Origin of the sequence: Henriciella litoralis, assembly GCF_002088935.1 — a bacterium.
Classification (GTDB): domain Bacteria; phylum Pseudomonadota; class Alphaproteobacteria; order Caulobacterales; family Hyphomonadaceae; genus Henriciella; species Henriciella litoralis.
The window spans coordinates 1905648-2127907 of the sequence record NZ_NCSS01000006.1; the positions used below are offsets into that span (position 1 = coordinate 1905648).

241 protein-coding genes, 1 tRNA gene and 1 pseudogene (2 of these 243 cut by a window edge) are annotated in these 222260 nt (G+C 59.5%); 117 read left to right on the forward strand and 126 right to left on the reverse strand.

Going from position 1 to position 222260, the window contains the following annotated elements:
• From B8783_RS12725 to B8783_RS12740, 4 genes are all read right to left on the reverse strand, one after another.
• Positions 1-1039 carry the 5' portion of an alpha/beta hydrolase gene (locus B8783_RS12725; protein ID WP_084420485.1) on the reverse strand. It extends 11 nt beyond the left edge of the window, so 1039 of the gene's 1050 nt are visible here — the first part of the coding sequence; the start codon lies at positions 1037-1039; its stop codon lies off the left edge, out of view.
• Between the two features lie 14 nt (positions 1040-1053).
• Positions 1054-1689, reverse strand: a complete 636-nt coding sequence (locus B8783_RS12730; RefSeq protein WP_084420486.1) for a TetR/AcrR family transcriptional regulator — start codon at positions 1687-1689, stop codon at positions 1054-1056.
• A 146-nt stretch (positions 1690-1835) separates the two neighbouring features.
• On the reverse strand, positions 1836-2543 hold the full coding sequence (locus B8783_RS12735) for a M23 family metallopeptidase (protein WP_084420487.1): 708 nt from the start codon (positions 2541-2543) through the stop codon (positions 1836-1838).
• Between the two features lie 23 nt (positions 2544-2566).
• Positions 2567-3898, reverse strand: coding sequence for a flavin-containing monooxygenase (locus B8783_RS12740; protein ID WP_084420488.1), 1332 nt, complete (start codon positions 3896-3898; stop codon positions 2567-2569).
• 98 nt (positions 3899-3996) lie between these two features.
• On the opposite strand from B8783_RS12740, the gene B8783_RS12745 reads away from it, so the two are divergent.
• Both B8783_RS12745 and B8783_RS12750 read left to right on the forward strand, forming a co-directional pair.
• A complete protein-coding gene (locus tag B8783_RS12745; RefSeq protein WP_233355777.1) occupies positions 3997-4512 on the forward strand; it encodes a PaaI family thioesterase in 516 nt (171 codons plus the stop codon).
• Positions 4509-4925, forward strand: coding sequence for a PaaI family thioesterase (locus B8783_RS12750; RefSeq protein WP_084420489.1), 417 nt, complete (start codon positions 4509-4511; stop codon positions 4923-4925). Before B8783_RS12745 ends, B8783_RS12750 begins: the two co-directional genes overlap by 4 nt.
• On the opposite strand, the gene B8783_RS12755 is transcribed toward B8783_RS12750, so the two are convergent.
• The 3 genes from B8783_RS12755 to recQ all read right to left on the reverse strand — a co-directional run bounded on the left by B8783_RS12755 (position 4890) and on the right by recQ (position 9932).
• Entirely contained in the window at positions 4890-6143 is a 1254-nt protein-coding gene (locus B8783_RS12755) for an MFS transporter (RefSeq protein WP_169711792.1), read from the reverse strand. The genes B8783_RS12750 and B8783_RS12755 overlap by 36 nt on opposite strands.
• Before the next feature lie 323 nt (positions 6144-6466).
• A complete protein-coding gene (locus tag B8783_RS12760) occupies positions 6467-8020 on the reverse strand; it encodes a carbon-nitrogen hydrolase family protein (protein WP_084420491.1) in 1554 nt (517 codons plus the stop codon).
• Positions 8021-8090: 70 nt separating this feature from the next.
• The gene (gene recQ, locus B8783_RS12765) at positions 8091-9932 is read right to left on the reverse strand and encodes a DNA helicase RecQ (RefSeq protein ID WP_084420492.1); all 1842 of its coding nucleotides are present in this window, start codon (positions 9930-9932) and stop codon (positions 8091-8093) included.
• A 116-nt stretch (positions 9933-10048) separates the two neighbouring features.
• On the opposite strand from recQ, the gene B8783_RS12770 reads away from it, so the two are divergent.
• Positions 10049-10987, forward strand: a complete 939-nt coding sequence (locus tag B8783_RS12770; protein WP_084420493.1) for a hypothetical protein — start codon at positions 10049-10051, stop codon at positions 10985-10987.
• A 1-nt stretch (position 10988) separates the two neighbouring features.
• Here the strand turns inward: B8783_RS12770 and B8783_RS12775 are convergent, their stop codons facing one another.
• From B8783_RS12775 to B8783_RS12785, 3 genes are all read right to left on the reverse strand, one after another.
• Positions 10989-11639, reverse strand: a complete 651-nt coding sequence (locus tag B8783_RS12775) for a hypothetical protein (protein WP_084420494.1) — start codon at positions 11637-11639, stop codon at positions 10989-10991.
• Positions 11636-13024 carry a hypothetical protein gene (locus B8783_RS12780; protein ID WP_084420495.1) on the reverse strand — a complete coding sequence of 463 codons (1389 nt, stop codon included), beginning with the start codon at positions 13022-13024 and terminating at the stop codon, positions 11636-11638. The genes B8783_RS12775 and B8783_RS12780 overlap by 4 nt, the downstream gene beginning before the upstream one ends.
• A 70-nt stretch (positions 13025-13094) precedes the next feature.
• Positions 13095-14000, reverse strand: coding sequence for a histone deacetylase family protein (locus B8783_RS12785; RefSeq protein ID WP_084422092.1), 906 nt, complete (start codon positions 13998-14000; stop codon positions 13095-13097).
• A 64-nt stretch (positions 14001-14064) separates the two neighbouring features.
• Between B8783_RS12785 and B8783_RS12790 the strand changes: the two genes are divergently transcribed.
• Complete coding sequence (locus B8783_RS12790; RefSeq protein WP_084420496.1) at positions 14065-15393, forward strand: MATE family efflux transporter; 1329 nt, start codon at positions 14065-14067, stop codon at positions 15391-15393.
• On the opposite strand, the gene B8783_RS12795 is transcribed toward B8783_RS12790, so the two are convergent.
• Together B8783_RS12795 and B8783_RS12800 are read right to left on the reverse strand one after the other, a co-directional pair.
• Entirely contained in the window at positions 15353-16468 is a 1116-nt protein-coding gene (locus B8783_RS12795) for a quinone-dependent dihydroorotate dehydrogenase (protein ID WP_084420497.1), read from the reverse strand. The two genes, B8783_RS12790 and B8783_RS12795, sit on opposite strands and share 41 nt — an antisense overlap.
• Positions 16469-16819 carry a DUF952 domain-containing protein gene (locus tag B8783_RS12800; RefSeq protein WP_139792364.1) on the reverse strand — a complete coding sequence of 117 codons (351 nt, stop codon included), beginning with the start codon at positions 16817-16819 and terminating at the stop codon, positions 16469-16471. It lies immediately after the preceding gene.
• Between the two features lie 101 nt (positions 16820-16920).
• On the opposite strand from B8783_RS12800, the gene B8783_RS12805 reads away from it, so the two are divergent.
• Together B8783_RS12805 and B8783_RS12810 are read left to right on the forward strand one after the other, a co-directional pair.
• Positions 16921-17538, forward strand: a complete 618-nt coding sequence (locus B8783_RS12805; protein ID WP_084420498.1) for a S24 family peptidase — start codon at positions 16921-16923, stop codon at positions 17536-17538.
• Between the two features lie 74 nt (positions 17539-17612).
• The gene (locus B8783_RS12810) at positions 17613-18527 is read left to right on the forward strand and encodes a LysR family transcriptional regulator (protein WP_084420499.1); all 915 of its coding nucleotides are present in this window, start codon (positions 17613-17615) and stop codon (positions 18525-18527) included.
• Positions 18528-18748: 221 nt separating this feature from the next.
• Here B8783_RS12810 and B8783_RS12815 read toward each other — a convergent pair whose 3' ends face one another.
• Positions 18749-19213, reverse strand: a complete 465-nt coding sequence (locus B8783_RS12815; protein ID WP_084420500.1) for a Dps family protein — start codon at positions 19211-19213, stop codon at positions 18749-18751.
• Positions 19214-19303: 90 nt separating this feature from the next.
• Positions 19304-20515 carry a pyridoxal phosphate-dependent aminotransferase gene (locus tag B8783_RS12820; RefSeq protein WP_084422094.1) on the reverse strand — a complete coding sequence of 404 codons (1212 nt, stop codon included), beginning with the start codon at positions 20513-20515 and terminating at the stop codon, positions 19304-19306.
• Positions 20516-20709: 194 nt separating this feature from the next.
• On the opposite strand from B8783_RS12820, the gene B8783_RS12825 reads away from it, so the two are divergent.
• The 3 genes from B8783_RS12825 to B8783_RS12835 are packed head-to-tail and all read left to right on the forward strand — an operon-like array spanning position 20710 to position 23581.
• Complete coding sequence (locus B8783_RS12825) at positions 20710-21006, forward strand: hypothetical protein (protein WP_084420501.1); 297 nt, start codon at positions 20710-20712, stop codon at positions 21004-21006.
• 46 nt (positions 21007-21052) lie between these two features.
• Positions 21053-22942 carry an excinuclease ABC subunit UvrC gene (gene uvrC, locus B8783_RS12830; protein WP_084420502.1) on the forward strand — a complete coding sequence of 630 codons (1890 nt, stop codon included), beginning with the start codon at positions 21053-21055 and terminating at the stop codon, positions 22940-22942.
• Positions 22943-22948: 6 nt separating this feature from the next.
• Positions 22949-23581 carry a CDP-alcohol phosphatidyltransferase family protein gene (locus tag B8783_RS12835; protein ID WP_084420503.1) on the forward strand — a complete coding sequence of 211 codons (633 nt, stop codon included), beginning with the start codon at positions 22949-22951 and terminating at the stop codon, positions 23579-23581.
• Here the strand turns inward: B8783_RS12835 and B8783_RS12840 are convergent.
• On the reverse strand, positions 23572-24030 hold the full coding sequence (locus tag B8783_RS12840; protein WP_084420504.1) for an NUDIX domain-containing protein: 459 nt from the start codon (positions 24028-24030) through the stop codon (positions 23572-23574). The two genes, B8783_RS12835 and B8783_RS12840, sit on opposite strands and share 10 nt — an antisense overlap.
• 189 nt (positions 24031-24219) lie before the next feature.
• Here B8783_RS12840 and B8783_RS12845 point away from each other — a divergent pair, with 189 nt between their 5' ends.
• The 3 genes from B8783_RS12845 to B8783_RS12855 are packed head-to-tail and all read left to right on the forward strand — an operon-like array spanning position 24220 to position 26985.
• Positions 24220-25209, forward strand: a complete 990-nt coding sequence (locus B8783_RS12845; RefSeq protein WP_084420505.1) for a calcium/sodium antiporter — start codon at positions 24220-24222, stop codon at positions 25207-25209.
• On the forward strand, positions 25196-25963 hold the full coding sequence (locus B8783_RS12850) for an SDR family oxidoreductase (RefSeq protein WP_084420506.1): 768 nt from the start codon (positions 25196-25198) through the stop codon (positions 25961-25963). The genes B8783_RS12845 and B8783_RS12850 overlap by 14 nt, the downstream gene beginning before the upstream one ends.
• Positions 25936-26985: a threonine aldolase family protein gene (locus B8783_RS12855; protein ID WP_233355779.1), complete on the forward strand. Its 1050-nt coding sequence runs from the start codon at positions 25936-25938 to the stop codon at positions 26983-26985. Before B8783_RS12850 ends, B8783_RS12855 begins: the two co-directional genes overlap by 28 nt.
• On the opposite strand, the gene B8783_RS12860 is transcribed toward B8783_RS12855, so the two are convergent.
• From B8783_RS12860 to cpdR, 5 genes are all read right to left on the reverse strand, one after another.
• Positions 26982-27611: a TetR/AcrR family transcriptional regulator gene (locus B8783_RS12860; protein ID WP_139792365.1), complete on the reverse strand. Its 630-nt coding sequence runs from the start codon at positions 27609-27611 to the stop codon at positions 26982-26984. The two genes, B8783_RS12855 and B8783_RS12860, sit on opposite strands and share 4 nt — an antisense overlap.
• 103 nt (positions 27612-27714) lie before the next feature.
• The gene (locus B8783_RS12865; protein ID WP_324612783.1) at positions 27715-29439 is read right to left on the reverse strand and encodes a pilus assembly protein TadG-related protein; all 1725 of its coding nucleotides are present in this window, start codon (positions 29437-29439) and stop codon (positions 27715-27717) included.
• The gene (locus B8783_RS12870) at positions 29423-29851 is read right to left on the reverse strand and encodes a TadE/TadG family type IV pilus assembly protein (protein WP_233355780.1); all 429 of its coding nucleotides are present in this window, start codon (positions 29849-29851) and stop codon (positions 29423-29425) included. The genes B8783_RS12865 and B8783_RS12870 overlap by 17 nt, the downstream gene beginning before the upstream one ends.
• Positions 29852-30332: 481 nt before the next feature.
• Positions 30333-30407, reverse strand: a tRNA-Val gene (locus B8783_RS12875).
• Positions 30408-30474: 67 nt separating this feature from the next.
• Entirely contained in the window at positions 30475-30834 is a 360-nt protein-coding gene (cpdR, locus tag B8783_RS12880; protein ID WP_084420510.1) for a cell cycle two-component system response regulator CpdR, read from the reverse strand.
• Between the two features lie 120 nt (positions 30835-30954).
• On the opposite strand from cpdR, the gene B8783_RS12885 reads away from it, so the two are divergent.
• The 7 genes from B8783_RS12885 to B8783_RS12915 all read left to right on the forward strand — a co-directional run bounded on the left by B8783_RS12885 (position 30955) and on the right by B8783_RS12915 (position 39357).
• Positions 30955-31842, forward strand: coding sequence for an N-formylglutamate amidohydrolase (locus tag B8783_RS12885; protein WP_084420511.1), 888 nt, complete (start codon positions 30955-30957; stop codon positions 31840-31842).
• Between the two features lie 247 nt (positions 31843-32089).
• Positions 32090-32482: a helix-turn-helix domain-containing protein gene (locus tag B8783_RS12890; RefSeq protein WP_084420512.1), complete on the forward strand. Its 393-nt coding sequence runs from the start codon at positions 32090-32092 to the stop codon at positions 32480-32482.
• A 33-nt stretch (positions 32483-32515) separates the two neighbouring features.
• Positions 32516-33328 carry an inositol monophosphatase family protein gene (locus B8783_RS12895; RefSeq protein WP_084420513.1) on the forward strand — a complete coding sequence of 271 codons (813 nt, stop codon included), beginning with the start codon at positions 32516-32518 and terminating at the stop codon, positions 33326-33328.
• A gap of 54 nt (positions 33329-33382) precedes the next feature.
• Positions 33383-36208 carry a [protein-PII] uridylyltransferase gene (locus tag B8783_RS12900; protein WP_139792366.1) on the forward strand — a complete coding sequence of 942 codons (2826 nt, stop codon included), beginning with the start codon at positions 33383-33385 and terminating at the stop codon, positions 36206-36208.
• Positions 36209-36236: 28 nt separating this feature from the next.
• Positions 36237-37790 (forward strand): murein biosynthesis integral membrane protein MurJ, encoded by a 1554-nt coding sequence (gene murJ / locus B8783_RS12905; protein WP_084420514.1) that lies wholly within the window; start codon positions 36237-36239, stop codon positions 37788-37790.
• A 23-nt stretch (positions 37791-37813) separates the two neighbouring features.
• Complete coding sequence (trpS, locus tag B8783_RS12910) at positions 37814-38854, forward strand: tryptophan--tRNA ligase (protein WP_084420515.1); 1041 nt, start codon at positions 37814-37816, stop codon at positions 38852-38854.
• A gap of 47 nt (positions 38855-38901) precedes the next feature.
• Positions 38902-39357, forward strand: coding sequence for a copper chaperone PCu(A)C (locus B8783_RS12915; RefSeq protein ID WP_169711793.1), 456 nt, complete (start codon positions 38902-38904; stop codon positions 39355-39357).
• Between the two features lie 9 nt (positions 39358-39366).
• On the opposite strand, the gene B8783_RS12920 is transcribed toward B8783_RS12915, so the two are convergent.
• Both B8783_RS12920 and B8783_RS12925 read right to left on the reverse strand, forming a co-directional pair.
• Positions 39367-40596 carry a polyhydroxyalkanoate depolymerase gene (locus B8783_RS12920; protein WP_084420517.1) on the reverse strand — a complete coding sequence of 410 codons (1230 nt, stop codon included), beginning with the start codon at positions 40594-40596 and terminating at the stop codon, positions 39367-39369.
• A 77-nt stretch (positions 40597-40673) separates the two neighbouring features.
• Positions 40674-41294 carry an SCO family protein gene (locus B8783_RS12925; protein WP_233355782.1) on the reverse strand — a complete coding sequence of 207 codons (621 nt, stop codon included), beginning with the start codon at positions 41292-41294 and terminating at the stop codon, positions 40674-40676.
• Positions 41295-41380: 86 nt separating this feature from the next.
• Between B8783_RS12925 and B8783_RS12930 the strand changes: the two genes are divergently transcribed.
• Together B8783_RS12930 and B8783_RS12935 are read left to right on the forward strand one after the other, a co-directional pair.
• Positions 41381-42778 (forward strand): ActS/PrrB/RegB family redox-sensitive histidine kinase, encoded by a 1398-nt coding sequence (locus B8783_RS12930; RefSeq protein ID WP_084420519.1) that lies wholly within the window; start codon positions 41381-41383, stop codon positions 42776-42778.
• A gap of 2 nt (positions 42779-42780) precedes the next feature.
• Positions 42781-43353 carry an ActR/PrrA/RegA family redox response regulator transcription factor gene (locus B8783_RS12935; protein WP_084420520.1) on the forward strand — a complete coding sequence of 191 codons (573 nt, stop codon included), beginning with the start codon at positions 42781-42783 and terminating at the stop codon, positions 43351-43353.
• Between the two features lie 194 nt (positions 43354-43547).
• Here the strand turns inward: B8783_RS12935 and nth are convergent, their stop codons facing one another.
• Positions 43548-44267, reverse strand: a complete 720-nt coding sequence (nth, locus tag B8783_RS12940) for an endonuclease III (protein WP_084420521.1) — start codon at positions 44265-44267, stop codon at positions 43548-43550.
• A gap of 80 nt (positions 44268-44347) precedes the next feature.
• Between nth and B8783_RS12945 the strand changes: the two genes are divergently transcribed.
• Both B8783_RS12945 and B8783_RS12950 read left to right on the forward strand, forming a co-directional pair.
• Entirely contained in the window at positions 44348-44833 is a 486-nt protein-coding gene (locus B8783_RS12945) for a DUF2244 domain-containing protein (RefSeq protein WP_084420522.1), read from the forward strand.
• 99 nt (positions 44834-44932) lie between these two features.
• Complete coding sequence (locus tag B8783_RS12950) at positions 44933-46264, forward strand: cytochrome P450 (protein WP_084420523.1); 1332 nt, start codon at positions 44933-44935, stop codon at positions 46262-46264.
• An 89-nt stretch (positions 46265-46353) separates the two neighbouring features.
• Here B8783_RS12950 and B8783_RS12955 read toward each other — a convergent pair whose 3' ends face one another.
• The 3 genes from B8783_RS12955 to B8783_RS12965 all read right to left on the reverse strand — a co-directional run bounded on the left by B8783_RS12955 (position 46354) and on the right by B8783_RS12965 (position 48170).
• Positions 46354-47124, reverse strand: a complete 771-nt coding sequence (locus tag B8783_RS12955; RefSeq protein WP_084420524.1) for an SDR family NAD(P)-dependent oxidoreductase — start codon at positions 47122-47124, stop codon at positions 46354-46356.
• 60 nt (positions 47125-47184) lie between these two features.
• Positions 47185-47352 (reverse strand): YdcH family protein, encoded by a 168-nt coding sequence (locus B8783_RS12960; RefSeq protein WP_084420525.1) that lies wholly within the window; start codon positions 47350-47352, stop codon positions 47185-47187.
• Positions 47353-47468: 116 nt separating this feature from the next.
• Entirely contained in the window at positions 47469-48170 is a 702-nt protein-coding gene (locus B8783_RS12965; RefSeq protein WP_084420526.1) for a GGDEF domain-containing protein, read from the reverse strand.
• 105 nt (positions 48171-48275) lie between these two features.
• On the opposite strand from B8783_RS12965, the gene purE reads away from it, so the two are divergent.
• Together purE and B8783_RS12975 are read left to right on the forward strand one after the other, a co-directional pair.
• Positions 48276-48767 carry a 5-(carboxyamino)imidazole ribonucleotide mutase gene (gene purE, locus B8783_RS12970; protein ID WP_084420527.1) on the forward strand — a complete coding sequence of 164 codons (492 nt, stop codon included), beginning with the start codon at positions 48276-48278 and terminating at the stop codon, positions 48765-48767.
• Positions 48764-49846, forward strand: coding sequence for a 5-(carboxyamino)imidazole ribonucleotide synthase (locus B8783_RS12975; protein ID WP_084420528.1), 1083 nt, complete (start codon positions 48764-48766; stop codon positions 49844-49846). The genes purE and B8783_RS12975 overlap by 4 nt, the downstream gene beginning before the upstream one ends.
• A 115-nt stretch (positions 49847-49961) precedes the next feature.
• On the opposite strand, the gene B8783_RS12980 is transcribed toward B8783_RS12975, so the two are convergent.
• Positions 49962-50597, reverse strand: a complete 636-nt coding sequence (locus B8783_RS12980; protein WP_084420529.1) for a COQ9 family protein — start codon at positions 50595-50597, stop codon at positions 49962-49964.
• A gap of 76 nt (positions 50598-50673) precedes the next feature.
• Here B8783_RS12980 and rpsU point away from each other — a divergent pair, with 76 nt between their 5' ends.
• Positions 50674-50925: a 30S ribosomal protein S21 gene (gene rpsU, locus B8783_RS12985; protein WP_084420530.1), complete on the forward strand. Its 252-nt coding sequence runs from the start codon at positions 50674-50676 to the stop codon at positions 50923-50925.
• Between the two features lie 100 nt (positions 50926-51025).
• Here the strand turns inward: rpsU and B8783_RS12990 are convergent, their stop codons facing one another.
• A complete protein-coding gene (locus tag B8783_RS12990) occupies positions 51026-52480 on the reverse strand; it encodes an ABC transporter permease (protein ID WP_084420531.1) in 1455 nt (484 codons plus the stop codon).
• On the reverse strand, positions 52480-53442 hold the full coding sequence (locus B8783_RS12995; protein WP_084420532.1) for an ABC transporter ATP-binding protein: 963 nt from the start codon (positions 53440-53442) through the stop codon (positions 52480-52482). Before B8783_RS12995 ends, B8783_RS12990 begins: the two co-directional genes overlap by 1 nt.
• A gap of 103 nt (positions 53443-53545) precedes the next feature.
• On the opposite strand from B8783_RS12995, the gene B8783_RS13000 reads away from it, so the two are divergent.
• Complete coding sequence (locus B8783_RS13000; protein WP_084420533.1) at positions 53546-53797, forward strand: TraR/DksA family transcriptional regulator; 252 nt, start codon at positions 53546-53548, stop codon at positions 53795-53797.
• A gap of 23 nt (positions 53798-53820) precedes the next feature.
• Positions 53821-54237: a GFA family protein gene (locus B8783_RS13005; protein WP_084420534.1), complete on the forward strand. Its 417-nt coding sequence runs from the start codon at positions 53821-53823 to the stop codon at positions 54235-54237.
• 8 nt (positions 54238-54245) lie between these two features.
• Here the strand turns inward: B8783_RS13005 and B8783_RS13010 are convergent, their stop codons facing one another.
• The 5 genes from B8783_RS13010 to B8783_RS13030 form a co-directional block, all read right to left on the reverse strand.
• Positions 54246-54566, reverse strand: a complete 321-nt coding sequence (locus tag B8783_RS13010) for a DMT family transporter (protein ID WP_084420535.1) — start codon at positions 54564-54566, stop codon at positions 54246-54248.
• Between the two features lie 135 nt (positions 54567-54701).
• The gene (locus B8783_RS13015; protein ID WP_084420536.1) at positions 54702-55952 is read right to left on the reverse strand and encodes a hypothetical protein; all 1251 of its coding nucleotides are present in this window, start codon (positions 55950-55952) and stop codon (positions 54702-54704) included.
• A 33-nt stretch (positions 55953-55985) separates the two neighbouring features.
• Positions 55986-56948 (reverse strand): acetyl-CoA carboxylase carboxyltransferase subunit alpha, encoded by a 963-nt coding sequence (locus tag B8783_RS13020; RefSeq protein WP_084420537.1) that lies wholly within the window; start codon positions 56946-56948, stop codon positions 55986-55988.
• A gap of 42 nt (positions 56949-56990) precedes the next feature.
• A complete protein-coding gene (locus B8783_RS13025) occupies positions 56991-57506 on the reverse strand; it encodes a GNAT family N-acetyltransferase (protein WP_233355783.1) in 516 nt (171 codons plus the stop codon).
• Positions 57507-57526: 20 nt separating this feature from the next.
• Positions 57527-57946: a nuclear transport factor 2 family protein gene (locus tag B8783_RS13030; RefSeq protein WP_233355784.1), complete on the reverse strand. Its 420-nt coding sequence runs from the start codon at positions 57944-57946 to the stop codon at positions 57527-57529.
• A 147-nt stretch (positions 57947-58093) separates the two neighbouring features.
• On the opposite strand from B8783_RS13030, the gene B8783_RS13035 reads away from it, so the two are divergent.
• Positions 58094-58294 carry a dodecin family protein gene (locus B8783_RS13035; RefSeq protein WP_084420539.1) on the forward strand — a complete coding sequence of 67 codons (201 nt, stop codon included), beginning with the start codon at positions 58094-58096 and terminating at the stop codon, positions 58292-58294.
• A 73-nt stretch (positions 58295-58367) separates the two neighbouring features.
• Here B8783_RS13035 and B8783_RS13040 read toward each other — a convergent pair whose 3' ends face one another.
• The 12 genes from B8783_RS13040 to B8783_RS13095 all read right to left on the reverse strand — a co-directional run bounded on the left by B8783_RS13040 (position 58368) and on the right by B8783_RS13095 (position 68388).
• Entirely contained in the window at positions 58368-58796 is a 429-nt protein-coding gene (locus tag B8783_RS13040) for a hypothetical protein (RefSeq protein ID WP_084420540.1), read from the reverse strand.
• A gap of 43 nt (positions 58797-58839) precedes the next feature.
• On the reverse strand, positions 58840-59403 hold the full coding sequence (locus B8783_RS13045) for an energy transducer TonB (protein ID WP_084420541.1): 564 nt from the start codon (positions 59401-59403) through the stop codon (positions 58840-58842).
• Positions 59404-59492: 89 nt separating this feature from the next.
• Positions 59493-60041: an energy transducer TonB gene (locus tag B8783_RS13050; protein WP_084420542.1), complete on the reverse strand. Its 549-nt coding sequence runs from the start codon at positions 60039-60041 to the stop codon at positions 59493-59495.
• Positions 60042-60082: 41 nt separating this feature from the next.
• Positions 60083-61138 (reverse strand): HpcH/HpaI aldolase/citrate lyase family protein, encoded by a 1056-nt coding sequence (locus B8783_RS13055; protein ID WP_084420543.1) that lies wholly within the window; start codon positions 61136-61138, stop codon positions 60083-60085.
• A 175-nt stretch (positions 61139-61313) separates the two neighbouring features.
• Positions 61314-62336: a P63C domain-containing protein gene (locus B8783_RS13060; RefSeq protein ID WP_084422098.1), complete on the reverse strand. Its 1023-nt coding sequence runs from the start codon at positions 62334-62336 to the stop codon at positions 61314-61316.
• Positions 62337-62469: 133 nt separating this feature from the next.
• Positions 62470-63039 (reverse strand): hypothetical protein, encoded by a 570-nt coding sequence (locus B8783_RS13065; protein WP_084420544.1) that lies wholly within the window; start codon positions 63037-63039, stop codon positions 62470-62472.
• 59 nt (positions 63040-63098) lie between these two features.
• The gene (locus B8783_RS13070) at positions 63099-63338 is read right to left on the reverse strand and encodes a hypothetical protein (RefSeq protein ID WP_084420545.1); all 240 of its coding nucleotides are present in this window, start codon (positions 63336-63338) and stop codon (positions 63099-63101) included.
• Between the two features lie 105 nt (positions 63339-63443).
• Entirely contained in the window at positions 63444-64052 is a 609-nt protein-coding gene (locus B8783_RS13075) for a YceI family protein (RefSeq protein ID WP_084420546.1), read from the reverse strand.
• 87 nt (positions 64053-64139) lie between these two features.
• Complete coding sequence (locus B8783_RS13080; RefSeq protein ID WP_084420547.1) at positions 64140-65051, reverse strand: tyrosine recombinase; 912 nt, start codon at positions 65049-65051, stop codon at positions 64140-64142.
• Between the two features lie 141 nt (positions 65052-65192).
• Complete coding sequence (locus tag B8783_RS13085) at positions 65193-66938, reverse strand: alanine/glycine:cation symporter family protein (protein ID WP_084420548.1); 1746 nt, start codon at positions 66936-66938, stop codon at positions 65193-65195.
• A gap of 147 nt (positions 66939-67085) precedes the next feature.
• Positions 67086-67547 (reverse strand): hypothetical protein, encoded by a 462-nt coding sequence (locus B8783_RS13090; protein WP_084420549.1) that lies wholly within the window; start codon positions 67545-67547, stop codon positions 67086-67088.
• 109 nt (positions 67548-67656) lie between these two features.
• Positions 67657-68388, reverse strand: a complete 732-nt coding sequence (locus tag B8783_RS13095) for a glycosyltransferase family 2 protein (RefSeq protein ID WP_084420550.1) — start codon at positions 68386-68388, stop codon at positions 67657-67659.
• A gap of 131 nt (positions 68389-68519) precedes the next feature.
• On the opposite strand from B8783_RS13095, the gene hrpB reads away from it, so the two are divergent.
• Entirely contained in the window at positions 68520-70964 is a 2445-nt protein-coding gene (hrpB, locus tag B8783_RS13100) for an ATP-dependent helicase HrpB (protein ID WP_084420551.1), read from the forward strand.
• A 3-nt stretch (positions 70965-70967) separates the two neighbouring features.
• On the opposite strand, the gene B8783_RS13105 is transcribed toward hrpB, so the two are convergent.
• Both B8783_RS13105 and B8783_RS13110 read right to left on the reverse strand, forming a co-directional pair.
• Positions 70968-71420, reverse strand: a complete 453-nt coding sequence (locus B8783_RS13105; protein WP_139792367.1) for a hypothetical protein — start codon at positions 71418-71420, stop codon at positions 70968-70970.
• A 10-nt stretch (positions 71421-71430) separates the two neighbouring features.
• On the reverse strand, positions 71431-71856 hold the full coding sequence (locus tag B8783_RS13110) for a hypothetical protein (RefSeq protein ID WP_084420553.1): 426 nt from the start codon (positions 71854-71856) through the stop codon (positions 71431-71433).
• 100 nt (positions 71857-71956) lie between these two features.
• On the opposite strand from B8783_RS13110, the gene B8783_RS13115 reads away from it, so the two are divergent.
• Positions 71957-72529: an RDD family protein gene (locus B8783_RS13115; protein ID WP_084420554.1), complete on the forward strand. Its 573-nt coding sequence runs from the start codon at positions 71957-71959 to the stop codon at positions 72527-72529.
• A gap of 10 nt (positions 72530-72539) precedes the next feature.
• On the opposite strand, the gene folE is transcribed toward B8783_RS13115, so the two are convergent.
• Positions 72540-73151, reverse strand: coding sequence for a GTP cyclohydrolase I FolE (gene folE, locus B8783_RS13120; RefSeq protein ID WP_084422099.1), 612 nt, complete (start codon positions 73149-73151; stop codon positions 72540-72542).
• Between the two features lie 273 nt (positions 73152-73424).
• Between folE and cysS the strand changes: the two genes are divergently transcribed.
• The 8 genes from cysS (at position 73425) to B8783_RS13160 (ending at position 81002) form a co-directional block, all read left to right on the forward strand.
• Positions 73425-74810, forward strand: coding sequence for a cysteine--tRNA ligase (gene cysS / locus B8783_RS13125; protein ID WP_084420555.1), 1386 nt, complete (start codon positions 73425-73427; stop codon positions 74808-74810).
• Positions 74811-74823: 13 nt separating this feature from the next.
• Positions 74824-75366 (forward strand): SixA phosphatase family protein, encoded by a 543-nt coding sequence (locus tag B8783_RS13130; protein WP_169711794.1) that lies wholly within the window; start codon positions 74824-74826, stop codon positions 75364-75366.
• On the forward strand, positions 75344-75958 hold the full coding sequence (locus tag B8783_RS13135; protein ID WP_084420557.1) for an exopolysaccharide biosynthesis protein: 615 nt from the start codon (positions 75344-75346) through the stop codon (positions 75956-75958). Before B8783_RS13130 ends, B8783_RS13135 begins: the two co-directional genes overlap by 23 nt.
• 61 nt (positions 75959-76019) lie before the next feature.
• Positions 76020-76469: an iron-sulfur cluster assembly scaffold protein gene (locus B8783_RS13140; protein ID WP_084420558.1), complete on the forward strand. Its 450-nt coding sequence runs from the start codon at positions 76020-76022 to the stop codon at positions 76467-76469.
• Positions 76470-76577: 108 nt separating this feature from the next.
• The gene (gene yidD / locus B8783_RS13145) at positions 76578-76898 is read left to right on the forward strand and encodes a membrane protein insertion efficiency factor YidD (RefSeq protein WP_084420559.1); all 321 of its coding nucleotides are present in this window, start codon (positions 76578-76580) and stop codon (positions 76896-76898) included.
• An 18-nt stretch (positions 76899-76916) separates the two neighbouring features.
• Positions 76917-78896, forward strand: coding sequence for a threonine--tRNA ligase (gene thrS / locus B8783_RS13150; RefSeq protein WP_084420560.1), 1980 nt, complete (start codon positions 76917-76919; stop codon positions 78894-78896).
• Between the two features lies 1 nt (position 78897).
• Entirely contained in the window at positions 78898-80172 is a 1275-nt protein-coding gene (locus B8783_RS13155; protein ID WP_084420561.1) for an O-antigen ligase family protein, read from the forward strand.
• Entirely contained in the window at positions 80169-81002 is an 834-nt protein-coding gene (locus B8783_RS13160; protein WP_084420562.1) for a glycosyltransferase family 2 protein, read from the forward strand. Before B8783_RS13155 ends, B8783_RS13160 begins: the two co-directional genes overlap by 4 nt.
• Here B8783_RS13160 and B8783_RS13165 read toward each other — a convergent pair.
• The 4 genes from B8783_RS13165 to B8783_RS13180 are packed head-to-tail and all read right to left on the reverse strand — an operon-like array spanning position 80993 to position 85426.
• Positions 80993-82054, reverse strand: coding sequence for a DUF4340 domain-containing protein (locus B8783_RS13165; protein ID WP_084420563.1), 1062 nt, complete (start codon positions 82052-82054; stop codon positions 80993-80995). The genes B8783_RS13160 and B8783_RS13165 overlap by 10 nt on opposite strands.
• Positions 82051-83940 (reverse strand): Gldg family protein, encoded by a 1890-nt coding sequence (locus B8783_RS13170; protein ID WP_084420564.1) that lies wholly within the window; start codon positions 83938-83940, stop codon positions 82051-82053. The genes B8783_RS13165 and B8783_RS13170 overlap by 4 nt, the downstream gene beginning before the upstream one ends.
• On the reverse strand, positions 83937-84689 hold the full coding sequence (locus tag B8783_RS13175) for an ABC transporter permease subunit (RefSeq protein WP_233355786.1): 753 nt from the start codon (positions 84687-84689) through the stop codon (positions 83937-83939). The genes B8783_RS13170 and B8783_RS13175 overlap by 4 nt, the downstream gene beginning before the upstream one ends.
• Positions 84690-84697: 8 nt before the next feature.
• The gene (locus B8783_RS13180; RefSeq protein ID WP_084420566.1) at positions 84698-85426 is read right to left on the reverse strand and encodes an ABC transporter ATP-binding protein; all 729 of its coding nucleotides are present in this window, start codon (positions 85424-85426) and stop codon (positions 84698-84700) included.
• 338 nt (positions 85427-85764) lie between these two features.
• On the opposite strand from B8783_RS13180, the gene B8783_RS13185 reads away from it, so the two are divergent.
• Positions 85765-86118 carry a DUF2794 domain-containing protein gene (locus B8783_RS13185; protein ID WP_084420567.1) on the forward strand — a complete coding sequence of 118 codons (354 nt, stop codon included), beginning with the start codon at positions 85765-85767 and terminating at the stop codon, positions 86116-86118.
• Here the strand turns inward: B8783_RS13185 and B8783_RS13190 are convergent, their stop codons facing one another.
• Positions 86119-86805 carry a ChrR family anti-sigma-E factor gene (locus B8783_RS13190; RefSeq protein WP_169711795.1) on the reverse strand — a complete coding sequence of 229 codons (687 nt, stop codon included), beginning with the start codon at positions 86803-86805 and terminating at the stop codon, positions 86119-86121.
• 108 nt (positions 86806-86913) lie between these two features.
• Positions 86914-87474, reverse strand: coding sequence for a sigma-70 family RNA polymerase sigma factor (locus tag B8783_RS13195; RefSeq protein WP_233355787.1), 561 nt, complete (start codon positions 87472-87474; stop codon positions 86914-86916).
• Between the two features lie 204 nt (positions 87475-87678).
• Between B8783_RS13195 and B8783_RS13200 the strand changes: the two genes are divergently transcribed.
• From B8783_RS13200 to B8783_RS13215, 4 genes are all read left to right on the forward strand, one after another.
• Complete coding sequence (locus B8783_RS13200; protein ID WP_084420569.1) at positions 87679-88176, forward strand: invasion associated locus B family protein; 498 nt, start codon at positions 87679-87681, stop codon at positions 88174-88176.
• A gap of 97 nt (positions 88177-88273) precedes the next feature.
• Positions 88274-88681, forward strand: a complete 408-nt coding sequence (locus B8783_RS13205; protein ID WP_084420570.1) for a DUF805 domain-containing protein — start codon at positions 88274-88276, stop codon at positions 88679-88681.
• A 90-nt stretch (positions 88682-88771) separates the two neighbouring features.
• Positions 88772-89929, forward strand: a complete 1158-nt coding sequence (gene rlmN / locus B8783_RS13210) for a 23S rRNA (adenine(2503)-C(2))-methyltransferase RlmN (RefSeq protein ID WP_084420571.1) — start codon at positions 88772-88774, stop codon at positions 89927-89929.
• 120 nt (positions 89930-90049) lie between these two features.
• Positions 90050-90466 (forward strand): hypothetical protein, encoded by a 417-nt coding sequence (locus tag B8783_RS13215; protein WP_233355788.1) that lies wholly within the window; start codon positions 90050-90052, stop codon positions 90464-90466.
• Between the two features lie 29 nt (positions 90467-90495).
• On the opposite strand, the gene B8783_RS13220 is transcribed toward B8783_RS13215, so the two are convergent.
• Positions 90496-91809, reverse strand: coding sequence for a TAXI family TRAP transporter solute-binding subunit (locus B8783_RS13220; RefSeq protein WP_084420573.1), 1314 nt, complete (start codon positions 91807-91809; stop codon positions 90496-90498).
• A gap of 186 nt (positions 91810-91995) precedes the next feature.
• Here B8783_RS13220 and ftsH point away from each other — a divergent pair, with 186 nt between their 5' ends.
• The 5 genes from ftsH to B8783_RS13245 all read left to right on the forward strand — a co-directional run bounded on the left by ftsH (position 91996) and on the right by B8783_RS13245 (position 97011).
• Positions 91996-93894, forward strand: a complete 1899-nt coding sequence (gene ftsH, locus B8783_RS13225; RefSeq protein ID WP_084420574.1) for an ATP-dependent zinc metalloprotease FtsH — start codon at positions 91996-91998, stop codon at positions 93892-93894.
• A gap of 55 nt (positions 93895-93949) precedes the next feature.
• Positions 93950-94528 (forward strand): hypothetical protein, encoded by a 579-nt coding sequence (locus B8783_RS13230; RefSeq protein WP_084420575.1) that lies wholly within the window; start codon positions 93950-93952, stop codon positions 94526-94528.
• A 60-nt stretch (positions 94529-94588) separates the two neighbouring features.
• A complete protein-coding gene (thiD, locus tag B8783_RS13235; protein ID WP_084420576.1) occupies positions 94589-95419 on the forward strand; it encodes a bifunctional hydroxymethylpyrimidine kinase/phosphomethylpyrimidine kinase in 831 nt (276 codons plus the stop codon).
• The gene (locus B8783_RS13240; protein ID WP_084420577.1) at positions 95416-96117 is read left to right on the forward strand and encodes a peptidoglycan DD-metalloendopeptidase family protein; all 702 of its coding nucleotides are present in this window, start codon (positions 95416-95418) and stop codon (positions 96115-96117) included. The genes thiD and B8783_RS13240 overlap by 4 nt, the downstream gene beginning before the upstream one ends.
• A gap of 81 nt (positions 96118-96198) precedes the next feature.
• Positions 96199-97011 carry a PhzF family phenazine biosynthesis protein gene (locus B8783_RS13245; protein WP_084420578.1) on the forward strand — a complete coding sequence of 271 codons (813 nt, stop codon included), beginning with the start codon at positions 96199-96201 and terminating at the stop codon, positions 97009-97011.
• 165 nt (positions 97012-97176) lie between these two features.
• Here B8783_RS13245 and B8783_RS13250 read toward each other — a convergent pair whose 3' ends face one another.
• Together B8783_RS13250 and B8783_RS13255 are read right to left on the reverse strand one after the other, a co-directional pair.
• Positions 97177-98019 (reverse strand): TauD/TfdA dioxygenase family protein, encoded by an 843-nt coding sequence (locus B8783_RS13250; RefSeq protein WP_084420579.1) that lies wholly within the window; start codon positions 98017-98019, stop codon positions 97177-97179.
• Positions 98020-98093: 74 nt separating this feature from the next.
• On the reverse strand, positions 98094-98999 hold the full coding sequence (locus tag B8783_RS13255; RefSeq protein ID WP_084420580.1) for a DMT family transporter: 906 nt from the start codon (positions 98997-98999) through the stop codon (positions 98094-98096).
• 189 nt (positions 99000-99188) lie between these two features.
• On the opposite strand from B8783_RS13255, the gene B8783_RS13260 reads away from it, so the two are divergent.
• From B8783_RS13260 to B8783_RS13285, 6 genes are all read left to right on the forward strand, one after another.
• Positions 99189-100352, forward strand: coding sequence for a phosphoserine transaminase (locus B8783_RS13260; RefSeq protein ID WP_084420581.1), 1164 nt, complete (start codon positions 99189-99191; stop codon positions 100350-100352).
• 129 nt (positions 100353-100481) lie between these two features.
• The gene (gene serA, locus B8783_RS13265; protein WP_084420582.1) at positions 100482-102077 is read left to right on the forward strand and encodes a phosphoglycerate dehydrogenase; all 1596 of its coding nucleotides are present in this window, start codon (positions 100482-100484) and stop codon (positions 102075-102077) included.
• Positions 102078-102182: 105 nt separating this feature from the next.
• A complete protein-coding gene (locus B8783_RS13270) occupies positions 102183-102773 on the forward strand; it encodes a flavodoxin family protein (RefSeq protein ID WP_084420583.1) in 591 nt (196 codons plus the stop codon).
• A gap of 98 nt (positions 102774-102871) precedes the next feature.
• On the forward strand, positions 102872-103459 hold the full coding sequence (locus tag B8783_RS13275) for an acyloxyacyl hydrolase (RefSeq protein WP_084420584.1): 588 nt from the start codon (positions 102872-102874) through the stop codon (positions 103457-103459).
• A gap of 76 nt (positions 103460-103535) precedes the next feature.
• Positions 103536-105002, forward strand: a complete 1467-nt coding sequence (locus tag B8783_RS13280) for a flavin-containing monooxygenase (protein ID WP_084420585.1) — start codon at positions 103536-103538, stop codon at positions 105000-105002.
• An 81-nt stretch (positions 105003-105083) separates the two neighbouring features.
• Positions 105084-106379, forward strand: coding sequence for an adenylosuccinate synthase (locus B8783_RS13285; protein ID WP_084422101.1), 1296 nt, complete (start codon positions 105084-105086; stop codon positions 106377-106379).
• On the opposite strand, the gene B8783_RS13290 is transcribed toward B8783_RS13285, so the two are convergent.
• Together B8783_RS13290 and B8783_RS13295 are read right to left on the reverse strand one after the other, a co-directional pair.
• A complete protein-coding gene (locus B8783_RS13290; RefSeq protein ID WP_084420586.1) occupies positions 106376-106702 on the reverse strand; it encodes an RcnB family protein in 327 nt (108 codons plus the stop codon). The two genes, B8783_RS13285 and B8783_RS13290, sit on opposite strands and share 4 nt — an antisense overlap.
• Before the next feature lie 113 nt (positions 106703-106815).
• Entirely contained in the window at positions 106816-107613 is a 798-nt protein-coding gene (locus tag B8783_RS13295; RefSeq protein ID WP_233355790.1) for a TrmH family RNA methyltransferase, read from the reverse strand.
• Between the two features lie 39 nt (positions 107614-107652).
• Between B8783_RS13295 and B8783_RS13300 the strand changes: the two genes are divergently transcribed.
• A complete protein-coding gene (locus tag B8783_RS13300; RefSeq protein ID WP_084420587.1) occupies positions 107653-108243 on the forward strand; it encodes a hypothetical protein in 591 nt (196 codons plus the stop codon).
• 15 nt (positions 108244-108258) lie between these two features.
• Here the strand turns inward: B8783_RS13300 and rpoH are convergent, their stop codons facing one another.
• A complete protein-coding gene (rpoH, locus tag B8783_RS13305) occupies positions 108259-109146 on the reverse strand; it encodes an RNA polymerase sigma factor RpoH (protein WP_084420588.1) in 888 nt (295 codons plus the stop codon).
• Between the two features lie 156 nt (positions 109147-109302).
• On the opposite strand from rpoH, the gene B8783_RS18640 reads away from it, so the two are divergent.
• Genes B8783_RS18640 through B8783_RS13320 form a run of 4 tightly spaced genes read left to right on the forward strand, consistent with a single transcriptional unit; the run spans position 109303 to position 110964 of the window.
• Positions 109303-109686 (forward strand): hypothetical protein, encoded by a 384-nt coding sequence (locus tag B8783_RS18640; protein ID WP_233355791.1) that lies wholly within the window; start codon positions 109303-109305, stop codon positions 109684-109686.
• 53 nt (positions 109687-109739) lie between these two features.
• A complete protein-coding gene (locus B8783_RS13310; RefSeq protein WP_084420589.1) occupies positions 109740-109943 on the forward strand; it encodes a twin transmembrane helix small protein in 204 nt (67 codons plus the stop codon).
• Positions 109944-109969: 26 nt separating this feature from the next.
• A complete protein-coding gene (locus tag B8783_RS13315) occupies positions 109970-110542 on the forward strand; it encodes a cob(I)yrinic acid a,c-diamide adenosyltransferase (protein WP_084420590.1) in 573 nt (190 codons plus the stop codon).
• Positions 110543-110550: 8 nt separating this feature from the next.
• Positions 110551-110964 carry a hypothetical protein gene (locus B8783_RS13320; RefSeq protein WP_084420591.1) on the forward strand — a complete coding sequence of 138 codons (414 nt, stop codon included), beginning with the start codon at positions 110551-110553 and terminating at the stop codon, positions 110962-110964.
• A 29-nt stretch (positions 110965-110993) separates the two neighbouring features.
• On the opposite strand, the gene B8783_RS13325 is transcribed toward B8783_RS13320, so the two are convergent.
• The gene (locus tag B8783_RS13325; RefSeq protein WP_084420592.1) at positions 110994-111512 is read right to left on the reverse strand and encodes a MarR family winged helix-turn-helix transcriptional regulator; all 519 of its coding nucleotides are present in this window, start codon (positions 111510-111512) and stop codon (positions 110994-110996) included.
• A gap of 242 nt (positions 111513-111754) precedes the next feature.
• Between B8783_RS13325 and B8783_RS13330 the strand changes: the two genes are divergently transcribed.
• From B8783_RS13330 to B8783_RS13340, 3 genes are all read left to right on the forward strand, one after another.
• Entirely contained in the window at positions 111755-112000 is a 246-nt protein-coding gene (locus tag B8783_RS13330) for a DUF3297 family protein (protein WP_084420593.1), read from the forward strand.
• Positions 112001-112131: 131 nt separating this feature from the next.
• Complete coding sequence (locus B8783_RS13335) at positions 112132-112878, forward strand: electron transfer flavoprotein subunit beta/FixA family protein (RefSeq protein WP_084420594.1); 747 nt, start codon at positions 112132-112134, stop codon at positions 112876-112878.
• Positions 112878-113807: an electron transfer flavoprotein subunit alpha/FixB family protein gene (locus B8783_RS13340; protein ID WP_084420595.1), complete on the forward strand. Its 930-nt coding sequence runs from the start codon at positions 112878-112880 to the stop codon at positions 113805-113807. Before B8783_RS13335 ends, B8783_RS13340 begins: the two co-directional genes overlap by 1 nt.
• Positions 113808-113863: 56 nt before the next feature.
• Here B8783_RS13340 and B8783_RS13345 read toward each other — a convergent pair whose 3' ends face one another.
• Positions 113864-114619 (reverse strand): SIR2 family NAD-dependent protein deacylase, encoded by a 756-nt coding sequence (locus tag B8783_RS13345; RefSeq protein WP_084420596.1) that lies wholly within the window; start codon positions 114617-114619, stop codon positions 113864-113866.
• A gap of 20 nt (positions 114620-114639) precedes the next feature.
• The gene (locus B8783_RS13350) at positions 114640-115398 is read right to left on the reverse strand and encodes a MauE/DoxX family redox-associated membrane protein (protein ID WP_084422103.1); all 759 of its coding nucleotides are present in this window, start codon (positions 115396-115398) and stop codon (positions 114640-114642) included.
• A 305-nt stretch (positions 115399-115703) separates the two neighbouring features.
• Between B8783_RS13350 and B8783_RS13355 the strand changes: the two genes are divergently transcribed.
• Complete coding sequence (locus B8783_RS13355; RefSeq protein ID WP_084420597.1) at positions 115704-116582, forward strand: 3-hydroxybutyryl-CoA dehydrogenase; 879 nt, start codon at positions 115704-115706, stop codon at positions 116580-116582.
• Between the two features lies 1 nt (position 116583).
• On the opposite strand, the gene B8783_RS13360 is transcribed toward B8783_RS13355, so the two are convergent.
• Positions 116584-117213 (reverse strand): MarC family protein, encoded by a 630-nt coding sequence (locus B8783_RS13360; protein WP_084420598.1) that lies wholly within the window; start codon positions 117211-117213, stop codon positions 116584-116586.
• Positions 117214-117321: 108 nt separating this feature from the next.
• A complete protein-coding gene (locus tag B8783_RS13365; RefSeq protein WP_084422104.1) occupies positions 117322-117762 on the reverse strand; it encodes a MarR family winged helix-turn-helix transcriptional regulator in 441 nt (146 codons plus the stop codon).
• A gap of 61 nt (positions 117763-117823) precedes the next feature.
• Here B8783_RS13365 and B8783_RS13370 point away from each other — a divergent pair, with 61 nt between their 5' ends.
• Positions 117824-118501, forward strand: a complete 678-nt coding sequence (locus B8783_RS13370; RefSeq protein WP_084420599.1) for a glutathione S-transferase family protein — start codon at positions 117824-117826, stop codon at positions 118499-118501.
• 35 nt (positions 118502-118536) lie between these two features.
• Positions 118537-119271, forward strand: a complete 735-nt coding sequence (locus B8783_RS13375; RefSeq protein ID WP_084420600.1) for a DUF1428 domain-containing protein — start codon at positions 118537-118539, stop codon at positions 119269-119271.
• On the opposite strand, the gene B8783_RS13380 is transcribed toward B8783_RS13375, so the two are convergent.
• The 3 genes from B8783_RS13380 to B8783_RS13390 form a co-directional block, all read right to left on the reverse strand.
• Complete coding sequence (locus tag B8783_RS13380; RefSeq protein ID WP_084420601.1) at positions 119268-120380, reverse strand: aromatic ring-hydroxylating oxygenase subunit alpha; 1113 nt, start codon at positions 120378-120380, stop codon at positions 119268-119270. The genes B8783_RS13375 and B8783_RS13380 overlap by 4 nt on opposite strands.
• 71 nt (positions 120381-120451) lie before the next feature.
• On the reverse strand, positions 120452-120820 hold the full coding sequence (locus B8783_RS13385) for a hypothetical protein (protein WP_084420602.1): 369 nt from the start codon (positions 120818-120820) through the stop codon (positions 120452-120454).
• Positions 120821-120836: 16 nt separating this feature from the next.
• Entirely contained in the window at positions 120837-121322 is a 486-nt protein-coding gene (locus B8783_RS13390) for a hypothetical protein (RefSeq protein WP_084420603.1), read from the reverse strand.
• Positions 121323-121419: 97 nt separating this feature from the next.
• Here B8783_RS13390 and lepA point away from each other — a divergent pair, with 97 nt between their 5' ends.
• The 7 genes and pseudogenes from lepA (at position 121420) to B8783_RS13425 (ending at position 128786) form a co-directional block, all read left to right on the forward strand.
• Positions 121420-123225 (forward strand): translation elongation factor 4, encoded by a 1806-nt coding sequence (gene lepA, locus B8783_RS13395; RefSeq protein ID WP_084422105.1) that lies wholly within the window; start codon positions 121420-121422, stop codon positions 123223-123225.
• A gap of 9 nt (positions 123226-123234) precedes the next feature.
• On the forward strand, positions 123235-123747 hold the full coding sequence (locus tag B8783_RS18380; RefSeq protein WP_139792368.1) for a hypothetical protein: 513 nt from the start codon (positions 123235-123237) through the stop codon (positions 123745-123747).
• A pseudogene (locus tag B8783_RS13400) lies at positions 123725-123845 on the forward strand (hypothetical protein); the annotation flags it as partial. The gene B8783_RS18380 and the pseudogene B8783_RS13400, both read left to right, overlap by 23 nt.
• A gap of 188 nt (positions 123846-124033) precedes the next feature.
• Positions 124034-125890 carry a polysaccharide deacetylase family protein gene (locus B8783_RS13405; RefSeq protein WP_084420605.1) on the forward strand — a complete coding sequence of 619 codons (1857 nt, stop codon included), beginning with the start codon at positions 124034-124036 and terminating at the stop codon, positions 125888-125890.
• A 205-nt stretch (positions 125891-126095) separates the two neighbouring features.
• Complete coding sequence (locus B8783_RS13410; RefSeq protein ID WP_084420606.1) at positions 126096-127124, forward strand: hypothetical protein; 1029 nt, start codon at positions 126096-126098, stop codon at positions 127122-127124.
• A 114-nt stretch (positions 127125-127238) separates the two neighbouring features.
• The gene (locus B8783_RS13415; protein ID WP_139792369.1) at positions 127239-127652 is read left to right on the forward strand and encodes a hypothetical protein; all 414 of its coding nucleotides are present in this window, start codon (positions 127239-127241) and stop codon (positions 127650-127652) included.
• Positions 127653-127991: 339 nt separating this feature from the next.
• Positions 127992-128786: an enoyl-CoA hydratase/isomerase family protein gene (locus tag B8783_RS13425; protein WP_084420609.1), complete on the forward strand. Its 795-nt coding sequence runs from the start codon at positions 127992-127994 to the stop codon at positions 128784-128786.
• 12 nt (positions 128787-128798) lie between these two features.
• Here the strand turns inward: B8783_RS13425 and B8783_RS13430 are convergent, their stop codons facing one another.
• Positions 128799-130490: a hypothetical protein gene (locus B8783_RS13430; protein WP_084420610.1), complete on the reverse strand. Its 1692-nt coding sequence runs from the start codon at positions 130488-130490 to the stop codon at positions 128799-128801.
• A complete protein-coding gene (locus tag B8783_RS18745; protein WP_267889666.1) occupies positions 130480-130614 on the reverse strand; it encodes a hypothetical protein in 135 nt (44 codons plus the stop codon). The genes B8783_RS13430 and B8783_RS18745 overlap by 11 nt, the downstream gene beginning before the upstream one ends.
• A gap of 93 nt (positions 130615-130707) precedes the next feature.
• Between B8783_RS18745 and B8783_RS13435 the strand changes: the two genes are divergently transcribed.
• Genes B8783_RS13435 through B8783_RS13445 form a run of 3 tightly spaced genes read left to right on the forward strand, consistent with a single transcriptional unit; the run spans position 130708 to position 133687 of the window.
• Positions 130708-131289 carry a shikimate kinase gene (locus tag B8783_RS13435; RefSeq protein WP_084420611.1) on the forward strand — a complete coding sequence of 194 codons (582 nt, stop codon included), beginning with the start codon at positions 130708-130710 and terminating at the stop codon, positions 131287-131289.
• Positions 131282-132412 (forward strand): 3-dehydroquinate synthase, encoded by a 1131-nt coding sequence (gene aroB / locus B8783_RS13440; RefSeq protein ID WP_084420612.1) that lies wholly within the window; start codon positions 131282-131284, stop codon positions 132410-132412. The genes B8783_RS13435 and aroB overlap by 8 nt, the downstream gene beginning before the upstream one ends.
• A 3-nt stretch (positions 132413-132415) precedes the next feature.
• The gene (locus B8783_RS13445; protein WP_084420613.1) at positions 132416-133687 is read left to right on the forward strand and encodes an HlyC/CorC family transporter; all 1272 of its coding nucleotides are present in this window, start codon (positions 132416-132418) and stop codon (positions 133685-133687) included.
• Positions 133688-133805: 118 nt separating this feature from the next.
• Here B8783_RS13445 and B8783_RS13450 read toward each other — a convergent pair whose 3' ends face one another.
• Positions 133806-134591, reverse strand: a complete 786-nt coding sequence (locus B8783_RS13450) for a 3-hydroxybutyrate dehydrogenase (protein WP_084420614.1) — start codon at positions 134589-134591, stop codon at positions 133806-133808.
• A gap of 77 nt (positions 134592-134668) precedes the next feature.
• Between B8783_RS13450 and B8783_RS13455 the strand changes: the two genes are divergently transcribed.
• From B8783_RS13455 to B8783_RS13480, 6 genes are all read left to right on the forward strand, one after another.
• A complete protein-coding gene (locus tag B8783_RS13455) occupies positions 134669-135100 on the forward strand; it encodes a DUF350 domain-containing protein (RefSeq protein ID WP_084420615.1) in 432 nt (143 codons plus the stop codon).
• 18 nt (positions 135101-135118) lie between these two features.
• A complete protein-coding gene (locus B8783_RS13460; RefSeq protein WP_084420616.1) occupies positions 135119-135949 on the forward strand; it encodes a S1 family peptidase in 831 nt (276 codons plus the stop codon).
• A 2-nt stretch (positions 135950-135951) separates the two neighbouring features.
• Positions 135952-136848: an orotidine-5'-phosphate decarboxylase gene (pyrF, locus tag B8783_RS13465; RefSeq protein ID WP_084420617.1), complete on the forward strand. Its 897-nt coding sequence runs from the start codon at positions 135952-135954 to the stop codon at positions 136846-136848.
• A gap of 93 nt (positions 136849-136941) precedes the next feature.
• Entirely contained in the window at positions 136942-139236 is a 2295-nt protein-coding gene (locus tag B8783_RS13470; RefSeq protein WP_084420618.1) for a PQQ-dependent dehydrogenase, methanol/ethanol family, read from the forward strand.
• Positions 139237-139308: 72 nt separating this feature from the next.
• Positions 139309-139842 (forward strand): TerB family tellurite resistance protein, encoded by a 534-nt coding sequence (locus tag B8783_RS13475; protein WP_084420619.1) that lies wholly within the window; start codon positions 139309-139311, stop codon positions 139840-139842.
• Between the two features lie 42 nt (positions 139843-139884).
• Positions 139885-140700: a sulfotransferase family protein gene (locus B8783_RS13480; protein ID WP_084420620.1), complete on the forward strand. Its 816-nt coding sequence runs from the start codon at positions 139885-139887 to the stop codon at positions 140698-140700.
• Here the strand turns inward: B8783_RS13480 and B8783_RS13485 are convergent.
• From B8783_RS13485 to B8783_RS13495, 3 genes are read right to left on the reverse strand one after another with little or no spacing between them, the layout of a single operon-like run.
• Entirely contained in the window at positions 140678-141343 is a 666-nt protein-coding gene (locus B8783_RS13485) for a glutathione S-transferase family protein (protein WP_233355794.1), read from the reverse strand. The two genes, B8783_RS13480 and B8783_RS13485, sit on opposite strands and share 23 nt — an antisense overlap.
• A gap of 11 nt (positions 141344-141354) precedes the next feature.
• Positions 141355-141651: a YciI family protein gene (locus tag B8783_RS13490; protein WP_084420622.1), complete on the reverse strand. Its 297-nt coding sequence runs from the start codon at positions 141649-141651 to the stop codon at positions 141355-141357.
• 4 nt (positions 141652-141655) lie between these two features.
• On the reverse strand, positions 141656-142645 hold the full coding sequence (locus B8783_RS13495; protein ID WP_084420623.1) for an NAD(P)H-dependent glycerol-3-phosphate dehydrogenase: 990 nt from the start codon (positions 142643-142645) through the stop codon (positions 141656-141658).
• Positions 142646-142687: 42 nt separating this feature from the next.
• Here B8783_RS13495 and B8783_RS13500 point away from each other — a divergent pair, with 42 nt between their 5' ends.
• Positions 142688-143338, forward strand: coding sequence for a TetR/AcrR family transcriptional regulator (locus tag B8783_RS13500; RefSeq protein ID WP_233355795.1), 651 nt, complete (start codon positions 142688-142690; stop codon positions 143336-143338).
• 310 nt (positions 143339-143648) lie between these two features.
• On the opposite strand, the gene glmS is transcribed toward B8783_RS13500, so the two are convergent.
• Positions 143649-145487, reverse strand: coding sequence for a glutamine--fructose-6-phosphate transaminase (isomerizing) (glmS, locus tag B8783_RS13505; RefSeq protein WP_084420625.1), 1839 nt, complete (start codon positions 145485-145487; stop codon positions 143649-143651).
• 268 nt (positions 145488-145755) lie between these two features.
• Between glmS and glmM the strand changes: the two genes are divergently transcribed.
• Entirely contained in the window at positions 145756-147102 is a 1347-nt protein-coding gene (gene glmM / locus B8783_RS13510; protein WP_084420626.1) for a phosphoglucosamine mutase, read from the forward strand.
• A 67-nt stretch (positions 147103-147169) separates the two neighbouring features.
• On the forward strand, positions 147170-147940 hold the full coding sequence (locus B8783_RS13515) for a formyl transferase (protein ID WP_084420627.1): 771 nt from the start codon (positions 147170-147172) through the stop codon (positions 147938-147940).
• 3 nt (positions 147941-147943) lie between these two features.
• On the opposite strand, the gene tilS is transcribed toward B8783_RS13515, so the two are convergent.
• The 15 genes from tilS to htpX all read right to left on the reverse strand — a co-directional run bounded on the left by tilS (position 147944) and on the right by htpX (position 163797).
• Positions 147944-149116, reverse strand: coding sequence for a tRNA lysidine(34) synthetase TilS (gene tilS / locus B8783_RS13520; RefSeq protein WP_084420628.1), 1173 nt, complete (start codon positions 149114-149116; stop codon positions 147944-147946).
• Positions 149104-150066: a tol-pal system protein YbgF gene (ybgF, locus tag B8783_RS13525; protein WP_084420629.1), complete on the reverse strand. Its 963-nt coding sequence runs from the start codon at positions 150064-150066 to the stop codon at positions 149104-149106. The genes tilS and ybgF overlap by 13 nt, the downstream gene beginning before the upstream one ends.
• A 104-nt stretch (positions 150067-150170) precedes the next feature.
• Entirely contained in the window at positions 150171-150725 is a 555-nt protein-coding gene (gene pal / locus B8783_RS13530; RefSeq protein ID WP_084420630.1) for a peptidoglycan-associated lipoprotein Pal, read from the reverse strand.
• Between the two features lie 134 nt (positions 150726-150859).
• Positions 150860-152218, reverse strand: coding sequence for a Tol-Pal system beta propeller repeat protein TolB (gene tolB / locus B8783_RS13535; RefSeq protein ID WP_084420631.1), 1359 nt, complete (start codon positions 152216-152218; stop codon positions 150860-150862).
• Positions 152219-152243: 25 nt separating this feature from the next.
• On the reverse strand, positions 152244-153140 hold the full coding sequence (locus B8783_RS13540) for a hypothetical protein (RefSeq protein WP_084420632.1): 897 nt from the start codon (positions 153138-153140) through the stop codon (positions 152244-152246).
• Between the two features lie 4 nt (positions 153141-153144).
• Positions 153145-153591 (reverse strand): ExbD/TolR family protein, encoded by a 447-nt coding sequence (locus B8783_RS13545; protein WP_084420633.1) that lies wholly within the window; start codon positions 153589-153591, stop codon positions 153145-153147.
• A 3-nt stretch (positions 153592-153594) separates the two neighbouring features.
• Positions 153595-154302: a protein TolQ gene (gene tolQ, locus B8783_RS13550; protein WP_084420634.1), complete on the reverse strand. Its 708-nt coding sequence runs from the start codon at positions 154300-154302 to the stop codon at positions 153595-153597.
• A 186-nt stretch (positions 154303-154488) separates the two neighbouring features.
• Complete coding sequence (locus B8783_RS13555; RefSeq protein WP_084420635.1) at positions 154489-154944, reverse strand: YbgC/FadM family acyl-CoA thioesterase; 456 nt, start codon at positions 154942-154944, stop codon at positions 154489-154491.
• 6 nt (positions 154945-154950) lie between these two features.
• Positions 154951-156537 carry a bifunctional phosphoribosylaminoimidazolecarboxamide formyltransferase/IMP cyclohydrolase gene (purH, locus tag B8783_RS13560; RefSeq protein WP_084420636.1) on the reverse strand — a complete coding sequence of 529 codons (1587 nt, stop codon included), beginning with the start codon at positions 156535-156537 and terminating at the stop codon, positions 154951-154953.
• 82 nt (positions 156538-156619) lie between these two features.
• Positions 156620-158497 carry a polysaccharide biosynthesis protein gene (locus B8783_RS13565; RefSeq protein WP_084420637.1) on the reverse strand — a complete coding sequence of 626 codons (1878 nt, stop codon included), beginning with the start codon at positions 158495-158497 and terminating at the stop codon, positions 156620-156622.
• On the reverse strand, positions 158494-160221 hold the full coding sequence (locus B8783_RS13570; RefSeq protein WP_233355796.1) for a heparinase II/III family protein: 1728 nt from the start codon (positions 160219-160221) through the stop codon (positions 158494-158496). The genes B8783_RS13565 and B8783_RS13570 overlap by 4 nt, the downstream gene beginning before the upstream one ends.
• A gap of 21 nt (positions 160222-160242) precedes the next feature.
• Entirely contained in the window at positions 160243-160911 is a 669-nt protein-coding gene (gene rpe, locus B8783_RS13575; RefSeq protein ID WP_084420639.1) for a ribulose-phosphate 3-epimerase, read from the reverse strand.
• 96 nt (positions 160912-161007) lie between these two features.
• Positions 161008-161499: an outer membrane lipoprotein gene (locus tag B8783_RS13580; protein WP_084420640.1), complete on the reverse strand. Its 492-nt coding sequence runs from the start codon at positions 161497-161499 to the stop codon at positions 161008-161010.
• A 112-nt stretch (positions 161500-161611) separates the two neighbouring features.
• A complete protein-coding gene (locus tag B8783_RS13585) occupies positions 161612-162895 on the reverse strand; it encodes an RsmB/NOP family class I SAM-dependent RNA methyltransferase (RefSeq protein ID WP_084420641.1) in 1284 nt (427 codons plus the stop codon).
• Positions 162892-163797: a zinc metalloprotease HtpX gene (htpX, locus tag B8783_RS13590; RefSeq protein ID WP_139792370.1), complete on the reverse strand. Its 906-nt coding sequence runs from the start codon at positions 163795-163797 to the stop codon at positions 162892-162894. The genes B8783_RS13585 and htpX overlap by 4 nt, the downstream gene beginning before the upstream one ends.
• 110 nt (positions 163798-163907) lie before the next feature.
• On the opposite strand from htpX, the gene B8783_RS13595 reads away from it, so the two are divergent.
• Complete coding sequence (locus tag B8783_RS13595) at positions 163908-164093, forward strand: DUF1674 domain-containing protein (protein ID WP_084420643.1); 186 nt, start codon at positions 163908-163910, stop codon at positions 164091-164093.
• Positions 164094-164245: 152 nt separating this feature from the next.
• Positions 164246-164914, forward strand: a complete 669-nt coding sequence (locus B8783_RS18385) for a hypothetical protein (RefSeq protein ID WP_139792371.1) — start codon at positions 164246-164248, stop codon at positions 164912-164914.
• 124 nt (positions 164915-165038) lie between these two features.
• On the opposite strand, the gene B8783_RS13600 is transcribed toward B8783_RS18385, so the two are convergent.
• The 3 genes from B8783_RS13600 to B8783_RS13610 all read right to left on the reverse strand — a co-directional run bounded on the left by B8783_RS13600 (position 165039) and on the right by B8783_RS13610 (position 168123).
• Complete coding sequence (locus B8783_RS13600; protein ID WP_084420644.1) at positions 165039-166097, reverse strand: acyltransferase family protein; 1059 nt, start codon at positions 166095-166097, stop codon at positions 165039-165041.
• A 203-nt stretch (positions 166098-166300) separates the two neighbouring features.
• Complete coding sequence (locus B8783_RS13605; RefSeq protein ID WP_084420645.1) at positions 166301-167080, reverse strand: hypothetical protein; 780 nt, start codon at positions 167078-167080, stop codon at positions 166301-166303.
• Between the two features lie 59 nt (positions 167081-167139).
• The gene (locus B8783_RS13610) at positions 167140-168123 is read right to left on the reverse strand and encodes a DMT family transporter (RefSeq protein WP_084420646.1); all 984 of its coding nucleotides are present in this window, start codon (positions 168121-168123) and stop codon (positions 167140-167142) included.
• On the opposite strand from B8783_RS13610, the gene B8783_RS13615 reads away from it, so the two are divergent.
• Positions 168122-168421, forward strand: a complete 300-nt coding sequence (locus tag B8783_RS13615) for a hypothetical protein (RefSeq protein ID WP_084420647.1) — start codon at positions 168122-168124, stop codon at positions 168419-168421. The genes B8783_RS13610 and B8783_RS13615 overlap by 2 nt on opposite strands.
• Here B8783_RS13615 and B8783_RS13620 read toward each other — a convergent pair.
• Positions 168418-169302 (reverse strand): SDR family NAD(P)-dependent oxidoreductase, encoded by an 885-nt coding sequence (locus tag B8783_RS13620; RefSeq protein WP_139792372.1) that lies wholly within the window; start codon positions 169300-169302, stop codon positions 168418-168420. The two genes, B8783_RS13615 and B8783_RS13620, sit on opposite strands and share 4 nt — an antisense overlap.
• A gap of 145 nt (positions 169303-169447) precedes the next feature.
• Entirely contained in the window at positions 169448-171652 is a 2205-nt protein-coding gene (locus tag B8783_RS13625) for a prolyl oligopeptidase family serine peptidase (protein WP_084420649.1), read from the reverse strand.
• An 83-nt stretch (positions 171653-171735) separates the two neighbouring features.
• Between B8783_RS13625 and B8783_RS18535 the strand changes: the two genes are divergently transcribed.
• Positions 171736-171885 (forward strand): hypothetical protein, encoded by a 150-nt coding sequence (locus tag B8783_RS18535; protein WP_169711796.1) that lies wholly within the window; start codon positions 171736-171738, stop codon positions 171883-171885.
• A complete protein-coding gene (locus B8783_RS13630; protein WP_084420650.1) occupies positions 171882-172364 on the forward strand; it encodes an arsenate reductase ArsC in 483 nt (160 codons plus the stop codon). The genes B8783_RS18535 and B8783_RS13630 overlap by 4 nt, the downstream gene beginning before the upstream one ends.
• Here the strand turns inward: B8783_RS13630 and B8783_RS13635 are convergent.
• The 3 genes from B8783_RS13635 to B8783_RS13645 are packed head-to-tail and all read right to left on the reverse strand — an operon-like array spanning position 172361 to position 174139.
• Positions 172361-172873: a hypothetical protein gene (locus B8783_RS13635; RefSeq protein ID WP_084420651.1), complete on the reverse strand. Its 513-nt coding sequence runs from the start codon at positions 172871-172873 to the stop codon at positions 172361-172363. The two genes, B8783_RS13630 and B8783_RS13635, sit on opposite strands and share 4 nt — an antisense overlap.
• A gap of 9 nt (positions 172874-172882) precedes the next feature.
• Positions 172883-173428, reverse strand: a complete 546-nt coding sequence (locus B8783_RS13640) for a GNAT family N-acetyltransferase (RefSeq protein WP_084420652.1) — start codon at positions 173426-173428, stop codon at positions 172883-172885.
• A gap of 12 nt (positions 173429-173440) precedes the next feature.
• Complete coding sequence (locus B8783_RS13645; RefSeq protein WP_139792373.1) at positions 173441-174139, reverse strand: hypothetical protein; 699 nt, start codon at positions 174137-174139, stop codon at positions 173441-173443.
• Positions 174140-174263: 124 nt separating this feature from the next.
• On the opposite strand from B8783_RS13645, the gene B8783_RS13650 reads away from it, so the two are divergent.
• Positions 174264-174722, forward strand: coding sequence for a winged helix-turn-helix transcriptional regulator (locus B8783_RS13650; protein WP_084420654.1), 459 nt, complete (start codon positions 174264-174266; stop codon positions 174720-174722).
• Here B8783_RS13650 and B8783_RS13655 read toward each other — a convergent pair.
• From B8783_RS13655 to B8783_RS13665, 3 genes are all read right to left on the reverse strand, one after another.
• Positions 174719-176245 carry a TadE/TadG family type IV pilus assembly protein gene (locus B8783_RS13655; RefSeq protein ID WP_169711797.1) on the reverse strand — a complete coding sequence of 509 codons (1527 nt, stop codon included), beginning with the start codon at positions 176243-176245 and terminating at the stop codon, positions 174719-174721. The two genes, B8783_RS13650 and B8783_RS13655, sit on opposite strands and share 4 nt — an antisense overlap.
• A 96-nt stretch (positions 176246-176341) precedes the next feature.
• Positions 176342-176890: a DUF1465 family protein gene (locus B8783_RS13660; RefSeq protein ID WP_084420656.1), complete on the reverse strand. Its 549-nt coding sequence runs from the start codon at positions 176888-176890 to the stop codon at positions 176342-176344.
• A 92-nt stretch (positions 176891-176982) separates the two neighbouring features.
• Entirely contained in the window at positions 176983-177153 is a 171-nt protein-coding gene (locus tag B8783_RS13665) for a DUF1192 domain-containing protein (RefSeq protein ID WP_084420657.1), read from the reverse strand.
• A 110-nt stretch (positions 177154-177263) separates the two neighbouring features.
• Here B8783_RS13665 and B8783_RS13670 point away from each other — a divergent pair, with 110 nt between their 5' ends.
• From B8783_RS13670 to B8783_RS13685, 4 genes are all read left to right on the forward strand, one after another.
• The gene (locus tag B8783_RS13670) at positions 177264-178238 is read left to right on the forward strand and encodes an NAD(P)H-quinone oxidoreductase (protein WP_084420658.1); all 975 of its coding nucleotides are present in this window, start codon (positions 177264-177266) and stop codon (positions 178236-178238) included.
• A gap of 151 nt (positions 178239-178389) precedes the next feature.
• Complete coding sequence (locus B8783_RS13675) at positions 178390-179781, forward strand: HWE histidine kinase domain-containing protein (protein ID WP_084420659.1); 1392 nt, start codon at positions 178390-178392, stop codon at positions 179779-179781.
• A 64-nt stretch (positions 179782-179845) separates the two neighbouring features.
• Entirely contained in the window at positions 179846-180574 is a 729-nt protein-coding gene (locus B8783_RS13680) for a type I pantothenate kinase (protein WP_084420660.1), read from the forward strand.
• A 59-nt stretch (positions 180575-180633) separates the two neighbouring features.
• Entirely contained in the window at positions 180634-181518 is an 885-nt protein-coding gene (locus tag B8783_RS13685) for a DUF3800 domain-containing protein (protein WP_084420661.1), read from the forward strand.
• Here the strand turns inward: B8783_RS13685 and B8783_RS18540 are convergent.
• Positions 181499-181657, reverse strand: a complete 159-nt coding sequence (locus B8783_RS18540; RefSeq protein WP_169711799.1) for a hypothetical protein — start codon at positions 181655-181657, stop codon at positions 181499-181501. The two genes, B8783_RS13685 and B8783_RS18540, sit on opposite strands and share 20 nt — an antisense overlap.
• 11 nt (positions 181658-181668) lie before the next feature.
• A complete protein-coding gene (locus B8783_RS13690) occupies positions 181669-182616 on the reverse strand; it encodes an IS1595 family transposase (protein WP_084420662.1) in 948 nt (315 codons plus the stop codon).
• Between the two features lie 195 nt (positions 182617-182811).
• On the opposite strand from B8783_RS13690, the gene B8783_RS13695 reads away from it, so the two are divergent.
• Positions 182812-185502: an immunoglobulin-like domain-containing protein gene (locus tag B8783_RS13695; RefSeq protein ID WP_084420663.1), complete on the forward strand. Its 2691-nt coding sequence runs from the start codon at positions 182812-182814 to the stop codon at positions 185500-185502.
• A gap of 195 nt (positions 185503-185697) precedes the next feature.
• The gene (locus B8783_RS13700) at positions 185698-186369 is read left to right on the forward strand and encodes a DUF1013 domain-containing protein (protein WP_084422106.1); all 672 of its coding nucleotides are present in this window, start codon (positions 185698-185700) and stop codon (positions 186367-186369) included.
• A gap of 66 nt (positions 186370-186435) precedes the next feature.
• Here B8783_RS13700 and B8783_RS13705 read toward each other — a convergent pair whose 3' ends face one another.
• A complete protein-coding gene (locus tag B8783_RS13705) occupies positions 186436-187341 on the reverse strand; it encodes a methyltransferase domain-containing protein (RefSeq protein ID WP_084420664.1) in 906 nt (301 codons plus the stop codon).
• Here B8783_RS13705 and B8783_RS13710 point away from each other — a divergent pair.
• The 4 genes from B8783_RS13710 (at position 187340) to B8783_RS13725 (ending at position 189272) form a co-directional block, all read left to right on the forward strand.
• The gene (locus B8783_RS13710; RefSeq protein WP_084420665.1) at positions 187340-188110 is read left to right on the forward strand and encodes a ComF family protein; all 771 of its coding nucleotides are present in this window, start codon (positions 187340-187342) and stop codon (positions 188108-188110) included. The two genes, B8783_RS13705 and B8783_RS13710, sit on opposite strands and share 2 nt — an antisense overlap.
• A 29-nt stretch (positions 188111-188139) precedes the next feature.
• Positions 188140-188400, forward strand: a complete 261-nt coding sequence (gene grxC, locus B8783_RS13715; protein WP_084420666.1) for a glutaredoxin 3 — start codon at positions 188140-188142, stop codon at positions 188398-188400.
• A gap of 32 nt (positions 188401-188432) precedes the next feature.
• Positions 188433-188870, forward strand: a complete 438-nt coding sequence (locus tag B8783_RS13720; protein WP_084420667.1) for a DUF1178 family protein — start codon at positions 188433-188435, stop codon at positions 188868-188870.
• 99 nt (positions 188871-188969) lie between these two features.
• Positions 188970-189272 carry an aa3-type cytochrome c oxidase subunit IV gene (locus B8783_RS13725; protein WP_084420668.1) on the forward strand — a complete coding sequence of 101 codons (303 nt, stop codon included), beginning with the start codon at positions 188970-188972 and terminating at the stop codon, positions 189270-189272.
• A gap of 7 nt (positions 189273-189279) precedes the next feature.
• Here B8783_RS13725 and B8783_RS13730 read toward each other — a convergent pair whose 3' ends face one another.
• The 5 genes from B8783_RS13730 to B8783_RS13750 all read right to left on the reverse strand — a co-directional run bounded on the left by B8783_RS13730 (position 189280) and on the right by B8783_RS13750 (position 193285).
• On the reverse strand, positions 189280-190443 hold the full coding sequence (locus tag B8783_RS13730; protein WP_084420669.1) for an epoxide hydrolase family protein: 1164 nt from the start codon (positions 190441-190443) through the stop codon (positions 189280-189282).
• Between the two features lie 81 nt (positions 190444-190524).
• Positions 190525-190692: a Flp family type IVb pilin gene (locus B8783_RS13735; protein ID WP_084420670.1), complete on the reverse strand. Its 168-nt coding sequence runs from the start codon at positions 190690-190692 to the stop codon at positions 190525-190527.
• Positions 190693-190701: 9 nt separating this feature from the next.
• Positions 190702-191106, reverse strand: a complete 405-nt coding sequence (locus B8783_RS13740; RefSeq protein ID WP_084420671.1) for a (deoxy)nucleoside triphosphate pyrophosphohydrolase — start codon at positions 191104-191106, stop codon at positions 190702-190704.
• Positions 191103-192353 carry a bifunctional glutamate N-acetyltransferase/amino-acid acetyltransferase ArgJ gene (gene argJ / locus B8783_RS13745; protein ID WP_084420672.1) on the reverse strand — a complete coding sequence of 417 codons (1251 nt, stop codon included), beginning with the start codon at positions 192351-192353 and terminating at the stop codon, positions 191103-191105. The genes B8783_RS13740 and argJ overlap by 4 nt, the downstream gene beginning before the upstream one ends.
• Positions 192350-193285: a peptidylprolyl isomerase gene (locus B8783_RS13750; protein ID WP_084420673.1), complete on the reverse strand. Its 936-nt coding sequence runs from the start codon at positions 193283-193285 to the stop codon at positions 192350-192352. The genes argJ and B8783_RS13750 overlap by 4 nt, the downstream gene beginning before the upstream one ends.
• 189 nt (positions 193286-193474) lie before the next feature.
• On the opposite strand from B8783_RS13750, the gene secA reads away from it, so the two are divergent.
• The gene (gene secA / locus B8783_RS13755; RefSeq protein ID WP_084422107.1) at positions 193475-196249 is read left to right on the forward strand and encodes a preprotein translocase subunit SecA; all 2775 of its coding nucleotides are present in this window, start codon (positions 193475-193477) and stop codon (positions 196247-196249) included.
• 158 nt (positions 196250-196407) lie between these two features.
• On the opposite strand, the gene B8783_RS13760 is transcribed toward secA, so the two are convergent.
• Positions 196408-197616, reverse strand: a complete 1209-nt coding sequence (locus tag B8783_RS13760) for a mechanosensitive ion channel (RefSeq protein WP_084420674.1) — start codon at positions 197614-197616, stop codon at positions 196408-196410.
• 70 nt (positions 197617-197686) lie between these two features.
• Complete coding sequence (locus tag B8783_RS13765) at positions 197687-198586, reverse strand: GNAT family N-acetyltransferase (RefSeq protein ID WP_084422108.1); 900 nt, start codon at positions 198584-198586, stop codon at positions 197687-197689.
• Positions 198587-198803: 217 nt separating this feature from the next.
• Here B8783_RS13765 and B8783_RS13770 point away from each other — a divergent pair, with 217 nt between their 5' ends.
• The 3 genes from B8783_RS13770 to zapE all read left to right on the forward strand — a co-directional run bounded on the left by B8783_RS13770 (position 198804) and on the right by zapE (position 201106).
• Entirely contained in the window at positions 198804-199241 is a 438-nt protein-coding gene (locus tag B8783_RS13770; protein ID WP_084420675.1) for a DNA-binding transcriptional response regulator, read from the forward strand.
• A gap of 70 nt (positions 199242-199311) precedes the next feature.
• On the forward strand, positions 199312-199929 hold the full coding sequence (locus tag B8783_RS13775; protein ID WP_084420676.1) for a rhomboid family intramembrane serine protease: 618 nt from the start codon (positions 199312-199314) through the stop codon (positions 199927-199929).
• A 7-nt stretch (positions 199930-199936) separates the two neighbouring features.
• Positions 199937-201106: a cell division protein ZapE gene (zapE, locus tag B8783_RS13780; protein ID WP_084420677.1), complete on the forward strand. Its 1170-nt coding sequence runs from the start codon at positions 199937-199939 to the stop codon at positions 201104-201106.
• A gap of 80 nt (positions 201107-201186) precedes the next feature.
• Here the strand turns inward: zapE and rpmE are convergent, their stop codons facing one another.
• Complete coding sequence (gene rpmE / locus B8783_RS13785) at positions 201187-201405, reverse strand: 50S ribosomal protein L31 (protein ID WP_084420678.1); 219 nt, start codon at positions 201403-201405, stop codon at positions 201187-201189.
• A 123-nt stretch (positions 201406-201528) separates the two neighbouring features.
• On the opposite strand from rpmE, the gene B8783_RS13790 reads away from it, so the two are divergent.
• A complete protein-coding gene (locus tag B8783_RS13790) occupies positions 201529-203367 on the forward strand; it encodes an ABC transporter transmembrane domain-containing protein (protein WP_084420679.1) in 1839 nt (612 codons plus the stop codon).
• A gap of 16 nt (positions 203368-203383) precedes the next feature.
• Here the strand turns inward: B8783_RS13790 and B8783_RS13795 are convergent, their stop codons facing one another.
• On the reverse strand, positions 203384-204196 hold the full coding sequence (locus B8783_RS13795; protein WP_084420680.1) for an inositol monophosphatase family protein: 813 nt from the start codon (positions 204194-204196) through the stop codon (positions 203384-203386).
• A 9-nt stretch (positions 204197-204205) separates the two neighbouring features.
• A complete protein-coding gene (efp, locus tag B8783_RS13800) occupies positions 204206-204772 on the reverse strand; it encodes an elongation factor P (RefSeq protein ID WP_084420681.1) in 567 nt (188 codons plus the stop codon).
• Between the two features lie 158 nt (positions 204773-204930).
• Between efp and B8783_RS13805 the strand changes: the two genes are divergently transcribed.
• A complete protein-coding gene (locus B8783_RS13805) occupies positions 204931-205233 on the forward strand; it encodes a DUF4282 domain-containing protein (RefSeq protein ID WP_084420682.1) in 303 nt (100 codons plus the stop codon).
• Positions 205234-205277: 44 nt separating this feature from the next.
• Positions 205278-205538, forward strand: coding sequence for a DUF4282 domain-containing protein (locus tag B8783_RS13810; protein ID WP_169711801.1), 261 nt, complete (start codon positions 205278-205280; stop codon positions 205536-205538).
• A gap of 141 nt (positions 205539-205679) precedes the next feature.
• Here the strand turns inward: B8783_RS13810 and thiE are convergent, their stop codons facing one another.
• Complete coding sequence (thiE, locus tag B8783_RS13815; RefSeq protein ID WP_084420684.1) at positions 205680-206345, reverse strand: thiamine phosphate synthase; 666 nt, start codon at positions 206343-206345, stop codon at positions 205680-205682.
• Between the two features lie 90 nt (positions 206346-206435).
• Here thiE and B8783_RS13820 point away from each other — a divergent pair, with 90 nt between their 5' ends.
• Both B8783_RS13820 and B8783_RS13825 read left to right on the forward strand, forming a co-directional pair.
• Positions 206436-207020, forward strand: coding sequence for a YajG family lipoprotein (locus B8783_RS13820; RefSeq protein ID WP_084420685.1), 585 nt, complete (start codon positions 206436-206438; stop codon positions 207018-207020).
• 92 nt (positions 207021-207112) lie between these two features.
• The gene (locus B8783_RS13825; protein ID WP_084420686.1) at positions 207113-207595 is read left to right on the forward strand and encodes a VOC family protein; all 483 of its coding nucleotides are present in this window, start codon (positions 207113-207115) and stop codon (positions 207593-207595) included.
• On the opposite strand, the gene B8783_RS13830 is transcribed toward B8783_RS13825, so the two are convergent.
• From B8783_RS13830 to B8783_RS13860, 7 genes are all read right to left on the reverse strand, one after another.
• Positions 207592-207831 (reverse strand): DUF1272 domain-containing protein, encoded by a 240-nt coding sequence (locus B8783_RS13830; RefSeq protein WP_084420687.1) that lies wholly within the window; start codon positions 207829-207831, stop codon positions 207592-207594. The two genes, B8783_RS13825 and B8783_RS13830, sit on opposite strands and share 4 nt — an antisense overlap.
• A gap of 127 nt (positions 207832-207958) precedes the next feature.
• A complete protein-coding gene (locus B8783_RS13835) occupies positions 207959-208852 on the reverse strand; it encodes a fructose bisphosphate aldolase (RefSeq protein ID WP_084422109.1) in 894 nt (297 codons plus the stop codon).
• A 107-nt stretch (positions 208853-208959) separates the two neighbouring features.
• Positions 208960-210159, reverse strand: coding sequence for a phosphoglycerate kinase (locus tag B8783_RS13840; protein ID WP_084420688.1), 1200 nt, complete (start codon positions 210157-210159; stop codon positions 208960-208962).
• 26 nt (positions 210160-210185) lie between these two features.
• Entirely contained in the window at positions 210186-211193 is a 1008-nt protein-coding gene (gap, locus tag B8783_RS13845) for a type I glyceraldehyde-3-phosphate dehydrogenase (protein WP_084420689.1), read from the reverse strand.
• 151 nt (positions 211194-211344) lie between these two features.
• Positions 211345-212529 carry a formate-dependent phosphoribosylglycinamide formyltransferase gene (gene purT, locus B8783_RS13850; RefSeq protein WP_084420690.1) on the reverse strand — a complete coding sequence of 395 codons (1185 nt, stop codon included), beginning with the start codon at positions 212527-212529 and terminating at the stop codon, positions 211345-211347.
• Positions 212530-212540: 11 nt separating this feature from the next.
• A complete protein-coding gene (locus B8783_RS13855; RefSeq protein ID WP_084420691.1) occupies positions 212541-212990 on the reverse strand; it encodes an ABA4-like family protein in 450 nt (149 codons plus the stop codon).
• A gap of 50 nt (positions 212991-213040) precedes the next feature.
• A complete protein-coding gene (locus tag B8783_RS13860; protein ID WP_084422110.1) occupies positions 213041-214108 on the reverse strand; it encodes a citrate synthase/methylcitrate synthase in 1068 nt (355 codons plus the stop codon).
• 12 nt (positions 214109-214120) lie between these two features.
• Between B8783_RS13860 and B8783_RS13865 the strand changes: the two genes are divergently transcribed.
• Positions 214121-215344, forward strand: coding sequence for a citrate synthase (locus tag B8783_RS13865; RefSeq protein WP_233355797.1), 1224 nt, complete (start codon positions 214121-214123; stop codon positions 215342-215344).
• Here B8783_RS13865 and B8783_RS13870 read toward each other — a convergent pair.
• On the reverse strand, positions 215341-215952 hold the full coding sequence (locus tag B8783_RS13870) for a TetR/AcrR family transcriptional regulator (protein WP_084420693.1): 612 nt from the start codon (positions 215950-215952) through the stop codon (positions 215341-215343). The genes B8783_RS13865 and B8783_RS13870 overlap by 4 nt on opposite strands.
• A gap of 114 nt (positions 215953-216066) precedes the next feature.
• Here B8783_RS13870 and B8783_RS13875 point away from each other — a divergent pair, with 114 nt between their 5' ends.
• Both B8783_RS13875 and B8783_RS13880 read left to right on the forward strand, forming a co-directional pair.
• On the forward strand, positions 216067-216384 hold the full coding sequence (locus B8783_RS13875) for a YciI family protein (RefSeq protein ID WP_084420694.1): 318 nt from the start codon (positions 216067-216069) through the stop codon (positions 216382-216384).
• A 47-nt stretch (positions 216385-216431) separates the two neighbouring features.
• Complete coding sequence (locus tag B8783_RS13880) at positions 216432-216824, forward strand: MAPEG family protein (RefSeq protein WP_084420695.1); 393 nt, start codon at positions 216432-216434, stop codon at positions 216822-216824.
• A gap of 125 nt (positions 216825-216949) precedes the next feature.
• Here B8783_RS13880 and B8783_RS13885 read toward each other — a convergent pair whose 3' ends face one another.
• Positions 216950-218275: an oxygenase MpaB family protein gene (locus B8783_RS13885; protein ID WP_084420696.1), complete on the reverse strand. Its 1326-nt coding sequence runs from the start codon at positions 218273-218275 to the stop codon at positions 216950-216952.
• Between the two features lie 112 nt (positions 218276-218387).
• Here B8783_RS13885 and B8783_RS13890 point away from each other — a divergent pair, with 112 nt between their 5' ends.
• The gene (locus tag B8783_RS13890; RefSeq protein WP_084420697.1) at positions 218388-218981 is read left to right on the forward strand and encodes a TetR/AcrR family transcriptional regulator; all 594 of its coding nucleotides are present in this window, start codon (positions 218388-218390) and stop codon (positions 218979-218981) included.
• On the opposite strand, the gene tkt is transcribed toward B8783_RS13890, so the two are convergent.
• Entirely contained in the window at positions 218978-220945 is a 1968-nt protein-coding gene (gene tkt / locus B8783_RS13895) for a transketolase (RefSeq protein ID WP_084420698.1), read from the reverse strand. The two genes, B8783_RS13890 and tkt, sit on opposite strands and share 4 nt — an antisense overlap.
• Before the next feature lie 95 nt (positions 220946-221040).
• Between tkt and B8783_RS13900 the strand changes: the two genes are divergently transcribed.
• The 3 genes in view from B8783_RS13900 to B8783_RS13910 are tightly spaced (each overlapping or abutting the next) and all read left to right on the forward strand, a layout consistent with a single transcriptional unit that may run on beyond the window.
• Positions 221041-221316: a DUF4164 family protein gene (locus B8783_RS13900; RefSeq protein WP_084420699.1), complete on the forward strand. Its 276-nt coding sequence runs from the start codon at positions 221041-221043 to the stop codon at positions 221314-221316.
• On the forward strand, positions 221316-221621 hold the full coding sequence (locus tag B8783_RS13905) for a cell division protein ZapA (protein ID WP_084420700.1): 306 nt from the start codon (positions 221316-221318) through the stop codon (positions 221619-221621). Before B8783_RS13900 ends, B8783_RS13905 begins: the two co-directional genes overlap by 1 nt.
• Positions 221618-222260: the 5' portion of a glycosyltransferase family 2 protein gene (locus B8783_RS13910; RefSeq protein WP_084420701.1), read on the forward strand. It continues 137 nt past the right edge of the window; only the first 643 of its 780 coding nucleotides appear in the window; its start codon is at positions 221618-221620; its stop codon lies off the right edge, out of view. The genes B8783_RS13905 and B8783_RS13910 overlap by 4 nt, the downstream gene beginning before the upstream one ends.

Genomic DNA, 222260 nt, shown 5'->3' on the forward strand with positions numbered 1-222260 from the left:
CGATCTTGAAGGCTGAATAAGCCTTTGCGACCAACTGAGCGATCTCTTCGCAAGCCTCTCTCGCCGCGGGCACCACGCCTGTGAACGCCGTAAATCCGTGCGCCAGGCTTTCATAACACTTGTAAGTCACCTTGACGTCCGAGCGGCGCAGCAATTGGGCATAGGCGGCGCCATCATCGACGAGCGGATCAAAACCGGCCGTCGCGATGATCGCCTGCGGCAGATCTTCCAGCCGGGTTTCCCGCGCCGGTGATATCCGGACATCGGTCTTGTCCTGACCCTCTGGCAGATACTGGTCCATGAACCACCGCATCGTGTCGCTATCGAGCGGATAGGTTTCACCGAACGCGTGGTAGGATGGGAATTCCTCTTCGATTTCTGTTGCCGGGTAGATCAATAGCTGAAGCATGGGCTTGGGCTTGCGCTCTCGCAGCATCTCCTGGCTGACGATCGCGGCGTAATTTCCGCCCATACTGTCACCGCCGACAGTCGCGGTCCCGGCGGGCGCCCCATGCTTGGCCGCATTGCGCAGCGCCCACTCATACGCATCGATACAGTCTTCCAGACCGGCAGGGAATTTGTGTTCCGGCGCCAGACGATAGTCGACCGAAAGCACCGGACACCGCGCAGCCTTGGCGATCATCGTGCAAAAGACATGACAGGTCTCAAGGTCGCCGATCACGCCACCGCCAAAATGGTAATACACCATCATCGGGGCTTTCGGATTCTGATTGTCCGGCCGGTAGATCCGAACCGGGATCGTGTGCGTCTCGCTCGAAGGGATGTCAGTGTTGCTCCAGGTGACCCCCGGCTCGGCCTCATCGGCAAACATCGCGAGGCCCTGAGCAGAGGCCGCCCGCGCTTGTTCCGGGGTCAATGTTGACATGGCAGGCTGCTTGCGCGCGCTTTGCGCAATGAACTGTAAACGCGGATCGAGCGTTCGCCCTTCAATCTCAACCGGCTTGCCGCCGGACATTTTGACCAGCCAGCTGTCTGGCAGTTTCAGGAGCAATTTCGCGATTTTGACCTGGAGGCTCATTCGCGGATCCTTCTCTATGGTTTTCGTCTGCCCGATGTCAGCGATTGCACGCCGTTCAGCAAAAGACTGGTCGCAAAACGGGTCGCACCATCGACATCCACCGGCCGTCTTTGCAGCATATGGTCACCAAGATCGCGTGCAATCCCTATCGCAGCGGCGGTCAGATATTCTGAATCAGCAAGCGGCATCTCGGACAGCCGTGTTACCCGCTCCATGTCCATCCGGATTTCGTCGAAGATGGCGTGCATCTCCGGCGTATCAACGCGAACCCCGATCAATGCGATATGCGGCGCGCCCTCACTGATGGCTTCTTCATTGGCGGCATTCAGAAACTCGAAATAGGCGCGATAGGCCTTCTCGATATACTGCTCGAAATTGTCCGCGCTCTGTCTCACGTCCTGAAGACGGGGGCGAAATTGCCGCCCGCTCTCATTGGCGAGCGCCTCAAAGACTTCTTCTTTAGATTTGAAGTAATTGTAGAAAGTACCCGCCGCGAGATTCGTCTCGCGAATGATGTCGCGTACTGTGGTTGATTCGAAACCGAGACGTGCAAACACCTGCCTGGCGGCCGCCAGAATAGCTTGCCGGTTCACTGCTTTGGTGTGGGCGCGTTTTCCCACTGCTTCTGCAGACTTTATTGAAGCGGACATAGGTTCGGACTTTCTTCGCCCGTTCAGCAACCAGAAGAATGACGTACCGTCAACTTTGTTTGCAGCCGCACCTCACACAACAGCAGCCAAGGCCACTCAAAGGTCAGAAGACCCACGATCTGATCACCCCTGCTCGCACTCAGATTTTATGATCCGCCCTGCCCCATATAGGGCGGGAATGATAGCGGGTTTCGCGAGGTCAGATTGGAGGAACTTCCAACCGCCGAATAGGTCCCCGTCAGCACCTCGAAGTGCAGGTGAATGCCGGTGCTGTTGCCCGTCGTGCCCATGATTCCCAGAGGCTGTCCAAACCCGATTGGCAGGCCGGCCACGACACCAGGCTCAATATTATTGAGATGAGCGTAGCGGGTATAGATGCCCTGCCCGTGATCGATCAGCACCGTATTTCCATAGCTGCTGCTATAGCGCGCTTCGCGGATCGACCCTGGCGCGGCTGAGTACACCATACCCGGCGGCTGCGATCTGAAATCGAGCCCCTTATGGGTGCGTCCCATGCGATGACCGAACCCGGAGGTCATACAGGCATTGTTGGTCGGCACCGGCGTCAGGACCACTTTGCCATCGACCAGGACGACCGGGTGAAAATTCAAAACCCGATAGCGCTCATCGGTTTCGAAAGCATTTGTAATCGTGCTGTTCGGACAGAGATAAAGGTCCACATCCGGCTGAAACGGCCCCTGTTCGGCCATGACCGACGCGGTCGAACTGATCGCCAGAGGGGGTTTCAGTGTAGGAGGGGGCGGCCCACCATGACGGATCGGCGCGGGCGTTGTGCTGCACGCCGCGATAAACAGGTACAGAGCCGACAGGCCCGCAAAAAAGCACTTTCTCATGGCCGTCACCAAGGAGTCTGAACTCAGGCGGTCGCTTTGGCTCGCTTCCGCCCGTTTTCCAACTCTTTCATGAGGTCCTTTACGTAAGCGTTAAAATCGACCTGCATCGTATGACGTGGCGCATCATAGAAATGTCCGAGATGGAATTTCTCGTCCTCCACGATCACCTTTTCCATCTCTTCTCGCGGTGGGAAATCATATTCACCGGCTATCTTCGCAGCGCATAGTTTCGATTGTTGCTCGGCGAAATTGACGAGCGTCGGCAGCGGCTGCGCAAGCCCAAGGAAAAACAAATTCTCATAGCCCGGCTTCACCATCCGCTTGAATAGCGGGAAGCGATTGTCCTTGGCGCGGAGGTCATCGGTGTCAAAGAACGGGAAAGAGACATTATAGCCTGTCGCCCAGACGATCGCGTCAATCTTCTCGCGAGTGCCATCCTTGAAGATAACGCCATCGCCGTCGAGCTTGTCGATTGCCCCTTTTGGATGAATGTCGCCGCATCCGACGCGCGTCAGAAACTCGCCAGACACTGATGGGTGCCCGTCCAGCGGCTCATGATCCGGCTTCGGCAGGCCATAGTCTTCCATATTGCCGATACGCTTCTTGATCGCTGACCGTGCCAGCTTGCGCCCGAGCTTTGTCGGCAACCAACTTGGCAGCACCGCCTTGTCCGCCGGCTGGCCATTCATGTATTTTGGCAGCACCCAGACGCCGCGCCGCATGGAAATAAATAGTTTCTCGGCAATCGGGCGCTGCGACAGCTCTGATGAGATATCCATCGCGGAGTTGCCCCCGCCCACGATCATCACGCGCTTTCCGCGAAAGTCGAACGGCTCAAACGGGTCACGGTAGTGGTGCGAATGAACCTGATAGCCATCAAATTCGCCCGGATAATCCGGCACGCGTGCGTCCCAGTGATGACCGTTCGCCACGATCAGCCACTGATAGGTGCGCGTCTCGCCTGTCGATAGCGTGACATCCCAGTCGCCATCATCCCGGCGCCGGGCCGTCTCTACGGCTGTGTTGAATGTAATCGTTTCACGCAGCCCGAAATGGTCCACATAGTCATGAAAATACTGAAGCAATTGAGCGTGGTGTGGAAAGTCTGGCCAGTCCTCCGGCACCGGGAAATCCTCAAACGCCAGACGCCATTTAGAGGTGTCGATATGCAGGCTCTGATAGCAGGATGACAGCCCGTTCGGGTTCTTGAAATACCAGTTCCCGCCAATGTCGTCGGACATTTCGAAACAGTCATACGGGATGCCGTAATCCTTCAGGCGTTTGGCCATCGTGAATCCGGAGCATCCCGCCCCGATGATGCAAGCCCTGCCCTTTGACTGTCCGTCGAATGCCACATTTACCTCCCTTGGCGTCACTTATTGCGCTCTTTGGCAAAGATGGTATCGACGCCTCAACAAAGGTCAATTTCACGTAGCGGAAGCAGGAAATCAGAATGGCTGAGGAAAACAGCGGCGACGATACACTGTTCAGGCTGATGCAGCAGAATGCCTCCCGGATCATGACCAACGTGCCCTGGGCGCAAGCCTTGGGGTTTGAGCTTACGGAGATCCAGAAAGGGCGAGCGTTTGCGAAGGTAAAATGGCGCGAGGATCTGATTGGTGACCCTGATACCGGCGTTATCCATGGCGGCGTGCTGACGGCGTTACTGGACAATCTTTGCGGCGCGGCCATCAGCGCCGCCCTCACCAAGCCGATGTCGATGGCGACGCTCGATCTCAGGATCGACTATATGCGCCCAGCGCAGAAGGGCCGCGACATCCTTGCCGAGGCCGAGTGCTATCATGTCACTCGAAATGTCGCCTTCACACGGGCCTGGGCCTATCACGAGACGCGGGAAAAAGTGATTGCCACGGCGGCAGGCGCCTTCGCCCTGAATGACATTTCCCGCTGGGCCAGCGGCAATGAAGCTGTAGAGCTCGCCCGGAACGTGCTTGGAGACCAGACATGACCAGCCGCGCGGATGAATTGCAGGCCTTTTTGGACCGCACTCCGTTTGCCCGATTTCTCGGCATGCGCTGCGATATCAGGGGCGACGAAATGACGGCAATCCTGCCGTTTCAGGACAAGTTTATCGGCAATAAAGCCATCAATGCCATGCATGGCGGCTGCACGGGTGCCTTTCTGGAACTCACCACTATGGCGCAGGTCTTTCTGTCGAGCGAACTCAAACGCCCGCCGAAACCGATCAACGTCACGATCGACTATCTGCGTTCTGCCAAAGGCGAGGATTTGTACGCCCGCGCAATCGTTCACAAGCTCGGACGCCGGATGGCCAGTGTGCGCGCAGAAGCCTGGCAGGCGGAACGTGACAAGCCCGTCGCGGCACTACAGGCGCATTTCCTGGTCGCTGAGGACAGTTGATCGCGAGAGCTGCCGGTTCAGCAGTGTCGCCGCCAGATAAAAAATGATCGCAATCACGCTGAGGGCTGAACAAGCCCCAAAGGCGGCGGCGTATCCGCCCAAATCCTTGGCCGCGCCGAGCTGGGCCGCCCCGAGGCTCGTGCCGAAATTCAGCAAGGCCATGAAAATGGAAAATTGCGTCGCCGCCACGCCGCCCTGAGATTGGCCCATCGCGATCGCGTAGGTGCAGACCGACATCAGAACGAAGAGAACGCTATAGGCCAGCAAATAGACATAATAGAAATCGTCTGACGTCCACCAGACGATGGCCGCGCCATTCAGCAAGGCCATGCCAAGCAGCGCGCCGCCCAGCGCTTTCATCGGGCCGATCTTGTCTGCGAGCCAGCCAGACACGAAGATCCCAAAGAGGCCCCCGAGAAGATCCGCCGACGCATCCCGATTGGTAAACCGCTCACGCGCCCAGCCAAGCTCCTCCACTGCCAGCGTCGGCGAAAAGGCCGTCTTCAGGCCATAGGCGGCAAAGGCGACCAATATGCCAATCGCGAGCATCAGACTGGCAGGCGTTCGCATCGCACGCCAGAGCTTCTTCATAAATGGCCACCACTGCGACACCTGCACATCGCGGTTCGCCGATGAGGCTTTACCGCTAGACCACGGCATCAGCTTTTCGCCCGGGCGCTCTCGCAACAGGACAGGCAACAGCATCACCAGCGCCACAAACACCGCTGTCACAATCGCTGCGAGGGCATGGCCTTGGTCGCTGATGAGATAACCAGAGAGAAACGCAAAGCCCGCCGTGCCGAGCGTCTTGCCGCCCCACATCAGGCCATTGGCACTCGCGCGCTCTTCTTCAGACAGAATGTCGATCGCCATCCCGTCGATCGAGACATCCTGAAAAGCGCCCGCAAAGTTCACCGCAAAACCTGCGATCGCGAACCAAGTGAGGCCAGCCTCAGGCGAAGACAGCCCGGCAAACCATATGAGGCTCCCGATCAGCAAAAGCTGCGCAAGAATAAGCCATGGCCGCTTGCGCCCCATTGGTAGCCAGGTGAACCTGTCCATCAGCACGCCGTTGAAAAGCTTGAAGCTCCACGGCAGCAGGATGATCGCGATATATCCCGCAATCGCTTCCGCCCCGATGCCCTGGGAGGCAAACCAGGCCGGAATGGCGATGTAGAGCAAACCCTCAGGCGCCCCCTGCGCGGCGTAGAGAAGCATCAGACTTCCCAGCCGCAGGGGCTTGTTCTCACTGAGGGCCGGAAGTCTAGGTTCTTCATTCATAAATTTTACCGCGGCGGGCGGCGGAGTTTTGGTTGCTGGCAAGACGCCGTCGCGCAGGAAGGCCGGGGCCTTTCAAGCGGCGGCAGGTCAGCAGGCAAAAGACCGTTGCCCGGCGTGGTAATGGCCGGAACGCCTCAATCAGTTGACCGGCAGCCTGCTGCGTCAAGCTGCTTGAACGGACATGTGTCCGTCCTGCGCAACTTTCCTTGCATCCCTTGTTCAACTGATTGCCTCCACGACAAAATTTATGAATGCAGAACCTAACCCCCGTCATTCCAGACAACGCGGTAAAGGTCGAACCGACGGTCACGCAAGTTCCGAACAACGCCTTCAGAGCGGGCAAACGACAGGTCTGTCATGTCGAGATCAGCCATCACAACCGCTTCGACATTCTCGGCGATTTCCGCCGCAATGCCCTCGCGCGCGAACGGATAATCGCACGGCGTCAGAATGGCCGACTGGGCATAGTTGATGTCCATATTCTCGACATTCGGCAGATTGCCCGTACAGCCCGATGTCACGACATAAAGCTGGTTCTCGATGCACCGCGCATGGCAGCAATATCGCACCCGCAAATGGCCTTGACGAGAGTCCGTGCAGAACGGCGTGAACAGAATGCGCGCACCCTCATCGGTCAAACGACGCGCCAGTTCCGGGAACTCGGAATCATAGCAGATCAGAACGCCAATCGGCCCGCAATCGGTCGGGATCACTTCGACAGCATCGCCGCCCTTGATATTCCACCAGTGGCGCTCATCCGGGGTCGGATGAATTTTCTCCTGCTCATGCACAGAGCCGTCACGCAGGAAGACATAAGCGACATTCTGGATATCGCCGTCATCGGTCCGCGTTGGGTGAGAACCGCCAATGATGTTGATGTTGTACGAAATGGCGAGGTCGCGCATCTCTTCCACAAAGCGCGGCGTATAGCGCGTCAGCGCCTCGATGGACTCCGCCGGAGACAGTTTGCGCTTCTCGAACGCGAGCAGCTGCAACGTAAAGAGCTCAGGGAACACGACAAAATCGGCGCGCCTGTCGGAGCAGACATCGACGAAATATTCGACATTGCTCATGAACTCTTCAAAGTTTTTCACTGCCCGCATCTGCACCTGGACGGTGGCAACCCGCACACGCTCCTTGGTGGCGTATGAGATCTTGCTGCTCTGCTTGATTTCTTCAGCATACGGATTTCGCCAGACCATATGCGTCGCATGGCCGCCGGAATCGGTATCCTCGACAAGATAGTTGCGCAGCACGCCAATCGGTTCAAAGCCTGCGCGCAAATGATAGCGGATCACTGGATCGGTAATCTTCTGCGCCTTGACCGCTTCGACATAATCTTCCGGCTCTGGATAGATCTTGCGCTTGCGCTTCCAGCCCGGCATCCGCCCGCCAAACACAATGCCTTTCAGCTCCCAGCTTTCGCAAAGCTGCTGGCGCGAATTGTAGAGGCGCTGGCCAATCCGGGTGCGGCGAATTTCCGGGTCGACGCAGACTTCCATGCCATAAAGCCAATCGCCTTCCGGATCATGCCGGGCAGCGTAGCCATTGCCGGTAATCTCGATCCAGTTATGCGGGCGCAGCGCCAGCTCTTCAGCGATCAGAAAGCTGGCTGCATAGCCGACGACTTCCCCGTCATATTCGACGAGGAACTGGCCTTCCGGAAAAGACGAGATCTGCCCACGCAGCATGCCTGGCGTATATCCGTCTGCTGGTCGGCCATAGACCTTCAGCACAAGTGCCGCGATTCTTGGCACGTCCTCCAGCGTCGCATTTCGTACGACGACAGACGCCTTGGTTGTCTCGCTGGGCATCAATCCCCCTCTTCAGTTTTCAGTTATTCACCTAAGAAAGGCCAACGGGGCCGAAAGACAAGGGTTCCGCTCAGGCTGCGTCCGCGACGAGCCGCGCAATATCGGCCGCATACCGGTCAGCTTTCTTCTCTCCGACACCGCTGATCGCGCGCAGCGCGTCTTCCGTGCCCGGCCTTTCGACCGCAATCGCCGCCAGCGTGCGGTCGTGGAAAATGACATAAGGCGGCACGCCCTTGTCCTTTGCGACCTCAAGACGCCAGCCACGAAGGGCTTCAAACAATGCCTGATCGCGAACCGAAAGATCGCTCGCATGATTGGCCGCTGCAGAGCGGCGCGTCTTGCGAGCCTTGCGGACGGTCGGGTCCTCGCGCAGCCAGATTTGCCGGTCACCGCGAAACAGGGCCTTGGCCTCATCCTGGTCCGGCACAGCAATCACCGGGCGCATCACCTCACCGGCTTCAGCCAGCAACCCATTGAACAGCAGCTCGTCGAACACCGCATTCCAGCCAGATTTCGGCAACGCTTCGCCAATGCCATAGGTCGAGAGCTTTGACAGGTCTTCATCAAAGCCGTCGCGCGCCGCGCCCGTCAGGTGGATGATCAAGCGGCCCCGGCCAATCCGCTGGCCACACCGGATCACTGCCGACACCGCCATTTGCGCGAAGCGCGTCGCATCGAAACCTTCACCCGGCTCGCGCTGGCAATTGTCGCATTCCCCACATGGCTCGACTTCAGCCTCGCCAAAATAGCGCCGCACCGCCCCGCGGCGGCAGTCCGTTCCATTAAAGAACGCAAAGAGCTGCCGTGTCTTGGTCAGCTGGACCCGCTTGACCTCTTCGGCTGCATCACTCTCCACCGTCCAGCTGATCGACCGGCGCATATCAGCGGGGCCGTAAAGCGCAACGCCTTCAGCCGGTTTGCCATCGCGGCCCGCGCGGCCGACTTCCTGCCAATAGGCCTCAAGCGTTTTTGGTGGATCGGCATGGATCACGAAGCGGACATCCGGTTTGTCCACGCCCATGCCAAACGCCACTGTGGCGCACATGGTCAGGCCGTCTTCGAGCAAAAACCGGCGCTGACGCTCAGCGCGCACATCCGCATCAAGCCCTGCGTGATAGGCGAGCGCCGGAATGCCCGCGCGCTCCAGCGCTTCGGCGAGTTTCTCAGTTGCGTCACGGGTCGCCGCATAGACGATGCCACTTTCGCCCTTATGGGCTTTCACCAGCGAAACCACCCGGTCCGAGCGGCCACCGGCCTTTGGCTCTGCCGCCAGCGTCAGATTGGGCCGGTCGAAACTTGCGACATGCGTATGCGGCTCTGTGAGGTCCAGCTGGCGCAGGATGTCATCGCGCGTGCGCGCATCGGCGGTCGCCGTCACTGCAATGCGCGGCACGCCGGGAAACATCGCCTTCAACCGGCCAAGCGCACGATAATCCGGCCGGAAATCATGTCCCCACTGGCTGACACAGTGAGCCTCATCAATCGCGATGACAGACACGTTGAACTGCGCGAGCCGCCCGGCGAGCCCTGTCGAAAGCGCTTCTGGCGAGAGGTACAACAAGTCCATCTCGCCGCGACCCGCCGCATTCAGCGCCTCGGTTTTCTCCTCAAAACTCATCGAGGAATCGAGCCGCTCGGCACGCACACCAAGCGCCTTTAGCGCGTCGACCTGATCGGCCATCAGCGCAATCAGCGGCGAGACAACAAGCCCGACGCCATCTCGCAGGATCGCCGGGATCTGATAGCAGAGCGATTTGCCGCCGCCCGTCGGCAGAACCGCCAGAACATCCCGCCCCGCGAGTACATCTGCGATCACATCGCCCTGCAGGCCGCGAAAGGCTTCATAGCCATAGACGCGCTTCAGCAGATCATTGGCAGCAGCCATATCGGTCGGGTTGGTCAGAGTTTGCATCCCCCGTCTATCACCGGAGTCGCAGCCCAGCGGCAAGGCATCGCACACGTCTTGCGCTGCTCTTGCGTAGATCTGCCTCTCAGGATCATATGGCTTTGATACGTTTAGGGGACGCCATGAAAACTTCTGCATCAGCCTTGGCCGGGTTGGCCGCCATCGGTTTCGCACTCGCCGCACCGGCATCGGCGCAGCTCAGCGACGATGGCCGCGCTCTCATCGGGGCCGGCATCTCCGGCGACCAGTTCGATGCGGCCGTCGCGGACTTTCGCCAGGACGGCTCGCAAGGCGATATCATTCTCGAAACCGCCCGTCTTGGACACCCAACGGCCGCGAGGGTTCTCGCCTCAGAATGTCTCTACAACGACGTCTGCCCAACGACGCGGAAAGAGGCGCATGACATCCTCGCCGAAACGGCGCGCACCCATGGCGACAATGCGGTCGAGCTCGGCATGATCTATCATTGGGGCAAATGGGGCGAGCCCGACGACGTTATGGCCGCGCGCTGGATCGCCTATGGCCACGAAATTGGCGCGGCGAATGGATTGCTATCGCTGAGCAATCTTCCTGCCGAAGCCGTCGAGGCCGCTGGCGCCTCACACTTGCTGGCGGCGGACACCAGTACCCAACAAACCTCCCCCACCGGCCCCGTCCGCCTCTCATGGGCGGGCCATGCGGGCTTTCCGGTCTTCGCAGACACGCGCCTCAGTAACCTGTTCGATGCCGCTATGAGCTGTCATCTCGTCTATGGCGCGGAAGTCGACGCAGCCATGGCCCGATGGGCGGTCCAAAAACCAACGGATCCCACCGAGACCCGGCGTATTACGATGGTCAATAATGAGGCTGAGTTCGCGCTGAACCTCGCCAAAAGCGCCATCGAACGGGAATTGCCATCGACTGCCGCAGCAAATCCGATGGTTAACGCACACAAGACGCAGATGAACAGAGACCCAGCCTCCGGCCCGACCGTCGACTATTGCATCGCCAACCTCGTGGACTTCCACACCGATACGCTCACGGCCGCAGCCGAATGGCTGACCCGCTCAGGCAATCAATAGGCTAGAATATCTTCTCCAGCAGCCGGTCACGCGTATTGGCATGCACCCAGGTGCCGCCCGCATCCTCAACCGTGGCCTGCCACATGGCGAGCCGGTCAGAATACGCATCCGGGTTTGACGCCTCACTGCTCAGCTTGGTCACATTGGTGGCCACAACCGTTACGCCTTCGAGGTCCAGCGAAATGCGGCTGGTGTCACAGGCGGGCGAAACGTCCTCGACGAGATCAGACACGATCACGATGATTTTTTCGGACTGATCGGACTGGGCGAGCTCTTCAGCCGCATAGCGCAGCCCCCCGCGTATATCCGTCCACGAGGTCGCCTCGAACGTCTCGCCATATGCATCGAGGCGTCCGAACACGTCTTGCTTGGTATAGGCCGCCTGGCTCGGTGTGCCGGGCAAGGTCGTGCGCACGATAAGGCTGTCATCTGTAAAGCTGCACGAGCCGATCTGCCCAAAGGCGATCAAGTCATTTGAATTGAGCTTAGACGTGACCAGTTTCGCCGTCACGACGGCGTCAGGCACTTCCTTGGCATAGGTGCCGGACGCATCGACCAGCATGAAAACCGCGCGCGAATTGGACGTAACCGCCCCGCACCCGGCCAGCATGGAAGTGGCCAACACCGCAGATGTCAGACGCCGCCAGCTCATGCCGCTTCTGCCGATGGTTTGGACTCGTCTTTTCTGGAGACCTTTTTCACCATCTGCTCAATCGCAAGCGGCAGAAAAATGATGAGGTCATACACGCGCAGAAAAAACAGGCCGAGCGCTTTCAGAGCATTGGCGAGCAACGCGAAAATGAAAGATGCAAAGATCAACAGCTGATGCGCGACAAGCCGCAGGATAAAGACCAGATTCTGGATCACAGTCTCCAGCGGGATCGCCGCAATGGCCAGCAGCCAAGGGATCAGGACAGCGAGGATCATCTGCGCCAACATGGTCAGCGACAGCCCACCCGACGCATCATCGCCTGCGCCCGCATCCTCGCCGAGCGCCATGCGGGCTGTCTGCTGGTCGATCTCGATCAGCGCCTCACGCTGGATCGCCAGCAACGCCTCGAACACAGAAAACGCGGCGAGGAATGCAATCGCCGCATAGAGCAGGATGCGCTTTGGCAGGCGCGGCAGCGTCGCAATCTGGGTGAGCTTTGTGACGCCAGCTGCATCCATCAGCACGATCCCCGCGACAGCCTCCAGAAAGATGACGACAAGCGCTGCGGCCGTTGGCAGCGGCAGACCGAGGACCTGAAGATCATCGCCGACAATCTCGGCCATCGGGCGCTGGATCAGGAAGAAGTTCAGAAACACACCGGTCAACGCGACCGTCATCACGATGAGCGCCAGCACCCATGGGATAAGGATGGACTGGCGCTGCGCCGCATCCCGGCGATGGGCATAGTCCGGGTGGATACAGGCTTCGAACTGGGCAAGGTTCTCATTGAACTTCTTGCTTGTCCGCTCAAGCTCCGCCGAGAGATCCCGCAACCGGCCGGTATTCTCCCCCAGCGGTTTCAACTCTGATCGCAAGGCGTTCAGTTGCGGGCGCAGCGGCGCGATTTCTTCCTTCACGGCTCTGCGGACATCGGCGGCTGCGGCCGTGTACCTCGTTTTCGCCTTGCTATCGCCCGCACTCTCAAGACTGGTTCGGACCGTATCCATGGTGCGCTCATCAAGCTCGATCGCCCGGAAGGTTTCGACCGTCTCGTCCAGTTCGGCGCGGCTGGTTTCGAGACTATCAACGATGGCGCTCATCCGCCGATCGATCCGCGGCGCGCGCGCTTCCAGGCGGCGCGCCTGTCCAACGAGTTTCTGTTCAAGCGCTTCAGCGGTATGCGCGGCGACGATCTCGATATAGCGGCGATAGACATTGTCGCCCGCCTGCTGCAGGCGGCGCGCCACATAACGGAAGACATGAGAGAGGCCGAAGAAAATGCTCCGGATCAGGCGGTGCAATTGCGGGCGCGCAATGTACAGCAGGACGATGAGTGCGGCGATAATCAGCCACAAGCGCCAATCGTTCCAGGCCAGACCAAACATTCAGATTCTCTCCCTGCCCGCGCGAGCTTTTACCAATCGTTAAGGATCGCCGGTCGAAGCGCAAGTCATCTCAAACGCCTGAAGACGCGATTGTTTTCAGGGCATCGACCAGGAAAGTGTGTCGCATGGCAACATCGCTTGCATCACTGGAATAGCCCCCGCCCAACACGCCGACAATCGGAATCCCGTGAGACGCGAACGCATCGACCACAAGCTGATCGCGCTGGCGCAGCCCGTCATCGCTGAGCTCCAGCAAGCCAAGTCGGTCATCTGCATGCGGATCGACGCCAGCATTGTAGAAGACAAGCTGCGGCGTCACCCGCGCCAGCACATCGTCGATCATGGTCTTTAGCGCGGCGAGATATGCTTCGTCCCCGCTCCCCCGCTCAATCCCCACATCAAGGTCGGATGGCGGCTTATCCCTTGGCCAGTTCTGCTCACAATGGAGCGACGAGGTAAAAACGCGTGGCTCAGCAGCGAAGATACGGGCCGTTCCATCGCCATGATGAACGTCGCAATCGATCACGGCGATCTGGCTCACCAACCCATCATCAAGCGCGATCTGCGCGGCCACCGCCACATCATTGAACACGCAGAAGCCCGCCCCGCCCTCATAGTCTGCATGATGGCTACCGCCTGCTAGATTAACCGCCGCGCCATGCTCCAGGGCCAGTCGCGTCGCAAGACACGTGCCCCCCACCGAGGCCCGCGTCCGCGCCGCGATAGCCGGTGTCATCTCAAACCCGATCCGGCGGGCCGCCTTCCGGTCGACCGAGCTTGTCAGCACCGCCGACACATATCCTGGGTCATGCGCCCGGTGCAGCCAGCTTTCACGCGCATGGGCCGGCACGGTGAAACTCTCACCGCGTGCACGCAGAATTTCAGCCACCAGCGAGTATTTGCGCATCGGAAACCGGTGCCCGTCAGGCACGGAGTCGGCGTCATAGTCAGGGTGGTGAACGAGCGGGAGCGGCATGGCTCTGTGAAGTGTCGCCGTACCGCTGATTGTCAAGCGCCGCGCGCCCGCATAAGGCAGGCGCATGACGGCCATCCCCCTTACCCGAACAAAGGTCCTGTCGCTCGCCCTGCCCGTGATGCTGGCGCAGGCGGCGACTGCATCGACCGGCGTTGTCGACACCGCCGTCATGGGGCTTTACGGCACCAAGTTCGATCTCGGCGCGGTTGGCGTTGCTGCCGTCGTGATGAACTTCCTCTACTGGGGGTTCGGCTTCCTGCGCATGTCGACAACCGGCCTCACCGCGCAGGCGGCGGGTGCTGAGGATCGCGTCGAGGTTCAGTCAGTTCTGCAGCGCGCCATGTTGCTCGGCGGCGGACTTGGCATCGCCATCCTCATCCTCTCACCGCTATTGCGCCTTCTGGTGTTTGAGCCCTTTGCCGCCGGGGATGAAGTCAAATCGCTGGCACGCGCCTATTTCGATGCGCGCGTCTGGGGCGCGCCAGCTGTCCTGATGGGCTATGCCATTACCGGCTGGCTGCTCGGAACCGGACGCACCGGTCAGCTGCTCGCCTTCCAGATCGTGATGAACGGCACCAATGCCGTCCTCGATATCTGGTTCGTCGCTGGTCTTGACTGGGGACCAGCCGGGATCGGCGCTGGCACAGCCATTGCCGAATGGACCGCACTCGCCTTTGGCCTGTTTCTGGTGCGCGGTGGCCTGAAGCGGTCAAAAGACCTCTTCGACCGAGCCCGCCTGATGGCGCTCCTCAATGCCAATCGGGATATCTTGATCCGTACATTGGCGCTCTTGTTCTGCTTTGCCTGGTTCGTGAATTCCGGCGCAGGCCTCGGCACAGGCATTCTCGCAGGCAATGAAGTCCTCTTGCAGTTCGTCAGCGTATCGGCCTTCGTGCTCGATGGCTTTGCCTTCGTTGCCGAAAAAGAGATTGGCGAAGCCTATGGCGCGCGCAACCGGGCACGGCTGATCCGAGCCATGCGTCTCACAACAGAAATTGCACTCGCCTTTGCGGCGATCATTTCTGCGGCCTATTTCCTGGGAGGCGGGTGGGTCATCGACAGTTTCGTCGCCGACCCTGATGCGCGGCGCGTGGCGCTGACTTATCTGCCTTATTGCGCGATCATCCCGCTAATCGGCCTGCCCTGCTGGCAGCTCGACGGCTTCTTCCTCGGCGCGACGCAAGGCCGGGCGCTTCGTAATGCGGGCGTCTTGTCCTGCATCCTCTATGTCGCGACAGACCTCTTATTGAAGCCAGGGCTCGGCAATGGCGGCGTCTGGCTCGCCTTCCTGTCCATGTATATCTGGCGGGCTGGCGCGCTTGGCGTCTACCTGCCCTCAATGCTCGCCAGCGCTAGCGGAAATCCGCCCCGACCGCCTGCTCAATCGCCGTAAAGCCATCGGCGGCAAGACGCATTGCCAAGTCACGATTGATCTCAGCCACCAGTCCCGGCCCATGATAGACCAGCGCTGAGTAGAGCTGCACGGCATGCGCCCCGGCGCGGATCTTCGCATAGGCATCCGCCCCGCTTGAGATGCCGCCAGCCCCGATGAGATCAAACTCACCGATGATCTCGGACGCAAACTCCCGCAACACTCGCGTTGACCGCTCAAGCAGCGGCGCGCCAGACAGCCCGCCCGTTTCGCCCTTGTACTCGCTCTTCAGCGTCTCCGGCCGCTCCAGCGTGGTATTGGAAATGATCAGGCCCGACAGCCAATGTCCCGGCCCGCGCACAGCCTCGATAATGTCGCCGATCGCCGTCGCATCAAGATCGGGCGCGACTTTCAGAAAGACCGGTTTCCAGTCGTCGAGCTGTTCGAAGAGCCCGTCCGCCTTCAGCTCCTCGCCATAGGCGGTCTGCGCCTTTGTTCGCGCTTCACCGCACCGCTCGAGCAGGTCTTCAAGCGCGCCCTTATCCTGCAGGCCGCGCAGGCCCGGCGTGTTTGGCGATGAAATGTTGATCGTGATGTAGTGGGCATAGGGATAGACCGCGTCGATGCCGACCTCATAATCGGCGATACGGTCTTCGCTGTCCTTATTCGCCCCGACATTCGCGCCGATTGGCGCAAGACGGTTTCCGGCCTTGCGGAACCGGGCCGTAAACGCCCGAAGCCCGTCATTATTGAAGCCCATGCGATTGATAACCGCGTCGTCCTCTTCCAGCCGGAAGAGACGTGGTTTCGGATTACCCTCTTGCGGGCGCGGCGTAACTGTCCCGCATTCGACAAAGCCAAAGCCGAAGCGCAGCATCTGCTCGAAAACCTCGGCATTCTTGTCAAAGCCAGCGGCAAGTCCGACCGGATTGAAAAGGCTAAGCCCGGCATTCGGCAGTTTGATCGGTGTATTCCATTGGAGCGGACTGACACTTGGCAGCCCGATCCCGGCCTTGAGCGCGCGAATGGTGGCCGTATGCGCCGCTTCAGGCGGCAGCTTGCGCAGAAATTTCGTCCCGATATCCGTCAGTGCCATCTATTTCAGCTCCGCAGGCAAGGCCGGATTGCCATTGGCATCCGCCTCAAGCGCCCAGTGTCGTTTGGCGTCAGCCAGGCGCAAATTACCATAAAGATGTGGGAAAAGCTGACCGCCGCGCGATTCTTCCCACTTCACATTCCCACCAAGGCGCTCCAGCACAAACTCATAGAGATGCACCCCCGATTGTCCGGCATAGTGAAGCGCCAGCGTCTCACCCACCTGCTCACGCGTCGACAGATGGACATAGCCGTCGCGCGCATCGAGGTCAGTGTCGGTATGGCCAAGCTCACGGGCCCGGGCATCATCGCCCGCCCCCAGTATCTTGTAGACATAAGATTCGATCATCATGACCGGCATCAAACAGGGATTTGTGAGCTGGGCAAGGCGACATGGTTGCTAGGTTTATTTTCCCATGATAGGAAAGCCTTGCAACTGTCGGAGGCACAGCAATGCGGCATGGCGAAGTCTGGCGTGGAATTGACCAGCTGGCAGAGAAAAACGGGCTGAGCGCCTCTGGGCTTGCCCGGCTCGCGGGGCTTGATCCGACCAGCTTCAACCCGTCCAAACGTCAGAGCAAGGATGGCCGCCCGCGCTGGCCCTCAACCGAGAGCATTGCCCGCGCGCTGGAGGCTGTCGGGGCGGGCATGGATGACTTTGCCGCCCTGATCGAAGGCCGCCGCGGGGCCACAGCGCCCCTGATTGGCCTCGCGCAAGCAGGCGCTGATGGCTTTTTTGACGATAGCGGGTTTCCGGTGGGCGGCAGCTGGGACGAGGTTCGTTTTCCCGGCCTTGGTGATGAAGCGGTCTATGCACTTGAAATCAGCGGCAACAGTATGGAGCCGGCCTACCGGGAAGGGGATCGCATCATCGTCGCGCCAGGCGCTCAGCTGCGCAAGGGAGACCGCGTTGTCGCCAAGACGGTGGAGGGAGAAGTCATGGCAAAGGTGCTCGGTCGGCAGACAGAGCGGCAGGTTGAGTTGATCTCCCTCAATCCAGAACACCCACCCCGCACATTCAAACCATCCGAAATTCTCTGGCTCGCCCGAATTCTGTGGGTCAGTCAGTAAGCTCGGTCCTGTTCGCATATGCAGCACATTATACGCTTGCCCTTGCGGTAGATGCTGTGCAATCCGGTTAGCTTATGGACTGGGATAAGCTGAAATCTTTTCATGCCGCCGCAGAAGCTGGTAGCCTTACAGCTGCCGGAGAGCGACTGGGGATTTCGCAGTCTGCTGTTTCCCGTCAGATATCGGCGCTTGAAGAACAACTCGGCGTCTCCTTGTTCCAGAGACATGCGCGCGGCCTGGTGCTCACAGATTCCGGGCACACGCTTCACAGATCCACAATGGACATGGCCTCAGCCGCACAGACCGCCAATGCGGCGCTGAGAGACCAGCAAGATGTTGCCCAGGGCGATCTTGTGGTGACGGCCCCGGTCGCGTTCGGCTCAACCTGGCTGGTGCCGCGCCTTGGCAATTTCATCAATTCCAATCCGGGCATGCGGGTCGATCTTCGCCTCGACGATGGTGAGACCTACGACCTTCTGAAACTGGAAGCCGAGTGCGCCATCCGGCTTTGGGCCGCTGACAAGTCAGACCTGATCCAGCGCAAGCTCGGCACCGTCGCGACCAATCTCTACGCCTCACCGGAATATCTGAAGGAACACGGCACCCCGCGCACACCGCAGGACCTCGATAATCACCGCATCATTGGCTACGGCACTGAAAACACGCCGCTCGACGCCATGAGCTGGGCACAGCGCGTTGGCCGGGATGACACCCTGCCCCGCAAGGCCACGCTCCAGGTCCGAAACGTCCCGGCCATGCTGCGGGCCGTTGAAGCCGGCGTCGGCATCGCTGATCTGCCCGACTATATGGTCAGCTCCGTTCCACGCCTTGTCAGAGTGTTACCGGACCATACCGGCCCTACCTTCGACCTCTACTTCATCTACCCAAGTGACCTGAAACGGTCGAAGCGGATTGCTGTCTTCCGGGACTTCCTGACCAATGAAGTCGATGCGATTCGCCGCGAAAATCTGCAACTTCGTGCCAGCTGATCCATAGCGACATGCATTAATGCATGTCTTGGCTACTGAATCGCGCCTTCCATTTCGCATTCGCAGCATTTACCTCCAGACCAAGCCTTGGTCCCGGCGATTGCCAATCTCCTCCGATTGTGCGTTTCCTCCCTCCAAATAGGGACCCACTTATAAGCCCGGCGCGATAACTTCGCTGCCGGGCTTTTTTTCTTTAATTGTCGAGATTTACGCGATGGCGCCTACAGGCTGGCTCGCAACATCCAGGCGGTTTTCTCCGCTATGGCCGCACGCTGTGTCAGCAGGTCTGCCGTAACGGCATCGTCTGCCGCTTCGGCCGCTTTGACGCCAGCCTTGGCAACCTTGGCGATGGTCTCGTGACCGCGGACAAGATTGTTCACCATGTCCTCAGCGTCTGGCACCCCATTATCGGGCTTGATCGTCGCATAGGACGAAATTTCATCCCCCGATGCCGGCGCGAAAGCGCCCAGCGCCCGGATACGCTCTGCGAGCTCATCAAGCGCCTGCCAAAGCTCGGTATACTGCTCCATGAAAAGGTCATGCAGCGCCTTGAAGCGTGGGCCGGTCACATTCCAGTGATAGCCATGCGTCTTGAAGTAGAGCGCATAGGTCTCGCCCAGCACATTCCGCAAGGCCGCAATGGCCCCTTCGCGCTCGGCTTCATTCAGTCCAATATCTACAGTCATTTCGATCTCCTCTTCTATCCTGTCCTATATAGATGGGAGGACATCTCATCGAAACGAATTGATAATTGGCCCTCCACCTATCGAGAAAACCTATTTGAGCGCCGCACAGAACCTCGAGATGCGCGTCATGGCCTCTTCGAGCGCTTCTGTTGAGGTGGCATAGGAAATCCGGAAAGCTGGCGACAGGCCGAACGCTTCACCGAACACCACGGCCACTTGCTCTTCTTCCAGCAGGGCAGCCGCGAAATCCTTGTCCGAAGTGATCTTGGTGCCTTTCGGCGAGGTCTTGCCGATCACGCCCGCGCAGCTTGGGTAGACATAGAAGGCGCCTTCCGGTGTCGCACAGCTGAGGCCTTCGCAATCATTAAGTGCGGCCACGACCATATCCCGGCGGGATTTGAACACGGCATTGCGCTCAGCCAGGAAGCTATGATCGCCATTCAACGCTTCGACGCTGGCCCACTGGCTGATCGAACATGGGTTGGAGGTCGATTGCGACATGATCTTGCGCATCGTGTTGATGAGCTTCTCCGGCCCGCCGGCATAGCCAATCCGCCAGCCGGTCATCGCATAGGCCTTGGACACACCATTCATCGTCAGCGTGCGGTCATAGAGGCCCGGCTCGACCTGCGCGATCGTCCAGTATTCGAAATCATCATAGACGAGGTGCTCATACATATCGTCGGTCAGCACCCAGACATGCGGATGCTTGAGCAGCACATCGGCAAGCCCGCGAAGCTCAGCCTTGGTGTAGGCCGCGCCCGTCGGATTGGATGGTGAATTGAGGACAAGCCACTTGGTCTTCGGCGTAATCGCCTTCTCAAGCGCTTCTGGCGAAAGCTTGTAATTCGAGTTCGGCCCACACTGAACGAAGACCGGGTCACCGCCCGCCAGACGCGCCATATCCGGATAGCTCACCCAGTAAGGCGCCGGCACGATAACTTCGTCGCCGGGGTTCAGCGTCGCCATGAAGGCATTGAAGATCACAGTCTTGCCGCCCGGCGAGACATTGATCTGCGATGGCTTGTACTCAAGGCCGTTATCGCGCTTGAACTTCGCGCAGATCGCTTTCTTCAGCTCCGGGATCCCATCCGCAGGCGTGTATTTGGTCTTGCCCTCATGGATCGCCTTGATCGCCGCATCCTTGATGTGATCGGGCGTATCGAAGTCCGGCTCGCCAGCGCCCAGGCCAATGACATCAATCCCCGCAGCTTTCATCTCATTCGCTTTGGTGGTGACAGCAATCGTTGCAGAAGGCTGTACGCGTTCCACGGCGCGGCTGAGGACGATGTCGGATGCCATATCTTTTAACTCCAGTTGGATTTCAGTCGCATGCATAGGAGGACGCGAACGCGCAGACAAGATGCTGCACCGCAAAGCTGCGACATCCTCACCTGTTTCTACCCCTTCGTTTAAGTTTCACGGGCTTCCTTAATCATCGATTTGCACCTTGCTGACAGGTTCCGCCGCTTGCTCACAGGCCCGAGGGATAACAGGTGGCAGACCGGAATATTCTTGAAATCGGCTGGGAGCGCGTCACCAGTGTGCTTGGCCCCATGGCTGACGATGCCTTTGTCTGGCTCGGCGACCGGGAACCCGGCGAGCGGCTCATCCTGGCGACCTTCTTCATCCTGTTGCTGCTGTTCCTCATCGTCAGAATGTCGACCCGGCGCGAGGACAGTGCGGGCCGCAATTTTGGCGCATCACTTTTGCTGATCGTTGTGTTTGCCTTCGGCCTTGGCTGGATTCTCGACGGCAACAGCGCCTTCCTGTCGTCTGTGTTCAACATCTGACCGCGCCAGCTAGGCGTATCGGCCTGCAGCTACTAGATTGGCCTCAATGGCCGACACTCCTTCCAGCAAACCTGCCCGCCGCGGCGTAGATGTCATCAAGGACAATCTGCAGCGCCTGCCTGCAAAACCGGGCGTCTACCGGATGTTCGGCACGCATGATGAAGTGTTGTATGTCGGCAAGGCGCGTAATCTGAAGGCCCGCGTGTCGAACTATTCGCGCATCGGCGGACACACGCAGCGCATCGCCGCGATGATCGCGCTCACGGCCCGCATGGAATTCGTCGTCACCGAGAGCGAGACAGAGGCGCTGCTCCTCGAAGCCAGCCTCATCAAATCGCTGAAGCCGCGCTTCAACATCCTTCTGCGCGACGACAAATCCTTCCCCTACATCCTGATCCGCCGCGATCATGACTATCCGCAAATCCTGAAATATCGCGGTTCAAAACAGGATCGCGGCGACTATTTCGGACCGTTCGCCAGCGCGAGCTCCGTCACTCGCACCCTCGACACACTGCAAAAGGCATTCTTGCTGCGCACCTGCGAGGACAGCGTATTTTCCGCTCGTCAGCGCCCCTGCATGCTGCACCAGATCAAGCGGTGCTCTGCGCCTTGCGTCGGGCTGGTCAGCGAAGCGGAATACACCGAACTTGCCAATCAGGCCGCTGACTTCCTGCGCGGCAAGGGCGTCGATCTGCAGGCGGGCCTCGCCGCCGAGATGGAAACCGCCGCCGAGGAAATGAACTTTGAAAGAGCCGCCAGCTTGCGGGACCGCATCCGCGCCTTGGCGCATGTGCGCGCGCAGCAGGACGTCAATCCGGACGGTATCGAGGAAGCCGATATCTTCGCCATCGCCATGGAAGGCGGCCAGTCCGCGGTGCAGGTCTTCTTCATTCGGGCAGGACAGAACTGGGGCGCAACGATCCACTTCCCGCGCCACGAAAAGGATGAAGGGCCGGAAGAAATCATCTCCGCCTTCCTCGTCCAGTTCTATGACAAGCGCCCGCCCCCGCGCCTCATCCTGACCAATACGGAGCCATCACAAGCCGAACTCATCGGCGAAGCGTTGGAGCTGAAAGCAGACCGGCGCGTCGAGATCCGCACGCCTCAGCGCGGTGAGAAACGCGAACTTGTGGCCCAGGCCACGCGAAACGCGGCCGAAGCGCTCTCGCGCAAACTCTCTGAAAGCGCGAGCCAGCAGCGCCTCCTGAAGGATCTCGCCAAAGCCCTGGAGCTGCCCGCCCCGCCCAAGCGCGTCGAAGTTTACGATAACAGCCACATCCAGGGCTCAAACGCGGTGGGCGGCATGGTCGTCGCCGGACCTGAAGGCTTCATCAAGGGCCAGTACCGGAAGTTCAACATCAAGGACAAGGACATCAAGCCGGGCGATGATTACGGCATGATGCGGGAAGTGATGCGCCGCCGCTTTGCCCGTCTCATCAAGGAGACAAATGAGGCCGGCCGCCCAATGAATGAGCTTGAGACCTATCCAGACCTTGTCCTGATCGATGGCGGCCTCGGCCAGCTCAGCGCGACGGTGGAAACCCTTGAGGAGCTCGGCCTCACTCCGAATGACGTAACCCTCGTCTCGATCGCCAAGGGGCCAGACCGCAATGCCGGCCGCGAGAAATTCTTCAGGCCAGGACGCGCCCCATTCCAGCTGCCGCCCGACACGCCGGTGCTCTATTACCTGCAACGCCTGCGCGACGAAGCCCACCGCTGGGCCATCGGCGCCCATCGCTCGAAACGTTCAGCGGACATCAAAACCTCACCGCTCGACCAGATTGACGGGATCGGCCCGGCGCGAAAGAAGGCTCTTTTACACCACTTCGGCTCGGCAAAAGGCGTTTCACGTGCAAAACTCGTCGATCTTGAGAATGTCGAAGGCATCAACCGGGCCCTCGCAGAACGAATTTATGGCCATTTCAATGGCGGATAGGCGACTATGAGCCTCAAATGGCTGCCCAATGCCGTGACGATTGCCCGCTGCGTGCTGGCAATTTTCGTTGGCTATACCATCCTCGATCTGGACATCCAGCTACGTTCCGGTGACCCGGCGACGCTTGGCCTGTTCTTTCCATTTGTGCTGTTCGTGATCGCCGCCGCCAGCGACTGGGTGGACGGGGCGCTGGCGCGCGGCCTGAACGCGGAATCTGCATTCGGCGCACGGCTTGATCCAATTGCCGACAAATTGCTCGCCGCCTCCAGCCTGCTCGCGCTTTGCCATCTGGAACGCTGGAGCTGGATCATAACCGTCCCCGCCATCGCCATCATTGCCCGCGATGTTCTGATCACCGCCATGCGCGAAGCGATGGGCAATCCGGGCTCGATGAAGGTCTCGAACGCCGCCAAATGGAAAACCGCCATCATCCTCTCGGGCATTGGCGCCATTCTGTTCGGCCTCGCCATTAGCGAGCTCACCCACAATGCGGACCCTTATTCACCCGTCTGGGTGCTGACGCGCGGCGTTCTGCTGATCGGTATTCTCATGGTCTGGGTCTCAGCCGCGCTCGCCGTCATGACCGCCTGGGACTATGTCGCCGGCGCATCTGAGAAGTCAGACGAGCCTTACCAGTAGCCGTCATTCGGCCCGCCCGCATAAATTTCCAACAGACGCCGAGCCGTGCCCTTCGTGGTGTCTGCGGGTGGATTGAGCGGGTCTGCCCAGACGATCTCACTGATTTCCCCTCGGCTGGTTGCCTCGCAAGACGTCCAGTCAGAGGACGTCACCCGGTAAAGCAGCACGTGATCATTCGGAAAAACGCGGTGGTTTGAATAGATGCCCACTAGCGAGGCCTGCGCCGTAAGCCTGACGCCAGCTTCTTCTTCCAGCTCATGGGTCAGCGCTGTGTAGCAGGTTTCAGCCTTCTCAACCCCGCCTCCAGGGAAATATAGGCCGCGTGTATAGGTGTGACGCACCAGCAGAATCTTGCCGTCATCGCGCTCGACCAGACCACGCACGCCCAGCGTCATTGGCCGGCTAAAACGAAACCAGCTATGGAATATACGGTTTCGAATTTTGCCCATGGTCCAGACACTCTGTGAAAACGGCACTCGCCAAAGCCGCCAACACAGTCTATCAAGCCGGACAACGCAAGGAGTTGGGAGAGCTATCGACATGTTTGCAGTATTTGCTATCGGCGCAACGGTCGCCATTTTCGCCATTCTGAACCTGATAGACTATCGCCGCATCGACTAGGATTCGACGGTTGAACCTTGCCTGATATAGGACTTCTTGCAGCCCTAATTGGTGGTCTCGTCATCCTCGCCTTTGCCGGCGACTTCCTCGTCAATGGCGCCGTCGCATTCGCACGGCGCATCGGTGTTTCCCCGCTTGTCGCCGGTATCCTGATTGTCGGCTTCGGCACGTCAGCGCCTGAGATGGTCGTTGCGATCAGCGCAGCGAGCCAAGGCGACCAGGGACTCGCGCTCGGCAATATTATCGGCTCGAACATAGCGAACATCTGGCTCGTTCTTGCCGTTCCTGCCTTTCTCGTCCCGCTCGCCACGCGACAGTTCGGTCTGAGGCGTTCCTTCTACTTCATGCTCGCCGCCACGGCGGTCTGGATTGGCTGGACAGCCTTCTTTCCGCTCACGCCCCTGTTCGGGCTCATCCTGCTCGCAACCCTGATTGTCTATTCAGTCCTTATGGTCTGGTGGACCTCCGATGCCATCCGCAAGGGTGTGGATGTCGGTCTGGATGAAGCTGAATCGCTCGGCACGCTCATGATGTGCGTCTCCCTGATCGTCGGGATTGTTGGCCTCCCGCTTGGCGCGCATCTGATCGTTGAGGGCGGCGTCGGGATCGCGCGCAGCTATAATGTTTCCGAAGAGATTATCGGCCTCACACTGCTGGCGGTCGGGACCTCCCTGCCAGAGCTCGGCGCCGGCATAGCGGCGGCGCTGCGCCGACGCGGTGAAGTCGTGATCGGGAATGTTATCGGGTCCAATATCTTCAACCTGCTTGGCGCGGGTGCGATCATCTCTTTCTTCGGCGCGGTCGATCTCGCGCCGACATTCAAGCAATATGATTATTGGGCAATGGGCGCAGCAGCGCTGTGTCTCGGCATATTTGTGGTCTCAAGAAGCCGGATAACCCGGTTGGCCGCGCTTGCCATGGTGATCATTTACGGCCTGTACATTTACGGCCTGATCGCCGGCTGGAACCTTCAAGCCGGAGCGGAGGCCCTGTTTGGCCGAACATAACCTCTCCCCTCGACGCGCATTGATCACAGGCGCTGGCAAGCGGATCGGGCGGGCTCTCGCCGAAGCCCTTGGTGAGGATGGCTGGAGTGTCGCGGTGCATTACCGCTCATCAGCCGCCGGAGCCGAAGAAACAGTCGCGGCCATCGAAGCGGCCGGTGGGCGCGGTGTGACCGTTCAAGGTGACCTCACCGAAGAAAAAGACCTCAAAGCGCTCATCCCGGCGGCGGCGGACAAGCTTGGCGGGCCATTGACCCTGCTGGTCAATTCCGCCTCAACCTTTGAAGACGACACCGCGCGCGATCATGACCGCCAGCAATGGGATCATCATTTCGACGCCAATCTGCGTGCGCCAATCGCCCTGTCTCAGGCCTTCGCGAATGCCTTGCCGAAAGAGAGCAAGGGCTTGATCGTCAACCTGATCGATCAGCGCGTCTGGAAACTGAACCCGCAATTTTTCACCTACACCCTGTCCAAGGCCTCCCTGCTGACGGCGACGAAAACGCTGGCGCAGGCCCTTGCGCCCAATATCCGCGTCAACGGCATCGGCCCCGGCCCAACGCTGCAAAGCGTCCATCAGAGCGATGAAGAGTTTGAAGCCGAAAAACGGGCAACTCTGACCGGGGAAGGCTCCCGCCCGGAAGAAATCGTGCGCGCGCTGCGCTATCTCATCGAGGCTGACAGCGTCACCGGTCAGATGATCGCGGCAGATGGCGGACAGCACTTGATGTGGCAGACACCGGACACGCAGATTTGATGGACTTTTCTTCCGACACATCGGCCCCGGCCCATCCGGCCGTCCTGGAAGCGATGGCCCACGTGAATTCGGGCAATCAGTCGAGCTATGGCAATGATGAGATCACCGCCATTTTAAGACCAGAACTGGCGCGCGTGCTGGAAACCGATGATTTCGATTTCTGGCTTTGCGCGTCAGGCACGGCGGCCAATGCGCTTGTCCTCTCCTGCTTCTGCCCGCCCATGGGAGCGATCCTCTGCCACGCTGAAGCGCATATCGCGCGCGACGAGCGGTCTGCCCCCGAATTCTTCACCGGCGGCGGCAAGCTTCAGCTGCTGGAAGGCAACGGCGCGCAAATCGACGAGGCGGCCCTTCGTGCGGCGCTCGCGCGGATCGATCATGACTTCGTGCACGAAACGCCAGCCCATGTGCTCTCACTGACGAACCTCACCGAATCCGGCACAGCCTATCCGGCCGAGCGCATTCGCCACTATGCCTCGCTCGCCAGGGATGCCGGTCTCAGCGTTCACCTGGATGGCGCACGTCTTGCCAACGCCGTCGCCTCGACCGGAGCGACGGTCGCAGAGATGACCTGGAAAGCAGGCATGGATGCGGTATGCCTCGGGCTAACAAAGACGGGGGCGATTGGCTGCGAAATCATTGTCCTGTTCGGGGATGCCCGCAGCAAATTTCCAGAGCTTAAGGCCCGCGCCAAACGGTCAGGACACATGCCGCCCAAGATGCGCTATATGGCGGCCCAGGCGCTCGCTCTGTTCAAGGATGACCTATGGCTCACACTTGCCGGCACGGCAAACCAGCGCGCGCGTCAGGTTTCGAACATGTTGTGCAGGGATCCGGAGACAACGCTGGTCAATCCTGTGGAAGGCAATGAGATATTCGTTCGCCTCGGCGATGAGACGCTCAAAGCGCTTCGCAGGGCGAAAGCGACTTTCTATCCCTGGCTGGATGACAGCTACCGGCTCGTCACAAGCTGGGCCACGCCAGCCGATACAGTATCGCAACTGGCGCAAGCGCTCGACTAGGAGTCCGACGAGCCTGCGAGTCCGTTGCCAACCCAGTTTTTCACGTGAGCGAGATAGGAATCTATTTCGATAGGCATGAATTTCTTACCGCCGATCACTTCCTGATGGAGCACGGCAAAAGTCGACGCAGAAATCAGCATTGCCGCCGCATATCTGGCGGATTGATAATCTGCCGGTCCGCCTGGACTACGCACCAGTTTGGACGCGACGGCGTCAACGCCTGGCTTCACGACATACTCAACATAAGCCTGCTGCACGTCTTCGTCAGACAGGCTTTCACGAATGCCCATCGCATGCAGCTGGGCATATCTGTGGTCTTTGCGCATCACCGCGACGAAGTCGATATAGCTGTCCACGGCGTCGGCGCAGGTCTGACACGGCTGGCTGACCACCTCGCGCAACGGCGCTCCGCGCGCTGCCAACATCTCAAGCACGGCAACGACCACGCCCGATCGATTGCCGAAATAGTGTCTCAAGGTCGGCTCGGAAGCCTCAGCGGCGATCGCCAGCTGCCTCAGGGAGGGCCTGTCTACATCTGGATCGAGAAGAAAATCTGCTATTTTTTCGAGTAGGGCATGCCGCTTTTCCTCGAAATCCTGGTTCCGGACGCCTGCGGGTCGCGACATGAAGATACCTGCTGCTTTCGCTGACGACATCGCGGCCAGCAAACTCTACCAAGATATCGATGTATCACAAATTTCTAACAAATTCTTCATTACGTGCAGCAAATTACTGAACAAGGACCGACTGATTGCAGTCCGCATCGTGCAACCAGACATCGGCTTCCCCCAATCCCAGGCCGAGCGCCGAGGTCAGGCTGAACACAATCTGGTCGACCGGCTCAGCGGCAACGGCGAGGACATCAGCCACCTGTGCCTGGATCAGCCTGGGAGACAGCAGCGAGATCCCAAGTATGTCCACATCAAGTTCCAGATCCCGCACGGTAGATGAAAGGGCACCCCCAAGCGCATCATGTGTCTCGACCGTCTTCGGGTCTCCGCCAATGTCTCGCTGACTGAACCAGATCGTGTCAGCATCAGGGGCTGCGAGACGCGTCTGCGCCATGCCGGTGACCCGGATCAAGGTGGCATTCAACAGCTCAGCCGGCTCGAAATAGGGCGTGCTCCCAAACTCGCGGAGATCGCCGTGAATGTCGGCAATACGCATCGTCATCAGACCAGGCTGTACCGATACAGCAACGCGGTCTGCATCTCTTTGGCCAGGCTTGCAGACAATGTCCGTCACCCGCGCCTCCGCCGAAGCGAGTTCAAGATAGAGAGGCAGTCGAACGAGGTCCCCGCCAATCAGTGAGCCGCCAATGCTGGCCTCAAGGAACAGGCGCACCTGTGCAGTGGACACCGGCTCTCCCCGTTCGTCCGAGAGAGAAAACCAGCTCGTGCTTTGAGGGCGTTCGCCGATGAGAACCGACAGGTTTACATCTGCGAGGCCCGGCACGGTCGCCCCAAGATCAAGATCAACCTGATGGTCGCCATTCGCGGCCGCAGCACTTACAGTGAGCAATTGAAGCGCGTCGACCTTCAGATCGAGGCCCGCAGCTCGCTCGCCAAGTTTGAGATCGGACGCAGGGCCAAGATCGATGAGCTCACCAAGCGACACGAGAAGCAGATCCAGATCGTTGTCAGTTGCGAGTGCGTCGAGCGCGCTACGCGCCGCCGGGCGACCGTCCACTGTCGTCTTCATGGCTTTCGCCAGCTCGGCCAGGCTGACATCATAGGTCAGCAAGTCGTGATAGGTCACAGCCTCAAGCTCGAGTTCAGTGGCGAGCGCGTCCAGGCCAGACAGCAAATCAACACGAGCATCCAGAAGCGCATCGTAGGACAGGGCGGACAGCTCGATTTCCGAGCCCGTCAACCCACTGAGCAACGCATTAATCAGGCCATCATCGAGACTGAGCAGTCTTGACCCGACCGAAATAGCAGCTTGCGATGAATGCCGCGCGGTGCCGGACACCTTGATGTCACTCGCACTCGTGCCAAGAAAATCAAAATAGCGCCTCGGCGCCTCTGTGAGGCTCACACGTACCGCATCAGGACTGGCAGCACCTTCCACAAAACGGTTCTCGTGCGCGATTGCCTTGTCATGCGTGTAGCGCCCCACCTCGACTTTCAGTCTACCGGTACTGACATCCCTTTCGGCATCGTCAGGGTTTTGATTGATTGAGAAAACCCCATTGTCGATAAGCACTTGCCTGGCGACAGCTTCAGCATTGTCGATGTTTGCGGCGGCCGCAACCGCCGCCATGTCGACATAGCCCTGAAGCGCTCGCTTTTGCGATGAAATCGCGCCCGTATCGATCGCAAGGGCTGCGGCGAACGCGGCTGTCGGCGCGAAGATCGCGGTCATTACCGCGATCTGTCCTGATGTATTCCGGGCCAGCTTTGAGCGAAGTGATTGTGCGAATTTTCTGAAAGCCACCCTAGTAACCTCCCGCACGGATTATGGACTGGCGCACAATTGTGCGCTCGGGGAGCGGCAGCCCATTATAGAGATTCCAGATCGGCAGATCATTGGCGTCATAAGTAACAGTCACCAGAATGTAGCCCGGATTGTCTTCGGCCTCACTGACAGCAACGTCGAGTTTGTCGGCCAGCAACAGCCCATCCTGCGGAACGGCGTTGGCGACATAATCTGCAACAAGCGACTGACGCTCTTCAGTATCAACGCCGCCCATGGCGACGCGTGCACTATTGGCGGCCAGTTGCTGGACTGAATGGGCCGCTCCGAAGAACACCCCATAGGCTGTGATTCCAAACAACATGAAAAGCATGAGTGGCGCGATGATCGCGAACTCGACTGCCGCTACGCCTCGCTGACAGGTCTTCAGTTTGTACTTCAATGCCTTCATAAGCTGCTGTCCTCCAATTCGTGCGAACGGGTCAGGATGACGAAACCTTAAATGGCTTTCTTCTTGCATCATCCCGTTGTGGGAGAATTCAGCGTCCGCGATGTTAACGAATACCTTCAGAATTCGCATGAATTCAGCAGACCGGTGCGCTTAGAACGCTTGTATAAATTATTGCGCTGTTTTTAAACGATTTTTCCGCTTTTTGCCGCACTAAAAGGTAAGAAAAAATGTTGTGATATTTTACATTGTCTATGCAATGATAAAAATCTGAAACGGCCTGATCCGAGATCAGAATTTCTATAAAAACCTATATTTTCCAAGAGATATCGCTGCCTGCGTGCGCACGCAGAGTTCGCGTTAGTCGATTCGCATCAAGTTTTCGCGCGATTGAGGCGAGGATACGCCTTAAGCGCTCGGCGTCCCACAGCGAGCGTCGACCGGGATCAGTGCAAAGCCATTCATGAAAGTGGAAAACCAAAACTGGTGGGCGGTACAAGGATCGAACTTGTGACCCCTACAATGTCAATGTAGTGCTCTACCGCTGAGCTAACCGCCCACTCGTTTTGAAGCGGCCCTAATCGGGCCTTGGGCGATCGAAGTCAAGCCCGCAATACCGTGAAATGTCAGGCCGCTATAACGCGGTCGACCTCTTCCACCAGCTCACGCAGATGGAACGGTTTGGAGAGAATTTTGGCGCCGGCGGGCGTCGGCGTGCCAGACGCGAGCGCAACAGCTGCAAATCCAGTGATAAATACGATCTTCATCGCCGGGTCGAGCTCGGCCCCGCGACGGGCGAGCTCAATTCCATCAATGCCTGGCATGACAATGTCAGTCAGCAACAGGTCGAACACTTCACGCTCGAGCGCGCAGAGCGCCGTCTCGCCATCTTCGAAATCCTGCACATCATGACCCGCCCGCTTCAACGAAGCCGTCAGGAATGTCCGCATCATTTCGTCATCTTCTGCGAGAAGGATCTTGCTCATGGTGGCTACGCCCCGCCGTTCTTGATAAGTCTGAATGACACAAAGCACGTTTCGGGTAAATCGAGAGTGAACGCGGCAACAATGCTTGACCTCAATGGAAATTAACCGACCATCTAGGCAATGAGTTTGATCGACACTGACATACAGGCCGCCGCGCCAGCTGACTTGCCGATGCCGGCCTTCAGGCTCCTGAAGCCGCAAGGCGAGCATAAGTCAGTGATCTTTGCGTCCCCGCATAGCGGCGCTTTCTATCCAGATAGCCTGATGGGGAACCTGCGTGTCCCCCTGATTGACCTGCGCCGGACAGAAGACGCCTATATTGACCGCCTGTTCGAGAATGCGCCCCTTTTTGGCGCCAGCCTTCTGGCTGCAAACTATGCGCGCAGCTATGTGGATCTGAACCGGGACGCCCGGGAAATCGACCCTGACATGTTCGAGCACGAGGCACCGGGACCTGTCGGCGCAATCTCGCCTCGCGTTCAAGCCGGCCTCGGATGCTTTCCCAGAATTGGAGCAAGAGGCGAGCCCATTTATGCAAAAAAGCTTAGCTTTGCAGATGGGCACCATCGTCTGACCTACGTCCACACGCCCTATCACGAGGCACTGAGCAACGAGATTGCTGCATTGCACCAGGACTTTGGCAGCGTCATTCTGATCGATTGTCACTCAATGCCATCGTCCCAACCGGGCCGGTCGACCATGCCTGATTTCGTCCTCGGGGACCGTTTCGGGTCGAGTTGCACGGGCCAACTCACCAATCTGGTTGAGCGTCAGCTCAGGTCTCTCGGCTGCACTGTCGCGCGGAATGCGCCTTATGCAGGCGGTTATACCACCCGCCGCTATGGCCGACCCAAACGCCATGTCCACACGCTGCAGATTGAGATAAATCGCAAGCTTTACATGGATGAAACCACGGTCGAGCCCGATGAAGGCCTGCACGAGCTACGAACTGTTCTGGATCAGCTCATGGAGCAGATCTGCGCCTTTGGCGTCAGGCTCCGCCCTTGATAAAAAAAAGGCCGTGCCAAGCCGGCACGGCCAAAAAGGTAAAGGGAGGAAACGCCAGAAGGCGTTAGCACCGCAGTGCTGTTATCCAAGTTATTGTGCGGCGCACAAAAAGCAACCCCTAAATTCTGAATCATTGCATATTTGCATGCGACAGGCTGGCACACCCCTCCGGCATGAACCTTGCTCTCATCATTACCCATGCTCAAACCGGGACATTTCCGGGTCAGAAAATAACAGGAGCCGGGATATGACCGATTCAACGGATCTTCACGTTGGCAAACGCCTTCGCCGCCGTCGCAGGCTGCTGGGACTGACGCAACAGGAGTTGGCCAGTCAGGTCGGTGTTCGCTTTCAGCAGATCCAGAAATATGAATGCGGCGCGAACCGTATGACATCTTCCCGTCTGTTTGACCTGTCACGCGCCCTCAATGTCTCGGTCCAGTACTTCTTTGACGGCATCGACACAGAAGGCCTGCTGCCAGCCAATGATTCCGAGACGATGGATGGCGACATTCTGAGCCAGAAAGAGACACTTGAGCTGGTCCGCGCCTATTACAGGCTGGGTGAGCGTCCGCGCCGCCGTCTACTCGAACTCGCCAAATCGCTGGAAGTTGACCAGACCGGCTCAGGCGCCGCTTGACGCATTGAATGCTCTGGCCCACATCGCTGGACCATGAGCTTACCTGACACCGAAGACAAACTTGTCGATCTTGCCCAGCGTCTGGCAGATGCTGCCTGGGCGGCTATTTCCCCGCATTTTCGCGCCGGCATCGACGCCGAAAACAAGTCAACCGGCTCTGGCGCCCCTTATGACCCTGTCACCGCAGCTGACAAAGCCGGCGAAAGGGCGATCCGCGAAATTCTCGCCAATGAGCGCCCGGATGACGGGATCGACGGCGAAGAATATGGCACCTCCGCCGGCAGTTCAGGCTGGACGTGGCTTCTCGACCCGATTGACGGCACGCGCGCTTTTCTCGCCGGCCTCCCCGTCTGGACGACGCTGATCGCGCTGGTGGATCCTGACGGAAATCCGGTGATTGGCCTGATCGATCAACCGGTCCTCGCTGAACGCTATATCGGCACACCGTCGGGCAGTTTCCTGCAGACGCCCGCAGGCCGCACGCCGCTTAAAGTCTCCTCCTGCGATGATCTTCGTCAGGCGATCATTGCCACAACCGACCCTTTCATCATGACCCCACCTGAGCAGGGCGCCTGGACGCATCTGCGTCACACCGCACGCATCACCCGCTACGGCCTCGACGCTTATGCCTATGCGCGGCTGGCCGGCGGCACCATAGATCTCGTCTGTGAGACAGGCCTTCAGGCACATGATGTGGCGGCACTGGTTCCCGTGGTTCGCGGGGCTGGCGGCATCGCCCGTGACTGGCACGGCAATGAAGCAAAACTCGGCTCGCAGATCGTCTGTGCGGCATCGGAGGGGGTTTTCCAGCAGGCGCTCATCTCCCTGCGCCGCTCTGCGCTCTGATAGCGCACACCCGATTCTGGTCACAGCCCCCTATTCCGCGCTACAGTCAGGCCCATGACAGATCCAAGCGATTCCCTCGTACATCGCAAATTGCCAACGCGCGCATGGCCGAGCAGATGGCGCATCTCCAACATCGTTGATGGCCGGGCCTTGCGGGTGAAACTGACATCCGCCTTCCTCGATAATCTCGAAGACGAAACCAAAGCGCGCAAACAGGTGCTGGACCATCTACACGGCGCCCTCTTCCGCGGCCGGATGATCGCGCAGGAGCGGCTCCAGCAAGGCGCTGGCGGGCTCGACACCGCGCGGCTGCTGTCGGCCGTGATGGATGAAGTGCTGCACGCGCTCTACGACTATGTCACTGTGCACGTTCACCGCGCGCGCAACCCCACCGAGGGCGAGCGTCTCGCCGTGTTTGCCACGGGCGGCTATGGCCGCGGCGTCCTGGCGCCGTCGAGCGACATCGATCTCTTGTTCATCCGCCCCTACAAAGCGTCCGCGCATGCAGAGAGCGTCATCGAGTACATGCTCTACGCCCTGTGGGATATGGGGCTCAAAGTCGGCCATGCCTTCAGAACCCCTGAAGAGTGCATTCGGCTTTCGCGCGAGGACGTCACCATCAAGACGTCTCTGCTGGATTCACGCTTCCTGTTTGGCGATGAAGCCTTGTCGGCCGAAACGGCCGAGAAATTCCATAAGGATGTGATCAAGGGCAATGATGCCCAGTTCATCGCCGACAAACTGGCTGAACGGGACGCCCGCCACGCCAAACAGGGCAATACGCGCTACGTCGTCGAGCCGAACATCAAGGAGGGCAAAGGGGGGTTGCGAGACCTGCAGACGCTCTACTGGATCACAAAACACATGAATGACGGAAACACGCTCGAAGACGTGATGAAGTCAGGACCGTTCACGCCACACGAATATAACGTGTTCATCCGCGCCGCGCGCTTCTTCTGGACCGTGCGCTGTCATCTTCATTATGTCACCGGCCGCGCCGAAGAACGCCTCAGCTTTGACCTGCAGCCGGAAATTGCCTCGCGCATGGGCTATCGCGACCGCACCGGCCAACTCGGTGTCGAGCGCTTCATGAAGCACTATTTCCTCGTCGCGAAAGATGTCGGCAATCTGACCCGTATTCTCGCTGCCAAGCTTGAAGCCGATCAGATGAAGAAGCCGGAAGGCTGGCGCCGCTTCATTCCCACAGGCACGCCCAAACCCCTGCCCCAGGACGGGTTTGTGCTGGATGGCGGGCGCGTAAGCGTCGAAAACGAGGCCGTCTTCAAGAAACATCCAGCGAATTTGATCCAGCTCTTCGTGATCGCGGATGAAGCTGAATACGACATCCATCCCGACGCGCTCACCATGGCGTCGCGAAATTCCCGGCTGATCAATCAGAAAACCCGCCAGAACTCAAAAATGAATGAGCTGTTCCTGGACCTGCTCGTGAATGGCAAAAATATCGGTCTGGCGCTTCATCGCATGAACGAAGCCGATGTTCTTGGCCGCTTCCTGCCGGAATTTGGCGGCATCGTCGCGCAGACCCAGTTCAACATGTATCACCACTACACGGTGGACGAACATACGATCCGCGCCGTCGACTACATTGCCCAGATGGAACGTGAGCCCGGTGAGGGGTTTGAACTCGCCCATCGTCTGTTCAACAAGATCGACAACAAGCAGGTGCTCTATCTCGCCATGCTGCTGCACGACACGGGCAAGGGCCATGGCGACCAGCAGATCGAAGGCACCAGAACCTCGACGCAGGCCGGCAAGCGCCTCGGTCTGCCAGAAGCTGAGATTGACCTGATCGCCTGGCTGGTCGGCCATCACCTCGAAATGAGTGAGACCGCCCAGAAACGCGATATTGCTGACCCCCGGACCATTGTGCGCTTTGCCGCGATGGTCGGTTCGATGGAGCGTTTGCGTCTGCTCTACATCCTGACAATCGCCGATATTCGCGCCGTTGGCCCCGGCATCTGGAATGCCTGGAAGGGCCAGCTGCTGGAAGACCTCTATCTCAATACCGAGGCCACGCTTCGCGGCGGGCGCACGGACGAGACCAGCGTCGCCCGCGAACTGGCCGGGCGCGCCGCATTCAACCAGAATGAACTCGCCACCCGTGTCGGCAACATCCCCTCCATGATGACCGAGATGGACCCGGCCTACTGGACAGGCTTCGATATCGACACGCTGGAAAGCCACGCCCGGACGATCGAACAGGAAGAACCACCCATCGTCTCAGCCATGGAGCGCGAAGATGGCGGCGGCATATCGCTTCTGGTCGCCGGCCGCGACAGGCTTGGTCTGTTTTCCCGGCTCGCCGGGACGATTGCAGCGCAGGGCGCCAATGTCGTCTCCGCACAGGTCTTCACCGCCCCATCCGGCTTTATCGTTGACGTCTTCATCCTGCAGGATGGCAAGGGCGGGGTCTTCGCCGCAGGTGATGCCGGGCGGCTTCGACGTCTTGAAGAAACCGTCCGCCAGGCGTTCCGCACAGATGAGCCGGTTACCAATATTCCAGCCAAGGCCTTTCGGCGCGAAGCCGCTTTCAAGGTCATCCCGCAGGTCAAGATCGACGATACGCTGTCATCCGACTACACCGTCATCGATATCGCCGGCCGCGACCGGCCCGGCCTGCTGCATGATGTGGCCAACCTTCTGGCCGACGAAAATATCTCGATCCATTCGGCCCATGTCGGCAGCTATGGCGAGCGTGTGTTCGATGCCTTTTATGTCCAGCTTCCCGATAGCTTCACCGATGAGCGCCTGGCGAAGCTGAAAGACCAGCTGCTCGACGTGCTGAAGCGCGAAGAACCCGATGCGCCACGCACACCTGCACGAAGCCTGAAGCAGGCCAACGCCGCCGACAGTTTCTGACGCCAGATTTCAGGAAAAACAGAGCTATATGAGTGTCCTCCGCAATACGCTGACCCAATCAGGCTGGACGCTCGGCTCGCGCGCGCTGGGATTCCTGCGAGATGCGGTTATCCTCGCCAAGCTCGGGGCCGGACCAGTCGCGGACGCTTTTATCACCGCGCTGATGTTCCCCAACCTCTTCCGCCGGGTCTTTGCCGAAGGCGCCTTTGCGCAAGCCTTCGTGCCCTCCTATGCCCGCACGCTGGAAGCCGAAGGCGAAGAAGCGGCCCGCAAGCTCGCCGAAGAAACCTTGCGAGGTCTGTTGGCAATCACCGTCGCCCTCGTTGTTCTGGCCCAGATTGCCATGCCATGGATCATGCTGCTCCTGCATGGCGGCTATAGCGATGATCCGGTCCACTTCCCGCTCGCCATCCTGCTGACGCAGATCACCATGCCGTACCTGTCCTTCATGGCTCTGGCGGCGCTTTTCTCCGGCGTGCTGAATTCAGCCGGGAAATTTGCGATGTCGGCCGCCGCGCCGACCCTGCTCAACCTCTGCCTGCTCATTGCAGCCTTTGTCGGGTCAGACAATTATGAGGTCGCAAAATCACTTGCCGTCGGCGTCACCGTTGCGGGCGCCCTGCAGGTTGCCCTGCTCTGGTATGGCGTCTCGCGGCAGAAAGTCCGCCTCCGCCTCGGTATGCCCAAGATCACCCCCGGCGTGAAGCGCGTCGCCGCGCTCGCCATTCCCGGCACGATTGCCGCCTCCGGCATGCAGATCAATATCGTCGTCAGCCAGGCCCTCGCCAGTTTCGAAGAAGGCGCAAAATCCTGGCTCTATTCAGCAGACCGGCTTTACCAGCTACCACTCGGCCTTGTCGGGGTCGCTGTCGGCCTTGCCATCTTGCCCCGCCTCGCCCGCGCCGCCCGCGCCAATGACGGCGTCGACAGCCAGGGTGTCATGGACAATGGCCTCGGCCTCGCCATGGCGCTGACCATGCCAGCCGCCGCCGCGCTGATGGCCACACCCTTCCTGTTTGTCGAAGGCTTTTTCACACGCGGTGACTTTACAACCGAAGACGCGATGCAGACGGCGCGCGCACTCTTTCACTTCGGCTGGGGCGTCCCGGCTTTCGTTCTGATCAAGGTGCTGGCGCCCGGTTTCTTCGCGCGCGAGGACACCAGAACCCCGATGAATTTCTCGCTGATCTCAGTCGCGATGAACACAATTCTCGGCGCCAGCCTTTTCTTCTTCCTGAAATCGCAAGGCGTCGCAGGCTTCCCGGGTCTGGCCATCGCGACCAGCACAGCCGCCTGGGTGAATGCCGGACTTCTCTTCTTCACCCTGCAAAAACGCGACTGGTACACGCCCGGCAAACGGCTCATCCAGCGCGTTGTCAGCGTGCTTCTTGCGTCTGCCGGCCTCGCCGCCCTGCTCATCTATCTCGCAGGGCTCAGCCCTCAGATCGCCGATATCACCTTCGATTCAAAGTTCCTCGCCGCCCTCGCCATCGCTGCGGTTGGCGCACTCGCTTACGGCGTTATGGCGGTCGCTTTTGGCGCGATCAGGCTCAGCGACATAAAGGGGGCTAGGCGCGGCTAGGTCCTTGGGGTATTTGCGGCGCCATGAGCGATACAGATACCCCGACATATGCTGGACCCAAGCGGGTCTTTTCAGGCATTCAGCCCACCGGCAATCTCCATCTTGGAAATTATCTCGGTGCATTGAAGAAATTCGCGCGCCTGCAAAATGAAGGCTGGGACTGCGTCTATGCCGTCGTGGATCTGCACGCCATCACCATGCCGTACGACCCGGCCGCACTTGCGAACCAGACACGCCAGATCGCAGCCGCCATGATGGCGAGCGGCGTTGATCCTGAAAAATCAGTCCTGTTCGCCCAGTCCTCTGTGCGCGCGCACACAGAACTGACCTGGGTTTTCGATAGCGTCGCCCGCATGGGCTGGCTCGAAAAGATGATCCAGTTCAAGGAAAAGTCCGGCAAGGATGCTGAACGCGCCTCGGTCGGCCTGTTCAATTATCCGGTCCTGCAGGCCGCGGATATTCTCGTTTACAAGGCGACGCATGTGCCCGTGGGCGAGGACCAGAAGCAGCACCTTGAGCTCTCGCGCAACATCGCAGACCGCTTCAACCGCGAATTCAAGGCACCTGATTTCTTCCCGCTGCCCGAAGCGCTCATCGAAGGGCCAGGCGCCCGCATCATGAGCCTCAAGGACGGCACCAAGAAAATGTCGAAGTCCGATCCGGCTGAAAATTCACGCATCAATCTGATCGACGATGCCGATACGATTTCTCGCAAGATCAAGAAGTCGAAAACCGACACGCTCGGCGATGTGCCATCAGAAGTCGCAGGTCTCGAAGGGCGCCCGGAAGTCGCGAACCTCGTCGGCATCTATGGCGCACTTGCGGGCATGAGTGACGAGCAGGTTCTGGCCGAATATGGCGGCAAGGGCTTCGGCGTTTTCAAGCCTGCGCTTGCCGATCTTGCCGTCGATCACCTTGCGCCGATTACCTCGCGCATGCGTGAGCTGATGGATAATCCGGGCGAAATCGACAAGGCGCTCCGCGCTGGCGCCGAGCGGGCAGATGCCATCGCCGAACCCATCATGGAAGAGGTGCGTCAGTTGGTCGGCTTCTGGCGTCCCTGATTGCGTGAGACATGGGAAGCTGGTCACAACCTGAACAAAGGTCCACCATGCTCCGTCTTGTCACAGCCTCCACAATTTCCGCCCTTCTACTGTCGGCCTGCCAGCCGGCTGAGACCGACAGCACGCCGGTGCTTTCCTACACGGACGCCTTTATCATGCAGCCGGTTGCCGGGCGCGATATGACGGTGGGCGGCATCAATATCACATCTGAAGGCGGCGATGTCCGCCTGACGGGCGTCACCTCAGACGTCGCCGGTACGGTTGAGACACATACGATGTCCATGGAAGGCGGCAGCATGAAGATGCGCCCGGTGGAGGGCTTTGACATCGCCGATGGCGAAACGCTTGAGCTCAAGCGCGGCGGCAATCACCTGATGCTGTTTGACGTCTCGCCAGACATGACGCCCGGCGACACGGCCAATCTGACACTCAATTTCGAGACGTCCGACGGCGAAACGCTGACCCTGGAAGCAGAGGCAGACATTCGCGCCCTCGGCGAATAGGCAGACCGCCTATTTCTTGGTGACGTGCTGCTGGAACTTGATGACCCGCGGCACAATCTGGTCGCGGAACTTCGAGCCGTTGAAGACGCCGTAATGGCCGACACCCGGCTGGACATAGTCTTCCTTGATACCGTCCGGAATGTTCGAGCAGAGGTCATGCGCGGCCTGCGTCTGGCCAATGCCGGAAATATCATCGAGCTCACCCTCGACCGTCATCAGGCCGACCGATGTGATCGCTGATGGATCGACGAGCCGCTCATCGCGGTAGCGGTATTCTCCCTTGGCCAGCAAGGCTTTCTGGAAGATCCGCTCAATCGTCTGGATGTAGAACTCTTCTGTCAGGTCGAGCACGGAGAGATATTCGTCGTAGAACTGCTTGTGCTTTTCGCTGCTGTCCTCATCACCTTCGATGAGATGCTCGAAGAACCGTGCCTGCGCATCGACATGACGGTCCCAGTTCATATGCATGAACGAGGTTAGCTGGATAAAGCCGGGATAGACGCGGCGATAGGCGCCCGGCCATGGCATCGGCACCGTATGGATCATCTTGGAGCGGAACCAGTCGAGGCTGCGCTCTTCAGACAATTTGTTCGGCACAGTCGGCGAACGGCGCACATCAATCGGTGAGCCCATGAATGTCATCGTGGCTGGCAGGCTGTCAGAGCCGTCCTCAGCCATCATCGAGATCGCCGCCAGGACCGGAGGGCCAGGCTGACACACAGCAAGAACGTGCACACCCGCGCCAAGCGCCGAGATCATATCCTGAACATGGTCGATATAATCGTCGAGATCAAAGCGGCCAAACCAGATCGGCGCCATGCGGGCATCGGTCCAGTCGGTAATGTAGACGTCGTGCGTCGGCAGGAAGGCTTCGACCGTTCCGCGCAGCAGCGTCGCATAGTGGCCAGACAGTGGCGCCGTAATCAACAGCTTCGGCCGGTCAGGGGCAACATTCTCGGTGGCGAAGTGAACCAGCTGGCACCAGGGCGACGCCCAGGCCACCTCAGGCTGCACGGCATGCTCCTCGCCGTCGATGACAGTCGACTCAAGCTGCCATTCCGGTTTGCCATAAAAGCGTGTAGCGCGTTCGAAAACCTTGGCCGCGGCCACGATGGACCTGCCAACTTGCGTCTCTCGTGCTGGATTGACCGGGGAGTTCCAGATCGTGGATGCGGCTTTCGCCTGCAATCTCAGCGGCGCCATGGCGGCCCGGTTCATTTCAACAAGTGAGTAAAGCACGACAGAATTCCTTTATGCTGCGCCGCAACATATGCATGAAATCTCGTCAATGCAATGGCTGGCACCCAACCGGCGGCCTAGCCAATCAGTTGCGCAAGGCACCGTGACATGTCTTCGGGGTTCGCATTGGTCTCAGCAAAAAACGTTTTAAGTTTCCAGTCCTTGTCCATCAGATAGATGAGCGAGGTGTGATCCATCGTATAGCCCGCAACGCTATCAGGCGTCTCGACCCTGTTGAACGCGACGATGAACTCGTCTGCAACGGCCTTGATCTCTTCCGGTGTGCCGGTCAATCCGACGAGATTGTCAGGAAACGCATTGCTGTTGACGTATTTCGCAAGCGCCTCTGGCGTATCGCGCTCCGGGTCAACAGTGATCAGAACCGTTTGCGGCGGCTCAACACCATCCGGCAGAAGCCGATAGGCATTATTGATCCCGACCAACGTACCGGGACAGATATCCGGACAATAGGTAAAGCCGAAATAGACCAGCGTCGGACGGCCCTTGAAGTCTTCCTGCGTCATCCGCTCTCCGGAATCAGCCGTCAGCTCGAACGGGCCTCCAATTTCGTCATAGGCGCGCGTGGTGCAACTGCCGACAGATCCGCCCGCGACAGCTTTTGAACCGCCCTCGGAGGATTGCTCGCCGCCGCAGGCTGCCAGAAGCAAAGCCGAGGCGATCAGAATATTGTGGTACATTTTCATTCACAGAGGTATGCGCGCAGCGGCAAATCGCTTCAATAGACCAGATCATCGCACCCGGGTGCGAAAGTAGCGGGAAAGACATGGAAGACACCTACGCATCACGTGAAGGCATTGAGCAGGCCCTGTACAGCCTGTTGCCGACCGGCCTTGCCGGCGTCGATGCGGCGCGCGGCCATGCCAGGCTGCGAACGCTGGTCGCGCTTCGCTGGCTTGCTGTTATCGGGCAGACGGTCGCCGTGCTCGTTGTTGAATTCGGTTTCGGGTTTGACCTTCCACTTGCCCTTTGTCTGACCGCCATCGCCGCATCGGCCTGGCTGAATGTCTTCATGTCCTTTGTCACCCGCGATCAGGTTTTGCTGCGCGGCGGCGAAGCTGCGTTCCAGCTTGCTTTTGATATTATTCAGCTCGCCTTCCTGATTGGCCTGACCGGCGGGCTGTCCAACCCGTTCCTGCTATTCCTGCTCGCGCCAGTCACAGTTGCCGCTACCAGCCTTCGTCCGCGTTACTCGGCACTGATTGCGCTCCTGGCGACCTCATTGGCGGCGCTGATGCCGGTCCTGGCCCTCGATCTGCCCTGGCGGGCGGGCGAGTCTTTCAGTCTGCCACCGCTTTTCGAGTGGGGACATTTCGCAGCGCTGACCATTGGCATCCTGTTCTTCTCTCTCTCCTCGATCCGCCTCAGCGAAGATGAAGCCCGTCTGGTGCGCGCGCTTGATGCAGCCTCGATCGTTATGGCCCGCGAGCAAAAGCTCTCAGCCCTCGGCGCCATGGCCGCGATGACTGCCCATGAGCTCGGCACGCCGCTCGCGACCATCCATCTGGTCGCCAAGGAGCTGGCAAACGAGTTCGATGAGGAGGACATGCGCTACGAGGATGTTCGCCTCATCGCCGAACAGGCCGACCGGTGCCGCGAAATCCTCGGCAAGCTCAGCCGTTCTCGCGAAGCCGAAGACATCGTGCACGCCAATATGCCGCTCTCCAGCCTGGTCGAAGAAGCCGCCGCGCCTTTCAAGGGGCTCGGCGTGGAGGTTAGCGTAATCTACTCGGCCGGCGAAAACGGCGAACCGCGCGTCCCAATGATCCGGCGCAGCCCGGAAGTCCTGCACGCCCTCGGCGCCTTCATCGAGAATGCCGTCAGCTTCGCCGAGACGCAGGTACGTGCAGCGGCCAGCTGGACAGACCACCAGTTCATGGTGACAATCAGCGATGATGGACCGGGCTTTGCGGCGGACGTCATGCCAAAACTGGGTGAGCCCTATGTTTCGCATCGCAGCGAGGCACATCTCGGCGGCGGCGACATGGGACTGGGATTCTTCATTGCGAAAACCCTCATTGAGCGTACAGGCGGCAGAATCGCGACCCGAAACAGGACACTTCCAAGAAAAGGCGCTATCGTGCAGGCTGTCTGGCCAAGAACAGCACTCGAATCCTTGGAATCAGACCGAAGACAAATAAATAGTCTTTCAGTGGAGACTTGATCATGGACTACAACGTCACCGTCAAATTGCATGAATCGCTGAAAGACGTCGAAGACAGGACTTGCCTCGTCCTCGACGATGACGGCCCGTTTCTGCAAAGACTTGCCCGCGCGCTGACCCAGCGCGGCTTTCTGGTGTCGGCCGTATCGTCTGCAGCTGAGGCGAAAGACATTGCCCGCCTCAACCCGCCAGCCTTCGCCGTTCTGGACCTTCGCCTCGAAGACGGCTCGGGCCTCGACGTGGTTGAGCTGCTCCACACATTCCGGCCCGAAGCACGCGCTGTGATCCTCACCGGCTACGGCGCCATCGCGACCGCCGTTGCTGCCGTAAAAGCCGGCGCCGTCGACTATCTTGCCAAGCCTGCCGAGGTCGAGGACATCATCCGCGCCCTCGTCAATAAGGGCGACGCCCTGCCTGAACCGCCGGAAAACCCGATGTCGGCAGATCGCGTCCGCTGGGAACATATCCAGCGCGTCTACGAGCTCTGCAATCACAACGTCTCGGAAACCGCCCGCCGCCTCAACATGCACCGCCGCACCCTGCAGCGCATCCTGGCAAAACGCGCACCGCGTTAGGGCTCTCTCCAGAAGCTCGTCCTTCGACTTCGCTCAGGATGAGCTTCTGTTCCTCAACTGTTGGAAACAAAAACAAGGCAATCGCCTTGGCGGTGTACTTGTGACAGCACCTCATGCCCCAAGCCCCGATGAAGCGCTCATCCTGAGCGAAGTCGAAGGACGAGCGCGGGCGCATTGACCGCAACTTTCTCCACTCACCCCCTCGGCCCAAGATCCGATTCCTTGCGCCCCGGGTCCGGGGTCTTGTCCTTGAACTTGCAGATGTCGCTGATCGAGCACGTCCAGCATTTCGGCTTGCGCGCCACACACGTGTAGCGCCCGTGCAGGATCAGCCAGTGATGCGCGCCTTTCTTGAACTCGGGCGGCGTCACCCGCTCCAGCTGGTCTTCAACCTCATCGGGCGTCTTGCCCGGCGCAAGGCCTGTGCGGTTCGACACGCGGAAGATATGCGTATCGACGGCAATCGTCTCATGGCCGAACGCTTCGTTCAGCACGACATTCGCCGTCTTGCGCCCAACCCCCGGTAGCTGCGTCAGCTCATCGCGCGTTTGCGGCACCTCGCCATCAAACTCATCAATCAAGAGCTGCGACAGCGCGATCACATTCTTCGCCTTGTTGCGCCAGAGGCCGATCGTCTTGATATGATCGGCAACGCCTTCTTCGCCGAGCTCCAGCATCTTGGCTGGCGTATCGGCGATCTCGAACAGTTTCTTCGTCGCCTTGTTCACCCCGACATCCGTGGCCTGCGCCGACAGCGCCACCGCGACGACCAGCGTGTAGGGGTTATGATAATTGAGCTCCGTCTCCGGGGCGGGCCTGTCTTCAGCGAGAGCGGCGTAAAGTTCAGCCGTCTTTTCAGGCCCGAGCGTCGGGGACCGGCGTTTGCGCTTCGCTCTTGTGGGAGATTTTGCCATAGGCAGAGGGTTTAAATGCCGCAGCTACCTGATCAAGCTGTAACTTGCCGCAGCGTCTCACAAGCCTAATCTTGTCTCCCATGCAGACAGGTGCCTCGACCGTATATTTCGACGCGACCCTGACGCCTAATACGGCGCTCAGCCCGAAAGCGTTTCTCGTCGTGATGAGTCTCGTCGGGGCGATGAGCTTTGTCGGCGGCATGATGTTCCTGTCGATCGGCGCCTTTCCGGTCTTCGGCTGGTTTGGCCTCGATGCCCTGGCCATCTGGTTCGCCTTCCGCATGAACTTCCGGAACCTGAAAGAACAGACCCAGGTCCATGTGACAGCAGAGAATATCCGCCTGACGCATGGCCGGCCCGGCAGTGAACCGCGCGAAGCAACGCTGCCGACAGCGTTCACCCGTATCAGTCTCGATTACCCGGACCGCAAGCCAAGTGAGCTAAGGCTCGCACATGGCCAGACCGCCTATGTGATCGGCCGTTTCCTCACCCCGCGAGAGCGAAAATCGCTTTTTCGCGCGCTGGAAACAGCCGTCGCCAACGCCCGCGCGGAACGTTACGCATAAAAAATGACGCAGGCGTCATAGTTTTTCAACGAAGACTGTGTTAGCATCCAGAAAGACAGTCAAAACTCACCGGAAAACCGGGAGACCAAGGAGGTATAAATGGCAGACACAGCAACCAAGATTTTCCACAATCTCGAACGCCCGGTCACGACCGTGCGTGACAAGCTCATGGAATTCCACCTCGACCGCGACGCCCCGATCCCGTCGCCATCAGAAGTCGATATGGACACCTTCGACGTACTCGACCCTGAGCTGTGGCGCCGCAATGCCTTCTGGGACTTCTTCGAGTGGATGCGCGACAATGATCCGCTCCACTACACACCCGACAGCTTCTCAGGTCCGTACTGGTCGATCACGCGACACGAAGATGTGATGAAGGTCGATATCGACCATAAGCGCTTCTCCTCCAGCTGGGAATATGGCGGCATTACCCTCGGCGAACCCTTCGATGATTTCGAACTGCCAATGTTCATCGCCATGGACGAACCGCGCCACTCAGAACAGCGCAAGACCGTCCAGCCAGCCGTTGCCCCGAACATGTTGAAAGAGTTCGAACCCCTTATCCGTTCGCGGACCCAGGGCCTGCTCGACAGCCTGCCGGTCGGCGAGCCGTTTGACTGGGTCGACACCGTTTCGATCGAGCTGACCACGATGATGCTGGCCACCCTGTTCGACTTCCCGTTCGAGGATCGCCGCAAGCTGACCCGCTGGTCAGACATCGCTGTGAACCCGTACAATCCGGACATCTGCCCTGGCGGCGTCGACCAGTGGAAGCAGGAGCTGATGGAGTGCCTGACGACCTTCATGGGTCTCTATCAGGAGCGTCAGGCCCAACCGCTCAAAAATGATCTGATCAGCCTGCTCGCGCATGGCGAGAAGACCAAGAACATGACGCCGATGGAACTGCTCGGCAACGTCATCCTTCTCATTGTTGGTGGCAATGACACGACCCGCAACTCGATGACGGCGTCGGTCTACGGCCTCAACAAATTTCCCGAAGAATATGACAAGCTGAAAGCTGATCCGTCGATCATTCCGAATATGGTCTCCGAGGTCATCCGCTGGCAGACACCTCTCGCCTATATGCGCCGTACCGCGCTTGAAGACGTCGAGATGCACGGCAAGACCATCAAAAAAGGCGACCAGGTCGCCATGTGGTATGTCTCTGGCAACCGAGACGAGCGCTTCTGGAAGCAAGATCCTGAGCGTCTCATCATCGACCGCGATCAGGCTCGCAATCACATTTCATTCGGCTTCGGCATTCACCGCTGCGTCGGCAACCGCCTGGCAGAACTTCAGCTGCGCATCCTCTGGGAAGAGATCATGGAGCGGTTTGAGCACATTGAAGTGCTCGAAGAGCCCCTGCGTACGCCGCACTCCTTCGTGAAGGGCTACACCTGGATGCCAGTGATCTGTCATCCTAAGAAGTAAGCGGACTGTCAGACGTCAAAAAATTTGCCGCCGGTGCTCTGAAGCCCGGCGGCTTTTTTATGGTTTGAGATACAATTTGCGCCGAGTGGCTAGTCGTCAAACTCGTCGATAATACCGCTGAGGCGAGAGCGCCCGCCATCCATGGTCAGGGTCTCGCCCGTAATGATCGCTGAGGATGGCAAAGAGAGATAAAGCGCGGCTTCGGCAATTTCGTCGGCGAGGCTCGCACGACCGAGCGGGGTACGCTTTTTCAGCCACGGCTCTTCATTCTCAGCGCGCGGGCGCAGCGCACAAATGGCATTCGAGCGGATGCTCTTTGGCGCCAGATCAACCGCGGCCGCGCGCATCACACCCAGAATGGCATGCTGAACGACCGCATCGGCAAAATCGCCTTCATTGATCTGGTGTGCCGATAGCGAAAGAACGAAAGTCACCGTTCCCAATTGCCGTCGGCGCCCCATTGTATCGCCGGCCTCTTCAACGCGCCGGGCGACATATTTTTCAAAGAGTTGAAGCGTGAGAATGGCGCCGCGCACGGATTTCACATGCAGCTTTTCAAACTCTCCAAGGTCGAGCTCCGCCAGCGCCGTCTTGGGCGGCAGGGGCGGCACGGACACAATATGATCGACATGGCCATAGGCCTCGATCGCGGCTGCGAGGCAATTCTTCAGGCCGATACGGGTGTGCAGGTCTTCCTGCTGCACCAGTGCCTTGTCTCGTAAATTGTCGGAGAACTTCTCAACGCGCTTGGCCTGCGAGTCACAGGCAATGACGGCGTGGCCAGCGTCTGCAAAACGCCGGGCGACGGCTTCGCCAGTAAGCTGGCCGAGGCCAAGGATGAGTGTAACGGGTTTGTCCATGATGGCTCCTGATCCGCCGGACGGACGGCCCGACAGATCAGGTAACGCCGGAGGAGTGGTCTAGTTCGGTTTCAGGTTGACCAGTTCCTCTTTAATTTTCAGTTTCTTGCGCTTGAGATCATACAAACGGACCTCATCAGCTGCCGGGCGTTTCTGTTCCTCGGAAATCTCCTGATCCAGACGTTGGTGGCGGTTTGAGAGTTCCTCGATACGTCCTTGAAGTGACATTGTATCATGCTCCTTTCTTGCTGATGAAAAACTGTGTCTTTCAGGGCACAGTTAAGCACAGCGATTTGGAGGGGTCACGCAGTTTCCAATGAAAATCCTGTCAGATTCTCAGAATCTCAGACCTTGCCCGTTTTACGGGCGGCCTTGGACCGATACATGGCCTCATCCGCCTGCGCGATGAGCAGTTCGCTGGACCGTTGGCCGCCCCACTGAACAATGCCACATGACGCGCCCATACCAGGGCGCCCGCTTTCATCCGCATGGCCCGACACCACATTCATTGCCTCAATCTCTTCGCGGATCCGGTCTGCCTTGATCTGGCAATCGGCAAGCTCTGCATGACTCAGGATCACCGCAAACTCGTCCCCACCCAGACGCCCGACAACATCACTCTGACGCACCTGCGCGCGGATGACATCGCAGACCCGCTTCAACATCTCATCCCCGCACGCATGACCGAACCGGTCATTGACCAGCTTGAAGTCATCAAGGTCGAGATAGATGAGGCACAGCGGCGTCTCATGGCGCCGGGCGAGCGCGATTTCACGCGACAGCTCCCGCTCAAAGGCCCGCCGGTTCAAGACCGGGCAAAGCACATCCCGGTCGGCCAGCGCCTCGGCAGCAACGAGATCGGCCTCAAGCCGGGTCACTTTGCCCCTCAGAAACAGCACTTCTTCCGCCAGCGCCCGGAACGCGGCGGACACATTCAGCTCAAGCTCGCGCGGCTCAATATCGATGGCCCGCAACAGCTGGTCACTGTCGGACAGAGGCGGCTCGGGCGCGTAATGTGCATTTGAGTCTTTGTGTGCTTCGCTCATTCTCTCTCTATAGGCCAATCTCCTTGATCCATCTACATGACTCACGGCTTGACGGCGAACCCGCCCTGCCTATGTTGTGCCGCTTCCTGATAAGGGGGCTTGCCGATGAGCGACCCAAAACCCGTTGTTGGTGTGATCATGGGCAGCCAGTCCGACTGGCCGGTCATGAAGCTTGCCTGCGAGATGCTCGAACAGCTCGGCGTCGCGCATGAAGCACGCATCGTCTCAGCCCACCGCACCCCTGACCGCCTGACCGATTATGCCAAGACCGCCAAGTCTCGCGGCCTGAAGGTTATTATTGCTGGCGCGGGCGGCGCGGCGCACCTGCCTGGCATGACCGCTGCGATGACCCCGCTTCCCGTCCTCGGTGTGCCGGTTCAGTCGCGCGCGCTGAACGGTCAGGACAGCCTGCTCTCCATCGTCCAGATGCCGAAAGGCGTACCTGTCGGCACGCTCGCCATCGGCGAAGCTGGCGCGGTCAATGCCGGCATCATGGCCGCCTCGATCATCGCGCTGAATGACCCATCGGTCGCAGACAAGCTCGATGCGTTCCGCTTCAGCCAGACAAGCAGCGTGGCCGAGGTCCCAGAAGGATGAAACCCCTGCCACCCGGCGCGGTTATCGGCATTCTCGGCGGCGGTCAGCTTGGCCGTATGCTGGCAGGTGCAGCGGCGCGTCTTGGTTTTGACGTCAATATTTTCTGCCCCGGGGAAAGCCCCCCGGCCGCCCGCGTGTGCGCCCGTCACTTCGACGCTGACTATGACGACAAGGCCGCTCTGAAAGCCTTTGCAGAAGCCTGCGACGTCATCACCTATGAGTTCGAGAACATCCCCGTCGCATCGGTCGCCCACCTTGTCAGCCTTGGCGCAGAGGTCCGCCCCGGCGCAAAATCGCTAGACGTCTCGCAGGACAGGCTTGCGGAGAAACAGTTCTTAAACGCCATCGGCATTGAGACAGGCCGGTTCGAACCGGTCGCCAGCATCGCTGAGCTTGAAAACGCCCTCAAAGCACTCGGCGGAGAAGGCCTCTTGAAGACGCGCCGCGAAGGCTATGACGGCAAGGGTCAGGCGCGCGTCAAAACCGGCGATGATCTTGCCGCCGCGTTCGCCGCGATTGGCGAGGTGCCTGCGATCCTCGAAGCCCTCGTCCCGTTTGAACGAGAGATTTCCGTCGTGATCGCCCGCGGCGCCGACGGTAAGACCACCGCCTTCGACCCCAGCATGAACGACCATAGTGGCGGCATCCTGAAACGCTCGACCGCACCCTGCGGCCTCAGCGAAGACGTCATCGCTAACGCCCGAAAGCTTGCTGAAAAGCTCGCAGCGGAAACCGGCCATATCGGCGTTCTCGCGCTTGAACTCTTCGTCCTGAAAGACGGCACGCTGCTCGCCAATGAAATGGCGCCGCGCGTCCACAATTCAGGCCACTGGACGCCCGAAGCCTGCGCCACCGGCCAGTTCGAACAGCATATCCGCGCCGTCGCCGGCTGGCCGCTCGGTCCCGTAACCCGCCATTTCAATGTCGAGATGGAAAACCTGCTCGGCGAAGAAGCCCTCGCCCCGCCAGAGAGCTATCCCGTAGGCACAATCCTTACCCTCTATGGCAAGCGCGAGGCGAAGGCCGGTCGCAAGATGGGCCATGTGGTCCGGAGGACCGGGCCTGCTGGACAGACCTGATCGCGCGCGTCTCCCCGAGGTCTTGAACTTGCGCTCATAATTCACGGCAAGATGCACGATCACGACGGGGAGCAAGTGACCGCCAAGACCGCAAACCAATCGGCCTTCACGTCCGCTAATCGGTCTCCCCGCGCCCTCTGAGCCGGTCCAGCAGGTCCAGCCCGGGCTTGGCAAACTTTGAGCCCCACTGGCCAAACTTCATCGCGCCCTGCAGCCGCTTCTCGATAAACGCGTCGAGGTCCTCTTCGGAGGGCTCATCCTGCCAATAGAGCACGATCTGCGGCAGCACCGCCGAAAGCAGCGCCCGCTTGGTTTCGCGGTTATAGTCTTCTGCGGTGTCGCCTGCTGCGAGCCAGATCGCGTCCGCCGTCTTCCACGTCCGCTTGGCGGCAGCAGGCGCGTTCCACGGTGCAAAGCCGCGCACTGCTGCACGTTTCACAGCCTCACGATGAGGCGCCAGCACGCTTAGCCAGGCCTTAATGCCCGCAGCGACCTTTTCATGCGTGCGTAACGCCGACAAATCCTGCGCCTCAAGCGCGGCCAGCATGTCTTCTTCGGCCCTGTCGAAAAACCGTTCGATTAAATCCGGCACGCCATTTGGGGCGGCGAGTGCTTTTTCATCGGAACCAAGTCCCGCTTCACGCGCTGATAGGGTAACGGCTTCATCCGTCCATCCCATATCTTCGATGTGTGGCATGAGCGCATCAAGCCACTCATCCTGCAGTCGTATTGACGCTCTTCTTGCTGTCATTGCTGGCTCCGGGTGTAGGCAAGCCTGAAATTTGGTGTTATAGGCGCGCCTTCACAAGTAACAGACACGCCAGACTATCGCTCGGGCAGGCCCCGAGCAAACCAATGGAGATTTGAACATCGTACAGATCGTCGTCCGCGACAACAATGTCGAACAAGCCCTACGCGCCCTAAAAAAGAAGATGCAGCGTGAGGGTCTCTTCCGGGAAATGAAATCCCGTACCCATTTTGAGAAGCCTTCCGAAAAGAAGGCTCGCCAGAAGGCAGAAGCTGTGCGCCGCGCTCGCAAACTTGCTCGTAAGCGCGCCCAGCGTGAGGGTCTGGCCTAGGCCAAACCCGCCAAGTCTGGCGTAGATAAGAAAACCCCTCCAGCTTTCCGGCTGGAGGGGTTTTTTTGTTGCCCGGAGTTTAAACCAGTCGGCGCCCGCCTCAGCTAGGCTCCTTCTTCTTCCCCGGAATGATCTTGCCAAACCATTTGCCGACATCGCCAACCCCTGCCCCATGCACAGCGCCAGCGCGGTAAACGCGTGAAGCGAGCCACAAGACGGTCAGCGACGCGACGATCATCAAGATCAGCAGCCCGGCAATCTCCAAGAATGGCAGGCCTGTCGGGATCCGCAGGATCAACAGGAAGGGCGTGAAGAACGGGATCCAGCTCATAATCGAGAGGATCGGCGACTCCGCATCTGAAATCGCCACCGTGATCATGAAGAGCGGCACCATCAGCAACACAATCAGCGGGGTCATCAATGTCTGCGCTTCCTGGATCGTATCACAAAGCGACCCGAGCGCCAGGAACACCGCGCCATACATGAGATAGCCCAGCACAAAGCTGAGGATGGCTGGCGCGAGCAGCTCTGGCCGCAAGACCGCGCCCGCCACTGAGAAGACGCCTTCACGCAGAGACGGGTCCATCATTGAGCCGAATGAATTGGCCATGATCACCGCGCCCATGGCCCAGACACCCATCAGCGTCAACGCGACGGCGAGAACAGCGAGCAATTTGCCCGCCAGCATGTGCGGCAACTTCACCGAGGTCAGCAGCGAGTCGAAGATCTTGTTTGACCGCTCCTCAATCGTGCCCATCAGCAGATAGTTGACGACAGAGAAGATCAGGAACCACAGCATGAAGGCCATGATGATCGAGGCGTAGTAAGGCGCGCGGTCCGCCAGCGTGACCGCTGACCCGCTATCGGACGAGGCGGGCCTTGCGCGCCGCTCTGCAACCGTGCGCGATTGCTCCGCCGCCTGGCGCAAAATACCCGGGCTGACACCAGCAGCCTCAAAAACACGCTTTTCAGTGAGCGACCGTTCGGCAGAGCGGACCTGCCGCAACAGGGTGTCAGACGTGACGTTCTCACTCCAATATTCGATCTCGCCGCTACCCTCGGGCACGAACACGGCCGCGAAGAGCGGCTGCGGGCCAGTTGGCGTCTCGACGGTCTTGTCCCCCAGGAGATAGGGCCGGATCGCCTCCTCGGTGTCGGCGGGTGGAGGCACGCTTATAAAATCAGCCTGGGGCAGCTGAACCTGCGCCCCGCCAGCAGCATCCAGCGCCTCCTGGACGCTCGCACCTGAATCGATGGCCGCGTCAAAGGCTTCCACTTTCTCGCTCGGTGTGTCGTTCAGAGCCCCCGTTGGATCAAGCAACAAACGCGCTCTGTCGATACGGTCCTCATCAAGCTCGGCTCTCAGCGCGTCCGCGAAGGCCGTGCCGCTTTCGATGACCGTATAATAACGCGTGGGCTGTGACGCCGCCGCCCAGCTTGGCGCCATGATGCCGACCGCCATCAGGATCGGCGTCAGCATCAGGCCAAGCCAGAACCCCCAGGCCTGCACATAACCAAGATAGTCACGGCGGGCGACGAGATAGATAGACCGCATTACGCCGCCTCCACTTTGGTTTGCCCGGCCAGCGACTGGCGCAGATCCTCTGCCTCTGCCTCAGACACCAGCGACACAAACACGTCCCGCAGTTTGGCATCCTCTGGCCGGAAGCTTGTGATGGGGGCGCCGGCATCGATGGCGGCGCGAAGCGCATCCTGCTCACCAAGTCCGGTCGGCAGCGACACGCGCCAGACATCGCCCTGGCGTTCAACATCGACAAAGCCTTTCGGGGCCAGCGCAGCTTGAAGATCAAAGCCTTCCGTCACACCGATCAGCGCCGCACGGCCAAGCGCGCCGAACGCCTCGTCCAGCGTGCCATCGAAAACCTTGCGGCCCCGCGCCATCATCACGATGGAATCGCAAAGCCGCTCGGCATGCTCCATCACATGGGTCGAAAACAGGATCGTCGCGCCGCGCTTGTGCTCCTCAATAATCATGTCCTCCAGCCCTTGCTGGTTGACCGGGTCGAGGCCGGAAAATGGCTCGTCGAGGATCAGAAAGTCAGGCCGATGCGCGAGCGCGGACAGGATTTGCACCTTCTGCGCCATGCCCTTGGATAGTTTGGAGATACGTGAGCGGCCAAACTCGGCCAGCCCCATACGCTCCAGCAACTCGTCGGCCCGGTCGCGGGACTCGCCCGCGCTCATGCCTTTCAGACGCCCGAAATAGGAGATGATCGCCCGTGGGCTCATTTTCTTGTAGAGGCCGCGCTCTTCCGGCAGGAAGCCAACTCGCCGCAGCGAGGCGATATCAGGGGGCCCGCCGAACAGGCTCACCCGGCCCTCATCGGGGCTCAGCACGCCCAGCGCCATACGCAGGCTGGTCGATTTACCGGCCCCGTTCGGCCCGAGAAATCCGGTGATGCTGCCTTGCGGGACGGACAGGCTGAGATCCTTCACGGCGGTAAAAAAACCAAACCGTTTGGTGACGGCCTCCATTTCCAATGGCGCTGCAGTCATTAGCGTATCCCTCCAATTACCGTGCCCCAGATGACCGATAATCAACGCACGGTTTGAAGGCTACCCCTTGCCAAGACATTAAACAGCGCGCACGCTCCAGTTGATGAAACGTAGTGACGATCCGGGACGCCCTCCCAGACACCTGCCTCCGCCGCAGACCGACCCGTCTGAAGCCGGTTTTCGCCGTGCGCCAAGACATGATCCGGGCTGCGACCTTCATCGCATCGACGCAGCGTTGCGGCGCCTCGACAATGGCCGCTTTGGCCACTGTCTCTATTGCGGCGACCAGATCAGCTTTCGCCGTCTGAACCGCGATCCGGCCATCGAAAGCTGCTCGACCTGCAATGAAGGCTGAATACCACAGAGAAGGAAAACACGATGACAGCGACCTGCGCGTGCGGCTCGGTTAGCGTTTCCATTGAAGACCGCCCGGCTTTCATCTTCGACTGCAATTGCAATATGTGCCGCAAGACGGGCGCAGCCTGGGGCTATTTCCAACCCGGCGCGGTGACCACCGAAGGTGCAACATCCGCCTTCTCGCGGACAGACAAGCCGTCACCCGCCGTCGCTGTTCATTCCTGCCCGAACTGTGGATCAACGACGCATTGGGTCCGCACGGAAGATTTCATCGCAGGGCACGGCAATGACATGGCGGGCGTGAATATGCGCCTGTTCGATCCGGACGCGCTCGCCGGAATCGAAGTGCAATATCCAGATGGCAAATCCTGGACAGGGGACGGTCCGTTCGGCTTTCGCCGCCCTGCCCTCACCATCAGCGAAGAAACGCCCTGGTAGGCGGTCTTTCAGCTCGTCGCTGACAGGCGCATCAGGACAAGGCCGGACAGGATCAGCACCGCCGCTGCAATCCGCATCGGCGTCATGCTCTCCCCCAGAAACATAATCCCAAGAATAAAGGCCCCGACAGCGCCTATGCCGGTCCAGACCGTATAGGCCGTCCCGAGTGGCAAGACCCGCATCGACCATGAGAGCAGCGCGAAGCTGCCAATCATCGCCGTCAGCGTGATGACGCTCGGCCAGAGCTTCGTGAACCCGGCAGATTGTTTCATGAAATAGGCCCAGACCACTTCCAGCAGTCCGGCAATACCAAGGACAATCCACGCCATATCGGCCCTCAACAGCAATCAAGCGCCGGGCCGTCCCGGACCTGTCTCCCATAAGGGCGAGGACGTGGCCTGCCTTTGCACGCTAAGTAAGGAGCGGCTCGTTGATTGCCACTCCATGTTTCAGGCTAATCGGCACTAACTTCCGACGAAGCGCAAGTCCTGAAGCCAATCGTGCAAGTGTCCATGCTTTTCTGGCTGTTCCGTCGACAGCGTCAGCATGAGGAGTTGCACTTCGCGCTCATTTTCATGAGCGACCAGTGCAAACTGGCTTGTCCACCCATCGTCTTCCATCTGAATATCTTCAACTCGCCAGCTTAGTCCATTTGCCTCAATCAAGGGGCCGTCTTTCAACGATGATGGCCAGCTAAACGGCGAAGCCGTCTTTTTCTCGACGCGCATCGACGACACGCGAAGAGCGATCGATCCATGATGATAAATGACCGTCTGATTGTCTGGCGCCGTTGACTCAACCAGGTATCCGGGCAGATGAAGCTGCCAGCCCTGAAATGGGGCGAGCGACACGGTTCGACGTTGATATCCGATGCCGTCCGGAACTGGCGGCATATCGTCAGAAACCGCTCGGAAGTACTCGGAAACTGCAGTTTCCAGATCAGCGGGGATCGGCTCGTTTAGCGCTTCCAACTTAGTAACAATAAACCTGATTTGATCATTCGTGCGCGACTCAAGCTCATTTGCTGGGGCACGCCATTCAGCGACCTGCCAAAGCATGCCGCGAAGCTGATTTAGCCAGAACTGCCCATCCAGCCCTTCTGACCACCATGGAAAGAAGCGTGCTGCTTCTCCGAGGAGCTCAGCCTCATCTGCCTCGACGACAAATTCTGCCCAAGCGGCAGAATTGTACCCCAATGGACAAGCAATCAATTCAGAGTCCAGTCCGAGGCCGTATGGAATGCAGAACGAGCCGCCTTCAAATGCCTGCGACCGGTGCGATCGGGTCAGGGATCTTAGAAATTCTGCCATCTGCCCCTGCAGACTCGAGAAGTCTCGATCAACCACATAACCCGTCTCGTCAGTGCACTGATCCCCAACGCCACCCCAATTCCAGTTAAAACTCAGCTGATGGGCCACATCTTCCAGCATGCCCACGACCGCAGCATGGTATCCCGGGCCGGTATTGGATGAGCGGAAATTGACGACGAGACCATCTTTAACCGCCTCAAAAAAAATTGAATCCGCGATTGGCAATAGTTTGACAGCGAGCGCTCCGTCAGCTGTGACGGCGCTCGAATAGAGTGGCGCCAATTGGTTTTGCTTTGACCAGGCCTGAGCTTTCTGATCGACCGCGCCGAGAGCCTTGGCTCCCTTCGCTCGACCAAAAAGAAGCTTCGGCCCCTCAGGCGAATAGGCAGAAGCGTCAATTCCCATTTGTATTTGCCCGCTTTGAGACGAGAACCGCCCCTAGTTAAGCCCTTCGCGGCCAATCGCGTAGAAGCGTTCACGACGCTGACGTTTCAGCTCGGTGGCCGACAGACCGTCGAGATCACCAAGCGCCTTGTCGATGGCTTTTCCGGCCTGGCTGATGGCACGCTGCGGATCGCGGTGCGCGCCGCCCATCGGCTCTTTCACAATCGCGTCGATCACTTTCAGCTTCAGCAGGTCGTCTGAGGTAATCTTCATCGCTTCTGCCGCATCGCGCGCCTTGCCGGAGTCGCGATAGAGAATGGATGCGCAGCCCTCAGGCGAGATCACCGAATAGATGGAGTGCTCCATCATCAGCACCTTATTGGCCGCCGCGATGGCAATCGCGCCGCCGGAGCCGCCCTCGCCAATGATCAGCGAGACCATCGGCACGGTCAGAGTCAGGCACCGCTCGGTCGACCGGGCAATCGCCTCAGCCTGCCCGCGCTCTTCGCCGGCCTTGCCGGGGAATGCGCCAGCGGTATCAACAAAGCTCAGCACCGGCAGCTTGAAGCGCTCAGCCAGGTCCATCAGGCGGACGGCTTTGCGATAGCCTTCCGGGTGCGCCATGCCGAAATTATGCCGCAAGCGGCTTTCGGTGTTGGTGCCCTTTTCATGGCCCATGATGACGACACTGCGCCCGCGGAAAGTCGCAAGGCCGCCCAGCACGGCTTCGTCATTGCCGAAGACACGGTCACCGGCCAGTTCCTGGAAGTCATCGAACAGATGTTCGACATAATTGCTGAAGTGCGGGCGCTCTGGATGGCGGGCGACTTGCGTCTTGCGCCATGGCGTCAGCGAGGAATAGGTATCCTTCAGCTGCTTGGCCGCTTTGTCCTTGAGCTTCTTCAGCTCATCGGAAAGAGAGGGTCCGTCACCTGTTTGCGAGATGGATTCCAGCTCGGCAATCTTGGTCTCAAGCTCGGCGATCGGCTTTTCAAAATCGAGATATGTCGTAGGCATGTGCTTGAACCTAATGTCAGTCGGGTATGAATCCTAGCCACTTTACGCTGGCAGGTGGCGCTCAAAGAGCTGAACGTCACTGCCGCGATACGATGTATCTGTCACCCAGACAAATCCACATTTCTCAGCAACTGCGCGTGACGCGGCATTGTCATGGTCGATTATGCAGGCAATTTTCGGCGCCTTCAGCTCACTGTCAGCCCAGCTCAGCACCGCTTTCAGGGCCTCTGTCGCATAGCCTTGGCCATGGGCGTGGCGCGCAAAGGCCCAGCCGGCTTCGGGTATTCCGGAAAGATCCGGCTGCAGCCCCCGCATGAAATCAGCCAAGCCGATCTCGCCGAGAAACTGGCCGCTTCCCCGTTCGCAAACGATCCAGTTGCCATAGCCTATAAGGTCCCACATGCCGCGCATTCTGCACATGGTGAACCATGCATCCTGATGATCGCGCGTCTGCCCGCCGATAAAGCGCACCACTTCCGGGTCTTGCCACATAGCCGCGCTAGCCTCGAAGTCGGACGCTGCGGCCCCGCGCAGATGCAGCCGCTTCGTCAGCAGCACGGGCACAGGCCGCCCTTCGCTCACCGCTTCTGCGCTTTCATCTGCTCCAGCATCCGGCCCATCGCAGCATGCACCGCCTGCATGCCTTTCAGCGGGCGCACCATCACCTTGAAGTCGGTGATCAGCCCATCCTCATCCCACTCGATCATATCGATGCCGTTGACCAGAATGCCGTCCATCTCGCATTCAAACTCCAGCACGGCGCGGTCCTCGCAATCGAAGACGCGCACATAGCGGAACGTGTCACCGCCCAGCGTCTGTCCCGCCGCGCCGAGATACATCATCGTGATCGCCTTGCCGCGCTGAGGTGTGTGAACGACTGGACTGGTGAAGACGACATCATCATGCAGGATGGCAGACAGCGATGCGGCATCATGGTCACCGTGAAAATAGTCCATCCAGCGCTGCAGATTGGCGCTGTGGCCCGTTGTCTCGATCATGCGTTTTCCCTCTCGGCAATTTTTTGTAGCGCCAGCCATAGCCCGAACGCGGGCGGGCGCGAACCCCTCGCTTGGCGGAACTCATCTTCATGCCAGCTGTTGGGTTAGAGGGGTCGGGGAGATCCAATCAAAAAAGGAGGCCAGCAAATGAGTGTTGCTCGCGTCACAGAAATTACCGCCAAAGGCAAATCCATCGACGATTGCATGGAACAGGGCGTCAAACGCGCTTCTGAAACCCTGAAAAACGTCGAGCATGTCTGGGTTTCGGACATCAAGGCTCGCGTCAAGGACGGCAAGATCGATGACTATTACGTCACCATGAAGGTGACCTTCGTTCTCGAAGACTGACCGAAATGGATCGCAGCGCGCGAGGCGAAAGCCCGGCGCGCTGCTGTCCGTTCTTATAGTCTAATCAGCCGCACTATTGGCCGATGAGCGGCTTGCCGACCAGAAATTCGCTATAATCATCAAAGCAATAACCCCGGCGCAGAACCCAGCTTGAGGGGAAGGCCGGATCGACAAAGATCATCTGCACGCGCCCCCAAGTGCGGTGCGGTGTGCCCGTTTCCGGATCCATGATCGCAAAATCGCACGCTGGCGCCCCTGAGCCATCAGGCTCAATCCAGGCGCCGAAATAGACGCCGCGATTCTGCGTCTCTCCTGCCAGTCCATTGATAAAAGTGATCCCGCGCTGCGCGCTGCCAGCAATTGGAAACGTCAGCACAGCCTGCCCCAGCGCATTGTCATGATCATAGACAACGCGGCCGATTTCAGTGGTCCATGACTCGTCGGCCATTGCCGCAGGCGCGATGGAAAGCGCCAGCGCGCCCGCCAGAATGTATGACTTCATCAGATTTTCTCCTCAGCGCAGGCCCTTCAAAAGGCCGGCCCACCTAGTCTTGCAGACAGTATTCCATCGGATAAACGACATTTATGCGGCGGGCCAATGTGCCATTGGTACGAAGCGGCTCAAAGCGCATCTGCGTTGCGGCCTGATAGGTCGGCGCATTGAAGTCAGCCGATGAGCAGGCCGTCAGGATGTTCTCCGGCCGCCCGTCTGTCGTCACATCCATCATGGCATAGCAAAGGCCTTCGCGCTGCGCGATGACGGCCCGGTCAGGATAGGTCGGCCAGGGCTGTGTGATCGGCTGGGCATCGCGGTCGACAATAGATGCTGGCGTAGACCGCCCGCCCAGCAGCTCATCGCCTGCTGATCCGGCCCGCGATGTCTGCGCCAGACGCGCAGTCCAGCCATCCGGGTAACTCACTGTGGCTGTCGGCGCACCGACATGATTGCATTCGGCGATCAGCTCTTCGCGAACCACAGGCCCGGTCGTGCCAACGGTCTGATTTGCTGCGGGCGACTGCTGCGCGGGCACGACCATCGGATCGACAGCACAGGCCGCCGCGAAAACCAGCGGCAATGCGACAAGCGGAATATATCTAAATGATTTCAAGGAAAAAGCCTCATGATTGCGTTGACGCCGCACTCGGGTTTCCGGTGCGGTGATGGAAGTTCAACACATAGAACGCCTGAGGCAGACGCCTAGTTCTCCGCTGGCTCGTCTGCGAGGCAGTAATTGATCGGCAGCAGGATATCATCAGTCGCCGGACTGTCTTGCCCGTCGGCCGCTTCAAACGTCAGATTGGCCAGCATAGCCTCCGTCGCCTTGCCGAAACTCGGAAGCGAACAACTCGTTATGATGTTGGCTGTCGCGCCTTCGGCGGTGACGTCGAACATCGCTTCGCAGACGCCCTCAACACCGAGGGCGTTCATCAGTGGCGGAAATTCGGGCGCAAGCGCCTGCATCGGGATCGGCATGACAACATCGCCGCCCGGTGCGTTCGCCTTGTCGATACGCTCTTCCCACCCCTCCGGGATGATCTTGTTGGCAACCGCCTCGCCGCCGCAGGCTTCGATATCGGTATAGCCGCTCAGAATGCCCAGGATTTCGCTGGTCAGCGGCTCTTCCATGGCCGCATTCAGCGCGTCGATCGTCTCTGGATCAAACCCGTGATAGTCCATCTCGGCAGCAGCAGAACCGGCCATAGCGGCAGCGCCCGCAAGTGCGGTTACAAAGGGAATAAGTTTCATGGGGGGGCTCCTTGATTGCTCTTGGATACCCCCACACCCTATCAGGCTGAGTAGGCTTCGGCCAGTTCTGGGTCTTTCCCGGCGACCAGATCAGCCAGATCAGAGATCACCTTGGCCTGTTTCCAGGTCGCGTCATCCTGCATCTTGCCGTCCAGCATGGCGACGCCTGACCCATCCGGCATCGCTTCCAGAATGCGGCGGGCAAACTTCACCTCGTCGGCGTCCGGGCTGAACACTTTCTTGGCGATGGCGATCTGGTTCGGATGGAGCGACCATGTGCCGGAACAGCCCAGCAGATAGGCATTGCGGAACTGCTGCTCGCACGCCTCGCTATCGGAAATATCGCCAAACGGACCGTAGAACGCATTGATCCCGGCCATGCGGCAGGCATCGACCATGCGGGCAATCGTATAGTGCCACGGGTCCTGCTGGGCATTGGCGCGAGCTGAGCCGTCTTCATTCGGGTCATCGATGACACGGTAGAAGGGGTGGCCACCGCCAACGCGGGTCGTCTTCATCTTGCGGTCTGCGGCAAGATCTGCCGGGCCAAGCGAGATGCCCTGCATGCGCGGGCTCGCCAGCGCGATGTCTTCAACCAGCGCCATGCCCTGGGCAGTTTCAAGAATAGCGTGGAACAGGATCGGACGTTTCAGCCCGGCCTTGGCTTCGAGTTGCGCCACATACTGATCGGCGAAATGAATGTCCCACGGCCCTTCGACCTTCGGCAGCATAATCACATCAAGCTGATGACCGGCCTTCAGGACCAGCTCTGACACATCATCCTGAAACCAGGGCGAGTTCAGCGGGTTTACGCGGCTCCAGAAGCCTGTGCCCTTGGCCTGCCAGTCGACCATGTTCGCCATCTCGATGGCGCCGGCGCGGGCCGCATCCTTGGCATCAGACGGGATTGCGTCTTCCAGATTGGCCAGCACAACGTCCGCCTGATCGGCCATTTGCGGCACCTTGGCCCGCACCTTGTCCAGATGCGGCGGCACGAAATGGATCATCCGCTCCAGACGCACCGGCAGCTCACGCATCGGATCAGGCGCGCCGATGGCAAGCGGTTTGAAGAAATTGCGCGGTGTTTTCTGGCTCATTTGTATCTCCCTGTTGCGGCGCAACATATCGCGGGGAGAGGCGGGGTCAATCGATGGGCCGACTGGTTCGAAAAATTGTCAAAGCAAACTGACTTACCTAGTCGCATCATTGGCAGCTGGCGTCATAAATGTTGAATAGCAACCCAACTGCTTGAGAAGCAATATCGGCAAACGCTTAGTCATCGATCGCTAAAGACAGCTCCAAGGTATCGCCTGGTTTCTTATACGCTCGGTTCAGCATCGCTTTAAACTGATCCCATGAGTCTGATGCTCGCATGAGCGCGGTCACACCTTCTATGTGCTTTTGCAAGTCCGGATGCCCACTTTCTTTCGTGAACCATTGATGGTGCTTTGAAGCTCTTCTGCCTGGCGCGACAGTAGGATTTCGTTTGCGAAGCTCATCCGTCAAGCCTGGAGCAAGCCGATCATACACCAGATCGTTTGTCCAATGTGCAACTACCTGTGGCTTTTTCGTGGTCCACGGCTTGAACTCCCAGCCGCGCAAACGGAAAATTTCCTTATAAAAATCGAGCGGAAATGTTTGCGTCCATTTTTGACGTTCTTCTGTCAGGTACTGTTGAAAAATTTTTGCTAGAGCGTCCTTAGCACGAACGTCTTGATAACCAGTGGCTTCATCGACAAGTGCAATGATGCCCACTTTAGCCAAACTGCGCATGATTGCGTCAGCAGCTTTTACCATGCTTTCGTAGCGCTCAGGGATGGAGCCTGTCTCCGCCAAATGAAAGTCTCGAAAGCGCAAATAAACCTCTGCGGTCAGAGGAAGCAGCTGAGCATTATACCCAACACCTTTGCCACCGTGCATCGTTCGATAGAAAACCGGAGTTGTTGCGGCCATCAGCTCGCTGTCGATAAACGGAGCAAACGCGGAAGAACTTAAAAAGAATGGCAGTTCATCAGCAGTCGCCAGAACCCCAGTACCTGCTTTTGGAGAGCGTGAACGCCCCAACGATCTCAAAAACGTTGCCTGCGTAATGACCCGAGTACCATCGCCAACGATGGCGCATGAGATTTGTCCATCTCCAAGCGGAATACTTCCTTCGAGGATTGCTTCGGGCAAATGCTTGGCCCAGCGATTCTCAGCGGCCTTCTTGGCAATTTCACTTCTACGCTTCGCGCTTAGCTTCGACGATCTGGCGTTAGCTGCTGCAACTTTCTTGGGGTTTTTCTTATCAGGCATGCGCATATCCTTTCAGCATTATGCTTGCATACCTTATCTGCAAGCATAATGCAAATGCTTGCATGGAGCACGTGCAAGCATAACGCTTTCCGCTATTGCGGAAAGCGCACCGATAGAAGCGGATGAAACTTTGTTAGCGCGTAAAACTGTAATGATGGCGGCGGAAGGCTTGGTCGTCGCCCTCCAGCGTCACCATCATGCGGATGGAGAAGGCGCTGGGTGAAATATCGTAAGTGTATTCGCAGCTCGCCTGCACACCATTGTCCTCGCAAGGCGCCAGCGTCACCACCATCAGGCTGCCATCCTCTTCGATGCGCCGTGTGACGGTTTCCTGGTTGATCATGCGGCCATTGTCGGAAATCGTGATGTCCGCGCCGCCATCGGCCTCAGGGTCTTCCGGGAAGGTAAAATACAGCCCGAAGGTCCGCTCGGTCTGCAGCACCATCAGCTCGACCGGGATCGTGCTCTCGGTCTCGCCGTCACCATAGTCGAGATAGGTCAGCGTGCCCTTCCAGTCCGTCCCGACAATCGGCTTCAGATCGTCGGGGGTTATCGTCGGCCCATCGGCCGGCGCAGGCACATAGGCCGAAGCCTCTTTTTTGGCCTCAATCGTTGACGCGTCTTCTTTCGGGGCGGGCTTGTCGGCCTGACCGCACGCAGAAAGGATAAGGCCTGCGCACAGGCAAAGAGTGGCTAAACGCATTTGATATCTTTCAGTCCGGCAGATCGCCGTTGAGCATCCGGGCGGACCAGCGTCAATGCCTAGTCCTGATCGTCGCCGTAACGGACGAGCCCGACAGACCGCTCATATTTGAGGGCGCTCATGAAGAACAGGCCGCTCAGATAAAGGGCAACAAGGGCGGTCACAGCTTCGACACCCCAGAAGATCACGCCTGTGACATGCAGGGTGAACAGGACGAGAGAGGCAAAGCCGAGCAGGAATGCGCCTGAAACTTCCAGAATGAAAAGTCCGGCGATAGCGGCGCGAATTGTAGCAGGCATAAAGAGCTCCAGACAAACCGAGGCGTCCAAACAAGCTCGGGCGCGCAGTCTATAATAGTTGCGCGCCCGGCATTGTAAAAGCGGTGGTATGGAAATTATTGCAGTCTACTCGTCTGAATCATCTGAAACCTTGACCAGTTCAGTCTCGATCATCAGCTGCAGCTCGTCAGAAACGGCCGGCGCGGCATAGCCCATGCCCCACTCAGAGCGCATCATCGTGCCCGTGGCCGAAAACCCGGCCTTGTAGGAGCCGCGAGCCTCTCCAGCCTTGTTCAGCGTCACATCGAGCGTCACCGGATGGGTCTCGCCTTTCAGTGTAAGGTCACCTGTCATTGTGCCCGTCTTGCCGTCTTCGGTTTCAAACGACGTCGCGACGAATTTGGCTGTCGGATATTCTTCGAGCCCGAAAAGGTCCCCGGAGGAGAGATGGTTCTCGAAATCCTCGCTATCGGGTGTGCCGACCCAGAACCCACCATCGGCAAGATTGAAGGTCACTTCGATCGTGGAGTTTTCCGGGTTTTCCATGTCCAGCATGAGCGTGCCGTCATAATCGGTGAACTCAATCGCCTGACGGGAAAAGCCCATATGGTCCCAGCTCGCGACGATTGCGGTGTGATCCTTGTCGAACTCATAGGCGACAGGTTCTGCCATCGCGATCGGGGCGACGAGGGCAAGACCGATAGCGGTCAGTGAAAGTGTTGCGGTTCTGGTCATATAGAAGGTCCTTTCGTGGGGGAGGAGTCTTTGGCTCTTACCAGAAAGGTGGAGCAGAGCCCGCGCGAGGCAAGCGCCGCATAAGTCTTAGCCAGCCAGCGGATGGGCCATTTCCAGAAGCTCGGCCAGTTCATCGGTCAGCACATGCGTATAGATTTCGGTGGTCGAGATATCCGCATGGCCGAGCAGCGTCTGCACAGAGCGCAAATCCGCCCCGCCCTGCAAAAGATGCGTCGCATAGGCATGACGAAGCGCATGCGGATGCACCCGCGCCGGGTCGAGCCCGGCTTTGAGGCTGAGATCCTTCAGAAGCTGGCCAAGCCTTCGGCGTGTGAGATGCGGCTCCTTGCCCCGCGAGGGAAAGAGATACGCGCTCGCGCCTTTCGCCTTCACCGTTCCTTTCGGCAGACTGTCTTCGCGAATGTCCAGCCAGTCCGCGATCGCGTCCAGCGCCGGTCGCCCAAGCGGGCAGAACCTGTCCTTATTGCCTTTGCCCCGCACGATAATGTCACTCGTCTCCCAGACGCCCTGTTTGCGGCGCGGTAGATTGCCAAGCTTCAGACTGACAAGCTCACTCACCCGCAACCCGGCCCCATAGAGCAGCTCGAGCAGGCACCGCATGCGGACATCCTCCCCGCACGCATCAATAAGGCGCAAGACATCCTCGCGCGACAGGACATCAGGAATATCGCGCCCCGCCTTCGGCCCTTCCAGCCGCGAGGTCGGATCGTCCTTGCGCTCGCCTTCTTCAAACTGGAAACGGAAAAACCGGCGCAGCGATGAGAGCTTGCGCGCCTGACTTCTCGGCGCGAGCCCCTGGGCCGAAAGCCAGGTCATATAGCGGGACACCTCAGCGGCTTTGGCCTTGGTGAGTTTCCCCTTCATCTGGTCCGACGCATCCCGCAAATCGCGCCCATAAGCATCCAGCGTATGGGGCGAGGCGCCACGTTCGGCGCTCATCATTTCAAGAAAGGCTTCGATGCGGGCAGCGTCTGACATGCCCCCGAAAATAGACACTTGGCGTTAACGGGAGACGAAAACGGGCGCCGGTTGGCCCGGCGCCCGAAAAGAGGCTCATCCCCTCTTTAAAAAACACCCCTACGACACCGCAGAGGCCCCTTTCGGGACCGCTACGACACCCTATTCGGCGGGGGTGTCTTCGCTCTTGTCGATCACGGGGTGACCGTGATCGGGGTCATCATTCATCTTGTGCATCGCCACCACGACCCCCGAAAGCGCGAGAATCGCAATCAGGTTCGGGAAGGCCATCGACGCATTCGCAATGTCCCCAAACAACCAGAGGGCATCGGTGTTTGTGATAATCGCGCCCCCGAAAACGACGATGACCCAGAAGTATCTGAATGGATGGGTCGCCCATTCCCCGATGAGGAAGGTAATCGCCTGCTCACCATAATAGGACCAGCCGATAATCGTCGTAAATGCGAAGAAAAACAGGGCAATGGTCACAATCCACTCACCGCCCGGAAGGGCCTCGCCATAGGCCCGCGCGGTGATCCCGGAAGACTCCGCATCGGTCTCATAGACATAGCGAACATCGTTCAGAACCGTCGCATCTGTTGCCGAGGCCAGCGCCTTGTCGAAATAGGCCTGCTCGTCCGCTGCAGTGGCATCGGCTGGCAGGTCTTTGGACAGGTCCAATCCAGCCCTCCGGCACGCGGTCAGGAAGGCTGCCGCATCCGTGCCACGCTCGGCAATCATCGCCTCGCGTCCTTCTGTATAGGCCGACGGGAACAGCGTTTCGACCGAGGTATCTGCCGGCAATTCTACAAGCTCTTCCGAAACACACTGGTTCGCGGCGATGAGGCCCGGGCTGCGTGTAAAGTCGCCCGACACGGTCAGGATGACCAGAGCTGTCATCGTACAGATGACGATCGTGTCGATGAAAACACCGATCATCGCAATCTCACCTTGCTGGACCGGGTTCTTGGTCTGCGCGGCCGCATGCGCGATCGGCGCGGAGCCCTGACCAGCCTCGTTCGAAAAGAGACCGCGCGCGATACCAAATCGAACCGCCTGCATCATGCCGTAACCGGCCGCGCCGCCAACGACTTCCTGAAGACCAAAGGCTGACTTGAAGATAACCGCAAAGGCGTGCGGAATCTCGCTGGCATTGAGGATCAGCACGATCAGCGCGCAGAGCACATAGGCTGCCGCCATCAGCGGAACAACGCGGCCTGCGACCGAGCCGATTGACTTGATGCCGCCAATAATCACCGCAAAAACAAGGCCTGCGAGCACAACACCGATCCCCCAGGCAGGGATGGAGAAGCCGAAGTTTCCGCGCGAGGTTTCCATCGCGGTCTGAGCAATGGAGTTCGCCTGGATCATCGATCCGGTCGCCGCTGCAGAGAACAGCGTGCCGAGACAGAAGATCACGGCGAGCCAGGTCCATTTCTTTCCGAGGCCGTTCTTGATGTAATACATCGGGCCGCCATTGATGCGGCCATATTCGTCGGTTTCGCGGTATTTGACGGCCAGCGAGCTTTCAGCAAAGGCGAGTGCCATACCGAGCAGGGCCGTAATCCACATCCAGAAAATTGCGCCCGGGCCACCCATCGCAATCGCCGTCGCGACACCGGCAAGGTTACCTGTCCCGACCTGACCGGACAGCGCTGTCGAAAGCGCCTGCCAGGGCGTGATCGCCCCGTCTTCGCCTTGAGACTTTCGCCCCTGCCAGACTTCGGCCAATGCCGGGAAGAAGCGGCGAACGGGCCGCCCTGCCAGCCGGAACATGATGAAAAGCCCGGTTCCGAGCAGGACAATCGCCAGCGGACCAATTTCACCCGGTATAACAACAGTGTCGCCCCAGGTCCCGCCCCAGATAAATCCAGCGATATTCTCAATTAGCGTGACGACGCTTTCCATAGGCCCTCTTCCCCGGTTGCCATCGACTTGAAGGATCGCAGCCTAGAGCAGAAATTGCCTCTGTGAAGCAGTTAATCGACGAATTTACAGCTTTTGGCGCGCCATGGGCGAAAACCGTTCGCGCCAACAGAACGCCGGGCGGCAGACCTATCCGCCGAAACCCTCGCCCACGCCGAAGTCACGCCGCGCTGAAACGATGGTCACGACCACGCCAGCCAGCACATCAAGCAGCGTCATCGTGGTGATGATGAAGAAGACCGATGTCGCAAAGTTGGGCAGCAGCAGAAACTCAACCAGGCAGACGATGAACAGGATCATCGAGATCGCATGGTTCATGATGGTCGCCGTGCCGGTGCTGGTCGATTTCAGGATTTCCATGAAGAGCAGCGCAATCGTGAACAGGATCAGGATTTCACCATTGGTGACGGCCCAGTTGACCCCGGAAATCATCGGAAAGGTCACCGCCGAGCTTTGCAGCAGGTCGACCATGGGGGACGCGTTTGCCACCAGCCCATTGGCTGGCTCATCGCCTGAATAGGACAGGCCGATCAGATTATAGATCGCCACTGGAATGATCAGCAGCGGAAAAATACCGAGTAGAACGCGCATGGTTTAGCCCCCTGCAGAAATCTTGCGGGCTGAACAGGCCCTTCCGGCGATAGTGCACGCTTTGCAGTTACCACGCTATTAAGCATGGCGGACGCGGCTGCACCGGCCTTTAGATCTCGTCTGCGCCGTCCGGGTTGCGGCGGCGGCGGATCAGCCAGGTGACCCCACGCAGATCAGACAGCGCGGCCCAGAGCCGGCCGAAATTGGTGTATTTGGACTGGCCGGTCCCGCGCTCACGATGGTTCACATCCATGAACTCGACATCATGGCCATCGGCCTTGATCAGGGCTGGCATATAGCGGTGCATATGGTCGAAATAAGGAAGCGCCATATAGACATCGCGCTTGATCACCTTGATGCCACAACCGGAGTCGTCGCAGTCATCGCGCAGCATCCGGCGGCGGATCGCATTGGCGAACTTGCTACCGAAGCGCTTCCAGGCGGTATCCTTGCGGCTGCCCCGGCGGCCCATCACCATGGCGAGTTTTTCAGGCGCATCGGTTCGCGTCAGGGCACGGTAAAGGTCTGGCAAATCAGCCGGATCGTTCTGGCCATCGCCGTCGAGCGTACCAATGATGCGGCCACGGGCAGCGCGCGCGCCGGTGCGGATCGCCCGGCTCTGGCCTGCATTCTTGCGATGGCTGAGGACGCGAAGCGCAGGAAACTCAGCTTTCAGGGCGGCTAGAACGGCGCGGGTATCATCGGTCGAGGCATCGTCGACCATGATCATCTCATAGGACCGGCCATCGAGCGCGGTCGCGATCTCACGAATGAGGGCGCCAGCATTCCCGGACTCATTGTGCATCGGGACAACAACGGAAAACTCAAGCGATTCAGCCACGGCAGGCAGACCTTTCCCACTTCTCAGGAGTGCCTCTTTAAGCAATTCGCAGAAAATACAAAACACCCGAACGCCGTTCGGGCTGCGACTGCACGTGTCCTCGGTCGAAACTTCAGCTAAAGCGGAATGGAATGGCAGACACGAAAACCCTCCCGATCGACAGCCTGCTGGGTGACATCCACGCCGCGCTATCGGCGAACAAAAAGCTGGTCCTTGCCGCGCCGCCGGGCGCCGGCAAGACGTCCCGCGTGCCGCTGGCGCTTGCGGGCCTGATAGACGGGTTCGAGGCCCTGCCCGGCAAGATCGTCATGCTGGAGCCGCGCCGTCTCGCCGCGCGCATGGCCGCGGATCGGCTGGCTGACACGATAGGTGAGAAGACCGGCGGGCGGATTGGGCTTTCGACCCGTATCGACCGAAAGGTCTCATCGCGCACTGTCATCGAAGTCGTCACCGACGGCCTCTTCACCCGCCGCCTGCTCGCCGATCCAGGGCTTGAGGGCGTCGGCTGCGTAATCTTTGACGAGATTCACGAACGCAGCCTCAACGCCGATCTCGGCCTCGCCCTGGCGCTGGAATGCCAGTCTGTGCTGCGTGAGGACCTGCACATTCTGGCGATGTCCGCGACGCTGGAAACCGAAAAGGTCGCCGGAACGCTAAGCGCCCCCGTCATCGAAAGTGCAGGCCGCCAGTATCCGGTAGAGACCAAATATCTTGGCCGCACGCGCGACCGTATCGAGGACCAGATGGCCCGCGGCATTGAGCGGGCGGTGCGCGCTGAGACCGGCTCGATCCTCGCTTTCCTGCCCGGCGCCGGTGAAATCCGCCGAACGGCTGAACGCCTCTCAGGCCTGCCGGGTGATGTTGAGGTCTTCCCGCTCTACGGGGCCCTCTCGCCCAAGGCGCAGGACGAAGCGGTTCGCCCTTCAAAAGACGGGACACGCAAAATTGTTCTCGCAACCGATATCGCTGAAAGCGCGCTCACGATTGACGGGGTCCACATCGTCGTCGACTCCGGGCTTGCCCGTGTGCCGGAGTTTGATCCTGCAAGCGGGACGCAGGCCCTGCGCACAATCCGGGCCGCCCGTGCCAATGTCGACCAGCGGCGCGGGCGCGCCGGACGGCTAGGCCCCGGCGTCTGCTACCGCTTGTGGGACGAGGAAGAAACGCGCGGGCTTCCGGGCGCGCCGCAGCCTGAAATCCTCAATGCAGACCTGACCGGCCTCCTTCTTTCCCTCGCCGAATGGGGCGAGGCTGACCCGTTTCGCCTGACATGGCTGGACCCACCGCCGCGTGGACGCATTGAAGCGGCGCGCGAGATGCTGCTCGCCTATGGCGCGCTCGATGAGACGGGCGCGCTAACCCCGCATGGCAAACGAATGGCGGCCCTGCCGCTCGACCCGAAATATGCAAGCCTTGTTGCGAGCGCCGAAACCGATGGCGAGCGCGCGCTGGCCTCGCAAATCGCCGCGCTCGCCAGCGAAGCCGGGATCGGCGGCAATTCGGCCAATCTGCTCGACCGGCTGGAAGGCTTCCGGCGGGACAATAGCCCCCGCGCCAAAACACTGCGCCAACAGGCCGAGCGCTGGTCAAAAGGCGCGCGAGTCGAAGGCGACCCAGCCCGGCTGCTCGCCCGCGCCTGGCCGGGACAGGTCGCCCGCAGACGTGACGGCTCTCAGACGAGCTATCTCCTCGCCAATGGCCGCGCCGGCGAGGTGATGGCGGACACAGCGCTCGCAAAATCGCAATGGATCGTGGTCGCTGACATGGTGGGCGCCGCCGGACGCGCCCGAATTACGCTCGCCGCGCCGATCGATGAGACGCAAGTGCTTGCACTCTACCCGCCGCGAACCGAGGAGCGCGCGCATTTCGATGCCGCAACGCAGAGCTTCAAAGGGCGCCGCGTCAAAGCCATCGGCAAGATTGTGCTGTCAGAAACGCCGCTGCCCAAACCGTCCGGTGAGGCCGCGCGGGCCGCCTATAGCGAGTTTATCGAAGAAAACGGTTTTGACGCCGCCGGGATCGGCGCGCCAGTGCGCACCTTTCTGGCCCGCCTCAAAATCCTGCATGAGGCCTTTGGCGAAGACTGGCCAAAGCTCAGTCTCGAAGACCTCGCCGCCACGGTGAAAGACTGGCTACCAGCTGCGCTCGGCGGCGGCAGCTTTTCGATGCCATCGGACGGTGCGGTGACGCAGGCGCTGAAACAATCGCTCGGCTGGCCGAAGGCGCAGGAGATCGACGCGCTCGCACCGATATCCATAGACCTGCCCAGCGGGCGTCAGGCGAGCCTCGATTATCTTGATGAGAAAGCCCCGCTGATCGAGACCAAGGCACAGGAGCTTTATGGGCTGACGCGTCATCCCACAATTGCCGACGGGCGCGTGCCCGTGACGCTGCAGCTAATTTCACCGGCCGGTCGCCCGATTGCGCTGACCCGCGACATCGCCGGGTTCTGGCGCGGCGGCTATATCGACATGGCCAAGGATATGCGCGCGCAATACCCCAAACACGACTGGCCGGACGACCCGGCGAGCGCAAAACCGCATGCGGGCATGACGAAGAAGCGGCTTAATCTCTGAGCGTCAGTTTTGGCGCTCGTCATGTCCCATAAATTCGGCGATACCGGCGCGCATTTCTTCAGAATTCTCGTAGCAAGTCTCAGACGTCGTTTCACATACCGCAAATCGATCGGCGACATATTCGAGCATCAGCACGTCGCCTTTGCGAACCTCCGCATGGAAGCGCAAATTCATCCTGCTGACAGGCCTGAACTCTGTCGACTGCCCGGACGAAATCAGGGCCGACAGCTCCGTCATCTCTTTCGACGAGGTGACGGTTTTCTTTTTGTATGCCGCGCGCTCAAGATCAGGTCGATCATAGCGGGTTCTGGTGAACACGTCCCACGGCATGAACCGGGCCTGCATAACAAGATACGTGTTTGGCGGGGTTTCTGCCGCCGCGACAGGGCCTGCAGCGAGCACACTCGTGCATAAAACCGTGCCCATAGCAGAAAAACGCCCAATCAAACGCAGCATCTCTTTGCGCCTAGTTCGGACGGTGCTCGTCGCCCCACTCCATCCCCATCGTCTTCTTCATCCAGTCGGAGAAAGTGGATGGTTTCTCGAGGTTCTTCGGGTCGAGCGTGCCGAAAGACACAATCGGGCCTTCAGCGGTTTCGAGGCGCACGCCAGAAATCTGCTGCTGCGAACCGGCCCAATTGCGATAATTGGTGCTCGGGTCGAGGATCAGCATGACTTTCTTGCCGCCGGACCCGTCAACATCCTTGCCGAAGACGAGGCCGTAGACCTTTTCACGGCCAAAGCCGCCGCTATGGGCCTGGCGTTTGCCGTCGAGCAGGACCTCGTCCCAGAGAAGGTTTCGGCGCCACTGGAGGACGTGCATCTGCTCGTCGTCGGAGATGATCTTGATATCGACCTGATGGAGGCTGACACGAACCAGTTCTGCACGCATGGGAGTTATCCTTCTCTATATTATTATTGTAAAACGATAAATCAGACTTTGTGACGGGTCAAGCACTTTGCAAGACGACAGACCGATTTAAGGTGATGCGATGGAAGACGACTTCACTTACGCGAGCGCGGGACAGCGCCTGGCCGCCTATGGCATCGATTACTGCATCATGGTGCTCTACGGCATGGCGCTGGTCAGCGTTGGCCTGGTGCTCGGCGGCGTCGTCACCGGGCCACCTGAGACACTGGCCGGCAAAGCGCTCGCCCATGCGCTCGGCTTTTTCCTGCTGACAGTCCCGACCATTCTCTATGGCGCGCTGATGGAAGCCTCATCCTGGCGCGCGACGGTCGGCAAGCGGATGATGGGGGTCTTCGTGACCTCACCAGATGGGGATACGCTGCCGCTTCGGCGCACGCTGATCCGAAACGCCATCAAGTTTGCACCATGGGAAGTCGCGCATGCCGCCATCTGGTTTGTGCCAGGCCGGCCCTTTGTTGACCCGATGCCCGCCTTCAACATTTTCTTGTGTTTCGCGGCGCTCGCCTTCTGGCTTGCCTATGTCGTCATGCTGTTCACGAAAAAGGGCCGCACAGCCTATGACCGTGCAGCCCATTCAATTGTTCAATCTTTTCCCCGCCCGGACCCGGCTACCCTGCCGGATGATGCGGGCTGATCGCGCCCGCCTAGCGGCCCGCAAGCCTCAGGAACCGGTCCCGCATATCCTTGTCGGTCTTGAAGACGCCGGTGAACTGCGTGGTGATGGTCGAGACGTTTGGATGGTGCACGCCGCGCGTTGTCATGCACTGGTGGACCGCATCGATGAGGACGGCGACACCCGCTGGCGCGAGGCTTTCGGTCAGCGCATCGCAAATCTGCGCGGTCATCGTTTCCTGCGTCTGCAGGCGCTTGGCATAGATCTCGACAACGCGGGCAATCTTGGAGATGCCGACAACAGCCTGCGTCGGCATGTAAGCGACATAGGCGGTGCCGAGGAACGGCGCCATGTGGTGCTCACAATGGCTCTCGACGTCGATCTCACGCAGCATGACCATGTCGTCATAGCCCTGCACATCATCAAAGGTGCGCGAGAGATATTTGACCGGGTCTTCGTCATAGCCCTGGAACCATTCCTTATAGGCGTTGACGACGCGCTTTGGCGTGTCGAGCAGGCCCTCACGGCGTGGGTCATCCCCCGCCCATGCCAGCAGCGTGCGCACAGCCTCTTCAGCTTCGGCCTGCGTTGGCCGCTTCACCGGCTCAAGCGCGCGATTTTCGTCTTTTGTGATGGCATCCATCGCCATGGCAAAATTCCTGTACCGAGGGACGGGGGTCGAGCCGGATTTTCTGTGAGCGCGCCCTTGCACCCCAATACCGGACTTAACGCCCGCCCGAGAGTTACCCTCAGGGCGTGTTGGCTACATAAGTGGCATACAAGAGGATTTCCAGCAAACCTCAGAGGCGGTTCACCGCGCGTCACGGTAGCGCAGGGCCCGTTGCGGCATGCGTTTCGTAGGTTTGCAGCGTGGCCGGTCTTTTAGTTTTAACCCTTCCGGCTTAAACACCCGCGCATGCAGATCAAACTCTACAATACGCTCGGCCGCGAGAAGCAGGTTTTTACCCCGCAGGATCCATCCCGCGTCACGCTTTATGTGTGCGGACCGACCGTCTATAACTACGCCCATATCGGCAATGCCCGCCCGCCGGTTGTCTTCGACGTGCTGTTCCGCCTGCTGCGCCAGACCTATGGCGAAAGCGCGGTCGTCTATGCCCGCAACATCACCGATGTCGAGGACAAGATCATTGCCCGCTCGTTGCAGGACGGCACGCCGATCCCTGAGATCACGCGCACCTATGCCGATATCTACAATGCGGACATCGCCTCACTGAATGTCCTGCCGCCAACGATTGAGCCTTGGGCGACCCAGCACATCGACGGCATGATCGCGATTACACGCCAGCTGATCTCCAAGGGCTATGCCTATACCGCCCCGTCCGGCGTCTTCTTCGACGTCGAGCAGATGGATGATTACGGCAAGCTGTCTGGCCGCAAGCTGGAAGACAATGAAGCCGGCGCGCGCGTCGCAGTCTCGGACGAAAAGCGCAATCCGGCTGACTTCGCGCTCTGGAAGTTTGCAAAGCCGGGTGAGCCGGATGACGCCATCTGGGACAGCCCATGGGGCCGTGGCCGCCCGGGCTGGCATATTGAATGCTCAGCGATGATCGCCGCCAATCTTGGCAAGACCATCGACATTCATGGCGGCGGCATCGACCTGCAATTCCCGCATCATGAGAATGAGATCGCGCAATCGGAATGCGCGCATGGCGAGCCAATGGCCCGTTACTGGATGCACAATGGCTTTCTCGACATGGACGGCGAGAAAATGTCGAAGTCGCTCGGCAATGTGAAGCTGATCCACGATCTGATCGAGCACTGGCCCGGCGAAGTGCTGCGGTTTGCGCTCCTCTCAGGCCATTACCGTGCACCGCTCGACTGGACGCGTGACCTGCTGGAGCAGGCAAAGACAACGCTCGGCCGGATCTATGGGGCGCTCCGCCGTGTCTGGGACGCCGAAGGCGGCACTGCACGGGACAAAGCTGTGCTCGCCGCGCTCTGCGATGACCTCAACACACCCATCGCGCTGGCTGAACTTTCACGCCTTGCCTCCGAAGCCAATCAGGCCGCCGATGCCAAGGACGAAGACAAGATGGCGGCCGCCCGCGCTGACCTGCTCGCGGCAGGCGCCCTGCTCGGCCTGCTGACCAGGACCCCGGCTGAATGGGAACAGGGCGGCACGGCGGATGACAAGTCGCGTATCGACGCGCTGGTTCAGGCCCGTGTCGATGCCCGCACCAATAAGGACTGGGCCGAGGCGGACCGCATCCGCAAAGAGCTCGCCGACGAAGGTATCGAGATCATGGATGGGCCGCAGGGCTCGACCTGGCGGCGGGTCTAATCGGAGAGAACAGATGAAACGCCTGACCTGCTGCCTGATAACGCTTGCTGCGCTGGCCCTGTCGGCGTGCATGTCGAAACCGGTCGCAGCGCCGCAGGACGCAGGCGGCTTCACCATCTATCTGGTACGCCACGCTGAAAAGCAGAACGGCTCCGACCCAGCCCTCACGCCCGAGGGCGAAGCGCGCGCCGCTGTGCTCGCAGAGCGCCTTCGCGCCGCTGGCATCGAGACGATCTGGTCAAGCGACTATCGCCGTACAAACCAAACCGCCGTCCCACTCGCCGATGCGCTGGAACTCGACATCCAGATTTATGATGCAGGTGACCTTCAAAGCCTCGCCGATCAGCTCTTGAGCGATGAGAGCACCGCCCTCGTCGTTGGCCATTCCAACACAACCCCGCAACTCGCCGCACTTCTCGGCGGAGATAGCGGAACGCCGATTGATGAGGCGTCCGAATATGATCGGCTTTATGTTTTGACCGGTTTCATGGATGATGAGGTCGAGACCGACATCCAGAGGTACGGAGCCGCCTATGTCCCAGACGCATCGGACTGAGGTCAATGACATGCGCTCGCTTCTGGTGTCGCTTGGCGACCATACAGAAGGCGAGACCGTCTCGATTGAAGACCTGCTCAACGCCGTCGGGCGGCGCTCTTACGGGCCTGTGCTGCTTCTGCTGGGCTTTATCGCGGTCAGTCCGCTCTCGCTGGTGCCGGGGGCAAACTGGCTGGTCGCGCTCGTCACGCTGATCTTTGCGACCCAGATCGTTATCGGCCTAAGATTTCCCTGGCTGCCGAAGCGCGCATTGAACGTCTCGTTTCCGCGCAAATATTTGCTGTCAGGCATCAAGGCGGCCGAGCCACACGCCTATACGGTGGACCAGATTCTGAAGCCGCGTCTGACGTTTCTGACGCGTCCGCCCTTTATCAATATCGTGGCGCTGGCCTGCGTCGCGGCGGCCTTGATCACCATACCGCTCGGGCTGGTTCCGCTTGGCCCACTTTTGCCAAGTCTCACCATTCTGTTCTTCGGCCTCGCCCTGACCGCACGCGACGGATTTGTGCTGCTGCTTGCAGGCGCCAGCCTCGTCGGCGCAACATGTCTGCTGATCAAAATCCTGCCCCGCGTGATGAATTTCTTCACCTGAGAAGCAGGCCGCTCATTCACCGGAACTTGATATTTTAACGATTTGGGGCGATCTAGGCGGCATGAGCGCTGAGCTATATCATAATCGCGTGCTGGAACTGGCCGCCAATATTCCGCATGTCGGACCGCTTGAGGATGCTGATGCATCCGTCGAGAAGGTGTCGCGCGTGTGCGGCTCTGTTGTGCGTGTCGATATCCGGCTCAGCGAAGATGGCAAAACGGTTGAGGCGATTGGGGTCGACCCGAAAGCCTGCGCCCTCGGCCAGGCCGCAACGGCCATTCTCGCCGAGCATGCCGTCGGCGCGAGCGTCGATGAGATTTTTGCGGCGCGTGATGCGCTGAAAGCCATGCTGAAAGAGGGCGGCGAGCCGCCTGTCGGACGTTTTGCCGAATTGCGCCACCTTGAAGGCGTCGCTGACTATCCACCGCGCCACACGTCCACAATGCTGGCTTTCGAGGCAGCATGTGAGGCCATCGAGACCACGCGAACCATGCGGGCTACAGCGGCCTGAACGCCCCGCTGTAGCCAGATGTCGGCATTTATCGCAGCCCTATCGGGTTGTGAGCCGCACCCCGCGCGTCTAGAACCGCTTTCACCAGAACAATAACCGGAAACCGGTATGCCCGCCCTTCGCAGGAAAGCCGCTTATGCGGCCCTAAAGGCCTACAAGATGACATTGTCCCCCGCCTTTCAGGTGTTTGGGGCGCACTGCCGTCATGTGCCGACCTGTAGCGAGTATTGCGCTGAATGCGTGTCCCGGCACGGCATGTGGACAGGAGGCTGGATGACCCTCGCCCGCCTGTCACGCTGTCGGCCCGGAGGCTCATCAGGTTTCGATCCGGCCCCGGAGAAAGCAAATCCTTCACCTTTCTGGGCTCCATGGAGAGCTGGAGACTGGTCTCTGGGCGAGAGAAAATTTCCCGGCAACCAGCCAGAATGAATTTGAAAAGCAAGACTCATGATTAATGTAACGCTTCCCGATGGATCGGTGCGACAATACGAAGACGGCGCGAGCGCGTCCGATGTTGCCATGTCGATCTCTCCCGGCCTGCACAAGGCGGCCCTCGCCGCCAAGGTGGACGGGGAAATGTATGATTTGAACCGGCCGCTACCCGGCGATGTGCAAGTTGCCATCGTAACGGCACGTGACCAGGACGGCCTCGAGCTTCTGCGCCATGACGCGGCACACGTGCTCGCTCAGGCCGTTCAGGAACTCTATCCAGATACGCAGGTCACGATCGGCCCTGTGATCGATGACGGCTTCTATTACGACTTTGCCCGCGAGAAGCCTTTCTCGACGGAAGACTTTGAGCGCATCGAGGACAAGATGCGTGAGATCGTCGACAAGGACTATCCGATCATCCGCGAGGTCTGGTCAAAGGAAGAGGCCATCAAGACGTTCAAGGAGATCGGCGAGGACTATAAGGCGCAGATCATCGACGACATCATCCCGCCGGGCGAGGAAATCTCGGTCTACAAGCAAGGCGACTGGTTCGACCTCTGCCGTGGGCCGCACCTGCCATCGACGGGCAAACTGCCCAAGGCCTTCAAGCTGATGAAGCTTGCCGGGGCCTATTGGCGCGGCGATCATCGCAACGAGATGCTGCAACGCATGTACGGCACGGCCTGGGCGAATGAGAAAGACCTCAAGGCCCATCTCGTCCGTCTCGAAGAGGCCGAAAAGCGCGACCACCGCAAGCTTGGCCGTGAGCTCGACCTCTTCCACCTCGATGGCATGGCCGCCGCCGGGTCTGTCTTCTGGCACGCCAAGGGCTACACGATCTGGCGTCAGATCGAATCCTATATGCGCCGCCAGCTCGACGCTGAAGGCTATGACGAGATCAAGACACCGCAGCTGATGGACTCGGTCCAGTGGGAGAAATCCGGTCACTGGGGCAAGTATCGCGAGAACATGTTCATCGTCCCTGACTTCATCCCCGAGGGTGAAGAGGGCGTTGAAATCTCCGTGCCTGAAGACGCCAAGCTGATGGCATTGAAACCGATGAACTGCCCGGCCCATGTCGAGGTGTTCAAGCAGGGACAGAAATCCTATCGCGACCTGCCCTTGCGGCTGGCCGAGTTTGGCTGCTGTCACCGCAATGAGCCGCACGGCGCCATTCATGGCATCATGCGGGTGCGCCAGTTCACGCAGGATGATGCGCACATCTTCTGCCGCGAAGACCAGATCGTCGAGGAATCGATCAAGTTCTGCCGCCTTCTGGAAAGCGTCTATCGCGATTTCGGCTTTGAAGAGATCGCGGTGAAGCTCTCGACGCGTCCTGATGTTCGCGCCGGCAGCGACGAGACGTGGGACCGGGCCGAAAAAGGCCTGAAGGACGCCGTCGATGCGGCAGGGCTTCCTTGTGAAATCCTGCCGGGCGAAGGCGCGTTCTATGGACCGAAGCTCGAATTCCAGCTGACGGATGCCATCGGCCGTGTCTGGCAATGCGGAACGTTGCAACTCGACTATGTGCTGCCGGAGCGGCTCGGTGCCGAATACGCAGCATCGGATGGCTCAAAACAGCGCCCCGTCATGTTGCACCGGGCGATCCTCGGCTCCATGGAGCGGTTTATCGGCATCCTGATCGAGGAATTTGCCGGTGCGTTCCCGATGTGGCTCGCGCCTGTGCAGGTCATCGTCGCGACGATCACGTCCGAAGCCGACGACTATGCCGACAAGGCGGCCGAGACGCTTCGGGCGGCTGGTCTCCGGGTCGAAGTCGACAAGCGCAATGAGAAGATCAACTACAAGGTCCGCGAGCATTCGCTTCAGAAAGTGCCCGTGATTGCCGTTGTCGGCGAACGGGAGGCCGCCGAAGGCACGCTTGCGCTTCGCCGGTTCGGCTCGAAAGGCCAGCAAATCCTGGGCCTCAGCGAAACGGCCGCCCAACTCGCCGATGAGGCGACGGCGCCAGACCTGAAACGGGCGAAGGCCTGATATGACAGAGCGCCGCGGCATTAGTTATGCGACCATACTGGCCGCGGCGTTCATCTTATGGCTGCCGGTGGCGCTCTTCGGCACGCAAGGCTACTCCAGCCTTGTCGGGTTAACCGCCATCGCAGCAGCCTTCTATGTGCGTTGGACGCGTTTCAATCTGCTGGTGATCGCCCTCGCCGCGCTCGCGGTCTGGGCGGCGACCAGCAGCATCTGGTCGGCGGTGTCCCAGTCGGTTCTTGTCGGAAATCTTTCCGAAGGCACCTTCAACATGGAGGCGGCTGGTCTCAGGATCGTACTGACCCTGTTTGCGTCTGTCCTGACCTTTGCCGCAGCCTTGCGGATAAAGCCCGGACGGTATCGAATCTCCCTCACAATCATCGGGGTCATGCTGGCCGTGCATGGCGCCGGCACCTTCGCCATGGCCCTGCTGCCGGAGGGCGCACTTGATCTCTATGCCCCCTTCAGCGACCGCACGACGGAAGCGCCGCTGAATATTCTGCGAAGTGCAAATGCATTCCTGTTGGGGCTTCCCATTTTGCTCGGGCTTTTGATGATGATCGGCGGGCGCGCGCGCTGGCCCATCGCAGCTGCGCTTCTGGTGGCCTCGCTAGTCGCGTTCTCCCTGCTCGGATCGGATGTCTCAGTGCTGGGCATTGTGCTGATCAGTGCGGCGCTGATCGTCACCACACTATTTGCCCGTTCCGGCTTCAAGCTTCTGCTGATTGCCATCTCGATTTTCATTCTGGCCTCCCCTCTCATTCTGGGCGTCGGCGGCGGCGCGCTGGCGAAAGCCGGATTGCCTCTTCCAACCTCGTTCCAGTCACGGCTCTGGGCCTGGCAACTCACCACAGAGAAAGTCGCCGAACGCCCCATTCTCGGGCACGGCATCGAGGCCTCGAAAGGGTGGCGCGAAACCTTTGGCGACCACCCTGACCTCTTAAAGCAGATCGTCGCTGACACCGGCATCAACGATGGACGCTGGGAGTATTACCGTATCCTGCCCGGCCACCCGCATAATATGGGTCTGCAATTGTGGGCGGAGACAGGGCTCATCGGCGTCTCACTTGCCGTGCTGTGCCTTCTGCTCATAGCCTGGAAATTACCGCCACCCGAGCGTTTGCCACTCGCCAGCCGGGTCGCCGCTGCCGCGCTGATCGGCGCGAGCTTTGCTCTGTTCAGCCTGTCCTATAGCGTCTGGAACGAGGCGTTCTGGGCCACGATAGGCATCGCCGCAGCCGGAATCGTCCTCATCCATCGCGCCAGTCAGCCCCGATGACAGAGCCCGTCACAACCGCACTCGTGGTGACTTACCATACCGGGCCACGCCTGCATGAGTGCCTGCACGCGCTGGATGGTGACCCCGCCGTCAGTTTCATCCGCATCGTCAACAATGGAAATCCCCCTGAGGAGTCCGCCTGGCTGCAAGCCTTTGCAGATGCGCGTGAGACCGTCACGCTGCTGGACGAAGTTGGAAATATCGGCTTTGGCCGCGCGGTGAATTTTGCGTCGGAGCGCGCCCCGGACGGCAATCTGCTCATCATCAATCCTGATGCTGTGCTGAAGCGCGGCTCCGTCGAGAAGATGATCAAGGCCGCGAGCGCGCTGCCCGCGCCATGGATTGTGGGCGGCAAGATTTTCGATAAATGGGGCGTGGAGAACCGGGGGCCACGGCGCCGGAAACTCACCCTGTTTCGCGCCCTGACGACATATGCGGGCTGGAACACCTGGACGCTCGAGGCCACGCCAGCGCCGCGCGAACCGGTGCCGATGGATGTCGTGTCAGGCGCGCTGATGCTCACCGACACAAAGAGCTTCGCACTGCTTAAAGGCTTCGACGAGCGCTATTTCATGCATGTTGAGGATGTTGATATCTGCCGCCGCGCGGGCGAGGCCGGTGGCTGTGTCATGTACGTTCCGGATGCAGGGGCGCTCCACTATGGCGCCACCTCTGACGCGCCGTCGAAAACGGTTGCTGCGTATAAGGGGGACAGCCTTGCCCACTATTTCAGGAAGTTCGCTTCCAATCCGGCTGAGAGGCTGCTGGCCGAACTGATCACGCCGATCATCACGGCCATTCTTGTGTCTCGGGCGAAAGATCAGGGCTGAAAATCTGTGGGCGGTGGGGGAACACCTTCGGAGGGTTCCGCGCGACTTACGAGTGACGAGACATCCGGCGCAAATTCGCGCCAGTCATATTCAGTCAATTTGAACGCCCACCCCTGAGCCTTGTCATTGATCGTCCGCGCGCGGCGGGCCCCCTCACCAGCCTCCACGGCTCTCAAGGTTGCCCAATAACCATCTTCCTCGCGCCAGGCCCGCAAGTCGATTTCGAGGCCATCGAAGGTTCCCGAGATGTGGCGAGCGACGGGGCGGCCTGAGAGGTCACTTTCTGCTTTGACGTCAACAGGCATGAACCGCGAGATCGCAAGTGCCGAGGTCGACACCGCAAGAGAGCTCCGGATTTCGTCATTCTGGAATGGCGGCGCAGGCGTGAAGCTTCTGGCGCTCCCGCCCGGAGGCCGCGTGAGATAAATGGAATCGCCGGATGCGTCGGTCATGCGGACCGCCGAAATACTGGACGCATCGATATTGATGATGTCGAGATCGAGCCAGGCCTCATGGGTATAGAGCGGCGGCAGTTCCCCATTGACCTGAAACGCAATATTCTCCCGGGGCGCCCGCGCATAGAGCTGGTCGCCGCGGCGGCCTGTAATCATCTCGGCAGTCTTGGCCCCATCGCTGGCGAACACCTCGACCAGAACTCCATTGCCCCCCTCTGTCGGATCACCGAGGCCAAGCCGGCTGAGCCTGTTCGGGTCTGACGTGCGCCGTGCGCCCCATGTCAGGGTTTCGAGACCTTCGGCGAGTGTGTTCAACCGATCCATCCGCACCGGATATCCGCCTGTTTCTTCCATCACCCATTGCTCCCCGCGCCGCTCCAGCGTGTAGCTTTCATCGGCCATGGTGATCTTGATGCGCCCGGTATCTGCGCGAACGGCTGAAAAATTCTTCAGGACCGGGCTGCCGGTTCTCGGGCTGACATCGCTTTGCGCCGGCCGGAACAGAACCAACAGCAGAAGCGCCACCCAGAGCCCGGCTGCAACGAGCGACAGGCGTCTGATGACATGCATGCGGCGATTATCCAGCCTCACACTCATGACGGGCCTACCTTGCGGCGCCGCCACCAGACAAACAGGCCAATCAGGCCGATCAGAATGGCGCCGCCAAATATGTTGATGAATTTCAGCCAGCCTTCGAGCGCATCGATCTCACGCCGGAAATCGCGCTCGATTGACCGCAATCTTGAGCGCGTTTCGACGATGTCAGTCCTCAGCTCGGCAAGCTCGGACCGCTCTTCATCAGTCAGCGTCGCTTCCAGATCACCTTCAAAAAAGCCATCCGTTGATCCGATCTGCTGCAGCTCCTGCAAGCGCGCCTGCGCCTCGGCCAGACGGTTTTCAAGCTGTGCCTGTTCGCCAAAGAAGCGCGCCTGCGCTTCGTCGCGCATGGCTTCCACACGCGACATCGGCCGGCGGCTGGACGCTCTCGCGCGCAGGCTGAGAAGGTTTGCATCGCCGGACATGACGTCGAGGGCGTTCATCAGCAGGGCGCCATTGTCGGCGAAGGCCGTGGCTGACTCCAGATCAACATAAAGGCCGTCATCCACCATATCAGCGTCTGACAGGATGAGGATCTCAGCGTCGCGTTCACTGGAGGCGATATGCGGCTGCGCGGTTTGCGCCGAGGCCCGCACAAGCTCTGCCAGAACCGGATCATCCGGCACGGCTGGCGGCGGGGCGCCATCAGGGAAGGCGGAAACGAGTGCCCCATGCAGGCGCACTGCGAGCGGTTTTTCGCCCTCGACCGGTTCATAAAGCGCGAGCGTGTCCTGGACGGACAAATCCTTCACCGCCTCTTCAGCCGGGATCCAGGACGGTGCCTCGCCGGTATGGATCAGCACTTCGACATCAAAGGGCGACGCCTCGTCGATCTCCAACGCCCCGGGCGCGCCAAAATTGACAGTCCGTGAAAGTTCTGCGGTGATCAGGCTATCACGCGACATCATGGCAGGCGGCGCCGCCAGATAGAGCGGGTGGCGGACGACATTCGTACGCCCTTCGCCAACAGGCGCCTGAATCGGCAACGCGCTTTCAGTATCAGCGACGGCCTCCTCTGAGAGGTGCACGCCCCACACATCGCCGAACCGGCCCAGGTCAGAGCGTATCTGCCGCTCGCGCAGTCCGCCAAACTCACTGCCGGGTGCAGTCTTGGCCGCCGGATCGACCAGAATAATTGCCCTGCCCTTGCGCAGGAGAAACTGGTCAATCAGCCAGGTCTGCCAGTCATCGAGGTCCGGCGGATGGACCATCAGCAAGACGTCCATATCCTCCGGCAGGGCATAGAAGTCTTCATCGATCTGCGTGATGTTGAAGCTCTTGGCCGCTTCCTGAAGGAAGGAATAGCCCGCGCCCTGACCGTCGCCCTGCATGCCTTGCAGCGTGCTCAGAATTCCGACGGTCGGTGGCTCTGGCCGGTCAAGACGCGCGATGAGACGGGTAAGGTCATATTCCAGCGTTTCTTCCTGCTCCGGCGCCAGAAAGGGAATGACGCGTTGATCGTCGATCGTGTTGCGACCGATAATCCCAAAATAGAGCGGGTCCTCACCATTCGTATCGACCGCGACGATGCCAGCGGCGACCGCTTCATCCTCAGCTTCAGAGAATGGCAGCGGATCGATCTCGCGCACGCGGAGATTAGCGCCCGCTTCGGCCCGATACGCCTGCAGCAGCTCTCTCACGCGGGTCGCATAGGCGCGGACAGCTGGATATTCCTGACCGACGCGGCGGGTGTAAACGAAGGTCAGATCCACCGGCTCTTGCAGATTTTGCAGCGCCGATACCGTCCCATCAGACAAGGTGTAGAGACTGGCCTCGGTAAAATCGGCCCGGGCCCCGCGCAATAGCGGCTGTATGATGAGCGTGGCGGCGATGAAAATCGCCAGCAGCAGCGCGGTCGCAACCGGAAGGAAACTACGCGGGCTCATCGCATCGCCCCGCGTCGCTGCGACACCCAGATCACATTCAGCGCAAGACAGAGCGCCACAAAACCGATGAAGAACAGCACCGAGCGTACTTCAAGAACGCCGCGCTCAGCTGTCTCAAAATGCGTGAGGAAGGAGAACTGGGCCGCAAGGTCGCCGACCCCGGCTCCGAGCGCGCCCGAAATCGCACCGAGCACCATCGGCCAACCTGCTGCCGTGAACACAAAGGCCACCACAACGCCGATGACATAAGACAGCACCTGACTGCTCAGCAGCGAAGAAATGGCCGCGCCAATCGCAAGATAGGCCCCCGCCATCAGCGCGCTCATCAGATAGGTCAGCAGAATGGCGGAGTTATCCGGAGCGCCGAGATAATTGACCGTCATCCACATTGGGGTCGTCAGGGCGAGGGCCAGTAAGGCCACCGTCCAGGCGGCCAAGAGCTTGCCGATGGCGAGCCCGGTAATGGTGATCGGCAAGGACATCAGCAATTCGGTTGTGCCAGCCGCGCTTTCATCAGACCAGAGCCGCATCGACAGCGCCGGCAGAAAGATCATGAACAGCCAGGGATGCCAGTAGAAGAAGGGCTGAAGGTCAGCGACGCCCGTATCGAAGAACCGCGAGGCTTCCCAGGTGAAAAAGCCAAGAAGCATGAGGAATATGGCGATGAACACATAGGCGAGCGGCGTCGCGAAATAGGCCCTCAGCTCACGGATGTAGCTCGCCCGCAGCCCGGTCATCGTATCCTTCATCCAACCCTTCATACCTGATCGACCTCATGGGTACCGGCAAGCGTTATGAAGGTCTCTTCAAGACCGCCTTCCGATTGGGCCGCGAGGTCCTGCGGCGTGCCATCGGCCACCACGCAGCCGCGGTCGATAATAATGGCGCGCGTACACATCGCCGGGACTTCTTCCAGCGTGTGCGTGGAAATCAGGATCGTCTTGTCAGCGGCCATCCGCGTAATCAGCGCCCGGACGGCCCGCTTCTGGATCGGGTCCAGACCGTCGGTCGGCTCATCCAGCACGAGCACATCCGGGTCATGGATCATGGCACCGGCAAGACCAACGCGGCGGCGATAGCCCTTGGACAGCGTGGCAATGCGCCGGTTCATCACTGAGCTGATCCGCGCATCCGCGACGACCCGGTCGATCGCCGAGACGCAGGTCTTGCGGTCAATATCGTGCGCACGGCACATGAAATTGAGAAATTCGCGCGGCGTCATATCAGCATAGAGCGGCACGCCTTCTGGCAGATAGCCAAGTTTGCGCTGCGCGTCGCGCCGGTCACTGATGATAGAGAAGCCTGAGATCGATACATCGCCGCGGTCCGGCTCGATCACACCGGCAACCATTCGCATTGTTGTTGATTTGCCCGCACCATTTGGCCCCAGAAACCCGAGAACCTCGCCCTGTTTCAGGGAAAAGCTCACCGATTCAACGGCCTTATGGTCCCCAAAGGATTTTGCGAGCTGCTTGAGTTCGAGCATTGATGGACCGGTCCAGATTCGCAGAGCCTCTGACTAAACCTCGAGCGCGCGGATGACCAGAGGCGGTCTGACGAAAAGCAGAGCGCAGTCCCACGTCGAGGACGCGGCCATGGCAAATCTTGACTGTTGGGGAGAGTAGACGTCGGGTGAAGGCATACAGGCGCCCCGGGGGGCTGGGGGGGCTGATGGGTCCGAGGTACCTGCTAGACACCATCACCCGACACGTTCAAAGTGGTCGTAATCGGTGACCGCCGCAAGGCAAGAATACGGCAAAAACCGGTCAAACGCATTACAAATGCGTCAGGTTTTGCCAGTCAGAAAGGAGCCGGAATTCCTCTATGGGTACTGTAACACACCTACAGCCACGACCGGAGCCCAAAGTCGCTTTTCATCGCACGGAGATGTCCAGCATCCTGAATGTCTACGGAAAGATGGTCATGGCAGGACAGGCCAAGGATTATGCGATCGGTATGTTCAGGGATCACGCCGTCTTTGCGATCTTCCGGCGGCATGCTGAAGCCCCCACCTGGCGGATCGAAAAAGTGCCAGACCTCAGAAACCGGCAAGGGGCCTATGCGGTCTATGGCAGCCAGAATCAGGTGCTGAAACGCGGCCACGATCTGGCGAATGTTCTGAAAGTCTTTGAAACGCGGAAATTCGAGCTGATCAACACGACCGCGCAAAACGACTGATCAGTTCGCCCGGCCTCGTCCGCCGCCGAAAAGGCTCTGGAAAACGCCGAGGGCGCCTTTGAACTTCATGCCGCCATCTGACACGGCATAGACAAGACAAATGCCATCATCATCTGCCACCGGCTGGTGGGTATCCTGCGAGGTCTGCAGCGAGATGTCGCCCGGCCCATAGCTTCCGGTCTCATCTGTGAAACCGCCTTCGAGGACCAGTGTCAGCTCATCGCCATGATGGGTGTGCTGGGGCACCGAGGCACCGGGTTTGATGCGATATAGATGAGAATGGGTGGTGCCCTGATTGGAAATCTCCAGACGGCTCACACCGCTGGTAAGACGACGCCAGCCGCTTTGCGCGCAGGCCTCAAGCGCCTTCTCCCGCAGAGGCTCCGGCAACCGCATCAGCTCTGTGAGGCGCTCATTGGCAAGATGGGCCGCGTGCAACTGATCTGCCGTCCCCTCGTCCAGGGCATCAATCCGCTTGAGAGCTGTCTCGAAAGCGTTCGGCGAAAGGGTTTCACGCTCTTCGGCCTCAAAAAATGCGCCTGAGATGGCTTCGGCCTGTTCGATGTCACGCCGCACATCCGCGCGCAGCGCCATCTGGGTTTGCACCAGCAACCGGAACGCGGTGCTGAGGCGCCCTGCAGCATAGGCACTGTACAGTTCTGAAATTTGCGAATGATTCCCGCTCAAATCGCGTTCGCTTTCCCGTTTGCGTAGACAGTTCAAGGTGTGAGACCGGATATTGCGCGATCTTCGAAAAGGTCAAGCCGATACAGCCATTAGGCGCATAAGAACCGGTCAGTCGCGGGAGATCGTATGCCGCAGCTTGTCGAAGGCGAGACGAATACGCGACTTAACCGTACCGAGCGGAATTCCATAAGTTTCAGAGATTTCGCTATGCGACAGACCTTCATAGAAAGCCGCTTTCAGAAGATCGAGCTGCTCGGACGGCAGCGTTTTCAGCTGTTCACGAACATGCGCCTCAATCTGGCCCTGAGAGACCATGTCATCGGGCTCATCCGGCTGCTGTGGCTGCAACATGGGCTCGTCCGGCGAGAGCTCTGGCCGGATGGTTTTTCTGAACGTATCGATATGGCGGTTACGGGCGATCCGGAACACCCAAGTGGAGACGGAAGCCTTTGAGGGATCAAACTGGCCGGCCTTCCGCCACACCGTCAGCATGACATCCTGCACCACTTCTTCAGCCTGCCCATCGCTGGCGCCGAGTTTTCTGAGATAGGCCTTCAGGCGGGGGCCATAGAATTCAAAAAGCGTCCCGAAAGATCGACGGCATGCCTCGCCTGCGATGCGCGCAACGCAGTCAGCATGCATTTGCACCTCGTCAGTACTTTTCTGCATCCTGGCTATCGCCACCCGTTTCACCACTTACGAACACACACCGAAAACTTGTGTAAAATATATACCTTACAACCTCAACAGCGCCGGTCTGTTCCGCTTCATCTGTTGTACGGTCAAATTTCGGCCTTAACTTTTGAGCAGGATGCCTGACTTACACTCAAGGCCATTCCGCCAATTTCATTCCAGCCAGACTGACGCGAACGCATGATCCGCTTGATAACCGCCTCTCTTATTGCCGCCTCCCTTTCCGCAACCGCTGCCAACGCTGCGCCAACCGCCGTCGGCAAGTTCAAGGACTGGACCGTCTTCACTGAAAAAGTGAACGGCGAGACACTCTGTTATGCCGCAACTGAAGCGACAGACAAAGCGCCAAGGTCCGCAAGCCACGGAGATGTGTGGTTCTTCGTGTCCAACTGGAAATCAGGCAAAGCCCGCAGCCAGCCAAGCCTCAAGGTTGGCTATGAGCTGCGCCCGGATCTGCCTGCGCGCGCCTCCGTCGGACGGGCCGGGTGGACCATGTACGGCGTCGGTCAGGAAGCTTTCGCCCAGAATCAGGACGATCCGCGTCTCGTCAGCGCCATCAAGGCCGGTAGCGAGCTTCGCGTTGAAGCGGTGTCAAAGCGCGACACAAAGGTTTCGTACCACTTTTCACTGGCCGGTTCATCGGCCGCTATCGACCGCGCCGCATCGGCCTGCCGATAACGCGCCTGATCCAACAAAATCTTTCATAAAGCTTGGGCTTGCCCGAACAGTTTTGTGCGCGCAGAATAAATCACCAATCTGATAGAGGGGATTTGTCATGGGGTTTGGTGAAGCCGTCGGCGCTTTTTTTGGACGTTACTTTGATTTCCAGGGCCGCTCACGCCGCGCGGAATACTGGTACACATATCTGTTTCTGATGATCGTCCTTCTTGTCGGCTATGCCGCAATATTCGCAGTTGCGGGCGACGGCGGTGGCAGTAACATCCTGATCGGGCTTATCGGCGCGGTGCTTGGGCTCTTTTACCTCGCCATCCTGATACCGGGTCTCGCAATTGCCGTTCGCCGGCTTCACGATACGGACAGATCTGGCTGGTGGCTGCTGATCACCTTCATCCCTTTTGCCAGTATCGTTCTGCTGGTATTTTTCTGCATGGCTGGCACGGTCGGCCCGAACAAATACGGACCAGACCCGAAAGGCGGCGTGCGGGACGACGTTTTCGCCTGACGCGACGCCCGCGCCCACTTGGCAATCGCTCTCGCAGCCGTCCTGATGTGACGTGTTCGGATTTCGCGCACGCCATGTTATAGGCGCGCCATGAAAGTGGAACTCGATCTCACCCGCCGCGCCGCCGAAGCGCCCGCCGCTGCCCGCAACCTTGCCGGCATGTCGCTCCCCGCGCTGAAAGCGGAGATGGAAGCGCTCGGCCTTGAGCCTAAGAAAGCTGGCATGCGCGCCAAGCAGCTGCGCCGTTGGATCCATCATTTCGGCGTTCAGGAATTTGACGGGATGACGGATATCGCGAAAGACCTTCGCGCCGATCTCGCCGCCAAATATGATCTCTCCCGTCCTGAGATTACCGAGCATCGCGTTTCAGTGGACGGAACGCAGAAATGGCTGACCCGCTTCCAGCCCGGCGTGGAAGGCGAAAGCGTCTACATTCCCGATGTTGGCAAATCCGGCGCGCTCTGTGTGTCCAGCCAGGTTGGCTGCACATTGAATTGCACCTTCTGCCATACCGGCACGCAGAAACTGGTTCGCAATCTGACCGCTCAGGAAATCGTCGCGCAGATCCTCATCGCGCGCGACGAACTGAATGAGTGGCCCTCCTCTATGGAGAACCGCAAGCTCACCAATATCGTCTTTATGGGCATGGGTGAGCCGCTCTATAATCTCGATAATGTCGCCGAAGCGATCGACACGATTTCCGATGGCGATGGGATTGCGCTCGGACGTCGACGCATCACGGTCTCCACCGCCGGCGTCGCCCCGAAAATCCCTGAACTTGGCGAGCGCACCGGCGCGATGCTGGCGATCTCGCTGCATGCCGTGCGCGATGATCTTCGCAACGAGATCGTGCCGATCAACAAAAAGTACGATCTCCAGACGCTGTTTGAAGCCATCCGCGCCTATCCGGACCTTGGCAATTCCAAGCGCGTGACCTTCGAATATGTGATGCTGAAAGGCGTCAATGACTCGCTGGCCGAAGCGCGTGATCTTGTTCGCCTGCTGCGCGGCGTGCCCGCCAAGATCAATCTGATCCCGTTCAATCCATGGCCGGGCAGCCCTTATGAGTGTTCGGACTGGGAAACGATTGAAGCATTCGCGGAAGTGGTGAACCGGGCGGGCTATGCCTCGCCGATCCGCACACCACGCGGCCGCGATATCTTTGCCGCCTGCGGACAGTTGCGGTCTGAAAGCGTAAAGAAATCAGCAGCTGAAGTGCGCCGCGAAAAACTGGCAGCAGAAGCCTGAGCAACACCGCGCTCCGCTGCAGATAGATCAAAATTGAAAGAAAATTGTCGGGCGTATTTAGCGCCGACTTGATGTGTTTGAGCGACAAGTAACGTGACCTGATTTCACGGAGACACGCTCGTGCCTTTTTCGAATGGGGGCGATACCCCGTTTCACCAACGCCCTCCAAGGGCCCCAACTTCCTCCCCGCAGGGCTCAGAAGAGCCTGCGTCGCAGTCAGCTGATGCGTCTGTGCTGGCGTTCGTTCCCGCGATCGTCGCCAACGACAATTCACCGACATCCAACGCAAACGCCCTCGATCATGCGCGCAACCGCGCCAGCGCCCAGCGGGACGCAGAGCAAGAATCTATTTCCTCAGCCAGCATGCTTGTCGATCTCAACGGGGCTCATCTCGCATTGTCAGACGTGGAGGCAGGTCTTGAGAGCCGTCTTCAGGATGAACTGGCAGAGGCTTACTCCCGGCTGACGGAGCGCTCAGACCTCAAAACCCTCATCGAATCGTCTGCGAGGGCGTCAAAAGGGTCCGAACGCAATTAGCCTGCCGGGCACTGGCGCTCTTAAAGCCATCATGAAATCGTCGGCGGGGCTCTTTTAGTCGAACCATCCAGACCTCTGATCAGATTGCGCACAAAGGTAATGTGGCTGCGCAAATGATAGACTTCCTCAGTATAAGATAGCGGCACATCGAGCGCGCCAACTTCCTGTTGCATGTCTGATAGTTCGTCCAGAATCCGGTCGCGTTCAGCCTCGTCGCTGGCCTCACGTCCCCGCGTCTCCAGTTCCCGCAGGTCCGAATACCAGACATAGATCTTCCGGCGCACCCGCCACCGGTATAGCGGCGGCGCAACGCGGACCAGCGGAATAAGCAAGGTCGCAAGCGGGATCAGAAACACCCAGGCCCGTTCAAGGAAATTTGCGATCTGGAAAGAAAAATAGTTACGCAGGAAGGATGGGCCGTTCTTCCAGTACCGCTCGGCTTCCGATGAGAGCGGCAGTTCGACCAGCGCTTGATCCGGAAACTCGCCTGCATCCGCAAATGCTGTATTGCCCGCATGCAGCTGTTCCGCCGCCTCCAGCAACAGGGACTGGATCGCCGGGTGCGTATGCTCGTTCACCGCAAGCTGGGCCACCGAAGCGATCAGCGGCACGTCCGAGGCCGGCAGATCGCCCTGCAGGTCAACCAGTCCGCGGTAGAGGGTCACCTGTGCAAGCGCCTTGGTGCGCCGGGACAAGGCCGGCGCGCGGTCAAACGGCAAGAGCCGGATGCCAGACGCCCGCAACAGCTCATTCACGTAGGGCGCATCGATCGACGCGGAAAACGCTGCCGCATCAAGGTCACCGGCCAACAAGGCCTCCGCGGCTGTCGCACCACTTTCGGTCCGGCGCGCCTCAGCGGGCCAGTCGCCGCCCCACAAGCCCTGCAATTCCATCGCGAGCGCACGTGTGCCTGAGCCTTCAGGCCCGATCGCAAGCCGCGCGCTGCGCAAGTCACCGAAATCAGCTGCTGTGACGTCGGCGCGGACGAACACCCAGAACGGCTCATGAAACAGCCCGGCAAGCGAGCGCAGAACCTCAGCATCGCCCTTCTCGGCCACGCCGCCCTGAACAAAAGCCACATCGGCTTTGCGGGTGCGCAGAAGCTCAAGATTTTCCATCGAGCCGCGCGTTGTCAGGATTTCGACATCGACGTCGCTTTCGGCCAGCTGCTCTCGATATTGCTGGGCAAGATCATAATAAGCCCCACCCGGGCTGCCAGCAGCGAAGGTGATTTTCGAGGGCGGCGCCGGATCAATAAGGGAAAGCGCGACCCAGATGCTGGCAATGGCAAGCAGCGCCAGCGGGCCGTAAACCTTGAGCACGTCTTTCATCTTCTTGTCCATGTTCTGCCCCCCTCACCCTTTTATCCACGGCAAGGCCCAGCCGTCGAGGGCAATGGCCAAAACCAGGGCCAAGAGTGCGGCATGGCGTACCAATTGCACAAACCTAACCGCATATTGAGTCGTTTTCTGACTTAAGTCAGCCTATGTTATGCTCAACCGCCAACTCTAGAACCGACGGAAACAAACATGAACATGCGTAATCTCGCTGTCTGGGGCCTCATTGCAGCACTGGTCGTCGCCATGATGATCGCCATGCAAGGCTCGTCCGCCACAGTCGGATCGGAAAAAGTGCCGATCTCCGAACTGCGTCAGATGGCGACGCAGGACCAGCTGAGCGAAGTCACCGTGACCAATGACCGGGTGACAGCTGTCACCAATAGCGGCGACACCTATTACGCAGAAAAGCTGCCGACCAATATCGAAGTTTCCACCTGGTTTGCCGATCAGGGCGTTCGCGTCACTGAAGACGCAGAATCCGGCTTCAGCTTTGGCGGGCTGTTGCTGAACCTGCTTCCACTGGTCCTTATTCTTGGTCTCTTCCTGTTCCTGATGCGTCAGATGCAGGGCGGCGGCGGTGGCCGCGGCGCGATGAGCTTCGGCAAGTCCCGCGCCCGCATGCTGACCGAGAAACATGGCCGCGTGACGTTTGATGACGTTGCAGGCGTTGATGAGGCCAAGGAAGAACTTCAGGAAGTCGTCGAGTTCCTGCGCGATCCATCCCGCTTCCAGCGCCTTGGTGGTAAAATTCCAAAGGGCGCGCTTCTCATCGGCCCTCCAGGTACAGGTAAGACGCTCATCGCCCGCGCCGTTGCCGGCGAGGCAGGTGTGCCCTTCTTCACCATTTCCGGGTCTGACTTCGTCGAAATGTTTGTCGGCGTTGGCGCAAGCCGTGTGCGCGACATGTTTGAGCAGGCCAAGCGCAACGCCCCTTGCATCATCTTCATCGACGAAATCGACGCTGTCGGCCGTTCGCGCGGCGCTGGCATTGGCGGCGGTAATGATGAGCGTGAGCAGACCCTCAACCAGCTTCTGGTCGAGATGGATGGTTTTGAAGCCAATGAAGGCATCATCATCGTCGCCGCGACCAACCGGCCGGACGTGCTCGACCCTGCGCTGCTGCGTCCGGGCCGTTTTGACCGCCAGGTCACTGTCGGCAATCCGGACATCATTGGCCGCGAGAAAATCCTCAAGGTCCACATGCGCAATGTGCCCCTGTCCAAGGACGTCAATCCAAAGATCATCGCACGCGGCACGCCGGGCTTTTCCGGGGCTGACCTTGCCAACCTCGTAAACGAGGCAGCGCTGCTCGCCGCCCGCCGCGGCAAGCGCGTTGTCGCCATGTCCGAGTTTGAGGACGCGAAAGACAAGGTCCTGATGGGCCCTGAAAAGCGCTCCATGGTCATGTCCGACAAGGAAAAGCGCCTCACCGCCTATCACGAAGCCGGTCACGCCATTGTCGGCATCAAGATGCCTGCAACGGACCCGGTCCACAAAGCCACGATCATTCCGCGCGGCCGCGCCCTCGGTATGGTCATGCAGCTGCCAGAGGACGACAAGCTGTCCCAGACGCGTCAGGAAATGACGTCCCGTCTGGCCGTCCTGATGGGCGGACGCGTGGCAGAGGAACTCGCCTTTGGCGAAGAGAATGTGACCTCCGGCGCCTCGTCAGACATTCAGCATGCCACCCGCATTGCGCGGGCCATGGTGACGAGCTTCGGCCTCTCCGACATTATCGGCCCGGTCGACTATTCGGATAATTCCGATCCGTATTCGCGCCCGAACCATGTTTCGGAAGAAACCTCGAAGAAGATCGAGGAAGAAGTCCGCAAGCTGGTCCAGCACGGTATGGATGAAGCCCGCCGCATCATGACCGATTACAAGGATGACTGGGTCACGATCGCTGAAGGCCTTCTGGAATACGAAACGCTCAGCGGCGAGGAGATCACCAATCTTCTCAACGGCCAGCCACCTGTCCGCCCGGATGAGCCTGATGAACCACAAGGCCCGGCATCTGCCGTCCCTGTGACCGGCAAGCGCCGCAAGGACAAGGGCGATGAAACCGGCGGTGCGCCAGAGCCAGCCTAGGGCTCACCGCACAATTTGAATTGCCATGGGGCGCATCCTGTCTAGGGTGCGCCCCATGTACATCCGATCAAGTCTCCTGCTCGCTCTGGCGCTGTCGGCCTGCACGGTCACCGAGCCGGAAAACGAAAGCGCCGACGCGTTTCTCCAGTCCGTCAGCGAGTATTGCGGCGAAGCCTATTCCGGCACCATTGTCAGCACGGACGCCGCCGACGATGCGTGGCGCGCCGTCCCGATCGTCGCTGACTTCGCGGTTTGCAATGAAGATGAGCTGCGCATTCCCCTGCATGTCGGGGCAGACCGTTCGCGCACCTGGATTGTCACGCGCAATGCCGATAACAGCCTGCACCTCAGTCATCAGCACAATCACGAGGATGGCTCGCCTGACGCTTTGACCATGTATGGTGGCAGCGCGGCCCCGGACTCGACAGCCGAACGCCAGATCTTCCCGGCTGGAGACGACACAAAGAAACTGTTCGATGAGGAGGGCATTCCGGTCTCAAAGGACAATGTCTGGACCTTGACGGTCAGCCCGGAAACCAACCTCTTTGCCTACGAACTCAGCCGCCCGAACCGTCATTTCCGCATTGAATTTGACCTCTCAGCCCCGGTCGAGCGGCCACCGCCATCCTGGTAAGGGCGCGGTCTCAGCCATCGCCGCTTTCCTCAGCACCGCTGACCAAGTAATCCCTTCTGCATGACGCAGGAAAAAGACTCTGGCCCTCAAGGCCGCGTGCTGGTTGTCGCCGGATCGGATTCCGGTGGCGGCGCGGGCATTCAGGCCGACATCAAATCCATCATGGCGATGGGCGGCTATGCCATGACCGCCATTACCGCGATCACCGTGCAGGATACGCGCGGCGTGCATGACGTTCACGCCATCCCGCTTGAAACGGTTCGCGGCCAGATGACCGTCTGCCTCAAGGATATTGGCGCAGATGCAGTGAAAACCGGCATGCTCGCCACGGCGGAGCTGGTCGAAATCGTCGCCGAGACCCTCGAAGATCTCGCCCCTACAGCCCCCACCATCATCGACCCTGTGATGGTCGCGAGTTCCGGCGACAGACTGGTGAATGAGCGGGCCGTCCAGTCCCTGCAATCGCTGCTCATTCCCGGCGCCGGACTGCTGACGCCGAACGCGCCAGAGGCTGAGATTCTCACCGGCAAGTCTGTCGACGGCATCAATGGCCAAAGGCGGGCGGCGGAACTGCTTTTGAAGCGCGGCGCAAAAGGCGTGTTGATCAAGGGCGGGCACATTCCAGGGCGCATCGTCATGGATGTCCTGCAAACCGAGCATGGTGAGTGGATTTTCGAGAGCGAACGGATCGACACAAGCTCAACCCACGGCACAGGCTGCTCGCTGGCCAGCGCCATCGCGGCAGGCATTGCGCAAGGCGCCGCGATTGAAGACGCCGTTGAGGCCGCACGTGACTACCTCATCGGCGCGATCCGAAACGCCAAGGGTTACGGCCATGGTCACGGCCCCGTGCACCATGGCTGGCAGCTCGATCGGGACGAGGAAAGATGAACGCGCCGGTTGAGCTTGAAGAGGTCCGGGCGCGCTATGATGCCTGGCTCGCCTCAAGACAGCATCCCGGCCCAGGTATCATGGAAGGGATCAGGGATGCCCATCACATTCGCCTTGATGCAGACGGTCTGAAAGCGCGCGGCTGGAACGATCTGCCAATCGACTGGATACCGGAAGCCGGCGCCATTGAAGCGGGCGGCTATGGCGAGACCCGCGCCATCTATGACACGCCGATCTTCAACCCGCCCGGTCAGACCCCTCGCACGCTTCATCTGGGCCTTGATATCTTTGCGGCGGCCGGAACGCCCGTGCGCTGCCCGCTCGATGGAGAGGTGCACAGCTTTCAGGTCAATAATAGCGCCAAGGATTACGGCCCGACAATCATCCTCGAGCACCGCCCGGCACCAGACCTCACCTTCTACACCCTCTATGGCCACCTGAGCGAAAACAGCCTCGCAGGCCTTGCCGCCGGCCAAACGATCAAGGCGGGCGAGACGCTCGGCAGGCTCGGCGACAATGACGTAAATGGCGGCTGGGCGCCGCATCTTCATTTCCAGATCATGCTCGACATCATGGACAAGTCCGGCGACTTTCCCGGCGTCTGCGTGATTGACGAAAAAGAGACATGGCTGACGCTTTGCCCTGATCCGTGCCCTCTGGCGGGCCTGCCCCGCATAACCCGCCAAGCGCCTGACTAAACCATCGCTTAGAAAGTCTGGTTTGTCCCGGCCCGCCGGCGGTCGTATGTACACGGCTCCCTGATCCAAGGAGCCACTGTCATGACCGCCCTGCCCTTCTTCCAGATCGATGCCTTCGCTTCGAAACCATTTGAAGGCAATCAGGCCTGCGTCATGCCAATGGACGCGTTTCTGCCGGATGCGACGCTGCTGAAGATCGCAGCCGAGAATAATGTCGCCGAAACCGCCTTCATTGTGCCCGCAGGCGACGGCGTCTGGAAGCTGCGCTGGTTCACGCCCGCGCTGGAAGTCCCGCTTTGCGGACATGCGACGCTGGCATCGGCCCATGTCCTCTTCTCGCATCAGGGTTTTTCGGGCGAGGAGATCGCTTTCGATACCGTCAAATCCGGGCGCCTGACCGTGAAACGGATGCCCGATGGGCGCTATGAAATGGACTTCCCGGCCCCTGAGCTGCACCGGATGGATGTGACAGAAGATGTCGCCACAGCGCTCGGCGCATGGCCGCTCGAAGCCTGGGGCGGCCCCTTCTACGCCGCCGTCTTTGGTGACCCTGAGGACATCATCGGCATGCAGGCCGACATCGACCAGATCGCACGTCTCGGCGTGATGAAGGATGTCGACCGCGGCAATCTCGGCGTGCTCGCCCCCGGCGGCGACGGCGTCGATGTGACCAGCCGCTTCTTCGCCCCGGCCAGCGGCATCCCCGAGGACCCGGCCACCGGCAGCTGGCACTGCATGGTTGCCGCCATCATGTGCGCGCGTCTCAAAAAACCGCTCGATTGCTACCAGGCCTATCCCGGCCGCGGCGCAAAGATCGGCGTCGAACTGGTCGGCGACCGGGTGAAACTACGGGGGCAGGCCGTGACAGTGATTGAAGGCAAGTTTTCGCTTTAGGCGAGCGGGATTTTGCCCTGCCAGCTTCATCCGAAGCACATGGCGGCCTCGTCCTTCGACTTCGCTCAGGATGAGGCCTTTTTGATAGCTCAGCAATTAAGCGCTCATCCTGAGCGAAGTCGAAGGACGAGCGCTTCTGGCAAAACACCGGCAGGCCGCACCCACCTAAAACGGCCGATCCCCATCGACCGTCACCCGGCGCATATGCCGGCGATGGCCCTGATAGTCATTCAGCGCAAAGTGCCAGGTTGAGCGATTGTCCCAGAACGCCACCGACCCGGCTTCCCAGCGAAAGCGGCAGGTAAACTCCTCGCGCTGGCAATGCTCGAACAGATAGTTCAGCAAAGGGCGGCTTTCCTTGCGCGTCCAGCCTTTGAACCGCATGGTGAAAGCCGGGTTCACATAAAGCGCCTTGCGGCCCGTCTCGGGATGGGTCCGCACCACGGGGTGCTCAAACTCCGGCGCATCAGGCGCTGCGCTTGTCTCCATGGATTGCCGGCCGAGCGCTGATTGGCCCTTCGGCCCATACTCGCCTTTGGCGGAATGGATGGCCGTCAGCCCTGAAAGCGTTTCCTTCAAGCCATCCGACAGCGTCTCATACGCCATATGCTGGTTCGCCCACAGCGTATCACCGCCATAGGGCGGCACCTCGATGGCATGAAGGATGGAGCCGAGCGCCGGTTCTTCGAGGAAGGACATGTCGGTGTGCCAGCCGCCGCCAAAATTGGTCTTTTCCTCCGGCTCCTTGATGATCTCCATGATCTCAGGATGGTCCGCCATCCCTTTCACATAAGGGTGGACGTTCAACGTCCCGAAGCGGCGACCAAACGCCTTGTGGTGTTCAGGCGTCAGATCATGCTGGCCGCGAAAGAAGATAACATGATGATCAAGGAAGGCCTGGTGGACCTTGTTGAACGCCTCATTCGAGAGCTCATCGGCGAGGCTGACGCCCGCGATCTCCGCGCCAAGCGCGCCTGAAATGGGCTTGATCTCGATCTGCGTTGCCATTTCTGTCCTCCGGGGCTGATCTTCGCGTCAGCACTTGCAGCCAAGCCTACTCCAAAGGCGCAGGCGCGCAAAGCTCACCCAGCGTCAGCTTTTCGGCGCACCCGCCTCTGTGAGAACCAGACCCCGGACAGGATCAGGATGAAGGCAAAGAGCGCGTTCCAGCTTTGGGTTTCCCGGAACAGGAAATAGCCGAGCACAGCGGTCATCACCGGGATGACATAGCCCGTCAGCGCAATGAACGTCGCGCTGGTGCGGGCGACAAGATACATCAGGATGATCCCGGCAAGCCCTGTCGAAATCGCCCCAAGGCCCAACACAGCCGACACACTGGCCGTAGTGAACGTGACCTCGGACCAGTCGGTCAAAGCCAGCATCGGCAGCGAGGCAATTGAGGCGACCGTCAGAAACCCGACCGGTAGGACGGTCGCGCCCATGCGCGGGGCTTGCCGCGCGATGATGCTGTTCACGGCATAACAAAACGCCCCACCCACCACGAGCAGCTGGGCAATAAAATTGGCATTGCCGAGGCCCTTTAAGGCGTCCGGTCCGAGCAGCACGGCCACGCCTGCAAATCCAACCAGCAGCCCAAGCGCCTTGAAGCCGGTGAGCTTTTCGTCATGGAATTTGAGATGGGCCAGACCGGCCGTAAACAACGGCGCCGCCGAGATGAGGAGGGCGGCCAGCGACGAGTCGATCGTCTTCTGGCCAACCGTGATGAGATAGAAAGGCGCCGCCGTGCCAATCGTGCCGAGCCCCAATATGGCGAGCCAGGCTGACCTGTTAGAAAAGGGCGGCAGGCGCTCGCCGCGCACCAGCATGACAATCCAGAGGATAATTGCGCCTGAGATCAACCGGCCCGGAATAATCACGCTGGCGGGTAAATCGCCCACCGCCACCTTTGTCATCACGAACGCGCTGGCCCAGCAGGCAGACAGCAGGAGGAACAGGCCCCAGTCAGCGGGTGATCGCGAAGTTGTCATGCCTGTTTGGTGTTCCTGGGAAAGGGCTGGAGGTAGCGATTTGCACTCCTGCGCGCGCCGGGCAACCCCTCGCCTGACGCGATTGTCATAAATAATCCCTTTGATGCGGCGCAATAATCTGTCATAGGGGCCGTGGGCCAGGCGCCCCCAACGGTGCCCAGCCTATCTGTAAGGATAGGAGTAAAACAGATGACGATTCCCGCTAAGCCGGACGTGCGCCCTGCATGCCCGCATTTTTCTTCCGGTCCGACCGCCAAGCGTCCCGGATTTTCCCTCGACCAACTTCAGTCTGCCGCCTTCGGGCGCTCGCACCGTGCCAAGGATGCGAAAGCCAAGCTGAAAGAAGCGATCGACCGCACCAAGACAATTCTGAACCTGCCTGAGGGCTACCGCGTCGCCATCGTGCCAGCGTCCGATACCGGCGCTGTTGAGATGTGCATGTGGTCCATGCTCGGCGCGAAGCCGGTCGACATCTTTGCCTGGGAAAGCTTCGGCAAGGACTGGGTCACAGACGCCCAGAAACAGCTTAAACTCGACGATTGCGAAATTCACGTCGGCGACTATGGCGTGCTGCCAGAATTCGAAAAGGCACGCGATGATGCCGATATCGTCTTTACCTGGAACGGCACCACTTCCGGCGTCCGCGTCAATGATGACAGCTGGATCAAGCCGAACCCGGACCGCGTCGTGATCTGCGATGCGACGTCTGCCGTATTTGCGCAGGACATCCCTTTCGAGAAACTCGATGTCATCACCTATAGCTGGCAGAAAGTGCTCGGCGGAGAAGCGGCCCACGGCATGCTGATCCTCAGCCCGAACGCGGTGAAACGCCTCGAAAGCTACACGCCAGACCGGCCTCTGCCGAAAATCTTTCGCATGACCAATAATGGCAAGCTGAACGAAGCCCTGTTCGAAGGCGCAACGATCAACACGCCGTCCATGCTGGCCGTTGAAGATTATCTGAAAGCCCTCGACTGGGCCGAAGAAACGGGCGGCCTCAAGGGCCTTAAAGCGCGCTCCGACAAGAGCCTCGCCATTCTGGAAGACTGGGTCGCGAAGACCGGCTGGATCGAGTTTCTGTGCGCCGACAAGGCCACGCGCTCAAACACCGGTGTCACCTTCAAGATCACCGATCCGCGGGTCGCAAAACTCGAGACCGCTGATCAGGAAGCCTTCGTGAAGAAGATGGTCACGCTGATCGAGAAGGAAGGCGCAGGCTTTGACTTCAACTCCTATGCAAAAGCGCCTCCGGGCCTTCGCATCTGGGTCGGGTCAACCGTTGAGCCGTCGGATGTCGAGAAGCTATTGCCTTGGCTCGACTGGGCCTTCGCGACAGTTGCTGCCGAACTTTAGACCGCCAGATTTCAATTAGCCGATCATCCCCGCGAAGGCGGGGATCTCGTGCCACAAGCCTTTCCCTTTATTGCCTGAGGTCCCCGCCTTCGCGGGGACGATCGGGGTAAAACTTCAGGAAACAAACCCATGCCTAAAGTCCTTATCGCTGACGATCTCAGCCCCGCCGCCGTCGATATCTTCAAGAATCGCGGCATCGAAACCGACATCAAGGTTGGCCTCTCGAAAGACGAGCTGATCGCCATCGTTGACCAGTATGACGGCCTCGCCGTCCGCTCCGCCTGTAAACCGGATGCAGACGTCATCGCCGCGGCCACCAACCTCAAAGTCATCGGCCGCGCCGGCATCGGTGTCGACAATATCGACATCAAGGCCGCGACCGCCAAAGGCGTCGTTGTCATGAACACGCCATTCGGCAACGCTGTGACCACAGCCGAGCACGCCATCGCCATGATGTTCGCAGCGGCCCGCCAGGTCCCCGCCGCTGACGCTGGCACGCAGGCTGGCAAATGGCCGAAGAAGAACTTCGTCGGTGTTGAACTCTCCTACAAGACGCTCGGCCTGATCGGGTCCGGCAATATCGGCTCTCGCGTGGCTGAGCGGGCCAAGGGCTTGCTGATGAAGGTCGTCGCCTATGACCCGTTCCTGACTGAGGAACGCGCGATTGAGCTTGGCGTCGAGAAAGTTGACCTCGACACGCTTCTGGCGCGCGCTGACGTCATCACGCTGCACACGCCGCTGACCGATCAGACCCGCAACATCCTGTCGCGCGAAGCGCTGGAGAAGACCAAGAAGGGCGTCATCATCGTCAACTGCGCGCGCGGTGGTCTCGTCGATGAGGCCGCTGTGAAGGATCTGCTCGAAAGCGAGCATATCTACGCCGCCGCCTTCGACGTCTTCGCCGAAGAACCCGCCAAGCAGAACGCCCTGTTCGGCACAAAGAACTTCGTCGCGACGCCGCACCTTGGTGCCTCGACCGTCGAAGCGCAGGAAAACGTCGCCCTGCAGGTTGCCGAGCAGATGAGTGACTATCTCCTCTCCGGCGCGGTCACCAATGCGCTCAACATGCCTTCGGTCACGGCTGATGAAGCCCCACGTCTCAAACCCTTCATCGAACTGGCCGAAAAGCTCGGCGCGTTCGCTGGCCAGGTCTCCGACCATGGCTTTGAGGAAGTGGTCATCGAGTATGAGGGCGAGGTTGCAGAGCTGAACCGCAAGCCGATCACCGCCGCCGCCCTTGCCGGCCTGATGCGCGCCTCGCGCGGCGATGTGAACATGGTGTCGGCTCCGGCGATCCTCGCTGAAAGCGGTGTGAAACTGTCGGAAACCAAGACCGAGGAAAGCCCTGTCTATGACAGCCTGATCCGCATCAAGGTGAAGGTGCCGAAAACCGCCAATTCCGATGAAAGCGGCTGGCGCTCGATCGCCGGCACGGTGTCAGCCGGACGCCCGCGTGTTGTCGAAATCAAAGGCATGCCGCTTGAAGGCGACTTCTCGCCCATCGCACTTTACGTCAACAATATCGACAAGCCGGGCTTTATCGGCGCCCTCGGCGCCATGCTGGGCGAAGCTGGCATCAATATCGCGACCTTCCACCTCGGGCGTCAGGACGCCGGCGGCGAAGCCATTGCCCTGATCGGCATCGACAGCGAGCCACCGGTCGCGATGACAGAGAAGCTCGATGCCCTGCCACATGTCCGCTACGCGAAAGTACTCCATTTCTAGTCGGTAGCGACGCGATAAGACTTATGCCTGCGCCGGGGGCTTATCTTCGGCGCAGGTCTTTCCACCTCCTGTCACGAACGCAAATTTTCGTGACAGGAGTCGCAAATGACCAAACTCGCAATCGTCTACCATTCCGGATACGGACACACCGCCAAGGTCGCAGAGCATGTGGCCAAAGGCGCAAGGACAGTCGAAGGGGCCGAAGTCACCCTTCTCAAGGCTGATGATCTTGTGTCCCCTGATTCAGGGCCATGGGATGTCCTGCAAGACGCCGACGGCATCATTTTTGGCGCGCCGACCTATATGGGCTCCAGCTCAGCGGTGTTTCAGCAATTCGCCGAAGCCTCGTCCAAGACCTGGATGAACCAGGGGTGGCGGGACAAGATCGCGGCCGGGTTCACAAATTCGGGCTCACTTGCCGGCGACAAGCTCAATACACTCCAGCGCCTCTCCATTCTTGCCGGTCAACACGGCATGATCTGGGCCAATTACGGCGCTTTCCCCGGCTATAATACCAGCACGGCCGACTATGAGACGGCCTGGAACCGGGCCGGCCATATGATCGGGCTGGGCACACAGGCCATGACCGACCTTCCGGCTGACCAGGCACCAGACAAAGCCGATCTGGAAACCGCCGAAGACTTTGGCAAAAGGGTTGCTGACATCACCGCGCGCTGGGTGGCAGGAAAGACATAGACGCCGGAAAATCAAGGCAATGCCCCCTCAAAATGCTTGACGACAGGCCCGCCCGGTATTCTTTGGGCGGGTCATAAGCCAAATATTTGAGGGAACTCATGAAACGAATCGCAGGCCTTGCCGCACTCATCGTCGGAGCGGGTGCCCTAAGCGCGCCTGCCAGCGCGCAAATTCTCGAAGAAGCGCGCCTCGGCGTCATGCAGCACAATATCTGCGTCGCCAACTGCAAGAACGCCAATAAGGAAGATGGCCCGAACGTGGAAGCCGAACTGGTCTTCACCAGCCCGGATGTCTTCCGCTACATTCTGAGCCCTCGTCCCTATATCGTTGGCTCACTGAATACCGCAGGCGATACAAGCTTTGGCGGTTTTGGCCTTCTCTGGAACTGGGACTTCGCAGAAGGCTGGTCAGTTGAGCCAAGCCTTGGCTATGTCATCCATGACGGCGACCTCGACAGCCCCTACCCACAAGGTGACCCACGTGGCCCGGCCTATGCCGCTGACCACGTCTTCTTCGGATCGGAAGATCTGTTCCGGACAGGCCTCGCCCTGAACCGCGACATCACCGATCAGTGGGGCGTTCAGCTTCAGTATGAGCACCTCTCACACGGCCAGATCCTCGGCAATGGACGCAACCAGGGCATCGATAATCTCGGCCTGCGTGTCTACTGGCGCTTTGGCCAATAGGCTGACGTGTCGTCAGCCTTGCATTGATCCCGGATCAGACGAATCCTCCCTGTGATAAACCCACAGGGAGGAATTCATGCCGCAGAAGCATGCCATCATTATCGGAGCCGGCCTTGGAGGCCTGACGGCAGCGATCAAGCTGCAGGAAGCCGGCCACACTTTCGATCTTCTAGACCGCAACCCGAAAGTTGGCGGCACATGGTATGAGAATACCTATCCAGGCTGCGCCTGCGATGTGCCCGTTGCGCTCTACCAATTATCCTTTGCCCAAAGCATCAACTGGACGCGCGCCTTCCCACAAGGCCCGGAAATCCAAGCATATGCCGAGGAAATAACCGACCGCTATCAGCTCCGCCCCAACCTGCACCTCAGCGATGAGGCGGTGTCTGCCGTCTGGAATGAGGACGACGCCAAGTGGACCGTCAAAACCAAGAGCGGCAAGACCTATGAGGGCGACATTCTCGTCGGCGCCCTCGGCCAACTGAACCGGCCCAACTGGCCCGATATTCCGGGCCTCGAGACGTTCAAAGGCCCGAAAATGCATTCGGCCCGCTGGGATCATTCGGTCTCATGGGAGGGCAAACGCGTCGGCGTGATCGGCTCTGCGGCGAGCGCTGTGCAACTTATTCCGGAAATTGCTAAAACCGCAGCGCACCTCACCGTATTCCAGCGCACGCCCAACTGGGTCACCCCAAGACGGGACGTGCCTGTCACCCCGCAGGAACAGGCGCTGATGTTCACCGAACCCGAGGTCGCGATGGAGCTCGGCGCGCGCCAGCGCCAGCTCATCTATGACAATGCCGATCACTTTTTCTGGAAAGTCTTTGAGTGGACCGAGGAAGGCCGAGAGGCTTATACGACCATCGCGAAAAACCACCTCAATGCGCAGATCAGTGATCCTGAATTGCGCAAGAAACTCACGCCTGACTACCCGGTCGGCTGCCGGCGCATCCTGATCGCGGACGATTATTACCCCGCTCTCGAACGCGCCAATGTCGAACTGGTCACTGCCGCCCCCAAATCAATCGACGAGACGGGCGTGACCACGCCAGATGGCGAGCACCGCAAGTTCGATATTCTCATCTTCGCGACCGGCTTTGAAACGACAGGCTGGAAATGGTCGGTCGATGTCGAAGGCCTGCATGGCTCCCATCTCAACGACATCTGGGCAGATCACCCCGAAGCCTATGCCGGCATCACGGTCAGCGGCTTCCCCAATCTCTTCGTCCTTTATGGGCCGAACACGAATCTCGGCCACAACTCGATCACCTTCATGCTCGAACGGCAGGTGGAATATATGATGAAGGCGATCACCGCGCTCGATGAAGCCTCCGCCAAGGGCCTGATGCCGTCAAAATCGGCTCAGGACCGCTGGAACAAGCAGATGCAGGAAGATTTGAAAAAGACGGTCTGGGCCGATCCGGCCTGTAATTCCTGGTACAAGACCGATGATGGCCTCATCACGCAAAACTGGTCTTCGCACACACGCGATTACGCAAAGGCGGTCTCTGTCGTAAAACTTGAGGATTATGAGCTCGTCTGACAGCGATCTCATCAACTCCCCTCTTGAAATTCATCGCCAAACCCTGTCTGTGGCCAACTGGTTCGCAAGGAGCATATGGCCATGGCAGGCGTAGTCGTTGTCGGGGCCCAATGGGGCGACGAAGGCAAAGGTAAGATCGTTGACTGGCTGTCAGCGCGGGCGGATGTCGTTGTCCGTTTTCAGGGCGGCCATAATGCCGGTCACACCCTCGTAATTGATGGGCGCACCTTCAAGCTCGCCCTCCTCCCATCCGGTCTGGTTCGTGGTGGGAAGCTGTCGGTCATCGGCAATGGCGTTGTCGTTGACCCATGGCACATGCTCGAGGAAATCGACGGCATTCGCAAACAGGGCGTCGAGGTGTCTCCAGATTCGCTGATCCTCGCGGACAATGCGTCGCTGATCCTGCCCTGGCACAAGGATATCGATGCCGCACGCGAAGGCGCGCTTGGCGCGGCCCAGATCGGCACCACAAAACGCGGCATTGGCCCGGCCTATGAAGACCGTGTCGGTCGCCGCGCCATTCGCGTGGCCGATCTCGCCGATCCCGCTGCGCTGGACCTCAAGATCGAAAGGCTGCTCGCCCATCACCGCCCGCTTCGCGGCGGTCTCGGCCTGCCTGAGCCAGATGGCGAGAAACTGAAAGCCGACTTGCTGGAAATCGCCCCGCAAATCCTCGCCTATTCGAAGCCGGCATGGCGCATTCTTGATGAGCAAGTGCGGACCGGTAAGCGCGTCCTGTTTGAAGGCGCGCAAGGCGTGATGCTGGACGTTGACCACGGCACCTATCCATTCGTCACATCTTCAAACGTTGTCGCGGGCAATGCCGCCGCCGGATCAGGCGTTGGCCCGGGTGCGATTTCCTACGTCCTCGGTCTGGCCAAGGCCTATACGACACGCGTCGGCTCTGGCCCCTTCCCGACCGAGCAGGACAATGAAATCGGCCTGCGCCTTGGAACGGTGGGCAAGGAAATCGGTGTGAATACGGGCCGCACACGCCGCTGCGGCTGGTTTGACAGTGTGATGGTCCGCCAGGCCTGCGCGACATCTGGCGTCAACGGCCTTGCGCTCACCAAGCTCGATGTTCTGGATGGTTTTGACGAGATCAAGGTCTGTGTCGGCTATCGCCTCAATGGCGAAACGATCGATCACTATCCTGCAGGCCTCACAGATCAGGCCGCCGTTGAGCCGATTTACGAAACGCTGCCTGGCTGGAGCGGCTCGACGCGCGGCGCGAGAAGCTGGAATGATCTTCCGGCAGAAGCGGTGAAATATGTCCGCCGTCTGGAAGAGCTTGTCGGCAAGCCATGCGCGCTGGTTTCAACATCGCCGGAACGCGAAGATGTTATTCTGATGCGTGATCCGTTCGAAAATGCCTAGGACAGGGCGTCGATAAGGGCTTCGGTGATCAGACCCGACGTCACATTGATCAGATAAGCATCCCCATCAATGCGCACCCAGCGGTAATCTCGCGGGGCTTTTGAGAGACCGTATTTGCGGTAATCTTTCACATAGTCCCCGCGGTACTGCACGGGCATGTAATCGCCCTTGGCAAAGCGCTTCTTCGCCTGGCCCGGTGGGACGTGGCCATTCTTCTGTAAGCCTGGCGGCGGCACATCCCCCTTCGAATGGGCTGGCGGCCCGGCATGTGCGGCGCCCAGCAGGGCCATGGCTGCAACGACTGGGAGGAATAGTTTCTTCATATTCTTATCTCCTGAACTCTCAGGACAGGAACGGGAGCCTGTTCATGCTTGTTCCGGCTGGCACGCACTAGAACCGGCCAATCTCGCGATTCATGTGTCTTTCAGGCCTCTAATTACTCGCCAAAGATGTGCGCCAGCGCCACGGCACCCGCTGTGGCTACATTGATGCTGTCGAATGATGGCGACATCGGTATCCGGACCGGCGTGCATGCGTCAATAAGATCGGCCGGCAGACCCGGCCCTTCCGCCCCCAAAAGGATGGCGGTCTTCCCCTTGCGCTTCATTTTATAGAGAGACTTTGCCGACGCCTGCGGGGTCATCGCCCAGATGTCGAACCCCGCCGACTTGAGCGCCTCCACATGCTCTGCCCCTGTTCCCGAATGGCTGAAAGGCATCCAGAGCGCGCTCCCTGCCGAGACCCTGATCGATTTGCGATAGAGCGGGTCGCAGCTCGCCCCATCCAGAAGAACGCCGCCGACCCCAAATGCCGCCGCGTTCCGGAACGCGGCCCCGACATTATCATGGTTCGAAATGCCGTTCAGCACGAGAATGGTTTCAGCAGACAGCAACGCCTCAATAGAAAGCGGCGCACCTTTGCGCGCGCAGGCCAGAACACCGCGATGGATTGGAAAGCCTGCAACTTCATCCATGACGCTCTGCGGCGCGACATAGATCGGCACGTTACCGGGAACGCTTGCGAGAAGATCAGCCAGCGGCTCCAGTCGCGACTCACCGAGAAACAGGCTCTCGATCTCGAAGCGCGAGCGCGCCAACAGGATGTCCAGCGTCACTTTCCCTTCGACAATAAACCGGCCATCGGCCCGCCCCGTCAGGTCGCGCTCACGGATTGACGTGTAGGGCGCAATGCGGGGATCGGCTGCGGAGCTGATTTCGGTTGCGTTGATCTTCACGCCTGTTCTATCCAGAGTTGGAGGGCTTCGGGAGGCGGCATGTCAGATCATAAGAACAGTGAACCAGCGGGTCGAGAGGACTTTGCGCCCTACGAGACGCGACCGCGCAAAAAACGCATAGGTCTCTGGATCGGTCTAGGCATTGCGGGTGTCGTCATATTGCTGCTCGGCACGTGCGGATGGACGTTCGCCGGCCTCTGGAAAGACACTCTGGAGCGCCAGGACGCAACACAGGTCTTCATCGCGCAAGTCTACGAAACCGGCCTGCCGCCGGCAGGGGACCCAATCTATCATCCGCAATTTGCAGCAACCCAGCAGCAGATCGACGAAGTCTCTACTTTCGCAGACTCATTCGGAGCCCCCATAGAAACCGGTGCCACAAGCTGTACGACGACCGTCAGCGCAAATAGTGACGCGCTTCAGAGCGGCAAACGCTCCGAATGCGCCACCCCAATGCAATTTAAAGGCACCGGAGGCCAGATCGCCGTCATCTGGAAGATGGACGGCGACACTTGGAAGGTTTTCCACGTCGGCTTCAATTACGAGAATATCGCCGCCGCTAACCCGGCGTCGCCGGCAGAGACGGAAATGCGCCCCGAAGATAGTCAGGGACAGGCCAGCCCGGACTAGGCCGAGCTGTAAGATCTAGGCGCCCGCCGGAAGCCCCTGCTCTTTTGCCATCCGCTTCATCGCTTTCTGAATCTTCTCGAAAGCACGCACCTCGATCTGACGGATGCGCTCGCGGCTGACATTGTAGACTTCCGACAGCTCTTCGAGCGTTTTCGGTTCGTCGGTCAGGCGGCGTTCCTGCAGGATATGCTGCTCACGCTCTGAAAGGTCAGCCATGGCTTCCTGAAGAAGCGTCATCCGGCTATCGAATTCCTGGCGGTTGGCATAGTTCTCGGCCTGGCCCGGCTCATCATCGGTGAGCCAGTCCTGCCACTCCATGTCGCCTTCGGTGCCCATCGGCGCATTCAGCGACGCGTCCGAGCCGCTCATTCGGCCATTCATGCTGAGAACGTCTTTCTCAGGCACGTTGAGGCGGGTCGCAATTTCGGTCACTTGATCGGGCTTCAGATCACCGGCTTCAAGCGCGTTAATCTCACCCTTGATGCGGCGAAGATTGAAGAACAGCTTCTTCTGCGCGGCCGTGGTGCCGAGCTTCACAAGGCTCCATGAGCGCAGGATATATTCCTGGATCGCCGCGCGGATCCACCACATCGCATAGGTTGCGAGGCGGAAGCCCTTATCGGGGTCAAACTTCTTGACGGCCTGCATCAGGCCGACATTGCCTTCGGAAATCACCTCAGCCATTGGCAGGCCATAGCCGCGATAGCCCATGGCGATCTTCGCCACGAGACGCAGGTGCGAGGTCACCATCTGCTCAGCGGCGTCCGTGTCCTCATGCTCCTGCCAGCGCTTGGCGAGCATGAATTCCTGCTTTTTTTCAAGCATCGGGAATTTGCGGATCTCTGTGAGGTAGCGGCTCATGCCCTGCTCAGGGCTCAACGCGACCGATGTCTTTACAGCCATAGGCTTATTTCTCCGTATCTACAGGTACTGACCCTTGAAACAGGCATCAGTTCCGTATCGGTTATGGAGAAAGCTTGTAGCCCCGAATTTCGGCAGCGTCTTTCCCCCTAATGCGCATTTGCGATATCGCGCCATCGCATAAATGGGGTTTCATCTGTGTTTAGAAAAGAGGGACAGGACGTCAAAAACGCCTGTTTGACCCAAAAAACCCCGGATGCGGGGGAAGCATCCGGGGTCTGTCAGCGCCAAATTTTGGAGGGCTATTTGCCCTTGGGCTTGCCAGGGGCTGAAGGCTTGCCCGGTTTGGCTGCTGGTTTGACGGCTGGTTTCGATGCAGGTTTTGCAGTTTGCGATTTCATCGCTTTGCTCTCGGACGGGCAGTGTCGTTTGTGCCCGCAAACGTCGAAGCGCCATGCTCCGGCATCCTTAAAATATGTCGTGTTCAGACGCCGCGCAATTCCCGCTCAGGTGAATATTTTGTTAGTCGGCCACCGACAGGCAAAACACCTGCGTCGAGGAAGCGCAGATGCCCCTGCATGACAATTGCGCTCAGACGGCGTAAGTGGGGAAGACGATGCAGGAGAAGTTTCCGAATGGCCAATATCCTCACAATTGGGTTCTATATCGCGCTCGCCGTTCTGGTGGTCATCCTTGTGCTGGGCATCGCAAACCTGGCCCGTACAGATGATGCGCAAGCCAGCCGGTCCAACAAATTGATGCGCCTTCGGGTTCTTGTTCAGGCCATAGCGATCGCTCTTCTCTGTGCGCTTGGATTTGCTGTAGGGGCCTTCAGCTAGGCCCGATCAAACTGGAGGGCCGCCCGATGGTTAAACTCGATAAAATCTATACCCGGACCGGCGATGACGGCCAGACCCGCCTCTCGACCGGAGAGAAGGTCGCCAAATGGAGTGAGCGGGTCACGGCCTATGGCAGCGTCGATGAGGTGAATGCAGCGCTTGGGGTCGCCAGCCTGCACGCCGAAGGCGACATGGCCGCCGCCATCAAGCGGATACAGAATGATCTGTTCGACCTTGGCGCTGATCTTGCGACGCCTGACCGCGGCAAAAAGCTTGCCTGGGAGCCGCTGCGGGTCTCGCCCGCCCAGACAGCGCGCCTGGAAACAGAGATCGACACGCTGAACGCGGAGATCGCGCCGCTCGATAGCTTCATTCTACCCGGCGGTTCAGAGCTTGCGGCACATCTGCATGTCGCGCGCACAATCTGCCGCCGCGCGGAACGGGACGTCGCGCGCCTCGCCAGCATTGACGACGAAGCGGTCAGTGAGGCCGCGCTCAGCTACGTGAACCGCCTGTCGGACTGGCTGTTTGTCGCCGCCCGCGCCGCCAACGAGAATGGCAAGTCGGACATCAAATGGGTGCCCGGCGCCAATCGGTAGGAATTGAGATGTCGACTCCACCGCACAAACGTTTCCTTGGCAAATGGGTCCTCGACCCTGCGAGCTGCAAATACGAACAAGGCGAAGCTCCCGTCAGCGGGACCTACGTCATTTCGGAAAGCGGAGATGACCTCGCCTTTCAAATGAGCTGGACAGACAGATCAGGGCAGGACCACGACGCCCACTTCCAGGGCAAGCCTGACGGCATCGCCACCCCCTTCAATGCGCCCGGCCTGGCTGATAGTTTCTCTATCGACATGCCGACCCCATCCGAGCTCAACTCATCAGCCTCGCTGAACGGCGCACTCACCATGCGCGCAACGCGAACACTTATCGATGACGACACAATGCGGATTGTGCAGACCGTCTTTCTCCCCGATGGCACACAGCCGTCGAACCGATCAGTCTATTATCGCGATTGAATCAGATTGTCTGAGTAGCAGGCGCCCGCTCAGCTCGATGTCGGAGGCATCATGTCCCGATCGACAAAATTCGTATCCGCAAGCGCGGCGACATAGGACCTGCGCAGCTTCTTCAGGATTGGCGCCATCTGTTTCCACTCCTCCGACGTCAATGTCGAAGCAATACTGTTCAGATCAGGCGACACAGACGCATCACACTCCTGTTTGACCGCAACACCAAGCTCCGTAAGCTCAACATGTTTCGCCCGGCGGTCAGTCGTGGATGGCACAATTTTCACGAGCTGCTTGCGTTCGAGTTTACGCACGGTCGATGACATTGTTGGCTGAGACACGTGCATCAGATCTGCAATCTGCGTGATCTTCATGGGGCGCTCAGCAGATTGCATGACGAACAGCACAGCGTATTGCGCCACAGTCATCTCTCTCGGGAGAAGACCCGTCATCATGCAGGCGCCAAGATGAGATATCCGCCCGATCTCTATCAGCGCCGCATGGGCCACGGCATCGTGAAGAAACCAGGCTTTCTTAGTATCTCCATCTGCTGGCATGAATGGTGAACCTAACTCTTTAAGACAGTTTGATCTAAGGCAAAACAGATAGATCCAAGAGTAAATTTTGAAACATTCGCAATAAAGAAAACCAAATCCAGTTGGGTGACAACTTCGCCGCTGTACTTGGAATATACCCCTGGTTGTTCGCGTCAATCTTTGCGGCAATCGCGGCGGGGCGAAGAAGTTTCACACGCTTTTCAGGCTTGAGATTTGCGCGCCACGCGTGCATCTATCGCCGCATGACCGATACACCGCCAGACAGACTTAGCCTCGATCCGCGAAGCCCCTTCTATGACGAGGCCCTCATCGCGCGGGGCGTCGGCGTCCGCTACAAGGATCAGGAGCGGACAAACGTCGTTGAGTACTGTTTGTCCGAAGGCTGGATCAAGGTGGTCGCCGGAAAGGCGCTCGATCGGAAAGGCCAACCCTTGACGCTGACGCTGAAAGGCCCTGTCGAAGTCTGGTTCGAAGACGTCGAAAGCTAGGTTTTTCAAGGGGACTGGCGCGCTGGCGACAGCGACGAAATGACCTTTGACCCGCCGACACGCTTGATTGTTACAGGTTGCTTCTCTAGTTCATCATCAGTCTTCTGAATTGCAACTATGGGAGCTAGCCTATGAAGGTGCTCGTACCCGTCAAACGGGTCATTGATTACAACGTCAAAGTTCGCGTCAAATCTGACCAGAGCGGCGTTGATCTCGCTAACGTCAAGATGTCCATGAACCCGTTCGACGAAATCTCCGTCGAAGAAGCGGTGCGCCTGAAAGAAAAAGGCCCCGTTGAGGAAGTCATCGTCGTCTCCGTCGGGCCGCAACAGGCGCAGGAAACCCTCCGCACCGCGCTCGCCATGGGCGCTGACCGCGGCATCCTCGTCAAAACCGACGATACGGTTGAGCCTCTGGCGGTCGCCAAGATCCTCAAGGGCATTGTCGAGGCCGAAGGCCCCGATCTCGTCATCCTCGGCAAGCAAGCCATTGATGACGACTCCAACCAGACCGGTCAGATGCTGGCCGCGCTGCTTGACTGGCCACAGGCAACTTTCGCCTCCGAAGTCGTGCTGGAAGCTGGCAAAGCCACCGTCACGCGCGAAATCGATGGCGGTCTGCAAACGCTCTCGCTTCAGACGCCGGCAATTGTCACGACTGACCTTCGCCTCAACGAGCCACGCTATGCGTCGCTTCCAAACATCATGAAGGCAAAGAAAAAGCCGATTGATGAGAAGGCCCCTGGCGATTTTGGCGTCGACACCACACCGCGCCTCAGCGTTGTGAAAGTGACCGAGCCACCGGTTCGCGAAGCTGGTGAAAAGGTCGAGGACGTCGCCACGCTCGTCTCCAAACTTAAATCGAAGGGAGCAATCTAATGGCTGTTCTCGTAATTGCTGACCACGACAACTCCACGCTGACCGACGCCACCCACAAGACGGTGACGGCTGCTGCCGCTTTCGGCGGTGACATCGACGTGATCGTCGCGGGCAAGGATGCAGGCGCTGTCGCAGACGCGGCCGCCAAGATCGACGGTGTCCGCAAGGTTCTGCTGGCTGAAGGCGATGCTTATGAAAAGCAACTCGCTGAAGCCATGGAAGCTCTGATCGTCCCGCTGATGGACGGCTATGACGCGCTCTTCTCGCCTGCCACCACGATGGGCAAGAACGTTACCCCACGCATCGCGGCCAAGCTCGACGTCATGCAGATCTCCGACATCACCGGCATTGAAGGCACCGACACGTTCGAGCGCCCGATCTATGCTGGTAATGCGATCATGACGGTCAAATCGTCCGACGCAAAGAAAGTCGTCACCGTTCGCGGCACGGCCTTTGATGCGGCTGGCGAAGGTGGCTCGGCTTCGGTTGAAAAGATCGACGCGCCAGCTGGCCCGTTCAAATCAGAGTTCGTCGAAGAGAAGATCGTCCAGTCGGACCGTCCAGAGCTCACCTCCGCCAAGACCATCGTGTCTGGTGGCCGTGCCCTCGGCTCGAAGGAAGAGTTTGACCGCCTGATGATCCCACTGGCTGACAAGCTCGGTGCTGGTATCGGTGCCTCGCGCGCCGCTGTCGACGCAGGCTATGCGCCGAACGACTATCAGGTCGGCCAGACCGGCAAGATCGTCGCACCAGAACTATACATCGCGATCGGTATCTCGGGCGCCATCCAGCACCTTGCTGGCATGAAGGACTCCAAGATCATCGTCGCGATCAACAAGGACGAAGAAGCGCCAATCTTCCAGGTCGCCGATTACGGCCTGGTCGCTGACCTCTTCAACGCTGTGCCTGAGCTAACCGAAGCTCTCTAGGCCAGCGCCAGATCGATAAAATCGAAAAGCCCCGGGTCCATGGCCTGGGGCTTTTTTTAGTCCATGGCCTCCAGCTCACTCATGACATCCTGCATGAGCGGCCCGATCTCGGTGTTGAGCACCAGATGGGCATAAGGGTCGAGATCGGTCGGCTCGCGGTTGACGATCACCAGGCGCGCACCGGCCCGCACAGCCATGACCGGAATACCGGCCGCTGGATAAACGACGAGCGATGAGCCGAGCACGATACAGAGGTCGGAGGTCTCCGCCTCTGCCGTGGCGCGCTCCATCTTGTCTTCCGGCATCGGCTGGCCAAACGAGATCGTGGCGGTTTTCAACAAGCCCGCACAATTAACGCAAATGATCTCCTCATCAGCCTCCCAAGGCGCGCGAAGCTCCTCCAGCTCGTGTCGCATCCCGCAGTCGAGGCATTTGGCGTAGGACGCATTGCCGTGGAGTTCGATGACCTTGTCATCCGGCACACCGGATTCCTGGTGCAGATTGTCGACATTCTGCGTGACGACAGAGGTCACCTTTCCGCGCTTTACGAGATCCGCAATGGCGTAGTGGCCCGAATTCGGGGACGCGCCGACCCAGCCCGCCGAGCGATTGAACACGCGCGCCCAGGCTTCACGGCGCTTGTCGCGTGAGGCAACGAAGTCCTGATAGTAAATCGGCTGCATCTTGCTCCAGACGCCGCCAGGGCTGCGGAAATCGGGAATACCGCTTTCCGTTGATATGCCGGCGCCGGTGAAGACGAGCACGCGGTCAGCATTATGAATGAGCCGCGCGAGTTTTTGTGCATCTGTCATGAGAGCAGCCTACACAAAGCCTAGAACAGCATCCAGATACCCATTGCGACCATCATAACATTTTCCGTAAGCGAAACAAAGCCGAGCGGCACGTTGGAATTGCCCCCAACGCACGCACATTTCAGCTCCCTCTTGTCGATATAGACCGCCTTGATGACAGACACCGCGCCAATACCACCGATAATGATCGCAATCGGGGAGGCCAGCCAGATCAGCACGCCGGAGATCATCAAGATGCCCGCCAGTGCCTCTGCGAAAGGATAGACGAACGCGTATCGCGTATAACGCTGCGCCAGAAGGTCATATCCCAGAAACTGGTTCTGGAAGGCGCCGAGATCCTGCAGCTTCTGGATCGCGAGAATACACATCGAAACGGCGATGAACCATTGCAGCGCCCGGGCCGTGAAGATCGTACCATAGGCGGCAAAACTCATGGCGAGCGCCATCAGGAAGGCCGTCGCGAAGATCGCGATGACCGGCTGGTAGCTGGTCTCGTCCTTCTTGTCGTCAGGAACCGATTTTCCAAAATAGCGCAGCAGATCGTCATGCCCGCCAATCCGCTGACCATTGATCCAGGTCTGCGGCGTGGTCTCGACGCCATGCCGGGCCTTAAAAGCGTCGGTTTCCTCACGTGTGGTGAGGTGATTGTCCTCAATCTCGAACCCTTCACGCTTCAGAAGATCGCGGGATTTCAGACCGAACGGACAGATATGTTTGTCCATCACCATCCGGTACAGCACCGCCTTGTTCGGGCCGCTGCGGTCAGCCGGAGAGCTCATCGCGTCGATACTTTGGGTGTGTTCATTTGAGTCCATCATACTTCAACAGGATTAAGGGACGGATGTTCCGACACGCAAGCATCCAGGCTCGCAAATGTAATTTAGCTGGGCTTTTGCACGGCTCGTAACTCGCAGAATTCCCGCTCCAACTTGTTGAAACGCTTCAATATACCTGTGCCCTGGACGCCACAAAGAAATGCTGGCGAGACTCTCAATCTGCTGACAGGGGTTGATCTTTGCCGCGCCGCACAATCACTCTGCAAAAATTACGTTTCGGACAGCATGTCGCCTGATCGGAGAGCGCTATGGGTAAAGTAAGCACAGTAGGCGTGGTCGGCGCCGGCCAGATGGGCAACGGGATCGCACATGTCTGCGCGCTCGCGGGCTATGACGTTCATCTCAATGACATTTCGGACGAGGCCCTCAGCAAGGGCATCCAGACCATCGAAGCGAACATGACGCGCCAGGTGGCCAGAAACCTTATCACACCTGATGAGATGTCCGCCGCCATAGCGCGCATCAAGCCCAACACGTCGCTCGGCGCGTTCAACAGTGTGGATCTGGCGATCGAGGCGGCGACCGAAAAACGCGAGATCAAGGAAAGCATTTTCAAGTCGGTGTGCGATGCCGTCCCGGCAAACGCCTTTCTCGCAACGAACACCTCCTCGATCTCGATTACGCGCCTCGCCGCAACGACCGATCGCCCTGAAAAGTTCATCGGCCTTCACTTCATGAACCCCGTGCCGCTGATGAAGCTGATGGAGGTCATCCGCGGCCTCGCGACAGATCAGCAGACCTATGAAATGGCGCTCGGCTTTGCAGACCGTCTTGGCAAGACAACGACCAATGCCGAAGACTATCCAGCCTTCATCGTGAACCGCGTTCTGGTCCCGATGATCAACGAGGCCGTCTATGCGCTTTATGAAGGTGTCGGCACGGTCGAAAGCATCGATACCGCGATGAAGCTCGGCGCGAACCATCCGATGGGGCCGCTGGAGCTGGCGGACTTCATTGGCCTCGATACCTGCCTCTCCATCATGCAGGTTCTGCATGACGGACTCGCCGATACCAAATACCGCCCTTGCCCGCTTCTTGTGAAATATGTCGAAGCCGGTTGGGTCGGCCGCAAGGCCAAGCGCGGCTTCTACGACTATCGCGGCGACGCGCCCGTCCCGACGCGCTAGGCTATATTTCGACTGTCCTGATCAGTTCGATCACTGCCAGAATAACCGTATTCACCGCAACGGCGGCGAGGATCATGCCCATGATCCGGCTGACCAATGCGGCGCCCGTCATCCGAATGACCTTGAGGATCGGCGTTGCCGCCAGCATCAGGATCAGGGCGGCGAACATCACCAGCAGCATGATCCCTGCCGTCACGGCCTGCTGCTCAATGCTGAACCGATTATTGTCCGTCAGCACGACGATGGCGAGAATGGCGCCGGGCGATGCGAGCGACGGCATGGCCAGAGGAAAGATCGCAACAGAGCCTTCTGCCTTTGTGCGCGTATAGCCTTCCGCTTCGGTCTCGGGTTTGGAATCGCCAAAGATCATCGTCAGCGCGAACAATAAAAGCACGATACCGCCAGCGATCTGAAACGCGGGCAGGCTGATCCCGAGCGCATTGATCAGGAATTGCCCCCCGATCAGAAACAAGAGCAGCACCAGGGTCGCCGCGACCGTCGCCTGTATCGCAATTTTCCATCGTTTCTCGGTAGCGACCGACGCGGTCACCGCAATAAACACCGGAATTGTGCCAATGGGGTCGATGACGACCCAGAGAAGTATGAATTGCTCAAGCAGATTATGGCTCATCCGGAGGGGTGCGCCCTTTGTCGATTTAATTGTGGCAGAGACCGGTCACATCGGCGCGCAGCGGCAATTTACAAGCATCGCGCGCTGCGAAACCTGTATATGCCACTGCTATGCCAGCGCGCTGAGACCTTTGCGCAACACATCCGGCTGGAGCGCCTCGATTTCTGCGTCGATGGCCGCGTGCTCACTTTTCCAGATGGGCACGGCTTGCAGGAGAAGCTCATGGCCAGCATCCGTCAGCTTCAACAGCCGGCTTCGTTTATCGGCCGGGTTCTGGATAATTTTGACGAGCCCGCGCCGCACGAGCGGCTTCAGATTTGCGGTCAGCGTGGTGCGATCCATGGCCAGAAGTTCGGCCACCGGTCCGAGCGGCGGCGGCGCGGGCCGGTTCAGCGCCATCAACAGTGAATACTGGCCACTCGTGATCCCCAGATGCCGAAACGCCTCATCAAATCGGCGCGCCAGCGCACGCGCCGCCCGCTGCGCTGCGAGGCACAGGCAATGATCCCTCACATGGATCGTCGTTTCGTATGGAATCTGATTCGCCATTGACTCTGTCATTTATGTTGATATCAACCTTTCCAGTCAAGAACAGCCAGCAGAGCCGCCCGTGCCCATCAAACCGAATTCCGATATCGAACTCTTCGTCTTCGACTGGGTGCCGGAAATGGCGCGCGGCTATGTCCGCGACCTTCGGCCCCGCTGGGCGATGGAAGAAGCTGGCATTGCCTACCGGACCACAGCTGTGAGCGTGGGCGCGAAGGGCGACTACCTATCCTTGCAGCCTTTCGGCCAGGTTCCGGCGATGAAGGAAGGCGAACTCCGCATCTTCGAGACCGGCGCCATGCTGCTACATCTTGGGCGCAAGAGCGAAATTCTGATGCCGACCGATGCGCAAGGCTGCGCCTCGACCGAAAGCTGGCTCTTCGCCGCCTTGAACAGCGTAGAGCCGCACGCTTTCGAACTTTTTTTCGTGCATGTCATGGAAGCCGATCAGGAGTGGGCGAAACTTCGCAGGCCAAGTCTCCACGATATGGTGAAGCGACGCTTGGCCCCGCTCGCTGACGCGCTCGGGCAGAAAGACTATTTCGTTGGCCCGTTCACTGTCGCCGACATCGCCATGGCGACCGTCCTTCGGGAAATTAACGGCCATATTCCACTGACAGAATTTCCGGTGCTCGACGCCTATCTCAAACGCTGCCTCGCCCGCCCCGCCTTCAAACGCGCGCTTGACGCGCAGTATGCCGACTTCACCGGCGAAGCCCCCGCCCAATTCGCCACGGCCTGACCGCCCAGCTTGACCGCAAGATAAGGACTGCCCCCATGAGCTATATCGAAGGCTTCATCCTTGCCGTGCCGGAGGAGAACAAGCAGGCTTTCATCGACCATGCGAGCGCCGCTTTCCCGCTCTTTGAGGAATTCGGCGTGACGCGCCATGTCGAATGCTGGGAAGATCAGGTTGAGGACGGAAAGGTCACCGACATGCGCCGCGCCGTCAAAGCCAAACCGGGCGAAAAAATCGTCTTCTCCTGGCTGGAATATCCTTCCAAAGCCGTTCGCGATAGCGCGTTCGAGAAGATGATGAGCGATCCTAGAATGGAAAATATGCCTGCCATGCCGTTCGACGGCCAGCGCATGGTATATGGCGGCTTTGAAGCCATTTCGGACATCGGCGCCGGTCAAAAGGATTGCTACGTAAGTGGCTCTGTCTTTGCCGTGCCGACTGCCAACAAGGCCGAATTCACAGCGTTCGCGAAGAAGATGGCGGCGATATTCAAAGAGTACGGCGCTGTTCGCCTGATGGATGCATGGGGCACCGATGTGCCTAGGGGCAAGGTGACCGACTTTCAGGGCGCCGTGCAGGCAAAGGATGACGAAACGGTCTCGTTCGGCTGGGTCGAGTGGCCATCGAAAGCCGCCAATGATGAGGCCTGGCCTAAAATCATGGCTGATCCGCGCATGGCCGAAATCACGATGCCGGCAGATGGAAGCCGCATGATCTTTGGCGGGTTCACACCGGTTGTGAATCTCTTCTCAAAGACAAATGCTAAAACCTAGCTCCGCCAGCGCAGCGTCACCGGCTTGATCGGGTTTTCAAATGGGCGGTCTTCGGTTCTGGCGCCCGCCCATTCCTTTTTCAGCGTGCGGTACCATTTGGCCTGAACGTCGATATCGTCGATCCAGATCATCGCCTTCTGATACTTCATGCCCTCATTCTGCAAATCGACAATATCGCCGTCCTGACGAAGGAATTTGCGCGCGGCCGGCTTGAAAATCGGGATCGCCAGATTGAGCAGCGGCGCCCCGGTAAACCAGGTCACCTGCGTGATCTTGGTCTTCTTCTTGTAGACCGGCGTCAGGCAGGTCAGCGTCAGCAGCCGCGCCTTCTCATTCTCGACAATTTCCCAGCGATAGCCGGGCAGCTGGAAGATGATCTCGGTCGTCACCTTGCCGCCGAAGACGGCCTTATAGGCGAGCGAATTGGAGGATGGCTGATGCCGATCGATGGCCCAGCCCCGGTCACGCGGGACAAATGGCTTTTCTTTCAGCTTCAGGCCCACGCTTGGTGGGCGCCACCACCATTGCGAATGCACGAAGGCGACGTGCGCCGGGTCCATCAGCCCGACCACTGCATCATCCATATGCGCGTTGAACGCTTCTTCGATCACAAATTTCGGCTTGTCCGGCAGCGCGCCAAAGTCTGGGGGCGGCACATCCGGCTCGCCATCGAATTTCGGATCATGCGCGATGAAGACGAAGATCAGCCCGTTCTTCTCGGCCACCGGATAGCGGCGAACCTTGAAGCGGCTCGCCTCATAAGGCTGCTCATCCAGAACAGACGGCATATGCCGACAGACGCCATCGGTCCCGAAGCGCCACCCATGATAAGGGCACTCCACCGTCGGCTCACCATTGGTGTCGACCTGTTTGCCCGCCGATAGCGGCACCAAACGGTGCGGACACACATCGCGCAGCGCAAACGCCTCGCCAGCCTCTGTGCGCCCCACCACAATCGGCTGATCCAGCATGATGACATGCTTCAACCCGCCGGGTTTCAGCTCTTTCGACGTGCACGCCAGATACCAGCTATCGGTCAGCCAGCCTTCCGGCGTGATGCCGGGCTGGGTTTCGACAGTCTTGTCTATGAGGGTCTGCGTGTCGGCCATGAAATGCTTCTATACCTCAAGACAGGTTACACAAAGCCTGCAAACACCCGTATTGACAGCAAGTCCTCGCGCTACTGCGGCCGCGACAGCCCCCACCTCAATCCGGCAAGCACGAACGACAGCAAGAGAGCGGGAGGCAGTACGAGCCAGATGATTATGCGCAGCGCATGTCCAACCATTTCGCGGTCAACAATACTGAAAATGTAGTAATGAAGCGTCGTCATGAGAGCGACCGCATACGCCAGCACAAGGGCGCTGACGACTGCAGTTGACCAAAAGCTTCCCGCGAATCCACCACGTCTCTTGTCAATCAACGGCACCACTGCGGCGACGACGTACAGCGACATCAACATGATACCACCGGACCAGCTCGGGACCAGCAGATGAACCCCTATCAGGCCAATGGTGTAAGCCGTAACAAACTTGGCGATTGATTTCATTTTCGCGTCCAGATCATCAGTCTTCCTGATAGATGCGTGAATAATCTTCGAACGGGGTGTCTTCCAACGCATCAGAGATAACAGATTTTGCCTGATCGACGTCGACCACGAAACAGATCGCTTCCATTGTGCCTGATCCGATACTGCCGCCGTCGCAGTAGCCAAGCCCCGTCCAGCCAAGCGTTTCGTTGAGCAAATCTTCCAGCTCATGACGCTTCTCAACATCGTCTTCAGTACCGTCGCCATCAATAGCGTACTCGACGAGCAGCACCGAATGGTCCGAGACGTCCAACTCGCCATATCCCGCCTGTCTCGGCACGGACAGCAGGCCGTCGACCTGCTTCTCCAGTGACCCGAAGAACTTCACGCGATGTGTGCGGGTCTGACCTTTCTCGCCGAGCTGGCCCCAATGCTCAACAAGGCGGCGGTTCTGCGGCTCGGCCCAAACCTCATGATAGGCAGAGACCGTGCCGTCTTGCTCGCGCTTGTAGAGTTTGAACATGGGACCGCAATCCGCTTTCTGGCCCAGGGCCGCGCCTGCCCAACAAATACGCACATAGCCGCTTTCCGCAAGCCTTCGCGACCGCTATATGGCGGCCATGACACCTCGTGACAAAATCCGCAATTTTTCCATCGTGGCGCATATCGACCACGGCAAGTCCACGCTCGCTGACCGGCTGATTCAGTTCACCGGCGGGCTGACAGACCGTGAGATGCGCGAACAAGTCCTCGATTCCATGGATATCGAGCAGGAACGCGGCATTACGATCAAGGCGCAGACCGTGCGCCTCAACTACACCGCCAAGGATGGCGAGACCTATGTCCTGAACCTGATGGACACGCCCGGCCATGTCGACTTCTCCTATGAAGTCAGCCGCTGTCTCGCTGCCTGCGAAGGCTCCCTGCTGGTCGTTGACGCCTCTCAGGGCGTTGAGGCGCAGACCCTCGCCAACGTCTATCAGGCGATCGATCAGAACCATGAGATCGTCCCCGTCCTCAACAAGATTGACCTGCCCGCCGCCGAGCCGGACCGCGTGAAAGAGCAGATCGAGGACATTATCGGCCTCGACGCCTCCGACGCGATCATGACGTCGGCGAAGAACAATATCGGCATTGAGGACGTCCTCGAAGCCATCGTCACCCGCCTTCCCGCGCCCCAGACCGGCGACGCGACCAAGCCGCTCAAGGCTTCGCTGATCGACGCCTATTACGACCCCTATCTCGGCGTCGTGGTTATCGTCCGCATCGTCGACGGCGTGCTGAAGAAGAAACAGAAAATCCGCATGATGCGCACCAAGTCGACCTATGATGTCGACAAGGTCGGCATTTTCGGCCCCAAACCAACCGACGTTGATGAACTTGGGCCGGGCGAAGTTGGCTTCCTCGTCGCCTCGATCAAGGAAGTTGGCGACACAGCGGTCGGCGACACGATCACCGATGAGCGCAACCAGACCGACGCCCCGCTTCCAGGCTATAAGGAAGTCGTGCCGATGGTCTTCTGCGGGCTTTTCCCCGTCGATGCAGGCGATTTTGACGATCTGCGCGCGGCGATGGGCAAGCTCCGCCTCAACGATGCGAGCTTTACCTGGGAGATGGAAACATCTGCCGCGCTCGGCATGGGCTTTCGCTGCGGCTTCCTTGGCCTCTTGCACCTCGAAATCATCCAGGAGCGCCTCAGCCGTGAGTTCGACCTCGACCTCATCGCAACCGCGCCCTCCGTGGTCTATGAGATGACGATGACCGACGGCTCGGAAACTGAGCTTCACAACCCGGCTGACATGCCGGACGTGGTCAAGATCTCCGAAATCCGCGAACCGTGGATCAGCTCGACCATCTATACGCCCGACGAATATCTCGGCGGCATCCTGAAACTCTGTCAGGACCGGCGCGGCATCCAGAAAGAGCTGTCCTATGTCGGCGGCCGGGCGATGGTGAAATACGAATTGCCGCTCAACGAAGTCGTGTTTGACTTCTATGACCGTCTGAAATCCATCTCGAAGGGCTATGCGAGCTTCGATTATGAGATCATCGGCCACCGCGCCGAAGACCTTGTGAAGATGTCGATCCTCGTCAATGACGAGCCGGTCGATGCCCTCGCCATGCTGGTCCACCGCGACCGCGCCGAAGGCCGGGGCCGTCAGATGTGTGAACGCCTGAAAGACCTCATCCCCCGCCAGATGTTCAAGATCCCGGTCCAGGCCGCGATCGGCGGACGCGTCATCGCCCGCGAAACCATCTCGGCCCTCCGCAAGGACGTGACCGCCAAATGCTATGGCGGCGACGCGACCCGCAAGAAGAAGCTGCTCGAAAAGCAGAAAGCCGGCAAACAGCGCATGCGCCAGTTCGGCAAGGTCGAAATCCCGCAGGAAGCCTTTGTCGCGGCGCTAAGGATGGACGGGGACTAGGCACGGGCGATGTGGCTTTTCTTAGGTGGCGTTTCCCTAATTGTTTTAAAGTGGATAACCGCATTCATTCTACGTCTAATTTTCGGTCGAATAGCAATGCAATACGTTGCCATTAAGCTGGGGCATCAGGCGCTAAGGCTTTGGAAAGACCACGATTGGAGCGGAAGCTGGGAAATTAGCTGGGTGGCTGTCACGGATGTAGGAAAATCTGAGAACGTTGGCCGAGGTGAAGTTTTCAAATTCTTTAATAGTGTCGCTATCGTTTCAACTCCGATAAGTGGGGAAACATCTGAAATATATAGATTTGTCGGGCGCTTAAGCCGAAATGGCACAATTCTTTCAGGGCATTGGACGGACCACAAGAGAAATAACAAAGGTTATCATGGCACCTTTCAGATCCGTCGATCAGAAAAGGGTCGTTCCGCAGTGGGTCAATGGCTTGGATTCTCTCAAAACGGAAACTTGATTAGAACTGGCGAACTCAAATGGCAGAAGCTTGACCCACAAGAAGAAGCTACTTGAAAAGTAAAAAAGCCGGCAAACAGCGTATGCGCCAGTTCGGCAAGGTCGAAATCCCGCAGGAAGCGTTTGTTGCGGCGCTCCGGATGGATGGGGACTAGGCTTTTAAAGGCCTATTCAAAACACCCGCCTCCGTCCGCGCTCCTGAGTTGGCCGAAGGACGCTCCCCCTGCGGGCTTTCCAGCGTCAGCATTAGACCCGCATGGTGAGCGAAGTCGAACCACAGGGTCGCTGGCACAACGCCAGCCCAATTGAGGCCCTGTTAAAGCCTGCTCGCTAGAGATGGCGGATGCGACTTCGTATTGCCGGCCTGACACTTCTCGTCCTGATGAGCGCGACCATCGCGCTTGCCTTCCTGTTTCAGCCCGACCGGCTGGAATTGTGGGAGCCGCTGGAAGGCCCGGCCCAGCCAACCGCAATGACTGAGCTGCGCATCGCAGAGGTCTCCGACTATGGCGCGGGCGACGAAAACCGGCTCGCCATTCTCATCACCAATGAAGCGTCAAACTGGCTCGGCCTTGCGCATGGGCTGAAAACAATTGGCGTGCCCTTCATCATGACGACCGATGTTGAGCGCGCGCTCAACCATGATGTCGTGCTGGCCTATCCCGTCATTTCCGGCCGGGAAGTTGACGCCGACACGCTGCGCGCGCTTGCAAGATATCCGCAAAATGGCGGCACCCTGATCGCGACGAATGTGCTCGGCGGCGGTCTTGCCCCGGTGTTTGGCTTTGAAGACGTGGTTGAATCGCGCGCCCACACCCACCTCGTCTTCGATGGCGCCTATGAAATCACAGCCGATTTCGAAGCCCTCGGGCAAAAGACGATCAAGATCGGCAGCGAGACCAAACCCGCCGCCAATCCCGGCACCAATGTCTATCTGTCGCCGCTCCAGCCTCCCGTCGCGGTCTATGAAGATGGCTCTGCCGCGATTGTCCGCCGCGACTATGCCAATGGGCACGCCTATGCCCTCGGCATCGACCTCGGTCAGCTCCTGCTCAAGGGTTACAACTTCAAGGAAGACGATATTTCCGAGGCCTATGCCAATCAGTATCAGCCAACGCTCGACACGCTGCTGAGGCTCGTCGCCGCCATCTACCGCGAAGGCGAACCGGACGCCGTGCTGCTTGGCACCGTGCCGGATGGCAAACAGCTGTCGGTGATGCTGACCCATGATATCGACTACCGCAAATCCGTCCTCAACGCCGTCAAGTACGCTGAGATGGAACAGCAGAACGGCGTCCGCGCGACCTATTTTATCCAGACAAAATACATAAATGACTTCAATGATGAGACTTTCCTGGACGAAGACGGGATAGGAGCGGTCAGACAACTTGGCGCGCTCGGCGGCGAAATCGCCAGCCACAGCGTGTCTCACTCGCTGCAGTTTAACCGCTTCGGTCTAGGCTCTGGCAAAGAGGCCCTTCCAGCCTACCGGCCCTTCGTGCGAAACGCCGAAAAGACCAGCGATGCCAGTATTCTGGGAGAGTTGCGCGTCAGCAAATACATCCTGGAATCGCTGATCGAAAAGCCGGTGACCGCCTTCCGGCCAGGCTATCTGAGGATCCCTGACCAGCTCCCCGAAGCGCTGGCCTGGTCTGGCTACAAGTACAGCTCATCGGTCACGGCGAACAAGTCTCTCACCCATTTCCCGTTCCGCCTGATGGCCGGGCGCGGCTTTGAAACCAGCACCGATATTTTCGAAATCCCGATCACCATTGAAGACGAGATGCCGCCCTTGATGGGAGAGCGTCTGGATGACGCCATCGCTATCGCAGACCGGCTCGCCGCCTATGGCGCGACAATGGTCATTCTCAGCCATCCCGACATTCTCGGCCATAAATTCGATTTCGCCGAAGGCTTCATCGCCCACGTAAAACCCTTCGCCTGGATCGGCACCGTCTCTGAGTTCGGAGACTGGTGGGCCGCCCGCGACGCCATCGGCGTTGATGTCGTGTCCTCAGACGCGGGCCACACCCTCAAGCTGTCCTGCCCCCAACCCATCATGGGCCTCACCCTCTCCGTCCCCAGCGCCTACGGCCTAACGGGCGCGATCGACGGCGGCGCCGTCCTTGATGCCAGTGAAGGCGCCTGGCTGATTGACTGCACCAGCCCGGTGATGACCGTCTCCCTCGAAGCCCGGTAAACGGCCGTCACGGCGGCGCTCAGGGTGGACGGGGACGAGGGCCTCGCAGCGATGCGCCGCCGACACCGAAACTCTCAGCTAAAGTTGAAGAGAATCGCCTATAGTTGGCTTTTCGGAAGCTGGCGGGGATTGAGTTTTATGAAAAAGAGGCGGGTATTGGCAGCATGGAATCACGCGGGAATTTTACTGCGGCGTTGGTGTTACAATGCTTAAACGCGGTTGGCGCAAAAACTTTAGATATAACTGGGTAGCTTGGGCAGCTAGCACCATCGTCATCATGCTTATAGCGGCGTCGCTCGCCTACTTACGTTACTATCAAGCCAACCATAACGCTGAGCGTTATAAGGCCGCCAACGCATATACCAATGCCACTGAATATGATTCAGAAGGACTCTGCGGGGGGCCGGACAACCTTCGGGCAATATCTTGCTTGGTTAAGCAAATACGCGACGAGCAAGAACAGCAATACGCCGCATATGATCTCAAAGCCCAGCAGGATATGGCTGAGTGGGCTTTCGGGGTACTTGCTGCAACCGTTATTAGCATATTTCTTATTGCTTTGACGCTTTACGAAACGCTCAGCGCCAGCCGGGAACTGCGCCGCCAAAATGCTTTGTCGCTAAACGCCGCGAAAGCCGAGTTCGAGCCGCATATTGCCCGGCACAATATTCGAAACTTTCGAATCGTGGAGCAGGCCGCTCGCATCCAAGACAATATCCTGATCGTGGCGCTCTTTGAGTTTGACGTGCTGAATGTCGGGAAAACTTCAGCCTATTACGTAGGGCGAAACAGCGCCGCGACTCTGTATTATCCAAGATCTGAAACCACAGAAAGGACTCATCGGTCGTGGCTTGAGGAGAAATCCACCCATAGTCGCGGGTTGATTGCCCACGAAATTCTGCCGCAGCAACACGAGACCGTACCATTCCGGTATGAGTTCAGTGTTCCTAAGGCTCAGCTCGATAAAGGTTACGGCATTGAGAAGATGAGATTCGAATTCGGAATCCGCGTAGGTTTTATTGATCGATTCACAACAGATCGACGGCTTCGAAGAGTTGTTTCGTTCGTGTTTGAGGCGCAGGGCGACAACGTCGAAATGAAGGGAAGTTTCGAGAGTGTTGGCGACGGTAGGGACGATCCAGATGCTTGGAATAAAGTGGACAGATTGATACCCCATGCCTTTTATGGGCTTGAGGTTTTGAACAAGATTCCAACCCCAAAAGAGCGGGACTAGGCCGAGGACTAACACCGTATTGCAGCTGCCCACCAGGCTCTGTAAGCGATAGTGCGCTTTCCAAGTAAGTCCGTAGTTTCAAAACACCCCTCTCCCACCAGAAGAGGGGAAAACTTGATTTCATCCCCCTCCCTACAGCCTGCATCTATGCTCGTCCGCATGCTCGACTGGAAGACGATCCTCTGGTGCCATACCCGCGTGCCGGTCTATTACTGGCCGGTGCTCTGGTATTGGCTGCGGCGCCTCGAAGACACCTACATCGCCTATGCTGAGGAAGGCCGCCGCTTCTTTCGCTGGCACCTTGAGCCGGGTGGCCGCATCTGGATCGAGTATTGCGACGAGTCTGACGCCGAGCGCGCGATGCGCGGCGCGCTCGCACCTGAATTTGACCGAGCGCCATGGGACCGGCTCGCGCCTGTAGAGACGGATGCGCCCGGCTTCATGATCATTGATGCCGCGCGGCCGGTGAGCCCTCCAGTCTGCCCGGCCCTGCCGGTCATCGGCCACCTGCCGCTTCAACCACCCTGAAGCGGGCGCCTCACCCGAATTCAGAACTGTTTGCCGCCCTCCCGATTGGAGTTTGCGGCCGCTGGTGCTGCGCCTGTCGCGAAGAGGGGTTCATGTCTGCGCTTCGCAAGGACGAGAACGAATAACACTCAAGAGCAGGGAGATTGAGATAAATTGCTGGTGTTCTGCCAGAAGCGCTCGTCCTTCGACTTCGCTCAGGATGAGCGCTTTTTTGCTGACCTGTAGGAAGGCCTCATCCTGAGCGAAGTCGAAGGGCGAGGCCGCTATCCCCAACGTCACCAATAGGCACGCCGCCCCGCGCCCGCTACGCTCCAGAAAAACAGAACAGGAGGACACGCCATGCCAGACACAGCCACGCCATTTGAAGAAATCATCTATGAGGTCGACGGTCATATCGCGACCATCACGCTGAACGCGCCGGACCGGCTGAACACGATTTCCGGGCCGATGCTGGACGCCTTGTCAGAAGCGCTTCTGAAAGCCGACAAGGACAAGAATGTGCGCTGTGTGATCCTCACCGGCGCGGGCCGGGCCTTTTGTGCGGGCCTCAACCTGCAGACCGCGACGACCGGCTCCGGCGCGGTTGAGAGCGCGCATCTGGATCTGCGCAACACCCCGCCAACCATCCTCTTCAACATGGACACGCCGACCATCTGCGCGGTCAATGGCGGCGCGGCTGGCTATGGCATGGACACAGCGCTCGGCTGCGATATCCGCATCATGTCGGACAAGGCGAAGATGGCCGCCGCCTTTACCAAGCGCGGCATCCTGCCGGAAAGCGGCGGCACATGGTTTCTCCCCCGGCTGCTTGGCTGGGAAAAGGCGTGCGAGCTGATCTTTACGGGCCGCACCCTGAAAGCAGATCAGTGCCTCGCCGAGGGCCTCTGCGTGAAAGTCGTCCCGCACGAGACGCTGATGGATGAGGCGCGCGCCCTCGCGGCAGAGATCGCCGCGAATGCGCCAATGGCCGTGCAGGCCTCCAAACGTCTGATGCGGATGGGCCTCTCAGAGCCCTTCACAGAGCATGTGCATCACGTCTTCCTGCAGCTCCTGCCCCTGATAAAATCAGACGATGCCCGCGAAGGCATGATGGCATTCCTGGAAAAGCGCGAGGCCAAGTTCACCGGCAAATAGGGACGGGGCCGATTACCAGATATCGGCCGCTTCCATCGCCAGCGACAGCGCCGCGTCATCAGCGCCAACGCGCTTCAGGAGACGCAGGACCATCACCAGCTCAATGCCAGAGAGCTCATCCGGCGCACCGGCGGTCTCGTTGAGCAGCAGGAGCAGCGCTTCACCCGTCGCGCCATTGCGCTCGGCGGCATCCATCGCAGCAAGGCGGCTAAGGGTGCCAGAGGCATCGAGCTCGGTCTCGGCAAGCGCGATGCGCGCCTCAACCGGGACCGGCACGCCAAGACCGGACCATGTCGTAAACAGACGGATCGTCTCTTCCCGCTCAGCGGTCTCGAGGCCTTCTTCCAGAAGGATTCCGGCAATGTTGCTCAAGGCGCGCGAAGTGCGGCTGCGGGCGAGAATAGTCGAATAGCCTCTCAGAAGCGTCGTCTCGAACACGGTCTCTTCTGCAGTTTCGCTCTCGATCTCTGCTTCAATCCAGTGGTTCGCGAGGCCGTCATTGCCGAGCATCAAGGCCGCCCGCGCAAAGACGAGCGCGTTGGCCGCGGTGTCCTCATTGACGGGCATGGCTTTCAGCTCCGGCTCAAACAGCCGCGCCACGAGGCGGTACTGCGCCATGTTAGATGCAGACGAGCGGAGCGCTGCGGCGAGCGCCTGGGCCTGCTCTTCCTGCAGCGAAACCTCGTCGACCGGCTCAGCGCCTTCATCCAGCAAGGCCAGGTCTTCATCGCTGAGGGATCGAAGGTCCTGCAGGCCGGTGTCGCCGCCCAGAGGAATAACTTTCGGCTCCGGCTCACGCGCCAGAACGACGAGCGCCGTTTCAACGGGCGTCGAAGGTTCAAACCCGTCCTCGGAGATCAGGATGTCATAGAGGCCGCGATACTCGCCGGAATCAAACAGGCCCGCATCAGCCGCAATCCGCGCTGCACGCAGGCGAAACGCGATCGGATAGGTCTCGTCCCGCGCGACATTGGCCGCGATATCGGGACGCGCGCCTTTCAGGCTATCATCATCCATATCGAGCGCAGCGAGATCAGAGAGCGCCACATCCAGCCCGGTCCGGAAGCGAGACTTTGGCCGCTCATCCATATCGCCGATAAGCGCGATCGCCGTCTCGACAACCCAGGGGTCTGCGCCTTCGCGCTGACCGGCAAACTCGATGGCGAGTTCGGCGGCTGCCATATTGTCATCATTGAGCGCGCAGACGGTGCGCAGCTCTGACCAGAACTTCCCATCGGCCTGCGGGTCCATCTGGGCGCACACCACATCAAGCTCACCACGCGCGAGCCGGTTGTCCGCCACGACGATATCAGGGTCGATGCCGTCTGGCAGGTCATCGACCTGACGTCCGAGCGTCGAGACCGCGCCGCGATCTCCCAACGCATAAAGCAGGCTGAGGCGTTCGGCCTGAAGCGCATCAGCGGCGTCGTCATCCGGCGCGGTCGATGGCGAGCGCAGCACAAGGCTGAGCAGATTGCGCTCGGCCTGCGTCATCGCCTCAACATCGAGCGACTGCATCAGCGACAGAAGATACGCGCTGTCGGAGGACGCCCACATACGATCAGAGAGCTTCGTCTCGCCGCGATCGAGAAGATTGGTGTTCCACGCATCGACATCGCCAAGCCCGCTGGAGCTGATCTGGGCGGTCGCGGACAGCGCCATGGCGATACCGGCCCCGGCGACCAGCAGGGACTTAAAAGACATTTTCAATCTCCACGCGCACCTCGCCATCATCCGGCCGGGCACTGTCGACTTCGGTTCCCAGCCACCAGATTGCCGCCACGACGCCCACAATCAGGACTGCGAACAAGATAAACCATTTGCGCATGAGAAGATCTCTTTCCCCGGTTTCACTTCACCGGAATCATTGCTCGTAAACTCCGAGACTGTATAGGACAGTCATAACAGACCCGAAAAGCCCATGACCGCAAAGAGCAGATACATCATAGACGCTGGCAAAATTGAGGCGGCCACATCCGGACGCACAATTGCGCTGGTTGGCCTGATGGGCGCTGGAAAGTCCACGGTCGGCCGCCGACTGGCCGATGCGCTGGGCCGGGAATTCTATGACAGCGACGGCGAGATCGAAAAAGCTGCCGGTCTGTCCATCGCAGATATTTTCACCATGCACGGCGAAGCCGAGTTCAGACGCGGCGAGCGCCGCGTGCTTGAGCGCCTGCTCGATCAGCGCCCGCACGTCCTGGCGACAGGTGGCGGGGCCTATCTCGATCCGGCGACGCGTGACCTGCTGCGCGAGAAAGCCATCACCATCTGGCTCAACGCCGATCTCGAAACGCTCTGGCGCCGTGTCTCGCGCCGCTCGCACCGACCCTTGCTCAAAACCGAAAATCCGAAGGGGGCGCTGAGCCGCCTATTGGATGAACGCACCCCCATCTATGAAAAGGCCGATCTGGTCGTCCGCAGCCAGGACGGACCGCACAAGGCAACGGTGAACGCGATCCTGCAAGCCCTCGAAGAATGGTCCGGAGGCCAGCATGTCTGATACGATGACGGCCCCTCACTCGGTACGCGTCGACCTCGGCGACCGCAGCTACGACATTCTGATCGGGGCGGGCCTGCTATCGAAGGCGGGCGACTACCTGAAACCACTCGTGCGCCAGCCCCGCGTCTTCGTGCTGACGGATGGCTCAGTTGGCGGGCTCTATGCCGGCGCACTAGAAACCAGCCTTCGCGATGCCGGGCTGACCATGCGCCTGAAAGCCGTCTCCGATGGCGAACAGTCAAAATCCTGGCAGACCCTCGGTGAGGTTCTGGACTGGCTGCTGATGGAAGGGGCCGGGCGCGACGATGTTCTGGTCGCTCTGGGCGGCGGGATTGTTGGAGACCTTACAGGCCTTGCCGCCTCGCTGATGAAGCGCGGGATGACCTTCGTTCAGATCCCGACAACGCTGCTGGCGCAGGTCGACAGCTCTGTTGGTGGCAAGACTGCTGTGAACGCGCCCCAAGGCAAGAATCTGATCGGTGCCTTCTACCAGCCAGACCTCGTTCTGGCCGATACGACCGTGCTCTCCACCCTGCCAGAGCGCGAGCGCCGCGCCGGATACGCGGAAATCGTCAAATACGCCCTGATCGATGACCCGGACTTTTTTGACTGGCTTGAAGTGAATGGCGAGCGCGTCCTTGCGCTGGAAGAAGACGCCATTGCCCACGCGGTCGCGGTATCCTGCAGCGCCAAGGCCCGCATCGTCTCTGAGGATGAGCGCGAATCCGGGGTGCGCGCGCTCCTCAATCTCGGCCATACATTCGGACATGCGTTGGAAGCGGCCAACGGGTTCAAATCCTCGCTTCTGCATGGCGAAGCTGTCGGCACGGGCATGGCGCTCGCGCTGCGCTACTCAGTCCGCAAGGGTCTGATGAACGGTCAGGACGCAGAACGCGCGTCGGCCTTGCTTGAAAAATCTGGCCTGGTCACACATTTGAACCGGCTCCCAGGGGGTCCTTATCCGGCAGATGCGCTCGCTGAAGCGATGAAGCAGGACAAGAAAGGACGCGCAGGTCGCGTCCCCCTCATTCTGGCGCGTGGGCTGGGCCGCGCCTTTATCCAGCCGGATGCGGATCTTTCCGATGTCCGGACCTTTCTTGAAGAAGAAATTCAGCAGGGCTGATCCATGATTATCGGTACATTCATTGCCATCCTGTGTTTGCTCGGGATGTCGGCGTTCTTCTCAGGCTCTGAGACGGCTCTGACGGCTGCATCGCGCACGCGGATGCACCAGCTCGAACGCGAGGGTAACAAGCGCGCTGCGGCCGTGAACACCCTGATATCGGACCGCGAAAAGCTGATCGGCGCCATCCTGCTGGGCAACAATCTGGTCAATATTCTGGCCTCGGCGCTCGCGACCACCCTCTTCGCTGCGCTGATGCCCGGCGCCGCCGGCGTTGCGGTTGCAACCGCTGTGATGACGGTTCTGGTGCTGGTCTTTGCTGAGGTTCTGCCAAAAACCTATGCCATTACCCGGGCCGATCGGATGGCCATGTCCGTCAGCAAGCCGATCTCCGTCCTGGTGAAAGCAGCCGCGTGGATCGTCCTCATCATCCAGGCCATCGTGAACGCCACGCTTCGCCTGATTGGCGCAGCCGCCCCCGATGCTGATTTTACCGCCGAAGAAGAAATTCGCGGCGCCATCGACTTCCACCATTCCGAAGGCGGCGTGGACGAGGCTGACCGTCACCGTCTGGTCGGCGCGCTCGACCTCAAGGACATGACTGTCGAAGAGGTGATGATCCACCGCAAGAACATCACCATGCTGGATTGCACCCAGCCGTCCGGCGACATCATCAAGCAAGCCCTGAACAGCCCGCACACCCGCATTCCGCTCTATAATGCTGAAGACGATGAGATTACCGGCATCCTGCACGTCAAGGATCTGCTGCGCGCCGTCGTCCAGCACAAAGGCGACATTGACGGCATCGACATGACCGAGCTGCTGCGTGAGCCGTGGTTCGTGCCGGAAACGACCCCGCTTCAGGACCAGCTCGACCTCTTTCTGAAAGAGCGCAACCACTTCGCCCTCGTTGTCGACGAGTATGGCGAGCTGCAAGGCCTTCTGACACTGGAAGACATCCTTGAAGAGATCGTTGGCGACATTCGCGATGAGCATGACGTGCCGGTTCAAGGCGTGCGCCCGCAGTCAGATGGCTCTGTTATCACCGAAGGCTGGGTGACCATTCGAGACCTCAACCGCGCGACCGGCTGGCAACTGCCCGATGAGGAAGCCGTCACAATCGCAGGCCTCGTCATTCACGAGGCTCAGACGATCCCTGAACCCGGCCAGCGCTTCTCGTTTCACGGGCACCGCTTCGACGTGATCCGCAAGACCCGCAATCAGATTACGGGCCTGCGCGTCGCCCCGATACAGGAAGAGCCAGAGGTCGAGTAGACCCCAACAAACCGCAAACGGCCCCAAGGGCGCTATTTTGCAACAGAGTTGCCCGCCTGGTCTGCCCCTTCAGACTGAAGGGGGCGCACAGGAAGACCAAGCGAGCTGCTCCCAATCCTTACTGCGCGACCCAGCCACCATCCATCTGCATCATGGCACCATTGATCTGGTCGCCGCCGGGGCTCGTCAGAAAGACAGCCATCGCGGCGACCTGCTCAACCGTCACAAATTCCTTGGTCGGCTGCGCGGCGAGGATCACATCCTTGACGACCTCATCCTCGCTCATGCCGCGCGCTTTGGCCGTGTCACCGATCTGCGCATCGACCAGCGGGGTGTGCACATAGCCCGGGCAGATCGCATTGCAGCGAACGCCATGCTGCGCGCCCTCAAGAGCAACGGTTTTCGTCATGCCCGCAATGCCATGCTTGGCCGCCACATAGGCAACCTTGTAGGGCGAGGCGACCAGCGCATGCGCACTTGCGGTGTTGATGATCCGGCCCCAGCCTTTTTCCTTCATGCCTGAAATCGCCATGCGGGTCGTGTGAAATGCAGAACTAAGGTTGAGCGCGATGATCAAATCCCATTTCGAAACGGGGAAGTCCTCGATCGGCGAAACGTGCTGAACGCCGGCATTGTTGACCAGAATATCGGCCCCGCCAAAATCGCGGGCGACATAGCCCATAAGGCCTTCAATCGCTTCAGGGTCGGTCAGATTCGCATCCGAGAAACCGATCTTGCCTTCATACTTGTCCCTGAATTCAGCCAGAAGCGCCTCGTCTTCGCCGGGCTTGACCAGCCCGTTCAAAACGACGTTTGCGCCTTCGGCGGCAAACGCTTCTGCGATCGCTTTTCCGATACCGCTGGTTGAGCCTGTGACGAGGGCGGTTTTTCCACTGTGCAGCATGTGTGATCCATTGTTCTTGAGTGAGCCTGTCGCCTTGTTTAGGACAAGGCTTCACAAGACAACAGGTCGAGGGGCAAATGGGTTCAGTGTTTCAGTCGTTTCAGGAGGGATTTCCCACCTTTCTGATGTATACAGGCACGGCAGGCCTGATGCTGATCCTGGCTGTGGTCGTCTACATTTTGCTGACGCCATGGAAGGAGCTTGCGCTCGTCAAGGGCGGCAACGGAACTGCCGGCCTCGCGCTCTCGGGCGCCATTGTCGGTCTCGCCATTCCGCTCGCGTCTTGCCTTGCTTCCAGTGTGTCGCTTCTGGATCTTGTTCTCTGGGGCGTCGTTTCGCTAATCTTGCAATTGCTGGCCTACAGGCTGACCGATCTGCTCCTCAAGGATCTGCCCGAGCGCATCAAGAATGATGAAGCCGGCGCCGCGATTGTTTTGATCGGCACCAAGCTCGCAAGCGCCATGCTACTGGCCGCCGGTCTCTGGGACCCGGTCCTGCAACGGCTTTAGGGACAGGGACACACGGATTTGCGCTGGATACCCGACTGGATCATCTATCTGCTCGCCTTGATGGCGATCGTGATTGGTGTGTTCTCCATGTCGCCAAACCAGGATGCGCCGCCAGCAACACCCGATTCCGTTGTCCGTGAAGGCGCATCCCTTCCGCCCCCGACGGCCTTTGACGAAACGGTGCTGGTGCGGGTCGACACCCCCAAGGATGGGATCGGGACAGCGTTCTCGATCAATAATGAAGGCTACTGGCTGACCGCCCGCCATGTCGTCGATGGCTGCGCCGAAATATATTTGCTCGTTGCGCCAAATCGCTATCTCCCGGTCGAGAGCGTCACAATCAACGAGTCCAATGATCTTGCCCTCTTGCGCGCCGGCCCCACCAACGCCCCGGTCGCGCTCGACACCTCCAGCGATCTTCGTGTGGGCAGCTATGGCTACCATGTCGGTTATCCGCAGGGGCGTCCTGGCGAGGCGATCAGCCGTCTCATTTCCCGCTCTCGTCTTGTGTCCAGCGGACGCCGCGTCGGGGAAGAACCGGTTCTGGCCTGGGCCGAAACCGGCCGGACAAAAGACCTGGAAGGCACGCTTGGCGGTCTCAGCGGCGGGCCTGTCTATGATTCCGATGGGCGCGTGCGCGGCGTGATCGTCGCCGAGAGCCCGCGCCGTGGCCGTATCTACAGCGCCTCTCCCGAAGCGATTGCAGACTTTCTTGCCGAGGAAAGCATCGTCCCGATTGGCGAGCGCCCAGTGCCGTTTTCCCCTGACTCCTATGGCGGATCAGCTGATCGTGCCCGAAGCAATCTGCAGGTGGTCAAGGTCGCCTGCCGGGTCGACGAAGAGGAATAGCCATGTTTGCAGACCGGCTGATCGCGGCAACAGACATTTTTGGACCGCTCTGCGTGGGGATTGACCCGCATGCCGGGCGTATCCCGGCGATCTTCGGCGGCGACACGCCCGAAGGTGTCGAGAAGTGGGGCCTCGCCCTTGTTGAGGCGCTCGCAGGACAGGTTGGGGTCATCAAACCGCAAGTCGCCTTTTTCGAACGCCATGGCTGGCAAGGCATGCGCGCGCTTCACAATGTAGCGGCGGCGGCCCGCGAGGCCGGCCTCCTCATCCTGATGGACGCCAAGCGCGGCGATATCGGCTCAACCGCACAAGGTTATGCCGAGGCCTGGCTTGGCGAGAGCGCCCCGTTCGCTGCGGATGCCCTCACCGTAAACCCCTATATGGGCGTGGATACGCTGGAGCCGCATGTGCGCCTTGCCGAGCAAAACGGGAAAGGCGTGATTGTGCTGGCCCGTACCTCCAATCCCGGATCAGCCGACTTTCAGGCACGCTCTCTTGAAGGTGCCCCGCTCTATGAACGTGTCGTAGAAGCGCTCGCGCCGATGATCGAAAGGCTAAAAGGCGCGTGCGGCTTTTCAGGCCTGATGCTGGTCGCAGGTGCCACCGGGCCGGAGGAAGCCCGCCGCCTTCGCACGCTGGCCCCCGATTCCCTGTTTCTTGTGCCCGGCTATGGCGCGCAGGGGGCAGGCGCTGAAGAGGCCGTTGCCGGGTTCGCCCGCAAGGACAATTGCCTCACAGGCGGGGTCGTCAGCGCGTCACGGTCTGTGATCTTCCCGGAAGGGTCTGGCGACGCAGAAACCGTTGATGCCTGGCAGCAAATAATTGTTCGCGCGGTCAAGCTGGCGCGCGAAGACCTCATTTCCGCGACCGGCTGCACTCACAAACTCCGGGTAACGTAGCGTCTGCCTCGACATCAGATTTAAACCGCGTAGCATATCTTTGTTCAGGTCTGACGAGAGCGGACCGAGCAAGGGAGGATACCGGGAGTGATCATGAAACCAACGCGACTATTACTGTCTGCGGCCCTGTCAGCGTTTGTGCTGGCAGCCTGCGGCAACAACTCAAGCGAGCCGGCAGAACCTGCTGCGCCGCCGCCTGAAACCAACGAAACTGATGACAATGTCGGCGCCGCCGCCGTGACCGAGGAGCGCCTGCTGAACGCGGCGTCCACGCCAGAGGACTGGCTGACCTATAATGGCGGATATGAAGAGCAGCGCCATTCCGGACTGACGCAGATCACGCCGGAAAACGTGTCGGATCTCGCGCCAGCCTGGACGTATGACCTGAAAACCGGGCGCGGCATCGAATCGACGCCTATCGTTGTGGACGGCGTCATGTATGTCACCTCCACCTGGTCTATTGTCTACGCGCTCGACCCGGTCACCGGCGAAGAGCTCTGGGTCCATGATCCTGAGGTCGACAAGGCCGTTGGCGTCAAAGCCTGCTGTGATGTCGTGAACCGCGGTGTTGCCGCCTATGACGGCAAGATTTTTGTCGGCGTCATCGATGGGCGGCTACAGGCCCTCGACGCCAAGACCGGCGATCTGATCTGGGAAAAAGTCACCGTCGATCAGTCGAAGCCCTACACGATTACGGGCGCCCCTCGCATCGCCAAAGGCAATGTCCTGATCGGCAATGGCGGCGCTGAACTTGGCGTGCGCGGATACCTGTCGGCCTATGACGCCGACACAGGCGATCTCAGCTGGCGCTTCTACACCGTCCCCAATCCGAACAAGGAACCGGACAACGCTGCCTCTGACCGTATCTTCGAAGAACTTGCGAACGACACCTGGGGCGATACTGGCGCATGGGTCAGCGATGGCGGCGGCGGCACGGTCTGGGATGCGATCGTCTATGACGAACCGAACAACCAGATCATCTTCGGCGTCGGCAATGGCTCGCCCTGGAATGCGGATATTCGCGACCCTGAGGGCGACGGAGACAATCTGTTTGTCTCATCAATGGTCGCCGTAGACGCTGATACGGGCGACTATAAGTGGCATTTCCAGACAACGCCGCGCGATAACTGGGACTACACCGCAACTCAGCACATCATTCTGGCAGAGCTCCCGCTCGGCGAAAATGGCGAAACCCGCCGGGTTGCCATGCAGGCGCCAAAGAACGGCTTCTTCTACGTCGTCGATGCCGCAACGGGCGAGTTCATTTCAGGCGAGGCCTTCTCCAATATTAACTGGGCCGAAGGCCTCGACGAGACGGGGCGGCCGATTGAGAACCCTGAATCGCGCAACAATGACCCGGCCACTTATGCCGGCTTTGTTCAGGCACCGGCCCCCTACGGCGCGCACAACTGGCATCCGATGGCGATGAACCCGGATCTGGGACTGGTCTATATCCCCGTCCAGGAACTGAGCCAGGCTTACATCACCGATGCGCGCTTCAAATCGAAGCCAGCCAAGTGGAATACCGGCATGGATTTCTCCGCCGGCATGCCGCTTCGCTATCCGGAAGGTACCGTGCAGTCTCTACGGGCCGCGACCCGCGGCGCACTTGTCGCCTGGGACCCGACAACCCAGTCTGCAAAATGGAAAGTTGACCATCCAGCCGCCTGGAATGGCGGCATCCTGTCGACGGCGTCCGGCCTCGTCTTCCAGGGGCGTCTCGATGGGACATTCGTCGCCTATGACGCCGCAACCGGCGAGCAGCTCTGGAGCGACCAGCTCAATTCCGGCGCTCTTTCGGGGCCTGGCACCTATGAGATCGATGGCGAGCAATACGTCACGATCACAACGGGCTGGGGGCATGCTTTCGGTCTGGCAGCCGGCTTCCTCTTCAAGGACGCCGTCCCACCTGCCGTCGGCAAGGTCATTACGTTCAAACTGGGCGGAGAAGGCGAAATTCCACCGCTCGACACCTCTCTCCTCGTCAAGCCGACGCCGAAGGCAGACCCTTTTGGCGATGAAGACATGCTTCAGGCCGGCCTCATCCATTACTCACGTAACTGCTCGGTCTGCCACGGCATGCTGGGCATCAGTTCAGGCGTCCTGCCAGACCTTCGCTGGTCTTCCTATTCCGACAGCGAATCCGCCTGGAAGGGTGTCGTAATTGACGGCAACCTTGCTGAAAACGGCATGGTCTCCTTCGCTGACGTTCTGACACCTGAAGATGTCGAAGCGGTCCGCGCTTATGTCGTGACGCAGGCTCATATGAACGAGGACACCTCAACGGCGCCCGACGCCGGGACGGCTGACCCGGAAGTCGAGGACAACAAGACCGAGTCCAGCGTGGCACCCGAAACCGAGACAGATACAGGCGATAGCAACGAGTAAGCTTTCATCGCTTCAATTTCCGCTAAAGCGGTTCTACACTCCCCGGCAGAGCCATCTGCCGGGGAGTTTTCATTGCATATCCTGCTTGCCCTGATGGGAATCGCGACCTTCATCGCGGTCTGGTACTGGCGTCTGAAGATGTTGTCCGGTGCCGCCCGCCATGGGCTCGACGCAGCCAAAGGCGCGGCAAACCTGCCCCGAAAGCTCTCCTTCCAGCACAAGGCGCGCAAGGGCGGCCTGTCTGTCGTCTCAGACCCGCGCGAGGCGGCGACCGTCATGATGCTTGAGATTGCCCGCGCGCGCGGCGCCGTAACCGCCGCGCAGGAAAACGCGATCATCCAGGAAATTCGGTCCCATTTCGGGTTTGATGAGGCCGCCGCCACAGAACTGATCGCGCAAGCCGGGTGGCTCAGCCGGCAAGCCCCTGCCCCGCATGCCGTCATGGCCCGCATGAGCGACGTCGTCCTCAACACCCCCGACATGACCATGAAGGATTTCGACGATCTTGCCAGCATGCTTGAGAATGTCGCCGTGGCCGATGGCAATGTCTCAACGATTGAGCGGGACCTGATCCAGGTCTGGCGCCGCAAGTCGCGACTGAACTGAATTGCTTGGCAGCGGCTTACCTCCCGCAGTACAAGTCTTCGCATGAGCGATGCATTCGAAAAACGGGTCCGTAAAGACAATTGGAGCAACTTCTCCATCCTGCGCCACCGCGCGTTTGACGGCGTGCTTGTCACCTCCAAGAATTCCGGCACCCACTGGGTGAAGTACATGTTCGCCGTTGCGCTCGCGGACACGTTTGATGTCGAACGCCCGAAATATTTCTCCGAGGAGGCTGTGCGCCCCTATATCGGCTGGCCGAAGGACAAGCCGACATTTAAAGAGCTGCCGCGCCTCGCCTTCAGCCACACCATCCCGCACCGGCTGGCCGACTGGAGCTGGGCACGCGGGCTCGCCGGCCTGCCACCTTATGTCCTCTTCGTGCGCCACCCGATGAGCATCCTCGCCAGCCACCATGCCAAATGGAATCATGAGCTGAATGTCGACTGGCTGGACTATCTGCGCGGCGACCCGACCGGCTCTGTCTATCGCTGCGATCTCTACTGGCTCGCCCGTTTCTGGAATCGCTGGGGCGACGTGATGGAGGATGCGGGCGACCGGATCTACCGCGTCCATTATGAAGACACTCGCGCCAATCCGCGCGCTATTCTCGGTGGCATGGCGGCGCACTGGAAGATCGCGCTGACCCCGAAAGCCATCGACGCCGCCTTAAAGGCCGGCACCAAAGAGGCGATGGCCAAAAAGGTCGACCCGACCGCCGAAGCCAATGTGCTCCAGTTCCGCAAGACACCGCTAGAGGAACAGTTCTCAGGCGAAGCGCTGGAGATTTACCGCCAGCGTATCGGCGAGCTCTTCCGCCACGATCTTGGCTATGACCTCATGAATTTCCCGAAGGGATAAAGCCTGAGCTTCGGCCATCCGAGCCATACTTGATCCACCAGGGCTCTTCTGCCGACTCCGCGGCGAGCGTCACCATGAGTGGATGCGACATGACGGCAGACATATAGGCCTGCGCGATCTCGGACCTCGGAAGATCATAGGTCACAAAACGCGTAACGACAGGCGCATAAACGGCGTCGGCGGCTGACCATTCGCCGAACAGAAAATCGCCGCCCGCTCCAAATTCCTTACGTGTCTCGGTCCAGATCGCATCGACGCGGGCAATATCAGCGGCGAGCTTCTCAGTCATATCAGGCCGGTCATGGCGTGCACGGATATCCATCGGGCAGGCAGACCGCAGCGCCGGAAAACCCGAATGCATCTCAGCCGAGATGGCCCGTGCTCGGGCCCGCGCCTTTTGATCCTTCGGCCAGACGCCCGCATGGCGCTCGGCAAGCCATTCGATAATCGCCAATGAGTCCCAGACCGTCTCATCATCCCAGATCAGCAGCGGCACTTTCCGGGTCGGACTGATCTCGGCAAGGCGCGTCGTTGTGTCGGGAAAATCGAGCGGGACAATCTCTTCTTCCACCTCAAGCCCCAGATGCCGAACCATCAGCAGGGCCCGGATCGACCAGCTTGAATAGTTCAGATTACCGCTCACGAACTTTCTCATCAGGCCGGCTTCGCCTTGCCCAGCACCCAATTGAAAGGCTTGATCTCGACCGTTTCGAACAGACCGGCCTTCGCGTAAGGGTCTTCGGCAAACCAGTCCTTTGCGGCCTGCAGGCTCTCGAACTCGACCACAAAGGCAGAGCCGGCGAACGTCTCACCATCATCAGCAAAAACCGGCCCTGCCATCAGCACTTTGTCAGCGTGCAATTTGGCCCATTCAAGGTGTGCTGGGCGATTATCCATCCGCACTGAAAGGCTGCCTGCCTTGTCGCGCGCATTCATCAGAAACTGTGGCATCTGTTCAGGGTCCTTCCTGTGTAAACGGGCGGTCGAGCAACATTTTCATCGCCCCGTCCAGGCTCGTCCGCTCGGCAAGAATATCGTCCACGGCCGCGCAGATCGGCATGCTCACGCCATGGCGGTCTGCGAGAGCAATCAGGGCCGGCGCCGTCGCGACGCCTTCGGTGACAGAGTTTCGCTCCGCCAGAATATCGCTCGCCTTGCGCCCTTCGCCGAGCGCCTTGCCAAAGCTCATATTGCGCGACTGCACAGACGAGCAGGTCAGCACCAGGTCTCCAAGCCCGCATAGACCGCCCAGAGTTTTGGCTTGCCCACCAAGCGCGACGGCGAGGCGCGTCATCTCTGCAAAACCGCGTGCGATCAGCGCCGCATGCGCAGACTTGCCCAGTTGCAGGCCTTCGACCGCGCCGCACGCAATCGCCAGGACATTCTTCACCGCGCCGCCAATTTCCGCCCCGATCAGGTCATTTGACCAGTAGGGCCGGAAGGTCGGTCGGCCGATCGCGGTCATCAGCGCCTCACCGAGCGCCTTGTCGGCGCAGGCGAGGGTCACTGCTGTTGGCAAACCGCGCGCGACATCAGCGGCAAAGCTTGGCCCGGAGAGGACCGCAGGCGTTGCCTGAGGCAAGGTCTCATGCACCACATCAGTCATCAGATTGAGCGTCGACTTCTCGATGCCTTTTGAGCAGAGCACCACAGGCGTCCCGGGTGCGATATGCTCTGCCAGCTGCGTGAAGACCGACCGCGCATGCTGCGCCGGCACGACCGACAGGATCGCATCCATACCGGCGAGGCACGACAGGTCGTCGGATGCGGATATTGCAGGCAGGTCTATGCCCGGCAGGAAATCCGGATTGCCCTCGCCGCTATCAAGCGCGCGCGCAACATGCGGCTCGCGCGCCCAGACGCACACATCGCGCCCGGCCTTCTGCGCCGTATAGGCAAGCGCTGTGCCCCAGGCACCTGCCCCGAGTACGCCTATCTTCTGCATGACACCTCACAGGCTTCGCGAAACCATTCGCTGAAGAATTCGTTGATCATTCAGACATTATCCTTATCGTGTGAAGCCATGAGCGAAAAAACAGATACCCGCGAACAGATTCTGGAAGCGGCCATGAACCGTATCAAACACTACGGCTATGGCAAAACAACCATGTCGGAGATTGCCAAGGACTGCTGCATGTCCGCCGGCAATATTTACAGGTTCTTCGGTTCCAAGATCGACATCGCCGAAGCGATGGCGCGCCAGTTCAATGCTGAACTCTATCAGACATATTCGGAGATCGCCCGGGGATCCGAATCGCCGCCCGCCCGGCTGCGCAAGATATTCCATCACGGGTTAAGCCAGACATACGACGCCATTAAACGGGAAGCCAAGATCCTCGAAGTCGCTGAAGTGCTTGGGGAAGAACGCCCGCTTTTCATGAATGAGGGCCTCGCCCAGGAGCGAATTTACCTTTGCATGATCCTGGAGGACGGGGTCGAGCAAGGCGTCTTCGCGCCGATTGCCGACTGTAATTACACCGCCGAGATGATTCAGTCCGGATTGATGAAATATCGCTTCCCGCAGCTGTTTTCCCGCCTCACCCTCGTCAAACTGCAACGCGAGCTGAACGGCGTCCTCGACATCATGATTGCCGGGCTTCAGCGCGGGGTTGAACGAACGCCCGAAAATGAATGCTGAATATTTTTCAAATTATTCATTGATTATAATTTAGGTCGATGCTATATCCTTGATCACGGGGCAGACGAGCGTGCCTGCCACCGAAGCTTGAAGGATATAAAAAATGAGCTTTTCCTCCCTAGAAACCCGTCAGGGCATCTTCGCCGCGCTAATCAGCATCCCATTGTCGCTCGGCATGACCGGGCTGGTCCTGCTAACGAGCGGCATGGTCATCTAACCGCAGCTGCGGCCATGACCCCGATCAATAAAAAGCCCCGCACAGCGCATCGCTGGCGGGGCTTTTCTCATTTCGGATCGCCTGTATCGGTATTTATTCGACGGTCACGGATTTCGCGAGATTTCGCGGTTGATCGACGTCGGTGCCTTTCTCGACCGCCACATGATAGGCCAGCAGTTGCACCGGCACCGAATAAAGGATCGGCGCTATGAAGGGGTCACAATCGGGCAATTCAATCCGGTGGGCTGGCGCATCCGCCGCGGCACGAATACCCGCCGCATCGGAAATCAGGATGACCTCACCCCGGCGAGCGGCAACTTCCTGCAGATTTGAAAGCGACTTATCAAACAGCCCGTCAAATGGCGCCACGAAGACAACCGGCGTTTCTTCATCAATCAAGGCGATAGGCCCATGCTTCAGCTCGCCTGATGCATACCCCTCGGCGTGAATATAACTGATCTCCTTCAGCTTCAGCGCGCCTTCAAGGGCGATCGGATAATGCACACCGCGCCCCAGATAGATGACGTCTGTCGCCTTCGCGATATCGCGCGCGAGCCGGGCAATGGACTCGTCGAGAAGAAGCGTCGTCGAGATCAGACGCGGCAGCTCCGTCAGGGCGCGTGACAGACGAATTTCGGCATCGCGAGACATGGTCCCGCGCGCCCGCCCTGCCGCAATCGCGACGGCGGCCAATGCCGATAGCTGCGCCGTAAATGCCTTGGTCGAGGCAACGCCAATCTCAGGGCCGGCCAAGGTCGGCAGGACAAGGTCAGCCTCACGCGCGATCGAGGAGGTCGGCACATTGACGACGGCCGCCGTCTTCAGGCCTTTTTCCTTACAATATCGAAGCGCCGCCAGCGTATCAGCGGTTTCGCCAGACTGGCTGACGAACAGCGCCAGGCCGCCTGTCTTCGGCAAGGCTGGCTCACGATACCGGAATTCAGACGCGATATCTGTTTTAACCGGCAGACCCGCCACCTGCTCAAACCAGTATTCTGCCACACGCGTCGCATAGTGCGCCGTGCCGCAGGCAATCATTTGCAGGCTCGTGATCTCCGACCAGTCAATCGCAGCTGCGCCCTCGCCCGGCAGCTCCACCGTCTGCTTCAGCACGTTCACATAAGCGCCGATCGTGCGAGCTGTTGAGTCAGGCTGCTCGAAGATTTCCTTCTGCATGAAGTGGCGATAATTGCCCTTCTCCACGGCAGCGCCGGCGCCCTGCACCAGCGTGACCGGGCGCGTCACTTCGGCATTCTTCTTATCAAAGATCCGGTAGCTCTCGCGGCTGAGGACGCACCAGTCGCCCTCTTCGAGATAGACGACCCGGTTGGTGAAAGGCGCAACTGCCAGTGCATCAGACCCGAGGAACATCTCTCCTTCGCCGATCCCGATGGCCAATGGCGAACCTTTCCGCGCGCCGATCAGCATGTCCGGGCGACCCTCGAAGAGAAATGCCAGCGCGAATGCGCCTTCCAGTCGGCCAAGGCCCGCCTGCACGGCTTCGATTTCACTCATCCCCGACTTCATGTTCGCCGCAATCAGGTGCGCGATCGTTTCAGTGTCGGTTTCTGTCTGGAAGGTATGGCCCTTGGCTTCCAGCTCGTGGCGAAGCTCACGGAAGTTTTCGATGATCCCGTTGTGAACCACGGCCACAGGGCCGGACACATGCGGGTGCGCATTGGCTTGCGTCGGCAAGCCGTGGGTGGCCCATCTGGTATGGCCGATGCCCTGATCGCCCGTGACCGGGTCTGACGCCAGTGCCTCATCAAGGTTCTTCAGCTTGCCCGGCGCCCGGCGGCGTTGCATCGCGCCGTCAGCATCGAGTGTTGCGATGCCCGCGCTGTCATAACCGCGATACTCAAGACGCTTCAGCGCCTCGATAATTCGCGGGGCTGCGGGTTCGCTTCCGAGAATTCCGATAATTCCGCACATGGGTGACGTCTCACTTTATTCGCTCTTCGATTCCAGCCTCTAGGAAACACAAATGCATTACGTCATTGCAAATAGGATTGCGGAATATGACAGGCACGCCCCGAACACAGTGCATCTGGCATGGTAAACCCCGAATTTAGCTGCATTTTCGCCCCGGATTAAGGGTTTGATTGCCCTCTTATTGTAAGCCAGTCTGGAAGCGCTGCTAACCTTGGCAGCCATATGTGAAGTATGGCATCCCGCTCTGATGCCCTGGGAGAGACACTGAATGTCGCGCAAATATTTTGGCACCGATGGTATTCGTGGCACCGCGAACACACCGCCCATGACCCCCGAAATTGCGATGCGGCTCGGCATGGCTGCCGGGAAGTATTTCAGACGCGGCGGCTCGCGGCGACATTCGGTCGTCATCGGCAAGGACACGCGTCTGTCGGGCTATATGATTGAGCCGGCCCTGGTCGCCGGTTTCACATCAGTCGGGATGGATGTGACCCTGTTCGGCCCCCTGCCAACGCCGGGCGTCGCCATGATGACCCGTTCGCTCCGCGCCGATCTCGGCGTCATGATCTCCGCCAGCCATAATGCGTTTGAGGATAACGGACTGAAGCTGTTCGGGCCTGACGGCTTCAAACTGTCGGACGATATCGAGCTTGAGATCGAAAGCCGTATGGACCGCGCGCTGGATGACAAACTCGCCAGCCCCGCGGAGCTTGGCCGGACGCGCCGGGTCGATGATGCGCAGGCGCGTTATGTCGAGATCGTCAAAGCCACATTCCCACGTGGCATGCGCCTTTCCGGCGTTCGCGTCTGTATCGATTGCGCAAACGGGGCAGCCTACAAGGTGGCACCCGCTGCCCTTTATGAGCTCGGCGCAGAAGTCTTCCCGATCGGCGTCTCACCAGACGGGTTCAATATCAACCACGAGGTCGGCAGCACAGACACGCTCGCCTTGCGCGAAGCGGTCAAAAAGTACCGCGCCGATATCGGCATTGCACTCGACGGTGATGCGGATCGCTGCATTCTGGTCGATGAAACCGGCGAAGAGATCGACGGTGACCAGCTCATTGGCCTGATCGCCACTCACTGGAAAAAGGCCGACCTTCTGGCCCGCGACGGCGTCGTGACCACGGTCATGTCCAATCTGGGCCTCGAAAACTATCTCAAATCCCTCGACCTGACGCTCGAGCGCACAAAGGTCGGTGATCGCTATGTCGTTGAGCGGATGCGCGACGGCGGCTTCAATCTTGGCGGCGAACAATCGGGCCATATCGTTCTTTCAGATCACGCGACCACCGGTGATGGCCTCATCGCTGCGTTGCAGACGCTTGCCGTCATGGTCGACAGCGACCGACCCCTCTCGCAGATCGCACGCGTGTTTGAGCCTGTCCCTCAAAAGCTGGTGAATGTGCGCTACGCATCTGGCGCGCCGCTTGATGATGCGAACGTGATGGAAACGATTTCAGCCGTCGAAAAACGTCTCGGCGCGTCCGGCCGTCTCGTCATCCGCAAATCCGGGACAGAACCCCTGATCCGCGTCATGGCGGAGGCTGAAGACGCGTCAGATATGGAACAAGCGGTCAATGATGTCGCCGACGCCGTACGCGCGGCAACATAGTTAACAAATCATCTAGCCTAAGCCTTGCAATGCTCAAGACGACTGACCCGTTTTGAGAGAGGATGACATGGCAAATTCATTTCCAATCGTCGCACTGACGTCCGGCGGACCGCATGCGTGGATCATGATCAACGCCCTGCAGGAACGCTTCGGCGCCTTTCCTGTGATCGTTGAGGAAGGCGAATCTTCCGAGGTTCTGTGGAAACGCCGCCGCAAGATGCTGGGCCCGCTGAAAGTCGCGAGCATGCAGGCCGCGCGCCTTCCGATCAAACTTACAAAACGCGGCACACATGGCATCATCGAAGGCATTGTGGCACGTGAAGAGCTTCGCCCCGAACCGGCCGATGGCACTGAAATTCACAATGTCCCGTCCGTCAATTCGGATATCTGTCGCCACCTGCTGGCAAAGTTCTCGCCGCGCGCCGTCTTCGTCGTCTCGACCCGAATGATCGGCAAGAAAACGCTGAACAGTGTCGATGCGCCTTTCATCAATTATCATTCCGGCATCAACCCGGCCTATCGTGGCATGTTTGGCGGCTATTTTGCGCTCGCCAATGGCGAACCGGAGAATTTCGGCGCAACTGTCCACCTCATCGATGAAGGCGTTGACACAGGCGAGATCCTCTACCAGTCGAAAGTCGAAGTCGCGCCTGAGGACAATTTCCATACCTATCTGTGGCGCATGGCCGCCGGCAGCCGCGACATCGTCATCAAGGCGATGGACGACGCGCTCAATGGCAAGCTCGCGCCGACAAAGGTCAACTTGCCATCACGCCAATGGTTCGCGCCAACGCTTGGCGGATATGTCTGGACGGGCCTTCGCCGCGGCGTCTGGTAAGTTTCAGGCCTGAAGGGCGCTCTGCATTTTGGCGCTTCGTTCAAGCATTGCCGCCAGATGATGCAGGCGCCCGGAAATGACCTCTCGCCAATTGCCCTCTGTCGGAACGGCATGTCGCACGAGATAGGGCGCCGTGTCCGGCGGAAGGCCTGTTCCGTCCTCCATGACATAGCGGCCATCCCACAGGCCATCAGACCAGCGCGCCTGAACCGCGCCCGGGTCGCGTCCAATCAGTAGTCCGCCGCTCGTCTTCTGAAGCCAGGCCCCGCCGAGCGTGAAGCGGTGCCCCGTGGCCATGGCGTCAAATTCTGCCAAGGCGGCCACGAGCTTTGACTGTTCGACGGGCGTATCGCCGCCTGACGCGGCAAGGACGACCGTCGAAACAAGCCGCAATACTGAAGATTGTCGTTCCGGCATCGACTGGATCTGAACAAGCCCAGCCGCATCAACTGCAACGTGCCGGCGAATATCATCCGCGAGCTTTCGATCCTCAAGCGCGCGTAGCACTGCCGCATCATCGATAATATTTGCCAGGGCGTGCCTCGAAGTCAGGCTGCGAAGGTCGCGCCGGACCCGACCACGCTCGTACGACACGCTGTCATTCGAAGGATCGGTGAACCAGACGATCTTGTTCTCTGTCAGCCAGCTTTGAATCTCGCTCCGGCGATGGCCCAGCAAGGGCCGCGCAAGGGTCAGCCCCCGACCCTCCGGCCAGACGGGCGAGACCGACAGAGGCGAAGGGGCTGCGGCGCGCGTGAGGCTTGAGCCACGGCGCAGCCGCATCAGGAAGGTTTCCTCAACATCGGACCGCGTATGCCCGATGAATAAAAGCCCGGCGCCTGCCTCCCGTGCGGCGGTCGCAAGCAGTCGATGGCGGGCCTGGCGGGCCTCGCTCTGGCTCGTTGGCGGTACAGCACAGGCGAGCAGCCGCGCCTCAAGCCCCAACTCATTAGCCAGCTTGCAGACATGATCCGCCTCTGCTGCCGACTCAGCCCGCATCCGATGATCCACCGTCAGCACGACGAGTTTTCTGGAACGCGCGCTCGCCCAGCGATGCGCCAGCAGCATCAGCCCCAGCGAGTCGCTGCCACCTGAAACGGCAATGGCGACAGGGCCATCAGACCCGGTCGCCATATCGTCGATCAGTTCAGGAATATGCTCGATTAGCTGTCGCAACCTGCCCGGCTGCGTTCGAGGGAAGCGAGGTTTTTCGTGACGCCGGAAGCGTTCGGATATTGCTGCGGCAGGATATCGAGCGCGTTGCACGCTTTCTCGGTCTCACCGATCAGGCGCATTGAGCGCGACAGTTTTACAAGCGCGTCAGGCGCGCGCGCATTGTCCGGATATTCGCGCAGCATCTGGGTATAGGCTTCACCGGAGGCATCATAGGCTTCCTGCTGGAACAGCGTCTCAGCCAGCCAGTACTGTGCCTCTCCGGCCTGTGGGTCATCGGCGAAGCGGTCAAGAAATTCGCGGAACGCATCTTCGGCGCCGGCATAATCAAATTGCAGAAGGCGAGATTTCGCCGCCGCAAAGAGGGGGCCGGCTTCGCCCGGCAAATTGCTGGCCCGAAGTGTGCCGAGCGAGCCCTGATAGTCCGGATTGCCGTCTGCCTCGGCGCTCGATGCACTCGACACAATACGGCGGCCTGACGACGAGGACGAAGATGAGGACGTTCTCTCGCGAAGCGCAGGCGTGTCATCCGCTTCGGTCTCTTCTGGCAGGTCAATCGAAACATCGCTGCCAGACAGGGCCTGCATGATCCGGTCGATATCACTTTCTAGCCCGGCGACCCGCGACTTAAGCTCGGCATTTTCGTCCGAGAGGCTGGAGAGCTCTTCGCCGATCTGCGCGTCATCGGCTTGCAGCCGCTCGGCCTCGTCACGTGATTCTGACAGCAGGAACTGCAGCGTTTCGACCTTGCCGTTCAATTGCGCGATCTGCTCTTCGAGCCGACCTAGATCGACATTCATCCGGGCATTTTGCTGCCTGACCTCGGTGAGCGTGCTGGCGACGTCCGAACTTGTAACGCCCCGCGTGACGGGCGCGCGTTGCTGGGACTGCGCCATCGGCGTGGCAATCAAGCTGAAAGCAAGAAGGGCAAAGCCCGGGACCAGTCGGTTCATGTAAGACTTACTCCACAAGATCGTAATCGTTCCAGTCTGTGTATACGAAAAAGCCGGGGCCAAAATATGGCGCCCGGCTCAAATCATTGCAGGAGCGTATCAACCTAGCTGGTTGCGCCGCCCATGATCTGGGTGAAACCGTTACGGTTAAGGGCCCAGGCTGCCTCGTTTGACTCGACCGCGATTGGACGCTCCTTGCCATACGAAACTGTTTCGATGCGCGATGGGCTGATGCCCAGCGAAACGAGATAGTCTTTCACAACCGACGCGCGGCGTTCGCCAAGCGCAAGGTTATATTCCCGCGTGCCGCGCTCGTCGCAATTGCCGGCGACGAGGATGTTCACGTTCGGATATTGCTGAAGCCATGCGGCCTGACGCTGCAGGATTTCCTGATCGTCGGCATCGATACGGTACTGGTCGAGATCGAAGTAGACGCGGTCACCAACGTTGACCTTGAAGTCTTCGATCGAGCCTGCCGTTGGACCGGCAGTGTAAACGCGCTCTGGTTGCTCAACTGTTTCACGAACCGGTTCGCGAGGCGCCGTGTCGACGACTTCAACAGGGGCCGCGCTCTGCGGTGGAGCTTTTGGTTTGGATGCACAGGCTGCTGCCCCGAAGAGAAGGGCGATAGACGCTGTGGCTAGGACAGTACGACGCATTGATAACTCCTTGCTATGGCCGCTTGGCCGACGCTTTAAACCTTGATTTTGTCAACATCGTGGCCTGCGAATCGTTCCGAATCTTTTTGACGGGAGTCGACCGCGGTCCTGAAAATGCTGTTTTTATTGTGATTTTAATTCAGGAGCGGAGACCATGCCGGATCAGACGCCGATGTTGGCGTCGGGATCTGCCTTAGATTCCGACCGGTCAGGTCGACCGACCAGAGCTGTGGGCTCGCACCGGGTGAGCTCTCGCGGAAGAAGGTGATAACACGGCCATTCGGCGACCATTCCGGGCCTTCATCCAGATAGGATTCTGTCAGGATACGTTCGCCTTTCCCATCGGTGCCAATCACGCCAATGCTGAACCGGCCACGCGACTGTTTCGTGAAAGCGATCAGGTCACCGCGCGGGCTCCAGACGGGCGTCGAATACCGGCCCGAACCGAACGTGATCCGGCAGGCTGTATCGCGTCCACCCGACGGACAGGTCAGCGAGGAGCCATCGGTGTTCATGATGTAGAGCTGCGGACTGCCGCCGCGGTCAGAGTTGAAGACGATCTGACGCCCATCGGGCGACATGGACGGCGATGTATCGATCGCGGGGTGATCGGTCAGGCGCCGGGTCTGCTGGGTGACCAGATCCCTCATATAGATATCCGAATTGCCGCCATTGGCCTGCGTCAGCAAGACAGACTGGCCGTCTTTCGTGAAGCGCGGCGCGAAGGTCATATTGCTGAAATTGCCGAGCACTTCCTGGCGACCATTCTCAATGTCGAAGAGGTACACCCGTGGCCGGTTGTTCTCATACGACATGTAGGTGATCTTCTGGTTCGACGGGGAAAAGCGCGGCGTCAGCACCGTGAATGTGCCGGACGTCAGATATTTCACGTTCGCGCCATCGGAATCCATGATGGCCAGGCGCTTGGTCCGCGCGTCCTTGGGTCCGGATTCAGCGATATAGACAATGCGCGAGTCGAAATATGGGTCTTCACCGGTGAGGCGCGTATAGATCGTATCCGCGATCTTGTGCGCAATGCGGCGCCAGTCTTCAGGCTTTGCTGTAAAGCGGCGACCGGCTTGGCCTTCCAGGCGCATCACCTGCTCGCCATACACATCCCAAAGCCGCACTGAAGCGCGAATGAACTCGACACCCTCGACCGTCACCCGGTCCACTTCGCCAACGACCAGCGCGTCGGTCTGGATAATCTTCCAGTCGGCAAAGCGCGGTTGGGTATTGATCGAAAGATCGCGCTGAATATAGGCGCTTTGCGGCGTGATCGTGAACAGGCCGGTCGACAGAAGATCGTTCTGAACGACGGCAGTTATGTCTGCAGCAAGCTGCCGGTCACCGCCAACCGCTTCGAAGACCGGGATCGCGATGGGGGTTGGCTTCAGCGTGCCTTCAGAGATGTTGACGGTGATCTGCGCGTGCGCAGCCTGCACCATCAACACGAATGCACCGACCAGGGCAGTGGCAATCGATTTCAGCATATTTGGCTCCTCGCCTCGTCTAGAACTATCTGCCCGAAAATCTCGGACCCAGATTGATGTTTGTTTCTTTCCAAAGGTCGTAATCATCGCGCGGCAGGCGGAAAGGTTCGCACTTGCGCACGGCCAATAGCGCGCGATCAATCGCGACACCCATGGCGCGGTCCCCGATCGGGCGCCGGCTCGGCTGAACCAGCTGCACCGTGATCAGATTGCCTTCTGCGTCCAGTTTTGCCTTCAGGCTGACATTCAGACGCTCAGGCTCTGGCAGGTCGAGCACATTGCCCCAGCACGGAACGATCTGGTTGAACAGCAATTGCTCGATGCGAACCGTATTCGCCGTTCGCTCGCCTGCACCCTTGCGGGTTTCCTGCGCATCTGACGCCTCATCCGGCTTCTTCCGGTCAGATCGCGCTTGCTGGGTCCGCTTCTTGGTTTCGCGTTCGCTATCAAAAGTGGACTCATTGGACTTCAGGAAGTCGTCCAGCGGATTCGACTTGGGCTTGGGATTAGGAGTCTTGGGCTGCTCGGGCTTCGGGTCTTCGGGCTTCGGCTTTTCTTCTTCCTTCGGCGCTTCCTTATCGAGCTCCGGAATCACGTCGTCTTCCTGCTCCGGGGGCGGGGCCTCGGTTGCTGTTTCGATATCGTCTTCGGGAATATCCCGCTCGTCCGGTTCATCCTCGACCGGAAGCTCTTCTTCCGGCTCTTCTGGTTCCTCCGGAACCGGCTCTTCCTCTGGCTCTTCGACAGCTTGAGGCGTCACAATCGGCGCGACATTCGTCATCTCACCAACATCGACCAGCTCGACAGGCACGACCACGAACTCGCTATCCACGACCGTCGTGCCGACATAGGGCCAGACGATATAGCCCGCGCCGATCACAGCAGCGTGAAGCAGAATGGAGGCTGGAGCGCCGCGAATCATGGGCCTATTGCTGTCCTTCTGTCTGCGAATCTGTGACGAGCGCAATATTGCGATAGCCAGCGCGCTGCATGCGCGTCATCACGCCCATCACCTGACCGTAATTCACGCCCTCATCAGCCCGCAGATAGATGCGCTCTTCATAGCCTTCGCCAGCGATTGCATAGAGCGTCGACACCAGCTCATCTGGCGCAACTTCCGTCTCCTGAATGTAGATTTTTCCGCTCACATCCAGCGACACAGACAAGGGCTGCGATTGCGGCGCGCTCAGATTGTCCGCCGACGCTTTCGGTAGCGAAACCTCAACGCCGGTCGTCAAAAGCGGCGCGGTGATCATGAACACGATTAGCAGAACGAGCATGACATCGACAAATGGCGTTACGTTAATTTCAGCCGCGAGGCTGCGGCGTCCGCGTCCTCGACCTGAAGGTCCAGCTGCCCAACCACCTGCCATGACCTATGCCCTCGGCTCGGTTGCGCGGCGCGAGAGGCGCACCAGCAAGTCTTGCGAGAACGTGTCGAGACGGTCTGCGAACTGGTTCAGGTCGCCGGTAAACTTGTTATAGAAGATGACCGCCGGGATCGCCGCAATCAGGCCAAGGCCGGTCGCAAACAGTGCTTCGGCAATCGGGCCTGCGACGTTGGTCAGGCTGGTATCCTGCTTTTCGGAAATGTTGATGAAGGCATTCATGATGCCCCACACCGTCCCGAAAAGACCAATAAAGGGTGACGATGACCCGATGGTCGCCAGAACACCGAGCCCCTTGCTGACCCGGCCGACTTCGCGGTCGACCCCGGCGCGCAGGGATCGTTCGGCGCGATCAACCAGGATCGTGGGGGACTGTCCGGCCGGCAGGCGCCGCGACTCGTTCCATTCACGGGAAATTGACGCAAACAGGCGAGAGGCCGCATCACTGCTGCCGGCGCCCGGGCGCCCATCAAGCTCGTCGGACCGTCCGGCCCAGAACGCGTCTTCAAATGCCTTGGCTTTCTTGCGTGCGCTGCTGACGGAGAACAGCTTTTCAATAATCACCGACCAGGACCAAAGGCTCGCAATAAAGAGCACGATAAGGACCAGCTTCACGACCAGATCGGCCTCAAGAAGAAGCCCTAGAAGGGAAAAGCCGCTTTCAGTGGCCGCCGGAGAGAGTGCTTCGCTTTCCATGAAATTCCTCTAAGTCTCAGCAGCCGTCGCTGCAGGGTTTCGCAAGCCAAAAAGGGCCCACGTCGGTCACGCTGTCCCCATATCCTATGGAAATCAGGCGGAAACTTGACGCAAGCCGCGTTCTTCGCAGCGCGGAACCGTTGATCTGTTTTGGTTAAGGCTTCGTCAGCCAGACGTATAATGGGGTCACTCGGCGTGCGGCTTGAAGACAAAACCCTTCAGTTGCTCGACAACTTCGGGGATTGGACGTCGCGGGCGCCCGTCCGCATGGATCATCACCGCGGTAACCTGCGCTTCGGCAATGATATCTCCATCTCGCAGAGCGGCCTGTTCAAAAATAACGCGAGCGCCCTTGGTGCCCACATAGCGGGACCTGATGACAAGTTGGTCATCGATCCTGGCGGCGCGGCGATAGTCCACATTCACATTGGTCAGCGTGAAAGCCGCTGGGTCCTCACGATCAAGAAGCGAGGTGTGCGAAACGCCCGCATCGCGCAGGAATTCAGACCGGCCCCGCTCAAAGAAGCGCAGATAATTGGCGTGGTAGACCATGCCCGTGAAGTCGGTGTCCTCATAATAGACACGCACCATCAGCACATGCTGATTTTGGGCATCAAACGGAGAAGACGACGTCGCAGTCATGAGGGTTTAGTGCCGGAAATGGCGCATGCCGGTGAACACCATGGCGATGCCCGCCTCATCGGCCGCCTTGATGACTTCGTCATCGCGAATTGACCCGCCCGGCTGGATCACCGCCGTTGCGCCAGCAGACGCCGCCTGCAGCAAACCGTCCGCAAACGGGAAGAACGCGTCGGACGCGGCAACGCATCCCTTCGTCTTCGGCTCGTCCCAGCCAGCAACTTCGGCCGCATCTTCAGCCTTGCGTGCAGCAATTCGCGCAGAATCGATCCGGCTCATCTGGCCTGCGCCGATGCCGACTGTCGCCTGATCCTTGGCATAGACGATCGTGTTCGACTTCACATGCTTGGCCACGCGCCAGGCAAAAATCAGGTCTTTCAGCTCCTGCTCGGTCGGGGCCTTCTCCGTCACAACGCGCAAATCGTCCTCTGAGACGCGTCCAAAGTCCCGGTCCTGCACCAGAAGGCCTCCAGCGACAGATTTCAGCACACGCCCCGGCGTGGTCGGGTCAGGAATGCCATTTGTCAGCAGAAGTCGAAGGTTCTTCTTCTTTGCAAACACTGCCATTGCGCCTTCATCAGCGCCCGGCGCGATAACAACTTCGGTGAAGATCTTCGTGATCTCTTCGGCTGTTTCCTCATCGAGCAAGCGGTTGAGCGCAACGATGCCGCCAAATGCCGATGTGGAGTCGCACTCAAGCGCCGCCCTGTAGGCTTCGATCGGACTGTCGCCCATCGCAACGCCGCACGGATTGGCGTGCTTGATGATCGCGACGGCCGGCGTCTCCTCGCCCAGCTCACCGATCAGTTCAAACGCGGCATCGGTGTCATTGATGTTGTTGTAGGACAGTTCCTTGCCCTGCACCTGGCGCGCATTGGCGACACCTGGCCGCTTCGAGCCGGTCGTATAGAAGGCTGCAGACTGATGCGGGTTCTCGCCATAGCGGAGGCTTTGGGCCAGCCGTCCGCCAAACCCGGCCCAGTCCGGCGTGGTTTCTTCCAGCTGTTCGGCGTACCAGCCCGATATGGCCGCATCATAGGCGGCTGTGCGCGCATAGGTCTTTGCCGCAAGCTGACGGCTCAGTTTTCGGGAAACCTCACCTTCATGCTGGTCCATCTCTGCAAGGGCCTGGCCTATATCACCGGCATCGGTACAGACAGCCACTGAGTCGCCATTCTTCGCCGCCGCGCGCAACATGGCGGGGCCGCCAATGTCGATATTCTCGATACAGGTCTCGAAGTCTGCGCCCGACGCAACTGTGGCCTCGAACGGGTAGAGATTGATGTAGACCAGATCGATCGGAAGAATGTCGTGGCGTTCAGCGTCCTTGCGATGGCTTTCGATGTCGCGCCGGAACAGCAGGCCACCATGCACAGCCGGGTGCAGCGTCTTCACGCGGCCATCCATCATTTCCGGATAACCTGTGAGGTCAGCCACGTCGCGAACCTCAAGGCCCGCCTCTTTGAGTGTGCGGGCAGAGCCGCCGGTGGAAACCAGTTCGACGCCATGCGAGGCGAGCCTCTGTGCAAACTCGGCCAGTCCATCCTTGTCGGATACAGACAAAAGGGCGCGGCGGACCTTGAAACGCTCGGACATGCAGGGCTCGACTTTCTAGATAGTGTGACGGGTTCTGATTGCCGTACCACGGCGCCCGATCAGGTCAACCAGACAGGCTGTTTCAGTCTGGCACGTGACGCGGGCGGTACTCCGGAACAAGCTGCGACAATACCTTGATGGCTTCCTCACGCCGCCGGTTCTGCGCGTGATCCAGCAGTTCGGTGATCTTCTCGGAAAAATCATTCGCGACGATCTGTTTGGACGCCACCTTGTAAATGCCCTCAATGCCGATCGAGTGAACTTCTTCATGGTTGTAAGTCAGCATTTCGTGCATCTTCTCCCCCGCCCTCAAGCCGGTTGTGCGGATCTCGATGTCCCGGCCCGGCACCAGCCCCTTGAGGCGGATCATCGCCTCAGCCAGGGACTTGATGCGCACGGGCTCGCCCATGTCGAGCACATAAAGGGAGGCCGTGCTCGGCGCGCCATTGTGCGTTGCCGATTGCAGGACCAGCGCCGAGGCTTCTTCGACCGTCATAAAGTAGCGCGTCACATCAGCATGCGTCAGCGTCACCGGTCCGCCCTTCGCGATCTGACGCTCGAACAGCGGCACGACCGAGCCCGATGAGCCAAGCACATTGCCGAAACGGACCATGGAGACAGCAAGATTGGACCCATGCGCCTGATGCGTCATTGCCAGTTCAGCGAGACGCTTTGTGGCGCCCATCACATTGTCGGGATTAACGGCCTTGTCTGTCGATACAAAAACCAGCTTCTCGACATCTGTCGCAATGGCTGCCTTCGCGGTCTTCAGCGCACCCCCGACATTTGTCAGGATCGCTTCGCAGACATTGTGCTCCATCAGGGGCACATGTTTGAGCGCAGCGGCGTGAATGATGACGTCGGGCCGGATTTCTTCAATCGCCCGCCTAACCCGAAGTTCGTCACGAACATCACCAAGTTCAGAGCGGATCCGGACATTGGGAAAATCTGCCCGGAGCGACAGATCAGCCTCGTAGAGGTTATACTCGGAGGAATCGAAAAGCGTGAGCGACCCTGGATTCATCGCGGCGCACTGGCGCGCCAGCTCTGACCCGATTGTGCCACCACCGCCGGTCACGAAAACCCGCGAGCCCTCGATCAGTCGTGCAACGGGCGCATCATCCAGCACCCGCTCGCGGCGCTTGAGCAAATCCGCAGGGCGCACCGGCATCATCCCGCTGCCGTCATTGCCGGCATCCAGCGTCATGACTTCGGTCTTGCGGTTCGCCGCCTCTTCGAGGATCTGCACCATATATTGACGCTCGCGCGCTGCGCCAGACACCGCGACAAGCGGGGTCTTGCCATAGCGAAGCGTCAGCAGATCAAGGACCTTGCCCAGGTCTTCAAGTCCGCCCATTACCGGCACGCCGCGGATGGCACGGCCGAATTCAGCGCCATCCGGTTCCAGCAGGCCAAGAATGCGAACCTTGGCGCCTTCATCATCCTGATTGAGTGTTTTGAGAATCAAAGGCGCTTCGGTGGCCTTCGCTATCAGCAGCGACATCGGGGCATCGGGCCGCGTGCGGGAGAAAAAGATCTGCAGCGGCCGGCGGGTAGACCGCCCAAGCGCGACCATGCGGCCGGCAAAGATGATGGCCATCCACAGAATGTCGGCCAGTAACAGCGATGACCGGGGAAAGCCCACCAGCCTGTTCCACAGAAACATGACCGGCAGAAACATCAGGGTCGCCAGCATCACAGCCTGCACGATTTTGACGGCGTCCGCCCAGCCAGCATGGCGCCAGACCTGCTTGTGGACCTGGAGAAGGAAGAAGGCGAGGAAAGCGACGCTGGTGAACAACCCGGTCGCGACAAAGCCGGACCAGAGCGCATAAGGCGGCGCGCCACCGGTCGCGAGCCAGCGACCGGAAATGGCAATCGCCATCGCCACGCCAGCAGCGATCGTATCAAAGCCAAGCGTAATCGCCATGGCCCGGCGGGCTTCGTCACGTGGCGTCAAGCAGGCTCATCCTTCAAAAATGCCCAGCGGATACAGTTCGGCGGATTTGTGCCGTCGCTATCGGCATCCGCATGGCCACTGAGTACGATTTGGGCGCTTTTCTCAATAACGCCCCGTCCCAAATATACCGTCTTTTCCAGTTTTGCACCCGGATGACTGGTTTTGAACCTCCACTGCTCGCCAGTGTCCGTTTCCAGCTTGATGCATTTATCACCCATGACCGGCGTAACTGTCGGGTGCAAGTGAAACCTAACGGCGAACTTGAAGGTTTCGCCGCGCGGTGCCGGCCCTTGGGAGACCGGCCGGGCGAGGGAATCCTCGCCGGTCAACCGCCGCCCATCTCCCGACATGAAAAGCCGGCGGCGATGAAGCAGTCCGAATGGCGGCTTGTATCCAGCGTGCTGGGCATCGAGCCAGATTTCATCTGCTTCTTCCAGCCGTTTGGCGAAAATACCATCCGGGCCGTCAGGAAAGGTCAGGCCCGTTTCTTCATTCCTGTGAAACGGCGCGGAATCCTCGCCCGCAATGATCAAGGTCGAATGCGCACTGGTCCGACGCACCGCAGCGCGCCAGTCAATATCAACCTCTGGGCTAAACCCGCACGATGTCACGATCCGCGAGGCACCGGACTGAAGCTCAAACCCCAGCGCCCCGGCATGCGCGCCGTCGCCGAAAGGCTCCTGCGGCGCGGGTCCAGCATCCAGCATCAGGCAGGTTCCGCCCTTCACAAGCTTATGAAAGCCCGACTTGGGCGCAACCATGAACCGCCGGGTCGGCGTTTCCAGCTTTTTGAGCGCTGCAGTCACGGTTTCAGGCAGGTTTTCATCGCTGTCATTGAAGACCGGCATTGCGCCATCACCGCAGCGGAAAAATCCGACCATCCCGCCCAGACGTCCGATCCATGAGCTGATAAACCCGGGCACTGGCCGATGAGAGCGCTCAATGGCGTCGCGGACCACATAGAGATCAAGCAAGGCGCCGAGGCCCCGCGATGGCGCCCGTGTTGCATGGCCCCCATCCGGCAGGATCTGCGCCGTGCACTCATTCTCCAGCCGCTCAAGCGCTTCGTCATACCCCTCCCCGTTTTTCAGACAGAGGCTATCGAGCACCATCACGCAGATTAGCTTCCATCGCGCGGTGAAATCCGAGCAGTCATCCTTCATCGCTTCGAGGTGGCGCAGTTGTCGCCCAAGCGATTCAAGACGATTATGGATTTCCGGCTCGCTGCCCTGTTCGAACAGGGGCGCGCCGCACAGCATCCAGTTCCACACCCGGTCTGCGGCGCAGCCTGTCCGCCAGGCAAACCCGTTGAACCGGCCGAAATTCGCGATCCAGTCATCGACAAGAAAACGCGCGCGCTCAGCCCCCGCTTCGCCTTGGGCAAACACGTCGGCAAGCCAGCCGAACCGATGGACGCGGTCGGCAAAATGACGAGACGGCAGCGGAGCTGTCCAGGGCGGAAGGCCTTCAAGCATCTCAATCTTGTCGGCGCCGATGCGCCAGATATCGCGAAGAAGGCTTTCGCCCCGCATCAAATCGGGCGGCGCGGCGGCGGCTGGATAGAAAGCAAATTTGTCCGGCGTCGCGCCAGCAATTTTCAGTCGATGGATCGGACTGGCTTCGGCCTCTTCGCCGCTACGGCCGGAGAGACGCGCCCAAAGCTCCATATCCTCTTCGGGGGTCCGACGCGGCGGTTGTGTCGATTTGGCGTAGTCGACTGGCATAATGTGCCTGACACTCGATCTTCAGTTGGAGGCACCACCGCGAAGTGCGGCAATGTTCCCAGCATATTCACCGGGACCGCCCCTGAATACTGCCGATCCCGCTACGATCGCAGACACGCCAGCATCAATGGCTCTGGGGGCCGTTGCAGGATTGAGGCCACCATCCACTTCGAGAATGATATCCCGGCCCGTTTCGTCGATCTTGCGACGGAACATCTCGATCTTGCGCAGCTGGCTCTCGATGAAGCTCTGCCCGCCAAATCCCGGATTGACCGACATCACCAGGATCATGTCGATATCGTCGATAATCGGATCAACCACATCTGCTGGCGTGCCCGGATTGATAGCCACGCCGGGCTTCATACCTGCCGCGCGTATCGCCTGAAGCGTCCGGTGAATATGTGGGCCCGCTTCCGGGTGCACGGTCAAAATGTCTGCGCCGGCCTTGGCAAAATCCTCGATAAAAGGATCAACCGGCGACATCATCAGATGCACATCGAAAGGCTTCTTCGAGTGCGGACGCAGCTTTTCGATGACAGGTGGGCCAAAGGTCAGATTGGGCACGAAATGACCGTCCATGACGTCGACATGGATCATGTCGGCGCCAGCCTCGTCAATCGCCCGGATTTCTTCGCCCAGTTTCGCAAAATCTGCAGACAGGATCGAAGGAGAAATAAGCACGTCACGCATGCCTGTTGCGTAAAACCAATCTGCCGCAAGCACAAGGCTCGCGGCAGAGGATGTCAGCAGACCGGCTGCATGACGTTCGGAATCATTGAGGCCAGTCTAGTACTGGGCTGGCGATACGGTAACCCGGTCGGCATTGTAGGTCACATTCACCCGATTGCCCGGATACATATAGATATCCGCGCCCTGGACGATTTCTGCGACCTCGCCGGAATCAAAGCGGATCGTGTAGGCGAAGCCGCGACGTGTATTCGCGCCTTTGCCAAGTTCGTTACCGGCAAGCCCGCCGAGAACCGCGCCGCCAACTGCGCCAGCTGTTTGCGCCTTGTCGCCGCCGCCGAGCTCAGATCCGGCAAGCCCGCCGAGAACCGCACCGGTCGCAGCGCCCAGAATTGATTTATCTGGCCGGATGGTCACTTCGCGGACGGCCGTGATCGTGCCTTGCCTCACGGTCGATGCATAACCGACGGAGTTCGAGTTAACGGTGTTCGCGCCATACGTACCTGCACAGCCAGCCAGGGTCAGCGTGAGCGCGGCGAATGCGCCAGCGATCATCCTGCTCGGCGCTTTGAGTGTCATTACAGACGTCATGAGGTGCTCCTTTGCACATTGGACCTAGTCATTATCCAGAGGTCCCGCTGAACCGTATATGAATTGCTCAGGGCTTTTTTATGGCCGGTGCAAATCAAGGGGGTTCAGCGCGTCAGGCCTTCCGACGCAGACGGGAGATAAAGAAGGAGTCGTGCACGAATTCCCCCGATGGCAGGGTCAGAAGATCGCCATCCCCGCTGAGGCCATCCGCGAACACACCAACCTCATCGGCCGAAATCGGCTCGCGCTCAATCTTGCCCTCAGCAAGCACCGCATCGACGACATCAAGGCCTTCGGATTTGAGCGGCGTACAGACGCAATAGACGATCAGCCCGCCCGGCTTCACCAGTTCAGCGGCTTTCGACAACAGACGCTTTTGCACATCAGGAAAGCGCGCAATATCGTCCGGCTGCTTGATCCAGGCGCCTTCCGGGTGACGGCGAAGCGTGCCGAGCGCGGAGCACGGCGCGTCGAGCAGGACATGATCTGCCAGCGTCTCAGGCGTCCAGGTCTCGACTTTTCCGGTGATCACCTCAACATTCTCAGTCAGCCCGGTGCGTTCAAGGTTCTCGGTCACGCGTGTGAGGCGGGCCGCAGACCGGTCAATCGCGGTTACTTTTGCGCCAGTTGCCGCCAATTGCATGGTTTTGCCGCCCGGCGCCGCACAAAGATCAAACACAGTGTCCGACGCACCGACGCCCAATAGCTGCGCCGGCAGGACCGCTGCAGCGTCCTGCACCCACCAGTCTCCGGCCTCAAAGCCCTCAAGCGCGCTGATATCACCTGTGCCGACCCGAACCGTAACCTGCCCGATCCGTTCGCCATCCATCGCCTCTGCCAGTGCATCGGCGGCGTCTGGCGTACGGGCGGTCAGGTCGAGCTCAGGCTCGGTCATCTGCACTTTTGCAAGTCGTGTGGCGGTCTCGACGCCAAGGCTGGTCATCATCGCAACCGTCAGCCAGTCTGGCCAGACGCTGGTCGCCGGAATGCTATCGAAGCGCTCCCGGCTGGAGACAACCTTCCGCAGCACCGCATTCAAAAATCCAGCCGCAGACTTGCCTCGCGCCCACTGCTTGGCAGCATCCACCGTTTCACTGACAACCGCGTGCGGCGGGGTTTCCATCAGCCAGCTTTGCGCCGCGCCGACGCGCAATAAAGCGCGGGCGGGCGGAGACGCTGTCTCAATCGGCCGGTTCAGCAGCGGGGCAAGGCCCTTGTCGATACGGCCGAGCTGGCGCAGCGCCGCGCTCGCCATCGCGCGGGCAAAGCCGCGGTCCGGGCCTGACAGGCCGCCATAGATTTCAGAGGTCGCCATCGCCTCATCCAGCGTGCGGCGATTATCGAGCGTTTCTATTAAGAGGTCTGCCGCCGCCTGGCGTGATCTTGCACCACTCATCCCCACGGGCCACGCGTGCCGACGGTTTCAGGATAGAGGCGTTCTGGTGGCTCTACATTCATTTCTTCACCCAGCTTGCGCAGCGCCTCGATGCGATTGGCCGTCGCCGGGTGCGTCGAAAACAGTTTGTCACCCTGGCGCCCGGCAAGCGGGTTCATGATATAGACATGCGCCATGGCGGGGCTGGCTTCGGCGCGCTGGTTCAGCGTCGCGCGGGCACCCCGGTCAATTTTCTCAAGCGCGGAGGCGAGCCAGTACGGATTGCCGCAAATCTCAGCGCCGCGCCGATCCGCTTCATATTCACGCGACCGGCTGATCGCCATCTGCACGAGACCTGCCGCCATCGGCGCGAAAATCATGATTGCAATCGCGCCAATAATCCCGCCGCGCTCACGATTGCCAAAGAACAGCGCGAAATTGGCCAGCATGCCGATCGCACCGGCGAGGGTCGCGGTTACTGTCATGGTCAACGTATCGCGGTGCTGAACGTGCGCCAGCTCATGCGCCATCACGCCGGAGACTTCCTCGCGGGTCAGCGTGCTGAGCAGTCCGGCTGTTGCGGCCACGGCGGCATTGTTGGGGTTGCGCCCCGTCGCAAAGGCATTCGGCTGCGGTGTATCAATAATGTAGATGCGCGGATGCGGCATGCCGGCATGCTCTGCCAGGGCGCGAGTATCGTTCGCAAACGTCCTGTAGACCGGCGACTTCTCATCTGCGGTAATCTCACGGGCCCCCTGCATGCGAAGGACGATCTTGTCGGCATTCCACCAGGAAAAAACGTTCAGCCCGAACGCGATGACAAAAGCGATCCCCATACCGATGGCGCCGCCGACCAGATAACCGATCGCCATGAAAAGCGCGGTCATGACTGCCAGCAAAATGAAAGTCTTCATCGTTCCCACGAATATCACTCCTTGATAGTGAGGGGCTTCGTTTTAATCTTTCGCAGGCGATTATATGGAAAGCATTAACGCTTGTGGGAAGAACGCACCACAAGCATGACAGAATTATCATGACAAAAGACATCCCCCCAGCCGCTCAGCGCGCCCTTGAAGAGGCTGAAAGCCGCCGCGCCGAACAACTCGCCCACGAAAAGCGTCTTGAAGCCGAGCGTGAGACCGAAACGGGTGGCCCACGCAAAATTGAGCCGACCCGCTTTGGTGACTGGGAGCGCAAAGGCATCACTTACGACTTCTAGTCAGGCCCCGCACGTGCAATCGCGGGCCTGGATTCGCGCCTCAGGTTAACCCGTTTGCATCTGGCCGCGCAGAGGCGTTTACTGGTGATTGGCCCCGCACTTGCTGCGATTGCAGGCAAGGACCAAAGAATTTCGCTCAGGAGGCGAATTGCATGTCAAAACGTTACACATTGATGGCGCTTGCGGCGACATCCGTTCTGTTTGCTGGCCCCGCTTTCGCTGATGGCTATCCAGACAGAACCTATAATCACGGTCCCGCCCCCCTTCAGGCGCATGCGCCAGCCCCTCCAGAGCCGGGTTGCTATGAAATCGGTCCGGACACCTGGTCCTGTCCGCCGGTTCCGCAGCAACACAGCAGCTCGAGCTATGGCGGCGCTGCCGTCTATCAGGCTGGCTATTCAGGCGGCACGCACAGCTATTATGACGAATCCCAGACGCGGACTTACGTAAACCGTTACACGACCGGCGGCATCTGCTGCGGCGGTGCCGTGGCGCATGTGCCGCCTCCGGTTCGTTACGCGCCTCCACCCCCACCTCCACGTCCGATCTATGTCGACCGCGGCATCAGCATCGATATTGGCGGCTTTGACGGCGGCGTCGGCAATGGCGTCGATGGCGGATATTATGGCGGTGGCGGCGGCTTTGCCTATGCCAGCGCATCGAGCTCAGCCAGCGCCTTCTCATCGGCCACGGCAGCCTTTGCCTTCCGCGGCAATTTCAAGGGAGGCGGCAAAAAAGGTGGCCATGGCGGCGGCTGCAACAAGTGCGGCGGTGGCGGTGGCCATGGCGGCCACGGTGGAAAAGGTGGCGGCGGCCACTAGGCCGGCCAACGGTGAGGCGATCCACGCTCGCCCATATCGCGTCTTCAGCCGGAACTGACTCGCAGCCCACTCCTGTATTTTCGAACAGATGAAGCCAGCACATCCGTGTGCCGGCTTCACGACTTCAGGCCATGCCTTTGTGAATGACCTCACGCTGGCGATACCAGTTCTTGCTGTCCAGAAAGTGCTTTTCGATCAGGTTCCAGCGCGCAATGGCAACGCAAAGGGTGACAACCGCGCACGTAATATACCCCGCCCAGAGCGAATACTGAAAGACACCCATCGCGATGACAGTCTGGGTGATCGGGAAGTGCGTCCCGTAGATGCCATATGAGAAGTCGCCATACTTGGCTGCGTCGAGTTCGGGACCTGGCGAGAATGCAATGGCACCCATGACCGCGCACCAGCCAGCCGCGCGCAAGGGTTCGCCCCAAGGCAGATAGGACGCCAGCAGAGCCGCGAGCCCGATCAGACCAATTGGCAGCCATTTCTTTTTGACGACGTTGCGATACTCCCAGAGCACGATACCGGAGACGAAGAAGCTCATCTGCCCCGGCAATTGCCGGCTGATTTCGTACAGGAAATAGGTGCCCGTCTCATGGCCATAATGAGTGAGGCCGATGCGCCAGGTTTCAGCCGCGACATAGATCAGCGCGAGAAGCACAAGCCTGAATTTACCGAAAAGGCCCATCATCCAGACAAGGATCGGAACGGTCATATAGTACATGACCTCGACCTTGACCGTCCACAGCGCACCGTTCGTTGCCGTGAAGCGATGGTCCTGGAACACGCCCGGCAGATCCGGCTGCAGAAAGTTCAGAAAGACGAGATTGGCCAGAATGTACTTCCCGGTCGTGGCGAGATCCTGCCGGACATCGGGAACGAAGATCAGAGCGATAATGACCGTGGCGAAGATGACGGCCGAATAGGCAGGATAAAGACGTCTCGTACGCTTCAACGCGTATTCCGAGAGCTTTTCCGTTCTCAGATATGACGCATAGACCAGTCCACCGGAGATGATGAAAAAGCCCTGTATCGAAAGCGCTCCGAATATGAAGGAGATGTCTTCAGCTTCTTTCGTAACTCCAAACCCCGGAAGCACCATGACATGGCTGACGAAAACAGCCACTGCGAAGGTAAGACGCAAAAGATCAAACCGGTTTCGCCTTTTTTTCTGATCCATGTTTCCCCACGAAAGACTGAATAGGACCGGTCAGCCGGAATAGTCTCTCAACAAGGTATTCGGCGCCTTGTCGAGAGGCCGCGTCGCACTGCGCGTCTTTTAGCCTTTCCAAACCGCTGCAGGATGCAGGGCGAGGCAACGAAGCCCGTCATCCCATCACAAGGTCAGTGTGCACAAGCCGGCCCCCGCTGGGCAGAACGCGCCTAGCTGAAGACGTCGCTGATTGCGTCGGCGCTCGTGCCGTCCTCGATCTCGCGCAGGTGAAGATAGAGCACGCAGCTGCCGACGGCCCCGACGATGCCGAAGGCAGCCCCCATCAGGCCATCGATCAAGGCCCCGACGATTGAGAAGCTCGCAAGACTGGACTGGGTGAGCCCTGTGCTGAGGGCGCCGAATGTCAGCGCGGAGAGGATGAGCCCAAGCACGATGACCGCCACCCAGGCCAGCAGGAACAGGCCGAAGATTGGCCAGCGATTGCCTTCGGTGAGGCTGGCGCTGCGGCCGAACGAGCCGAAGATACCGGCATCGTCCACCACCAGTGCGGGCACGGTCACGGCCCAGATCGTCATCAGGATCAGGCCGGGAATGACCAGCAGGAGAAGACCGATGCTGATGCCGATGCTGAGCAGGATCGAGACGATGAGAACCGGCAGGAAATAGCGAAGTGCCACACTGATCGCGCCGGAGACATCGCTCCTCCCGGGGCCCATGGCCTTGACCGTGACATGGATAACAGCCGCCTGCAGCATATAGGGCAGGAGACCGATCAGGATGTTCGCCACGAACAGGCCCGGCGAGAAATTGAAAGCGATCATGCCGGAGGACTGCACGACCGGCTCGATCGTCTGGGCGGCGAGCATGCCGATGACTATAGTCGGAACCGCGACAAAGATCAGGCCGAGAATTGCGAGGTCGCTGAACTTCCGCCCTATGACGGAAAACGTATCCTGAATGACCGCTCCGATATCGAGTGTCTGGCGCATCCTGCGCTCCCTGCCTGCCCAGACCGTTTAGACACCACATTCGCCCGCGAGGAGCAACGTCAAGTTTTGGGGCGTTTGTCGAGCACGGTGACCACCTGCGCCTGCTTCTTTCGATCTCGCCAGGTGATGTACGCTGCCGACACGATGATGATCGCCGCGCCGATCCAGACATTTATGCTGGGCAGCATGCCGATCATGATGAGATCTGCCACAGTCGCCATGGGCAGGCGGAGGTAATCGAGCGGCGATATGAAGGACGCGTCCCCAACGCTCACCGCGGAGATGTAGCAGAACTGTGCGACAAACCCGACGCCCGCCATGGCCAGCATCCAGCCCCAGGTTTCCATGGATGCATCCGACCAGAAATAGATGGCGAATGGCAGGAGCAGGATCGAGGATAGAAGATTGGCATAGGTGAGCAGCGCCACCGCCGACAGTTCGGCACTTAGCGATTTGACCAGCACAATCGCAAAGGCGAGGAAGAAGGCGCTCGCAATCGCCGTCATTGTCCCAAGATCAAACGTGAAGCCTTCGCCCGTGCCCGGTGTCCAGAACATGAAAATGCCGGGCACAACCATGATCAGCACGCCGATAAATCCCACGCCAACCGCCCCCCAACGGTGAACCCCCACCGTCTCACGCAAGACAAGCGCGGCGAGCACCGTCACGAACAGTGACCGCGAAAAGCTGATCGCATTGAATTGCGAGAAAGACAGGTTGAAGTCTGCCGACACGGCGATAATCGCGAGCGTAAAGCCCAGCGTCCCGAACATCGACCGCAACAGGAGCAATCCCGGGCGACGCGTCTTCATCTTGGAAAGGCCCACACGCAAGATCACCGGCACGGAGATCATGCACGCAAAAAACGACCGCCAGAAGGCCAGAAAAACCGGGTGAACCTCACGCGACAATTCCTTTGACAGGACGATGTAAAAGGTAAAGCCGAGCCCGGACAGGAACATGAAGATCGCGCCTTTGGCATTGCCAGACAGACGCGGGCGGCTAGACTCACCGGCATCATTCTGGCTTGTGCGATCATTCATGAAGACATTTTCCCAAACAGACCTCGACGAGATCGATAAGCTATGGCGGAGCGTACCAGCTGACCATGTCTGGACCGGCTGGTCTGCAGCGGGCGCTGAGCCAGAAGAGGTCTGGCTCTACCGCACGCAGGCGCACTGGCGCAAATTTCCGCTCCGAAAGACGGGCGATGGCTACGCCCTTTTTGACGAAAAGGACAGGAAGGTCGCCGATGCCACCTCCCTGAAAGATCTGCTGAAGGCCGTCGAAACCATTCCGGCCCTTCGCATCGTTAAAGGCGGCAGCTCAGGCGACGCCTAGTTTTTCTCCGCTTCCATGGCGAGCCGCATCTGTTCGGCCTGCTCGACGGAAATCCCCAGCGCATCAAGCAGTGGACCGCCATCGGTCTCGTCCCAGCTGTGGCGCGGGCCGACCGTCATGCCGCCATCGACGAGGAATTCGCCGCCCGTGATAAAGCCGGATTTGTCGGACGCGAGAAACGCCGCCATTTCCGCAATATCAGCCCCGACCCCGGTGCGCCCGGCCGGCTGCATTCGCCCGCCTTGCTGCTCAACCATTGCAGCCATCTGATCGGCCTGCTCCCGCGAAAGACCCAGCGACGCGCCAAAGATCGAGGTCGCGATAAAGCCCGGCAGGATCGCGTTCACGCGGATCTTGTATTTTGAAAGCTCAGCGGCGGCGAGCTTGGAGAAATGCGCCACGCCCTTCTTGGCAACCGAATAGGTAATCGGCGCATAGCCAGCGCACACGGCAGAGATCGAAGAGGTGTTGATCACCGAGCCGCCGCCACGCTTCTTCATATACGGCACAGCCAGCTTGGTGCCGACAAAGCAGGACTTCAGCAGAAGCGCGATCGTCGTATCGAAGCCGTCTTCATCCAGATCTTCGACACCGCTCGGCGTACCGCCATGACCGGCATTGTTCCAGAGGATATCGACCCCGCCAAACGCCTCTTCAGCGGTCTCGAAAAGCGTCTTCAGGTCAGCGGTCTTCGTCACATCGCAATGGACATAGCGCACCCGGTCAGAGCCGAAGCGCGCCTCAAGCGCCTTACCCTTCTCATCCTGCAAATCGCCCGCGACGACATTTGCGCCCGCCGCGATGAAAACCTCGACGCCCGCATAGCCAATGCCGCTCGCCGCACCGGTGATGATCGCCGTCTTGCCGCTAAGGTCTGTCATGATGTTCCTCCACTGAACTATTTGCAGCGAGGGGGCGCCCCAGAGGCCCCCAAGTCAAGATTGGCGTCGGGGAAATCTGGAAGATCGATCCCGTGCCAGTCCTCCCCCGCGAACGGGGGAGGTGCCCGGCCCAGGCAATGGGGTTTTACTCCCCGTCACCAAACAGCTTGCGGTGCAGATAGGTGTATTCCAGCGCAGACCGGCGGGCGGTCTCTTTCTGGTTGGCTGCCGCTGAGTGACCGCCATCAACATTCTCATAATAGAAGAACGGCTTGCCGGCCTCCTCGAACAGTTTCGCCATCTTGCGCGCATGGCCGGGGTGCACCCGGTCATCCTTGGTCGATGTCACGAAGAACGGGGTTGGATACTCGGTCTCGGCGTTGAAATTATTGTAGGGCGAGATCGTCTCGAGGAAGGCGCGCTCTTCCGGAACGTCTGGATCGCCATACTCATCAACCCATGAGGCGCCTGCCAGCAGCAGGTGATAGCGCAGCATGTCGAGCAGCGGCACCTGAATAACGACCGCATCCCAGAGGTCCGGGCGCTGCGTCAGCATCACACCCATGAGCAAGCCACCATTCGAGCCGCCCATAATGCCGAGATGATCGGTCGAGGTCACGCCGCGCGCGATCAGGTCTTCGCCAACCGAGATGAAGTCATCATAGATGATCTGGCGTTTGCCCTTGAGGCCCGCCTGGTGCCATTCCGGCCCGAACTCACCGCCGCCGCGAATGTTCGCGAGCACATAGGCGCCGCCCTGTTCAAGCCAGAGACGTCCGCGAACCGCCGAATAGGACGGGTTCATCGAGACCTGGAAGCCGCCATAGCCGTAAAGCAGCGTCGGCGTCGTGCCGTCGAGCGGCATGTCTTCCTTATGGATGATGAAATACGGGATCTTCGTACCATCGGTCGAGGTCGCAAAATGCTGCTCGACGGCGAGGCCTTCGGTGTCGAATTTCTCCGGCAGGCTCTTCAGGGAAGACACTTCCCCCGTCGCCACATCATAGCGAAGCAGGGAGTCCGGCGTCAGGAAGTCCTCATAATTGAGGAACACCGTGTCGGCATCCTTGTCCGCGAAGGCGATACCTGCCTGGCCCGTGCCCGGCAGTTCAATCTCGCTCGTCGTCCAGCCATCTTCGCCGGGCTCAAGCTTCAGAACCTTGCCAACGACATTCTGGTTGATCGACAGAAGCGCGGCGCCATCCGCAATGGCGACACCGTTTACAGCCTGTGTCTCATCCGGGCTGAAGACGAGGCTGACGGGTGGCAATTCCCGCGTCTCAAGGAAGGTATCGACGTCAAACGCGACGAGGTCGCCTGATTTGAAGTCCTCTCCTTCAGCTGGCGACCAGTCTTCCTGCAGCGACAGCATGAAGTTGCCCTGATAGACGCCTTCCGGTGTCGATTTGGCCGGGATCGGCCATTTTACCAGTTCGGTCTCGCCATCCGGCAGCCACCAATAGGTCGAGGTAAAAAAGGTATCGGCTTCGACAGCGCCCTGCAGGATGCGGCCGTCTTCAAGCTCCATCGCCATCGGCCACACACCAACGTCGGTTTCATCGCCGCGAGCAATTTCAATAGCCTCTTCCAGAGGCGTGCCGCGTTTCCAGCGCTTCACGATGTAGGGATAGCCAGAGGCTGTCGTAGTGCCCTCGCCCCAGTCGGTGGCGATCAGCAGCGTGTCATAATCGACCCAGGCAACGCCTTGCTTCGCTTCTGTCGTTTCAAAGCCGCCTTCGACGAAACTCTTCGTCTCAAGGTCAAATTCGCGCTGGATCACGGCATCCTTGCCACCATCGGACAACGAGACCATGCACAGCCATTTCTCGCCGTCTTCCGGCTTGAAACAGTTTGCGCCCTTATAGACCCAGTTCTTGCCCTCTTCCTCGGCCAGCTCGTCGAAATCGACAATCGTTTCCCAGTCCGGGTTTTCGGTCGCATAGCTTTCCAGCGGCGTGCGGCGCCAGAGGCCGCGAACATTGGTGGCGTCCTGCCAGAAATTATACACCCAGCCATCGCGGATCGTGCCGTAAGGAATGCGCTCATCGGACTGCAGCACGTCCAACGCGTCCTCATAATAGCGCTCATACATGTCGCCGGTTTGCAGATCTTCCAGCGTCCGCTCATTCTGGGACTTCACCCAGGCCAGCGCCTCTTCGCCCTCGACCTCTTCAAGCCAGAGATAAGGGTCCGTCTGGGCAGCGGCCTCTGCGTCAGCTGGCATCGGTTCGGCTTCAGTATTGGTTGGCACGGTCTCGGTCGTCTCCTGCGCACTGGCGGGGGTGGAAAAAATCAGCGCACTGGCGGCGGCCGTCATGAGCGCTGCGATAGCTGTTTGGGGTGTCTTCATTTCGGTATCTCCGATACGGTCGACTTCAGAAGGATTGCGTTTAGCTTAGAGCAAAATCTGCGCTCGAAAACCGGGGCACGGTCATGAAAGACACAAGGCGTCGGAAATTGCTTAAGACCGGCGCGGCCAGCCTTTCACCAAGGGCGCCGCTCGTCCAGGGGCAGACTTTGCTTGCATTCGGCGCCGCACTGGCACAGGAACTTGGCGTCACCACAGAGCGGCCAGACCTTTGAAGCCTAGAAACATACTCATCCTTTGCACCGGGAATTCCGCCCGCTCGATTATTGGCGAAGTTCTGACCTCGGCCATGCCGGGCTTCAAAGGCTATAGCGCAGGCTCACGCCCTCGCGAGGAACCCCACCCCATCGCCCTCGCTATCCTCGAAGCAAATGGGCACGACACGTCCGGCCTCTCCTCCAAAAGCTGGGATGTCTTCGAAGGCCCTGATGCGCCGGTAATGGATATGGTCATCACGCTTTGCGACAATGCCGCCAGCGAGACCTGTCCCACCTGGCCCGGCCACCCGGTACAGGTGCAATGGCCCTTACAGGACCCGCTGCATGTCGAAGAGATGGCCCAACGCCGCGCCGCGTTTGAGGATACCTATTCCAGCCTCAAAAAACGGCTCCAGCGTCTTGCCGCGCTGAACTTCGATGAGCTGTCGCCAGCAGAGCTGAAAGCGGCCGCGCAGGACATCCACACAAAGCGCTAAGCGCCCGGTAGGACCGTTCTCCAAAAATCGATAGACGTTTCGATCTGGCTGAGCGCATCGCCAAGTCTTGCCGCGTCAGACGCCTCCATCATTGACGGGCGCACAGGCTGAGTGATCGCAAGATGGCGCACCAGCCTCACCGCCACCAGCAAACCATCCGGCAGGGGCGCACCGTCCAGCAAAAGCCCGCTCGCACGTGGATGCATCACATCATTGCGCGCGCCGACGACCCTCTCAAACGCGCGGTGATCCGCCGCCAGAAGCGGCGCCGTGTAGGGCTGAGCGAGTGTTGCTGGGTCCGCGACCCGCGCGACGAGTTCTGCCGGGCCGGGCATGGCCGGTATCTCCGCTTTCGCCTCGGACAGGGACATCACGCAGGCTTGCTGCACCATCAGCACGGCGCCCGTGACGAGCCAGGGCAGGGATTCGTCCGTCTCGCTCACAAGCGCCGCGTGCACAGCGGTGAATTTGGCCGTATCGGCGAGCGAACTGGAAATCGGATGTCTCATAGGCCTATTCTAGCCTTGCTTGGCCCGCGCAAGCCACGCCTCGGCGGTCTGTCCGTACACATCCCAGACCTGCCCCTCGAAGGGTGGCACTGTGTCTACCTTTCGCAACATCCGGCTCCCCAGCCGCTCGGCAACACGGATAGACGCGATATTCTCAGGCAGGATGGTGTGGATGATCTCGGTCCAGCCGAGCGTGCGAACGGCATAGTCCATCGCCGCTGCAGCCCCTTCGCTTGCATAGCCCTTGCCCCAGGCAGAGCGGCCAAGACCCCAGCCTACCTCGGTGCCCGGCCAGCCATGCGGGCGCCATGGCCCGAGCCGGCCGATCCATGTCCCTGTCGATTTTTCGATGACCGAGAACATGGAAAACCCTTCGATCGTCCAGGCCCCCGTCATGCCGCAAAGGCTCCGCCAGGTAAGCTCCGGCCCCTGAGCCCCGCCGAGAAATCGCATGACGTCCGCGTCAGCATGCATGGCGCACCAGGGCGCGAAGTCCTCGCGCCTTGGCGGACGAAGGATCAGCCTTTCCGTCTCGAGGGTCGGTCCGATCCCCATACTGAGCCCTGACTACTCCTGCTCAGCCGGCGCATCGGTACGCGCCTCTTCCTGCTGGAACGCCACATCGACAATCCAGCCCCATGGGCCGCCACGCGACTCTGGTGAGCTGAAGAAGGCCTTCCGCAGCAGGATCGGATACATGTAGAAATTCGAATTCTTGCGCCGCTCGATATCGCTCGCCCGCTCATAGATATAGGTCTCGGCTTCCTCGCCGCTTTGCTGCCCATCATCGACGCGCGCGGTCCAGCCATCCGGCAGACACTTATCGAGCGTTTCCTTGGCCTCTTTGAAGGCGGCCTCAGCGTTCGGCTTTTCTTCCTCAAACCGCAAGCTGCTGGCTTCGAAGATATTGCACCGGAATACGTGACTGTCCGGGTCACCCTCATTCCAGCCGGTCAGGATGCCGTGTTTGCAGACAGTCCCCCAGGGCTGCATGTCGGTTTCAAGCTCGTCCGGGAACGCATTTTCACGCGTCGACGCCCAGCTCAAACCTTCAAAGGGGGCGTCAGGGTTCATCCCTTCGCCGAGCTTCGCAACCGCTTCGCACGCCGTCAGCGCCGCAAAGCGCCCTTCTGTCTCGGCCGTCTCGACTGTCTCGACCGCCGCAACATCGCCCGTTTCGGCGCTCTCTTCGTTCGGCGTGTCTGACGTCCCATTTCCACAAGCCGCCAGCAAGGCTGCACTCAGTCCTATTGTCCAAAAACGCATGATTGTCCCCCATAGATTGGTGACCCGATATAGGCTCACTTTTAGGCACTTGTCAGCCCCGCCAGAAAGCCGCTCCTGAATAAGCTGGATTTGGATCGCGAACTCATGCAGATATTTTATTGTCATGATACCGCTCTCGAAAAAATCGCCTGTCCCTCCGGCCAGTTGCAATCTCGCCAAGGCAATTGACCTCATCGGGGACCGCTGGACCTTACTTATTCTGAGGTCCGCCCTCTACGGCGTCCGCCGCTTCGATGACTTTCAGGAAGAGCTTGGCATTCCGCGGACCATCCTGTCGGGCAGATTGAAAGATCTGTTCAAGGCCGGCCTTCTGGCTAAACAGTCCTATAAGCTCGAAGGGCGCCGGGCCAGGTCCGAATATGTTCTCACAGACAAGGGGGAGGCCTTGCGGCCTATCCTCATCGCGCTGACGCAGTGGGGTGACACCTGGCTGGACAGCGATGGTCAGCCCCCGATCAGCTTCACTGACATGAAAAGCCGCGAAGCCGTGCGCGCCGCCTTTGTGACCCCTGAAGGCCGCGAGGTGTCAGTCGATAATCTGCGCGTTGTTATCCGCCGCTAGCGAGCGAGATAAAGCTGCAGAATGTCATCGGCGATTGAACTGAACGCGGCATCGAGCTGCCTGGCATCCGGGACATCAAGATAGTATTCCGGGCCCGTCGCGCAGGCTTTCAGCAGCTTGTCCGAGCGATCATCAGCCAGCTCAAGCCGGATCGTATAGACAATCAGTCCGTCCCTTTTGGCATTGGTACAAGCTTCCAGCGTTCGCTTGTCCATTTCCTGCCAGATGTCCTGTTGTGACGCGCCCGTAGACAGTCCAAGGCGTCCGTTCGCGAGATAGCCATAGGCTGAATAGTCACTGCCGCGCCCATCATAACGCTTGGAGATATGATTGTTGCCGTCCGTCAGCAGGATGAGGATCTTGTCGACACTCTTGTCTGAATAAGGCGCCCCCTGCCCAAAAGGTATTGAGGGTGAGAGCACACGCCATCCCCAGGCCACACCTTCAGTTATATTGGTGCTGCCTTCGGCTTTCAGCGCATCGATCTCGCTGCGCACAAGAGCGAGGTTTTCAGTCAACGGTGTGATCGGCCGGGTCGCACAGTTAAAGCCGGGGCCGATTGGCGTATCGACGTCCGAAAAGAACCGGTAATTGCTTTTCTTGCTTATCCTGCGGTTATTCAGCTGGCCGGTGATCGGGTTAAGGCCGTATTTGACGACATTTCCGATCCTTCCCAAGACGCCTCCGGACCCGGTGCCATCATACAGATAGTCGTTGCCGTAGCTTCTGCGGTCGTCCGGCTCGTCGGGATAAAAGCTTGGCGTGAAGAGGGTTTCTGCGTCGGACCTGGAGGGGCGCGTGTCGTCGACATCATATGGATAGGTTCGCGCCTCTACACAGCCGGGCCATGCCTCGCCGAGCACATCGTAAAGCGCGGTGCGACTGACATTCGGCAGCAAATTCGTCGCGCTGACATCAGACTTGCCGTTCTTATCGATCCAGTTCTTTTTCCACTTGGTTGGACCGACATTTACCCATGTCGTGAACGGCACAACGGCAAACTTGCGGTTTTGCGTTTTCGACGTCCCGGCATCGATCTTGTCGACGAGCAATTTGGAAGCAGACTGAAGGCGTTTCAGCTTGTCGCCTTCCATTGACCCGGTCGTATCGAGCGACAGCGCGATCTCAAACGTCCGCTCGCTATAACGCACCTCGGATGTGCGCGCGACATTCAGCTCACCAATACCGATGAGCCCCAGAAGCGTTGTCGGTATGTGAGCATCGACATTAGCCGTCAGGTTGTCGCCATCCCGATTAAGCTGGAATTTTTCGATGACCAGGTTCCGGCCCTTCATTTCCTCAAGAAACAGGCGTTCCGCGGTCTCTTTCAATTGTGTGTCGGACAGCTCACCGGATTCGTGCGCCACATAGAGCAGGGCGGCATCAAGCGCCGATTGCGCCTCGACGCTCGCAGTTCTCTGGCGGGTCATATCGATCGCACCCCCCGCCAACGCCAATATAGGCAACAGGCAAAGCGCGAAAATCATCGCTGTATTTCCGCGAACATCGCGCCATAAATTCATCAGGTCTCTCCAGGCTGGCGGCACCATGTCATGTCCAGCTGAAGACGGCGTTTTCTCGGTTCGTAAAATTTGAAATACTTTGATTTTAGGCGCTTTTCAGCGTGAGCCGCCCCAGACCCTGAGCGGGTCGAAGGCGCCCTCTTCGGCAGCGGCCTTCAATTCCTCAATCTGGCGCATCACGGGGCTGGCCTGATCAGATGATCGACCATCCTGATAGAGCGCCGCATCCAGGCGACAAATCCGGCTGTAGAGGTTCTCTGACTCTTCAACGAGATCGAGAAAATTATCTGGCAAACCGCGCCCGCGTTGCTTTGATGGATCGAGCGGCGCGCCATCGCGCGTCATGCGATACTTCTTCTTCAGCGCATCCTCGCGAGACATGTCGCCCTCGCGTACGGCCCGCTGCATCACCAGCCAACCGGCGGCCAGCATAAGCTGCGTCGAAAGCTGCATGCTCCATGCGGCATAGGTGAGACCTGCTTCCCGCGGCAGGGATTTCGACATGTCGCGGCCCGGCCCATCAAGATAGGAGGCCGTCTTTTCAACGAGGCCCATCCCGTCTGCAAAGACCTTGTCGAAGACGCGGCTTGCCGTGAAGTCCGGCTGGTTTGGGTCTTCCGACGCTGGATCTTGCAAAGCTGGCATGTGTCACTCTTGAAGGTGTCTGGACCGGGGGTCTGATGTGCGCGCAAACTATGACGGTTCGGGTTTAAAGGGTCTTAAAGCCAAGCGGCAAATCACGTTTTGAAGATGTCTTCAGCAGCAGATTTATGCGCCTGTTTCTTGTGGATTTCGGCCTCGCAGGCCGCAATATCAGCCTTTAGCGTTTCAATTCTCGCCTTTAGCTCATCGACCGAAAGCAGCTCCAGATCCACCTTCGTCTTTTTGGTCGGCTCGTCTTCAAACATTGTACGCGTCTTCCCTGATGACTACCTAGTCTGCTCACAGGCAAGGCCAGCCGCGCTTTTAAATCAAGCGGTAATCCCTGTCCCAACTTATTCGATATCGGAGCGCCCGCATGCCCAGCCAAATGAAAGCCATTATTGCCGAAGATGGAAAGCCCCTGCGTCTGGGCGATGTCGACCGGCCAGAGCTCGGCCCGCATGACGTACTTGTCAAAGTCGCCGCCGCTGGCCTCAACCGGGCTGATCTGGTGCAGCGCGCTGGGCATTACCCGCCGCCGCCAGGTGCTTCGACAATCATGGGGCTTGAATGCGCCGGCACGATTGCCGAGGTCGGCAGCAAGGTCACCAAGTGGAAAGAAGGCGACAAGGTCTGCGCCCTCCTCGCAGGCGGCGGCTATGCCGAGTTCTGCGCCGTCGATGAAGGCTCGCTGCTACCCATCCCGGACAACCTCTCAATGGTCGAAGCTGCCGCCCTGCCCGAAGCCATGATGACCGTTTACGCCAATCTCTTCATGCGCTGCGCCTTTGCCGAGGGAGAGAGCCTGCTCATGCATGGCGGCACCTCCGGCATCGGCTCAATGGCCATCCAGATGGCAAAGTCTGCTGGCGCCAGCGAGATCTGGACGACAGCTGGCTCCGACGAAAAGTGTGAGGCGGCCCGCGGCTTCGGCGCAACCCGGCCGATCAACTACAAGACCGAAGACTTCGAGGATGTTGTGCGCGACGGCGGCGGCGCTGACGTCATTTTCGACATGGTTGGCGGCGACTATGTTCAGAAGAATATTTCAGCGGCAAAGATCAATGGCCGCATCTGCAACATTGCCTATCTGAACGGGCCAAAGGTTGAGCTCAATCTGATGCCGATCATGCTGAAACGTCTGATCCTGACAGGGACGACCCTCCGCGCTCGGCCCGTCGCCGAAAAAGCGGATATCCGTGAAGCTGTAGAGCGCCGGTTCTGGCCGGAAGTTGCGGCAGGAAAGATCGTGCCGGTTATTGATACGGTCTATCCAATCGCAGAGGCGGAAGCTGCGCAGGCAGCCATGTCCAAAGGCGGACATATCGGCAAGATTCTACTTGAGATGTAGGCACTTTAACCGACGGCCTTCAATAGCGTCTGTCTGTTCCAAGATTTAAATAATCAGCATTTTGCGGTCGCACACACGTAATTAGTGTGCGATACTCGCCCTGTGCAATGCTGGCTGATAAATCGGTCAGGTTTGGGTCTGGAGACCGATAGTGCCACACCGAATTGAATCTTTGAGGAAAAACCTCGACCGTCTCGAAACCGATTTCGACACGCTCGCGAGTTCAATCCCCCAGCTCGCCTGGATGGCGGACGCCGAAGGCAACATCTTCTGGTACAATCAGCGCTGGTATGACTTCACCGGAACAGAACTTGACGACGTCGAGGGCTGGAAGTGGCAAAGCGTTCATCACCCCGATCATGTTGACCGCGTCGTCGCCAAGGTAAAACAGTCCTTTGCTGCCCAGCTTCCATGGGAAGATCTGTTTCCACTGCGCAGCGCGGATGGCGTTTATCGCTGGTTCCTGACGCGAGCCCGTCCTGTCCGCGACGACAACGGGAAAGTGGTGCGCTGGTTCGGCACCAATACTGACGTGACCGAGCAGAAGAATATTGAAGAACGCCAGGTTCTTCTGATGCGCGAGATCGACCATCGCGCAAAGAACGCGCTGACCGTCGCCCAAGCCATCGTCAATCTCAGCCATGCCGACACGATCGAGGACTTTCGCGCCGCCGTTAGTGAGCGCCTCGGCGCCCTGTCGCGCGCCTATGGCCTGCTGGCCGATGCCCGCTGGGAGAGCGCAGACCTCAAAAAACTGGTCCACGACGAAGTCGTCCGGGTGGCCGGCCGCGACAATCCCCATGTTGAGATCAAGGGCAAGTCGGTAGAGCTTCGCCCCGAGCAGGCCCAGACCATTGGTCTTATCCTGCACGAGCTGACAGTGAACGCCGCCCGTTTCGGCGCCCTCTCTCAAGAGAATGGGCGTCTTGAGATCGACTGGCGCGAAAATGAGAGCCGCATCACGCTCAACTGGCGCGAAAGCGGTGGCCCGGTCACGCAAGCGCCTGACCGCACCGGCTTTGGCACTGGCGTGATCGACCGGCTTGCCGAAGACTTTGACGGCCGCCTGCTGCGCGAATGGCGCCCGGACGGCATCGCCGTGACGCTCTCGATCAATAGCGGCGAGATCAATGATACTCCGGCCAGCCGCACGCGCGTGCCAATTGCCGCAAGTGCAAACCGCAAGCCTCGGATTCTGATCGTTGAAGATGAGCCGATGACGGCGCTCGACCTCGAAATGCGGTTGTCCGATGCCAATTACGATGTGATGGGCCCGGCCGGCTCCCTGCTCGGCGCCAAAAATGAACTGGAGCATGGCTTGCCGGACATCGCCCTGCTCGACACAAATTTGCGCGGGGAAAAGAGCTATGGCCTTGCCATCAAGCTGCGCTCAGAAGGTGTTCCCGTCATTTTCTGCACCGGATATGAAGAGCTTGAGGATCTACCCGAAAGCCTATTGGACTGCCCGGTCATCTCAAAACCATTCCGCGACGAAGTTTTGATGTCGACGCTGGAATCAGCCCTCGTCCGCGAAAAAGTCTAGGCGCGAGAAAAGCCCCTCGAATGGGGCGATAGATTTCGCATCATTGCTCGTCTAATATCGATTGATGACGAGTGATGTGCCCGCCCCTGATCATAATGGTATTGCCAGGCTTGCTGAGCGGGTTCTCGTCGCCCGGACCGGCAGTGAGCCGCTTGTCGTCGCGATAACCGGGTCCGTCGCGTCCGGCAAATCGACACTCGCTGAACATCTTTCCGGCCACCTTGCCAAAAAGCTCACCGTCGAAACCATTTCGACCGATGGGTTTCTCTTTCCCAATAGTGTCCTCGAGGCGCGCGATCTGATGATGCGCAAGGGGTTTCCGGAAACCTTCGACAGATACGCCATGGCCGCTGCGATCCATGCCGTGCGCACTGGTCCGGCGGTCTTTCCGGCGCACAGTCATGTCATCTACGACATAGACCCAGCCCTTGCCCGCACAATTACCGCCCCGGACGTCCTCATCCTCGAAGGCCTCGGCTTTGCCCCGCTTTCTCAGGGCGAGCGCCCCTCCACAGAGCCAGACCTCCTCGTCTATCTCGATGCCGAGACCGAGCATATCGAAGCCTGGTTCCTGGAGCGCTTCATGCGCTTCTGGCATGCGGCAGAACACGACCCAAATTCATTCTATGTCCGCTTCCGCAATATGAGCGAAGACGAGGCCCGCGAATTTGCCCGCATCGCCGTCTGGGACAAGATCAACCTGCCCAACCTCGAAAATCATATCCTGCCGCTACGCGAGCATGCCGATGTGGTTGTAAAGAAAAGCCGAAGCCATCTACTTCACGTGGGTTAGACCAGGCAAAAAAGCCTAATATCATACAAAGCGTACCCAATCGCTCCGGGGTATGCTAGATGAGCGAGCCATATCAACGCTTTAACAGTCAGGTTCTCTTCGGCGGCCGGCTGGAGGGGAACAAGTTGGCACGCTTTATTTACATGGATGAGGCGGGAACCGCCCAACATGAACCCGTGACCATTGTGACTGCTGTAATTGTTGATCCTGACACACAGCTTTTTGAGGCTGAGCGCGTCATCAGGGAGGCGAATGAAGCGGTTCCGGCGGAGTTTCGGCAAGACGGGTGGGTGTTTCACGCGACCGATGTGTTCAGCAACAGCCTTAAGTACGATGCCCGTTGGAGTCTGACGCAGCGGGTTGACTACATGTGTCAGATGATGGCCCTGCCGCGGCGCTTGCGACTGCCTATTGCCTTTGCGAAGGTTCGCCGGACCCCAGAGAGTGAACCCACTCCTGGTCCGTATAACTTGCCCAACTTCAGATACGACCATTTTGAGGCATTCGGTTATTGTGCAGCAAAGGCAGACGAGTACATCCGGCGGAATGGACATCCCAACGAAGTTGGCGCCTTGATTGCTGAGGACGTGCAAGATGTCCGACGTCAGTTGAGAGAAGCTGTTGACCACCTCCGGAATCAACCCCTGACAATTCCCCCGTCAGACTTGGAATGGACCGCTCAAGATACAGAGCGGGGCTACACCGACCAGACCGGTGAACTGCGGGTTACCCGAATCCGAAAAAGCATTTTGTTCGTGCCGAAGGACGAGGATCCGCTCACGCAGCTTGCTGACGCGGTCGCCTTTGGCCTTCGGCGGTTTATTGCAGGCAAGTCGTTTGGCCCTCGTTTTGCTGAGGCCATCTACGGTCAGAGCGATGTTCCGCCAGTAGAGAATTTCAAGTCGCGGATCAGCGCAAATTATCTCACCCCTCGGCAGGCGTGATCTTCTTAGCTGGCACAATCTTCTTAAACGCCCGCTCGAACTCTTCGCCAGTGTCGTCGGCACCGCTCTCACGGGCGGCGTCGATAAATCTTTGGCTTTGCGGCTTCTCGTCTTTGTCTGGCTTTTTCTTTTTCGGCATACCAATCGGCCTCATGCACGAGCTGTTTGATAGGTGAGACGCTTGCCGACGACACTGGCAATCAGGTTGTCAGCCCGTTCACGGTCATCAACGCCAAGCTTCACGCGATTGTTGTGGCGAAAGTCGAACTCCGCAAGATAGCGATGCAGGTGCTTCTCAGCGCAGTGCTGATAGGTGCCATGCATGCTGCGCTTGAACACTGAGAAGTAGCTCTCAGCGCTGTTGTTGTGCACGTCACCGCGAACGTACTCGCCAGCGGCATGGTCAACGGTCTCGTGGGTTGCGAAATGCTCGTCGCTGCCTTTGTAGAGGCGCGAGCCATCGGTGTTTAGGCGGCTTTCGCGATCAATGTTCTCACACACGATCTGGGTGACGGTCACCTTGTCGGCGCGCGGGACATGAAAGCTGCGAACCTGACCGCCACGCTCGACCAGAGAGATGATAGCGCGCTTGTTGGCAGGGCCACGTCCACCCTTGGAGCCTTTGAACTTGCGACCACTGGTGCGCTCTTTAAGCGGGTTCTCGACCTTGCCGTAATAGGTTTCGTCCGCCTCAACTACTTTGCCGCCGCCGCCCATTGGGGCCAGCGCACCGGAGCGCATGGATTCACGGATGCGGTGCGACATGAACCAAGCGGTTTTCAGGGTCACGCCAAGAACGCGCGAAAGCTGGTTCGAACTGATGCCCTTTTTGCTGGATGCCATCAGGTGAATGGCTTGCAGCCAGAGATGCATCTTCACTTTTGACGCTTCAAAGATGGTGCCGACCTTCACGGTGAACGGCTTGCGGCACGAGTAGCACTTGTAGACGCCAATGCGGGTAGACTTGCCTTTCAGTTCGCCAGAATGGTCGACCACGCCGCAGTGTGGGCAGACGCGACCATCAGTCCAGACGCGGTTTTCCACAAATTTGTAAGCAGCCTTCTCGTCGTGGAAGTGCGGGGAAGAAAGGGAAGACATGGCTGAAACTCCTATGGCCATTAGGATACAGCTTCAGTTGGGTACGTCAAGTATAATAATAGGCAAAAAAGTTTATTATACCCTGTTTATATTCGATTTATTGTTCTTGATCTTCATGTCCTTCTGAGCTTAAATTTTATTCAGACTTGAACGTCAAAGTAGATTTTTACGTTTAATATCCAAGGTGGGACAATCATGAATATCTTCGTACGTGGGCTGCAGGGCGGCCTGATGACGCTTGGCTTGGTCGCATGTAGCGGCAGCGGCTCGGACGGTCCTGCGCCGCCCCCGCCTCCGACAAGCGACACCACGCCGCCAACCATAACCGTTCAAGGTGATTCCAACATCTCGCTCGACTATGGATCGGCCTACGAAGATGAAGGCGCAACGGCTCAGGATGACCGCGACGGCAATGTCACCGTCAGCGTTAGTGGCAGCGTCGATACGCTGACCGCTGGCACCTACACAATCACCTACACGGCTAGCGATTCCGCTGGGAACCAGGCCTCTGCAACACGCACAGTCATAGTCGCAGAGCAACAGTATCGCCTGGACGTCAGCAATTTCGGCGCAGCGACCATTTCAACCTCATCAGGCACACTGAGCTGCAATGCTGGCGGGGACCTGTGTTCGACATTTTTGGACGCAGGCACAACCGTCACGCTTACGGCCGAACCAGACAATGGCTGGACATTTGAAAACTGGCTGAACTGCGAGAGCACCTCTTCCAATACCTGCACCGTAACGGTCAGTGACAATACTGTCGTATATGCTTCATCATCGTCCGATGCGGCGGTAACGCTGGAATCCGGTGTTACGATCCTGAGCGACGCGTTGATTGACTCGATGATAAATTACACCCCCGGATCGAACATCATTTTCTTTGAAGCCGGCACGAACACAGGTGGGCTGGATATTGGTGACGTCATCGTTTCAAGCGGGACCGATACCAGCGAGATCTATTTCGCCAAGCGGATTATGGACATCATCGCTTTGCCCGGATCTCCAGTCGTCATGGAAACGGTCGATGCAACACTTGATGAAGTTATCGCCTCGGGCACAATCTATGTGAGCGCTGACCTTGATGCGTCCACGCTTGACCCATCGAGCTTGCCAACGGGGATCGTGCTTGATCCACACCGTGCAAGCCCAGACGGCGTAATGCCCTTCCTCGTTGTCGGACTTCCCGTGTATCAAGGTAACGGCGTTTCACTGACCCTTGAGGGCACGCTCGATGTCGACTTCGACCCCGACATCGCAATGCACTTTACAGACACCAACGGTATCGAAGCCTTCCGCTTCGCTGGATCGACATCCATTGATGCAGCGCTTGGCGTCAAAGTGTCTGGCGAGATCGACACCCCGCTTTCAGTGGATCGTGAGTTCTCACTGGGAACCATCAAAGCAGGACTGATCGTAGCTGGGCCTGCCGTTTTTCTCGTCGAGATCGAGCCGATCGTTACAATCGATTCGTCCTTGAGCGTCGCGGTAACCCCAAATGTTACCGTCAAACAGGCAGCGGCCCTCGGACTGCAATGGCATCGCAAATCAGGCTGGACCAATCTCAGCGACTTTGCGATCTCCGGAAACGTCACCCTGGCGGACACACCTTCAGCCAGCATCAGCGCCGACGCAGGTGGCGGGCTCAAGCCGACAGCAAAGCTATATGGGCTCGCTGGACCGTTTCTGAAAAGCACCATCTATGGCGGCGCTGAATATACGCTTCAGCCATTTGATGAATGCGAACTTGCCTATCGGCACTATCTGGGCGGGCGCATAAGTGGTGGCGGCGAAGTTGGTCGAGTTGGGCGGAGGCTGTCCTTTGAATCGCCCGAGGCCTATATCGAAACGGCGATTGAATCTGGCACGATTGACTGTCCCGTCGACACAGAATCGCCGGAGGCACCGCAAAACGTTAGCGTCGAGCCAATTTCAGAGCGCGAACTACAGGTAAGCTGGTCGGTTGCCACCGACAATGTTGCCGTGGCCTCATTCGAGGTCTGGCGCCGCGATGCCAGCGGGGAGCGCGCTCACCTCATCGGCACAACAACCGCCCAATCCTATCTGAACGGCGGTCTCGAACCCGAAACCGAGTATTGCTATTACGTGATCGCTGTCGATGCGGCTGGAAACAAGTCGGAGGTCCCATTGGACCTCACTTGCGGCACAACGCTTGAAGCTACGGACGCAGAAGCACCGTCGACACCATCTGACGTCACAATAAGCGACATCACATCCTCGTCGATGACAGTGAATTGGGGCGCCTCAACCGACAATGACGCGGTTGGCGGCTATATCGTGTTCGACGAAACGCTCAATGCGGCGATCGGAGATGTTGGAGACTCAACGTTGAACTTTACCGCCTCTCCGCTGAACCCAAATACCGAGTATTGCTTTAGCGTCGCAGCCGTCGATGTCTCAGGCAATGAATCAACTCGGTCGGCGGTCGTCTGCGAAACGACTCTCCCGGCAGCGGACGCCCAGTGGACAGCATTCATTGGGTGTCAGGCACGGCCATTTCTGCTTCAGCAGAACTTCGATTTGCCGACAGCCGGAGTTGCGCCAGTAGGATTTGCCGGGACCGGAGCCGATTATGACGGGACCGCACTCTCCTACGTCTTCCAGGGGCAGTACAACGCAGATTCAGGCGCGTTCGCATCTGATATCGTGTGGTCGTTTGAAGGCCAATCGAGCCAACGAATTGACAGGTTCACGGCGGACCTTTCAACTGGCGACAGCGGCGTCGTCGCGATGGAGCAGATTCAAGTCACAGGCTGTGACGCGCAGATCCAGATCGTCTCAAATGACGGCGCAGCGCCAAGCACAGCGCCTCAGTGGACCGGTCAAACCGGCGCTCAAAGCAGAGAAACACTCGGCGGACGCTGATAGCAACTTAATGGGCGGCGCTTATCGCCGCCCATTCTTCGCCTTACAAAGCATCGACTACAAAGCCAGTCTTTCCAATCTTCGCGCAACAGCCTATACTAGCGATTGTTAGGACTTTTTCCCGTTCTGGAACCTGACCGCCCGGCCCGAAAGGCCGGGCGGCTGCGTTTCAGGGACAAGCAAATGGAGCCCCTCATGGCCGATATTCTGATGCCAAAGGCAACCGCCGTCTGGCTGATCGACAACACTACGCTGAGCTTTGAGCAGGTCGCTGACTTCTGCGGTCTCCACAAGCTTGAAGTCAAAGGCATCGCCGATGGCGATGTCGCCGAGAATATGCGCGGCGTTGACCCGATTTCTGGCGGCGAACTGACCCGCGACGAGATCCGCAAGGGTGAACAAGACAGCGAGTACCGGCTGAAGAAAGCCGCGTCCAAGATCGCGCACATCCCGCAGCCAAAGCGTAAAGGCGCCCGCTACACGCCTGTCGCCCGCCGCGCTGACAAGCCAGACGCCATCGCCTGGTTCATCCGCAACCACCCGGAAGTCTCCGACCCGCAGATCTCCAAGCTGATCGGCACGACCAAGGCGACGATCACCAATGTGCGCGACAAGTCGCACTGGAACTCACAGAACATCAAGCCGGTCGACCCGGTGACCCTCGGCCTCTGCTCCCAGATTGAGCTGGACGAGATCATCTCCAAGGCCGTCGACAAGCGCAAAAAGATTGATGCCATGCGCGAGAAGGAAACAGACGGCCCGGGCCTGAAGCCTGCCGAGGACACCGATGCAGCCACTGAAGCGGTCGATAGCCGCGATGGCGCAGAGCCGAACGCTGACGATATCTTCAGCGCGTTCAAAGGCTAGGCATTCCGCCACCCGAAAAACAAAAGCCCGCCTGGACCATCCGGGCGGGCTTTTTCTTGCGGTGTGTTACTCGCCGCCCGCCTTGCGCACCGCATCGGCGAGCGAGTGTTTCGCGCTTCCTGGTCTCAATGGCTTGGGCTGGCTCGCATCGGGCGCCCAGCCAGACAGCCAGACAATATTGAACGTCGCGCGCAGCCGGCCATCAGGGTCTGAGAAGCGCTCGGCATAGATCTCGGCCATCCGCGCCAGAAGTCGCCGCGACAAGGGCTTGCGCGGGGCGCGCTCATTCGGCGTGAAGGCCGCCTGCTCGCCCATCCCCTTGATATCGTTCAATAGTCGGAACGGGTCGCCATAGCGCACGGTCACCGTCTCAAGATCGACCACTGGCAAGGCGAACCCAGCCCGCTGCATTAGTCCGGCCATATCCTGCAGGCCGGGCAAAGGCGAAATACGTGGGCTGACGCCGCCAGACAGCTCGCTCTCGGCTTCGATCAGGCAGGTCCGGAGCTCAGCCAGCGTCCCTGCGCCGAACAGACAGCCGAGAAACAACCCATCGGGCTTCAGAGCATTGCGGATCTGGATCAGCGTTCCGGGCAGATCATTCACCCAGTGGAGCGAGAGAACAGACGTCACAAGGTCATAAGTCGCGTGCGGCAGGTCCGGATGCTCTTCATTCAGCACGCGCGCTGCGAGGCCATCGGCCTCCATCTTCGCGACAAACGCCTCTGACGTGTCACCAGCTTCCACGTCCGTGACCTGGCCATGCGCCGCGAGCAATTTCGTCAGGCTGCCATCATGCGCGCCAAGGTCCAGCGCCCGCTCGAAGGTGCGTGAGACATCCTCCAGCCGCTCGATGAGATGACTCGACTCGCGCGTCTTCAGGAAGGCATAGTCATCAAAACCGGCTGCCGACCGGTCGCGATTGCGGCGATGGAGCTGGCGGTCAAAGAGTTTGGGTGGAGCAGGCGTCATGGCCCTCGATATGCACCGCATGGGCCGCGCAGCAAAGGCCCGACTGCGTTCGGCGGCTGACTTTGTCTGGCCGGCCCGCTCCCTCATCACGGGCGAACATCATGGCGGACGCGGGCTGATCGCCCCGGAAGATTTTGCCCGGCTTCGTTTTCTGAACGGCTCTGGCTGTCGCCAATGCGCGCTCCCGCTGGACACAGACCTCGGCGATGCCAGCATTTGCGGGGCCTGCGCCGCCCATCCACCGCTCTGGGATGCCGCACGGGCTGCGGTGGAATATGACGATGTCTCCCGCAAACCCATTCTCGACCTAAAACGCGCCGGCCGGCGTGAGGGGCTCGGCACATTCGCGACCTGGATGCGGCTTGCGGGCCGCGATGTCCTCGAGGGTGCGGACCTGATCGTGCCGGTGCCGCTGCATTATTCCCGGCTCGCCAGTCGCGGCTTCAACCAGTCTGCCTGGCTCGCCAGCTCAATTGCCCGCCAGAGCGGTATCCGGCTGGGGGTCGATACACTTGTCCGGCATAAGCCGACACCCAGCCAGGGCGGCCTGTCGGCGCGGGCCCGGCGGGAGAATGTCCGCGCCGCCTTTCACGTACGCCCCTCGCGCACAGCTGAGGTAGAGGGCGCCCATATCGTGCTGGTGGATGATGTCTACACGACCGGCGCCACCCTGTCGGCGTGCAGCCGTGCGCTGAAAAAGGGCAAGGCTGGCCGGATCAGCGTTCTTGTGTTGGCCCGCGTTGTCAGGCCCGGAGACGTCACCATATAAAAGGTGAAACCGAAGCTTCTGGAGACATTATGTCGACCGTGACGATCTACACCCGCGCCTTCTGCCCTTATTGCAGCCGCGCTGTCGCCCTGCTTGAGAAAAAAGGCGTGACCTTCACGCAGATTGATGCCGGCATGGACCCTGACAAGAAAGAAGAGATGGTTAAGCGCTCGAATGGCGGGCGGACCTTCCCGCAAATCTTCATCGGCGATGAACATATCGGTGGCTGCGACGAGATGATGGCGCTTGAGCGCGCCGGCAAACTCGACGCAAAGATCGAAGCGGCCTGAAACAACACCCAAGACCATAAGAGACAGGAAAGATGATCCGTTACGCGCTGGAATGCAGGGATTGCGAGGCCGGGTTCGATGCCTGGTTTGCCTCGTCTGACGCGTTCGACAAACAGGTCGAGCGTGATCTCGTGACCTGTCCTGAGTGCGGCGGCACCAGCGTTCGCAAACAGGTCATGGCGCCTTCTGTGCGCCCCTCGGAAAAGTCCGGCGCCAGCGATCCCGAGCGCGTCTTCGGCAAGCTCGCCGCAAAAGCCCGGCAGCACATCTCCGAAAACTATGACTATGTCGGTGATGGCTTCGCTGAAGAGGCCCGCTCGATGTATTATGGCGAACGTGATCACCGCCCGATCTGGGGCGAAACCACGAATGAAGAACGCGAAGCGCTGAAGGAAGAAGGCGTGCCCGCAACGCCCCTGCCACCCGCCTTCGTGCCGCCGAAACAGGACGACAAGTCCAAACTCAACTGATCGATGAGTTGATCACTTGCACCTGCGACCGCTTGGACGCTTGACCGAACGCGTGCTGCAGGTAAAAACCCGTGTACGACCAATTTATGGAGATGCCCCATGGCTTCGAGCGATTATACCCGCGGCGAGATGAATATCGAAGCTCAGTCCAAGATGTATTCCGGCATGATGAGAGCAAGCGCCTGGGGCTCGCTCATCCTGCTGATTTCCGTCGGCTACATGGTCTTCACGCTCTCCATCGGCCTGAACTGGCTGGTCTCTCTCATCCTTATGGCTGGCGCAGGCCTTGCCATTGGTGTGGGCCTCGGCTTTGGCGGCGCCTGGATCGCAACAATTGTTGCGCTTGCTGGCCTTGCCCTGTTCATTCAGCTTCTGGTCGCCCTGTTCAGCATGGTGCTCTAGCAGCGCGCTAAAGGCTGGCTGCCCAGCGGCGAACATCCTCTACAAACAGGTCCGGGACTTCCATGGCGGCAAAATGGCCGCCACTTGGCATGTCCACATAGTGGTTGACCTCATAGATGCGCTCGCACCAGCTGCGCGGCGGGATTTTGTAGACCCCATCCCCCGGATAGCTCGCAATACCCGTCGGCACACGCACGCGCTCCCCCGCCTTTAATTGCGAGCCACCCTCAAGGAAGAGCGCCGCATAATACCAGACTGACGTCGCGATCGCGTCATTGACCAGATAGATCATGACATTGGTCAGCAACTGGTCACGCGTATAGACGTCAAACAGGCCGCCATCGGACAGGTCTGACCAGCCATGAAATTTCTCGACGATCCAGGCCGCCGTCCCCACAGGTGAGTCCATCAGCGCCATGGCAAGCGTCTGCGGCTTGGTTGCCTGTTGCTGGAGATAGGCGGTCTCGCTCTGCATGATGGCCTGCGAGGCCTTCAGCCATTCGATTTCTTCCGGCGTTTCCGGTGCAAGCGATGGCGGCCTGAGGCCGACCATGTTGAGATGGATCGCCTTGCAGCCGCCACCGGTTTCAACCGAATGATTGAGGCCGAGCCAGGACGTCACCAGACTGCCCCAGTCGCCGCCCTGTGCCAGATAGGTATCATAGCCGAGCACATCCCGCATCAGCTTGTCCCACAGCGCTGCGGTCGCCTTTTGGCCCAGCGGCGATGCCGGTTTGCCGGAGAAGCCATACCCAGGCAGTGACGGAACGATGAGGTCAAACGCGTCCTCGGCCTTGCCGCCATGGCGCGAGGGATAGGCCAATGGGCCAAGCGCGTCGTAAAACTCAAAGACCGAACCCGGCCAGCCATGGGTCAGCAGGAGTGGACGCTTGCCGCCCGCTTCGCCAACAATGTGGAGGAAATGGATGTCCAGCCCGTCGACAGGCGCGGTAAATTGCGGCCAGGCATTGAGACGCTGCTCTGCGGCCCGCCAGTCATATTCGGTCAGCCAGTACTGGCGAAGGTCTTCCATGGCCGGGGTCGACATGCCGAACGCCCAGTCCCCACCGGCCTCTGGCGCAGGAAACGGCCTATAGGCTTCAACGCGCGTCCTGATACGGGCGAGAACATCGTCACTGACATTGATGGAAAAGGGATTTGGGCCGCTCATGCACGTGTCCTCCAGACGATCTGGAGACAGACAAAGACCTGAAGCGCCCCAGCGTCAATATCACGCTAGGAGAGGCAAGGCCTATTCGAAGCCGGCTTGCACGTCGTTGAAATGTCCGGAGGTGGCGCCGCCCATCGCGGTAATCGCCCCGATCAGCCCGATGACCGTCAGCCCGAGGATCAGGCCGTATTCGACGGCGCTCGCGGCGCGTTCGTCATGTATGTAACTGCGAACCCAGTGCCGGAGCATCACTTCCCCTTAATAGCGCCGGGCAAGCTCCTCAAAGAGAGGGATATCTGCCGGAGGCGCCGGATAATTTTTAAGGTCTTCGATCCGCACCCAGTCAAGACTTTGACCCTCGAGCGCTTTCGGTTCCCCGACCCAGTCTGTTACTTCGTAAAGTGGCATCAAAAGGTGAAAACTTTCATAATTGAAAGTTGCAAAACTTATCGGTCTCAAGGTTTCCGGATCGACCGTGATCTGCAGTTCTTCATACAGTTCACGGCAGAGCGCGGCTTCCGGCGCCTCGCCTTTTTCTACCTTACCGCCCGGAAACTCCCACAAGCCCGCCATCGATTTGCCTTCCGGCCTTTGCGCCATCAGGACCCGCCCATCGGCCCGGAAGATCGCCGCCGCAACAACAAGCACCAGACGTGTGCTCATGTCCGGTAAGCGCCGTTGATGTCGACATAGCCATGCGTCAGGTCGCAGGTCCACACCGTCCAGGCCTCATCGCCGGCTGCGACATCGACGCGGATGTCGAGCTCATCGCCCGCGAAATGAGCCGTCGCAAGCGCCTCATCATAGCCTGCCGCGCGCATGCCGCCTTCCGCGACCAGGTGATCGCCGAACCAGATCCGCATCTCATCCTTGAAGACCGGCTCAAGAGACTTGCCGACTGCCATGACGATCCGGCCCCAATTGGCATCGCCGGCCGCCATCGCTGTCTTGATCAGCGGTGAATTGGCAATATGCATCCCGATCGTCTTTGCCGAAGCCTGTGATGCAGCGCCCTCTATCCGGATGCGGACAAATTTAGACGCGCCTTCGCCATCCTTCACCAATTGATGCGCAAGGCCTTCAAGCACCTCATGCAAGGCAGCGCGCAGCGTATCGGTCCGCGGATCGTCCAGGTTTTCAATCGGCGCATGGCCTGCCTCACCGGTCGCAAACACCATACAGGTGTCGGACGTCGACGTATCGCCATCAACCGTGACCGAGTTCAGCGTCCGGTCCACGATTTCACGTAGCAGCGCGTCAAGAACATCGGGGGCCACGGCGGCATCGGTGAAGACATAGCAAAGCATTGTCGCCATGTTCGGCATGATCATGCCGGACCCTTTCAGTATCCCCGCCACAGCGACCGGCTTGCCGTCAATCTCACAGCTCGTGCCAGCGCCCTTGGGAAATGTGTCAGTGGTCATGAAGGCCCGCGCACAGGCCTCCCAGTCCGGCGACGCCAGCTTGTCCGCCAGTTCGGGCACGATCGAGCCGACATAGTTTGGGTCAGGCAGAGGCTCCCCGATAACGCCCGTCGCGGCCAGGAAGCAGTGCTCGCGCGCGACGCCCAGCGTCTCTGTCAGAGCCGTCAGCGTTGCGTCATTCTTCTGCGTGCCGGCCTTGCCGGTAAACGCGTTCGAATTGCCCGAATTGGCGATCACGGCGCGGCCCTGCCCGCCGCCCAGCCTCAGGGCTTCACGGCACCAGTCGACATCGGCTGACGCTGTATGGGAGCGTGTAAAAACGCCCGCAACGCTGGTGTTTTCAGGCAGCACGAACAGGAAGACATCGTCGCGTTCAATACCGCGCCGCGCATAGAACCCACGTGAGCAGGTCGCTGCGCGAACGCCTTTGACCTGCGGCAGATCAGGAAACTGCTTAGGGGCGAATGGGGAAGGTTTCAGGTTCACTCGGTTGGTTCCTCATCTTCGGCGGGTTCTTCAGCTTGTACTTCGCCGTCTTCGTCTTCGGATGCGCGCTCAATGGGCGGGCCACCGTCGCGCTGTTTAATATCCGCGCTGGCGCGCAAATCCTGTAGAATCTCGCTGATCTGCGTGAACGTCAGATAGGTCACGATCTCCGGGCGCATCTCTTCCTTCGTCTTCGGAGGCCGCGTGCGCCGCTGCTCGACTTTCAGGATATGCCAGCCCTGTTCGGACTCAAACGGCTCGGAAATCTCGCCAACTGCCGTATCCGCGATCACCGACGGAAACGGGTCAATCATGTCATTCGGCGCGACCCAGCCAAAAGACCCACCATCGAGACGGGTGCGCGTATCGGTTGAGTATTCAAAAGCCAGCGCCGTGAAGTCCTCGCCAGCGCGCGCCTTCTCAAGCACCTCTTCGGCTTCTTCCTTCGTTTCTGTGAGGATGTGGCGAATACGCACCTCATCATCGAGCTGCTGAAGGCGGACCTGCTCATCATACATCTTGTCGATGGCCGCTTCATTCACCTCGGTGGCCACAAGGTCTTCCATCAGGAAGTTACCAAGCAACCGCTCGCGCGCGGTTTCGAGACGCCGCTGGGCAGCTGGTGTCTTGTCGAGCCCCCTGCGAACCGCTTCCTGCGACAACAGGCGCTGGTCGATCAGCTGGTCCAGCACAAGCTGGTAATCGGTATGGTCGGGGCCAAAGCCTTCGCCCGGCTCGATGCGCCCCTGCGACACCGCTTCCAGCTCCACATCGGAGATATAAATGGGCTCGCCATTAATCATGGCAGCTGTTGACGCATCAAAGCCCACCTGGCGCTCCGTGCGCGGCGCATCCGTGTCTTGGCCGCATCCGGCCACGAGAAGCGCGGACGACAACACCAGTGAGATTATTAGAGAACGGCACATATTCATGTGAGAGTCCTTGTGTTTCTGCTACAGCCACCCGCATTGACACCCATTCGTGGCGTTCTTAAGTCTCCGGCGGGTACTGGTCGAGAGGTTATGTTGCCCGAAGCACACGACCCTCGTGTGCACCTCCTGTAAAGAGTTTGAAGGCAGGAGGACTCATCCAAGTCAACAGCGCGATTGGTGCTTGATCCTATGCTTTCCGTTGCCCGCAAGATTTTCGGTTCGTCGAATGACAGGCAGATCAAACCCATGCGAAAGCGGGCCGAGAAGATTAACGCGCTCGAGCCAGCCATGCAGGCGCTCTCGGATGAGGAGCTCAAAGCCAAAACGGTAGAGTTCCGCAAACGCCTCGATGCCGGCGAAACCCTGGACGATCTTCTCGAAGAAGCTTTCGCCGTTGTCCGCGAAGGTTCTGTGCGCGCCCTCGGCATGCGCCATTTCGACGTTCAGCTGATCGGCGGCATGGTGCTGCACCGCGGCGCGATCGCAGAGATGCGCACCGGTGAAGGTAAGACGCTTGTGGCGACGCTCGCCGTCTACCTCAATGCGCTCGCCGGCAAGGGCGTCCACGTCATCACCGTCAACGACTATCTCGCCAGCCGCGACGCCGAATGGATGGGCAAGCTCTACGGCTTCCTCGGCATGACGACCGGCACGATCGTGCACGGACTGAATGACCAGGAACGCAAGGCGGCCTATGCCTGCGACATCACCTACGGCACGAATAACGAGTTTGGCTTCGACTATCTTCGCGACAATATGAAGTACTCGCTCGAACAGATGGCCCAGCGCGGTCACGCCTATGCCATCGTCGACGAGGTCGACTCCATCCTGATCGACGAAGCCCGCACGCCGCTTATCATTTCCGGCCCGACGGATGACCGCTCCGATCTTTATCGCACGGTCAACGAAATGATCCCCAAGCTCGAGCCGGAAACGGATTATGAGCTCGACGAAAAACAGCGCTCCGTCATCTATACCGAAGAAGGTATAGAGAAGATGGAAGAGATGCTTGAGGAAGCCGGTCTTCTCGACGGCTCGCTCTGGGATCCGCAAAACGTTTCAGTGGTTCACCACGCCAACCAGGCCCTTCGCGCGCACACCTTGTTCCACCGCGACAAGGAATACCTGCTGAAAGACGGCCAAGTCATGCTCGTTGACGAGTTCACGGGCCGTATGATGGATGGCCGCCGCCTGTCTGAGGGCCTCCACCAGGCCATCGAGGCCAAGGAAGGCGTTGAGATCAAGCCTGAGAACCAGACGCTCGCCTCGATCACCTTCCAGAACTATTTCCGCCTCTATGAAAAGCTCGCCGGTATGACCGGTACGGCCATCACTGAAGCGGCCGAATTTGCAGATATCTACAAGCTGGAAGTGTTCCAGCTGCCGACCAACAAGCCGATCCAGCGGATCGATGAAGATGACGTCGTCTACCGCGTCGCGTCGGCCAAATATCAGGAAATCATCAATGAGGTGCGCGACGCCCGCGCCAAGGGCCAGCCGGTCCTGCTCGGCACCGCCTCGATTGAGAAGTCCGAAATCGTCTCGACGCTGCTGACGCAAGCAAAGATCCCGCACAAGGTTCTGAACGCCCGTCACCACGAGAAGGAAGCCGAAATCATCGCCGATGCCGGCCTGCCTGGCGCGATCACGGTGGCAACCAACATGGCTGGTCGCGGGACCGACATTCAGCTCGGCGGCAACCTCGAAATGCGCCTCTGGAAAGCCATCGACGAGTACAAGACCAAGCATGGCCGCGAGCCTTCCGATGAGGAAGAGCGCGCGATGGAAGAAGAGATCAAAGCCGAGATCGCTGTCGGCAAGAAGGAAGCGCTTGCTGCGGGCGGCCTCTTCGTTCTCGGCACCGAACGCCATGAAAGCCGCCGCATCGATAACCAGCTGCGCGGCCGGACCGGCCGTCAGGGTGACCCGGGCAAATCGAAATTCTTCATCTCGGTCGAAGATGACCTGATGCGCGTGTTCGCCGCCGACCGGCTCAACTCCATCATGAAGAGCCTCGGCATCAAGGAAGACGAAGGCATCACCCATCCGTGGATGAACAAGGCCATCGAAACCTCGCAGAAAAAGATCGAGGAACGCAATTTCGAGATCCGTAAGAACGTCCTGAAATACGACGACGTCATCAATGACCAGCGTAAGGCCATCTTTGAGCAGCGCCGTGAATTCATGCACGCCGAAGCGGTGACCGACGACGTCACCGAGATGCGTCACGACGTGGTCGATGAACTCGTCTCGATCGCAATGCCGGAAAAGGCCTTTGTCGAGCAGTGGGACGTCGAGGGCCTGACCGAAGAACTGAAAAACCAGCTCGCGCTGGATCTTCCGATCAAGGATTGGGCTGCCGAAGAAGGCGTCGCCAATGCCGAGATCGCAGAGCGTGTCCGCGCCGCCGCCGACGAAGCCTTCGAGAACAAGGTCACGCTTGCCGGTGGCAATCAGATCCGTCAGGTCGAAAAGCAGGTCCTCCTGCAGGTGCTCGACCAGAAATGGCGCAACCACCTCCAGCAAATTGACCAGCTACGCTCGGTTATTCACCTGCGCTCCTACGGTCAGCGCGATCCGCTGAACGAGTTCAAGGAAGAAGCCTTCAAGCTGTTCAATGAATTGCTCAGCTCGATGCGCACCGAAGTGACGCGCATCCTGATGAACATCCGCATTGCGCCGCCACCAACAGAAGACCAGCGCGCACAGATGGCCGCCGCCCGTGCAGACATCCTGAAGCGTGAATCACTGGAAGAAACGCACCTCAACCCGGATACGGGCGACAATGAAATGACGCCCGACGTGGTTGAAGGCCCGAATGACCCGCATGCCGGCCCGCCGCTTCACCAGGCAGAGGCTGACTGGTCAAAGACCCCGCGCAACGCGGCCTGCCCTTGTGGCTCCGGCAAGAAGTACAAACATTGCCACGGCTCCCTGACAGGCGCAGACCAGCGCCGCGTCTAGGCCAGCAAAACCCATCGCAAACGTATCAAAGCCGGCCCAAAATGGCCGGCTTTTTCGTGCGGGTCTCACGGAGGGCAAGCGGGCCAAACCTGATCAAGGCTACAAAAAAGGCCGCCCCTTAAAGGAGCGGCCTTTGATATTTTAAGGATCAGCCCGGTTTACTTGGGCGTGCCGTCTTTGCGGCTCCACTTTTCCAGCTGCTTGCCGAACCAGTCGCGTCCGCCCCAGCCGAAGCCGATGCCGACGGCGATGGCGATACCCACGGCCAGACCCATGACGAGCATTTCCGCGACGTTGAGAACGAACTCACCGCCTGTTGGATCAAGCTCCATGCGGGAGATACCGAGGATAACGGCAAGGCCAACGATGATCCATTTCACGACATTCGCGACCGTGTCGCTGATGCCGGAACCGGTCGCCGCCATGGCACCGCTCACGAGGCGGGCAATGATCACGCCAGCCACAATGATGATTGTGCCGAAGACGATCGAGGCTGCCAGATCAAGCACCGTATAGGTCGCATTGGTCAGGACATCGAACTCAAGCGCACGCATGGCCTGGATGAGGCCCAGCAGCACGATGAAGAACAGCGCCGCCTTGGCGATAACGCTCGACGCGGTGAGGCCTTTATCGGCACCCTTCAGGATACCAAGCTCTGCCACAGCCGAATCGACGCCGAAACTCGGCAGCGTCCGCATGATCAGATTATGGACGAACCGTCCGATGATCACGAAGATCGTCAGCAGGATGGCCGCAATCAGAATGTTCGGGATCGCCGAAACAATGCTGCGTAGCATTTCATTGGCCGGTTGCGAGATCGCTTCGATGTTCAGCACATCAAAAGCGGCAATCGCGCCCAGAATGCCGATAATCGCAGCAAGCACAGTCGCGGTGATACCCGAAATATTGACCGGGCCAGACGCCAGACCAAGCTTTTCAGGCACAGGGTCTGCAAACACAAACACGGCTTTTGCCGTCTTTTGCACGACGTTCGCGACGATCATGAACAGGATGAAGAGGATAACCGCACCGAAGATGTTCGGCAGGTAACCAAGGACATCATCAAGCATGTTGTTCAGCGGATCGACGATTTGCGTCAGCTCCAGCCGCGTTAAGGCCTGTATCACGCCAATCAGGAAAATGATCCAGAAAGCGGCAATGCCGAGACTGTCGCCAAGCGACTTGGTCGCCTTACCATCCGGATCGGCCGGACCTTTCCCAAATCCTGTCTTGTTGATCGCCGTGGAAATTACCCACTTCACCATCAGGGCGATGACATAGGCCACCACAAGGATGAGAATCGCGAACAGGATTTTGGGGCCATAGGCCTCCACCTGTCTCATTAGATTGTTCCAGAACTCTTCCATATCAGCCCTTTCATATGAAAATATTGCACGTGCCCTAAAATATGTACCGATGGGGCGCTGAGGCAAGAAATTAGTCTAGAGGTTGAAACTCCGCATCCACATCCTCGGCGAGCCGGTAGGCGGTGTGATGTTTTAATTGGTCCGTCACAGCGCCCGCCTCCCCCATCAAGGAGTAGGTCGGGATGGGTTTGCCCATGATGAGGTCAAATTCGGCGCGCTTCTTGTTCAGCAATTCGTGGAACAGCGTGATGTCACGCAGCTCGCCATTGATCCTGGACAGTCTGTAGAACAATCGGGAATTGGTGGCGCCGACATGTAGCGGGACAATTGGTGCGCCCTGCTTGCGGGCGAGACTGACAACGGTTGAGAACCAGGGTTGCTCGGTCAACACGCCATCCTGTTTCTTGGCCAGCTTGCCAGACGGGAAGATGACAACGCACTTTTCCTGCTCGAATGCCGCAGCGGCCCGTTTGAGCGTCTCGCGGGTCTTGGCCGGGCTTCTTTTGTCGGCGACCCATTCAATCGGAATGATCACATCCTCGAACTGCGGGTTCACTCTCATCGCGTCTGCATTTGCGAAGAAGACGACATCCTTGCGCCGCTCAGTCAGCGCATCCCAGACGGCCACACCGTCAGCCAGACCCGTCGGATGATTGCAGGCCACCACCACGCGGCCCTTTTCGGGTAGCCGGTCAAAATGGTGCAGCGTCAGCTGAACATCGAGTTCGCGTGAGAGATACTCAAACGATTCCCGGCCGTTTAGCTGCATCAACGCATCGGCCATATTGCGGGCCTTGCGATAGCCGAGCATGGCGTAAAGCACCCGGCGCGTCAGCGGCCATGACCAGTGTCCGGCAAAGCTTGGACACCGCTCCTTGATCAGCGTGTCGACGATATGCTCGTCACTTTGATCGAGCCCCTGCAAAAAGACTGAAGAAGTTTCATTTTTTTTCGCAATGTCTTGCGCCATGCCATCTCCGCCCTGGGTCATCCTGGCCAGGCTGAATCGCCTGTGACTGTTGAGTTTAGCACAGATTCCAGGGCCTGCACGGTCATCTCTGCGTCGTCAGATTGTAAAGGTTTCATCAATGTTCGCTTTACCAAGCTGTAAGGCGTCGGTGCGAGATTGGCGTCAGAGGGAGCGGGTCCGACCTGCCTCAGCAATTGGAATAGACAGGGTAGAGTCAATGAAAGTTCTTTGGATCGAGGACCATGAGCCCGTGCGCGACATGCTGGCGATCGCCGCCGACAAAGCCGCCCGGGCCCGCGTACAGATTGATCTTGTCCTCGCACCAACGCTCATGGAGGCCGAGCGCCGCCTGAGACTGGAGCGGTTTGATCTTGTGATCACTGAGCTGACCCTGCCCGACAGCTATGATGGCGACATGACGATCGCGCGCATTGCGAATATGGGCAAACACCGTGTGGCGGTCTCAAGCACCCATCCGGACCGTGACACGATCGTGTCGACCGCCCTGCGCTGTGGCTGCAACATCGCCGACACGCCAATCTTCAAGGCCAATTTGCCCTACAACCGGTTCATCCAGCGTCCTGAAGCGATGCTGGACTTTTTCTTTGACCAAATGCCGGCACCTGGCCCGAAGACCCGCATCGCTGCGGCCTGAGGCCTTAGCGCCGCATACGCACGGCAAAAATGCAGGTGTTTTTCACCCCGCCATGCGCTAGGGCACGCTCATGGAGAATTTCTACGCGTTCCCGGCGACGATGGTGCTTATCGCCATCAATGTGTTGGTCAGCATAGCCGGCTGGCTCAATCCGCAATTTCTGGTGTCGAACCTGTTTCATGTCGCACCGATCCGCGAGAAACGGGAATACCACCGGCTGATCACCTCAGGCTTCCTGCATGGCGGCGTGTTTCACCTGCTCATCAACATGTTCGTCCTGTTCCAGTTTGGGCGGTTCATCGAATACGAGCTTGGCACGCCGCGCTTTCTGATCGTCTATTTCGCCGCGCTGCTGGGCGGCAATCTCTGGGCGCTGATGGAAAACTTCCGCTCGCCTGATTACCGCGCCCTCGGCGCCTCCGGGGCGACATCCGGCATCATCCTGTCTTTCTGCCTGTTCCAGCCCTTTGCGATGCTGATCTTCTTCATCATCCCCATGCCTGCCGTTGTCTTTGCGGTCCTTTTCATCGGGATCAGCGTTTTCCTCGCCCAGCGGGAGAACCGCGTCATCGGCCACGAAGCGCATATTGGCGGCGCCGTGGCTGGCTTGATCGCGACCATCGCTGTCGCGCCGTATTCCCTGTCTGTCTTCAGCCAGCAGATATCTGCCTTCCTGAGTGGAGGCTGACATCTCTATGAGCGTTGAAAAAGCCTACCTGTCGCGCGTCGAGGATGGCCAGTTGATCGAGGATGCCGCCCAGCGCGAGGCGGCTCGCCTGCTTGACGATGTCCTGCAGCGCCTCTCAACCGCCAAGCCTGCCGGTTTTTTCCGCAAGGCGACCCATGTCAAAGGCCTTTATCTCTGGGGCGGGGTCGGCCGCGGCAAGTCGATGCTGATGGACCTCTTCCATGAGCAGTCCCCCGTGCCGTCCAAGCGCGTCCACTTCCATGAATTCATGGGTCGCGTGCAGGATGAGCTCAACACATGGCGCGAAATGAGCGACGAGGAGCGCCGCAAGGCCCCGCACAGGGTCAAAGGCGCCGGCAATGACCCCATCGCCCCTGTCGCCAAGCTGATCGCCTCTGAGGCCCGTCTTCTCTGCTTTGATGAGTTCCAGGTCACCCAGATCGCCGATGCGATGATCCTCGGGCGGCTGTTCGAGAAACTTTTCGAGGATGACGTCACTGTCGTGGCCACCTCAAACCGCCACCCCGACGATCTCTTCAAGAATGGCCTCAATCGGTCACTGTTCCTGCCCTTCATCAAGATCCTGAAAACCGAATGCGATGTGTTCGAACTGGTCGCCGAGCGCGACTACCGGCTGGAGCGCCTCACAGAAGCGCCCGTCTGGCATGTCGTCGAAACACCGGAAGAAAGCCAGACCTGGCTCGACAACGCCTTTTCCCGCCTCACACTTGGCGCGAAGGCCAACCCGTGCACCCTGCACATCAAGGGCCGCAAGCTTCAGGTCACAGAGGCCGCCGCAGGTGTGGCGCGTTTTGGATTTGAAGAATTATGCGCCCGCCCGCTCGGTGCGCGTGACTATCTCTCGATTGCCGCCAATTTCCACACGGTTCTGCTCGGCCCCATCCCGGAGCTGACCCCGGACAAACGCAATGAAGCGGCCCGCTTTGTCGCGCTGATCGATGCGCTGTACGAGGCCCGCGTCAAACTCGTCGCCACGGCAGCCGCTGAGCCAGACGATCTTTATCCCTCCGGCGATGGCAGTTTCGAGTTTCAGCGCACCGCCAGCCGCCTGCATGAAATGACATCGAATGAATATCTGGCGCTCGAGCACCGCGTGCCGCCGCGCGCCGCTGACCTGGAAGCCGGCAGCGATGAAAGCGCCGACAGCACGGCTTGATCTCGCCCCGGCGCAATAAAAAACCCCCGCTCTGTGAGCAGGGGTTTTTCAAAACGTCAGACGATTTGTCCGGATCTGGCTTAGACGCCGAAACCCTTGAACTTGTCTTTGAAGCGCGAAACCCGGCCACCGCGGTCGATTGACTGCGTGCTGCCCGTCCAGGCAGGGTGCGAGCTGGAATCGATGTCCAGCACAAGGCGGTCGCCTTCGCTGCCATAGGTCGAGCGCGTCTGGTACTCAGTCCCGTCTGTCATGACGACGGTAACAAAGTGATAATCTGGATGGCCTTCGGCTTTCATCGTCTCTAGTCCTTGCGTCAGTGGCAAACCTGCGCGGTTTAGCCTCTGTGAAAATCGGAAAGCGGGGTCTTAGTAGAAACAAGGCCCGCCCGCAAGGGGTTGGACGCAAGCCAGGTGTAAGAGATGAGCGATCAGAATCCACAAATCATCGATGATCGGCGCGAATCAGCGCCGCAGGGCGCGGGTGACAACCGCCCGAAAGCCCGCAGCGTAAAGCCGCTGGCGCTTCTCTGGCCATATGTGCGCAAGCATCTGCTGCTGGTCTTCATCGCCGCCTTTTTCCTGATCGTTTCGACGCTTGCGGCGCTTTCGATCCCTTATCTGTTCGGTCAGGCCGTCGATGCCGGCAGCGACGGTGAGCGCGGCGCGGCCCTGATGGACACGATTGACAAATATTTCTTCTACGTCCTCGCCGCTGCCATCCTGATGGGCGTGCTGAGCGCCCTGCGCTTCTATTTCGTCTCCCGCTTTGGCGAGCGGGTCGCCGCTGACCTGCGCACAGACCTCTATTCCAAACTGCTCAGCCTCTCGCCGCGCTTTCACGCCAATATCCGCTCTGGTGAAGCGGTCTCTCGTCTCACAGCAGACGTCTCCCTGATTGAAACCTTCCTCGGCTCATCGGCCTCACTCGCCACACGCACTCTGCTCTCGACCTTCGGCGCCATCGTGATGATGCTCGTCACCAACTGGAAGCTTGGTGGCACGCTGCTCCTGATGATCCCGCTCGCCATGTTGCCCGTCCTCCTAATCGGTCGGGTCATCCGCGGCGCCTCCAATCGCGCCCAGTCCAAACTGGCCGATGCTGGCGCGCAGGCCTCGGAAGCCCTCGACGCGATCGAGCTCGTTCAGGCCTATGGGCAGGAACAGCGCCGCGAAATCTCGTTCAAGGGCGCTGCAGAGGCCGTCTTCAAGGCGGGCCTGAAGCGCATCACCGCCCGCGCCTTCATGATCCTTGCCGTCTCTGTGATGCTACTGGGTGGCATGGTGTCGATCCTCTGGCTCGGCGCCCGCGCGGTCGCCAATGGCACGATGAGCGCCGGACAGCTCACCCAGATGATCCTCTATGCCTTCTATGCCGGCTCTGGCTTCGGCATGCTGGCAGAAGTCTGGGGTGAAGTGATGCGCGCAGCCGGTGCCTCGGACCGCGCAAGTGAAATCCTCAAGGAAGTGCCCGAAATCCGCTCGCCGGACACCGTCAAACCCATCGCATCGCCATCCGTCGGCCACCTCTCCTTCGACGAGGTCAGTTTCTCCTATGGCGGCGAAGACGGCCCGGCCCTCCATAATTTCAGCCTTGATGTGAAACCGGGCGAGTTCGTCGCCCTGGTTGGCCCGTCCGGCGCGGGCAAATCCACCGTCTTCCGGCTCGCGCTTCGCCTTTTCGACCCGCAGGCGGGCGAAATCATTGTCGATGGCGTCTCGTCCATGCAGACCGCCCCTGAAGCCTGGCGCAGCCAGTTTGCCTACGCCCCGCAGGAATCGGCGCTCTTCACCGGGACGGCGCGTGAAAACATCGCCTTCGGGGCAAACGGCGACGTCAGCGACGAAGCCCTGATCAAGGCCGCCCGAATGGCAGAGGCCTGGCGCTTTCTTGAAGACAAGGGCGGCCTCGACGCTGATATCGGCCAGAAGGGGCGCAGCCTGTCCGGCGGCCAGCGTCAACGCGTTGCCCTCGCCCGCGCCCTCGTGCGCGAAGCCCCGATCCTGCTCCTCGATGAAGCGACCTCCGCGCTCGACAGTGAAAGTGAAGGCCTGGTCCAGAAAGCCATCGCGACGGCCGCCGAAGGCCGTTCCACCCTCGTCATCGCGCACCGCCTCTCAACCATCCGCCGGGCGGACAGGATCATCGTGATGGAAGCTGGCAGGATCGTCGAACAGGGCACCCATGATGCGCTGGTGACGAAAGGCGGGCTCTATGCGCGCCTTGCCAGTATGCAGTTTGATTCAGAAAAGGCTGACTAGCAGCCCAAGAAGACCGTCAATCCTCGCCGAAGGCCTTGGCGTGGCGGAGCTGGTCCTTGATTTTCGGCAGCAGCGGCTCGTTTGCCGCAAGGATATTGCCGGTCGTCTGGACGTCGCCGCCATCGAGTTCCTCGACATGGCCGCCAGCTTCACGCACCAGGACGATCCCGGCTGCAATATCCCATGGCTTCAGCCCACGCTCCCAGAAGCCGTCAAACCGGCCTGCAGCCACATAGGCAAGATCGAGCGCAGCCGACCCGTAGCGGCGGATACCGGCGCATACCGGCGTCATGGAGGCCATTTCCTGCGCGAAGCGGCGATGGGCGCCCTCGGATTTTCCAACCCATGGCGTGCCCGTCGCGATAACGGCTTCCTCGATCCGCTTGCGGCCCGCGACCATCAGCTTGCGCTGGTCAAGCCAGGCGCCGCGGCCTGTCTCGGCCCAGAAGATCTCATTCTTGGCAACATCATAGACGACGCCGCAGAAGAGCTTGCCTTCACGCTCCAGTCCGATCGAAACCGCATAATGCGGCTGGCCGTGCAGGAAGTTCAGCGTGCCATCAAGCGGATCGACGATGAAGCGGTTGGACTTGTCCGTACCTTCAACGACACCGCGCTCTTCCATCAGGAAGCCATAGCCCGGACGCGCCTTGGTCAGGCTTTCATAGATGATGTCTTCGGCGCGGTGGTCGGCGTTCGAAACAAAATCGGCCGGTCCCTTGCGGGAGACCTGAAGATGCTCGACCTCACCGAAATCGCGCGCAAGCGACCGTCCCGCATCGCGGGCGGCCTTGATCATCACGGTTCCGACGGGAGATGGTTTGGACATTATGTCTTCCTAGTCAGCGCGGCGCAGGTAGCTGCTGTCTTCGGTCTGCACGACGATACGCTCGCCCGGGCCGACAAAAGGTGGCACCAGAACGCGAATGCCGTTCTCGCAGGTGGCAGGTTTGAAGCTGTTGGCGGCCGTCTGGCCTTTTACAACAGGCTCGGTCTCTTCAATCGTCAGAATAACCTGATCCGGCAGAGAGATGCCGATCGGCTTGTCTTCGTAGAATTCGATCACGACGACCATTTCGCTCTGCAGGAAGGCTTCCTGCTCGCCGATGAAATCCTTCTGGATCTCGATCTGCTCAAAGGTTTCCTGATCCATGAAGGCATGTGCCTCGCCGGCGTCATAGAGATACTGATAGTCTTTCTGCTCGAGGCGGATTTTCTCCACCGTCTCGGATGAGCGGAACCGCTCATTGAGTTTCGAGCCATTAATAAGATTGCGCAGTTCAACCTGATTGAATGCGCCGCCCTTGCCCGGTTTGACCGAGTTGGTCTTTACCGCGCGCCAGACACTGCCTTGATGCTCAATGACATTGCCCGGCTTGATTTCGTTGCCATTGATCTTGGCCATTATCGCAATTCCTGTAATTCGATGGTGCGCGCGAGGTAGCCGTGGCAGGCCATATGGTCAAGAAGTGGGCGCATTTACGGACCACCTCGGCTCCACTTCCCTACCCCCGGCAAATCGGTTATGCAAAAATAGGATGAACAAAACTTGAGGGGGTTCCTATGAACGGATTGCTTGGCCGTTTTCTGAGCTTTGACAAGATGCTGACCGGCACGATCGTCAAGTTTCTATACTATATTCTGCTGACGCTGGTTGTCCTTTTCGGCATCTACATGCTGCTTCACAGCCTGTTTACCGGCAGCATCGGCATGTTTCTGCTTGGCCTGCTCCTGTTTCCACTCTCGATCATCTATGTCCGCATCATGTGCGAAATGATGATTGTTATCTTCCGTATCAGCGACAATCTTTCGGCGCTTCGCACACTGAAGGAAAAGGAAATTGAGCGCCCGGGCATTCCGGACTAGTCAGTCGCACAAACCAAACCAGAATGGAGTTCAGAGCGGTGAATATGCTCTCCAATTATTTGAGCTTTGAAAAGCCCCTGGGAGAGATGCTGACCCGGCTTCTCTTCTATATCGGCATCCTGGTCATTCTGTTCTGGGGCCTGCGCAGCCTCTGGCATTATCTCACCTGGTTCGACAATGACTGGGACGAGGCCCTGTGGGGCCTGATCAAGACCCCCTTCGAGGTGATTATCCACCTCTTGATCCTGCGCGTGGTCGCAGAATTTGTCCTGTCGGTCCTGCGCCTCGACAAGCCAAAGGTCTAGAAGACACCTGAAAAGCCTCGCCCTTCGACAAGCTCAGGGTGAGGCTCAAATGGCTTTGATAATCCACTTCGAAACTTCATCCTGAGCCCCCGCCCAACCTCATCCTGAGCCTGTCGAAGGATGAAGCAACCAAGAGCTACGCTAAAAAGCGCTTTCCGCCTCATCCAGCGCCGCATTAAACGCCGCCACAGCCGCCCCCGGCCCATCGGCATGCGCCCAGACCGCTGAGCTCACCGCCACAAAATCAGCACCCGCCAGCGAAATCGCCTTCGCCGTATCCGGCGTAATGCCGCCAATCGCGACGCAAGGCAGCTCCATCACGGCCTGCCACCATTCCAGCAGCTCGGTGTCAGCCGGCACAGTGTCGGCCTTTGTCTCAGTCGGGAAAAAGGCACCAAACGCGACATAGTCCGCGCCCTGCTCGCCCGCTTCCATCGCGACGTGGCGGGAATTCTTGGCCGTCGCGCCAATGATAGGCTGCTTACCAAGCCGTTTGCGCGCTTCCTTCACCTGCATATCCATATGCCCAAGGTGGACCCCATCAGCGCCAACCCGCTCACACACCTCGACACTGTCATTGATCAGCAGCGCCACATCGCGCGCCCGGCAGAGCGGCAGGACAGCACGCGCCACCGCTTCGGTCGCCGCCTCGTCCAGCACACCGTCCGGCTTGATACGGATCTGCAAGCTCGCAACGTCACCAGCGTCCAGCGCCTGTTCGAGCGTCCGCGCAAACGCGGCCACATCATCAATTTTCGGCGGCGTGATCAGATAGAGGCGGGTGCGTTCCCGGTTTTGACTGGTCATGATTTGTAATTCTTTCTATCGTTCCGGCGATACGGTTTCTCCGCCGGTCGGGAAAAGCTGACGGTGGATGGTCGATCTGGGGGAAAAATCATGATCCGGAATAGCCTTTTTGCAATCGCCTGCGCGCTTATGGCGACAGCCTGCGCCTCGTCTCGCCCCGTCACACTCGCCTATGACACGACGTCCGTGCAGCCATATGAGGGCAGCAAGACTGTGGCAATGGGCACCGTCATCGACGAGCGGGGCAACGGCACAAACTGGCTCGGCGCGATCCGGGGCGGCTATGGCAACCCGTTGAAAGTTCTGGAAACAGACGAACCCGTCAACAATGTGGTGGCCGATCTCATCCTCGAAGGCATGAAAGCCCGCGGCATGGCCGGCTCAAACGCAAAGTCCCCATTTGAGCTCAACTTCATTATCAACACGCTAAGCTCCAGCCAGTATGCGCGCCGTGAGGCCCATGCTGACATCATTGGCATCCTGACAGATCGCGACGCCGGCAAGCCTGTCTACACCGCGCAAGGCACCGCCGATAATGTCGACGGATCGGCCCTCTCGATGAAAACAGGCGTCTTCGCAGACCCTGAAGAGCTCCGCGCGCTTCTGAATACGACGCTGCAGCAAGCGATCGACAATCTGCTGGATGATCCGGGCCTTCGCGCCGCGCTGAAATAGCGGCTTGCAAGGAATAACTTGCATATAGCTGACTATCGTAACATGATTTCCCTTTAGCCGGTCAGAGACACCGCGCCTTAAGGAGGAACCTCATGAAATTGCTTATTGCCGCTGCAGGGCTGGCCGGGCTTGCTGCCTGCACCACTGCAACCACCCCTGCCACAGCCCCGGAAGCTCCAGCCATGCCCGCACCAGACGCTGCGTCCCTCTCTGCCATCGGCATTGGCGTGTCGGACCTTGCCGCTTCACACAAATTCTACACCGAAGTTCTCGGCATGCAGTACCTCACGAAATTCAATCTCTCCTACATGGACGAGATTGTCCTGCGCTTTCCGGGCGGCGGCAGCGCCGTCGTGCTGATGGAATGGACAGATGGAAGTGACCGCACGCTGGGCTCGAACGGCATCAAGCTCGTCGTGCGCTCACCCGACCCGGCCGCCATGGCCGATGCGATCAAGGCGGCTGGCGGCGAAATCGTGCGATATCCTGAAGCTGCCCCGGAAGTCGGCGGCGCCATTGTCGGCTTTGCCAAGGATCCGGACGGATATCTGCTTGAGCTTCTGCCCCTCGGCTAGGTCCCTGGTGGCCCTTTGAAAATGCGTCTGGTGCTCGCCGGAAAATTGTCGAGCGCCGCGCCATCCCGGATCGGGCGGGGCTGAAAGGCCCCGCCGCAATTGGGGCAGACATTTTTGTGCGTGTCCGTCGCGCAAGTCTCACAGAAGGTGCACTCGAACGAGCAGATCACCGCGCCTGCCTCATCGGCCGGCAGGTCCCGGTCACAGGTCTCACATGACGGTCGCATATCAAGCATTGGTCACCTCACATCTCGCGTGAAACGAATATTATCCGGCCTCGCACCTCTCTGCACAACGCACCGAACAAAAAAGAGGGCCGCGCCGAAGCGCGACCCTCATGATCATTTCAAATTTTCAGAGCGACTAGCCGGCTTTCGACGCCGCGCAGATGCTCTCGATTGAGCCTGCCAGCATCTTGTTGAATTCCTCGTCGCTCTGCTTGGCCGAAAGGCCTTCGGTCAGGGCGCGTGAGAAGCTCGCAATGATGCCGGTATTCTTGGACAAACGGTCATTCGCCTCTTCGCGCGAATAGCCGCCCGACAGCGCCACAACGCGCATCACATTCGGATGGTCGACCAGCGGCTTGTAGAGGTTGGCTGTCTCAGGCAGCGTCAGCTTCAGCATGACTTTCTGGTCCGCGCCCAGCGCATCCAGCTGCTTGGTGATTTCAGCCAGCAGAATGTCTTCGGCTTCGGCCTTGTCAGCGATCGAGATGGTCACTTCCGGCTCGATGATCGGGATCAGGCCATGGCCGAGGATCTGACGGCCAACATCGAATTGCTGGTGCACAATCGCGGAAATACCTTCCGGATTGGCCGCATTGATGACCGAACGCATCTTGGTGCCAAAAATACCTTTGGCGACGGCTTTCTCCAGCAGCGCATCAAGGTCCGGCATCGGCTTCATCACCTGAACGCCGTCTTTCTCTTCTGCGAGACCCTTGTCCACCTTGAGGAATGGGACAACGCCGCACTCATTCCAGAGATAGGTCGCCGTCGGCGTGCCATCGATGTCGCCATCCATAGTCCGCTCGAACAGGATCGCACCCATCACCTTGTCGCCATTGAACGCGGGCGACTTGATGATGCGCGCGCGCATCTCATGGATCAGACCAAACATTTCCTCGTCATTGGAATATTCGCTTTCCTCGACGCCATAGAGGCGGAGCGCCTTTGGCGTGGAGCCGCCCGACTGGTCCAGCGCGGCAATAAAACCGTCTTTTTCGGACGCCTGTTTGGTCATTTCAGCGTTTGGCATGGTCATTTCCTTGTTGTCAGTCTGTTCAGCCCTTTGGCAGCAGCTCATTGAAGTGAGCGCCCCCGCCTTATCCCTGTTGTAATATCCCCCAACAGCAGGACAAATTCCTATTTCTTCAACGCCTCGACGCCCGGCAATGCCTTGCCTTCCATCCATTCGAGGAAGGCCCCGCCTGCGGTCGAAACAAACGAAAAGTCATCAGCAACGCCGGCATGGTTGAGCGCGGCGACCGTATCACCACCGCCAGCCACCGCGATCAGCTTGCCCGACTTGGCCCGCTCGCCGGCAGCCTTTGCTGCAGCGACGGTCGCCTTATCGAAAGGCTCGATCTCAAATGCGCCCAGCGGGCCATTCCAGACAAGCGTCTTGGCCGCATCCATCGCAATCGTAACGATGCCCACCGTCTGCGGCCCGGCATCGAGGATCATTTCGTCATCGGCGACTTCGCCAATCGAACAGGTGCGGTTCTCGGCATTGGCGGCGAACTCTTTGGCGACCACGACATCCTGCGGCAGGATGATATCGCACCCGGCGGCTTTCGCATTCGCCTCGATTTCCCGGCACGTATCAGCCAGATCGTGCTCGCAGAGCGATTTGCCGACCGGATGGCCACGCGCTGCGAGGAAGGTGTTGGCCATGCCGCCGCCGATCACGAGCGCGTCGACTTTCGACACCAGATTTTTCAGCAGGTCGATCTTGGACGAGACCTTCGCGCCGCCAACAACGGCCAGTACGGGCCGTTCAGGTTGCCCCAAAGCCTTCTCCAGCGCGTCGAGTTCACGCTCCATGCTGCGCCCGGCATAGGCCGGCAGCCTGCGGGCCAGGCCCTCAGTGGAGACGTGCGCGCGGTGCGCGGCCGAGAACGCATCATTGACGTAGATATCGCCCAGCTTGGCCATCTCGTCAGCGAGGTCGTCATTATTCTTGGTCTCACCCGGCTTGAAGCGGGTATTTTCCAGAAGCACGACGCCGCCGCCCTGAATGGACGCAATCGCATTGCTGGCAGCCTCGCCCACGCAGTCGTCAGCAAAAGCGACAGGCGCGCCGAGCACCTTGGCGAACGCCGCCGCCACAGGGCGCAGACTCAGCTCAGGCTTCACTTCGCCCTTGGGCCGCCCAAAGTGCGCCAGCAGCGCAACCTTCGCACCCCGCCCCGAAAGCGACTGTACCGTGCCCAATGCAGAGCGAAGCCGCGTATCATCGCTGACCTCGCCCGCATCATTCATCGGAACGTTGAAATCGACCCTGACCAGCGCTGTCTTGCCGGTCAGGTCATCTGCATCATCAATGCGCTTGAAGTCGGCCATTTGGGGGTCGCTCCCTGCGGTCTGGACTAGATAAACTTCGCCATGGCAACAGCGGTGTCGCTCATACGGTTGGAGAAGCCCCACTCATTGTCATACCAGGAGAGGACTGAGCAAAGCGTGCCATCCATGACCTTGGTCTGATCGGTGTGGAACACCGAAGAATGCGGGTTGTGATTGAAGTCGATTGAGACGTTCTTCACATCCGTGTAGCCGAGGACGCCTTTCAGCGGGCCGTCAGCGGCCTTGCGGATCGCATCATTGATCTCTTCGACGCTGGTTGCGCGCTTGGCGATGAATTTCAGGTCAACCACAGACACGTTCGGTGTTGGGACGCGGATCGCGAAGCCGTCCAGCTTGCCGTTCAGCTCTGGCAGCACGAGGCCAACAGCCTTGGCAGCGCCGGTCGATGTCGGGATCATCGAAACCGCTGCTGCGCGGCCACGGTAAAGATCCTTGTGCATCGCATCCAGGGTCGGCTGGTCGCCGGTATAGGAGTGGATGGTCGTCATCATGCCTTTTTCGATGCCGATCAGATCGTTCAGCACCTTGGCGACGGGCGACAGGCAGTTCGTGGTGCACGACGCATTCGAGACGATAAGATCGTCGCCGGTCAGCGTTTCATCGTTCACACCGTAAACGATGGTCTTGTCAGCATCGGCGCCCGGTGCCGAGATAAGAACGCGCTTGGCGCCTGCTTCGAGGTGAGCGGCAGCCTTGTCCCTGGCCGTGAAGATGCCGGTGCATTCCATGGCGATGTCGACATTGTTGGCTGCGTGCGGAAGGTCTTTCGGGTCACGGATGGCCGTCACGGTGAAAGATTGTCCGCCAACCTTGATCGTGTCGCCTTCGACCGAAACATCCATCGGCAGAACGCCGTGGACGGAATCATATTTCAGGAGGTGCGCATTGGTCTCGACGGGGCCAAGATCATTGATCGAAACGACTTCGATATCATCGCGTCCCGACTCGAGAATTGCGCGAAGTACGTTGCGGCCAATCCGGCCAAATCCGTTGATGGCTACACGAACCGCCATTTTGCATCTCCATACAGTAATTGCGCCCAGAAAGGGCCTTTGCGCCGGGGTTTAGACGCCTCGCGCGCGAACGTCCAGCACCGGGGGCCACTTGGACGCAATCTGTCGCGGATTTTTGCGGTTTTTCGCTAAAAAGGCGGGGACCTGCGCCTCAACCTTGCCGGACGGTCACTTTCGACGCGCATTTCACTGCGCGCCGCCGCGCTTCTGCGATGTCCTCACCGGCCGCCACCGCAACGCCCATACGTCGGCGCTTGAAGCTCTCGGGCTTTCCGAACAGGCGAATGTCCGATTGCGGCACCTTCAGCGCCTCATCGACCCCGTCGAACACCACGCCTTCTGCATCGATCCCGCCATAGATGACCGCGCTCGCGCCCGGTGTCAGCAGCGTCGTATCAACCGGCAGGCCAAGGATGGCCCGCGCATGCAGCGCAAACTCGCTTTGGGTCTGCGTCGCGAGCGTAACGAGACCAGTATCATGTGGACGGGGGCTGACCTCCGAAAACCAGACATCATCGCCCTTCACGAACATTTCTACGCCAAAGAGGCCCAGCCCGCCCAGCTCATCGGTCACGCGGTGGGCCATCTCGCGCGCTTTTTTCAGCGCGACATCGCTCATTGGCTGGGGCTGCCAGCTTTCGACATAGTCGCCGCCCTCCTGGCGATGCCCGACCGGCTCACAGAACACCGTGCCCCCTGCCGAGCGCACCGTCAGCAGCGTGATTTCGAACTCGAAATCGACCTGGCCTTCCACGATCACCCGCGTTTCGCGTTTGCGGCCCGCCTCCAGCGCATAGTCCCAGGCCGCATTGATATCGGCGCCGGATTTTACGTGCGACTGGCCTTTGCCAGACGATGACATCACCGGTTTGACGAAAACCGGATAGCCGATCTTCTCCGCCGCTTCAGCCAGCTCTTCACCCGTCGATGCAAACGCATAGGCGCTCGTCGGCAGGCCCAGCGTCTCGGCCGCCAGACGGCGGATGCCCTCACGGTTCATCGTCAGCTGCGTCGCCCGCGCCGTCGGGATCACCTGCGCCAAACCGTCTGCCTCGATCTGCGCAAGTTCATCGGTCGCAATCGCCTCGATCTCCGGCACGATCATCTGCGGGCGTTCGCGCTCGATGAGCGCGCGTAGCGCCGCCGCGTCCGTCATATCGATCACATGGCTGCGATGGGCGACCTGCATGGCCGGCGCATTCTCATACCGGTCAACCGCGATCACCTCAGCGCCAAGCCGCATCAGCTCGATCACGACTTCCTTGCCGAGCTCACCGGATCCTAACAGCATGATACGGGTTGCAGACGCTGTAAGCGGGGTGCCGATGCTGACCATGATTGCTCCGTCTATCTGGTTTCAAACAGGCTGATGCCTTCACCGCGCATCAACCGCACCGCCATATAGGCCAGCAGGCCAAGCGGACCAAACAGGAAACTGGCAATCATGCAGGGCGCCGCTGCCATATGCGGGATCTCCCGGCGTTGGGCGTCCCGCCCGATCCAGGCCCCGACGAAGAGATCGAACACCAGATAATGCGTCCAGCCGACGATCACGCCATTCGGGTGATCGAACAGTGCGGAAACTGAACCGATGGACGCCATACCGGCCGCGTCCGACGATTGGCCGAAAAAGATCGAGGCAATGAGGCAGACCGTATAGAGCGCCCCATAGGCCAGCGGGTAGATGCCTGAATGGACGACCAGCCCCGTTGTGCGCCAGCGCGGTGCCAGCACCAGCAAAAGCCAGGCTGGCACGACCAGCGCATTCACCAGCATGAAAATGATCTCGTAACTCATCTTAAAGCCCCCTTGCGATCTGCAACTCTCGCAAGGGCTTATACGAAGTCTCAGGCCGCTTCCAGAACAGGTCCGGTATAGATTGATTTCGGGCGCACAAGCCGCCCCTCATCGATCTGCTCACGCGCATGCGCCACCCAGCCAAGGCATCGGCCCTGCGCGAACACGGCCGTGAACGCCTCACGCGGGATTTCGAGCGCCTCAAGCAGGATGGCAGTGTAGAATTCGACATTGGTCTCAAGCGCGCGGTCTGGATATTTCGCGGCCAGCTTTCCGAGAACCGCCGTCTCGATGTGCTCGGCAAACTCGATCCGGCCCGTCGTGCCCGGCAAGCGCGCCACCGCCGCTTTCAGCGCGTCCGCACGCGGGTCACGCACCCGATAGACCCGGTGGCCGAACCCCATCAGCCTCGCCTTGCGCGCCAATGCCGCGTCAATCCACGCTTCGGCCCGTGACGGCTCGCCAATCTCGTCCAGCATATCAAGCACTGGCCCCGGCGCGCCGCCATGCAGCGGGCCTTTCAGGGCGCTCACGCCGCCAAGCGCAGCTGAGACCAGCCCCGCCCGCGTCGATGCAATGACCCGGGCCGCAAAGGTCGAAGCGTTAAGGCCATGATCGCTCACCGTGACAAGGTACGCCTCAAACGCCTTCACCTCGGCAGGCGACGCCGCCTCACCCCGCATCATCCGCAAGACGTCTGCAGCATGCGGCAGGTCCGGATCGGGCGCAATTGGCTGTAGCCCCCGCGCCGCGCGCACCGCTGACGCCAGGAACACGCCCGCCGCCGCCGGCAGTGCAATCGCCGCCTCAAGGCTTTCATCATCCTGCAAAAGGCTCCAGCCGGTCCGCAGCGACGACAGAATGCCCTGCCCGCCCACAATAGACCCGACATGTTCGAATGCCGCCGCACGCGCCTTGCCGAGCTGCGCCTGAACATCGGCTACGCTACCAAGCTCAGGGAAGAATGGCTGCCACAGCATGTGCAGCGCTGCCTCGAACCCAAACCGCGCCGACAACTCCTCAACCGGCCAGCCGCGAATAATCAACCGCCCCGCCTTGCCATCCACATCCGACAGCACGGTTTCGGCCGCCACGACATTCTCAAGTCCACTATCCATCGAGGTCTCTCCTTGTTGCTGGCCTTGTTTCTGGCCCTGCTTCTGGAAAGAGATGTCGGAAACGGGGTCGCCAGCGTCAATCTTGATCAATATAATCAACATATGAGCTGGATTGATCGACCTACCGCCCTTACCCGTCTCGGGGTGAAACCCCAGACGCTCTACGCCTATGTCAGCCGCGGGCACATTGCCTCCCGCCCACACGACAGCGATCCGCGCAGCAGTCTCTATTCGCTTGAGGATATCGAGACCTTCCTGAAACGCCGCCGCGCCGGGCGCGCCCGCAGCGCTGTGGCCAAAGCGGCCATCTCATGGGGCGACCCGGTGATGGAGACCGGCATCACCACGGTGCGCTCTGGCAGGCTGATCTATCGCGGAGAAGACGCCCTCGCCCTCTCCGAGCAAATGACGCTTGAAGCGGTCGCCGCCTGGCTTTGGCAGACCGATGAAACACCCATACCGGAGGACCCTGATCCGAAACCTATAACCAGCGCTTCCGGCAAGGCCCGCCTCCTCAGTTTTCTCGCAGACGAAGCGGCGCATGCCCCACATGGGTTAGGCCGCGACCCGTCCGATCTGAAAACTGATGCCGCCCACCTGCTACATGGCGCGGCCACCGCCATCACCGGCCAGACCGGCCCCGCCCCCTTCCACGAAAAACTTGCCCAGGTCTGGCAACTGGATGCCCGGGGCGCCGATCTCGTGCGCCGCGCGCTCGTCCTGGTCGCCGACCATGAGCTCAACCCGTCCACCTTCGCCGCGCGTGTGGCCGCCTCAACAGGCGCACCGCTCGCCGCATCGGCCCTGGCCGGCTGCGCCACACTCACCGGCCCACTTCACGGCGAAGCCTCGGCCCGCGCGCTCGCTTATCTCCGCGCAGCGCTTGAGACATCGCCGGAGGACGCACTCTCTGCCATCGCCTCACGCGGGGAACGTATCCCTGCCGTCGGCCATGCACTCTATCCTGCCGGGGACCCCCGCGCTGCTGCGCTCCTGCGCTGGTTGAAACCGGACGCGGCCCTGAAACGCGCCATCCGGGCCGCCGAGCAGGCCTCGGGAGAAACAGCCAATGTCGACATGGCCCTCGCCGCCCTCACCCTTGCGCTGGATCTGCCGGGCGACGCGCCATTCCTGATCTTCGCCAGCGGACGCATGGCGGGCTGGATCGCGCACGCGATCGAGCAGCACAGCTCCGGACAGCTGATCCGCCCCCGGGCGACCTACACCGGCAGCTAAAGCGCGCCGCGCGGCGCGTCTGCCGCTCCAATACGGCGGGTTGCTTCCTCAAGGGCGGCCTGACGCACATCGGCGGCGATGTCAGACTCCGGCAGGGTCCGCGCCAGCACCATGCCGCCAACACAAAGCGCAGCCAGCACCTGGGACTGGCGCCGTGCATCACTATGCGCCGGGCCGAGATTATCCTCGAACAGGCCGACCATGGCCTTGAGCAGCGTCTCATACGCCTCCTGGACATCCGGACGGCTGCGGGAGACATCGCCAGACAGCGCTATCAGCGGGCACTGGCCTTCCACATCGTTCAGATGCTCTTCGGACAGATAACTCTCCACCATCCGTGCCGCCATGGCGGGGGCGTCCACGTCCGGGTCGATCCCCGCGTCGGCGCGCCATTCGGCGCCCCGCCCCATCAGGAAGCTCGACACGGCTGCCAGAAACAGGTCTTCCTTGCTCTGGAAGTGATTGTAGAAACCACCGCGCGTCAGCTTCGCCTCCTTCATCACCATGTCGATCGTAACCCCGTCATAGCCATGACGGTTAAACAGACGGCGGGCGCACTCGACCACTCTATCCCGCGTTCTCTGCTTGTGCTCGGCGCTGTAGGGCATGGCGGCCTCCTCTTTCCGGTCAGCATAGCGCGCATCTAAATATGTTCTTGATCATATTTAGATGCGGTTGAAAACGGGGCCCTGCACGCAATTCAGCAGAAAGGACGCAGACCCATGCCCAAATTCGTATTCGCCTATCATGGCGGCAAGACATCGATGACGCCCGAGGAAGGCCAGGCCCACATGACGAACTGGCGTCAGTGGGTGCAAAGCCTTGGCCCCGCCATGATTGATCCCGGCCATGCCGTCGGCGCCTCTGTCACGGTCAGCACCAGCGGCGTCGAGGACAATGGCGGACCCAACCCGATCAGCGGCGTGTCCGTTGTCGAAGCGGAGACGCTGTCCGATGCCGTCACCATGGCGCAGCGCAGTCCGCATATCAGCATCGGCGGGTCGATCGAAGTCGCCGAAGTCCTGAACATGGAGATGTAACCCTCAATGGCCGGGCGCAGACGTCCCGGCCGCAGAAGGCTTAGCTCATGACATATGATGTAACCGTAATTTTCATCGCGCTGCTGACGATCTTGCAGATACCGGCGACGTTCGCCGTCGGCCTCTACCGGATCAAGACCGGCATCCTGCTATCGGACGGCGGCAACCAGATGCTGCTGCGCCGCATCCGCGCGCACGGAAACTTCACTGAAACTGTACCCATCACCCTCATCGCCATGGCGGCGGCCGATTATTCCGGTGCGAGTGACACGATGCTGTGGGCCGGTGGGACATCCCTGCTGGCAGGCCGTATCATTCACTACTTCACCATCGCCCTGACGGATGGTCAGGGTCTGCTGAGGGCTGCCGGCATGTTGCTGACCTTCGGCGCGATGCTGACCTTTGCCCTCTATGGGCTGGTTCAGAACTGGCCGCTATAACGCAAACCGGGATGCGGAGAGGTCTCCGCATCCCGGCAATGCTTCAACTGCGATGTGTGGCAGGCCCTCGCCCAGCGTCTCGCGCTGATAGGCGAACGCGGCGCCTTCCCGCGCCCCAAAAAACCTCAGGCCGACCCGCTCGCCGCATGCGCCGGGCGATAGGCCTCCGCATCGGTGGTGAATTCAGCATGGCCATAGCGCGTCAGCAGCTTGCGGATGCGGCGCACCAGATGGCGATCTGTGACCTGCCGCAGCCCCGGCGTGCTCAGGGCCAGGCGGTAGGCCGCCATCCGCAGGGCAATCATCGGCGCGATCATGGCTGAGACCGCATATTCCTTGAAGCCGATGGGCACCCCAATCGTCCGCGCCATCTCATTGTCGCCCTGCAGGAAGAATTTCACGAACACCGTCCGTGCAAAGCGCCGTTCCAGTGCATCGAAAACCTTGTAGCCGAATGTCTTCTTTGGCGGCAGATATGCCGTCATTGTCGCGCGGATCAGCGCCCCGCAGGTCTCGTCCTCGAACCCCGCACGCAGCGTTCCATTCCGGGCATTCATGATGTCGACAATGCCTTGCGGCGTGTCCATCAACAGATCTTCCGGCAGACCGAGCAGGTAACAGCGATATCGGCTGAACTCGACGCGGGCGCGCTCAGCCGGTGTAAACTCCGTTCGTCCCGCATCCATCATCGCATAGGCCAGCAGGAAGACATCGATCAGGCCTGCCGGCATCTGGTCGACCTGCGGGATCGGGACCCCATAGGTCGGCACATCCCAGCCTTTCACTTTCCGCAAGACATTGAACCGCACCATGGAGTGCATCAGCCGCACCATGGCTGCCGCCTTGAACCCCTCGCCATGCCGCTCCAGCGCGCCCGGCAGTGTGGTGACGGAAAAGAAAGTCGCCGTCTCATTCACCCGGCGCGCGGACCCGGAATGACTAAGCGTCCCTGTCAGCGCCATCGGCAGCGCCGCATATTTGTTGAGGAAGGTGGCGAGAAATGCCCCGCGGATCATCCAGGGCGAGGTGATCGCCGTCGGCAGACGGTTCTGCCGCGCCCCCTCGGCCACAAGCTCCATGTCGAGCCAGGCCGGCTTCTTTTCCATCTCGGTGATCAGCGCGACAAGCTCAGCCGGCGCATCCGGCACCGCCTCCAGCCCCTTGTCGCATGCGGCCTCCAGCATACCGATCAGCTTGCGGAAGCCCAATTGTGGCATCAGCGCCGCATAGGCGTCGGCCGTCACATCTCCCAGCATCGTATAGGCGCGCACCCGGTCAATCATCTCCTGCGGTGGCGGGGTGAACTGCTTGTGGCCTGCGGCAACGCTGTCGGACGGATCGGCGGTGAACCGCTCCGGGGTCACATCGAAATTCACCTCGCCATACATCACCGGCAAGGCCGTCTTCTGGAACTCGATCCGCTCATGGACGTGGGTCAGGTCATTCGTCATGGGATGCTTTCGCGCTTGTATCTGAGGGTGAACCTCAATTATCTAAGCATTGCTCATATTTTCTACTCGCATTCCCGCCCGACCCGACTTCACCGCCAGCGCCGAACCCCAAATGGCTGAAAATAAAAGAAGAAATCCAAAGCAGGGCCGTGCTCGCGCAACGGTCGATGCAATTCTTGAGGCTAGCCTTCAGATTCTGGAGACCGAGGGCGAAGCGCGGCTGACGACAAATCACATCGCTGAAAAGGCCGGCGTCAGCATCGGAACGCTCTATCAGTATTTCTCTGACCGCAACGACATTCTCGCCGAACTCGGCCAGCGCCAGGCCGAAACCATGCGCAACGAGATTGCCGGTATTGTCGCTGCAGCGCCTGAGCAAGGCGCCATACGCGCCATCATACGTACGCTGATGCAGACAGGCGAGACATCTCCCACGACCCGCGCACTGGTCACCGATGCTCTGTTCCGAACCCGCGGCGAGGGCGTGCTTGGCACGCATCATCTGGCTTTCATGGACTCAGTCAGTGGCCAGACTGATCTCACCGCCAGCCTCTCAACCGAAGCCGCCTTCATCCTCACCCATGCGCCAATCAGCCTGCTGCGCGCCGCAGCCGCCGAACCCGAACTCGGATTGGATAGTGACAGGCTGGAAGACGAACTCGTCCGCCTGATGGAAAGCTATCTCGCCGCGCTCAGCGCCCGCTAGACCAGCTTCTGGGCCAGTTCCACAACAGCGTCCGACGTAATGCCGAACTTCTTGTAGAGGTCCTTGTAAGGCGCGCTCGCGCCAAAGCTGTCCATGCCGACAAAGCCGCCATCGAAGCCGATCCAACGATCCCAACCGAAGCGGACACCCGCCTCAACTGCGATGCGCGGCAGGCCTTCGCCCAGCGTCTCGCGCTGATAGGCGACGTCCTGCTGTTCGAACAGCTCCATGCACGGCATTGAGACAACGCGCGCGCTGATCCCGCTTTCTTTCAGCGCGGCCTGCGCCTGCATCGCGATCTCGACTTCTGAACCGGTGGCGATCAGCACGATCTTCTCCGCGCCGTCGCCGGAGGAGAGGATGTAGCCGCCCTTCGCCGACAAATTCTCATCGGTATGCGCCTTGCGGACGCTTTCCACCTTCTGGCGGGTCAGCGCGATGGTGGACGGGCCACCGGTATTCTTCAGCGCCAGTTCCCAGCACTCAGCGGTCTCAACGCCATCGGCAGGCCGGAACACCAGCATGTTCGGCATCGCGCGAAGGCTTGCGACATGCTCAACCGGCTGGTGGGTCGGGCCATCTTCGCCAAGGCCGATGGAATCATGCGTCATCACATGGATCACGCGCTCGCCCATCAGCGCGCCCAGACGGATCGCAGCGCGTGAATAATCAGCAAAGACGAGGAAGGTGCCGGAATAAGGGATGATGCCCTTATGCAGCGCCATGCCGTTCATTGCCGCCGCCATGCCATGCTCGCGCACGCCATAATGGATGTACCGGCCGCCCCAATTGTCTGGCGTCAGCGGTTCTGTCGCCTTGGTCTTGGTGTTGTTGGAGCCTGAAAGGTCAGCCGACCCGCCGACCATTTCCGGAATGGCCTTGGTCAGCTCTTCCAGCACAGCGCCGGACCATTGGCGTGTCGCCTTGTCTTCACCGCCATCAACGACAGCCTGCTTGTGGGCACGCACAACGGCTTCAATGTCGCCCAGCGCGCCGTCGAGCGCAGCGTCAAATTCGGCTTTCTTGGCAGACGATGCATGACGGGACGTCCACTCAGCATGTTGGCCAGCGGCATGCGCGCCTTCACGCTTCCAGGCGTCTTCAATGTCGGACGGCACTTCAAATGGCGCATGGGACCAGCCGATATTCTCGCGAATGCCAGCCACTTCGTCTGCGCCATATGGCCCGCCATGGGCCTTGCCCGTGCCGGCCAGCGTCGGCGCGCCGTAGCCGATGATCGTCTTGCAGGCGACCATGACAGGCTTGTCCTGCTTCTGCGCCCAGTCGAGCGCCTCGTAGATCTCTTCGGTATTGTGGCCATCGATCCGCTTGGTCGCCCAGCCGGCCGCTTCAAAGCGCGCGCACTGGTCGGTCGAATCAGAGAGGTCTGTGCCGCCATCAATGGTGACCGCATTGTCGTCGAACAGGACGATCAGCTTGTTGAGCTTCATATGCCCGGCGAGCGTAATCGCTTCCTGGCTGACGCCTTCCATAAGACAGCCATCGCCCGCGATGACCCAGGTCTTGTGATCCACCAGATCGTCGCCAAAGCGCGCATTCAGATGCCGCTCAGCCATCGCCATGCCGACAGCGGTAGCAATGCCCTGACCCAGAGGCCCGGTCGTTGTCTCGACGCCTGGCGTGACAAAATTCTCCGGATGGCCCGGCGTGCTTGCGCCCAGCTGGCGGAAATTGCGGATATCGTCGCGGCTGACGCTGTCATATCCGGTGAGGTGAAGCAGCGAATAGATCAGCATCGACCCATGGCCCGCCGACAGAACGAAGCGGTCACGGTCAGGCCAGAAAGGCGCTTTCGGGTCATGTTTCAGATAGCGCGTCCAGAGCACTGTCGCGACATCTGCCATGCCCAGAGGCAGGCCGACATGGCCCGATTTGGCCTGTTCCACGGCATCCATCGACAAAGCGCGGATGGCGTTCGCCATATCCTTGTGTTCAACCGCCATAAATCACCTAATTGTTTTGCTTCGCTTTGGACGGTACGGACCTTTCCTGTCAACCTGCTTGGCGATATGGGCTGCATGCTGCTATCGGGGTGGAGATGGAAAAACTAAATTCGGCAACTGACCAGCTGGACGCGGCTCTTTCGCGCCTCGAGGGCGCGATAGAAAGCCTGTTCGAAAGAGCAGGCGATCCGGGCGTGGTTCGCCGCGAACTCGCCGCTATGGCGCAAGATCGTGCCAACCTTGCCGAAGAGCTGGACGCCTCCATGGCCCGCGAACAACAACTGCAAAAACTTGCCGACGAGGCGTCCGCCGCCCTCGGCTCTGCTATTGATGAAGTTCGCGCCGCCCTCAATCGGAATGAGGGAAGCTGATGGCCAAGGCAGACATAACGATTCGCGGCCGCCAATACTCAGTCGCCTGCGCCCCCGGACAGGAAGGGCGCCTGGTTGAGCTTTCAAAAGACCTCGACACCCGAGTTCACCAGATCGCTGAAGCGGTCGGCGACATTGGCGAAGCGCGCCTCTTGCTGGTCGCAGCCCTCGCCCTGCTTGATGAGCTTGATGCTGCCACCAAGACCTCACCCAGCGAACTCAGCGCCCAAAAAGCCGCCGCAGCGCTCAGCGGCGCAGCCCGCCGGATCGAAGCGCTTGCGAAGAAGGTCGAGGCCGGCCAGTGACCGCCCCCCGCGATCTCAGCGTTCTTATTCCCTTCTACAATGAAGCTGGAAACGTCCTGCCCCTGCTGGACGAAATCCACGGCGCCTTGGCAGGTCTCAATTATGAGATCGTCTGCGTGAACGATTGCTCGGCTGATTCCACCGGCGCCGAACTCATCGAGGCCCAGACCGCCCATCCGGACCGCGTCCTCATCCGCACCCATGTCCAACGCGCGGGCAAATCCGCCGCCCTGATGACCGGCCTGCGTGATGTGTCAGGCAAGTGGACGCAGCTTCTCGACGGCGACGGCCAGAACGACATTGCCGATACGCGCCGCCTCTGGGACGAGATTGTCGCCCCCGGCAAGACCGGACGCCTCGGCCTCATCGCGGGCAAGCGCAAGAGCCGCAATGATTCAGGCTTCAAATGGCTGCAGTCGCGCATCGCCAATGGCGTGCGGCGCTTCATGCTGCGTGATGATGCGACCGATACCGGCTGCGGCTGGAAGCTGATGCGCACCGACGCCTTTCGCGAGCTTCCCTATTTCGCGTCCATGCACCGCTTTCTGCCGGCCTTGTTCAAGCGCGCCGGCTGGGAGGTTCGCGAAGAACTGGTGAATGACCGTCGCCGCTGGCATGGCAGCTCGAAATACGGCTTTC

Bases quoted from the DNA above. Each gene is read 5' to 3' on its own strand.
- B8783_RS12730 (WP_084420486.1), bottom strand. From the start codon at position 1,689: ATGTCCGCTTCAATAAAGTCTGCAGAAGCAGTGGGAAAACGCGCCCAC.
- B8783_RS12735 (WP_084420487.1), bottom strand. From the start codon at position 2,543: ATGAGAAAGTGCTTTTTTGCGGGCCTGTCGGCTCTGTACCTGTTTATC.
- B8783_RS12745 (WP_233355777.1), top strand. From the start codon at position 3,997: ATGGCTGAGGAAAACAGCGGCGACGATACACTGTTCAGGCTGATGCAG.
- B8783_RS12750 (WP_084420489.1), top strand. From the start codon at position 4,509: ATGACCAGCCGCGCGGATGAATTGCAGGCCTTTTTGGACCGCACTCCG.
- B8783_RS12755 (WP_169711792.1), bottom strand. From the start codon at position 6,143: ATGCTTCTCTACGCCGCGCAGGGGGCGCCTGAGGGTTTGCTCTACATC.
- B8783_RS12760 (WP_084420491.1), bottom strand. From the start codon at position 8,020: ATGCCCAGCGAGACAACCAAGGCGTCTGTCGTCGTACGAAATGCGACG.
- recQ (WP_084420492.1), bottom strand. From the start codon at position 9,932: ATGCAAACTCTGACCAACCCGACCGATATGGCTGCTGCCAATGATCTG.
- B8783_RS12770 (WP_084420493.1), top strand. From the start codon at position 10,049: ATGAAAACTTCTGCATCAGCCTTGGCCGGGTTGGCCGCCATCGGTTTC.
- B8783_RS12775 (WP_084420494.1), bottom strand. From the start codon at position 11,639: ATGAGCTGGCGGCGTCTGACATCTGCGGTGTTGGCCACTTCCATGCTG.
- B8783_RS12780 (WP_084420495.1), bottom strand. From the start codon at position 13,024: ATGTTTGGTCTGGCCTGGAACGATTGGCGCTTGTGGCTGATTATCGCC.
- B8783_RS12785 (WP_084422092.1), bottom strand. From the start codon at position 14,000: ATGCCGCTCCCGCTCGTTCACCACCCTGACTATGACGCCGACTCCGTG.
- B8783_RS12790 (WP_084420496.1), top strand. From the start codon at position 14,065: ATGACGGCCATCCCCCTTACCCGAACAAAGGTCCTGTCGCTCGCCCTG.
- B8783_RS12795 (WP_084420497.1), bottom strand. From the start codon at position 16,468: ATGGCACTGACGGATATCGGGACGAAATTTCTGCGCAAGCTGCCGCCT.
- B8783_RS12800 (WP_139792364.1), bottom strand. From the start codon at position 16,819: ATGATGATCGAATCTTATGTCTACAAGATACTGGGGGCGGGCGATGAT.
- B8783_RS12805 (WP_084420498.1), top strand. From the start codon at position 16,921: ATGCGGCATGGCGAAGTCTGGCGTGGAATTGACCAGCTGGCAGAGAAA.
- B8783_RS12810 (WP_084420499.1), top strand. From the start codon at position 17,613: ATGGACTGGGATAAGCTGAAATCTTTTCATGCCGCCGCAGAAGCTGGT.
- B8783_RS12815 (WP_084420500.1), bottom strand. From the start codon at position 19,213: ATGACTGTAGATATTGGACTGAATGAAGCCGAGCGCGAAGGGGCCATT.
- B8783_RS12820 (WP_084422094.1), bottom strand. From the start codon at position 20,515: ATGGCATCCGACATCGTCCTCAGCCGCGCCGTGGAACGCGTACAGCCT.
- uvrC (WP_084420502.1), top strand. From the start codon at position 21,053: ATGGCCGACACTCCTTCCAGCAAACCTGCCCGCCGCGGCGTAGATGTC.
- B8783_RS12835 (WP_084420503.1), top strand. From the start codon at position 22,949: ATGAGCCTCAAATGGCTGCCCAATGCCGTGACGATTGCCCGCTGCGTG.
- B8783_RS12840 (WP_084420504.1), bottom strand. From the start codon at position 24,030: ATGGGCAAAATTCGAAACCGTATATTCCATAGCTGGTTTCGTTTTAGC.
- B8783_RS12860 (WP_139792365.1), bottom strand. From the start codon at position 27,611: ATGTCGCGACCCGCAGGCGTCCGGAACCAGGATTTCGAGGAAAAGCGG.
- B8783_RS12870 (WP_233355780.1), bottom strand. From the start codon at position 29,851: ATGAAGGCATTGAAGTACAAACTGAAGACCTGTCAGCGAGGCGTAGCG.
- cpdR (WP_084420510.1), bottom strand. From the start codon at position 30,834: ATGAGCAAGATCCTTCTCGCAGAAGATGACGAAATGATGCGGACATTC.
- B8783_RS12885 (WP_084420511.1), top strand. From the start codon at position 30,955: ATGAGTTTGATCGACACTGACATACAGGCCGCCGCGCCAGCTGACTTG.
- B8783_RS12890 (WP_084420512.1), top strand. From the start codon at position 32,090: ATGACCGATTCAACGGATCTTCACGTTGGCAAACGCCTTCGCCGCCGT.
- B8783_RS12895 (WP_084420513.1), top strand. From the start codon at position 32,516: ATGAGCTTACCTGACACCGAAGACAAACTTGTCGATCTTGCCCAGCGT.
- B8783_RS12900 (WP_139792366.1), top strand. From the start codon at position 33,383: ATGACAGATCCAAGCGATTCCCTCGTACATCGCAAATTGCCAACGCGC.
- murJ (WP_084420514.1), top strand. From the start codon at position 36,237: ATGAGTGTCCTCCGCAATACGCTGACCCAATCAGGCTGGACGCTCGGC.
- trpS (WP_084420515.1), top strand. From the start codon at position 37,814: ATGAGCGATACAGATACCCCGACATATGCTGGACCCAAGCGGGTCTTT.
- B8783_RS12915 (WP_169711793.1), top strand. From the start codon at position 38,902: ATGCTCCGTCTTGTCACAGCCTCCACAATTTCCGCCCTTCTACTGTCG.
- B8783_RS12925 (WP_233355782.1), bottom strand. From the start codon at position 41,294: ATGTACCACAATATTCTGATCGCCTCGGCTTTGCTTCTGGCAGCCTGC.
- B8783_RS12930 (WP_084420519.1), top strand. From the start codon at position 41,381: ATGGAAGACACCTACGCATCACGTGAAGGCATTGAGCAGGCCCTGTAC.
- B8783_RS12935 (WP_084420520.1), top strand. From the start codon at position 42,781: ATGGACTACAACGTCACCGTCAAATTGCATGAATCGCTGAAAGACGTC.
- nth (WP_084420521.1), bottom strand. From the start codon at position 44,267: ATGGCAAAATCTCCCACAAGAGCGAAGCGCAAACGCCGGTCCCCGACG.
- B8783_RS12945 (WP_084420522.1), top strand. From the start codon at position 44,348: ATGCAGACAGGTGCCTCGACCGTATATTTCGACGCGACCCTGACGCCT.
- B8783_RS12950 (WP_084420523.1), top strand. From the start codon at position 44,933: ATGGCAGACACAGCAACCAAGATTTTCCACAATCTCGAACGCCCGGTC.
- B8783_RS12955 (WP_084420524.1), bottom strand. From the start codon at position 47,124: ATGGACAAACCCGTTACACTCATCCTTGGCCTCGGCCAGCTTACTGGC.
- B8783_RS12960 (WP_084420525.1), bottom strand. From the start codon at position 47,352: ATGTCACTTCAAGGACGTATCGAGGAACTCTCAAACCGCCACCAACGT.
- B8783_RS12965 (WP_084420526.1), bottom strand. From the start codon at position 48,170: ATGAGCGAAGCACACAAAGACTCAAATGCACATTACGCGCCCGAGCCG.
- purE (WP_084420527.1), top strand. From the start codon at position 48,276: ATGAGCGACCCAAAACCCGTTGTTGGTGTGATCATGGGCAGCCAGTCC.
- B8783_RS12975 (WP_084420528.1), top strand. From the start codon at position 48,764: ATGAAACCCCTGCCACCCGGCGCGGTTATCGGCATTCTCGGCGGCGGT.
- B8783_RS12980 (WP_084420529.1), bottom strand. From the start codon at position 50,597: ATGACAGCAAGAAGAGCGTCAATACGACTGCAGGATGAGTGGCTTGAT.
- B8783_RS12990 (WP_084420531.1), bottom strand. From the start codon at position 52,480: ATGCGGTCTATCTATCTCGTCGCCCGCCGTGACTATCTTGGTTATGTG.
- B8783_RS12995 (WP_084420532.1), bottom strand. From the start codon at position 53,442: ATGACTGCAGCGCCATTGGAAATGGAGGCCGTCACCAAACGGTTTGGT.
- B8783_RS13000 (WP_084420533.1), top strand. From the start codon at position 53,546: ATGAAACGTAGTGACGATCCGGGACGCCCTCCCAGACACCTGCCTCCG.
- B8783_RS13005 (WP_084420534.1), top strand. From the start codon at position 53,821: ATGACAGCGACCTGCGCGTGCGGCTCGGTTAGCGTTTCCATTGAAGAC.
- B8783_RS13010 (WP_084420535.1), bottom strand. From the start codon at position 54,566: ATGGCGTGGATTGTCCTTGGTATTGCCGGACTGCTGGAAGTGGTCTGG.
- B8783_RS13015 (WP_084420536.1), bottom strand. From the start codon at position 55,952: ATGGGAATTGACGCTTCTGCCTATTCGCCTGAGGGGCCGAAGCTTCTT.
- B8783_RS13020 (WP_084420537.1), bottom strand. From the start codon at position 56,948: ATGCCTACGACATATCTCGATTTTGAAAAGCCGATCGCCGAGCTTGAG.
- B8783_RS13030 (WP_233355784.1), bottom strand. From the start codon at position 57,946: ATGATCGAGACAACGGGCCACAGCGCCAATCTGCAGCGCTGGATGGAC.
- B8783_RS13035 (WP_084420539.1), top strand. From the start codon at position 58,094: ATGAGTGTTGCTCGCGTCACAGAAATTACCGCCAAAGGCAAATCCATC.
- B8783_RS13040 (WP_084420540.1), bottom strand. From the start codon at position 58,796: ATGAAGTCATACATTCTGGCGGGCGCGCTGGCGCTTTCCATCGCGCCT.
- B8783_RS13050 (WP_084420542.1), bottom strand. From the start codon at position 60,041: ATGAAACTTATTCCCTTTGTAACCGCACTTGCGGGCGCTGCCGCTATG.
- B8783_RS13055 (WP_084420543.1), bottom strand. From the start codon at position 61,138: ATGAGCCAGAAAACACCGCGCAATTTCTTCAAACCGCTTGCCATCGGC.
- B8783_RS13060 (WP_084422098.1), bottom strand. From the start codon at position 62,336: ATGCCTGATAAGAAAAACCCCAAGAAAGTTGCAGCAGCTAACGCCAGA.
- B8783_RS13065 (WP_084420544.1), bottom strand. From the start codon at position 63,039: ATGCGTTTAGCCACTCTTTGCCTGTGCGCAGGCCTTATCCTTTCTGCG.
- B8783_RS13070 (WP_084420545.1), bottom strand. From the start codon at position 63,338: ATGCCTGCTACAATTCGCGCCGCTATCGCCGGACTTTTCATTCTGGAA.
- B8783_RS13075 (WP_084420546.1), bottom strand. From the start codon at position 64,052: ATGACCAGAACCGCAACACTTTCACTGACCGCTATCGGTCTTGCCCTC.
- B8783_RS13080 (WP_084420547.1), bottom strand. From the start codon at position 65,051: ATGTCAGACGCTGCCCGCATCGAAGCCTTTCTTGAAATGATGAGCGCC.
- B8783_RS13085 (WP_084420548.1), bottom strand. From the start codon at position 66,938: ATGGAAAGCGTCGTCACGCTAATTGAGAATATCGCTGGATTTATCTGG.
- B8783_RS13090 (WP_084420549.1), bottom strand. From the start codon at position 67,547: ATGCGCGTTCTACTCGGTATTTTTCCGCTGCTGATCATTCCAGTGGCG.
- hrpB (WP_084420551.1), top strand. From the start codon at position 68,520: ATGGCAGACACGAAAACCCTCCCGATCGACAGCCTGCTGGGTGACATC.
- B8783_RS13105 (WP_139792367.1), bottom strand. From the start codon at position 71,420: ATGCTGCGTTTGATTGGGCGTTTTTCTGCTATGGGCACGGTTTTATGC.
- B8783_RS13110 (WP_084420553.1), bottom strand. From the start codon at position 71,856: ATGCGTGCAGAACTGGTTCGTGTCAGCCTCCATCAGGTCGATATCAAG.
- B8783_RS13115 (WP_084420554.1), top strand. From the start codon at position 71,957: ATGGAAGACGACTTCACTTACGCGAGCGCGGGACAGCGCCTGGCCGCC.
- folE (WP_084422099.1), bottom strand. From the start codon at position 73,151: ATGGATGCCATCACAAAAGACGAAAATCGCGCGCTTGAGCCGGTGAAG.
- cysS (WP_084420555.1), top strand. From the start codon at position 73,425: ATGCAGATCAAACTCTACAATACGCTCGGCCGCGAGAAGCAGGTTTTT.
- B8783_RS13130 (WP_169711794.1), top strand. From the start codon at position 74,824: ATGAAACGCCTGACCTGCTGCCTGATAACGCTTGCTGCGCTGGCCCTG.
- B8783_RS13135 (WP_084420557.1), top strand. From the start codon at position 75,344: ATGTCCCAGACGCATCGGACTGAGGTCAATGACATGCGCTCGCTTCTG.
- B8783_RS13140 (WP_084420558.1), top strand. From the start codon at position 76,020: ATGAGCGCTGAGCTATATCATAATCGCGTGCTGGAACTGGCCGCCAAT.
- yidD (WP_084420559.1), top strand. From the start codon at position 76,578: ATGCCCGCCCTTCGCAGGAAAGCCGCTTATGCGGCCCTAAAGGCCTAC.
- thrS (WP_084420560.1), top strand. From the start codon at position 76,917: ATGATTAATGTAACGCTTCCCGATGGATCGGTGCGACAATACGAAGAC.
- B8783_RS13155 (WP_084420561.1), top strand. From the start codon at position 78,898: ATGACAGAGCGCCGCGGCATTAGTTATGCGACCATACTGGCCGCGGCG.
- B8783_RS13160 (WP_084420562.1), top strand. From the start codon at position 80,169: ATGACAGAGCCCGTCACAACCGCACTCGTGGTGACTTACCATACCGGG.
- B8783_RS13165 (WP_084420563.1), bottom strand. From the start codon at position 82,054: ATGAGTGTGAGGCTGGATAATCGCCGCATGCATGTCATCAGACGCCTG.
- B8783_RS13170 (WP_084420564.1), bottom strand. From the start codon at position 83,940: ATGAGCCCGCGTAGTTTCCTTCCGGTTGCGACCGCGCTGCTGCTGGCG.
- B8783_RS13175 (WP_233355786.1), bottom strand. From the start codon at position 84,689: ATGAAGGATACGATGACCGGGCTGCGGGCGAGCTACATCCGTGAGCTG.
- B8783_RS13180 (WP_084420566.1), bottom strand. From the start codon at position 85,426: ATGCTCGAACTCAAGCAGCTCGCAAAATCCTTTGGGGACCATAAGGCC.
- B8783_RS13185 (WP_084420567.1), top strand. From the start codon at position 85,765: ATGGGTACTGTAACACACCTACAGCCACGACCGGAGCCCAAAGTCGCT.
- B8783_RS13195 (WP_233355787.1), bottom strand. From the start codon at position 87,474: ATGCAGAAAAGTACTGACGAGGTGCAAATGCATGCTGACTGCGTTGCG.
- B8783_RS13200 (WP_084420569.1), top strand. From the start codon at position 87,679: ATGATCCGCTTGATAACCGCCTCTCTTATTGCCGCCTCCCTTTCCGCA.
- B8783_RS13205 (WP_084420570.1), top strand. From the start codon at position 88,274: ATGGGGTTTGGTGAAGCCGTCGGCGCTTTTTTTGGACGTTACTTTGAT.
- rlmN (WP_084420571.1), top strand. From the start codon at position 88,772: ATGAAAGTGGAACTCGATCTCACCCGCCGCGCCGCCGAAGCGCCCGCC.
- B8783_RS13220 (WP_084420573.1), bottom strand. From the start codon at position 91,809: ATGGACAAGAAGATGAAAGACGTGCTCAAGGTTTACGGCCCGCTGGCG.
- ftsH (WP_084420574.1), top strand. From the start codon at position 91,996: ATGAACATGCGTAATCTCGCTGTCTGGGGCCTCATTGCAGCACTGGTC.
- B8783_RS13230 (WP_084420575.1), top strand. From the start codon at position 93,950: ATGTACATCCGATCAAGTCTCCTGCTCGCTCTGGCGCTGTCGGCCTGC.
- thiD (WP_084420576.1), top strand. From the start codon at position 94,589: ATGACGCAGGAAAAAGACTCTGGCCCTCAAGGCCGCGTGCTGGTTGTC.
- B8783_RS13240 (WP_084420577.1), top strand. From the start codon at position 95,416: ATGAACGCGCCGGTTGAGCTTGAAGAGGTCCGGGCGCGCTATGATGCC.
- B8783_RS13245 (WP_084420578.1), top strand. From the start codon at position 96,199: ATGACCGCCCTGCCCTTCTTCCAGATCGATGCCTTCGCTTCGAAACCA.
- B8783_RS13250 (WP_084420579.1), bottom strand. From the start codon at position 98,019: ATGGCAACGCAGATCGAGATCAAGCCCATTTCAGGCGCGCTTGGCGCG.
- B8783_RS13255 (WP_084420580.1), bottom strand. From the start codon at position 98,999: ATGACAACTTCGCGATCACCCGCTGACTGGGGCCTGTTCCTCCTGCTG.
- B8783_RS13260 (WP_084420581.1), top strand. From the start codon at position 99,189: ATGACGATTCCCGCTAAGCCGGACGTGCGCCCTGCATGCCCGCATTTT.
- serA (WP_084420582.1), top strand. From the start codon at position 100,482: ATGCCTAAAGTCCTTATCGCTGACGATCTCAGCCCCGCCGCCGTCGAT.
- B8783_RS13270 (WP_084420583.1), top strand. From the start codon at position 102,183: ATGACCAAACTCGCAATCGTCTACCATTCCGGATACGGACACACCGCC.
- B8783_RS13275 (WP_084420584.1), top strand. From the start codon at position 102,872: ATGAAACGAATCGCAGGCCTTGCCGCACTCATCGTCGGAGCGGGTGCC.
- B8783_RS13280 (WP_084420585.1), top strand. From the start codon at position 103,536: ATGCCGCAGAAGCATGCCATCATTATCGGAGCCGGCCTTGGAGGCCTG.
- B8783_RS13285 (WP_084422101.1), top strand. From the start codon at position 105,084: ATGGCAGGCGTAGTCGTTGTCGGGGCCCAATGGGGCGACGAAGGCAAA.
- B8783_RS13290 (WP_084420586.1), bottom strand. From the start codon at position 106,702: ATGAAGAAACTATTCCTCCCAGTCGTTGCAGCCATGGCCCTGCTGGGC.
- B8783_RS13300 (WP_084420587.1), top strand. From the start codon at position 107,653: ATGTCAGATCATAAGAACAGTGAACCAGCGGGTCGAGAGGACTTTGCG.
- rpoH (WP_084420588.1), bottom strand. From the start codon at position 109,146: ATGGCTGTAAAGACATCGGTCGCGTTGAGCCCTGAGCAGGGCATGAGC.
- B8783_RS13310 (WP_084420589.1), top strand. From the start codon at position 109,740: ATGGCCAATATCCTCACAATTGGGTTCTATATCGCGCTCGCCGTTCTG.
- B8783_RS13315 (WP_084420590.1), top strand. From the start codon at position 109,970: ATGGTTAAACTCGATAAAATCTATACCCGGACCGGCGATGACGGCCAG.
- B8783_RS13320 (WP_084420591.1), top strand. From the start codon at position 110,551: ATGTCGACTCCACCGCACAAACGTTTCCTTGGCAAATGGGTCCTCGAC.
- B8783_RS13325 (WP_084420592.1), bottom strand. From the start codon at position 111,512: ATGCCAGCAGATGGAGATACTAAGAAAGCCTGGTTTCTTCACGATGCC.
- B8783_RS13330 (WP_084420593.1), top strand. From the start codon at position 111,755: ATGACCGATACACCGCCAGACAGACTTAGCCTCGATCCGCGAAGCCCC.
- B8783_RS13335 (WP_084420594.1), top strand. From the start codon at position 112,132: ATGAAGGTGCTCGTACCCGTCAAACGGGTCATTGATTACAACGTCAAA.
- B8783_RS13340 (WP_084420595.1), top strand. From the start codon at position 112,878: ATGGCTGTTCTCGTAATTGCTGACCACGACAACTCCACGCTGACCGAC.
- B8783_RS13345 (WP_084420596.1), bottom strand. From the start codon at position 114,619: ATGACAGATGCACAAAAACTCGCGCGGCTCATTCATAATGCTGACCGC.
- B8783_RS13350 (WP_084422103.1), bottom strand. From the start codon at position 115,398: ATGAGCTCTCCGGCTGACCGCAGCGGCCCGAACAAGGCGGTGCTGTAC.
- B8783_RS13355 (WP_084420597.1), top strand. From the start codon at position 115,704: ATGGGTAAAGTAAGCACAGTAGGCGTGGTCGGCGCCGGCCAGATGGGC.
- B8783_RS13360 (WP_084420598.1), bottom strand. From the start codon at position 117,213: ATGAGCCATAATCTGCTTGAGCAATTCATACTTCTCTGGGTCGTCATC.
- B8783_RS13365 (WP_084422104.1), bottom strand. From the start codon at position 117,762: ATGGCGAATCAGATTCCATACGAAACGACGATCCATGTGAGGGATCAT.
- B8783_RS13375 (WP_084420600.1), top strand. From the start codon at position 118,537: ATGAGCTATATCGAAGGCTTCATCCTTGCCGTGCCGGAGGAGAACAAG.
- B8783_RS13380 (WP_084420601.1), bottom strand. From the start codon at position 120,380: ATGGCCGACACGCAGACCCTCATAGACAAGACTGTCGAAACCCAGCCC.
- B8783_RS13385 (WP_084420602.1), bottom strand. From the start codon at position 120,820: ATGAAATCAATCGCCAAGTTTGTTACGGCTTACACCATTGGCCTGATA.
- B8783_RS13390 (WP_084420603.1), bottom strand. From the start codon at position 121,322: ATGTTCAAACTCTACAAGCGCGAGCAAGACGGCACGGTCTCTGCCTAT.
- lepA (WP_084422105.1), top strand. From the start codon at position 121,420: ATGACACCTCGTGACAAAATCCGCAATTTTTCCATCGTGGCGCATATC.
- B8783_RS18380 (WP_139792368.1), top strand. From the start codon at position 123,235: ATGTGGCTTTTCTTAGGTGGCGTTTCCCTAATTGTTTTAAAGTGGATA.
- B8783_RS13405 (WP_084420605.1), top strand. From the start codon at position 124,034: ATGCGACTTCGTATTGCCGGCCTGACACTTCTCGTCCTGATGAGCGCG.
- B8783_RS13410 (WP_084420606.1), top strand. From the start codon at position 126,096: ATGCTTAAACGCGGTTGGCGCAAAAACTTTAGATATAACTGGGTAGCT.
- B8783_RS13425 (WP_084420609.1), top strand. From the start codon at position 127,992: ATGCCAGACACAGCCACGCCATTTGAAGAAATCATCTATGAGGTCGAC.
- B8783_RS13430 (WP_084420610.1), bottom strand. From the start codon at position 130,490: ATGTCTTTTAAGTCCCTGCTGGTCGCCGGGGCCGGTATCGCCATGGCG.
- B8783_RS18745 (WP_267889666.1), bottom strand. From the start codon at position 130,614: ATGCGCAAATGGTTTATCTTGTTCGCAGTCCTGATTGTGGGCGTCGTG.
- B8783_RS13435 (WP_084420611.1), top strand. From the start codon at position 130,708: ATGACCGCAAAGAGCAGATACATCATAGACGCTGGCAAAATTGAGGCG.
- aroB (WP_084420612.1), top strand. From the start codon at position 131,282: ATGTCTGATACGATGACGGCCCCTCACTCGGTACGCGTCGACCTCGGC.
- B8783_RS13445 (WP_084420613.1), top strand. From the start codon at position 132,416: ATGATTATCGGTACATTCATTGCCATCCTGTGTTTGCTCGGGATGTCG.
- B8783_RS13450 (WP_084420614.1), bottom strand. From the start codon at position 134,591: ATGCTGCACAGTGGAAAAACCGCCCTCGTCACAGGCTCAACCAGCGGT.
- B8783_RS13455 (WP_084420615.1), top strand. From the start codon at position 134,669: ATGGGTTCAGTGTTTCAGTCGTTTCAGGAGGGATTTCCCACCTTTCTG.
- pyrF (WP_084420617.1), top strand. From the start codon at position 135,952: ATGTTTGCAGACCGGCTGATCGCGGCAACAGACATTTTTGGACCGCTC.
- B8783_RS13470 (WP_084420618.1), top strand. From the start codon at position 136,942: ATGAAACCAACGCGACTATTACTGTCTGCGGCCCTGTCAGCGTTTGTG.
- B8783_RS13480 (WP_084420620.1), top strand. From the start codon at position 139,885: ATGAGCGATGCATTCGAAAAACGGGTCCGTAAAGACAATTGGAGCAAC.
- B8783_RS13490 (WP_084420622.1), bottom strand. From the start codon at position 141,651: ATGCCACAGTTTCTGATGAATGCGCGCGACAAGGCAGGCAGCCTTTCA.
- B8783_RS13495 (WP_084420623.1), bottom strand. From the start codon at position 142,645: ATGCAGAAGATAGGCGTACTCGGGGCAGGTGCCTGGGGCACAGCGCTT.
- glmS (WP_084420625.1), bottom strand. From the start codon at position 145,487: ATGTGCGGAATTATCGGAATTCTCGGAAGCGAACCCGCAGCCCCGCGA.
- glmM (WP_084420626.1), top strand. From the start codon at position 145,756: ATGTCGCGCAAATATTTTGGCACCGATGGTATTCGTGGCACCGCGAAC.
- B8783_RS13515 (WP_084420627.1), top strand. From the start codon at position 147,170: ATGGCAAATTCATTTCCAATCGTCGCACTGACGTCCGGCGGACCGCAT.
- ybgF (WP_084420629.1), bottom strand. From the start codon at position 150,066: ATGAACCGACTGGTCCCGGGCTTTGCCCTTCTTGCTTTCAGCTTGATT.
- pal (WP_084420630.1), bottom strand. From the start codon at position 150,725: ATGCGTCGTACTGTCCTAGCCACAGCGTCTATCGCCCTTCTCTTCGGG.
- tolB (WP_084420631.1), bottom strand. From the start codon at position 152,218: ATGCTGAAATCGATTGCCACTGCCCTGGTCGGTGCATTCGTGTTGATG.
- B8783_RS13540 (WP_084420632.1), bottom strand. From the start codon at position 153,140: ATGATTCGCGGCGCTCCAGCCTCCATTCTGCTTCACGCTGCTGTGATC.
- B8783_RS13545 (WP_084420633.1), bottom strand. From the start codon at position 153,591: ATGGCAGGTGGTTGGGCAGCTGGACCTTCAGGTCGAGGACGCGGACGC.
- tolQ (WP_084420634.1), bottom strand. From the start codon at position 154,302: ATGGAAAGCGAAGCACTCTCTCCGGCGGCCACTGAAAGCGGCTTTTCC.
- B8783_RS13555 (WP_084420635.1), bottom strand. From the start codon at position 154,944: ATGACTGCGACGTCGTCTTCTCCGTTTGATGCCCAAAATCAGCATGTG.
- purH (WP_084420636.1), bottom strand. From the start codon at position 156,537: ATGTCCGAGCGTTTCAAGGTCCGCCGCGCCCTTTTGTCTGTATCCGAC.
- B8783_RS13570 (WP_233355796.1), bottom strand. From the start codon at position 160,221: ATGCCAGTCGACTACGCCAAATCGACACAACCGCCGCGTCGGACCCCC.
- rpe (WP_084420639.1), bottom strand. From the start codon at position 160,911: ATGCGTGACGTGCTTATTTCTCCTTCGATCCTGTCTGCAGATTTTGCG.
- B8783_RS13580 (WP_084420640.1), bottom strand. From the start codon at position 161,499: ATGACGTCTGTAATGACACTCAAAGCGCCGAGCAGGATGATCGCTGGC.
- B8783_RS13585 (WP_084420641.1), bottom strand. From the start codon at position 162,895: ATGAGTGGTGCAAGATCACGCCAGGCGGCGGCAGACCTCTTAATAGAA.
- B8783_RS13595 (WP_084420643.1), top strand. From the start codon at position 163,908: ATGACAAAAGACATCCCCCCAGCCGCTCAGCGCGCCCTTGAAGAGGCT.
- B8783_RS18385 (WP_139792371.1), top strand. From the start codon at position 164,246: ATGTCAAAACGTTACACATTGATGGCGCTTGCGGCGACATCCGTTCTG.
- B8783_RS13600 (WP_084420644.1), bottom strand. From the start codon at position 166,097: ATGGATCAGAAAAAAAGGCGAAACCGGTTTGATCTTTTGCGTCTTACC.
- B8783_RS13605 (WP_084420645.1), bottom strand. From the start codon at position 167,080: ATGCGCCAGACACTCGATATCGGAGCGGTCATTCAGGATACGTTTTCC.
- B8783_RS13615 (WP_084420647.1), top strand. From the start codon at position 168,122: ATGAAGACATTTTCCCAAACAGACCTCGACGAGATCGATAAGCTATGG.
- B8783_RS13610 (WP_084420646.1), bottom strand. From the start codon at position 168,123: ATGAATGATCGCACAAGCCAGAATGATGCCGGTGAGTCTAGCCGCCCG.
- B8783_RS13620 (WP_139792372.1), bottom strand. From the start codon at position 169,302: ATGACAGACCTTAGCGGCAAGACGGCGATCATCACCGGTGCGGCGAGC.
- B8783_RS13625 (WP_084420649.1), bottom strand. From the start codon at position 171,652: ATGAAGACACCCCAAACAGCTATCGCAGCGCTCATGACGGCCGCCGCC.
- B8783_RS18535 (WP_169711796.1), top strand. From the start codon at position 171,736: ATGAAAGACACAAGGCGTCGGAAATTGCTTAAGACCGGCGCGGCCAGC.
- B8783_RS13635 (WP_084420651.1), bottom strand. From the start codon at position 172,873: ATGAGACATCCGATTTCCAGTTCGCTCGCCGATACGGCCAAATTCACC.
- B8783_RS13640 (WP_084420652.1), bottom strand. From the start codon at position 173,428: ATGGGGATCGGACCGACCCTCGAGACGGAAAGGCTGATCCTTCGTCCG.
- B8783_RS13645 (WP_139792373.1), bottom strand. From the start codon at position 174,139: ATGCGTTTTTGGACAATAGGACTGAGTGCAGCCTTGCTGGCGGCTTGT.
- B8783_RS13650 (WP_084420654.1), top strand. From the start codon at position 174,264: ATGATACCGCTCTCGAAAAAATCGCCTGTCCCTCCGGCCAGTTGCAAT.
- B8783_RS13655 (WP_169711797.1), bottom strand. From the start codon at position 176,245: ATGAATTTATGGCGCGATGTTCGCGGAAATACAGCGATGATTTTCGCG.
- B8783_RS13660 (WP_084420656.1), bottom strand. From the start codon at position 176,890: ATGCCAGCTTTGCAAGATCCAGCGTCGGAAGACCCAAACCAGCCGGAC.
- B8783_RS13665 (WP_084420657.1), bottom strand. From the start codon at position 177,153: ATGTTTGAAGACGAGCCGACCAAAAAGACGAAGGTGGATCTGGAGCTG.
- B8783_RS13670 (WP_084420658.1), top strand. From the start codon at position 177,264: ATGCCCAGCCAAATGAAAGCCATTATTGCCGAAGATGGAAAGCCCCTG.
- B8783_RS13680 (WP_084420660.1), top strand. From the start codon at position 179,846: ATGACGAGTGATGTGCCCGCCCCTGATCATAATGGTATTGCCAGGCTT.
- B8783_RS13685 (WP_084420661.1), top strand. From the start codon at position 180,634: ATGAGCGAGCCATATCAACGCTTTAACAGTCAGGTTCTCTTCGGCGGC.
- B8783_RS18540 (WP_169711799.1), bottom strand. From the start codon at position 181,657: ATGCCGAAAAAGAAAAAGCCAGACAAAGACGAGAAGCCGCAAAGCCAA.
- B8783_RS13690 (WP_084420662.1), bottom strand. From the start codon at position 182,616: ATGTCTTCCCTTTCTTCCCCGCACTTCCACGACGAGAAGGCTGCTTAC.
- B8783_RS13695 (WP_084420663.1), top strand. From the start codon at position 182,812: ATGAATATCTTCGTACGTGGGCTGCAGGGCGGCCTGATGACGCTTGGC.
- B8783_RS13700 (WP_084422106.1), top strand. From the start codon at position 185,698: ATGGCCGATATTCTGATGCCAAAGGCAACCGCCGTCTGGCTGATCGAC.
- B8783_RS13710 (WP_084420665.1), top strand. From the start codon at position 187,340: ATGGCCCTCGATATGCACCGCATGGGCCGCGCAGCAAAGGCCCGACTG.
- B8783_RS13705 (WP_084420664.1), bottom strand. From the start codon at position 187,341: ATGACGCCTGCTCCACCCAAACTCTTTGACCGCCAGCTCCATCGCCGC.
- grxC (WP_084420666.1), top strand. From the start codon at position 188,140: ATGTCGACCGTGACGATCTACACCCGCGCCTTCTGCCCTTATTGCAGC.
- B8783_RS13720 (WP_084420667.1), top strand. From the start codon at position 188,433: ATGATCCGTTACGCGCTGGAATGCAGGGATTGCGAGGCCGGGTTCGAT.
- B8783_RS13725 (WP_084420668.1), top strand. From the start codon at position 188,970: ATGGCTTCGAGCGATTATACCCGCGGCGAGATGAATATCGAAGCTCAG.
- B8783_RS13730 (WP_084420669.1), bottom strand. From the start codon at position 190,443: ATGAGCGGCCCAAATCCCTTTTCCATCAATGTCAGTGACGATGTTCTC.
- B8783_RS13735 (WP_084420670.1), bottom strand. From the start codon at position 190,692: ATGCTCCGGCACTGGGTTCGCAGTTACATACATGACGAACGCGCCGCG.
- B8783_RS13740 (WP_084420671.1), bottom strand. From the start codon at position 191,106: ATGAGCACACGTCTGGTGCTTGTTGTTGCGGCGGCGATCTTCCGGGCC.
- B8783_RS13750 (WP_084420673.1), bottom strand. From the start codon at position 193,285: ATGAATATGTGCCGTTCTCTAATAATCTCACTGGTGTTGTCGTCCGCG.
- secA (WP_084422107.1), top strand. From the start codon at position 193,475: ATGCTTTCCGTTGCCCGCAAGATTTTCGGTTCGTCGAATGACAGGCAG.
- B8783_RS13760 (WP_084420674.1), bottom strand. From the start codon at position 197,616: ATGGAAGAGTTCTGGAACAATCTAATGAGACAGGTGGAGGCCTATGGC.
- B8783_RS13765 (WP_084422108.1), bottom strand. From the start codon at position 198,586: ATGGCGCAAGACATTGCGAAAAAAAATGAAACTTCTTCAGTCTTTTTG.
- B8783_RS13770 (WP_084420675.1), top strand. From the start codon at position 198,804: ATGAAAGTTCTTTGGATCGAGGACCATGAGCCCGTGCGCGACATGCTG.
- B8783_RS13775 (WP_084420676.1), top strand. From the start codon at position 199,312: ATGGAGAATTTCTACGCGTTCCCGGCGACGATGGTGCTTATCGCCATC.
- zapE (WP_084420677.1), top strand. From the start codon at position 199,937: ATGAGCGTTGAAAAAGCCTACCTGTCGCGCGTCGAGGATGGCCAGTTG.
- rpmE (WP_084420678.1), bottom strand. From the start codon at position 201,405: ATGAAAGCCGAAGGCCATCCAGATTATCACTTTGTTACCGTCGTCATG.
- B8783_RS13790 (WP_084420679.1), top strand. From the start codon at position 201,529: ATGAGCGATCAGAATCCACAAATCATCGATGATCGGCGCGAATCAGCG.
- B8783_RS13795 (WP_084420680.1), bottom strand. From the start codon at position 204,196: ATGTCCAAACCATCTCCCGTCGGAACCGTGATGATCAAGGCCGCCCGC.
- efp (WP_084420681.1), bottom strand. From the start codon at position 204,772: ATGGCCAAGATCAATGGCAACGAAATCAAGCCGGGCAATGTCATTGAG.
- B8783_RS13805 (WP_084420682.1), top strand. From the start codon at position 204,931: ATGAACGGATTGCTTGGCCGTTTTCTGAGCTTTGACAAGATGCTGACC.
- B8783_RS13810 (WP_169711801.1), top strand. From the start codon at position 205,278: ATGCTCTCCAATTATTTGAGCTTTGAAAAGCCCCTGGGAGAGATGCTG.
- thiE (WP_084420684.1), bottom strand. From the start codon at position 206,345: ATGACCAGTCAAAACCGGGAACGCACCCGCCTCTATCTGATCACGCCG.
- B8783_RS13820 (WP_084420685.1), top strand. From the start codon at position 206,436: ATGATCCGGAATAGCCTTTTTGCAATCGCCTGCGCGCTTATGGCGACA.
- B8783_RS13825 (WP_084420686.1), top strand. From the start codon at position 207,113: ATGAAATTGCTTATTGCCGCTGCAGGGCTGGCCGGGCTTGCTGCCTGC.
- B8783_RS13830 (WP_084420687.1), bottom strand. From the start codon at position 207,831: ATGCTTGATATGCGACCGTCATGTGAGACCTGTGACCGGGACCTGCCG.
- B8783_RS13835 (WP_084422109.1), bottom strand. From the start codon at position 208,852: ATGCCAAACGCTGAAATGACCAAACAGGCGTCCGAAAAAGACGGTTTT.
- B8783_RS13840 (WP_084420688.1), bottom strand. From the start codon at position 210,159: ATGGCCGACTTCAAGCGCATTGATGATGCAGATGACCTGACCGGCAAG.
- gap (WP_084420689.1), bottom strand. From the start codon at position 211,193: ATGGCGGTTCGTGTAGCCATCAACGGATTTGGCCGGATTGGCCGCAAC.
- purT (WP_084420690.1), bottom strand. From the start codon at position 212,529: ATGGTCAGCATCGGCACCCCGCTTACAGCGTCTGCAACCCGTATCATG.
- B8783_RS13855 (WP_084420691.1), bottom strand. From the start codon at position 212,990: ATGAGTTACGAGATCATTTTCATGCTGGTGAATGCGCTGGTCGTGCCA.
- B8783_RS13860 (WP_084422110.1), bottom strand. From the start codon at position 214,108: ATGGATAGTGGACTTGAGAATGTCGTGGCGGCCGAAACCGTGCTGTCG.
- B8783_RS13870 (WP_084420693.1), bottom strand. From the start codon at position 215,952: ATGCCCTACAGCGCCGAGCACAAGCAGAGAACGCGGGATAGAGTGGTC.
- B8783_RS13875 (WP_084420694.1), top strand. From the start codon at position 216,067: ATGCCCAAATTCGTATTCGCCTATCATGGCGGCAAGACATCGATGACG.
- B8783_RS13880 (WP_084420695.1), top strand. From the start codon at position 216,432: ATGACATATGATGTAACCGTAATTTTCATCGCGCTGCTGACGATCTTG.
- B8783_RS13885 (WP_084420696.1), bottom strand. From the start codon at position 218,275: ATGACGAATGACCTGACCCACGTCCATGAGCGGATCGAGTTCCAGAAG.
- B8783_RS13890 (WP_084420697.1), top strand. From the start codon at position 218,388: ATGGCTGAAAATAAAAGAAGAAATCCAAAGCAGGGCCGTGCTCGCGCA.
- tkt (WP_084420698.1), bottom strand. From the start codon at position 220,945: ATGGCGGTTGAACACAAGGATATGGCGAACGCCATCCGCGCTTTGTCG.
- B8783_RS13900 (WP_084420699.1), top strand. From the start codon at position 221,041: ATGGAAAAACTAAATTCGGCAACTGACCAGCTGGACGCGGCTCTTTCG.
- B8783_RS13905 (WP_084420700.1), top strand. From the start codon at position 221,316: ATGGCCAAGGCAGACATAACGATTCGCGGCCGCCAATACTCAGTCGCC.